Below are 210,736 nucleotides of genomic sequence, written 5' to 3'. Positions count from 1 at the left end.
GCGGCGGCGGGCGGCCGGTGGCGGTGGTGGTGCGGGCGGGTTGGGTCGTCGGTTGGCCGGGTTGGGGGCGCAGGAACGCGAAGCCGCCCTGCTGGAACTCGTGCTGGAACACGCGGCACGCCTGCTCGGTCACCAGGGCGCCGGTGACGTCGATCCCGAGCGGGATTTCCTGGAGGCGGGCTTCGACTCCGTCGGCGCGCTGGAACTGCGCAACGCCCTCAACGAGGCCACCGGACTGCGCCTGCCCCCGATGGTCGTCTTCTCGAACAAGACCCCCGCCGATCTCGCCGGGTTCGTCGCCGAGGAGTTCACCGCGCACCTCTCCCGAGCCGAGGTCGAGACCGGAACCGGGACCGGGAGTCGGGCGCCGTCGGCTCCGGCGCCGGACACCGTGAGCGACATCTTCCGCGGAGCCGTCATGGCGGGCCGGCTGGAGGAGGGGTTCGAGGTGCTCACCGCGATCGCGAGGGTCCGCCCTTCCTTCTCCTCGGCGGCGGATCTGGAGCGGATCCCGGCGCCGGTGAAGCTGGCCGACGGTCCGGGCCGTCCCCGCCTCCTCTGCCTCAGCACGCCGATGGCGACGGGCGGGGTGTACCAGCACGCGAGGCTGGCCTCGCACTTCCGCGGCGTCCGTCAGGTGTCGGCGATCCCCCTGTCCGGTTTCCTCCCCGGGGAGCCGCTCCCCGTCTCGATCGACGCCGCCGTCGAGGTCCTCGCCGAGAGCGTGCTCCTGGCGGCCGAGGGGGAGCCGTTCGTGCTGGTCGGCTACTCGGCGGGAGGCATCTTCGCCGCCGCGACCGCCCACCGGCTCGAAACCGCCGCCGGCGCCGGGCCGTACGGAGTGGTCCTGCTCGACACCTACGAGAGCGACGGCGGGGGTCGGGCGGGCCTGGCCAAGGAACTGGTCTTCGGGATGCTCGAGATGGAGCAGGCGTTCGGCGGGTTCGACAGCGCCAGGCTCTCCACGATGGGCCGGTACGGCGAGCTGCTCGTCGACATGCCGCCCGCGCGGGTCGAGGCGCCGGTGCTGTTCGTGCAGTGCCAGGAGTCGTTCGCCGGGACCGGTGAGGGACTGGAGGACTGGCGGGCCGCTCCCTGGGACCCCGCCCACACGCTCAGGACGGTGCCCGCCGACCACTTCAGCATTCTGGAGAACCGGGCGGCGGAGACCGCCCGCGTCATCGAGGACTGGCTCGGATCGACGCCGAGGCCATGACAGGAATCAGGAATGAGGTGAGCGCAGTGCCCCTGCCTCCCAGCTCCAAAGGGTGCGTGCCGTTCGGCGAGCACGCCACGTGGTACCGCGTCACCGGGGAACCCCGTTCGGGACGGCCGGCGGTCGTGGTGGTGCACGGAGGTCCCGGCAGCACCCACGACTACCTGCTGAACATCGCGGCCCTGTCCGAGGAGGGCTGGCCCGTCGTCCACTACGACCAGATCGGCAACGGAGGGTCCACCCACCTCCCCGAGCGGGGAGAGGACTTCTGGACGCCGGAGCTGTTCCTCGACGAACTGGACAACCTCCTGCACCGGCTGGACGTGGCCGACGACTACGTGCTGCTCGGCCAGTCGTGGGGCGGCATGCTCGCCGCCAGGCACGCCGCGGGCCGCCCGCCGGGCCTCCGCGGGCTGATCATCGCCAACTCCCCCGCCTCCTACCCGCTCTGGCTGAGCGAGATGAAGGTGCTGCGGGACCGGCTCCCCAAGGGGGTCGACGAGACGCTCCGCCGCCACGAGGCGGCCGGGACCACCGGCAGCGACGAGTACTTCGCGGCGATGCGCGTCTTCTACGAGCGGCACGTCTGCCGGCTGACCCCGTGGCCGCGCGACTACCTCGCCTCGTTCTACGAGGTCTACAACGATCCGACGGTCTACTACACGATGAACGGGCCGAGCGAGTTCCACGTCATCGGGACGCTGCGCGACTGGTCGGTCGTGGACTGCGTGGCGGACATCGCCGTCCCGACCCTGCTGATCTCCGGCAGGCACGACGAGGCGACCCCGGCGACCGTCCAGCCGTTCCAGGACCTGATCCCGGACGTGCGCTGGGAGATCTTCGAGGAGTCGAGCCACATGCCGCACCTGGAGGAGCCGGAGCGTTTCCGCCGGGTCGTGGGCGACTACCTCACGAACCTCATCCGATAACCGAAACCCTGAAACAGATGGAGTGCTCCATGGGACGAGTACAGGACAAAGTCGTCGTCATCACCGGTGCGGCCCGAGGGCAGGGACGCAGCCACGCCGTACGGCTGGCGGAGGAGGGCGCGGACATCATCGCGATCGACCTGTGCCGGGACATCGGCTCGGTGGGTTACGCGATGGCCGGCGGCGAGGACACCGAGGAGACCGTACGGCTGGTGGAGAAGACCGGCCGGAGGATAGTGACCAAGCAGGCGGACGTCCGCGACCGGGCGGCGCTGCAGGCGGCCATCGACGAGGGGGTCGCCGAACTGGGCCGCCTCGACGTGGTGATCGCCAACGCGGGCATCTGCCCGACCGGCGCCGACCGGCCGATCGGCGCGTTCACCGAGACCATCGACGTGAACCTGAGCGGCACCTTCAACACCGTGCACGCGGCGCTGCCGCACCTGGGGGAAGGCGGGTCCATCGTCATCGTCGGCTCCATCGCCGCCTTCATCACCGAGCACGGCGCGGCCGGTCCGATGGGGCCCGGCGGCATGGGGTACGCCTACTCGAAGCACGCGCTGAAGCACTACGTCAACTGGCTCGCGCCGCTCCTGGCGCCCTCCATGCAGCGTGTCAACGCGGTGCACCCGGCCTACGTCAACACCGCCATGATCCAGAACGAGGACACCTACCGGCTCTTCCGCCCGGACCTGGAGAACCCCACCCGGGAGGACGCCGAGCCGGCCTTCCCGATGGTGCAGGCGATGCCGATCCCCTACGTGGAGCCGGTCGACGTGTCGCACGCCATCACCTACCTGGCCTCGGACGAGTCCCGGTACGTCACCGGCCAGCACCTGAAGGTGGACGGCGGCGCGGTGGTCAAACAGGGCAGGTGAGCGGGGTCGGTTCTGGGGCCCTTAGGGGTGTGGCCGAGGGATGATCCGGAATAGCGTTCAGACGAGTGTTATGGGCGACGGTGGGTGGTCTCTGCCTTTATAGGCAGTAATGACTGGAGTGGTCTTATGAGTGAGTCTGGACGCTCGGCCGACAGCCGGGACCGGGTTTCGGCTGAAGCGGTGGAGAACGGTTCCGCCCTGGTGAGCAGGCTGACGGCGCTGCCGGCCGCGGCGCAGGTGCGCGTCCTGCGGGAACTGGTGTCCGAGCACACACTCGCGGCGTTGCGCGAGGTGTCGGAGAACTCGGAGAACACGATCACCAGGGTGGACGCCGATCTCGCCTTCCGCGAACTCGGCATGGACTCCCTCGCGCTGGTCGGTCTGCACGACCGGCTCCGCGCGGCCACGGGTCTGCTCCTGCCGCCCACCGTCGCCTTCGACCACCCCACCCCGGCGCTGCTCGCCGGGTACCTGCGGGCCGAACTGCTCGGCCTGAGGGAGGAGGCCGCGACCCCGGAGGGGGTCGCGGCCTTCGACGACGAGCCGCTGGCCATCGTCGGCATCGGCTGCCGCTTCCCGGGCGGGATCGGATCGGCCGAGGACCTCTGGGGGCTTGTGGCCGGGGACGGGACCGTCCTCGGCGACTTCCCGGACGACCGGGACTGGGACCTGGAGCGGCTCTTCGGCGCGGACCCGGACGTCTCCGGCACGACCTACGTCGGGAAGGGCGGGTTCCTGTCCACGGCGACGGAGTTCGACGCGGAGTTCTTCGGCATCTCGCCCCGCGAGGCGCTCGGCATGGACCCGCAGCAGCGGCTGCTCCTGGAGACCACCTGGGAGGCCCTGGAGCGGACGGGCATCGACCCGCTCTCGCTGAAGGGCAGCGGCACCGCCGTCTTCGTCGGCGCCGAGGTGCACGACTACGGCATCAGGGTCCACGAGGCCCCCGACGGGCTCGACGGATACCTGATGACGGGCAACGTGCCCAGCGTCACCTCCGGGCGCATCGCCTACGTGCTGGGCCTGGAGGGGCCAGCCGTCACCATCGACACCGCCTGCTCCGGTTCGCTGGTCGCCCTCCACCTGGCCGCCCAGGCGCTGCGCCGGGGAGAGTGCTCCCTCGCCCTGGCCGGCGGGGTGACCGTCATGAGCAGTCCCGGCGTGTTCACCGCGTTCAGCCGCCAGCGCGGCCTGGCCCCCGACGGCCGCATCAAGGCGTTCGCCGCCGGGGCCGACGGCACGGGTTTCTCCGAGGGCGCCGGCGTCTTCGTGGTCGAGCGGCTCTCGGACGCGCGCCGCAACGGCCGCACCGTCCTGGCGCTGATCCGCGGTTCCGCGATCAACCAGGACGGCGCGAGCAACGGCCTGACCGCGCCCAGCGGAGCGTCCCAGCGGAAGCTCATCCGCCAGGCCCTCGCCGCCGCGGGACTGGGGGCCGGAGACGTGGACGCGGTGGAGGCGCACGGCACCGGCACGACGCTCGGCGACCCGATCGAGGCGCAGGCGCTGCTGGCGACCTACGGCCAGGACCGGCCGGAGGACCGGCCGCTCTGGCTCGGGTCGGTGAAGTCCAACCTCGGGCACACGCAGGCGGCGGCCGGCGCCGCCGGCCTGATAAAGATGATCATGGCGATGCGGCACCGCGTGCTGCCCAGGACCCTGCACGTGGACACGCCCTCGCCCAACGTCGACTGGTCGGCGGGAGAGGTACGGCTGCTCACGGAGGCCCGTCCCTGGGAGGACCTCGGCCGTCCCCGCCGCGCGGGGGTGTCCGCCTTCGGCATCAGCGGCACCAACGCCCACGTCATCATCGAGGAACCGGAGCTCCGACCGGAGCCGGGGGCCGGTCCGGAGGACCGGACCGAGGCCTCGCCGGAGCCGGCCGGCGTCCCGGTGCTGGTCTCGGGCGGTACCGGGCAGGCGCTGCGCGCCCAGGCCGAGCGGCTGCTGGCCGCCGTCGAGGCGCGGCCCGGGACGCGGCTCCACGACCTCGGATACTCCCTCGCCACCACCCGGGCCTCGCTGTGGCACCGCGCCGCCGTCGTCGCGGACGACCGGGAGGAGCTCCTGCGCGGCCTGAGGGCGCTCGCCGGAGGCGAGGAGGCCCCCGGCGTGCTGCGGAGCACCGCGGACGGCGGCTCGCTCGCCTTCCTGTTCACCGGGCAGGGCAGCCAGCGGCTCGCGATGGGGCGGGAGCTTTACACGGCCTTCCCCGCCTTCGCCGCGGCCCTGGACCAGGCGGCCGGCCACCTCGACCTGCAGCTCGACCTCCCCCTGTACGACGTGCTCTTCGCCGCCCCCGGCTCGGCCGAGGCCGCCCTGCTGGACCAGACGATGTACGCGCAGGCGGCCCTGTTCGCCGTGGAGGTGGCGCTCTTCCGGCTGCTCGAATCGTGGGGGCTGGAGCCCGCGTTCCTCGCCGGGCACTCGGTGGGCGAACTGGCCGCCGCCCACGCGGCGGGCGTGATGCCGCTGGAGGACGCGGCCATGCTGGCGGCCGCGCGCGGCCGGTTGATGCAGGAACTGCCCCGCGGCGGCGCGATGGTCGCCCTGCAGGCGTCGGAGGAGGAGACGCTGCCGCTGCTGACCGGCGGAGTGGGCATCGCGGCGGTCAACGGCCCCGCCTCCGTGGTGATCTCCGGCCGGGAGGACGAGGTCCTCGCGGTGGCCGCGGCGCTGCCGGAACGCAGGCGGACCCGGCTCCGGGTCTCCCACGCGTTCCACTCGCCGCTCATGGAGCCGATGCTGGTGGAGTTCCGGCGGATCGCCCAGGTGGTGCGGTACTCCGCGCCGCGGATCCCGATCGTCTCGACCGTGACGGGCGAACCGGCCGGTCCCGAGCTGTGCTCGGCCGAGTACTGGGTGCGCCACGTGTGCGCCTCGGTCCGCTTCCATGACGCGGTCCGGTGGCTGGCCGGCCAGGGCGTCACGACCTTCCTCGAACTGGGACCGGACGGCGTGCTGTCGGCGATGGGCCAGGACTGCCTGGCCGACCGGTCCGAGGCCGCGTTCGCCCCGCTGCTCCACCGGGACCGGCCGGAGGCCAGGCAGGTCCGCACCGCGGTGGCGCTGGCCCACACCCGCGGCGCGGCGCCGGACTGGCAGGCGTTCTTCGCCGGATCCGGCGCCCGGCGGATCGAACTGCCCACCTACGCCTTCCAGCGCAGGCGGTACTGGCTGAGCTCCACCACGGCCGCGAGCGACGCCCCGGCGCTGGGCCAGGTGGCGGCGCGGCACCCCCTGCTCGGCGCGGTGGTCTCCCTGCCCGACTCCGGCGGGGTGGTGCTCACCGGCAGGGTCTCGACCCGGTCGCAGCCCTGGCTGGCCGACCACGTCATCTCGGGCGTCGTCCTGCTGCCCGGCACCGCGTACGTGGAGCTCGCCGCCCGCGCGGGCGACGAGGTCGGCTGCGACCTGCTGGAGGAGCTGACGCTCCAGGCGCCGCTGGCCATCGACGGCGCGGTCGGCGCGGCCGGCGCCGCGCTGCAGGTGGTCGTCGGAGCGGCGGACGAGGCCGGGCGCAGGCCGATCGAGTTCTACTCCCGCCCCGAGAACCTGCCCGACGACGCGCCGTGGACCCGGAACGCCACCGGCGTCCTGGCCCGGCGCGACGCCCCGGCCCCCGGCGCCGGGTCGTTCGGCATGTCGGAGTGGCCGCCCCCCGGGGCGCGGCCCGTCGACACGGCGGGACTGTACGAGGCCATGGCCGGACAGAGCTACGGCTACGGACCGGCTTTCCAGGCGCTGCGCGCCGTCTGGCGGCGGGACGGCGAAGTCTTCGCCGAGGTCTCGCTCCCCGAGGAGAACAGGGCGGAGGCGGCGTCCTTCGGGTTGCACCCCGCGCTGCTCGACGCGGTGCTGCACGCGATGGACTTCGCGGAGGACGAGCCCGCCTCCGACCTGCTGCGCCTACCGTTCACGTGGAGCGACGTGGCGCTCCACGCGCAGGGCGCGCCGTCCGTGCGCGCCCGCATCGTCGCCACGGGCAGGGGCGAGGCGTCGATCGCCATCGCCGACGCCACCGGGGCGCCGGTGGCGTCGATCGGCTCCTTCGTGGTCCGTGAGGTGTCCGGCGACGACCTGCGCGCCGCCGGCCGGGACCGCCACGACTCGCCGTTCCACCTCCGGTGGACCCGCCTGGCTGCCGGGACCGCCCCGGCGCCCGTCGTCCCCCTCTCCCTGGAGGAGGTCGCCGGCGCGGAGCGGGTACCCGGGACGGTGCTCCTCGAGCTCGCCGTACCCGAGGGCGACCCCCTGGCGGGCGCCCGTTCGGCCACGGCGCACGCGCTCGCCGCCGTCCAGGCGTGGCTGGCCGACGAGCGGTTCGCGGACTCCCGCCTGGTGGTGGTGACCCGCGGCGCGGTGGCGCTGGCCGGTGAGGACGTGGACCTGCGGACGGCCCCGGTGTGGGGTCTGGTGCGGGCCGCGCAGGCGGAGAACCCGGGCCGGTTCGTGCTGGTCGACACCGACGGCTCCGAGGAGTCCCGGGGCGCGCTGGCCGCCGCCGTCGCCTCGGACGAACCGGAGGCGGCGCTGCGCGGCGGCGAGGTCCTCGTGCCCCGCCTGGCCCTCGTGCCCGCTCCCGAGGCGGAGCCGGACCCGGTCTGGGACGCGGACGGCACGGTGCTGGTGACCGGTGGCACGGGCGGCCTGGGCGCGCTGGTGGCGCGGCACCTGGTGGCCGAGCACGGGGTGCGGCACCTGCTGCTGGCCAGTCGGCGGGGTCCGGACGCGCCGGGTGCGGCCGGGCTGCGTGAGGAGCTGGAGGCGCTGGGCGCGCGGGTGACGACGGCGGCCTGCGACGTCGGCGACCGCGGCGCGCTCGCCCGGCTCCTGGCGGACGTCCCCTCTGCCCACCCGCTGCGCGGCGTCGTGCACACCGCGGGCGTCGTGGACGACGGCGTCATCGCGTCGCTGACCCCGGAGCGGATCGACACCGTGTTCCGGCCGAAGGCGGACGCGGCCTGGCACCTGCACGAGCTGACGGCGGATCTGGACCTGTCGGCGTTCGTGCTGTACTCGTCCACCGCCACGATCCTCGACGGGGCGGGACAGGGGAACTACGCGGCGGCCAACGTCTTCCTCGACGCGCTGGCCGTGCACCGCGCCGCCCGCGGGCAGACGGCCACCTCGGTGGCGTGGGGCCTGTGGACCGGTGACGGCGGCATGGGGGACCGGCTCGACGAGACCGCCCTGCGCCGTGTGGAGAGGCTCGGCCTGGAACTGCTGTCCTCCGCGGAGAACCTGACCCTCCTGGACCGGGCCGTCCGCAGCGGCGAACCGGCGGTGGTGCCGGTGCGGGTGGACCTGAGGGCGCTCGCCGCCCGGCCGGACGGGGTCCCGGCGCTGCTGCGGGACCTGGTGCGGACCCCCGCCCGCCGTACGGCCGCCGCCGGCCCGGCCCCGGTCGGGTCGTCCCTCGCCCAGCGGCTCGACCGGCTGGGCGAGGCCGAGCGGGACGAGGCGCTGGTCGAGCTCGTCAGCACCCAGGCCGCCGCCGTGCTCGGCTACGACGGAGCCGCCTCCGTGGTCCCCACCAGGGCGTTCAAGGACATCGGTTTCGACTCCCTCGCCGCGGTCGAGCTGCGCAACAGGCTCAACGCCGCCACCGGGCTCCGGTTGAGCGCGACGCTGACCTTCGACTACCCGACGCCCGCCGCGCTGGCCGGGCACATCCGCACGAAGATCCTCGACACGCCGGCCCGCGCCGCAGCCCTCCCGGCCGCCGCGGTCCCGGTCGACGAACCCGTCGCGATCGTCGGCATGGCCTGCCGCTACCCGGGTGACGTGGCCTCCCCGGACGCGCTGTGGCGCCTCGTCGCCGAGGGCGCCGACGTGGTCTCGCCGTTCCCGTCGGATCGGGGCTGGGCCCCCGACCTCTACGACCCCGAGCCGGGCAGGCCGGGCAGGAGCTCCGCGCGCGAGGGCGGGTTCCTGCACGACGCGGCCGACTTCGACGCCGACTTCTTCGGGATCAGCCCGCGTGAGGCCCAGGCCATGGACCCCCAGCAGCGGCTGCTGCTGGAGATCGCGTGGGAGACGTTCGAGCGGGCCGGCATCGATCCCACCTCGATGAAGGGCAGCGACACCGGAGTCTTCGCCGGAGTGATGTACCACGACTGGGGCCTGCGGCTGGGCACGCTCCCCGAGGAGATCGCCGCCTACCACGGCAACGGCAGCCTCGCCAGCGTGGTCTCCGGCCGCGTCGCCTACGCCCTGGGGCTGGAGGGCCCCGCGGTGACCGTGGACACGGCGTGCTCGTCGTCGCTGGTCGCCCTCCACTGGGCGGTCCAGGCCCTGCGCCGGGGAGAGTGCGGGTTGGCCCTGGCCGGCGGGGTGACCGTCATGTCGACCCCTGACACGTTCGTGGACATGAGCCGGCAGGGCGGTCTGGCCCCCGACGGCCGGTGCAAGTCGTTCGGCGCGGGCGCGGACGGCACCGGCTGGGGCGAGGGCGTGGGCATGCTCCTGCTGGAGCGGTTGTCGGACGCGCGCCGCAACGGCCACCGGGTGCTGGCGGTGGTGCGTGGTTCGGCGGTCAACTCCGACGGCGCCTCCAACGGGCTGACCGCGCCGAACGGTCCGTCGCAGCAGCGGGTGATCCGGCAGGCCCTGGCCGGAGCGGGTCTGGCTCCTGCGGAGATCGACGCGGTGGAGGCGCACGGCACCGGCACGACGCTCGGTGACCCGATCGAGGCGCAGGCGCTGCTGGCGACCTACGGCCAGGACCGGCCGGAGGACCGGCCGCTCTGGCTGGGTTCGATCAAGTCGAACATGGGTCACACGCAGGCGGCGGCGGGTGTGGCCGGTGTGATCAAGATGGTGCAGGCGATGCGGCACGACCTGCTGCCGAAGACGCTGCATGCGGAGGAGCCGTCGCCGAACGTGGACTGGTCGGCGGGCCGGGTGGAGCTGCTGACCGAGGCGCGGGAGTGGAAGCGGAACGGTCATCCGCGCCGGGCGGGCGTGTCGTCGTTCGGCATCAGCGGCACCAACGCGCACGTGATCATCGAGGAGGCGCCGCCGGCTGAGCCCGTGGAGGGCGCGGAGGCCGGGGGGGCCGTGGGGGCCGGAGGGAACGCCTCCGCGACGGAGCTGCCGGAGACGACGGGTGACCGGCGGATCCGGGACGGCGGACCCGCGATGGACGGACTCGTGACCGACGGTCTCGCGGCGGACGGTCCCGTGCTCGTGCCCTGGGTGTTCTCGGGCCGGAGCGTCCAGGCGCTCCACGCCCAGGCCGGGAAGCTGGAGGCGTATCTGGACGTGCTGCCCGAGGCCGATGTCGCCGCCGCGGGGCGGGCCCTGGTGACGACGCGGGCGGCGCTGGAGCACCGGGCGGTGGTGGTGGGTTCCGACCGCGCCGGGCTGGCGCGGGGCCTGGCGGTGCTGGCCGCGGGGGGCGAGTCGGCAGAGGTGGCGGCCGGTTCGGTGCGTGCGGGCCGGACGGGGTTTCTGTTCTCGGGTCAGGGGGCGCAGCGGGCGGGGATGGGCCGGGAGTTGTATGCGGCGTTCCCGGTGTTCGCGGAGGCGTTGGACGCGGTGTGCGCGGTGGCGGACGTGGAGCTGGGGCGGTCGTTGCGGGAGGTGATGTTCGCCGAGGACCAGGACCAGGACCAGGACCCGGACCGAGGCGAGGGTCGGGGCGGGGACGCGGACCGGGGTGGGGACGCGGACCGGGGCGAGGGCGGTGGGGGCGCGGCTGAGGTGCTGGGGCGCACCGAGTTCGCTCAGGTGGCGTTGGTGGCGTTCGAGGTGGCGTTGTTCCGGTTGCTGGAGTCGTGGGGGGTCCGGCCGGATGTGCTGGTGGGGCATTCGGTGGGGGAGTTGGCGGCGGCGCATGTGGCCGGGGTGCTGGATCTGGCGGATGTGGTGCGGTTGGTGGTGGCGCGGGGCCGGTTGATGCAGGCGCTGCCGGCGGGTGGGGTGATGGTGGCGGTGCAGGCCTCGGAGGCGGAGGTGGCGCCGCTGCTGACGGCCGGGGTGGGGGTCGCGGCGGTCAACGGCCCGTCCTCGGTGGTGGTCTCCGGTGAGCGGGCCGGGGTGGAGGCGGTGGTGGCGGGGCTGCCGGGGGGGCGGCGGTGGTCGCGGTTGCGGGTGTCGCATGCGTTCCATTCGCCGTTGATGGAGCCGGTGCTGGAGGACTTCCGGCGGGTGGCCGAGTCGGTGACCTACCGGCAGCCGGATGTGTCGGGGCCGGTGGCGGTTTCCACGGTGACCGGGGCTTCCGTTCAGGCTTCCGGGTTTTCCGGGACTTCCGAGGCTTCCGTGTCGGCTTCCGGGGTTTCCATGTCCGGCTCCGCGGTTTCTGGGACTTCCGGGGTTTCCGTGTCCGGTTCAGCGGCTTCAGCGGCTTCCGCGGCTTCCGCATCGGGTTCCGGTGCGGGTTCGGTCGTGGGGTGGGGGTCGGCGGAGTACTGGGTGGAGCATGTGCGGCGGTCGGTGCGGTTCGCCGACGCGGTGGCCGTGGGGCGGGGTCTGGGTGTGTCGCGGTGGGTGGAGGTGGGTCCGGACGCGGTGCTGACCGCGCTGGCCGTACAGACCCTGACCGCGGATCCTGCGGACGGTGCGGCCGGTGCAGGCTCCGCGCACGGCGCGGGTTCTGCGGATGGCTCAGGCTCTGCGGACGGTACGGGTGCTGCGGATTCGGTGGTGGGGCTGCAGCGGCGGGGCCGGGACGAGGTCGAGGCGCTGCTGACCGGGCTGGGGCGGGCCTACGCGCATGGCATGGCCGTGGACTGGGAGTCCTTCTTCCCCGACCGCCGTATGCCGTCGGTGGAACTGCCCACCTACGCCTTCCAGCGCAAGCGGTACTGGCTGGAGGCCGGGAACACCGCGGGCGACGTGTCCTCCGCCGGGCTGGAGACCGTTCAGCATCCGCTGCTCGGCGCCGCCCTCGCGTCGCCCGAGTCCGGCGGAGTCGTGCTGACCGGCCACCTCTCCGCCGACGTCCAGCGCTGGGTCGCCGACCACGACGTGCTGGGCAGCGTGCTGCTGCCGGGCACCGGGTTCGTGGAGCTGGCGATCCGGGCCGGTGACCAGGTCGGGTGCGGCACGGTCGAGGAGCTGACGCTGGAGGCGCCGCTGGTGCTGCCCGAGCGCGGCGCGGTCGCGATCCAGGTGGTCGTGGGCGCGGACGAGCCCTCGGGCACGCGTTCCGTCGCCGTCTACTCCCGGCCCGAGAGCGGTGATCCGTCCTGGACCCGGCACGCGAGCGGCACGCTCGCCGCGGACGGCCCGCCGCCCTCCTTCGACCTGACCCAGTGGCCTCCGGCGGGTGCGGTGCCGGTGGACGTGGACGACGCCTACGAGCACCTGCTGGCCAGAGGCTACGGGTACGGCCCGGCGTTCCAGGGGCTGAAGGCGGCCTGGCGGCGCGGGGACGAGGTGTTCGCCGAGGTGGCGCTGCCCGAGCAGGAACGTGAGGAGGCGGGCAGGTTCGGGCTGCACCCCGCGCTGCTCGACAGCGCCATGCACGCCGACCTCGTCGTCGACCGCGACCCGGACGGAGGGGCGACGCTCCTGCCCTTCACCTGGAACGGGGTGAGGCTGCACGCCGCCGGCGCCTCGGCCGTGCGCGTGCGCATCCACCGGCTGAGGGGCGAGGAGGTCTCGGCGATCGAGATCGCGGACGAGACCGGACGGCCGGTGGCGACGGTGGACTCCCTGGTCTCCCTGCCGGTCTCCGCCGAACAGCTCGACGCCGCCCGCGGAGGACTCTCCGACTCGCTGTTCCGGGTCGAGTGGGTCCCGGCTCCGGTGCCGTCGAGCCCGGTGCCGTGGGCGAGCTGGGGGACGCCGGCGGAGGGGGCCGAGGTGCCCGAGGCGGTGGTGTTCGAGTGCCCGGTGCCCGAGACGGACGTGCCCGATGGGGTGCGGTCGGTCGTGGGCGAGGTGCTGGAGGTCGTGCAGGCGTGGCTGGCCGACGAGCGGTTCGCGGCGTCGCGGCTGGTGGTGGTGACGCGGGGTGCGGTGGCGCTGCCGGGTGAGGACGTGGACGTGCGGCTGGCTCCGGTGTGGGGGCTGGTGCGGGCGGCGCAGGCGGAGAACCCGGGCCGGTTCGCACTGGTCGACGTGGGCATCGAGGTCGGGGCCGGTGGCCGGGACACCGGTGGCGGCGTGGCCGGGTCGGTTCTGGCCTCGGTTCTGGTTCCGGCGGTCGCGGCCTCGGACGAGCCGGAGATGGCGCTGCGGGGCGATGAGCTGCGGGTGCCGCGTCTGGTGCGGGTGCCGGGCGCGGCCTCGGCGCCGGTCCCATCAGGCGGGGTGACGGCAGAGACCTCGGCGGACACGCGGATCGATCAGGCGGTTGCGGGCCGACCGGGTGCGGACGGGCCCGCTCCGGTGTGGGGTGCGGACGGCACGGTGCTGGTGACCGGCGGCACGGGTGGCCTGGGCGCGCTGGTGGCGCGGCACCTGGTGGTCGAGCACGGGGTGCGGCATCTGGTGCTGACCAGCCGGCGGGGCCTTCAGGCGCCGGGTGCGGCGGAGCTGGCCGCCGAGCTGGAGGCGCTGGGGGCGCGGGTGACGGTGGCGGCCTGTGACGTGGCCGACCGGCAGGCGCTGGCGGAACTGCTGGCGGAGATTCCCGCCGAGCATCCGCTGCGGGGCGTGGTGCACGCGGCCGGGGTGGCGGACAACGGGCTGGTGGGCACGCTGTCGCCGGAGCGGATCGACACCGTGCTGCGGCCGAAGGCGGACGCGGCGTGGTACCTGCACGAGCTGACGGAGGAACTGGACCTGTCGGCGTTCGTGCTGTTCTCCTCGGCGGGCGGGATGGTGCTGGCGGCGGGTCAGGGCAACTACGCGGCGGCGAACGTGTTCCTGGACGGGCTGGCGGCGCACCGCCGGGCCCAGGGCCTGCCGGCCACCGCCGTCGCCTACGGCCTCTGGGAGGTCGACACCGGCCTCGGCGGAGAGCTCACCGCCGCCGACCTTGACAGGGTGAGCCGCCTGGGCCTGCCCGCCGTCTCGGTGCGGGAGGGCCTGGCCCTGTTCGACGCGGCCGTCCTCGCGGACGAGCCCGTGCTGGCGGCCGTCAAGGTCGACCGTACGGCCCTGCGCGGCAGGGGTGGCGACCTACCGGCCCTGCTCCGAGGCCTCGTACGCGGCGCCGCCCGCCGTACCGTGCGCTCCGGGGAAGGGCACGCGGACGGGAACGCGCTGGGGCGGCGGATCGCCGGACTGGCCGGCGCGGAGCGGGACCGCCTGCTGCTGGAGGTGGTCCGCGGCCATGTGGCCAAGGTCCTCGGCCACACCGGCCCGGAGGCGGTCGGTCCCGACCGGGCCTTCAGGGAACTCGGGTTCGACTCCCTCGCCGCGGTCGAGCTGCGCAACGAGCTCAACGCGGCGACCGGGTTGAAGCTGCCCGCGACCCTCGTGTTCGACTACCCGACGTCGCGCTCCGTGGCCGGGTATCTCGCGACCAGGTTCTCCGGAACCGTCGCCGAGGGGGCCGCTCCCGCGATCCCCGTCCCCGCCGCGCAGCAGGACGACCCGGTGGCGATCGTCGCGATCAGCTGCCGCTTCCCGGGAGACGTCCGCTCCGCGGAGGACCTCTGGCGGCTGGTCGCCGAAGGCCGGGACGCGATCACCGATTTCCCGGCGGACCGCGGCTGGGACGTCGAGGGAGTGTTCGATCCCGAACCGGGCACCGAGGGGAAGACCTATGTCCGGGCGGGCGGGTTCCTGCACGACGCCGCCGAGTTCGACCCCGAGTTCTTCGGGATCATGCCCCGCGAGGCGCTGGCGATGGACCCGCAGCAGCGCCTGCTGCTCCAGGCGTCCTGGGAGACGCTCGAGCGGGCGGGCATCGACCCGAAGTCGGTGCGGGGAAGCCAGACGGGCGTCTACGTCGGCATCATGTACAACGAGTACGGCAGCCGCCTGGCCGAGGTGCCCGACGATCTCGCCGGTTACCTGAGCAACGGCAGCGCCGGCAGCATCGCCTCCGGTCGCGTCGCCTACACGCTCGGGCTCGAGGGCCCGGCCGTCACCGTCGACACCGCGTGCTCCTCCTCCCTCGTGGCGCTGCACATGGCGTGCCAGGCACTGCGCCAGGGAGAGGTCACGATGGCGCTGGCCGGCGGCGTGACGGTGCTGCCCACCCCGGATGTCTTCATCGACTTCAGCAGGCAGCGGGGGCTGTCCCCGGACGGCCGGTGCAGGTCGTTCGGTGCGGGTGCCGACGGCACCGGCTGGGGGGAAGGACTCGGACTGGTCCTGCTGGAGCGGCTGTCGGACGCGCGCCGCAACGGACACCCCGTCCTGGCCGTCGTGCGGGGTACGGCGATCAACCAGGACGGCGCCTCCAACGGGCTGACCGCGCCGAACGGACCGTCGCAGCAGCGGGTGATCCAGCGGGCGCTGGCCGTCGCGGGACTCTCCGCGAAGGACGTGGACGCCGTCGAGGCGCACGGCACCGGCACCCGGCTGGGCGACCCGATCGAGGCGCAGGCGCTGCTGGCGACCTACGGCCAGGATCGGCCCGAGGACCGGCCGCTCTGGCTGGGTTCGATCAAGTCCAACATGGGCCACGCCCAGGCGGCGGCGGGCGTCGCCGGTGTGATCAAGATGGTCATGGCGCTGCGGAACGGCGTGCTGCCGAAGACGCTGCACGCCGAGGAGCGGACGCCGCAGGTCGACTGGTCGGAAGGCCGGGTGGAACTGCTGACCGAGGCGCGCGAGTGGAAGCGGAACGGCCATCCGCGCCGGGCGGGCGTGTCGTCGTTCGGGCTGAGCGGCACCAACGCCCACATGATCATCGAAGAGCCTCCCGCGGTCGAGGAGGAGACCGTTCCCGAGCAGGTTCCCGCGGTTCCGGAGCGGCCGGAGGCCGGACCGGGACGCGTCCCGCTCGTGCTGTCCGCGGCCACCGCGAAGGGGCTCTTCGAGCAGGCGGGGCGGTTGGCGGAGCATCTGGCGGCCGGTGCGGAGCCGGGTCTGGCCGATGTCGGGTTGTCGCTGGTGACGACGCGGGCGGCGCTGGAGCACCGGGCGGTGCTGGCGGCCGCCGATCGGCAGGGTGCGCTGGCCGGGTTGCGGGAACTGGCCGATGGGCGGGTGCCGGGTGGTGCGGTGACGGGGTCGGTGGGCGCCGAGGGCCGGACGGGGTTTCTGTTCTCGGGTCAGGGGGCGCAGCGGGCGGGGATGGGCCGGGAGTTGTATGCGGCGTTCCCGGTGTTCGCGGAGGCGTTGGACGCGGTGTGCGCGGTGGCGGACGTGGAGCTGGGGCGGTCGTTGCGGGAGTTGATGTTCGCCGAGGACCAGGACCTGGACCGGGACCGGGACCGGGGCGAGGGTCGGGGCGGGGACGCGGACCGGGGTGGGGACGCGGACCGGGGCGAGGGTGGCGGGGGCGCGGCGGAGACGTTGGGGCGCACCGAGTTCGCTCAGGTGGCGTTGGTGGCGTTCGAGGTGGCGTTGTTCCGGTTGCTGGAGTCGTGGGGGGTCCGGCCGGATGTGCTGGTGGGGCATTCGGTGGGGGAGTTGGCGGCGGCGCATGTGGCCGGGGTGCTGGATCTGGCGGATGTGGTGCGGTTGGTGGTGGCGCGCGGCCGGTTGATGCAGGCGCTGCCGGCGGGTGGGGTGATGGTGGCGGTGCAGGCCTCGGAGGCGGAGGTGGCGCCGCTGCTGACGGCCGGGGTGGGGGTCGCGGCGGTCAACGGCCCGTCCTCGGTGGTGGTCTCCGGGCAGGAGGCGGCGGTGGAGGCGGTGGTGGCGGCTCTGCCGGGGGGTCGGCGGTGGTCGCGGTTGCGGGTGTCGCATGCGTTCCATTCGCCGTTGATGGAGCCGGTGCTGGAGGACTTCCGGCGGGTGGCGGAGTCGGTGACCTACCGGCAGCCGGATGTGTCGGGGCCGGTGGCGGTTTCCACGGTGACGGGCCGGCCGGTTTCCGGGGGTTCCCTGCCCGGTTCAGCGGCTTCCGAGGCTTCCGAGACTTCCGTGTCGGGTTCCGGTGCGGGTTCGGTTGTGGGATGGGGGTCGGCGGAGTACTGGGTGGAGCATGTGCGGCGGTCGGTGCGGTTCGCCGACGCCGTGGCCGTGGCGCGGGCGGACCTGGGTGTGTCGCGGTGGGTGGAGGTGGGTCCGGACGCGGTGCTGAGCGCGCTGGCGGCCCAGGCCCTGGCCGCGGATCCTGCGGACGGCGCGAACGGTGCTGGCGGTACGAGCGGTACGGCTGCCGCGGCTGGTGCGGGTTCCGCGAGTGGTGCGGATTCTGCTGTGGTGGGGTTGCAGCGGCGGGGCCGGGACGAGGTCGAGACGCTGCTGACCGGGCTGGGCCGGGCGTACGCGCACGGTGTGACCGTGGACTGGGCGCGGTACTTCTCCGGGTCGGGTGCGCGGCGGGTGGAACTGCCCACCTACGCGTTCGACCGGCGCCGCTACTGGCTGGACGGGCCCGCCAAGGCGAGCGGGGACGTCACCATGACGGGCCAGGCGGCGGCGGGTCATCCGCTGCTGAGCGCCGTGGTGGTCTCGCCCGAGGGCGACGGCGTGGTGCTGACCGGCAGGCTGGCGATCGCGACGCAGCCCTGGCTGGGCGACCACGCCGTCCAGGGCACGCTCCTGCTGCCCGGCACCGGTTACGTGGAACTGGCGCTCCGCGCCGGCGAGGAGGTCGGCTGCCACCTGGTCGAGGAGCTCACCATCGAGGCGCTGATGCCGCTCACGCCGACCGGCGGGACCTCCGTCCAGGTCGTCGTCGGCGGGGCGGACGCCGCGGGTACCCGCCCGATCGCGGTGTACTCCCGGGTCGAGGACGCTCCGCCCCACGTGATGTGGACCAGGCACGCGTCCGGGTTCCTCGCGGTCGGAGACCCGCCGGCGCCGGAACCGCTCGGCGTCGACGGCGTGTGGCCGCCCGCCGGTTCGGAGCCGGTGGACATCGGTGACGTCTACGACTACCTGACGAGCCAGGGGTACCACTACGGGCCGATGTTCCGCGGCCTGCGCGCGGTCTGGCGGCGCGGGGAGGAGGTCTTCGCCGAGGTGGCCCTGCCGGACGAGGCGTGGGCCCAGGCCGCGGAGTTCCGCGTCCACCCGTCCCTGCTGGACGCCGCGCTCAGCGCGACCGACTTCCTCGGCGGGCGCATGCCCCAGGACATCGGGGCCTCCCAGCTTCCGTTCGCCTGGACCGGTGTCTCACTGCACTCCGGCGGCGCGGCGCGGATGCGGGTGCGCATCAACGGGATCGGCCCGGACTCGGTGAAGCTCGAGCTCTTCGACGGCCTGGGCATGCCCGTGGCGACCGTGGACTCGCTCGTGGTCCGCCCGGTGACGCCGGACCGGATCGCCGCCGCCGCGGCGGCCTCCACCGGTACCCGGTACCGGGAGTCGCTCTACCGGATCGGCTGGAGCCACCTGCCGGTCGGCACCGCGGGAGAGGCCGCTCCGGGGAACTGGGCGGTGCTCGGTCCCGACGGACTCGGCCTCACCGGAGTCCCGGTCTTCGCCGATCTCGCGGCCCTGCTCGCGGCTCCGGAGACGCCGGAACTGGTGGTGCTCCCCTGCGCCCCGGGGACGGACGACGTGCCCGGCGCTGTGCGCTCGGCGCTGGACGGCGTGCTGGCGGCGGTGCGGGTCCTGCTGGACGACGAGCGTTTCGCCGCCACCCGGCTGATGGTGGTGACGCGGGGCGCGGTGTCCGTCGACGGCGAGGACGTCGACGTGCGGTCGGCCCCGGTGTGGGGTCTGGTACGGGCCGCCCAGGCGGAGAATCCCGGCCGGTTCCTGCTGGCCGACGTGGACGGCCCCGGGGTGCCGCCGTTCCTGGCCTCGCTGGGCGAGCCGGAGATGGCGCTGCGCGCCGGGGACGTGCGGGTGCCGAGGCTGGCGGGGGTGCCCGCCTCCGACGCGGCGGCCCCCGCGCCGTGGGACCCGTCCGGGACGGTGCTGGTCACCGGCGGCACCAGCGGCCTGGGCGCGCTGGTCGCCCGCCACCTGGTGTCGGTGCACGGCGTCCGGCACCTCCTCCTGACCAGCAGGAGCGGCCCGGACGGCGAGGCGGCGACGGCGCTCCGATCGGAGCTGGAGGCACTGGGCGCCCGGGTGACGGTGGCCGCGTGCGACGTGGCCGACCGGGAGGCGCTGGCGGGAGTGCTGGCGGGCGTCCCCGCCGAGCACCCGCTGCGCGGGGTCGTGCACGCGGCGGGCGTCATGGACAACAACCTCGTCGGGTCCCTCACGGCCGAGCAGTTCGACCGGGTGCTGCGGCCGAAGGTGGCCGGCGCCTGGAATCTGCACGAGCTGACCGGGGACGCGGACCTGACCGCGTTCGTGATCTTCTCCTCCGTCTCGGGACTGGTGATGGGGGCGGGCCAGGCGAACTACGCCGCCGCCAACAGGTTCGGCGACGCGCTGGCCCGGCACCGCAGATCGGCGGGCCTCCCGGCGACGGCGCTGGCCTACGGCCTGTGGACCACCCCGACCGGCCTGGGCGGGAAGGGGGTCGACGCGGGCATGGAGGAGCAGCGCATGGCCGCGATGGGCCTGCCGCCGATCTCCTCGGCCGAGGGGCTGGTGCTGTTCGACGAGGCGGTCGGCCTCGGCGAACCGGTGCTGGTCCCGATGCGGCTGGACACCGAGGCGATGGCCGCCGGAGGCGAGGTTCCCGCGATCTTCCGCGAGGTCGTCGGCACCCGGGCGCGCCGCCCCGCACGCGCCCCGGCCGCCCGGCAGGGCGGGGCGCCCGCCGTACCCGCCGGGCCCGCGACGCTGGAGCAGCGGCTCGCGGGCCTGGGGGAGCGCGAGCGCGAGCGCGTCCTGCTGGACCTGGTGCGGACCCACGTCGCCGCGGTGCGCCACGACGAGCCCTCGGCGATCGAACCGCACAAGGGCTTCACCGAGATGGGGCTGGACTCGCTGGCCGGGATCGAACTCAGGAACCGGCTGCAGTCCGCCACGGGTCTCCGCCTCCCGGCGACGTTGATGTTCGACTACCCCAACCCCGGTGTGCTGGCCGGGTTCCTGCTCGCCGAACTGCTGCCCGGCATCCCGGCGGCGCCCGTACCGGCCTCCGGGGGAGGACGGGCCGAGGAGGCGGACGAGGGGGCGATCCGCAAGGCGATCGAGTCGATCCCGGTCACGCGGCTGCGCGAGGCGGGCCTGCTGGAGGCGCTGCTGAAGCTGGCGGCCCCCGAGCGGACGGAGGCCGGGCAGCCGGATCCGGAGCCGGCGGGTCCGGACGACCGGAGCGACGCGATCAAGAGCATGGCGGTCGACGATCTGGTGCGCGCGGCACTCGCCACCGGCGAATCCAACTGAGCGAGAGGGTGTTCCGTGAACACGTCCGTCGACGAGATAGTGGAGGCCCTCCGCAGGGCCATGCTGGAGAACGACCGCCTGCGCCGGCAGAACGCCGAGCTGACCGCCGGAGCCGCCGAACCTGTCGCGATCGTGGGGATGGCGTGCCGGTACCCGGGTGACGTCGCCTCGCCGGAGGACCTGTGGCGGCTGGTCGCCGACGGCGTCGACGCGGTCTCCGGCTTCCCCGGGGACCGCGGTTGGGACCTCGACGGGCTCTACGACCCCGAGCCGGGCAAGGCCGGGAGGAGCATCGCCAGGGAGGGCGGCTTCCTGCACGACGCGGCCGACTTCGACGCGGACTTCTTCGGGATCTCCCCGCGCGAGGCGCTGGGCACGGACCCGCAGCAGCGGCTGATGCTGGAGACGGCCTGGGAGGCGATCGAGCGGGCGGGCATCGATCCGGCGTCGTTGAAGGGCAGCCGGACCGGCGTGTACGCCGGGGTCATGTACCACGACTACGGTACGGGCACCAGCGACGGCAGCCTGGTCACCGGGCGCGTCGCCTACACGCTGGGCCTGGAGGGGCCCGCGGTCTCGGTGGACACGGCGTGCTCGTCGTCGCTGGTCACCCTGCACCTGGCCGTGCGGGCGCTGCGGTCGGGGGAGTGCTCGCTGGCGCTGGCCGGCGGCGTCACCGTGATGGCCACGCCGGACATGTTCGTGTACTTCAACACCCAGCGCGGGCTGGCCGCCGACGGCCGGTGCAAGTCCTTCTCCGCCGGCGCCGACGGCACCGGCTGCTCGGAGGGGGCCGGCATGCTCCTGCTGGAGCGGCTGTCGGACGCGCGCCGCAACGGCCACCCCGTCCTGGCCGTGATCAGGGGATCGGCGATCAACCAGGACGGCGCGTCGAGCGGCCTGACGACGCCGAACGGCCCCTCGCAGCAGCGGGTCATCCGGCAGGCGCTGGCCGACGCCGGCCTGGGTCCCGGCGACGTGGACGCCGTCGAGGCGCACGGCACCGGCACCCGGCTGGGCGACCCGATCGAGGCGCAGGCGCTGCTGGCGACCTACGGCCGGGACCGGCCGGAGGACCGGCCGCTCTGGCTGGGCTCGATCAAGTCGAACATGGGCCACACCCAGGCCGCCGCCGGTGCGGCCGGTGTGATCAAGATGGTCATGGCGATGCGGAACGGCGTGCTGCCGAAGACGCTGCACGCCGAGGAGCGGACCCCGCAGGTCGACTGGTCGGCGGGCCGGGTGGAGCTGCTGACCGAGGCCCGCGAATGGGCGCAGAACGGCCATCCGCGCCGGGCCGGGGTGTCGTCGTTCGGGCTGAGCGGCACCAACGCACACGTGATCATCGAGCAGGCGCCGCCCGCGGAGGAGGAACCGGCCGCCGGGCCGGTCCCGCCGGTGGTGCCGCTGGTGGTGTCGGCGCGGACAGCCGAGGCGCTGCGGGACCAGGCGGGCCGGCTGGCCGCCCGCATGCGGGAGGAGCCCGGGACGCCGGTGGCCGACGCGGCGTTCTCGCTGGCGTCCGGCCGGGCGGCGCTGGAGCACCGGGCGGTGGTCCCGGCCGCCGACCGGCAGGAGGCGCTGGCCGGGCTGGAGGCGCTGGCCGTGGGCCGGGCCGGTGCGGGGACGGTGCGGGGCACCGCCCGGTCCCGGGGGGCGACGGCGTTCCTGTTCTCCGGCCAGGGGGCGCAGCGGGCCGGCATGGGGCGCGAGCTGTACGCCGCCCATCCCGTGTTCGCCGCGGCGTTCGACGCGGTCGCCGCGGAGCTGGACCGGCACCTGGACCGGGGGCTGGGCGAGGTGGTGCGGAGCGGTGCGGCCGGTTCGCTGGACCGGACGGAGTTCACCCAGCCGGCGCTGTTCGCGTTCGAGGTGGCGCTGTTCCGGCTGCTGGAGTCGTGGGACGTGGTCCCCGACGTGCTGCTGGGGCACTCGGTCGGCGAGCTGGCGGCGGCGCACGTGGCCGGGGTGATGTCGCTGCCGGACGCGGCGCGGCTGGTGGCGGCGCGGGGCAGGCTGATGCAGGAGCTGCCGCCGGGCGGGGCGATGGTGGCGGTGCAGGCCTCCGAGGCGGAGGTGGCGCCGCTGCTGACCGGCGGAGCCGGCATCGCGGCGGTCAACGGCCCCGCCTCCGTGGTGGTCTCCGGCCGGGAGGAGGCGGTGCTGGCCGTCGCCGCCGCACTGGCGGAGCGGGGGCGCAGGACCTCCCGGCTGAGGGTGTCGCACGCGTTCCACTCGGAGCTGATGGATCCCATGCTGGAGCGGTTCCGCGAGGTGGCCGAGAGCGTGGCCTACTCCGGCCCCGTCATCCCCGTCGTGTCGAACCTGTCCGGCGACCTGTACGGCGAGCTGCGCGAGGCGGACTACTGGGTACGGCACGTGCGCGAGGCGGTGCGGTTCGCCGACGGGGTGCGCGCGCTGGAGCGGCGCGGGGTCACCACCTTCGTCGAGGTGGGCCCGGACGCCGTCCTGACCGGCCTGGCCGAGGGCTGCGTCGGCGGCGACGGCGAGTCCGTCTTCGTGCCGCTGCAGCGTCGCGACCAGGAGGAGGATCGGGCCCTGCTGTCGGGGGTGGCCCGCCTGTACACCGGCGGGACCCCGGTCGCCTGGCGGGAGTTCTTCGCCGGCTCCGGCGCGCGCCGCGTGGACCTGCCGACCTACGCCTTCCAGCGGCAGCGCTACTGGGAGGACGTGCGGCCCGCCGCGGGCGACGTGGCAACGGCCGGTCTGACCTCCCCCGACCACCCGATGCTGGGCGCCTCGGCGACCCTGGCCGACTCCGGCGGGATCGTGCTGACCGGCCGGCTGTCGACGGCGGACCAGCGGTGGATCGCCGACCACGACGTGCTCGGCAGCCTCCTGCTCCCCGGCACCGGTTTCCTGGAGCTGGCGATGAGAGCCGGCGCCGAGGCGGACTGCGACGTGGTCGAGGAGCTGACGCTCCAGGCGCCGCTGATCCTCCCCGAGCAGGGCGCGGTCCGGGTGCAGGTCCTGGTCGGCGGGCCGGACGAGGCGGGCCGGCGGTCCCTGGCGGTCTACTCCCGGGCCGAGGGGGAGCCGGACGCGCCGTGGGTCCAGCACGCCGACGGCCTCCTCGGCCGGCGCGACGCGGCGCAGGCCCCGTTCGACCTGCGCGCCTGGCCGCCCGAGGGCGCCACCCGGCTGGACGTGGACGACGCGTACGGCCTGCTGCTCTCCCAGGGCTACGGCTACGGCCCGATGTTCCAGGGCCTCAGAGCGGCCTGGAAGGGCGGCCCGGGCGGCACGGACGTGTTCGCCGAGGTCGCCCTGCCCGAGCACGGCAGGCAGGAGGCGAGCCTGTTCGGAGTCCACCCGGCGCTGCTCGACAGCGCGATGCACGCGCTGAGCGTCGCCGACGACGAGCCCGAGGAGCAGACCCTCCTGCCGTTCTCCTGGTCGGGCGCGTCGCTGCACGCGGCCGGGGCCGACACGCTGCGGGTCCGGCTGTCCTGGCGCGACCCGAACACCGTGGCGATGCAGCTGGCCGACGCGTCCGGCGCGGCGGTGGCGTCGGTGGAGGCGCTGACCTTCCGGCCGGTCTCCGCCGAGCAGCTCGGAGCGGGGCGCGCCGCGCGCCGCGACGCGCTGTTCCAGGTGGAGTGGGTCCGGATGCCCGCCACGGCCGACTCGGCGCCGTGGACCCGGTGGGAGGACCTCCCCGGCACGGGGGAGGTCCCGCACAACGTGGTGCTGGAGTGCGCCGTACCCGCGGGGGACGACGTCCCGCAGGGGGTGCGGTCGGCCGTCGCCGAGGCGCTGGAGGCGATCCGGGGCCGGCTGGCCGACGAGCGGTTCGCGGACTCCCGCCTGGTGGTGGTGACCCGCGGCGCGGTGGCGCTGCCCGGGGAGGACGTGGACCTGCGGACGGCCCCGGTGTGGGGCCTGGTGCGGGCCGCGCAGGCGGAGAACCCGGGCCGGTTCGTGCTGGTCGACACCGACGGCTCCGAGGAGTCCCGGGGCGCGCTGGCCGCGGTCCTGGCCTCGGGGGAGACCGAGGCGGCCGTGCGGGCCGGCCGCGTCTCCGTGCCGAGGCTGGTCCGGGCGGCCGTCTCCCCGGCGGGCGCCCCCGGCTGGGACGCGGACGGCACGGTGCTGGTGACCGGTGGCACGGGCGGCCTGGGCGCGCTGGTGGCGCGGCACCTGGTGGCCGAGCACGGGGTGCGGCACCTGCTGCTGGCCAGTCGGCGGGGCCCGGACGCGCCCGGCGCGGCCGGGCTGCGCGAGGAGCTGGAGGCGCTGGGCGCGCGGGTGACGACGGCGGCCTGCGACGTCGGCGACCGCGGCGCGCTCGCCCGGCTCCTGGCGGACGTGCCCGCCGCCCACCCGCTGCGCGGCGTGGTCCACGTGGCCGGAGCGGTCGACAACGCGCTGGTCGGGGAGTGGACGCCGGAGCGGGTCGACGCGATGCTGGCGCCCAAGGCGGACGCGGCCTGGCACCTGCACGAGCTGACGGCGGACATGGACCTGCCGGCGTTCGTGCTGTTCTCCTCGGCGGGCGGGATGGTGCTGGCCGCGGGCCAGGCCGGTTACTCGGCGGCGAACGTGTTCCTGGACGCGCTGGCCGTGCACCGGCGGGCGCGCGGGCTGCCGGCGCTGTCGATGGCGTTCGGCGCCTGGGACGTCAAGACCGGGATGAGCCGCGAGCTGAGCGACGCCGACCTGCACCGGATGCGGCGGCAGGGCCTGCCGGCCTTCACCGAGGAGGAGGCCCTGGCCGCGTTCGACGCGGCGCTGGGCGCCGCCGAGGCGGTCGTGGCGCCGCTGCGGGTGGACCCGGCGGCGCTGCGCACCCGGACCGGCGAGGTCCCGGCGCTCCTGCGCGGCCTGGTGCGCGTCCCCGCCCGGCAGGCGGCGGGGGCCGGCGCCTCCGACGGGGGTGACCTGATGCGCACGCTGGCCGGGATGAAGCCGGCCGACCGCGACCGGGCCCTGGTGGAGATGGTGCGCGCCCACACGGCCGAGATCCTCGGCCACGAACGGCCGGAGTCGGTCGACGTCGACCGCGGTTTCCTGGACATGGGCTTCGACTCACTCAGCGCGCTGGAACTGCGCAACCGGATGGTCGCCGTCACCGGCCGGCGGATCATCCCGATGCTGGTCTTCGACCACCCCTCGGTGACCGCCGTCGCCGCCCACCTGCGCGACGAGTTCTTCGACAAGGGGGCCCCCTCCGTCGACGACGACATCGCCGGGGCGACCGCGGCCGAGCTCTTCGCGATCCTCGACAACGAACTCGAGACCTCCGAATGACTGGGACGCCGATGAACGACACGATCACAGAAGACCTCCTCTCCCCGTATCCGCGGGCCGACACGGTCCACGAGTTCATGCTGGCCGCCGCCCGCACGGCGCCGGACAGCCCGGCGGTGGTCGAGCTCTCGGCCGAGGGCGGTCTGCGGACCGTCTCCTACCGGCGGCTCGAACGGCGGGCGCACGACTACGCGGTCGTCCTGGACGGGCTGGGGCTCCGCGCCGGCGACCGGGTCGTCCTGGAGTCGCACACCTCGGCCTCGGCCATCGCGGCGTTCCTGGCCTGCTCCTCGCTGGGGCTGACGTTCGTCCCGGTGAGCCCGGAGACGCCCGACGAGCGGCTCCGGTGGATCGTGGACGCCGCCGCCCCCGTGCTCCACCTCCAGGCCGACGGCGGAACCCGCGAAGGACTGCCGGAGCAGGTGGGCACCGGGCGGTTCGGCCCGGCGGGGCTCGAGGTGGACCGCCGGCCCGCGGCGTCCCCGGGCGGCCGGCGCCGCGAGGCCCTCGGGATCGACCCGGCGTACATCATCTTCACCTCCGGCACGACCGGCCGCCCCAAGGGCGTGGTGATGAGCCACCGCGGAGTCCTGGCGTTCTACCGGGGGATGCTCTCGCACGGCATCGTCACCGCCGCCGACCGGGTGGCGACCACCTCGCCCCTGCAGTTCGACTTCGCGCTGCTGGACATCGGCCTGGCGCTGGGCAGCGGGGCGGCGGTGGTGCCGGTCCCGCGGACCCTGCTGCGCTGGCCCCGGCGCTTCCTCGGTTTCCTGCGGGACGCGGAGGCGACCCAGGTCAACGGGGTGCCGTCGATCTGGCGCCCGGTCCTGCGGCACGAACCCGAGCTGCTCGCCGGGCTGGACCGGGTGCGCGGCATCCTGTTCTCCGGGGAGGAGTTCCCGCTCGCGGAGCTGCGCCGGCTCCAGGAACTGCTGCCGGGGACCCGCGTCGTCAACTGCTACGGTCCCACCGAGGTGATGGCGGCCTCGCTCACGGACGTCCCCAGCCCGGTCCCCGACGACCTGGAGCGGCTCTCCATCGGCTTCCCCTACCCGGGTTCGGAGATGACCCTCGTCGACGAGGCCGGGCGGGTGGTCGACGAGCCGGGCGCCGCCGGAGTGATCCACCTGCGCACCCCCTCCCTGTTCACCGGCTACTGGGACGACCCGGAGACCACCGCGTCCGTGCTGGTCCCCGACCCGCTCAACCCCCGGTCCGGGCAGCTCGTGTTCCGTACCGGCGACCGCGCCTACCGGGGGGAGCACGGGGAGCTGTACTACTGCGGCCGCGTCGACTCGCAGGTGCAGATCCGCGGCAACCGGGTCGAACTAGGCGAGGTGGAGCACCGGCTCAGGGAGTTCCCCGGGGTCGGCGCCGCGGCCGCCCTGGTGCTGGACCGGGACGGCGCCGACCCCCTGCTGAGCGCGTTCGTCGTCGCGTCCCCCGGGACGGGCCCCCTGGACCGGGCGGGGCTGCGCTCCTTCTGCAAGCGGGCCCTGCCCGACTACATGGTTCCCCAGGAACTCCACGTGCTCGACGAACTCCCCGTCACCCACAACGGGAAACTCGACCGGGCCGCGCTGGCGGCGCGGTCCGGCGTCACCTGATCCTTGAGACCGAAGGACTACGCGCATGACCCTGCTGGCTGCGAGCGTCACCGACACCGCGCGATTCCGGGCCTACGGGCCGCGTCAGATAAACGAGATCGCCGCCCGGTACGGCCTCTCCGAGGACGTCCGGGAGACGGTGCGGCTCTTCTCACTGGTACTGCCCTTCCGGGTGAACGAGTACGTGCTCTCGCAGCTCGTCGACTGGCGCCGGGCTCCCGAGGACCCGATCTTCCAGCTGGTCTTTCCGCAGCGGGGGATGCTGACGGCGGACGACGAGCTGCTGCTGGCGCGGCTGTCCGGCGAGGGCGGCTCCAGGGCGGAGCTCGACGCCGCCGTCCGGCGGATCCGGGCCCGGCTCAACCCGCATCCGGCCGGGCAGATGCAGCTGAACGTCCCCCGGCACGACGGCGTCGAGCTGCCGGGGCTGCAGCACAAGTACCGCGAGACCGTGCTCTACTTCCCGGGCCAGGGCCAGACCTGCCACTCCTACTGCACCTACTGCTTCCGCTGGGCGCAGTTCGTCGGGGAGGCCGACCTCCGGTTCGCCGCGCCCGGCCCCGAGGGGCTCGTCTCCTACCTGGGGGAGCACCCCGAGGTGTCCGACGTGCTGGTCACCGGGGGCGACCCCATGGTGATGTCCACCGCGCGGCTGCGGAGCCACCTGGAACCGCTGCTGGGGGTGCCGACGGTGCGGACCATCCGCATCGGCACCAAGTCGGTCGCCTACTGGCCGCAGCGCTTCGTCACCGACAAGGACGCCGACGACGCGCTGCGGCTGTTCGAGGAGGTGGTGGCCTCCGGGCGCAACCTCGCCGTGATGGCGCACTTCAGCCATCCGCGGGAGCTGGGCACCGACCTCGCGCGGCAGGCGCTCCGGCGCATCAGGTCCACCGGCGCGCTGGTCTACTGCCAGGCGCCGATCATCGCGCACGTCAACGACGACGCCGAGACGTGGGCGGAGCTGTGGCGCACGGAGCTGGCGGCCGGCGCGGTGCCCTACTACATGTTCGTGGAGCGGGACACGGGCCCGCACGACTACTTCAAGGTTCCCCTGGCCAGGTCGGTGGAGGTGTTCAGGGCGGCCTACCGGGAACTGCCCGGCCTCGCCCGCACCGTGCGCGGCCCGGTGATGTCGGCCACCCCGGGCAAGGTCGCGGTGGACGGCGTCGAGCAGACCCCGGAGGGGCGTTTCTTCCGGCTCCGCATGCTGCAGGCGCGCAACCCCGCACTGGTCGGCCGGCCCTTCCGGGCCCACTACTCGGCCGACGCCTCGTGGCTCGACGAGCTCAAGCTCGACACGTCGACCCCCGCCGACCTGGCGGAGGCCGTACGCGGAACCCCGAAAGGATCTGGCAGTGACTCCTCCGCTCCCTGAAGGGAGCGGCTTCTCGCTAAGCCGCTTGCGCAGCCTCACGAAGGGCAAGCCCTGCCCTCAAAATGTTGATCGCCGCGTTCACGTCGGCGTGCGCTTCATGCCCGCACGCCGTACACCGGAACGCGGCCTGGGTGAGGCGGTTCTCCTTCGCGCAGTGCCCGCATCGGGCACAGGTGCGGGAGGTGTCGGCGGGGTTCACCGCGATCAGCTCTCGACCGGCGCTTTCAGCCTTGTACGACAGGATCGTCAGGAACACCCCCCAACCCGCATCCAGGATCGAACGGTTCAGCCCGGACTTGGCCGCGACGCCCCGGCCAGGCGCGTCGAGCGTGCCGGACGCGCTGCGGGTCATGTTCGCGACCTTCAGTGCCTCGTGCACGATCACGTCGTAGGCGGCCACCAGAGCGTTCGCGGCCTTGTGGGCGTGGTCGAGGCGCTGCCGCCGCACCGTGGCGTGCAGGGCCGCGACCCGGGCGACGGCCTTGCGGCGGCGCTTGGACCCTCTCTTCTTGCGGGCGAGGTCGCGCTGCGCCGCCGCCAGCCGGTCGGCGGAGGCGGCCAGGTGGCGCGGGTTGCCGAGGTGCCCGCCGTCGGAGGTGGTCACCAGGGAGGCGACGCCCAGGTCGATCCCCGCGGCGGCGCCGGTGGCGGGCAAGGGCTGGGCGGGCACGTCGTCGCACGACAGGATCACGTACCAGCGGGAGCCCTCCCGCTTGACACTGATCGTCTTCACCTTCCCGCGCACGGGCCGGTGCCGGTGGACGCGGACGTGCCCGACGCCCTGCAACCTCACGTAGGTCGCGGTCGGGTGCTCGGGCTGGGAGTCCCACCGGCAGCCGTCGCCGTCCTTGGGCCAGATGACGGTGCCGAACCGGCCGCGGCCTTTGAACCGGGGGAAGCCCGGCGTGCGCCCGGCCTTGACGCGCGTGAAGAACGCGCGGAACGCCTTGTCGAGCCGGCGCAGGGTGGCCTGCTGGGAGGAGAACGACCAGCGGTCCTGCCCGCCGGGGTCGTCGGCGCGGATGTGCTTCAACTCGGCCGACTGGTCGCCGTAGCGGATCGTGGCCCCGGCTTTGGCGTAGGCGGTGCGGCGGTGCTCCAGGGCGGCGTTGTACAGCTGCCGGTGGTCCTCCAGGCACGCCGCGAGCGCCGCCGCCTGTCGAGCGGTGGGGCGCAGCAGGAACGTGTACGACCTGCGCACACCCACCTCCCATCACGTTCGGTAACGGTAACACCACGATCTCGGCGGGCGCCGACAAAACCGGGAAGGACATTCATGATGCGCGAACCTGACAGGTCAGGGCACGCTCGGGCCTGGGCGGCTCTCCCGCTCCCGATTCCCCCGTCGCCTCAAGGCGACGGTCCCCTCGGGAGGATCTGATGGTCAGTCGAAGAGTCTCGCCTAACCTGGCGCTCAACCAGCTGGTGGCGGAGCGCAGGGCCGTCGGCGAGTCCATCGTGCACCTCGGGTTCGGTGAGGCCCGGCTGCCCGTCTTCCCTCCCCTGATGGCCGAGTTGGTGACCGGTGCGGCGCGGAACGGCTACGGCCCCGTCGCGGGCGGCGCGGCGGCGCGGGAGGCCGCGGCGGGCTACTTCACGCGGCGGCGGATGCCGACGGAACCGGACCAGGTGGTGGTGGCTCCGGGCAGCAAGCCCCTGCTGATGGCGTTGAACATGGTCGTGCCCGGTGACGTGCTGCTGCCCCGCCCGTGTTGGAACACCTACGCGCCCCAGGCGCACCTGGCGGGCAAGACGGCCATCAGCGTGCCGATCCCCGAGGACTGGGGCGGCGTGCCGGAGCCCGGGGCGCTGCGGGAGTCCATCCGCGCCGCGCGGGTGCTCGGCCACGACCCCCGCATCATGGTGCTCACCATGCCGGACAACCCGACGGGCACCGTGGCGCCGCCGGAGCTGGTGCGGGAACTCTGCTCGATCGCCGAGGAGGAGGACCTGCTCATCGTCAGCGACGAGATCTACCGCGATCTCGTGCACGATCCGGACCTGCCGTTCCTCGGCCCGGCCGAGGTGGCGCCGCGCCGTACGGTGGTCACCACGGGACTGAGCAAGAGCCTGGCGATCGGCGGCTGGCGGATCGGCGTGATCCGCTTCCCGGAGGGGCCGGCGGGGGAGCGGATCCGCGACGGCGTCCTGTCGTTCGCCAGCGAGGTGTGGTCCACGCTGGCCAACCCCATGCAGGAGGTCGCGGCCTACGCGCTGGCCGAGCCCCCGGCCCTGCTCCGGCACCGGGCGGCCTGCGCCCGGCTGCACGGGATCGTGGCCAGGGCGGTGCACCGCATCGTGGCCGGCGTGGGCGCCTCGTGCCGCCCGCCCACCGGAGGCTTCTACATCTACCCGGACTTCGAGCCGCTCCGGGAGACGCTGGGCCGCCACGCCGTCACCGACTCCGCCTCGTTCGAACGCCACCTGCTCGACGCGTTCGGCGTGGCGGTGCTCGGCGGCCACCACCTCGGCGACGACGGGCGGGCGCTGCGGATCAAGATGGCCACCGCCGTCCTGTACGGCGACACGGAGGAGCAGCAGTGGGAGGCCCTGCACGCGGCCGACCCGCTGCGGGTCACGCACGTCGCGGAGGTCCTCGGCCGGATCGACGAGAGCTTCACCAAGCTGTGCGGTTGAGCGCGCCGGGCACCGGGTCCCGCCCGGTGCCCGCACGCCGTGCCCGCGGCCCGGTCGCGAGGACGGCTCACCGCACGAGGACGGCTCACCGCACGAGGACGCCCCGGCGCACGAGGACGGCTCCGCATGTGAGAACGGCTCCGCACGCGAGAAGGGACCCGCCATGGTGCGGCGGGTCCCTTCTCGCGTGCGGAGCCGTACCGCTCCTGCCGCAGGGCCGGGCTACCAGGTGACCGGGAGCTCGCCGTTCACGCCGTGCACGAGGGTGTGGCTCTTGAAGGAGACCTCCTCCCGGGGCACGGCCAGCCGCAGCTCCGGGATGCGGGCGAAGAGGGTGGTGAACACGACCTCCAGCTCCACCCGCACGATGTTCGCACCGGGGCACTGGTGGATGCCGTGGCCGAAGGCGGAGTGGCCGAAGGTGTCCCGGTGGATGTCGAACCTGTCGGGGTCGGGGAAGACGTTCTCGTCCCGGTTGGCCGAGGAGGTGAGCGCGATGACGCCCTCGCCCGCACGGATCAGCGTCCCGCCGATCTCGACGTCCTGGAGTACGGCGCGGGCCGGGCTGGAGTCCGCGATGCTGAGGTAGCGGAGCAGCTCCTCCACGGCGTTGGGGGCCAGCCCCGGGTCACCGCGCAGCTCGGCGAGCTGCTCCGGGTGCTCCAGCAGGACCAGCACCCCCAGAGCGATCATGTTCGAGGTCGTGTCGAAGCCGCCGAACAGCAGGTTCTTGGCGAGGTTGAGGATGTCGCGACGCTCGATCGTGGGCGTCTCACGGTTCTTGACGATGATCCTGCTGATCACGTCGTCACCCGGGGAGGCCTCCTTCTCCGAGACCAGCTTGTCGAGGTAGGCCTCCATCTCGATCTGGGCGCTGATCATCTCCTCCTGCTCGACGTCGCTCCTGACCAGCGTCTCGGCGACCCGGCGGAAGAAGTCGCTGTCGGCGGCCGGCACGCCCAGCAGCTCGCAGAAGATCAGCGCGGGCACCGGGAACGCCAGCGCCTGGATCAGGTCCACGGGACCGTCCTGCGCCAGCATGGCGTCGATGTGCTCGTCCACGATCTCCTGGATGCGGGGGCGGAGCGCCTGCGCCCGCCGGGCCGTCAGCTCCGGGATGAGGACGCGCCGCCGCGCGCTGTGCTCGGGCGGGTCCATGGCGACCAGGGGGAGCTCCAGCTGCTGGAGCATCTCGTCCGGCACCGGGACCTGGAGGGGGTAGGCGGGCAGCTTCCAGTTCGAGCTCATCGTCGAGTCGCTGAGCACCTGCCGCACGTCCTCGTGCCGGGAGACCGCCCAGACCTCCTTGCCGGACCAGCGCAGCCTCACCTTGGCGGGGGTGCCGGCGGCGCGCATCCCGGCGTACTCGGGAGGCGGGCTGAACGGGCACGTTCCCCTGTCCATCGGAAAGGGGCTGGGCTCGGAACCGTTGTCCGAAGGACCGGTGGAATCGGTCATCTGGAGATCGCCTTTCGATCCGGGGTGTCGATCGGGAATCGCGTCGAATCTGCTAAGAAGAATATGCGCGCATATAATCGTGTCAGCCCCTAGGGACCCCTTATCCGACGGCCGTGTGATATTCCGGATAGGGGCGGGTAGGGGTTATGGGCGTGCCGCGCCGAATGGAGACTTGGGGAGACGGCCAAACCCTGTTCGCGTAGCGGGGAGCAGACGAATGAAGACCGATCTCCAGCTGGACCCTGCGATCATGTTTCCTGGAATGGGTCCCTCCGACTTCGCCGGTCTGGCGAAGTTCATGTTGATAAACCCCGTCGCGCGCGGGCTGATGGCCGGCGCCGACGACGTCCTGGGCTACTCCCTCTTCGACCGCTACCGCGACTCGGTGGGCGACTACACCGAGCACGCCCAGGTCGCGTTCATGGTGAACTGCCTGGCCCTGGCCCGGTGGGCGGAGCAGGAGCTCGGCATCCGGCCCGAGGTCTGCGTCGGCCCCAGCTTCGGCGGGAAGGTGGCCGCCGTCTACTCCGGCGCGCTGACCTTCGAGGAGGGCGTGCTGATGGTCCTGCGGTGCGCGCGCGCCCTGGAGGAGCACACCGCCCGCGACCACCGCGACCTGGTGACCCAGTCCTTCGCGCGCACCCCGCAGGAGCGGCTCGACGGGATCCTCCGGGAGCTGGACGAGCGCGGGGAGTGGTACGACCTGTCCTGCCACGTCGACGACGACTTCCACATGCTCACCCTGGAGCGGGGGCGGCTCGACTGGCTGACCGGGCGGCTGCGCGCCGCCGGGGGCATGCCCCTGTACACCATGCACCCGCCCATGCACACCAGGGCCCTGGCCCCGCTGCGGGACGAGGTCGAGCGCGAGGTCTTCGGCGGGCTCCGGTTCGCCGACCCGCGGATCCCGGTCGTCGCCGACCAGGACGGCCGGCTGCTCGACACGGGTGAGGGCGTGCGGGAGATGCTGCTGGACGGGTTCGTGGAGCCCGTGCGGTGGCCGCGCGCCGTGGCGGGGCTCAGACGGCTGAACGTGCGGAGACTCTACGTGTCCGGTCCGGACGCGCTCTTCGGGCGCGTCCGGTGCACCACCTCCAGCTTCGAGGTCGTGCCGGTCACCCCGCGGGTCGCCCTGAGACCGCGGAGCCTGAGGGCGGCGGGCTGAATGGGCGGCCGGACCGGACGGAGAACGCCGCCCGGGGTCCGCGGACTCCGGGCGGCGTTTCCGCGCGTTCGCTCAGGCCGGTGTGCCGATCAGCCGGGAGAGGGCGCCCCAGAGCGTTCCCGGCGTGGCGAAGGTCTCCATTTCCAGTGCCTCGTCCACGAATCTGACCTGGTATTCGCCCTCCAGCTGGGAGAGCAGGTCGACCATCCCAACGGAGTCCAGGCCGAGATCGCGGAGGTCGCTTTCCCAGGTCATCTCATCATCCGCGGAGATGAACGGCAGATGTCTGCGCAGAATTTCCTCGAACTGCTTCTCCAACATGATGGCTCCGAATCTTCCAGGGGCTGTGCGCCGGACTTCTTCGCTGTGAAGGTAGAACCGGCTCCGCATGAACGGCAACCCTTGTTAACCCTTGTCCTCCCGGAGGAAGAATGACGGAGACAATCGGATGCGGATTACATGAGCGCTTTCTCCGGGGGCTGTCCGGCTCACCCGGGCGGGTGGCGGTCCGCGCCGGCGCGGAGACCGTCTCCTACGAGGAGGCCCACCGGCTGGCCCTGCGGTGGGCGGGCGCGCTCCTGGCGGCCCCCGCGGAACCCCCGCGGGCCGTCGGCGTCCTGGCGGGCAAGGGGATCGAGTCGTACGTCGGCATCCTCGCGGCCCTCTACACCGGCGCCACCGTGGTGCCGCTGAACCCGGACTTCCCCGCGGTCCGCACCGAGCGCATGCTCCGGGCGGCCGGGGCGTCGGTGGTGCTGGCCGACGGGCGCGGGCTCGCGGCCCTGGCGGAGACCTCCCTGGACCTCCCCGTCGTCGCGCCCGGCGGCGACGCGGGGACGCGGCTCCGCACGGTCCCGGTCTCCGGCGGCGACGCCCTCGACGCCCCGGCGCGGGTCCGCGCCGACGACGTCGCCTACGTCCTGTTCACCTCCGGCTCGACCGGGCGTCCCAAGGGCGTGCCGATCACCCACGGCAGCACGCACCACTACTTCGGGCTCCTCGACGAGCGGTACGACTTCCGTCCGGACGACGTCTTCTCGCAGACCTTCGACCTGAACTTCGACTGCGCGATGTTCGACATGTTCTGCGCCTGGGGCGCCGGAGCGAGCGTGCACCCCGTCCCCGCGCAGGCCTACCGGGACCTGCCGGCTTTCTTCGCCGAGCGGGGGATGACCGTGTGGTTCTCCACCCCGGCCGGCATCTCCGTCGCCCGCAAGACGGGCGGCCTGGCCCCGGGCGCCTTCCCGACGCTCCGGTGGAGTTTTTTCGCGGGTGAGGCGCTGCGGTGCGCCGACGCCGCGGACTGGCAGGCGGCGGCGCCCGCCTCGGCGGTGGAGAACCTCTACGGGCCGACGGAGCTCACCGTCACCGTCACCGGGCACCGCTGGTCGCCGGAGACCTCCGCGGACCTGGGCGTCAACGGCCTCGTGCCGATCGGCGCGCTGCACGAGGGGCACGACCACCTCCTGCTCGCCGAGGGCGGCGGGTTCGCCGAGGACGAGGGCGAGCTGTGCGTCACCGGCCCGCAGATGACGGCGGGTTACCTCGACCCCGAGGACGACGACGGCCGGTTCCTCAAGCACGACGGGCGTGCGTGGTACCGCACGGGGGACCGGGTCCGGCGCCTGGCGGACGGGGAACTGCTCTATCTGGGGCGCCTGGACTCCCAGGTGCAGATCCAGGGCTGGCGGGTCGAGCTCGCCGAGGTCGAACACGAGATCCGGTCGTGCGACGGCGTCGAGGACGCCGTCGCCGTGACCCGGCCCGGCCCCAACGGCACCGAGCTCGTCGTCTTCTACACCGGGGTGCCCGCCCCGCCCGTCGAGCTCGCCCGCAGGCTCCGGCGGAGCCTGCCGAAGGGCATGCTGCCGAGGGAGTACCGCCACGTCGGGGAGTTCCCGCTGAACTCCAACCGGAAGGTGGACCGGGGGCGGCTGGCGGCCGAGGCGGCGGGCCGGACGCCGGCGGTGGGCGGGTGACCCGTGACGGCCGGGCGGTCGCGGGCCCGGCCCCGCCCGCCGCAGGCCCGGTCTCACTCCGGCGCGGGGCCCTCGCCGGCCGCGGCGCCCCGCTGCCAGGCCAGCAGGGTCCGGAAGGCCTCGGCCAGTTCGGGCCCGGTGGGGGCCCGCTCCGGGTCGACCAGCCACTGCACCATGACACCCGTCGCCAGCGCCTGGAGGAACGAGCCGACCGCCGGCGACGACTCCGCGCCGGTCTCCGGGGACATGCGGCGGAACATCGCCGCCATGCCCTCGCGGCCCTCCTGGATGGCGTCGGCGTAGGCCTGGCGGATCTCCGGGACGCGGTCGACCTGGCCGAAGATCTCCAGGCTGGCCGCCCAGAGCTCGTGGTGGTCGGAGAACTCCTGGATGATCCGCGTCCAGACGGCCTGGAAGCGGCCGACCGGGTCGGCGCCGGGGTCGGCGTCCGCCTCGGCGGCGACGGCCCGTCCGAGCTCGTCGCCCGACTCCACCACGGCCTCGATGAGCGCCTTGTTGAGCAGGGCCTCCTTCGATCCGTAGTGGTAGCCGATGGAGGCCAGGTTCGTGCCGGACGCGGCCACGATGTCCCGTGCCGTCGTGCGGGCGTATCCCTTTTCGACCAGACAGCGCTTGGCGCCGGTGAGCAGGTCGTCGCGGTGTCCCATGGCGGTGATCCTACCTTGTCTAAGACAAGCGTCTTAGACAAGGAACCATATATACGTAAGTCATATACAAGCGTCTATTACAAACGTATGGTGAGGGCATGACAGGAACCAGTCCGCAGGCGGGGCGCAAGGAATGGATCGCCCTGGCCGCGCTCACACTCCCGCCGTTCGTGGTCTCGATGGACATCACCGTGCTGTACTTCGCGGTCCCGTCCATGGCGGCAGACCTCAACCCCAGCAGCACGCAGCAGCTGTGGATGATCGACATCTACGGGTTCGTGCTCGCCGCGTTCCTGATCACGATGGGGAACATCGGCGACATCATCGGCCGCAGGCGCATGCTGCTGATCGGCTCGGCCGTCTTCGGCGCGGCCTCCGCCGCGGTCGCGTTCGCCGCGACCACCGAGATGCTCATCGCGGCCCGCGCGGTGCAGGGCCTCGCGGCCTCGACCCTCATGCCGTCGGCGCTGGCGCTGGTGCGCAACGTCTTCCACGACGAGAGGCAGCGCCGTTCGGCCATCGCCATCTGGTCGGTCGGCGTGGCGGCGGGCGTCAGCGTCGCCCCGATCGTCAGCGGGCTGCTGCTGAACAGCTTCTGGTGGGGTTCGATCTTCCTGATCAACATCCCGGTGATCGCCGTCCTGCTCGTCCTGATCCCCCTGCTGGTCCCGGAGTTCCGGCTGCCCCGCGTCCGGACCGAGAGGTTCGACGTGCTCAGCTCGCTGCTCTCCCTCCTCGCGGTGTTCGCCCTGGTGTGGGGCTTCAAGGAGATCACCGCGAACGGCTTCGGCGCCCTGTCCGCGGCGGGCGTGACGGCGGGCCTGGCCCTGGCCGCGGTCTTCGTGGTCAGGCAGGCGCGGCTGCCGCACCCCATGATCGACACCGCGCTGTTCGCCCACCGGGGGTTCGGCCCGGCCCTGGCGCTCACCTTCACCGCCTTCTTCTGCGTGATCGGCTTCGGGCTGTTCAGCACGCAGTACCTCCTGGAGGTGCTGTCCATGGGGCCGCTGGAAGCCGGGCTGTGGTTCCTCGTCATCCCCGTCCTCACCGGCGTCTGCGCGCCGGTCGCCGCGAGCCTGGTCGGCCGGGTGCGGCCGGCCTACGTGATCGCGGCCGCGTTCCTCGTCGTCGCCGCCGGGTTCACCGCGATGTCCCAGCTGACGCTGGAGCGCGACCTGCTGCTCACCATCGGCGGGATCGCCGCCATCGGCGTCGGCGTCTCGACCGTCATCCCGCTGCTGACCGACATGGTGGTCTCGGTCTCCCCGGAGGAGCAGGCGGGCTCGGTGGCCGCGCTGCAGCGGACCTTCCAGGAGCTCGGCGGAGCCTTCGGCATCGCGCTCTTCGGCAGCGTCGGCGCCGCCGTCTACAGCCGGGAGTTCGCCGCGGGACTCTCCGCCGGGCCGGTGGCGGAGGTGCCGCCCGGCGCGTACGAGACCGTCGGCGCGGCGACCGCGGCGGCCTCCCGGCTGCCCGCGGAGGACGGCTCCACGGTGCTCGCCGTGGCCCGGGAGGCGTTCACCGGCTCCCTCAACCTCGGCGCCGCGGTGGGCATCGGCGTCGCCCTCGCCGCCGCCGTCTTCGCGATCCTCCGGCTGCGCCACATCTCCTACGCCGGTGAGAAGGAGGAGGCCGCCGTGGCGGAACCCGAGCCCGCAGGGGTGGAAGCGGAGCCCGCCCCGGTCGCCGACTGAGCCGCCGCACCACCCGCCGGGAGGCCGGGACCCCGTGAGAGCCCTCACGGGGTCCCGGCCTCCGCCGTCTCCCAGCCCGCGATTCCGGGCCGCGACCCCCGGGACCGTCTCCTCCGCCCGCGCGGCCGTGCCGGCGGAAGCCCGCGGCCGTTACAAGGCGCTGTCGGCCGGCAGGTAGACCGTGCGGGCGTTCTTGCGGGCGCGGCGGGCGGCAGGGATGCGCGCCGCGGTGTTGTCCGGCATCCGTGCCGCGGCGTCTTCCCAGCTGAAGAACTCGGCGGCGTCGAGTTCGTCGGCCTGCAGCATGCACGCCGACGTGTAGATCGTCGGCAGGGTCGCATACCACTCGGGCGGGTCGAGGTACGGCTTGCTCATCAGTAACCTCCGAGGAGACCCCTGCCTTCAGGCGGGGGAGGAATCGGACCTCTGCGGAGCAGGACAGGGGCAGGCGTTTCGCCGCCAGGCGAACCGCCGTCAAAACGCCGCACGACATCGCACGGTTCGGTAGGGTGTTCGGCGGCGATGACAACCAAGCCGCCGAACGAACGATCAGAAACACCCTCGCCGCCGGGCCGGCGGAGAGGTGAAACGCCTGTGGAGCTGATGTAAGACCTCAAGAGGACTCCTCCTCGGCGGGCGATCGGCAGTGAAGCAGGAAGCCCGACCGGTGACGGTTGGAATCCCCCTCGTTTACGAGGGGGAGGAGGTCAACCCGTTCACGCTACCCCCGGCACGTGGAAGCGCCGCCGTGCAGGAGCACGGCGGCGCGGTGCGGGTCCCGGCCCGTTCCCGGGGCGGGACGAAGGACGGGGCCGGCGTCAGTACGCGGCGACGGCGGCCTCGGCGGGCCGGACGCGCATGGCCAGCCAGGTGGGCAGCCAGGTGGCGCCCAGGGTGAGCAGGGTGGCGATGAGGACCACGGCCAGGTAGATCCAGACCGGGCCGGAGGGCACCGGGGTGCCGCTGACCGCGATGCTGAAGGGGACCAGGCTGACCAGGGAGGCGAAGGTGCCGAGCACGATGCCGATGACCGCCACCAGCGCGGCCTCCACGCCCGTCATCTCCATCACCTGGCGCGGGGTGGCCCCGGTGAGCCGCTGCAGACCGAACTCCCTGCGGCGCTGGGTCGTGGTCATCACCTGGGTGTTGACCACCGAGATCGCGGTGTAGACGATGATCATCCCTACCAGCAGGTAGTTCACCCACGCCTGGGTCTGCTCCTGCTCGCCGTGGGCGGCGATCAGGGCGTCCCGGCCGGAGACCTGCGCACCGAGCCCGCCGATGGCCTCGGACAGCCGGTCCAGGTCGGCGTCGGGCGTGGTGCGCACCAGGATCTGGGTGGGCAGGCCGGCCGTGGTGTGGGCGGCGAGCAGACGGGCGGGCAGCACGACGGTCTCGGCGCCCGGTCCCGCGGACAGCAGTGCGACGATCCTGAGGTCGACCCGCGAGCGGTCGCCCAGCCGCATCGTGATCGTGTCCCCCACCTTCCGGGACAGGCGCCGCGCGTGCTCGGCCGTCAGCGCCACGGTGTCGCCCCGGAGATCGGTGATCGCACCGGAGGCGACGGTCATGGCCATGGTCTGGGCCGCGCCCTCGGCGGTGGCCCCGCGCAGCTGCCAGCCGTCCTCGGGCGTGCCGGCGTCGTACGGGCTCTCGACGAAGCCGGTGCTGGTGACGAACTCCGACGCGGCGGTGACCCCGGGGACGGCACGGACCCGGTCCAGCAGTCCGGGGGCGAGACCTCCGCTCGGAGAGGTCACCACGGCGTCGGCCCGCAGGCTCTCGACGAAGGCACGCTCGCCCGCGGCGACCTGGGTGGTCTGGACGTAGAGGTTGGCGGTGGCCACCCCGGTCGCGAGCATGATCGGAGTCACCGCGGCGGCCACCCGGACGATCCGGGTCCGCGCGTTGGTCACCGCGAGCTCGCCGGACGGCGCGGAGATCCGGCGGAACGGCCCGCTCAGCACGGCGACCATCCCCTTCGTGATGACGGGGGACAGGAGCGCCAGCGCGATGGCCCACAGCAGCACCGCGGGTCCCGCCGTGGCGGCCGCCTGCGGACCCTCCATGACCAGCATGGTCACCATGGCCAGCGCGATGCCGCCGGCGAAGCAGATCACCGCCAGGACGGGGCGGAACCAGCCGATCTTGACGGGTTCCAGGGCGGCGTCGGCGAGCGCCTCCGTCGGCTTGGCCAGCGCGGCGCGCCTGGCGGCCACCAGAGCCGCCGCGAACGAGGTGACCAGGGACACGCTCACCGCGATCAGGGCGGGGATCCAGCCCTGGTGGAACACCACCTTCTCCGGCACCATGCCGGCGCCGGCCAGCCGGTCGAACAGCCAGCCGCCGAGGTAGGGGCCGAGCACGCTGCCCAGCGCCGCGGCGAACACGGCCATCACCATCGCCTCACCCAGCACCAGCCGGCGGACCTGGCCGGGGGTCGTGCCGATCGCGCGCAGCAGCGCCATCTCGCGCTGCCTCTGGTGGACGGAGAGCCCCAGGGTGCTGGCCACCACGAAGATCACGACGATGATCAGCAGCCCGCCGAACACCCCCGCCAGGGTGATCAGGCTCTCGCTGCTGACCGCCGACTCCAGGAACTCGGCCCTGCCGCGCTCGTCGCCGGTGAGCACCACCGCGCCCTGGCCGGCGAGCGCCGTCCGGACGCGCTCGCCGAGCTCCTCAGCGTCGACGCCCGCCGCGGCCAGGACGCCGACGGCGTCCACCTTCCCGCCGCGGCCGGTGAGGTTCTGCACGTCGGCGGAGAGGAAGAACACGGGCGCCTCCGCGACCTCCCGGTCGTCGGGGGGTGTGACGAGGCCGCTCACCCGGTAGGTGCCGGTGGTCCCGCCGGCCGAGATCCGCACCTGGTCACCGGTTCCGACCGAGGCCTCGGCGGCCAGTCCCGCGTCGAGCACGACGTCGCCCGGCCGGGTCGGCGGCGTGCCGCTGCTGACCGTGTAGGGCGTCAGCTCCGCCGACCCCCAGCCGTGCCCGGTCGCCCGGAGGCCGTCCGCCACCGCGGCGGGGAAGGACACGTCACCGATCGCCCTGGCGACGCCGGGCACGGCCGCGATCTTGTCGGCCACGCCGGCGTCGAGCCGGACGCGCTCGGGGAGCGTGACCCACTCGGACTCCTCCTCCTCTTCTTCCTCGTCCTCCTCGCCGCCCGCGCTCTTCGCGGCGGGTGCGGCCTGGGGGATCTCGTAGGACTGGTCGCCGGTCACCACGACCGAGGCGGCGGCCAGGCGGTCGGGCGGTATGGCGAGCCGGATGCCCGTCTCCATCAGGCCGCCGCAGGCGGAGACGACCGCGGCGCCCAGGAGCATGGCCACGAAGGCGGCCATGAAGGCGCTCCCGCGGTGCCGCAGGCTGCTCAAGGCGATGCCGAGCATCAGCGCCGCCCCCCCACCGGACGCGCGTCCCAGGCGCCGAGGCGGGTCATCCGGTCCGCCACCGCCTCGGCGGTCGGGCGGTGCAGCTCGTCGGTGAGCCGGCCGTCGGCGAGGAACACGACGCGGTCGGCGTAGGACGCCGCCACCGGGTCGTGGGTGACCATGATGACGGTCTGGCCGGCCCGGGTGACGGAGTCGCGCAGCAGGTCGAGCACCTCCAGCGCGGTACGGGTGTCCAGCGCGCCCGTCGGCTCGTCAGCGAAGATCACCGCAGGCTGGGTGACCAGTGCCCGCGCGATCGCCACCCGCTGCTGCTGGCCGCCGGAGAGCTCGGCCGGCCGGTGGTGCCTGCGGTCGGCGAGCCCGACTCGCGCGATCACGTCGGAGACGAGCGCGGAGTCGGGTGTGCGGCCCGCCAGCTTCAGCGGCAGGGTGATGTTCTGCACCACGTCCAGCGAGGGCAGCAGGTTGAACGACTGGAAGATGAAGCCGATCCGCTCCCTGCGCAGCTTGGTCAGCGCGACCTCGTCGAGCCCGGTGATCTCCTCCCCGGAGAACCTGACCGATCCTGACGTGGGACGGTCAAGTCCGGCCGCACAGTGAAGGAAGGTGCTCTTGCCCGATCCGGACGGGCCCATGACGGCGGTGAGGGTGCCGCGGCCGAAGGCCGCGGTGACCCCGGCGAGCGCCGTCACGGTGCCGCTGCCCCTGCCGTAGACCTTCTGCACGCCGTCGAGACGGACGATGTCGTCGATCTCCGAGGTCATCACTGGTGTTCCCTCCGTACGTCCTGCCGCGGGCGCGCGGCCCGGCCCGAGATGTGGTCCGTGATCTCCCTCATCACCGCTGCGGCGTGGGAGCTGAGATAGAAGTGGCCGCCAGGGAACACGCGCAGGGTGAACGCGGCGTCCGTGTGCTCCCCCCAGGCCTCGGCCTCGGCCATGGTCACGTGGGGGTCGGCGTCTCCGGTGAGGGCGATGATCGGGCAGCTCAACCGGGGGCCCGGCCGGTAGCGGTAGGTCTCCGCCGCCTTGTAGTCGCTGCGCACCGCCGGCAGGATCGCCTGCAGCATCTCGTCGTCGCCGAGCACCTGGGCGTCGGTGCCGCTCAGCCGCTTCAGGTCGGCGATGAGGCCGGCGTCGTCGGTCAGGTGCACCCGCTCCTCGCGGTGGCGGGACGGCGCGCGCCGGCCGGAGGCGAACAGGGCGAGCGGCACGGTGCCCTCGGCTTCGAGCCTCCTGGCGACCTCGAACGCCAGGGTGGCGCCCATGCTGTGGCCGAAGAGCGCGACAGGGCGGTCGAGCCCGGGCCGCAGTTCCCGCGTCACCAGGTCGGCCAGCTCGTCCAGGTCGTCCACGCACCGCTCGCCGCGGCGGTCCTGCCTGCCGGGGTACTGCACCGCCAGCACGTCCACCGAGGGCGACAGCGCCCTGGAGACGGGGAAGAAGAACGGGGCGGACCCGCCCGCGTGGGGGAGGCAGACCAGGAGGGCGCCGGCGTCCGGTGCGGGATGGAACCGCCTGATCCAGGGACTGGTGTCGACGTTCGTGTCTGTCATGCTCGTGCGGCATCCTCTCTGTGCCGTTCACCGCGAGTCAGCCCGGTCGGCCAGCGGCGTCGGAAAGGCATGTGGAATCGCATTCTCGGTGCTCTCCATTGAGCCATAAGGGAGGCCTCTGCCTCCAGGCGGACGACCCCCTATTCGGGTGCCGCGGACCCCTGTTCCGGCCGGTCCCGGTCACGCGCCCCGGACGGGGAGCACCGTTCTCAACGGCGAGCCGGGCCGGTCCCACCGGCGCCACTCCCGCGGGTAGCCGAGGGAGACCTCCTCGAACCGGACCCCGTCGTGCCAGGTGGTCCGCGGGATGTGCAGATGGCCGTAGACGACGGCGCGGGCGTCGTGCCGCAGATGCCAGTCCCGGGTGAGCTCGGTGCCGCACCACTGGGCGAACTGCGGATGGCGCAGCACCCGGGTGGGCTCGGCGTTCAGCGGGAAGTGGTTGACCAGGACCGTCGGGATGCCGGGCGTGCGGGCGGCGAGGCGGCGCTCGGTCTCCTCGACCCGTGCCCGGCACCAGGCCTCCCTGCTGGGATGGGGGTCCGGATGGAGGAAGAACTCGTCCGTGCACACCACCCCCGTCTCGTGCGCCCACTCCATCGCCTCCCGCTGCGACAGCCCCGCCGGGCGGAAGCTGTAGTCGTACAGCAGGAACAGGGGGGCGACGGTCACCGGGCCGCCGGGCCCGGTCCAGACGGGATACGGGTCCTCGGGGGTGATCACGCCGATCCGCCGGCACATCTCGACCAGGTGGCGGTAGCGGGCCTCACCGCGCAACTGGACCGGATCGTCGCGCAGCGTCCACAGCTCGTGGTTCCCCGGCGTCCAGACCACGGTGGAGAACCGCTCCTTGAGGAGGCGGAGCGCCCACTCGACGTCGGCGGTGAACTCGCCGACGTCCCCGGCGACCAGCAGCCAGTCGTCGTCCGAATCCGGCAGCAGTCCGTCGAGGACCTTCCGGTTCTCCTCGTGGGCGATGTGGAGGTCGCTGATCGCGAGCAGCCGGCCACCCGTTCTCTCGATAGCGGTCACACCAGCGAGCGTAGGGGCCGTGCGGCCGGGGAAGAACGCCCCCGGCCGACATCACGGGGGCGCCGGACCCGGTCAGGGGGCGCCGGTCTCCGTGTAGGGGGACGGCCCGGGGTGCGGCCGCCGCTCCCGGACGCGGTCGGTGAGCTGGACGCGCAGGCGGTGGGCGGCGGGCGGGTCGATCCGGTCGATCACCGAGAACGCCTCGGCCAGGGTGGTGCGGGCCTCCGCGGAGTCCCCCAGCGCGGCGTGCGCGTCACTGAGCATGCCGAGGGCGTGCGCCTCGTCGAGCGGGATGCTCATCGTGCCGAACAGCGAGAGCGCCTGCCGGAGGTAGCCCACGGCCTCCGCCGGGCTCTCCTCCGACAGGGCCAGCTCGCCCAGGCCCGCCAGGGTCCGCCCCTTCGCGAGCCGCTCACCGGAGGCGTTGGCCAGCATCAGCGCGTACCGCAGCGAGCTGCCCGCCTCGGCGAGGTCGCCCTGCCGCATCCGCGCGATGCCGAGGCCGTACAGGATGTAGGTCTCCCCGGTGGAGTCGCCGATCTCGCGGACGGCCTCCAGCGCCTGGCCGAACGCCTCCACCGCCAGGACGGGCTCGTCCGCCTGCAGGCAGGTGTGGCCCATCCGGTGCAGCACCTGCGCCTCGGTCCTCCTGCTCACACCGCCCCGGACCAGGTGCAGCGCCTCGGTGAGCAGCCGCTTGGCGCCGCCGGAGTCACCGCACTCCAGCCTGACCTGCGCCAGGTTGTGCAGCACGAAGATGGGGGTGGTCTGGTCGCCGGTCCGGCGGAGGATCTCCAGGGCCTGCTCGTAGCGGGCGGCGGCGCTCTCCAGCCGGCCGCTCATCCGGTCGAGGTAGCCGACGTTGGCGATGGTCATGCCGACGCCCTGGTCGTCGCCGATCTCCTCGAACAACCTGACCGCCGCCTCGAAGTCGCGGCGGGCGTTGTCGAACCGCTGCTCGGTGCTGGCGAGCGAGCCCATCGAGTACAGCATGGCGGCCTGGCCGCGCACGTCCCCGGCCTGGCGGGCGGTGGAGAGCGCGATCTGCTGGGTCTCCCTCCAGTCGTCCAGATAGACCCGGGACTCGAAGAAGGTGGCCGCACCGATGGCGAGCCCCCAGCAGATCTCGCTGAAACCCGCCTGCGCGGCCTGCCGGATGCCGGAGACGAGGATGGGGCGCTCGCGCTCGAACCAGTCGAGCGGTGCGGCGACCAGCTGGTCGACGAGTTTCTCCGGGGGCGACCAGACGGCGGTGGTGCTGGAGATCAGCATGCGGTTGTCGTACTCGCGGCGGCGGGCCGCGTCCACCAGGGAGAGCAGGCCGCCGAGCACCCGGGCGAGCGCCGCGCTGCGCTCGGCGGCCGGTTCCTCGATGGCGAGGCGCTCCCTGGCGAACACCCGGATGAGGTCGTGGAACCGGTACTGGGTGTGCACGCCCTGCCCGGTCCCGGTGGGCTCGACCAGCTGCGCGTCCGCCAGGTCGTCCAGCAGGTCCTGCGCCTCGGGCAGCGGCCGTTCCAGCAGCGCGGCGCCGACCCAGGCGGAGAACACCTGCGACTCCAGGACCGCCAGCCGCCGGAAGAGCCGCCGCGCCTCCTCGCCGACGCTCTCGTAGGTGAGCGAGATGCTCGCCCGGATGCCCATCTCGCCGTGCTTGAGCTCGTCGAGCCTGCGGGTCTCGTCCTCGAGCCGCTCGACCAGCTGCCCGATGCTCCAGTGAGGACGTGCGGAGAGTCTCGCGCCCGCGATGCGCAGGGCCAGCGGCAGCCGCCCGCAGAGCCTGGCCAGCGCCGTGGCGGCCCCCGTCTCCGACTGCACCCGGTCGGCCCCGGCGATGCGGGCGAGCAGGTCCATAGCCTGGGCGGAGTCGAAGACGTCGACGTTGACGTGGACGGCGCCGGCCAGGCCGGTGAGCCTGCTCCGGCTGGTGACGATGACGGCGGAGGCGGGGCTGCCGGGGAGCAGCGGCAGGACCTGGCCCTCGTTGCCCACGTCGTCCAGCACGATGAGCATCCGGCGGTCGGCGAGCAGGGCGCGGTACATCTCCGCGCGTTCCTCCAGGCCGTCGGGGACCGCGGTGCCGACCACCCCGAGCGCGCGCAGGAACCGTTCGAGCACCTCCATCGGGCCGACCGGGCGGGAGGCGCCGCCGTGCAGGTCGGCGAAGAGCTGGCCGTCGCGGTACTCCTCGACGACGGAGTGGGCCACGTGCACCGCGATCGTGCTCTTGCCGATCCCGGGCTTGCCGACGAGGACGATGATCGGCACGGCGAAGCTGGAGCGGTCCTCGACGGAGGCCGTCAGGCGCTGCCGGATGTCGTCGATCTGCTTGGTCCGCCCGGTGAAGTCGGCGATGTCGGTGGGCAGGAGGCGGGGGACGGCGGACGGGGTCTCGGGGGTGAGCAGCACGGGCTGCACCGGCAGGTCGAGACTCGAATCGGAGGTGAGTATGGCGTGCTCCAGCTGCTGGAGCCGCTCGTTGGGCTCCAGTCCCAGTTCGTCGATCATCACCTGCCTGGCCCTGCGGTAGACCTGCAGCGCCTCGGCCTGCCGGCCCGAGCGGTACAGCGCGATCATCAGCTGGGCGCGCAGCCGCTCGCGGAGCGGATGGCGCTCGGTGAGCGCGGCGAGCTCGCCGACCACCTCGTGGTGGCGGGCGAGGTCCAGCTCGAGGTCGATGCAGTCCTCCGTGGTGGAGATCCAGTGCTCGTCGAGCCGACTCGCGGCGGACTGGACGAGCCTGCTCTCGATGCCGTCCAGCGCGGGCCCGCGCCACAGGGAGAGCGCTTCCCGGTAGTGGGTGACGGCCCCCTCGCGGTCGCTCTCCTTGCGGGCGTGCCGCGCCCGCAGGACGAGGTTCTCGAAGCGGCGGGAGTCGAGCCGGTCGTCGGGGACCTGGACGGAGTAGGCCTGAGACTGCGTGGAGATCATGTCGGGGCTGCCGTGGGAGGCGAGCAGCCGCCGGAGCGTGGAGATGCAGATCTGGATCTGGGCCCGCGACGTCGTCGGCGGGTCGTCACCGTAGATCGCCTCCATGAGCCGCCCGACGGTGACGGCGCGGTTGGCGTCCAGGAGGAGTACGGCGAGCACGGTCTGCTGCCTGGCGCCCCCGAGGTCCACCCTCTGGCCGTTGAGAGTGGCCTCAAGAGGGCCCAGAATGTGAAACTCCACCCGCATTTCTCCTTGAGGAAAGCTTCCCCCGCCCGTGCGCGCAGTTCTCACTGCTCGACGGGTGGTGAAGTGCAGCGCTCATCCCGTGTGGATCTCCCCCGCATGGTGGATGGATCACCGTGCAGGAGAGGCCGTACGCGCTTTAACAGCTTTCGCGGAGAATATTACTTGTTAGGTGCTATGTACGCCAGCACAACCCGGTTGATGTCGTGTCGGACGAGTTCAGAGGGGTTGTCAAAGGCCGACGGGCGCCGGGGCGGGACGGTGAAGCGGGCGCCGCGCCTATTGGTTGCGTCGTGGAATATTGCGGTTTCACCTTCGTTCGGCCCGGCCGGGCGGACCGGCCCCGCAACCGAGATCGATCACTCTCCGTGACGAGAGTCCGGGTGCGGGGCGGGGCGGGTGCGCCGCCGCGGCGCGACGTCCGGGGGGAAGGCGGCGGCGGATCCTGTGGACTCCCGCCATCCCGCCCGGGTCTGACAACGCTGAGTAATGATCGGAAAAGAACCCTGTCATCGCGACTTCCCGTCAGCGGGTAGCCGCCGGCGAAGACGGAATTCCGTCCCCGGCGAAACCGTCACCCGGCACACCGTTTTTTCCGAAGATTATATCCGTGGTTCCGGCGGTGTTTCACGGAATGAAATACCGGGGCGATTGAATTGCAGATCACGGCCAGGGGGAGCAGCAGTAGGCGGGGCCGGCCGGGGCCGGGGCGGAAGCAGCGGCCGCACCGCTCGCGGGAATGGTCACCACGGTGAGGAAGGCCGCGGCGGCGGCGATTCGGATGATCCGGGTGCGGACGTTCTTTTTCATCTTCGACCTCTTGTCGTCGACTCGCGCGGCCAGGGGAGCGGGCCGCCGCTGTTGTTGTCCCGAATCTAGGAAACCCCGCCATCCGCCCGGTATCCGATCGCTTCTACCGTGCCATCAGAGCAGCTCAAGGCGTCCGCACAACCGGGAGCCGCCCGTGGATAGCAGTGCGAAGCCCTCCTGATAGCGGGATCGGGCACGCTGGCCGGAGGGCCTGACCGGCGAGCCCCGTCGCCTCCGGTGACGCCTGGGAGGATCCCGGGCCTTTTCGCGAGCCGGTCCGTAGCCGCAGGCTCCGGCAGATTGGTGTTCCACTAGAGATGAGCATTACCGTGCAGGCGTTGGATGGTGTGTATGGGCGTTCGGCCGCCGGAGTGCGGGCGCGATTGGAGCAGGTCGTCGACGACGTCTGGACGGTGGTGGCCGGCGCCGAGACCGACAGCAGGGGCTGTGTCGACGACTGGAGCGGCATGGATTTCGAACGTGGTCTGTTCCGGATCGCCTTCGACAGCGACCACTACTTCGCCGGCCTCGGGCTGAGCGCCGTCTACCCGGAGATAAGCGTCATGTTCCGGATCGCGGACGCGGCGCATTCCTACCGGATCCAGGTGACGCTCTCCCCGTCCGCCTATTCGACCTATTTCGGTTCGTGCGCCTGAGGGGCCCGCGGACGGACGGCCCCGGTACGGGGCGGCTAGGGGTGTGACCGGTCTCTCCTCCTTCCTACCGTGTGATCTATTCGCAGCGTTGAGGAGACCCGCATGCGTGTAGAGAAAGAGATCAGAGCCGTCCCGGTCCGGGTCGACGGTCTGCCGCGGGAGTCGATGCGCGACCGGGTGACGGAACTGGAGCTGCTCCGGGACAGCGTCCACGAGGGCCCCGACCGGGAGGCCACGGCCAGGCAGCACGCCAAGGGCAAGCTGACGGTGCGGGAACGGCTCGACGTGCTCCTGGACGACGGCTCGTTCGTGGAGGTCGAGGCGTTCCGCAGGCACCGCGCGACCGGCTTCGGCCTGGAACGGCGCCGCCCGCACACCGACGGCGTGGTGGCCGGGTGGGGACGTGTCCACGGGCGCGACGTGATGGTGTACGCCCACGATTTCCGGATCTTCGGCGGGGCGCTGGGCGAGGCGCACGCCGAGAAGATCCACAAGACGATGGACCTCGCCGAGGCCGCGGGCGTGCCGCTGATCAGCCTGAACGACGGGGCGGGCGCGCGGATCCAGGAAGGCGTCACGGCACTGGCCGGTTACGGCGGCATCTTCCAGCGCAACGTGCGCTCCTCCGGAGTGATCCCGCAGATCAGCGTGATGCTCGGGCCGTGCGCGGGCGGGGCGGCCTACTCGCCGGCCCTCACCGATTTCGTGTTCATGGTGCAGGACACCGCCCAGATGTTCATCACGGGTCCCGACGTCGTCAGGGCGGTGACGGGTGAGGACATCAGCCACAACGCGCTGGGCGGCGCGCAGGTGCACGGCGCCCTCTCCGGTGTGGCCGGGTTCGTCTACCCCGACGAGGTCTCGTGCCTGGAGGACGTGCGCCACCTGCTCTCCCTGCTGCCCGCCAACAACAGGGAGCTGCCTCCGCGGATCGCCTCCGCGGACCCGCCCGACCGGGTCAACGACGCGCTCCTGGACCTGGTGCCCGCCGACCCCACGCAGTCCTACGACATGTCCCGGCTGATCGCGGAGATCGTGGACGACGGGGAGTTCTTCGAGTTCCACGCTGGCTGGGCGCCCAACCTCATCTGCGGGCTGGCCGCCTTCGACGGCCGGGTGACGGGAGTCGTGGCGAACCAGCCCGCCCACCTGGCGGGCGTGCTGGACATCAAGGCGTCGGAGAAGGGCGCCCGCTTCATCCAGATGTGCGACGCGTTCAACATCCCCCTGGTGAGCCTCGTCGACGTCCCGGGCTTCCTGCCGGGAGCCGACCAGGAGCACGGAGGGATCATCCGGCACGGCGCCAAGCTGCTGTACGCCTACTGCGCGGCGAGCGTCCCGCGCATCCAGGTGATCGTGCGCAAGGCGTACGGCGGCGCCTACATCGTGATGGACTCCCGGTCGATCGGCGCCGACCTCTCCTTCGCCTGGCCCACGAACGAGATCGCGGTGATGGGCGCGGAGGGGGCGGCCAACGTCGTCTTCCGCCGGGAGATCGCCGCCGCCGCCGACCCCGCCGCGCAGCGCGCCGTCCGGGTCGAGGACTACAGGAGGACCCTCATGCATCCCTACTACGCCGCGGAACGAGGGCTGGTGGACGACGTCATCGATCCCCGCACGACCAGGGCGACCCTGGTCCGCTCGCTCCGGCTGCTGGAGGCCAAGCACGTCCCCGCGCCCGAGCGCAAGCACGGAAACCCCCCGATGTGATGGACGACCGCATACTGCGCGTCGTGGCGGGAGACCCGACGCCGGAGGAACTCTCCGCACTGATCTGCGTGCTGTACCGGACGGCCGCGGGCCGGGACGGGGAGGACGCCCGCGCGCTCCCGCCCGCGCCCCGCTGGAAGCCGCACGGCTACCGGTCGCCGCGTTCCTGGACGGCGGGGAGGCGGGCGCCGTGATCCGCAGAGTCCTGATCGCCAACCGCGGTGAGATCGCCGTGCGAATCGCCCGCGCCTGCAAGGACGCCGGCCTGACCGGCGTCGCCGTCTACGCCGACCCCGACCGCGACGCCCTGCACGTCCGCGTCGCCGACGAGGCCTACGCACTGGACGGCCACAGCCCCGCCGAGACCTACCTCGACATCACCAAACTCCTCGCCGTCGCCACCCGAAGCGGCGCCGACGCCGTCCACCCCGGCTACGGCTTCCTCGCCGAGAACGCCGCCTTCGCCCAGGCCGTCCTCGACGCCGGCCTGACCTGGATCGGCCCGCCCCCCGCCGCGATCACCGCACTCGGCGACAAGGTGCAGGCGCGCCACATCGCCCAGGCCGTCGGCGCCCCCCTGGTCGCCGGCACCCCCGACCCCGTCTCCGACGCGGACGAGGTCGTCGCCTTCGCCACCGAGCACGGCCTGCCCATCGCGATCAAGGCCGCCTACGGCGGCGGCGGCCGCGGCCTCAAGGTCGCCCGCACCCTGGCCGAGATCCCCGAGCTGTACGAGTCGGCGGTACGCGAGGCGGTGACCGCCTTCGGCCGCGGCGAGTGCTTCGTCGAGCGCTACCTGGACCGGCCCCGGCACGTGGAGACCCAGTGCCTGGCCGACGCCCACGGCAACGTCGTGGTGGTCTCCACCCGCGACTGCTCGCTGCAGCGCCGCCACCAGAAACTCGTGGAGGAGGCCCCCGCCCCGTTCCTGACCGACCAGCAGCTGGAGCTGCTGTACACCTCCTCCAAGGCGATCCTGCGCCAGGCCGGCTACGTCGGCGCGGGCACGTGTGAGTTCCTCGTCGGTCAAGACGGCACGATCTCGTTCCTGGAGGTCAACACCCGGCTGCAGGTCGAGCACCCGGTCAGCGAGGAGGTCGCCGGCATCGACCTGGTCCGGGAGATGTTCCGGATCGCCGACGGCCAGGAGCTCGGCTACGGCGATCCGGTGCTGCGCGGGCACTCCCTGGAGTTCCGGATCAACGCCGAGGACGCCGGGCGGGGTTTCCTGCCCGCCCCGGGCACCATCACCGCGATGCGGACCCCGTCGGGGCCGGGCGTGCGGCTGGACGCCGGGTACGAGACCGGGATGACCGTGCCGCAGGCGTTCGACTCGCTGGTGGCCAAGCTGATCGTGACCGGCGCCACGCGGGAGCAGGCGCTGCAGCGCGCCCGCCGGGCCCTGGCCGAGTTCACCATCGACGGCATGCCGACCGTGCTGCCGTTCCACCGGGCGGTGGTGGAGGACCCGGCGTTCGCGCCGGTGGGGGATGAGCCGTTCGCGGTGCACACGCGGTGGATCGAGACCGAGTTCGCCAACACCATCGCGCCGTACGCCGGGCCTGCCGCCGATGCGGCGGCCGGGGAGGCGGGCGAGCGGGAGCGGATCACGGTCGAGGTGGGCGGCAAGCGGCTGGAGGTCGTGCTCCCGGCCGGTCTGGGCCTGCCCGCTACGGGAGCGGGCCGTGCTTCCTCGGCCGCGCCGCCGCGGCGGCGCGGGGGCGGCGGCGCGGCGAAGAAGGCCGTCGGCGGGGATGCGCTGGTGAGCCCGATGCAGGGGACGATCGTGAAGGTGGTGGCGGCCGACGGTGACGTGGTCGCGGCCGGGGACACGATCGTGGTGCTGGAGGCGATGAAGATGGAGCAGCCGTTGACCGCGCACAAGGCGGGCACGGTGACCGGGCTGGGCGCGCAGGTGGGGCAGACGGTGACCTCCGGCGCGGTGCTCTGCGACATCAAGGACGCCTGAGAACGCCGAGGGCGTCGAAGCCAGGGCGCCTGAGAACGTCGAGGCGCCTGAGAACGCCGAGGGCGTCGAACGCCTGAAACCTCGAGATCGTCCGGCGGCGTCGAGCGCGCCGACCGGACGGCCACCGCTCCCGGACGGTCACCGCGCCCGGCCGGGAGCACGGAGGCGACCCGGTCAGGCGCGGGGAGGCAGTCTCGGCACGCCGGCGACGAGCCGCCGCGTATAGGGATGGCGGGGGGAACCGAGTACGGCGGCGGTATCCCCCTGCTCCACGATCCGCCCGCGCTCCAGCACCGCGACACGCCGGCACAGGGCCGCCACCACGGCGAGGTCGTGCGAGACGACCAGCATCCCCAGGCCGTGCTCCTCCCGCAGCCGGGCCAGCAGGTCGATGAGGCGGACCCGGGTGGAGACGTCCAGCGCGCTGACCGGTTCGTCCGCCAGCAGGATCCGGGGACGGCAGACGATCGCCCGCGCGATGGCGATGCGCTGCCGCTGTCCGCCGGAGAACTCGTGCGGGTAGCGGCGCGCGGCCTCCCCGGGCAGCCCGACCGCGCGCAGCGCCTCCGCGACCCGGTGCTCCCGCTCGGCGCGTCGTGTCCTGCCGGGGAGCAGGCCGAGCGAGCGGAGCGGCTCGGAGACGATCCTGTCCACCCGTTGCCGGGGGTCGAGGGAGGAGTAGGGATCCTGGAACACGGGCTGGACCGCGCGCCGGAACCGCCGGTCCCGCGGGGAGAGGTCGGCTCCCTCGAAGAGGATCCGGCCGCTGCCGGGCCTGCCCAGGCCGAGCAGCAGGCGCACCAGGGTGCTCTTGCCCGCACCGGACTCACCGACCAGCGCCACGCTCTCCCCGGCGTCGACGGAGACCGACACGTCGGTGAGCACGGGCGGTCCGCCGCGGTGCGCGAAGCCCACACCGCGGGCCTCCAGGAGGGGAGGGGTCAACGGAGCATCCCGCCCAGCGCGTCGTCGAGCCGGCGGGCACCGGCCACCAGCTCGCGGGTGTAGGGGTGGGACGGCTCGCACGTGATGGCCCGCGCGGTCCCCGACTCGACGGCCGCGCCGTCCTTCATCACCAGGAGCCTGTCCGCGACGCCGGTGACGACCCCGAGGTCGTGGCCGATGAACAGCAGGGCCGTGCCCCGCGCGCCGACCAGGTCGCCGAGCAGCGCCAGCACCTCGGCCTGCACCGTCACGTCGAGGGACGAGGTGGGCTCGTCGGCGATCAGCAGCGCCGGTTCGCAGGCGAGGGCCATCGCGATCGCGACCCGCTGCCGCTGCCCGCCGGAGATCTCGTGCGGGTAGGCCCCGGCGATCCGCTCCGGGTCGGCCAGCCGTACCTCGGCCAGCGCCCGGAGGACCGCGCGGCGCAGGGCGGCGCCGCGCAGCCCCGACCGGCGCCGGAGCGGTCCGGCGACCTGGCGGCCGACCGGCATCAGCGGGTCCAGCGCGGCCAGGGGTTCCTGGAAGACGACGGTCACGCCCCGTCCGCGCAGCCGGTTCAGGCGCCGCTCCGCCGCCCCGACGACCTCGGTCCGGGACAGGCCGGGGACGTCCAGCACGACGCTGCCGGACGCCGTCATCCCGGCGGGCAGCAGGCCCGCGATCGCCAGCGCGGTCAGCGTCTTGCCCGAGCCCGACTCGCCGACGAGACCGAGCCGGTCGCCCGCGCGCATCGAGAAGGACAGGCCGGAGACGAGCGCGCGGCCGGTCGCCGAGCGCACGCCCAGCCCGTCGACCGCCAGCAGGTCCGTCATGACCTCCTCCTGGCCGGGTCCGCGACGTCCCGGACCCCGTCGGCCACCAGGTTCGCGCCGATGACGAGTACGGCCAGCAGCACGCCGGGCGCGATGACGCCGACCGGGGCGGTGAACGCCGTCGTCTGGGCCTCCCGCAGCATGCGGCCCCAGGAGGCGTTCGGCGGAGCCGCGCCCAGCCCCAGGTAGGAGAGGGTCGCCTCGGCGAGCACGGCCACGCCCAGGTGCAGCGCCAGGCTCACCAGGAGCGTGGGCCAGATGTTCGGCAGCACGTGCTCGACCGTGATCCGGGGCCAGGACGTGCCCGAGGTGCGCGCCGCCGTGATGAAGTCCTGAGCCAGCACCCGTTTGACCAGTATCCGGGTCAGCCGGGCGACGGTGACGGACATCGCCAGGCCGATCGCCAGGATCGCGGGGCCGAGGGAGGCCTGCCGGGCGGCGACCATGAGCATGGCCAGGAGCAGGACGGGAAAGGCGATCAGGATGTCGGACAGGACCGCGAAGGCGTCGTCCAGCCAGCGGGTGGCGAACCCGCCGGCCAGCCCGGCGGCGACGCCGAGCACGCCGCCGACCGCGGTCGCCCCCAGCCCGGCCGCCAGGGCGATCCGGGCCCCGATCATCACCTGGGTCAGCAGGTCCCGGCCGAGCCTGTCGGTGCCGAGCGGGTGGGCCGCTCCGGGAGGGGCGAGCCGCCCTCCCGAGGTGTCGGCCGGGTCGTAGGGGAGCCAGACCAGTGAGACGAGCGCCGTCAGGGCGACCGCGCCGACCAGGGCGCAGCCGGCGGCGAGGGTGCGGGAGCGCACCCGGCGTTTCGTGCCGGGATCCCGTTCGCGCCGGGCGTTCGCCATCGGCCTCCGCCCGCGTCGGGCGCTCGCCATCGGTTTCGGTTCGCGCCGGGCGCTCACCATCGGCCTCCGCCCGCGGTGTCGCGCAACCGCGGATCGATGATCCGCTGGGCCGTGTCGGCGAGGAGGCCGGCCAGCAGGACGGCGAGGGTGCCGACGACCAGGACGCCCTGGATCACCGGGTAGTCGTGCTGTGCGAACGCCCTGACCAGCATGCTGCCGAGTCCGGGCAGGGCGAACACGCTCTCGACGACGACGGCGCCCAGGAAGGTGGTCGCGAGTTCGAGGCCGAGGACCGACACGACGGGCACCGCGGCGTTGCGCAGACCGTGCCGCCACATCGCCCCGGGCAGCGAGCAGCCCAGCGCCCTGGCCGTCCTCAGGTAGTCGCTGTCCAGGACGTCCAGGGCGGCGGAGCGCACGTAGCGGATCAGGGAGGCGGACATGACCAGCGCGACCGTGGCGACGGGGAGCGCCAGCGAGGCAAGGGCGCCCACCGGGTCGGCCCAGTCGTCCTGCGGGAACCCCCCGGCCGGCAGCCACCGCAGGTGCAGGGAGAAGACGGTGGCGAGCAGCATCCCGATCCAGAAGACCGGCACCGCGACGCCGAGCTGGGACACGCCGTTGAGCAGCGCGCCGTACCAGCTCCTGGGGCGGTGGGCCGCGACGAAGCCGACCGGGACCGCGACCAGGAGGGAGACGGTGAACGCCAGCAGGGTCAGCGGCACGGTGACGACCAGGCGCGCGGAGATCTCCGGCCCCACCGGGAGGTCGCTGACGAACGACGTGCCGAGGTCGAGGACCGCCATCCGGCCGAGCCAGGAGAGGAACTGCTCCGTCAGCGGGCGGTCGGACCCGATCTCGCGCCGGACGGCGGCGATCTGCTCCGGGGTGGCCCCGACCGAGAGCAGGGCGTTGGCGGGGTCGCCCGGCAGCAGCCGGAGCAGCACGAACAGCACCGCGCTCGCGAGGAGCAGCGAGGCGGCCAGGAGCAGCGTCCGCCGCAGCAGGTAGGGGAGCATCGCGAGGGATCAGCGCTTCACGATGTCGTAGACGTAGAACTGCGCGTTGAGGCCGTTGACCGGGTAGCCGGACACGGCGGAGGACCCGATCACGATCTGCGGGTAGAGGAACAGCCAGTTGCTGGCCGCGTCCTCGGCGATCCGCCGGCCGACCTTCCGCAGCAGCGCGGTCTGCTCCTCGACCGTGCCGGCCCGCTCGGCCCGCTTCACCTCCCGGGCGACCTGGGGGTTGTCGTAGCCCCAGTAGAAGCCGGGGTCGCCGTACCACCGGACGTCCCGGTCGTTGACGTGCTCCTGCAGCGTCGCGGTGAAGTCGTGGTTCCGGTACACCTTCGTGTACCACTCGTCGGCGGTGACCATGTTGATCTCCACCGTGATGCCGATCTTGGCCAGCTCCGACTTCACGAAGGCCGCGACCGTGGGGTGCGGGTCGTAGGTGGGCGTGTCGAGCGTGAAGGCGAAGCCCCGGGGGTAGCCGGCCTCGGCGAGCTGCCTCCTGGCCAGCTCCACGTCGTACGGGTTCACGTGGGTGAGGTCCTCGTACCACGGGTCGGTCGGCGGGACCATCGATCCGATCATGCTGCCGTAGCCGTTCCAGATGGAGTCGAGCAGTTTCCGCTCGTCGATCGCGGAGCTGACGGCCTTGCGGACGAGCATCCTGTCGAACGGCGCCCTGCGGTTGTTGAAGGCCAGCAGGAGCTTGGTCGTCGACTTTCCGTTGCTGATCCGGTAGCCGGGGTCGCCGTCGAACAGCGCGAGGGCGTCCGGGCTCTGCATGCCGGTGACGACGTCGACGGCGCCCGTCAGCAGCGCGTTGTTGAGCGCGCTCGCGTCGGTGAAGTAGCGGAACACCACCCGGGCGTTGGCGGCCTTCCGACCCCAGTAGCCGTCGAACCGGTCGAGGCTCAGGGAGGACCCCCGCTTCCAGGTGCCGAGCCGGTAGGGGCCGGTGCCGTCCTCGGAGGCGGAGAGGTCCTTGTGCGCGTCGTTGACGATCCACACCTGGCTCAGGTTGTAGACGAAGGAGATGGACCTGCTCGACAGCTTGACGACGACCGCGTCCCGGCCGGAGCCCGCGATGCTCTCGATCATGTCCAGCGTGCCCCTGCGCGAGGACGTGGAGGCGGCGGCGGTGACCCGCCGGATGCTGTGCGCCACGTCGTCGGGGGTGAGGGGGGCGCCCGAGTGGAACGTCACGCCGTTCCTGATCCGGAAGGTGTAGGTGAGCCCGTCGGGGCTGACCGTGTGGCTCTCGGCGAGCAGGTTCTCGACCCTGCCCTCGTCGGTGAGCCGGAACAGGCCCTCGTAGACGTTGCCGGTCAGTGCCTCGGTCGCGCCCTGCCCGCCGCCGCCGGCGTTGTCGAGGTTCTGCGGCTCGTACATCGACCCGACGCCGATCGTCGCCTCTCCCGGAGGGGCGCCCGCCGAGGCCTGTTCGAGGCCGCAGGAGGCGAGGGTGAACACCAGTCCTACGACAAGACCAATGAGGCACTTTTTTGGTGTCTTCACGGTTTCTCCTGGTCTGTAGGAACATGGCCAGTAGCGATCATTATGACGTTTTCCCTCGGCGCGAGCCACGGTCTCCGGCGGAGCGCCGCGTCATCCGGGCGTGGAGCCGGGCGCGGGCACGACGATGGCGGTGAGCAGGAGTCCCCGGTCGGCGAGCCAGCGTCCGGAGAAGCCCTTGAGCGGCTCGCCGTACACGTTCGCGCCGCCGACGAGGAGGCGGGCCGCGAAGGAGCCGTCGCGGGGGTTCACGGTGACGGAGGCGTTCTCGAAGCTGAGCCACCGGTTGGTCAGCGGGAACCACGCCTTGTACACCGCCTCCTTGGCGCTGAAGAGCAGCCGGTCCCAGTGCACCTCGGGATGGGCCAGGGCCAGTCGCGCCACCTCCTCCCTCTCCACGGGCAGGGCTATCGCGTCCAGCACGCCGTTCGGCAGCGGCTCGTTCGGCTCCGCGTCGATCCCGATCGACGCCACCTGGGTCGACTCCCCGAGCACCGCGCCGCGGTACCCGGCGCAGTGCGTGATGCTCCCGGTGACGCCGGTCGGCCAGCGGGGCTCCCCGCGCACGCCGGGGAGGATCGCCACCGGCGGCTTGCCGAGCATGCGCAGCGCCTTCCGGGCGCACGTGCGCGCCGTCGTGAACTCCCTGCGGCGTTTCTCGACCGCCTGGCCGACGACGGCCTCCTCGCCGGGGAAGAGCTTCCCGTCGGGGAAGTCCTCGAAGGTGTCGACGGACACCACGTAGGAGGGGAGGATTTTTTTGATCATGATGACTTCCGGGGTGGGAGCACGGGCGGCGCCTGCGGGCCCGTCCGGGTCCGCCGGCGCCGTCCGCCCCGGTGGTCCTCCGCGCGGGACGCGTGCAGGGCGCCGCTCGCGGGCGGGCGGCCACGGGGCATCTCACTAGCGGTCACATATGGGACCGTACGGACGCTCCGCTCATAACAGAACGATCCGGAAGGATGTCACGGGGTGGCCCGGCCGGGCTAAGGGCAGCGGTGGGGGCGCTAGGGGATGCGCGACCTCCGCGCGGACCCGCGGACCCGCGGTCCCGCCGTCGCGGCCGTCCCCGGGTCCCGTCCGCGGTCCCGCCACCATGGTCGTCCGCCGGGCCCTCCCGGGGCACCCCTACCCGCCCCTTCGCCCGGCCGGGCCTCTGAGCTGCCCTGATATCGCCCTGATGCCCGGACGGAAGCGATCGGATAACGAGGGGATGGCGGCCCTCCCTACGTTTGCGGCGACAGCAGCCCTGCGGCCTCCCCGGCCGCCAGAGCCGACAGTACGAGGTCGAAACAGCTGAGACGGACGCAGAAGACCGGCAGAGAGGGACCCCGGAAGTGAAGACCACCAGACCTTCGGCGAGCCGCTATCGGGCGTTCCCGCCGGTGAACCTCCCTGACCGCACGTGGCCGGGCAAGACCATCACCTCGGCGCCGCGCTGGCTCTCCACCGACCTGCGCGACGGCAACCAGTCCCTGGTCGCCCCGATGTCACCGGCCCGCAAGCTGGCCATGTTCGAGCTCCTGGTGGGGATGGGCTACAAGGAGATCGAGGTGGGGTTCCCGGTCGCCAGCCAGGACGACCACGACTTCCTCCGGGTGCTGATCGAGCAGGACAGGATCCCCGACGACGTGCGGATCTCCGTCCTCGTGCAGGCCCGCGACGAGCTGATCAGGCGCACGGTGGAGAGCCTGGAAGGCGCCCCGCGCGCCACGATCCACCTGTACAACGCGACGTCGCCGCTGTTCCGGCGGGTGGTGTTCGGCATGGACCGGGACGAGTGCAAGGACCTCGCGGTCCAGGGGACCCGGCTGATGATGAAGCACGCCGACCGGACGCTGGCGGACTGCGACCTGGGCTTCCAGTACTCGCCCGAGCTGTTCAACGACACTGAGCTCGAGTTCGCGCTGGAGGTCTGCGAGGCGGTCATGGACGTGTGGCAGCCGGAGCCGGACCGGGGGATCATCCTCAACTTCCCGACGACCGTCGAACGCTCGCTGCCGAACGTGTTCGCCGACCAGATCGAGTGGCTGGACCGCAACCTCTCCCGGCGGGAGCACGTCTGCCTGTCGATCCACCCGCACAACGACCGGGGCACGGGCGTCGCCTCCACCGAACTCGCCCTCCTGGCGGGAGCCGAGCGCGTCGAGGGCTGCCTGTTCGGCAACGGCGAACGGGCCGGCAACGTCTGCCTGGTCACCCTGGGGCTCAACATGTTCACCCAGGGCGTCGACCCCGGCATCGACTTCTCCGACATCAACGGGATCCGGCGGGTCGTGGAGGACTGCAACGGCATCCCCGTCCACCCGCGCCACCCCTACGGCGGGGACCTGGTCTACACCTCCTTCTCCGGTTCCCACCAGGACGCCATCAAGAAGGGCTTCGCCGTACAGGAGCGCGCCGCGGCGGAGGGGAGGGAACTCCCGTGGGAGATGCCCTACCTGCCGATCGCCCCCGAGGACGTCGGCCGCACCTACGAGGCCGTCGTACGGATCAACAGCCAGTCGGGCAAGGGGGGCGTGGCCTACGTCATGAGCGCCTGGCACGGCCTCGAACTCCCTCGCGACCTGCAGATAGAGTTCGCCAGCGTGGTCCAGGCGCACGCCGACGCGGCGGGCGGGGAGATCACCCCGGACCGGGTCATGGAGCTCTTCGAGCGGGAGTACCTCGCGGCCTCCGGCCTGCCGGTCCCGCTCGCGTTCGGCGGCGACCCGGTGACCACCTCCCTCCACCTCGACGGCGCGGGGTTCGACGTGGGCGCCGCGCGGGCCGACTCCGTCCAGTCGGTCCGCACGGCGCTGGCCCGCTGGGGGTTCGACGTGCGGGCCGTGCACCGTACGGGGCACGGCGCGGACCCGGGGCGGGCCCCCGGCGCGGAGGTGACCGTCTACGCCGAGTGCAGGCTGGACGGCCGGACCGTCTGGGGAGCGGGCACCGGAGAGGAGATCGAGGCGGCCTCGCTGGCGGCGGTGCGCTCCGCGGTCGCCAGAGCGCGGCAGAGGCGCACGCCCGCGGCGGGGAGCGCAGGGGCCGCCGCGGCCCCGGCACGGCTGATGGCGGCGCGCTGACGGGCCTCGCACGTGGTCGGCGGTGGCGTGCTGACGGACCTGGAACGTCGCCGGCGGCGGTGCGCGGCGAGTCTTCGGCGCGGCTGATAGCGGTGCGATAACGAACCGAAGCCGCGCCCGCCTAGCGTTCTCCGTGTCGCCTCGCTCCGGGGCGGCCATGATGGAAAGAAGTGATCCCATGCGGCGCATCCGGCGCAGGAAGCCGAGGGGGAAGGCGTGCGCGGAGCTGGACCTGCGGACCCCGTCCGGCCGTCAACTGCGGTTCTGATCCGCGTCAACCGTTTCTCCGCACGAGGGGGAGGCCGACTGTGGCCCTGATCGAACGAGACGAGGCGCTGGCCTCCCTGGAAGAGCTGCTCGCCGGTGCCGCAACGGGCAGAGGCCGGGTCGCACTGGTGAGCGGCACCGTGGCGACCGGCAAGAGCGAGCTGCTGCACCGCTTCGCCGAACAGGCCATCGAGCTGGGCGTCCTCGCCATCACGGCGACGGGTTCCCGCCTGGAGCGAGACCTGCCGCTGGGCGTGCTGGGGCAGCTGATCCAGGACGCGCCGCTGACCGTGCAGGAGCGGGAGCGGGCCATGGCCCTGCTGGCCGAGGGCGCGGACGGGATGAACGGCATGCCGTCCGGCGACCCGCAGGCGGAGACCCTCGGGCAGGCCGACGCCCAGATCATCCACGCACTCTGCATGGTGCTGCTCGAGCTGTCCGAGCGCTGCCCGCTGCTGATCGTCGTCGACGACGTGCACCACGCCGACCGCGCGTCCCTGCTCTGCCTGGCCTACCTGTCACGCCGGGTCAGGTTCGCGCGGATCGTCGTCGTCTTCAGCCACTCCGACCACGGCCGCTCCGCGGAGACGTTCTTCCAGACCGAGCTGCTCCGCCAGCCCCACTGCCGCCGGGTCGCGCTCACCCTCCTGTCCCGGGCGGGGGTGACGGCGTTCGTCACCCGCGAGCTGGGACAGGAGACGGCCGAGCGGTTCTCCGAGGACTGGTACGCGTTCAGCGGCGGGAACCCGCTGCTGATCACGGCGCTGGTGGAGGACCACCGGGACTCCGTGCGCTCCTCCGGCGGCGCGCCGGACGGGCCCGCCGTCGGCGACCGGTACGGCAAGGCCGTGCTGTCCTGCCTGCACCGCGGCGGACCCCGGATGGTCCGGGTGGCCCGCGGTCTCGCGGTCCTCGGCGAGCTCGACGTGCTGGACCGGCTGCTCGGGGGCGGCCGGGGGGACGTGGCGCAGGGACTGCGCTCCCTCACCACCGCGGGCCTGATCAGCCTGGGCCGGTTCAGGCACGAGGCGGCGCGCGCGGCGGTGCTGGCGGAGGTGGACACCAGGGAGAGGATGGACCTGCACCGCAGGGCCGCCGAACTCGCCTACGAGGGCGGGGCGCCGGCCTCGGCCGTCGCCGATCACCTCCTGCAGGCGGACCGGGTGGACCGGCCCTGGGTCGTGCCCGTCCTGGAGGACGCGGCCAGGAGCGCGCTGCGGGAGGGCCGCGTCGAGTCCGCGGTGGCGTACCTGCGGCTGGCCTCGCACGAGTGCACGGACGAGCAGGACCGGGTGAGGATCACCACGATGCTCGTGCGGGCCGAGTGGCGGATCAACCCGGGGGCTCCCGCGGCGCATCTCGCCGAGCTGACCGACGCGATGCAGCGGGGCAGCCTGCGGGGAGGCGACGCGGTGGTGCTCGCCCGCGCGCTGCTGTGGCACGGCAGGTTCGACGACGCGAGGGACGTGTTCGAGCACCTGAACGAGTCCGGGGCCGCCGCGGACCCCGAGACGGTGACGGAGCTGCTCATCGCCCGCCCGTGGCTGCGCTCGACCCACCCCGTGTTCCTGTCCCACATGCGGCCGGTGACCGCGGAGCAGGGCCACGCCGCCATCGTGTCGGTGGCGGCGATCCGCCGGCTGGACACGGCGCTCGCGCTCTCCGAGGTCCTCGCCAAGGGACCGCAGGACAAGGTGGTGGACACGGTCGAGCGGATCCTGCGCGGCTGCCGCCTGGACGAGATGTCGATGGACACCGTGGAGAGCGCCCTGCTCGCCCTGACGTACGGCGAGCGCCCCGACAAGGCGGCGCCCTGGTGCGACCTGTTCAGCGTGGAGGCGTCCTCGCGGCACGCCCCCAGCCGGCAGGCCAGGCTGGCGGCCATCCGCGCCGAGATGGCGATCCGCCAGGGGGACATGCCGAGCGCCGAGCAGCACGCGCGGACGGCGCTGGAGATCATCCCGCCGAGCAGCTGGGGCGTGGCCGCGGGCGGGCCGCTGGGCAGCCTCGTCGTCGCCGCCGCGGCGATGGGCAGGTACGAGGTCGCGCACGCGCAGCTGGACCGTCCCGTGCTCGACGCCATGTTCCAGACGCGCTACGGCCTGACCTACCTGCACGCCCGCGGCCGGTACAGCCTGGCCACCGACCACCCCGCGCTGGCGCTGCGCGATTTCCGGCTCTGCGGCGAGCTGATGGAGGAGTGGGGCATCGATGTGCCGGGACTCATCCCGTGGCGGGTCGAGGCGGCCGAGGCCTGCCTGCGCATGGGGCGGGAGGAGGAGGCCCGCCGGCTGGTCGAGGAGCAGCTCAGGCGCTGCGGTCCCGCCACGCCGCGTGCCCAGGGCATGGCCATGCGGCTGCTGGCGGCCACCGGCGAGCTGCGGCACCGCCCGATGCTGCTCCACCAGGCGGGAGACCTGCTGCAGTCGGCCGGGGACCGCTACGAGCTGTCCCGGGTGCTCGTGGACCTCGCCGAGGCCTACCACGCCCTGGGGGAGTTCCGGCGCGCCGAGATGATCGTCAGCCGGGCCCGGACCGTGGCTCAGGAGTGCCGGGCGGAGCCCCTGGTCAAGGGGCTCTCCCGGTCGGACGGCGGGGGCGGGGGCGAGGACTCGCCGGCCCTGGAGCAGGGGGAGCCCGCCGTGGTCCTGAGCGACGCCGAGCGCAGGGTCGCGGTCCTGGCGGCCTCCGGCTACACGAACCGCGAGATAGCCGGGAAGCTCTACCTCACGGTCAGCACGGTGGAGCAGCACCTCACCCGGACCTACCGCAAGCTGAACATCACCAGACGGGCGGACCTGCCCTCCAGCTTCGAACTGGGCGGTTCCCGGGTCTGATCCCTCTCCTCCTCCGCCTCAGTCGGCGGAGGAGAGGGTCTCACCGACCTCGAAGAGCGCGGGAGCGGACTCCCCGCCGGACCCGCCTGATCTGCCTGGGCTGCCGCTTCGGCCCGGCCCGCCGGTCCCGCCCGGCCCGCCGGTCCCGCCCGGCCCGCCGGTCCCGCCCGGCCCGCCGGTCCCGCCCGGCCCGCCGGTCCCGTCCGGGCCTCCGGACCGTCCGCCGGGGCCGAGGACCCGGATCACGCCGTACTCGCCGTCGTATCCGGCGTCCCGGAAGACCTCGCCGCGGCGCAGCCGGTCGACGGCCTCCGCCAGCGGCGGGGAGTGCGCCGCGATGTCACCGACCGGCACCTCCTCCAGGACCGCCAGCTCGGGTCCGAGCGCGGCGGTGAGCGCGTCCATCTCCCGCAGGACCTTCTTGCTCTGCGGGCCGACGCCCAGGACCTCGCCCACGATCTCCGGCAGCGGCACGAGACTGCGGAAACCGGAGGCGTCCCGCGGCGGGACGTCCTGCGGGCGGTCGGCCAGTTCCTCGATCCGGCTCAGCACGCCGATCGTGAGCCGCTTCCCGCACACCGGGCAGACCCCGCCGTGCTCGCGCGTCTCCCGCGGCTCCATCCGGACCCCGCACCTGCGGTGCCCGTCGAGGTGGTACCGGCCCTCCTCCGGGAAGAACTCGACCGTCCCGGCGTATCCGTCACCCGTCCGCAGCGCCCGCAGCACCGCGAAATAGTCCAGGTCGGTCTCGAACACCGTGGTCTCGCGCCCGATCCGGGGCGGGGAGTGCGCGTCGGAGTGGCTGACCAGCCGGTGGCGGTCGAGGCCGGAGACCCGCCGGGTCATGGCCGGATCGCTGGACAACCCGGTCTCCAGCGCGAAGACGTGGCCGGAGAGGTCGCCGTAGCACTCCTCGACCGTGTCGAACCCCGACTTGGAGCCGAACACGCCGAACCACGGCGTCCAGACGTGGGCGGGCACCAGGTAGGCGCCGTCGCCGCAGGCCAGGGTCGTCTCCAGCAGGTCCCGGGAGTCCATCCCGAGCACGGGCCGCCCGTCCGAGCCGAGATCCCCGGCCCGCCCGACCGCACGGTTGAACGCCGCCGCCGCGTCGAAGTCCGGTACGTGCACCAGATGGTGGATCTTCCGGGTGCGCCCGCCCCGGCGGTAGACCGTGGCGACCTCGACGGACAGGGTGAACCGGAGCGGGCCGGCGGCCAGGGCGGGGGGCAGGGTGCGGGCGGTCTCCCGTTCCAGGTCCTCACGGAGCCGGAACAGCCCCGGCTCCGCCGGGACGAGGCTCTCCCGGAGGTGTTCGAACCAGGCCGGGTGCGTGAAGTCGCCGGTGCCCAGCAGGGTGACGCCCTTGCGCCGGGCCCACCACGCGAGGTGCTCCAGATCGCTGTCCCGGCTGCAGGCCCGGGAGTACTTCGAGTGGATGTGCAGGTCGGCGTGGAAGCGCATCCGCCTCCCCTGCCCGGAGCGGGGCGGGATAGTCCGCCCGGCTCCGGGAATCCGCCCGTCAGCAGGGCGAACATGACCGAAATATTTCGGAGCATTGACGGGGGGCTTCGTTACATCTACGTTTCATCCCACGAAACATCTCGGGTCATATCCGAAAGTTTCGGCGACGCGTCGCACCGTTCTCGGGGGCCAAGAGATCGACACTGACGACCACGAGTGAGGCATCCATGAAACGTCTCCTGTCGGGGCTGGCCGCCATCGCGTTCGCGCTGGCCGCACCCCTCCCGGCGCACGCCGACAGGACCCCGGACGACCTGCGCGAGCTGTCGCGCACGCTCCGGGTGCACATCGGCTCGGCCGTCGACGCCACCGCCCTCGCCGGCGAGGCCGACTACCGCCGGGTGCTCAACCAGGAGTTCAACCACGTCACCGCCGAGAACGCGATGAAGTGGGAGACGGTCGAGCCCCAGCGCGGCGCGTACGACTGGGAGGCCGCCGACGCGGTGGTCGAGAACGCCCGGCGCAACCGGCAGCAGGTGCGCGGGCACACCCTGGTCTGGCACAACCAGCTTCCCGCCTGGCTGATCGAGGGCGTCGACTCCGGGGCCATCGACGCCAGGGAGCTGCGCAAGATCCTGCGCAGCCACATCATGACCGAGGTCGGCCGCTACCGCGGCAAGATCCGCGCCTGGGACGTGGTCAACGAGGTGGTGGACGACACCGGCAAGCTGCGCGACAGCATCTGGCTCAAGCACCTCGGCCCCGGCTACATCGCCGACGCCTTCCGCTGGGCGCACCAGGCCGACCCGCGCGCCAGGCTCTACATCAACGACTACAACCTGGAGTGGGACGCCAAGAAGATCGAGACCACGCTCGGCATCGTCAAGGACCTCAAGGCCAAGCGGGTGCCGATCCACGGCATCGGCTTCCAGGGGCACCTGGGCATCCAGTACGACTACCCGGGCGACTTCGCCGGCGTGATGCGCCGGTTCACCGACCTCGGCATGGAGGCCGCGATCACCGAGGCCGACGTGCGCATGGTGATGCCGGCGACGGCGGAGAAACTGGCCACCCAGGCCGACTACTACCAGCGGATGCTCTCCACCTGCGTCGCGAACAAGCGCTGTGTCGAGTTCACCGTCTGGGGCTTCACCGACCGCCACTCCTGGGTCCCCGACTGGTTCGAGGGCGAGGGCGCGGCCAACATCATGGACGAGAACCTGGCGCACAAGCCCGCCTACGACGCGCTCCTCGCCGTCCGCAGGAAGTAGGCCGCCCGGTCTCCGCCCGGCCGTCGGCCGGGCGGAGACCGCCGGTTCAGCGCACCCGCCGGGACCTGAGGTCGTACCGCCGGGGTACGGTCCGCCTCGGCCGCGCCTTGACCTCGGGGATCGCCGGCGCGTCGACGACCTCCGTGCGCGGTTCGCCGACGCGCCGCCGGGTGGTCAGGTCGACGGCCGTGCCGTGGCGGCCGGTCGCGGCGTGGGCGGCGGCGAACAGGATGAGCATGTTGAGCAGCTTCAGGAACAGCAGCATGCCCACCGCGCCCGCGACGACCTGGTACGCCGGGTTGGCCGAGCTGATGTTGAGGTAGACCTGCCCGACCGTCTTCAGCAGTTCCAGTCCGACCGTGATGACCAGGGCCGGCACGACGACGCGGCGGGGCGACAGGTGCAGCCGGGGCGTCAGCGTCAGCAGCGCCGTCGACAGCAGCAGGTTCACGCAGATGCCGAGGACGAAGGCGGCCGCCGACAGCGTCCAGCGCGCCGGTACCGCCTCGGTGCCGACCGTCGCCTCGATCAGCCAGGCCAGTGCGGTCTGGGCGCCGAACGACAGGGCCAGTGAGATCGACAGCAGCAGCCCGAGGGCGACCAGCACGCCCAGGTCGATGAGCCAGCGCAGGAAGAAGTTGCCGGGATACTGCTCCAGGCCCCAGACCGCGCGGATCGAGGAGCGCATGGAGTCGATCCAGAACAGGCCGGTCAGGGGAAGGCCGAACGAGGCGATCATCCCGGCCGTGTCGCGTGCGTCGCGCAGCGCCTGCACGTCCAGGCGCGGGAACGTGTCGCTCAGGTAGCGCTCCACCTCACCGATCGCGGCGGGCGTGTCCAGCACGTGGCCCATGATCACGAAGCCGAGCAGGGCCAGGGCGAAGGTGGCGTAGAACGCGTAGTAGGTCATCCCGGCCGAGAGGCGGCCGGCGTCGGTCCGGTCGTAGTGGACGCCGGCCCGGACGAGGTGGTCGAGCCAGCCGTGCCGGCGCCGCGCCCCGGCCCATCCTCTGGCGAACCCGCCGGTCCACCGGCTCGTCCTCGCGGTGGCCGTCATGAACGCGCACTCTACCCACAGAAACGGGTTTCAGCGCTCCCCGCCGGACAGCACCCCGCCGGACAGCGCCCTGCCGACTCGCCGCGATAATGTTAGGATAGGCTAACCTAAATATGTGGACAGATCGCCGGTGGCCCACTACCGGAAGAAGGGCCTTGCCCCGAGCGACCGTCGTGGTGTCGGGCGGGCGAGCCGACCTCCCCGAAGGGACTGCGAGAACCATGACCCCGCCGCGCCCCGCCGTCGTCCGCCATCCCCTCGCCTACCGGCTGCTCGAGGTCGTGCGCGTCGTCCGGATCACCCCCCGGACCGTGCGCGTCACCCTGACGGGTCCCGAACTCGCGGGCTTCCGCGAGCAGGCGCCGACCGACCACGTGAAGCTCTGCTTCGCCGAGCCCGGAGCCGAGCTGCCGACGCCGCCGGTCATCGAGGACGACATGTGGGTGGACGCCGCCGTCAAGCCGATCACCCGCGACTACACCGTCCGCCACCACCGGCCCGAGGTCCTGGAGCTGGACCTGGACATGGTCGTGCACGGCGAGGGGGTGGGCTCCGCCTGGGCGGACCGCGCCGAGCCCGGCATGCGGATCGGGGTCCTCGGCCCGCGCGGTTCGCAGGTCGTGCCGCCGGTGTACGACTGGTACCTGCTGGCCGCGGACGAGACGGCGGTCCCCGCGCTGGGCCGCTGGCTGGAGGCGCTGCCCGCCGGGGTGAAGGCCGTCGCGTTCGCCGAGGTCTCCGGCCCGGAGGAGGAGCAGCGGTTCGCCACCCGCACCGATCTGGCCCTGACCTGGCTGCACCGCGGCGACGCCGCCCCGGGCACGACCGACCTGCTGGAGCGGGCCGTCCGGGCGGCCGTCCTCCCTCCGGGCACGGGCTACGCCTGGGTCGCGGGCGAGGCGAACACCCTCAAGCCGATCCGCCGCCACCTGCGGCTGGAACGCGGGCTGGCCAAGGAGCAGGTCGACGTCGACGGCTACTGGAAGCGCGGGGAGACCGACCACGACCACCACGCCCAGGACGACGACACGGTGTGATCCCGCGGGGACGGGCGGGCCCGGGGGGGCGCGGGGCCGCGCCCTCGGTCAGGGACGGAACCGGATCACAGGTGGAACCAGTGGATGCGGCGGCACGTCGTGCAGACGAAACACGTCGCGTCGCGGTTGGCCCAGTCGAGGTTCATGAACGACATCCCCGTGGTCTGGAGCTTCCACCGGTGGTGTTCGAACAGCTCGCTCTGGCACGTGTCGCAGCTCAGGTTGGCGCCGTGGGGAAGCGTGACGGTCTGGGGCTCGCTCATACCGATGATCCAATCACGCTTTCCGGGTCCTGCCAGGCCTCCCGGCCGACTAGGTTGAAGCGATGATCATCTGGTTGAACGGGACCTTCGGCGCGGGCAAGACGACCACCGCCGGAGAACTCACCGGGATCGTCCCGGGGGCGAGGGTCTTCGACGCCGAGTACGTGGGCTACATGCTGCGCGCCGTTCCGGGCCTGCCCGAGGTCCGGAACTTCCAGCAGTGGCCCCCGTGGCGCGGGCTGGTCGTGCAGACCGCCGTGCAGCTGCTCGACTACCTCGGCGGCGCGCTCGTCATCCCGCAGACGGTCCTCGTCGAGGAATATTGGACGGAGATCCGCCTCGGCCTGGAGAAGGCCGGCATCCCCGTCCACCACTTCGTGCTCCACAGCGACGACGACACCCTGATCCACCGGATCGAGACGGACGCCGTCGAGGCCGGAGCCCGGCAGTGGAGGCTCGACCACCTTCCGGACTACCGCCGGGCCCTGTCCTGGCTGAGCCGTGAGGCGCAGGTCGTCGACACGACCGGGATCCCGCCGGCACAGGTCGCCCGGATCGTCGCGGCCCGTGCGGAGGCGGGGAGCTGACACTCCGGACGACCGCGAAGGCCGGGGCTCCGCCGGCACCGCGGGCGGATCGGAACCCGCCGGAAGCCGGCGCGGACGGTCCGGCGGGCCGCTCCAGTGCGGGTGGTCAGGAACCGGGCGGAAGGCGATGCGGGCGGTCCGGCGGGCCGCTCCGGCGCGGACGGTCAGGAACCGGGCGGCGGAGCGACCGAGGAGCGCACGACGAGGCGCGAACGGAGCGTGTGCATCGTCCGGGCGGGCTCGGCGCCGCCGATCGTGTCGAGGAGCACCTCGGCCGCTTTCGCGCCGAGCCGGTGCACGGGTTGCTCGATCATGGTCAGCGGCGGATCCATGACCGCCGCCCACGCGCTGTCGTCGAAGCCGATCAGCGCGACGTCGCGCGGGTAGGCGAGACCCGCCGCCCGCAGGGCCCGCAGGGCCCCCGTCACGGCCTCGGTCTCGGTGCAGAACAGCGCGGTCGTCCGGTCGGGGAGGGCGAGCATCCGTGCGACCTCCCGCGTCACCCGGTCCTCGGTCTTCCGGCCGACCATCACCAGTTCGGGGTCGAAGGGGATGCGCGCGTCGTCGAGCGCGTCGAGATAACCGCGCAGGCGTTCGCCGTCGGTCCACAGGTTGCGGGACGCCTCCGCCAGCAGTTCCCGCCGCGTCGCGGGCACCTGCGCCGCGGGCGGCCCCCACACGAACCCGATGCGGCGGTGGCCGGCCTCGATGAGCGTCTCGACCGCCCCCCGCGCCGCGTCGCGGTTGTCGATGACGACCGCGTCGAGGTCGAGCGAGGCGACCGCCCGGTCGACGAGGACGACGGGGATGCCGCGGTCCAGGGCCGCCTGGATGTGCGCGACCTCGCCCCGGCCGACCGCGGTCGACGCGATGATGACGCCGTCGACGCGCTTGTCGATGAGCACGTTCACCGCCGCGACCTCCTCCTCGAGGTCCTCGTAGGTGCTCAGCACGATCGTGTCGAACCCCCGGGCCCGGGAGGTGTCGGAGATGCCGCGCATCACCCCGGCGAAGAAGGGGTTGCCGATGTCGGCGAGGATCACCCCCAGGGTGTGGCTGACGCCGGTCGACACGCTGCGGGCGAGCGCGTTCGCGCGGTAGCCGAGCCTGTCGGCCGCCGCCAGCACCCGTTCCCGCAGCTCCGCGCTGACGTATCCGTACCCGCCGAGCGTGCGCGCCGCGGTCGCGCGGCCGACACCGGCCTCGGCGGCCACCTCGGAGATCGTCGGTTGCGCCGGTGTCTCGTCCCGGTCAGACGGCATGGGTCGCGCCCCTCCCTCATTCCTCGTGTCCGGAGGCTCGCCACATGCTAGCCACGGCGGGACGGCCGCGGCCGAACGCGCCTTCGACGAAGCACTGCTCGTAGGCCGTGCGCGCTCCCGCGTGCAACGCGTCCTCGATCATGCGGCGCCGCGGCGGGGCGTCCGGGGCCCAGCCGTCGCGCAGCAGCGAGACCGCGAAACCGGCGAGGAAGGCGTCACCGCAGCCCATCGTGTCGACGATCCCCCGCGGGCCCGCCACCCGGAGCGCCGGGGCGGTGAGGGTGACACGGCCGTCGCAGGCGATCGCCCCGTCCACGCCGCGGGTGGCGAGCGCGATCCCCGCGCCCCGCCGTACGGCCTCGGCCAGGAGGCCGCGCGTGGCGGCCTCGTCGAGGTGCGAGCACGACAGGAGCACCAGGTCGGCGTGGGGGCAGACCCGGTCGAGGTAGGCGGGGGTGCGGAACTCCTCCTCGCTGGAGAGGTCGAAGCTCACCAGCGGGCCGAGCCCGGCCAGCTTCGGCAGCTCGCTCTCGCTGCGGGAGTACACGCTCGAATGCACCAGGCCGAAGGAGGAGACGTAGGCGAGCAGCCCGCCGTCGAGCACCAGGGGCTCCCGCACCGTGACCCCGCCGCCGTTCCAGCCGAGGAAGACGCGGTCGCCGTCGTCGACGCGCAGCAGGGACAGGCCGGTCTCGCCGGTCCGCACGACGCAGCGGTCGACGGCGACCCCCTCGGCGGCGATCGCCTCGCCCAGGAAGCGACCGAGGTCGTCGTCGCCGAAGACCCCGAGGTAGGCGGCTTCGAGACCGAGGCGGCGGGCGTAGACGGCGACGTTCACGCTGTTGCCGCCCGGATAGTCGGTGCCGCGGTCGACGAACCGGTCGACGATGTTGTCGCCGAAGCCGAGGACTCTCATGGATTCTCCTGTGCGCGGGCGGGGGCGGTGCTCAGTAGTCCATGACGCGGTAGTAGCGGCGCAGGTCGAGCGAGTGGTCGCGGACCCCCTCCAGGTGCTTGCTGACCCGGCCGAGGACGGTGTCGAGCACCAGCGGGGCGACCAGGCCGCGGAACTCGGGGCTGATCCCCTCCAGCGGGTAGTCGCGGGTGTCGAAGACGGTGACGTCCTTGCAGACGCGCCTGGCGAAGGACTCCACGCGGTCGGTGAGCGCGCGCGTCTCGTCCTCGCCCTGGAAGATGACGACGCTCGTGTCCTCCTCGATCAGCTCCAGGGAGCCGTGGAAGAACTCGGCGCTGTGCACCCGGGTGGTGCGCAGCCACTGCATCTCCTCGAGGATGCACATGGAGTACAGGTAGGTGAACCCCCACAGGTTCCCGCCGCCGACCAGGAAGTGGTAGTCGGTGTCCTTGTGCGCCTCGGCGAAGGCGGCCGCGACCGGGTCGGCCTGCCTGGCCACCCGGACCAGGATCTCCGGCAGGCCGGCGAGCTCGTCGGCGAGCCTGCCGTAGCCGTCGAACTCGCCGCGCCGCTCCAGCAGCCTGCCCATGAACAGCAGCATCTGCGCGTCGAAGGGCCAGGCCTTCGGCTCGGAGACGAGGGCGACGTCGACCTCCCGGGCGACGGGGGAGTCGGGGTAGCCGGTGAGGCCGACGGTGCGGACGCCCCTGGCCCGGCAGTACCCGATCGCGCGGACGACGTCGTCCGTCGTGCCCGAGACCGAGGGGAAGACCGCCACGGAGCGCTCGCCGAGGGACGCGTCACCGGAGGCGATCAGCTCCGCCGCGATCACGGCGCGCACCGGGAAGGCGGAGGAGCGCCGGGCCAGGTGCTCGTACGGCCACATCTGGGCGTAGGTGCCGCCCGCGCCGACGAGGAAGAGGTTGTCGAACCCCTCGTCCACGAGCCGGTCGACCAGTTCCTCGATCTGCGGGCGCAGCGCCACGGTGCTGGCCATCTGCCGGAGGAATTCCGGTTCGTCGAATCGGAGCATCTTCTCGTCCTTTCGGGGGCGCGCTCGCGGCCGGTGCCGCTCTGTGACCTGATACCGGTATCACGCGGAGGTCACGCTGGCACAGGCCGGTATGCGCCGTCAACACCTTCTTCTCCGTAGCGATCCCTTCTCTGCTGTTCACGGAGGATCAGATGAGCGGGTTCCGACTCGGACTCTCTGTAAAAGATCTTGCGCCTGGGTCTGGTACCGGTATCAGAACGTCTGTACAGTCGGCCCACACCAAGCGCTTCGTGTCGCAGACCTCCACGGCGGATCCGAGGTGCCCCGCACCGGCGGTCCTCTTTCCCCGAGAGAACCCCGAGAGAAAGGAAGAGCCCATGCGCTCTCGCGCGCTGACGACGTTCGCGGTACTCGTCGGGACCTCGGTGCTCACCCTCGCCGGCTGCGCCGGTGAGCCGGCGGCGAAGGCGCCCGCGGTCGACGCCGCGGCCGTCCCGGAGTTCTCCGGGACGCTGAGCGTCCTGACCAAGTTCGCCGGAGACTCCCTGAGCCCCTACTTCGAGGGCGTCGTCGCCGACTACCGGAAGATGCACCCCGAGGTGGAGGTCGAGCTCATCCAGGAGACCGACCAGAGCGTCAAGGACAAGACCAAGACCCTGACCGCGTCGAACGCCCTGCCCGACATCTACTTCAGCTGGACGGGCGACTGGGCGGAGAACTTCGTCCGCGGCGGCCTGGCGGCGGACCTGACCGCGGTGATCGGCCCCGGCACCACGTGGGGCGCGACCTTCAGCCCGGCGGCGCTGTCGGCGTTCGCCTACGACGGCAGGTACTACGGGGTCCCGCTCTACAACAACGGCAAGTTCATGGGCTACAACAAGGCGGCCTTCGACAAGGCCGGGGTGAAGGTGCCCGCCTCCTTCGAGGAACTCCTGGCGAGCTGCGCCCCGCTGCGCGAGGCCGGGTACGAGCCCGTCACCTTCGGCAACAAGGACGGCTGGCCGGCCCTGCACTACCTGCAGCAGCTGTTCGCCTACCACGTGCCGGGCGACGTCCTGAACGCCGACTTCGACCCCGGGACGGCCAAGCTCGACCACCCCGGCTACGTCACCGCGCTCAAGCAGTTCAAGACCCTCGTCGACGACTGCACCGACACCCGCGACGGCACCAACGGCGTGCTCTACAGCACCGCGCAGGAGAAGTTCCTCAACGGCAAGGCCGCCATGTACTACCAGGAGATCCTGGAGTTCGCGAACGTCACCGACGAGCGGGAGCTCAAGCCGGAGGACTTCGGCATCTTCCCGCTGCCGGTCCCGCAGGGCGCCGCCGGCGACCCCCGGGCGATCGAGGGCGCGCCCGAGGGCTACCTGATCAACGCCAGGTCGCCGCGCGTGGCGCTCGCCGTCGACTTCATGAAGTTCGTCACCAGCCGGGAGAACGCGGAGAAGCTCTCCGCCGCGCCGTACGCCCAGCCCAGCACCGTCGTCGGGGCCGTCACCGCCGAGACCTCCGGCAAGGCCGTCTTCGAGGGCATCGAGATGGTCAACAAGGCCTCGAAGCTGACCGTGTGGCTGGACATGGTGACCGTCCCGGAGGTGGCCGACGCGTGGCTGGCGGGCGGCGAGGCCCTCATCACCGGCAGCTCGACCCCGGAGAAGGTGCTCGAGAGCGTGCGCCGGGCCTCGGCGGCGGCCAAGTAGCCGCGGCCGGAGGAAGGACAAGCCGGTGCGCGCCATCGTGCGGAGGACACTCGGGTTCGCGTGGGTCGTCCCGGCCCTGGTGCTGGTGGGGGTGTTCGTCTACCTGCCGCTCGCGCAGAACCTGTGGTTCAGCACCCTCGAGTGGGACATCTACAGCGGGAGCCGGGAGTACATCGGGCTCGACAACTACGGCAGGCTCCTGCAGGACCCGGTCTTCTGGTCCTCGTTCGGCAACAACCTGCTGTACGCGGCGGTCTCCATCGCCGTCCAGGTGTTCGGGGCGCTCGTGCTCGCGGCTCTGATCGAGAGCATCCGGAGCGAGCGGTGGCGGCGCGGCCTGCGGGCGGTCTACTTCCTCCCCTCGGCGATCTCGCTGACCGTCGCGGGCCTGCTCTTCTACTTCGTCTACGAGCCGAGCCTGGGCCCGCTCAACCACCTGCTCCGCTCGGTGGGGCTGGGGGAGCTCGCCCAGGCCTGGCTGGGCCAGGAGAGCACCGCGATGAACGCGATCATCGCGATGAGCCAGTGGCAGGGCTTCGGCTACTCGACCCTGCTGTTCGCCGTCGCGATCCAGCGCATCCCCGCCGAGATCCACGGCGCGGCGGCCATCGACGGCGTCGGGCCGGTCCGCCGCTTCTTCCACGTGACGCTCCCGCTGGTGCGGGAGATGACCGGGCTGATGGCGATCGTGACCGTCTCCGGGTCGTTCCAGGTGTTCAACGAGGTCATGGTGATGACCGGCGGCGGGCCGAACAACTCGACGCAGGTACTGGGGACCTGGCTGTACCGCAGCGGATTCGTCCGCAACGACTTCGGCTACGCCGCCGCCATCGCGACGGTGCTCTTCGTGATCACACTGGGCATCGCCCTGCTGCAGCTGTGGTTCACCCACAGGAGAAGGGTGGAATGGTGAGTCGCCTGAGCTTCCTCGGGGTGATCGTCCGCGTGTTCATGTGGGCCTTCCTCCTCGGCCTCGCGGTGGTCGTGCTCTATCCGCTGCTGTGGATGCTGCTCAACGGGTTCAAGACCAACGCCGAGCTCTTCGGGAACCCCTTCGCCCTGCCCGTCGACTGGAGCTTCGACAACTACCGCAAGGCGTGGAACCGGGGGGTGAGCGACTACCTGACCACCAGCGTGCTCGTCACCGTGACGTCCACGGTCGCCACCGTGTTCGTCAGCGCCTGGGCGGCCTACGGGCTGACCCGGGTACGGATCCCGATGAACCGGACGGTCACCGCGCTGATCCTCGGCGGGCTCATGCTCGCCCCCACCGTGGCGCTCGTGCCGCTGGTGAAGATGTTCCAGTCGATGGGCCTGTACAACAGCTTCTGGGCGCTGCTCATCCTGTACACGGCCTTCCGCGTCCCGTTCACCACCTTCCTTCTGCGCGCCTACATGATCGACCTGCCGCGCGAGGTCGACGAGGCCGCCGAGATGGACGGCGCCGGCCGGTGGACCGCCTTCTGGCGGATCACCCTGCCCATGTGCAAGCCGATCATCACCTCGACGGTCCTGCTGCACATCCTGTTCACCTGGAACGAGTACCTCTTCGCGATGGTCTTCACCAGCGGCAGCGGCGTGCAGACCCTGCCGGTGGGGCTGACGAGCCTGATGAGCAAGCACGGCACCGAGTTCCCCGTGGTCTTCGCGGGCATGGCGATCGCCGCGGTCCCGGTGGTGCTGCTGTTCTTCCTCGGGCAGCGCTACATCGTCAGGGGACTCGCCGACGGAATCGGGAAGTGACCACGTCACAGGGGCGCGCGCGACGGACGGGCAGGCGAACGGGCGTCCGCTCCCGCGGTGACACGCCGGAGAAGGAGCGACCCCCGGGCACCTATCCGTGTCCCCGGGGGTCTGTCGAAGCCGCCACATCACGGCGCCAGCGGCGTTTAAGAGTGTGGATCAGCCGTAACGACGTTGCGCTCTGCCATTGAGCCACCGGTGCACGGTAGAGCACCGAGCCGGATTCGAACCGGCATCTCAACGATCACAGTCCACCTCGGTCGATCTGGCGCTCGACGGCGATGCTGATTCTGGAGCGAGAGTCTGAGTTTGATCGGCTGCCTCTACCGGTTGGGCTACCCGGGCCCGCTCGTGCCCGGGGGAGGAGTCGAACCTCCACTGTCACCGTCGTTCAGTCTGACGTTCATCTTCAGCTTGCGCTCCTCGCGCACCCGCCCGCTCAGGGACGGGGGTTCCTGGGGCTACCCGAGCAGATAGCCGAACACGGTCTCACCGATCCGCCGGTCGGTGATCTCGATGCCGTTGGCCTCCTCGCGGGCGTACTTCACCGCGTCCTGCAGCTTCTGCACCCTGCCCAGAAGCTCGTTGACACGGCGCTGCGGCAGCGCACCGGAGAACGACACCTTCGTCCAGTAGCCGACGACGACGTCCTCGTTGTAGACCTGCACCTGCGCCGGGTGCTTGTCGGTCGCCTCGGACAGGACATGGTTGCGGGGGACCTTCTTGGTGCGGGTGGTCTTGACCGGCTCGGTCCGCCAGGTGTCGGTGTTCTCGTCCAGCGTCCAGGTCTCGGACGGGTCGAGCGTCGGCAGCTTGGCGATGAGCGTGTGCAGGTCGGTCAGCTGCTTCTCCAGGAACAGCAGATACGTCACCGGCACGTCGGCCAGCAGAACGGTTCCGTCGATCCTGACGTCCGCCCTGGCCTCGCAGTTCGCCCAGTCCTTCGTCGCGGTGACGTCGAACAGCCGGGTCAGAGCCGCTCCCACGTCCTTGAGAACGCCCTCGGCCTGGACCTGGACCTTGGCGGACTCGGGCGGAAGCTGCTCGCCCTCGTCGTCGATCGGCTGGTAGGACCGGGAGATGCCCGACAGCAGCGGCGTCTTCTGGATCGTGTGATACGCGTCGGTCACCTTGCGCTGGACGTCGGACTTGACGCCCTTCTCGACGGCGAGGATCTGGTTGAGCTTGGTCACGGCAAGAGGCTAGTCCCATTTCGTACGGTGCCACACCTGAATATTTGGTTCTTTCGGAAAGTCGGCTTCATGCGCCACTGTCCGAGGGCGGAGATCGGTGACCGGGCTCCGCCCGCACGGCGCCGTCGTGCGGAGCCGAAGCCCGCGGTCTTCTGAGATCCGGGCTCCGAGGGCCCCGATGCCGTGCCGGGCGAGCAGGCGGACGGAGAGTCGCAGGTAACGTTCGTTCTCCGGGGTGAGCGCGACGGTGGCCCCGTTCGGCAACGTGATCGGCGCCCGCTCGGGATTGACATGCAGCCTTCCGGCTGCCTAATTTAAAGGCAGCCGGAAGGCTGCATGTCGATGGTCGGCGAACCGGTGCGGAGGCGGGCGTGGACGAGGTGTTCAAGGCGCTGGCCGATCCGAGCCGGCGCGCGCTGCTCGACTCGCTCAACGCCCGCAACGGGCAGACGCTGCGCGAGCTGTGCGCCGGGCTCGACATGGCCAGGCAGTCCGTCAGCAAGCACCTCGCGGTGCTGGAGGAGGCCGGGCTCGTCGCCACCGTGCGGCGGGGACGGGAGAAGCTGCACTACCTCAACGCCGCGCCCGTGCACGAGATCGCCCACCGGTGGATCAGCCGCTACGACCGGGCCAGGGTCCAAGCCCTGGCGGACCTGAAACTCGCCCTGGAGGAGACCCCGATGGACGCGCCGACCTTCGTCTACACCACCTACATCCGCACCACCCCGCAGAAGCTCTGGCAGGCGCTGACCGAGCCCGCCTTCACCCGCCGCTACTGGGCCACGGAGTTCACCACGGACTGGTCCGCCGGCTCACCGATGACCTGGGACAACCACGGTGTGCTGATCAGCGACCCGGAGCAGGTCGTGCTGGAGGCCGAGCCCTACAGCCGGCTCTCCTACACCTGGCACGCCATCACCCCGGAGCTCGCCAAGAGATTCGGCTGGGACGAGGAGCTGCTCTCCCGGCTGTCCGGCGAAGCCCGCTCGAAGGTCACCTTCACGATCGAGGAGGTCGCGCAGGTCGTAAAGCTCACCGTCGTGCACGACGGCTTCGAGCCCGGATCTGTCCTGGCCGAGATGGTCGGTCACGGCTGGCCGAACGTGGTGGCGAGCCTGAAGACGCTGCTGGAGACCGGCGAACCGCTGCCGGCCGATGCGTGATCTCCCCGGCCGGGGCCCGGCGGCGTGGCGAGGTGCCGCTGGACGGGCCCGCGGGCGCCGCGGCCGGGGACGACGGCGCACCGGGCAGGAGGTCCGACGCGCCCGTGCCGCTCACGGGTTCGGCCAGAGGACGAAGAGGGCGTAGGCGCGCCGGCGGGGCCGGTCGCCGATCTCCTCGATCGCCGCACGGATCTCGCGCAGGTGCCCGGTGGTCAGCTGCAGCGGGGGCTCGTCGGGCTGGTAGGTGGTGCGGATCGGATAGTCCACGCCCGGCTGCCTGGTCATCTCGATGTGGCAGCCGAGCACGTGGGTGACCGGCCGGCGGTCGCAGAAGTCGATCAGGCGGTCGATGCTCCGGGTGAAGGCGGGCCAGTCCTGGATGTAGAGGCGGCCCGGGTAGACCGTGTCGCCGGTGAGGAGGAACCCGGTCCACCGGTCGTAGAAGGTGACCGCCGCCTCGTGGTGGCCCGGGGTGGCCAGGCACTCCAGCACGCGGCCCCCCAGGTCGACCCGGGCCACGGCGTCGGGGTCCCCGCCGAACCCGAAGTACTCCCAGGCGGTGGCCAGGTCCGCGCCGACCACCGTGGTGTCGGGGCGGTCGGCGAACTGGGCGTCGCCGGCGACGTGGTCGCCGTGCGGGTGGGTGTGCAGCACCAGCAGGTGGTACCCCTCCCGGGGGTGGCGGGCGAGCCAGCCGGTGACGAGTTCGTCGACCACCCGGCGCAGGGGGAAGAACTCGGCCGACGCCGTGGCGCCGGTGTCGATCAGCACCGCCCGTGCGTTCCCGAACAGCAGGAACAGGAACGGCGCCTCGTAGTCGATCGCCATGTTCTGCCGCAGGATGAACGTGTGCTCGTCGTACGCGTGGACCTGGATGTCCGGATCGGTGTTGTGCTTGGCCGACGGTGAGCCGTGAATCCACCGGACGTCCAGCGCACGGGGCTGCGGAGTCGCCCCGGTGAAGTCGATCAGGGGTGTGCCTGCGTCCATGACGCCTCCTTCGAGTGCATTGTCCTGCCGGGCCGGGCGCGGAGCCTGCGCAGTGCCCGGGCGTCTTCGAATCCCACCGCGCGCGCGGCGGTCTCGGCCGTGGCGCCCCTCTCGAGGAGGTGCCCGGCGCGCTCCAGCCGCAGGGCGGTCTGGTAGGCCAGGGGGGTGAGGCCGGTCGCCCGGCTGAACAGCCGGGTCACGGTCCGTTCGCTGCAGCCGGTGGCCTCGGCGAGCAGCCTCAGCGGCAGCCGCTCGGCGAAGCGGGTCTCGATCAGGTCCTGCAGGCGGTGAACCGTCTCGTCCACGTGCGAACGCCACCGCAGCAGCGGGCTGACCTGATCCGCCGTACCGTCGCGGTGCATGTGGACGAGCATGGCGCGGGCCGCCTCCCCGGCGGCGCGGGGTCCGTGGCGTGCGGCGACCAGGTGCAGCGCGGCGTCGATTCCGCCGGCCACGCCCGCCGAGGTGACGATCCGGTCGTCCTCGACGTACAGCGCGTCCTTCACGACCTCCGCCCGCGGATGGAGGCGGGCGAGCTCGTCCTGGACGGTGTGGTGGGTCGTGCAGCGGCGGCCGTCGAGCAGTCCGGCGCGGCCCAGCGCGTCGGCGCCCGCGCACACGCCGGCGACCGTGCCGCCCGACGCGTGGTGGTCGCGCAGGCGCCGCAACGTCCCGGCGCTCGCCGGTCGGGTCGGGCCCCGCCAGCCGGGCACGACGATCAGATCGTCGGGGGCGAGGGACGGCCAGGCGGTCTCCGTCCGCAGGACGAGCCCCTGGACGGTGGCGACCTCGGGCTCCTCGGCGACGTAGGTGAGGGTGTAGGGGTGGCCGAGGTCGTCGGCGGTGGAGAAGACCTGGGCGGGCCCGGCCACGTCGAGGAGATGGACCCGCGGGACGAGCAGGAAGACGACTCGGGGCACGGCCGGTACCTCCTAGTTCCCGGTGAGCTCGTCCACGGTCCTGATGGTGGCGAAACGGCCCGACAGAGCGTACGCGGTGCGGGAGATGATCTCGTCCACGCCGAGCGTGCGGGGGTCCCGGACGAGTTCGCCGAAGGGCGCGTCGTCCGGGGCGTCGCGGTGCGGGATGGGCGTGGTCGCGGTGGCGTCGATGGCGAAGTCGACCTCGAAGCCCAGATCGGAGGCGAGGCGGGCGGTGGTCTCGCAGCACTGCTCGGTCCGGATGCCGCAGACGGTCAGCCTCCTGACGCCGCGCAGGGTGAGGAACCGGTGCAGGCCGGTGGTGGTGAAGGCGTTGTGCGCGGTCTTGGTGAGGACCGGCTCGCCGTCGAGCGGCCGGATGCCGTCCATCAGGCGGACGAATCCGCGGGCCGGGTCGAAGACGGAGCCCGACCCGGGGCGCGAGCCGAGCACCCACACGACCGCGTCCCCCGCGTTCCTGGCGGCGGCGGCCAGGCGGTTGACCTGGTGGACGATGTCCGGCCGCGAGGTGTGCCGCCAGTCGGGGAGCTGAAGGAAGGAGTTCTGGACGTCGATGACGACGAGGGCGCTGGTCATGCCCTCCAGCCTGACGATCAGGGGCCGCGGGCTGAAGGCGTCATCCGGTCGGCGTCCGGACCGATCCGGACAGTCCGCCGCGCCCCGGCCCCGGACGGCCGGACGGTCCGCCGCGCCCCGGCCCCGGACGGATGCGCGGCGGGTGGCCGACGAGCGTCACCGGGCCGCGCAGCCGCTCCGGGGAGTTCCGGGGCCGGGCCCGGTGCGACGGGGTCCGAAGCGGTACAGGCGAGCCGGTCTCCCGTTCTCGGCACGGGAGAGCCGTACCGGGTCCAGGCCGAGGGCGAACGACCGGGCCAGGTCGTCGAGGCGGTAGTGGACCTGACCGGCCCGGCCGGAGCCGACCACTGAGGCGAACCCGGCCTCGACGAGGGTGTCGAGGTGGTCGCCGGCGACGGTGTGGTCGAGACCGCAGACGGCGGCGACGGTACCGGCCGAGAACTCGACCGGCCCCAGCTTGGCCAGCGCGGACAGCGTCCGCCGGGCCTCCTCCCCGAGCCGGCCGTGGCTCTGCTCCAGGCCGTCCCGCACGGTCAGGTCCCCGATGCTCAACTCGCCCAGCCGGCGGCGCTCGTCGCGCAGCAGGGCGACCAGCTTGACGAGCGGCCAGTGGGGGCGGGCGGCCAGGCGGGCCCCGCAGATGCGCACCGCCAGGGGCAGCCCGCCGCACAGGTGGACCAGTTCGACCGCGGCGTCGGGCTCGGCGGCCACCCGCTCGTGACCGGCGATGCTCGCCAGCAGCTGGACGGCGTGGTCCTCGCGGAGCCGGTCGAGGTCCACGATCTTCGCGCCGCCGACGGCGCCCATCCGGTGCCGGCTGGTGATGAGCACCGAGCAGGGGGAGGAGCCCGGGAGCAGCGGTCTCACCTGGGTCTCCCGGGCGGCGTCGTCCAGGACCACCAGGAGGCGGCGGCCGCTGACCAGGCTGCGGTAGAGGGCCGTGCGCTCGGCCAGGTCGTCCGGGACGTCGTGCTTGCCGACCCCGAGTGCGCGCAGGAACCGGCCGAGCACGCGGGCGGGGGATTCGGGGGCGGCGGTGGTGCCCCGCAGGTCGGCGTAGAGCTGACCGTCGGGGTAGGCCGGCATCAGCCGGTGGGCGACGTGCACGGCCAGGGTGGTCTTGCCGACTCCGGCGGGGCCGGTGACGCCCGCGACCAGCGTGGCCGGTCGCTCCGGGTCGTTGAGCAGGCCGCCGAGATGGTCGAGGAGCGTGGCGGTCGCCTTCTCCCGCCCCGCGAAGTCGGCGATGTCGGCCGGGATCTGGCGGGGGGCGAGCCGGTGTCTCCAGCCCTTGCCGGAGGCCGGATCGGCCGGAGGCGGCTGCGGGGGGTCCTGGGCCAGCACGGTGAAGTAGGCGCGCTGCACCTCCGCGCTGGGAGCGACGCCCAGTTCGTCGGCCAGCCGTGATCTCAGCCGCTCGTACTCCATGAGCGCCTCGGCGGGCCGGCCGCAGGCGGCGTAGAGCTCGATCAGCCGCGCGTGCAGCGGCTCGTCGAACGGCCGGGACCAGGCCAGCGCGCGGGTCCTGGACAGCAGCAGGTCGGGGGTCTGCAGGGAGATGGCGAGCGCGGCCAGCCTCTGCAGGCACGTGGCGTGGTCGTCGTCCAGCGTCTGTACCGCCGGATCCTCCCGTATCTCCTCGGGGGCGCCGTCCAGGACCGGGCCGCGCCACTCCTCGAGCGCGTTCATCAGGGCGGCCATGCGCTGGTGGGGGTCGAGCCCGGCGGCGTCGGAGTCGGCGGCCAGGGCGGCGCGGAACCGGGCGGCGTCGACGTAGTGGTCCGGCAGGCGCAGCCGGTAGCCGCCGTCGGCGTGGTCGATGGACGCCACCCCGCGGGCTTCGTCGTGCAGCCAGGAGCGCAACCGGGACACGGCGGTGCGCAGGGCGATCGTGCTGCTGGCGCCGGGCCCCCACACCTGTTCCAGCAGCCGTCCTTCGGCGACGGCCTCGCCGTTGTGCAGGAGGAGGACGGCCAGGAGCATCCGGGGGTGACGGGCGGGCAGTGCCACCGTCACCCCGTCCAGGGTGAAGCGGAGCGGTCCAAGGACCTGGAAGTTGTGAACGGGAACAGTTTCGTCAGCGGTCATGGCTGTTCCTCCGCTTTGGACCCTTCGTGAGATCGTCACGAAAAGGTCACTCTTAGCGATATGTGGCCGCGATTGCGGGCGCCGCAATCTTACGGCTAATGATCCGAAATGCCCCGCCTTTAGCGTTCCCTGTGTCAGCGGGCCGCGAGACGTGCCTCGGGGGTTATGCGAGGTGGCACGGGTTACCGGCGAATCCAGATCGTTAGCAAAATGCAGGAATTGCGGTAATGCAACACATTGTAACCAGCCGATTCCTCGACGTTGTAAGCGGAAGTCCCGGCCGTATTGCGGTGTATTCAGGTGACTCTCCGTTAACCTACGCGGAGCTGTCTCTGACGGCCGGAGGGATCCAGCGGCTCGTCGCCGCGTCGGGGGGACACGCGGGAGCACGCGTCGGCCTGCTGCTAGGCCATGACGCGAGCACCATCGCCGCGATCATGGGCACCCTGCTCTCCGGCTGCGCCTACGTCCCGCTGGACCCCTCGTATCCGGCGCCGCGGCTGGCGTACATGCTCGGCGACGCCGATGTGGCCGTGCTGGTCACGACCCGTGCGCACGAGACGCTCGCCCGCACCCTCCTCGCCGGCCGGCACCGCCCGGTGGTCTTCGTCGAGGACGCGACGCCGGCGACGCCGACGGCCACGCCGGTCGAACCGGACGGCCTCGCCTACCTGCGCTACACCTCCGGGTCCACCGGCACGCCCAAAGGAGTGGCGCAGAGCCACCGCAACCTCATGCACTGCGTCGGCAACCAGGTCGAAAGCCTCTCGATCACCTCCGGCGACCGGCTCAGCCTGCTCGCCTCGGTCAGCTTCGACGCCTCCGTACCGGACATCTACCCCGCGCTGCTGACCGGCGCGACCCTGGTGCCGATCGACGTCCGCGCCCTCGGACCGGGCGAGCTGGTACGCCGCCTGGCCGACCGGGAGGTGACTGTCTACCACTCCACCCCGACGCTCTACCGGTACGTGCTCGACGCCCTCGGACCGGCCGGGCGACTGCCCTCCGTGCGCGCCGTACTGCTCGGCGGGGAGCGGGTGACCAGGTCCGAGGTGACCGCGGGCCGGGGACGCTTCGCCGACGCCTGCCTGTTCGTGAACGGCTACGGCGCGACCGAGGCCACCTTCGTCACGCACTACCGGACCACTTTCGACTCGCCCGAATTCGCCCCGGACGCCGAGCCGGACGCCGCCCCGGGCACCGAGCCGGGCGCGGAACCGGCATCCGGCTCCGGGTCGCCGGCCGATCCGGCGGCCGGTCCCCTCGTGCCGATCGGCCGTCCGCTGCCGGGCTACGAGACGGTGCTGCTGAACCCCGACGGGGACGAGGGCGAGATCGCCGTTCGCAGCCCCCACCTGGCACTGGGGTACTGGCGGGACCCGGAACGCACCGCCGAACGGTTCACCGCCGACGACGACGGCAGGCGGATCTACCGCACCGGGGACCTCGGCCGGAGGCTGCCCGACGGCACCCTGGTCTGCCTGGGCAGGCTGGACCGGCAGATCAAGGTGCGCGGGTTCCGCGTCGAACCGGCCGAGGTGGAGACGCACCTGACGGGACGGCCCGGGGTGGCCCGAGCCGTTGTCACGCTCCACGGCGACCGGCTCGTGGCCCACGTCCAGCCCGCCGAAGGGGCGGTCCTGGACCCGGCCGCCCTGAGGCGGACCGCGGCCGAGACCCTTCCGGACCACCTGGTGCCCGCGGTGATCGTCGTGCTCGACACGATGCCGCTCACCCCGACCGGCAAGGTGGACGTCCGGGCCCTGCCCGCGCCCGGGACCGCCCGCGCGGGCGAACGCCCGGCCACACCCGCCGAAACCGCGGTGCACGACGCCTGGTGCGACGTACTCGGGGTGACCCGGGTCGGGGTGACCGACCCGTTCTTCGACGCCGGCGGACACTCCCTGCTGCTCGGGCGGCTCCAGCAGCGGCTGACCGACGTACTCGGGACGCCGGTGCCGATGATGGCGCTGTTCGAGCACACCACGGTGCGGGCGCAGGCCCGCCTCCTGGCCGCGGGCCCCACCACCGGTCCCCGCACCTCCGGTACGGGCGGCCCTCCCACCTCCGGGGCGAGCGGCCCGGGCGACCTCGAAGGCCCGGGTGGTCCCGGCGATCCCGGAGGTCCCGAGGAGCCCGCCGATCTCGGCGATCTCGACAAGCCCGGTGAGTTCGACGAGCCCGGTGAGTTCGACGATCACATCGCGGTGGTCGGTCTGGGCTGCCGGTTCCCCGGCGCGCCCGATCCGGCGGCGTTCTGGTCCGTCCTGTCCGAGGGAGTGGACGCCGTCCACGACTACTCCGACGCGGAACTGCGTGAGCTGGGCATCGGTACGGCACTGCTCGCCGACCCCGCGCACGTGAGAGCCGGAGGCCGGCTGGACGGAGTGGAGGACTTCGACGCGGAGTTCTTCGGATTCACCCCCGACGAGGCGGCCCGCACCGACCCGCAGCACCGGCTGTTCCTGGAGACGGCGTGGGAGGCCCTGGAGGACGCCGGATGCGATCCGGACCGGTTCGACGGCCAGATCGGCGTGTTCACCTCCACCTCCGCCAACCGGTACTTCCTGTTCCACCTGTTCGGCAACCCCGCCGCGGGCGCCCCCGACGACCCCGACGACTGGGAGGGGCGGATCCTGCCCCACCAGCGCTCCGACCACCTGCCGGGGCAGGTCGCCTACCGGTTCGGCCTGACCGGCCCGGCGGTCGCCGTGCAGAGCGCCTGCTCCAGCTCCCTGGTCGCGGTGTGCATGGCCGCCCAGAGCCTCGCCGACCACCGCTGCGATCTCGCCCTCGCCGGCGGCGTCACCGTCACCTGGCCCCGGCACCGGCACACCCCCGGCGGGATGGTCTCTCCCGACGGCCGGTGCCGGGCGTTCGACGCCGCGGCCGACGGTTCCGGATTCTCCAGCGGCAGCGGCGTGGTGGCGCTGAAACGGCTCGCCGACGCCGTCGCCGACGGCGACCACGTGTACGCCGTCATCCCCGGATGGGCGGTCGGCAACGACGGCGCCGCCCGGGCGGGCTTCGCCGTACCGGGACTGACCGGGCAGGCGGCCACGGTGGCCGAGGCCCTCGGTGACGCGGGGATCCCCCCCGACGAGATCGGCATGGTGGAGGCGCACGGCAGCGGCACGCCGCTGGGGGACGCCATCGAGGTCGAAGCGCTGACCCGGGCCTTCCGCGCGGCCGGCGCGCGGGGCACCGGTTACTGCGCGCTGGGCTCGGTCAAGACCAACATCGGCCACACCGACGCCGCCTCCGGGATCGCGGGGTTCATCAAGGCGGTCCTTTCGGTACGGCACGGGAAGATCCCCGGCAACCTGCACGTCGGCTCGCCCCACCCGCAGCTCGACCTGGACCGCGGACCGTTCCACCTGCCCGCCAAGACGACGGACTGGCCGGACGGCCGCAGGCGGGTGGCCGGGGTCAGCGCGATCGGCATCGGGGGAACCGGCGCGCACGTCCTGGTGGCCGAAGCGCCGCCGCGGCCGCCGGCCCCGGCGCCCGCCCCCGGCGCCCGGTACCTGCTCCCGGTCTCCGCCCGTTCGCCCCGGGCGCTCCGCGCCGCGATCGCACGGCTCCGCGACCACCTGGCCGCCGACCCGGAGCTGCGGATCGCCGACGTGGCGCACACCCTGACGGCAGGACGCCGTTCCTTCGCCCACCGGGTCGTCGTGGAATGCCGCGACCTGGCCGAGGCGATCACGGCGCTGGACCCCGATCGGCTGCCCTCCTCGGCCGGCACGCCGGAGGCGCCGCCGTCCGGCTCCGCCGTCCGGGGACGGCGGATACCGCTGCCCACCTACCCCTTCCAACGGCAGCGCCACTGGATCGACCCGCCGGGAGGCACCCGATGAACACCTTGACGGCCCGCTGGTTCCGGTGCCCGCGACCGCTGCCCCGGGCGGGGGTCCGGCTGTTCTGCCTGCCGTACGCCGGTGCGGGCGCGGGGGTGTTCCACCCGTGGCCCGCCTCCTTCGCCCCCGACGTGGAGGTCCTGGCCGTCCAGCCGCCGGGAAGGGAGAACAGGATCGCCGAACCGCCCGAGATCGACCTGGACGAGCTGACCGCCGCGGTCGCCGACGCCGTGACCGCCGACGGACGTCCCTACGCGGTGTACGGGCACTCGCTGGGCGCGCGGCTCGCGTTCGAGGCGGTCCGGCGGCTGCGCCGGGCCGGCGCGCCGCTGCCGGTGCGGCTGTACGCGGGCGCCGCACGCGCGCCGCACCTGCACGGATCCGGTGCGTTCGACGGGCTCTCCCGCGTCTCCGACGACGAACTGGTGGCCCGTGTCGTGGCCGGGGGCGGCGTACCCGAGGCGGTCGCCGGCGAGCCCGAACTGCTGGAGCTGCTGCTGCCCGCGCTGCGGGCGGACTTCACCTGGCTGGACGGCTACGAGTACCGTCCCGAACCGCCGCTGCCGGTACCGATCGTGGCCTTCGCCGGCGCGCTCGACCACGCGGTTCAGGTGGAGCAGTCGGCCGGCTGGGAGCGGCACACCACCGCCGGATTCGTCCTGCACCGCATCGACGGCGGCCACTTCTTCATCCACGACCGCCTGACGGAACTGGCCGCCCTCCTCAGAGCGGACCTCATGACCGCGGGGGGTGCGCGGTGACGAAGGTGGAGCTGGGTGGGACGGGTTGGTCGGTGTGGTCGGATGCGTTGCTGCGGACGACGGGTTTTCCGGCCGGTGGGTTGGAGGTGTTCGCGGCGCCGGAGGCGGCGGGGGCGGCCGATGAGCTGCTGGCGGGCCGGGGCGCGGTGGAGGTGTTCGACGAGGCGCTGGCTAGGGCGGTCGCGGCGGGGGCCGAGCGGATCTGGCGGATCGCGGCTGATCCGTTGTTCCGGGAGGCGGTGACCTGGCAGAACCCCGGGGTGCTGGTGGCGTTGGACGGGATCGTGGCGGGTGGTCCGCGGGCGGTGCGCAACGTGCGGCGGCGGGATCGGGAGCGGGCGGTGGTCCGCTACTGGCAGCGGTACTGCGCCAAGAACGAGACGATCGGTTTCTTCGGGCCGGTCTGCTGGGTCGGCGTCGGTTCCGGGGTCGCTCCGAGTGCCGGGATCGAGGTCGGTGCTGGTGCCGGTTCGGGTTCCGGGCGGGCGCTGCAGGTGCGGGTCGGGCCGGGTCTGCTGCGGGAGCGGCGGGTGTTCCTGGAGGGCTGGGCCCTTGCCGCTTATGCGGATCATCTGGCGGCTGATGGGCGGGTGCGGTGCTGGTGGCCGCCGATGCTGTTGCCGCAGTTGAGTGTGCGGGGGCGGTCGCTGCTGCGGCCGTTGCAGCCGCCGTTGCCGTTGTCGGCGGTGGAGGCGCAGGTGCTGGCCCGCTGCGACGGGCGTACCCCGGCGGTGGAGGTGGTGGCGGGGCTGGATCGGCCGCAGGACGGTTACCTGCTGCTGGAGCGGCTGGTGGAGCGTGAGCTGATCACCTGGGACGCGGCTTTGCCGGTGGGCCGTGAGGCCGAGGAGGTGCTGCGCACCCGGATCGCGGCGATCGGTGATCTCGATGTCCGGCGGGAGGCCGCGGCGGGGTTGGCGCGGTTGTGCGCGGCGCGGGAGGCGGTCGCGGCGGCGGCGGGGGACGCTGCGGCGTTGAAGGGTGCGCTGGCGGGGTTGGATGCGGAGTTCACGGCGTTGACGGGGGGTGTGCCGCGGCGTCGGGACGGGCAGATGTACGCCGGTCGGACGTTGTGTTACGAGGACACGGCGCGGGATCTGGACGTCACCGTCGGCACGGCCCTGCTGGACGCCGTGGCGGCGCCGCTGGACGTCATCCTCACCACCGCCCGCTGGCTGACCGCCGAACTCGCCGGCGCGGGTGAGACGGTCCTGCGCGAGCTCCACGACGAACTGCGGGAGGACGGCGACGGCCCGGTCCGCCTGGCCGACCTTTGGTACCTCGCCCAGGGGCTGCTGTTCGCCCCGGGCGCGGGCCCGTTCCACGCGGTGTCGGAGGACTTCACCCGGCGCTGGGCCGAACTGATCGGCGTACGGCCCGCGGCCGAGGGCGGTGCCCGGGTCCAGTTGTCCGCCGCCGACCTGGCCGAGGCGGTGGCGCGGCTGTTCCCCGCGCGGCGGCCGGGCTGGTCCACCGCCCGGCTGCACAGCCCCGACCTGCAGATCTGCGCCACCGACGTCGAGGCGATCAACCGCGGCGACCACCTGGTGGTCCTCGGTGAGCTGCACCCGGCGTGGACGCCGTTCGACAGCGCGCTGTTCAGCCCGTTCCACCCCGACCCCGACCGGCTGCGCGCCCACTACGACCTCGATCTGGGTCCGGACCGGATCCGGATCCTGTATCCGGAGGACTACCCCCGCAACACCGGCCGCGCCGCCCATGGCCTGGACGGCCCCGGTGACCGGCAGCTGGGCGTCGACAGAGCCCGGGGCGCCGACCCGGACCGGTTGCTGCCCGCGACCGCGGTCACCGTCTCGGACGAGGACGGCGAGTTGGTCGCCACGGCCCCCGACGGTCACCGCTGGCCGCTGATCGAGATGTTCGCCGGGATGCTCAGCACGCAGCTGATGGACGCGTTCAAGCTCGCGCTGCCCGTCCCGCACGCCCCCCGGATCACCATCGACCGGCTGGTGATCGCCCGGGAGACCTGGCGCACCACCGTCGCCGAGACGGGACTGGCCGCCGTCACCGACGAACGCGAACGCTACCTCGCCACCCGCGCCTGGCGCGCACGCCTCGGCCTGCCCGACCGGGTCTTCATCAAGATCGGCACCGAGGTCAAGCCCTGCTACTCCGACCTGACCAGCCCCCACTACGTCGGCGTCCTGTGCACCATGCTGCGCACCGCCGGAGACGGCGCGTCCGTGACGATCACCGAGGCCCTGCCCACCCCCGACCAGGCCTGGGTCCCCGACCACGCGGGCAACCGCTACTTCAGCGAGCTCCGTCTGCAGATCACCGACTCCGGCATCGCGGGGGGTGCGCGGTGACGAAGGTGGGTCTGGGTGGGACGGGTTGGTCGGTGTGGTCGGATGCGTTGCTGCGGACGACGGGTTTTCCGGCCGGTGGGTTGGAGGTGTTCGCGGCGCCGGAGGCGGCGGGGGCGGCCGATGAGCTGCTGGCGGGCCGGGGCGCGGTGGAGGTGTTCGACGAGGCGCTGGCTAGGGCGGTCGCGGCGGGGGCCGAGCGGATCTGGCGGATCGCGGCTGATCCGTTGTTCCGGGAGGCGGTGACCTGGCAGAACCCCGGGGTGCTGGTGGCGTTGGACGGGATCGTGGCGGGTGGTCCGCGGGCGGTGCGCAACGTGCGGCGGCGGGATCGGGAGCGGGCGGTGGTGCGGTACTGGCAGCGGTACTGCGCCAAGAACGAGACGATCGGTTTCTTCGGGCCGGTCTGCTGGGTCAGGGTCGGTGATGCCCCGGGTCCTGGTGTCGATGCTGGGGTCGATCTCGATCCGGGTGTCGATGCCGGTGCCAGCCTCGCTCCGGGTGCCGGGGTCGAGGTCGGTGCTGGTGCCGGTTCGGGTTCCGGGCGGGCGCTGCAGGTGCGGGTCGGGCCGGGTCTGCTGCGGGAGCGGCGGGTGTTCCTGGAGGGCTGGGCCCTTGCCGCTTATGCGGATCATCTGGCGGCTGATGGGCGGGTGCGGTGCTGGTGGCCGCCGATGCTGTTGCCGCAGTTGAGTGTGCGGGGGCGGTCGCTGCTGCGGCCGTTGCAGCCGCCGTTGCCGTTGTCGGCGGTGGAGGCGCAGGTGCTGGCCCGCTGCGACGGGCGTACCCCGGCGGTGGAGGTGGTGGCGGGGCTGGATCGGCCGCAGGACGGTTACCTGCTGCTGGAGCGGCTGGTGGAGCGTGAGCTGATCACCTGGGACGCGGCTTTGCCGGTGGGCCGTGAGGCCGAGGAGGTGCTGCGCACCCGGATCGCGGCGATCGGTGATCTCGATGTCCGGCGGGAGGCCGCGGCGGGGTTGGCGCGGTTGTGCGCGGCGCGGGAGGCGGTCGCGGCGGCGGCGGGGGACGCTGCGGCGTTGAAGGGTGCGCTGGCCGGGTTGGATGCGGAGTTCACGGCGTTGACGGGGGGTGTGCCGCGGCGTCGGGACGGGCAGATGTACGCCGGTCGGACGTTGTGTTACGAGGACACGGCGCGGGATCTGGACGTCACCGTCGGCACGGCCCTGCTGGACGAGCTCGCGGCGCCGCTGGCGGTCACGCTGACCGCGGCCCGCTGGCTGACCGCCGAACTCGCCGACGCCTACGCCACGGCGTTGCGCGAACTCCACGACGACCTGCGGGAGGACACCGGCGACGGCCCGGTGAGCCTGGCCGATCTCATGTCGCTGGCCCAGGGGTTGTTCTGGGGCGAGGGGCGACGCCCCGCGGACGACGTCGCCGAGGCGTTCACCCGGCGCTGGGAGAGCCTGTTCGGCCTGGAGCAGGACAGCGCCCGGGTCCAGTTGTCCGCCGCCGACCTGGCCGAGGCGGTGGCGCGGCTGTTCCCCGCGCGGCGGCCGGGCTGGTCCACCGCCCGGCTGCACAGCCCCGACCTGCAGATCTGCGCCACCGACGTCGAGGCGATCAACCGCGGCGACTACCAGGTGGTCCTCGGTGAGCTGCACGCGGCGTGGCCGACGTTCGACTGCGACCTCTTCACCGTCTGGCACCCCGAGGTCCACCGGCTGCGGGACGAGCTGTCCGCCGACGTCGGCGAGCACCGGGTCCGGCTGCTGTACCCCGCCGCCTGGCCCCGGCAGACGGGACGGGTGGCGGCGTCGCTGACCGGCGTCACCGACCGGCTGCTGGGGTTCGCCGCGGCACCGGGCGCCGACCCGGACCGGTTGCTGCCCGCGACCGCGGTCACCGTCTCGGACGAGGACGGCGAGTTGGTCGCCACGGCCCCCGACGGGCACCGCTGGCCGCTGATCGAGATGTTCGCCGGGATGCTCAACGGGCTCGCCGTCGACGCGTTCAAGCTCACCACGCCCGCGCCGCACGCCCCCCGGATCACCATCGACCGGCTGGTGATCGCCCGGGAGACCTGGCGCACCACCGTCGCCGAGACGGGACTGGCCGCCGTCACCGACGAACGCGAACGCTACCTGGCCACCCGCGCCTGGCGCGCACGCCTCGGCCTGCCCGACCGGGTCTTCATCAAGATCGGCACCGAGGTCAAGCCCTGCTACTCCGACCTGACCAGCCCCCACTACGTCGGCGTCCTGTGCACCATGCTGCGCACCGCCGGAGACGGCGCGTCCGTGACGATCACCGAGGCCCTGCCCACCCCCGACCAGGCCTGGGTCCCCGACCACGCGGGCAACCGCTACTTCAGCGAGCTCCGTCTGCAGATCACCGACCCCGACACCCCAGGCGGTGCGCGATGAACGACCACCTGCCCCCTCCCGAGGCGACCGTCGCCGACCTCATCACGGCGCGGGCCCGCGCCGTGCCGGACGCGGTCGCGGTCGCCCAGTGGGACGAGAAGATCACATACCGCGAGCTGGCCGGCCGCGCCGCGGCGCTCGCCGCCCGGCTCGGCGCGCTCGGCGTCGGGCCGGAGAGCCGGGTCGGGCTCTGCGTGGAGCGGCGGCCCGCCGCGGCGGTCGCGATCCTCGGCGTGCTGCTGTCCGGCGGCTGCTACGTGCCGCTGGATCCGGCCGGTCCGCGGCTGCGGCTGCGGGACACGGCCGCCGACGCCGGTCTGGAGATCGTGGTGGCGGACCGGGAGGGAGCGGAGGCGGCCGGCGAGGCGGGCCTGCGGTGCGTCGCCGTACCCGGCCCGGCCGAAGCGGTCGACCTGTCCGCGGTGCCCGCCTGCCCGGCCGCGCCGGACAACCTCGCCTACGTGCTTTACACCTCCGGTTCCACCGGCCGGCCCAAGGGCGTGCTCGTCACCCACCGCAACCTGGCCGACTTCGTCGTCTCGTGCGCCGCGAGCACCGGAGCCGACCGGACCACCCGCGCGCTGGGGATCGCGTCCTTCGGGTTCGACGCCTCCGTCATCGACCTGTTCGTGCCGCTGACCGTGGGCGGCGCGGTGCAGCTGGCCGGTGCCGCCGACCGCGCCGACCCGGCCAGGCTGCAGCGCTTCATCGCCGGGCACCGGGTCACCTGGGGGTTCGTCACCCCGGCCGTGCTGTCCCTGCTCGACCCCGCCGCACTGCCCGACTGGCGCCTGGTGATGTGCGGCGGCGACGCGGTGCCGCCCGCGCTGGTCGACCGGTGGGCGACGCCGGGCCGCCGGTTCATCGACTCCTACGGGCCCACCGAGACCACGGTGCTGGCCGTCACCGGCGACCTGACCGCGCCGCAGGCCGCGCCGGTGCCGATCGGCCACCCGACGCCCGGTCACCGCTGCCACGTCGTCGACGACCGGCTCCGCCCGGTCGGGCCCGGCGCCGAGGGCGAGCTGCTGATCGGCGGTCCCGGCGTGGCCCGCGGCTACCTGGGCAGGCCCGCGCTGACCGCCGAGGCGTTCGTGCCCGACCCGTTCTCCGGCGAGGCGGGCGCGCGGCTCTACCGGACCGGCGACATCGTGCGGTACGCCGACGACGGGCGGCTCGTCTACCTGGGCCGCCGCGACGGACAGGTCAAGATCCGCGGCCAGCGGATCGAGCTCGGCGAGGTCGAGTCCGTCCTGGAGGAGCATCCGGACGTGGCGCGGGCGGCCGTGGAGGCGGTCCCGAGACCCGGCGGAGACCTGGAGCTGGTCGCGTTCCTCACACCGGAGGCCGCCCCCGCCGATCCGGGGTACGCGGCCGCGCGGCTCACCGCGGCGATGCTGCCGGGACGCGTGCTGCGCCTGCCCGAGCTGCCGCTCAACCCCTCCGGCAAGGTGGACAGGGCCAGGCTGCGGGAGCTGGCCGCGCAAGGACGCCCGGCCGGCGACCCGGCGGAGGGGGAGACGCCCACCGAACGGGCGCTCGCGGCGGTGTGGCGGCGCCTCGGCGTCGGCGCCGACTTCTTCGCGAGCGGAGGCGACTCGATCACCGCGATGCGGCTGGTCGCCGCCGCCCGCGACGAACTGGGCCTGGACGTGTCGGTGGAGGACGTGTTCGCCGGCCGTACCCTGCGGGAGATCGCCGCACGGTTCGACAAGGCCGCCCGGCGGACGGGGCCGGAGCTCACCTCCGGCAACCCGCCGACCCTGGCTCCGCCGCAGCGCCGCCTGTGGTTCCTGGACCAGCTGGCGCCCGAGGCCGCGCCGTACAACATCGCCCTCGCCGAACGGCTGCGCGGGCCCCTGGACGTGCCGGCGCTGCGGGCGGCGCTGCGGGCCGTCGCCGAGCGCCACGAGGTGCTGCGCTGGCGGATCCGGCAGGAGTCCGGCGTGCCGTACGCCGTCTGCGAGCCGCCGTCCGACGTGGACCTGACCGTGGTGGACCTGACCGGACACGGCGCGGCGCAGCTGCGCGCCCGGCTGGCGGCCGGTGCGGCCGAGCCGTTCGACCTGGCGGACGGCCCGCCCTGGAGGGCGCGGCTGTACGCGCTGGGCCCCGGCGAGCACGTGCTGGCGCTGACCCTGCACCACGCGGTGTTCGACGGCTGGTCCCGGGACACGCTCTACACCGACCTGTCCGCCGCCTACGCGAGCGCCGCCACCGGCCGGCCGGCGGACCGGGCGCCGCTGCGGGCGTCGTACGCCGACTACGCGGTCTGGCGGGCCGGGCGGGACCGCCGCGACGGCGACGCGGACCTGGCCTGGTGGGCCGGGCACCTGGCCGGCGCGCCCACCGTGCTGGACCTGCCCCGCGACCGGCCCCGCCCGGCCGTGCAGACCTACCGCGGCGCCGAGGCCCGCGTGCTCCTGCCGCCGGCCGCCGACGCCGCGGTCCGCGCGCTCGCCGCCGACCTCGGGGTGACTCCGGCGGGGGTGCTGCTGGCCGGCCTCGGCCAGCTGCTCCGCAGGCTCACCGGCGCGGACGACCACGTGATCGGCGCGGTCGTCGCCGACCGGAGGGTGGCCGCCTTCGACGACCTGGTCGGGTTCTTCGTCGACATGGTCCCGCTCCGGCTCCGGCCGGACCGGCGCGACGACTTCGCCACCCAGGTACGGCGGTGCGCCCGCGAGCTGCTGGACGCCGCCGCGCACCCGGCCGCACCGCTGGAGCGCGTGGTCGAGGAGCTCGGCATCCCCAGGGACCCCTCCCGCGCCCCGCTGGTGCAGGTCGTGTTCAACGTGCTGAACCTCGCCGAGCCCCGGCTGGACCTGCCCGGGCTGAGCAGCGAGACGATCGAGGTGGACAAGCCGGGGTCGCCGTTCGACCTGACCGTGTACGTGGCGGAGCGGGACGGCGGGTTCTCCGTGGAGGTCGTCTACAACCCCGACCTGTTCGACGCCGCCAGGGTCGGCGCGATGCTCGCCGACTACGTGGGCACGGTCGGCGCGCTGGCCGCCGACCCGGCCGTCCCGGTGGGCGAGGTCGCCCTGCCCGCACGGGTCACGCCGGACGGCGCGCTCGGCGCCATGCGGGTCGCCGACCCGGTCGCGGCGCCGCCCGGGAGCCGGGGCACCGGGTCGGCCGCCACCGAGAGGCTGATCACCGAGATCTGGTGCGAGGTCCTGGAACGGGACGGCGTCGGCCCCGGCGACAACTTCTTCGACATCGGCGGCCACTCGCTGGCCCTCGCCGCCGTGCACGCCCGGCTGCGCGCCCGGCTCGGCGGCGAGCTGCGGATGGTGGACCTGTTCCGCCATCCGAACGTCCGCTCCCTCGCCGCCCACCTCGACGCCCGGGCGGGCGGCGCCGCGGACGACCCCCCGGACGGCGACTCCGAACTCGCCCGCGCGATCTCGCGAGCCGAGGCGCGGCGCAACCGCACCCGACGCGCACGACGCGTCCACAGCACCACCGGACAGGAGAACGACCATGATCAGTGACGTCAACGACGAAGGCGTCGAACCCATCGCGATCGTGGGGATGGCCGCCCGGGTGCCGGGCGCGGCCGACATCGGCGAGTTCTGGCGCAACCTGGTCGACGGCGTCGAATCGATCACCGACTTCACCCGCGAGGAGCAGATCGCCCGCGGGGTCCCCGAGGAGGACGTGGACGACCCGAGCTGGGTGTCGAAGGCGCCCTACGTGGAGGGGTACGACCAGTTCGACGCCGGGCTGTTCGGCCTGACCGCGCGGGAGGCGGAGATCCTCAACCCGCAGCACCGGCTGTTCCTGGAGTCGTGCTACGCCGCGCTGAACGACTCCGGGACCGACCCGGCGCGCTACGACGGCGCCATCGGCGTCTACGCGGGCACCGGAGGCAACCAGTACCTCTGGGAGAACCTCGCCCGCAACAGGCGGGTGTGGGACACCCGCCACGGCATCGGGCTCGCCACCGCCAACTCGCCGAACTACGTGGCCACCACCGTGTCGTACCGGTTGAACCTGCGCGGGCCCAGCCTGACCCTGCACACCGCCTGTTCCACCTCGCTGGTCGCGCTCCACCTCGCCTGCGAGGCGCTGCGCAACGGCGAGTGCGACATGGCCCTGGCGGGCGGGGTGAACGTGGAGCACCCGCCGGCCACCGGATACATCGGGGTGGAGGGGTTCACCTCGCCCGACGGCCACTGCCGGCCGTTCGACGCCGACGCGAACGGCACCGTCTGGGGCAGCGGCGTCGGCGTCGCCGTCCTCAAGCGGCTCGAGGACGCCCTCGCCGACGGCGACCACATCCGCGCGGTGGTACGCGGCAACGCGATCAACAACGACGGCGCCGGCAAGGTCGGCTTCTCCGCCCCCAGCGTCGACGGGCAGGCCGCCGCGGTCGCGCAGGCGCTCGGGGTCGCCGCGATCGACCCGCGCACGATCGGCTACGTCGAGGCGCACGGCACCGGCACCGCGATGGGCGACCCGATCGAGGTGACCGCGCTGTCCACGGTCTACACGCGGCAAACGCGGGACCGCGGCTGGTGCGGCATCGGCTCGGTGAAGTCCAACATCGGCCACCTCAGCCAGGCCGCGGGCATCATCAGTCTGATCAAGGCGGTGCTGGCCCTGGAGAACGGGCTGATCCCGCCGACGATCAACTACGAGCGCCCCAACCCGGCGATCGACTTCGACGACACCCCGTTCTACGTGGCGTCCACGCTCAGCAAGTGGGAGACGGACGGCGGCCCGCGGCGCGCCGCGGTGAGCTCCTTCGGCATCGGCGGGACCAACGCGCACGTGGTCCTGGAGGAGGCGCCCCGCGTCGAGGCCGGCGCCCGTCCCCCGCGGCCCGCGCACCTGCTGCAGGTGTCCGCCAGGACCGCGACCGCGCTGGACAAGGCGGTGGAGCGGCTCGCCGAGCACCTGACGGCCCACGAGGACCTCGACCTCGCCGACGTGGCCCACACGCTGCGGGCGGGCCGGACGGAGTACCCGCACCGGGCCGCGGTGGCGGCCGCCGACCGGGCCGACGCCGTCGCCGCGCTGCGGGACCGCAGGCGCCGGCGCAGGGGAGAGGCCGGCGCCTCCTCTCCGGCGGTGGCCTTCCTGTTCTCCGGGCAGGGCGCGCAGTACGCCGGCATGGGCGCGGAGCTGTACCGGACGGAACCGGTGTTCGCCGCCGCCGTCGACGAGTGCGCGAGCCTGCTCACCGAGCACCTCGGCCTCGACCTGCGCGAGCCGATGTTCGGCGGCGCGCCCGACGCCGAGGAGACGCTCCGGCGGACGCGCTACACCCAGCCGGCGCTGTTCACGGTGGAGTACGCGCTGGCCCGGCTGTGGCAGAGCTGGGGGGTGCGGCCGGCCGAGATGATCGGCCACTCCATCGGCGAGTACGTCGCCGCCACTCTCGCCGGGGTGTTCACCCTGGCCGACGCGGTGCGGCTGGTCGCCGCCCGCGGCGCGCTGATGCAGTCCATGCCGCCGGGTGCGATGCTCGCCGTCCAGCGGGACGAGTCGGAGCTGGCCGGCCGGCTGCCGGACGGGGTGTCGGTGGCGACCGTCAACGGGCCCGGCACCTGCGTGGTGGCCGGCCCCGCGGACGCGATCGAGGCGTTCGCCGAGACGCTGAAGGCCGAGAAGGTGGGCTGCAAGGCCCTGCGCACGTCGCACGCGTTCCACTCGCCGATGATGGAGCCGATCCTCGCGGAGTTCACCGCGCTGGTCGCCTCGGTGCCGCGGCACGCCCCGCGCCTGCCGTTCTGGTCCAACGTCACCGGCCGGCCCATCACCGCCGAGCAGGCGACGGACCCGGCGTACTGGGCGGACCACCTGCGGCAGCCGGTCAGGTTCGGCGCCTGCGTCGCCGGGCTGTACGCCGCGTACGGCGACACGCCGCCGCTGCTGGTGGAGTGCGGGCCCGGACGGCAGCTGGCCGGCCTGGCCAGGATGCAGCTGCCCAAGGGCGCGCCCGCGCCGCTGCCCAGCCTGCCCGGGCCCGGCGAGCGGACCGGGGACGCCGCCACCCTCTACGACGCGGCGGGCACGCTGTGGGCCGCCGGAGTGCCGCTGGCCGACGGCTTCGGCGCGGCGGGCCGCCGGGTGCCGCTGCCGGCCTACCCGTTCGAGCGCCGGAGCTACTGGATCGACGCCGACCCGGCCGACCAGGCCGCCGCCGGCCCGGTCCGGCACCGTGAACCGGCCGGCCCGCTGCCGCTGGCCGACTGGTTCGCGGTGCCCACCTGGCGCCAGGCCGCCCCGGACCCCCGGCGGACCGACCTCGGCGACTGCCTGGTGCTGGCCGACGGGCCCCGCGGGGACGAGCTCGTCGCGGAGCTGCGCGCCCGGGGCGCCACCGTGCGGACGGCCGGAGCCGGCGACCACGAGGCGCTGCTCGCCGGCGGCGTCCCCGCCAGGATCGTGCACGCCCTGGCGCTGGACGGCCCGCCCGCGGACGGCGGGATCGCCGCCACCTGGGAGGCGCAGGAGCGGGGCTTCTTCGACCTGCTGAGCCTGGTCCAGGCCCTGGCCGGCGCGGGGGCGGCCGAAGGGGTCCACCTCGACGTGGTGTCGTCGGGCACCTCGGACGCCCAGGGCGACCTGACCCGCCCCGAACACGCCACCCTCGCCGGCATCGTCAGGGTGGTCCCGCTGGAACTGCCCGGCCTGACCGTCCGCCACATCGACGCCGACCCGCAGGAGGGCGCCGCGCAGACGGCCGACCTCGTCGCCGAGCTGCTGCGGCCCGCCGACGAGCCGGAGGTGACGCTGCGCGCCGGCCGCCGCTGGGTCACCGACCACACCCAGGTGTCCCTGGACGCGGAGACCGCGAGCGGCACGGTGGTCCGCGAGGAGGGCCGGTACCTGATCACCGGCGGCACCGGCGGCATCGGCATCACCCTCGCCGAGGACTTCGCGCACCGCGCCCGCGCCCGGCTGGCGCTGCTCAGCCGCGGCGGCCTGCCGCCGCGTGAGGAGTGGGACGCCCACCTGGCGGTGCACGGCGGCACCGACAGGACGGGCCGGGCCATCCTCGCGATCCGGCGGATGGAGCAGGCCGGGGCCCGGGTGCTCGTGCTGGCCGCGGACGTCACCGACCCGGCGGAGCTGGCCGCGGTGCGCGAGCGGATCGACGCCGAGTTCGGCGGGCTGGACGGCATCGTGCACGCCGCAGGCCTGCCCGGCGGCGGCATGGCCGAGGTGAAGGACCGCGCCGCGGCCACCGCCGTGCTGGCACCCAAGATCGCGGGAACACTCGCCCTGGCGCAGGCCTTCGGCGACCTCCCGCTCGACTGGGTGGCGCTCTGCTCCTCGGTGACCTCGGTGGTCGGCGGCTTCGGGCAGGTCGACTACTGCGCGGCCAACGGCTTCCTCGACGCCTACGCCCGCGGCGCCCACGGCTGGCGTGCGCCCGTCGTCTCGCAGAACTGGGGCGGCTGGACCGAGGTCGGCATGGCCGTCGAGGTGTCCGCACCCGACGGGTTCCGCGCCGCCCGCGGCGGGGTCGCCGAACCGCTGGACCACCCGGTCCTGTCCACCCGGGTGACCGGCCCGGACGGGGCGGCCGGGTGCCACGGGCCGGTCTCCGCCGCCACGCACTGGCTGCTCGACGAGCACCGCATCGGCGAGGTCCCGGTGGTGCCCGGCACCGGCCACCTGGAGTCGGTCCGGGCCGCCGTGGCCGCGTGCCTGCCCGCCCCGGACGCCGACCACGTCGTGGAACTGCGGGACGTGGCGTTCCTGGAGCCGTTCTCCGTCCCGGACGGGAGCACCGCGCAGTACCGGGTGGAGCTGACCGCCTCACCGGACGGCGGCGCCGACTTCCGGGTGGTGAGCCGTACGGCGGGCCGCTCCGCCGCGCACGTGCGCGGCTCGGCCGCCTGGGTGCGCCTCGCCCCGGCCGAGGAGGCGGACGCCCGGCCGATCGCGGCCCGCTGCCGGCCGGGCTCCGCGCGCGGGACCGGACCCGGGACCGGGGGCGGCTCCGGGGCCGGACGCACCAGCATGCTCAGCTTCGGCCCCCGCTGGGACGCGCTGGCCGAGCACCACGTGGGCCCGGACGAGGAACTCGCCCGGATCGTCGCGCCCGAGGCCGCCCTGGCCGACCTGGACCGCTGGGTGCTGCACCCGGCGCTGCTCGACGTGGCGACCGCGTTCGGCGAGGGGCGCGGCGAGGGCAGCTACCTGCCGCTCTCCTACGGCAGGGTGCTGGTCCGCGGGGCGCTGCCCGCGCGGTTCTGGAGCCACCTGCGCTACGCCGACGGCGGTGACGACGTGGTCTCGGCGGACCTGACGCTGTTCGGCGAGGACGGCCGGGTGCTGGTGGAGATCGGCGACTTCACGCTGCGCCGGGTGAACCGCGACGCGGTCACCGGCGACCTCGCCGCTCCCGCCCCCGGTGCCGCGACCGGTGCCGCGACCGGGGGGACCGCCGCGGCGGCGTCCCCGGGCTCCCCGGCCGAGGGCGGGATCGCCCCCGTGGACGGCGCCGAGGCGTTCCGCCGGGTGCTGGCCGCGCGACTCGGCCCGCAGGTCGTGATCAACCCGCTGCCGGTGGCCGAGCTCGCCGAACGGGCCAGGGCCAGGACCGCCGACGCCGTCGCGGGCGACGCCGGGGCGGAGGAGCGTCCCGGGACCGAGTCGGCCGGGGACGAGCGCGCCGCGCCCCGCAACGAGCTGGAGGCGACCATCGCGCGGGTGTGGAGCGACGGCCTCGGCGTGCCGGGGGTCGGCGTCGACGACGACTTCTTCGAGCTCGGCGGCAACTCGCTGATCGCGGTGCAGCTCGTCTCCGCCCTGCGCAAGGCCGTCGGCGTGAAGCTGCCGATGCGCAGCCTGTTCGAGGCTCCGACCGTGGCCGAGCTCGCGGTCGTCGTCGAGCGGCTGCGGGCCGCCGGCGGCGACGCCGGGCAGTCCCGCCCGGCCACCACCATCCCCAAACTGGACCGCAGATGAACGAGGCAGGAACCATGACCGACCACCCCTACCTGGTCGTGCGCAACGACGAGGAGCAGTACTCGATCTGGGCCGAGGGGCGGGACCTCCCCGCCGGCTGGCACGACGCCGGTTTCCGCGGGACCCGGCAGGAATGCCTGGACCACATCGAGACGGTGTGGACCGACATGCGCCCGCTCAGCCTGCGCCAGGGCGGGTGACGGGGGTGACCGCCAAGGAATGGGAGGCCCCCGCCTCGTTCGGCCAGGAACGGATCTGGCTGGCCGACCAGATGGACCCCGGCTCGCCGGTGTTCAACCTGCAGTGCCCGGTCGAGGTCCCGCACGCGCTCGAGGCCGATGAGGTCATCGCGGCGCTGCAGGCCGTCACGGAACGGCACGAGGCGCTCCGCACGTCCCTCAGGATCGTCGACGGCGCCCTCCGCCAGGTGGTGCACGCCGAGGTCGAACCCGACGTCCGGGTACACGACCTGCGGGCGCTCCCGGAGGACGAGCGCAGGACCCGGTCGTACGGCTACGCCCTGGCCGTCACCGAGGCCGCGTTCCGCACCGACCGCGCCCCGCTGTGGCGGGCCGCGCTGATCAGGACCGGTGACGCGCGCTGGGTGGTGTACCTCGTGGTCCACCACGCCGTCTTCGACGCCGCCTCGTCCGTCATCCTCTCGGAGGAGATCACCGAGCTGTGCGCGGCCGCGGCGGCCGGACGCCCGGCCGAGCTGCCCGAGCTGCCCGTCCAGTACGCCGACTACGCCGCCTGGCAGCGCGACCGGCTCACCGGCCCGGCGCTGGCCGAGCAGACGGACCACTGGCGGGCGCGGCTGGCGGGGCTGCCCGCCGTGCACGCGCTCCCCACCGACCGGCCGCGGCCCGCCCGGCTCGGCTACGCCGGCGACGAGGTCCGCTTCACGGTGCCGGAGGGGCTGCAGGAGCAGGTCGCCGCGGCGGGCCGCCGCGCGGCCGCGACGCCCTTCATGGTGTACCTGACCGCGTACGCCGCGCTGCTGTCCCGGCTGTCCCGCGACGACGACGTCGTGGTCGGGGTGACCATGAGCGGCCGGGACCTGCCGGAGGTCGCCGGACTGGTCGGCATGTTCGTCAACCAGATGGCGGTGCGCACGGACACCTCGGGCGAGCCGTCCTTCGCCGGGCTGCTCGGCCGGGTCCGCGCGACCCTGCTCGACGCCATGGAGCACGGGCAGGTCCCGTTCCAGGCGGTCGTGGAGGCGGTCACGCCGCAGCGGGACCCGGGGGTGCAGCCGCTCTACCAGATCGGCTTCAACTACATCCCCGACTCCGGCATCGAGCCGATCCCCTACGTCACCTCGAAGGACGACCTGGCGTTCGACCTGACCACCGGGGTCAGCCGGCTGCTGTACCGCACCGACCTGTTCGACCGGGGGACCGCGGAGAAGTTCGTCGAACGCTACCTGCGCCTCCTGGCCGCCGCCGTCGCCGACCCGGAGACCCGGATCGGCGACCTGCCGCTGATGGACGAGGCCGAGCGCGCTTCCCTGCTGGAGGCGGGGACGCAGGAGCCGCCGTACGAGCACGCCACGGCGCTGCGGATGGTGGAGGCGCAGGCCGCGCGTACCCCGGACGCGACCGCCGTGATCGCCGGAGACCGGCGGCTGACCTACGCGGAGCTGGACGAGGCCGCCGGCCGGGTGGCGGACCGGCTGCGCCGGTCGGGCGTCGGCCCCGAGTCGCTGGTCGCGGTGTACGCCGAGCCGTGCCTGGAACTGCTCCCCGCCCTGCTGGGGGTGTGGAAGGCCGGGGCGGGCTACGTGCCGGTGGACCCGGCCTACCCGGCCGGCCGGGTGGCGTACATGCTCGCCGACTCCGCCGCCGCGGTGGTGCTCACCCGGCGGCACCTGGCGGGCGCCCTGCCCGCCGGCGGCGCGACCGTGCTCGCCGTCGACGACGCCGCCGAGTGGGCCGCCGAACGGGCCGGAGGGCCGGAGGCCGGCTCCGCGCAGGCGGCCGGACCGGGGAACGTCGCGTACGTCATCTACACCTCGGGCTCGACCGGCACCCCCAAGGGGGTCGTGGTCGAGCAGGGTTCGGTGGCCGCGTACCTGGCGTGGGCCGGCACCGCCTACCCCGGCCTGGCCGGGCAGGCGCTGCTGCACTCCCCGATCTCGTTCGACCTGACCGTGACCGGCCTGTTCGGGCCGCTGACCGTCGGGGGAGCGGTACGGCTCGCCGCCCTCGACGAGAGCGCCGCGACCGGCGACCGGCCGACGTTCCTCAAGGCCACCCCCAGCCACCTGGCGCTGCTGGCGGCGCTGCCCGACCGGGTGGCCCCCGCCGCCGACCTGGTACTGGGCGGTGAGGCGCTGCCCGCCGACGCGGTCACCGCCTGGCGGGAACGTCACCCGGACGTCACCGTCGTCAACGAGTACGGCCCCACCGAGGCCACCGTCGGCTGCGTCATGGCCGCCGTGGCCCCGGGCGAGGAGCTCCCGGTCGACCGGGCGGGGGCGGTCGGGATCGGCCGCCCGGTTCCCGGCAGCGCCGCCTACGTGCTGGACGACGGGCTGCGGCCGGTGCCCGCCGGCGTCGTCGGCGAGCTCTACGTCGCCGGCCCCCAGGTGACCCGCGGCTACCTGAACCGGCCGGGCGCCACCGCCGCCGCCTACCTCCCGTGCCCCTACGGGCCTCCCGGCCGCCGGATGTACCGCACCGGCGACCTGGCGCGCCGCCGCGCCGACGGGAGCCTGGAGTTCGCCGGCCGCGCGGACGACCAGATCAAGCTGCACGGCCACCGCATCGAACCCGGCGAGATCGAGACGGCCCTGCGCGCGCTGCCCGGCGTCCGCGACGCCGCCGTCGGCGTCCGCGAGGACGCCTCCGAGGGCAGGCGGCTCGTCGCCTACCTGGTCGGCGAGGCGGACGCCGCGGCGGTGGACGGCGCGCTCGCCGCCACCCTGCCGGCGCACATGGTCCCGTCCGGCTACGTCGTCCTGGACGCCCTGCCGCTGACCGCCAACGGCAAGCTCGACCACGCCGCCCTCCCCGCCCCGGCGGCCCCGGAGCGCAGGTACATCGCGCCCCGCACCGCCGCGGAGGAACTGGTGGCGGAGGTGTTCGCCGACCTGCTCGGAGTGGAGAAGGTCGGCGCCGAGGACGACTTCTTCGAGCTCGGCGGCAACTCCCTGCTGGCGATCCGGGCCATCGCCAGGATCCGCGGCCGGATCGAGGTCGACATCCCGGTCCGCGGGCTGTTCTCCCACACCACGGTCGCCGACCTCGCGGCCGAGATCGAGCGGCGGCTCACCGAAGACCTCGACGGACTCAGCGACGAGGCCGTCGAGCGGCTACTCGCAGCGGAAGGTGACGGCCGGACATGACGACCACCCCCGAGACCCCTCCGAAGCCCTCCCCGGCGGAGGCCCGCCGGGCGCTGCTGGAGCGGCGGCTGCGCCGGCGCACCGCCGCCACCGTGACGCCCCGCCCCGAGGGAACCGCCCCGCCCCTGTCCTACCAGCAGGAGCGGGTCTGGTTCATGGAGCAGTTCGCGCCGGGCACGAGCCAGTACAACATCCCGGTCCCGATGCGCCTCACCGGAGAGCTCGACCTCGAGCTGCTGGACCGGGCCCTGCAGACGCTCCCGGCCCGGCACGAGGCGCTGCGCATGCGGTTCCCCGCCGACGCGGAGGGCCGCCCCGCCGTCCGCGTCGAGCCCTCCGCCGCGGTGCCGCTGCGCGTCGTGGCGGCCGGCGACGAGGCCGCGGCGCAGGCGCTGATCGACGAGGCGGCCGCCGAGCCCTTCGACCTGGAGCAGGGCCCGCTGCTGCGCGCCCTGCTGGTCAGGCTGGCCGACGACGACCACCGCCTGCTGGTCACGACCCACCACATCGTCGGCGACGGCTGGTCGGTGGACCTGCTGCTGCGCGACCTCGCCGCGGCCTACCACGCGCGGCGCACCGGCACGCAGGCCGGGCTCCCCGGCCTGCCGGTCTCCTACGGCGACTTCGCGCACTGGCAGCGGCGGACCCAGACCGGCCCGGAACTGGACCGGCAGCTGGCGTTCTGGAGCGACCGGCTCGCCGGCGTGCCGCCCCTGGAGCTGCCCGCCGACCGGCCGCGGCCCGCCACCCAGGTCTTCGACGGCGGCCGGCACGTCGTCGAGGTCGACGCCGAGCTCACCGGCGCGGTCAACCGGTTCTCCAGGGAACGCGGCGCGACGCTGTTCATGACACTGCTCGCCGCCTACCAGGTGCTGCTGGCGCGGCACTCCGGCCAGGACGACTTCGCGGTCGGGTCCTCCTCGGCCGGCCGGTCGCTGGCGGAGCTGGAGAACGTGGTCGGCATGTTCGTCAACATGCTCCCGATGCGCGCCCGCCTCGGTGACGACCCCACCTTCGACGAACTGCTCGAACGCACCCGGGTCGGCGTGCTCGACGCCTTCGACCACGCCGAGGTGCCGTTCGAGCAGCTGGTCAACGCGCTCGGCGTGCCCCGCGACGTCAGCCGGTCGCCGGTGTTCCAGGCGATGTTCGCGCTGCAGAACTACCAGATGGGCCGGATCGCCGAGGCGGGCGGCTCCGACCTGCGCATCGAGTGGCTGCCGATGGACCTGCCGGCCACCCGCTTCGACATCGAGCTGCACGTCATCGAGGTCGAGGACGGGCTGATCGTCAAGTTCGTCCACAACACGGCGCTGTTCGACGAACCGACCGTGGCGAGGATGGCGGCCCGGTTCGTCACCCTCCTGCGGTCGATCGTCGCCGCCCCCGCCACCCGGGTGTCGGAACTGCCGATCCTGCCCGCCGACGAGCGGACGCTGCTGGTGGACGTGTGGAACGACACCGGCGCCGAGCTGGACGGGCAGGCGACGCTGCACGGCCTGGTCGAGGACCAGGCCGCCCGGACGCCCGGCGCGGTCGCGGTGACCTTCGAGGGCCGCCACCTCACCTACGCCGAGCTGAACGAGCGGGCGGACCGGGTGGCGCACCGGCTGCGCCGGCTGGGGGTGGGACCGGAGACCCTGGTCGGCGTCTACGCCGAGCGGTCGGCAGAGCTGGTGGTGGCGCTGCTGGGCGTGCTCAAGGCGGGGGCGGCCTACCTGCCGCTCGACCCGGAGTACCCGGCCGACCGGCTGGCGTTCATGATCGAAGACGCCGGCGCCCCGGTCGTGCTGACCCAGGGACGGCTCCGGGAGACGCTCCCGGACACCGAGGCGACCGTCCTGGACCTCGACGACCCCGCCGAGTGGGCGGACCGGCCCGCCGACGGCCCCCGGTCGCCGGTCACCTCCGCCAACGCCGCCTACGTCATCTACACCTCGGGGTCCACCGGCCGGCCCAAGGGCGTGCCCAACACCCACCGCGGCATCGTGAACCGGCTGCAGTGGATGCAGCGGACCTACCGGCTGGGCGGCGACGACGTCGTGCTGCAGAAGACCCCCGCCGGGTTCGACGTGTCGGTGTGGGAGTTCTTCTGGCCGCTGCTCGCCGGGGCGCGGCTGGTGCTCGCCAAACCCGGCGGCCACAAGGACGCGGCGTACCTGCGCGAGCTGCTGATCGGCGAGAACGTGACCACCGCGCACTTCGTCCCCTCGATGCTGGCGGTGTTCCTCGCCGACGACGAGCAGGCCGCGGGGGACTGCACGGCGCTGCGCCGGGTGATCTGCAGCGGGGAGGAGCTCCCCGCGGCCACCGCGGCCGCGTTCACGGCCGTGCTGCCGGACTGCGAGCTGCACAACCTGTACGGCCCCACCGAGGCCGCCATCGACGTCACCTCGTGGCACTGCCGCCCCGAGGCCGTGGCCGGGGCGGTGACCCTGCCGATCGGCGCCCCGATCGCGAACATCCGCCTCTACGTCCTCGACCGGCACGGGCGGCCCGCCCCGATCGGGGTGCCCGGCGAGCTGCACATCGGGGGAGTGGGAGTGGCCAGGGGATACCACCGCCGCCCGGCGCTCACCGCCGAACGGTTCGTCCCCGACCCGTTCGGCACCGACCCGGGCGCCCGGCTGTACCGCACCGGAGACCTGGCGCGCCGGCGTCACGACGGGAACCTGGAATTCCTCGGCCGCATCGACCACCAGGTGAAACTGCGCGGCCTGCGCATCGAGCTCGGGGAGATCGAGACGGCGCTGCGCGACTGCGACGGCGTCGCCGACGCGGTGGTGGTCGTCCGCGAGGACACGCCGGGGGACAAGCGGCTGGTCGCCTACCTGACGGCCTCCGGCGAGGCGGAGGCCGACGCCGCCGGGCTGCGGGCCGCACTGAAGCGGAACCTGCCCGACTACATGGTGCCGGCCGCGTTCGTCACCCTGGACGCCTTCCCGCTGTCCCCCAACGGCAAGCTGGACCGCAAGGCGCTGCCGGCCCCGCAGGCGGCGCGGGACGCCACCGCGGAGCTGGTCGAGCCGGAGACCGCCACCGAACGGATGCTGGCCGGCATCTGGACCGAGGTCCTCGGCGTGGAACGGCTCGGCGTCCACGACGACTTCTTCGACTCCGGCGGCCACTCCCTGCTCGCCACCCAGGTGGTGGCCAGGATCCGCAAGGCGTCCGACGGCTCGGGACGCCCGGTCGGCGTGATGGACCTGTTCCAGAACCGCACCATCCGCGAACTGGCCGCCTTCGTCGACGCGGGCGCCGACGCGGAGGCCGGGCCGCAGCGGCTGCTGTACGAGCTGACCCCGAAGGGCGCCGCGCGCACCCTCTCCTACGTCTGCGTGCCGTACGGCGGCGGCAGCGCGATCGTCTACCAGCCGCTCGCCGACGCCCTCCCCGCCGGGCACGCGCTGTACTCGGTGGCCATCCCCGGCCACGATGTGGGCCTGAACGAGGAGGGGCTGCCCTTCCACGAGCTGGTGGACCGGATCGCGGAGGAGGTCCGGGAACGGGTGGACGGCCCGCTGGTCCTGTACGGGCACTGCGGCGTCGGCAGCGCCATCGCGGTCGGGGTGGCACGGAAGCTGGCCGAGGCCGGCCGGGACGTGGACGCGGTCTACATCGGCGCCATGTTCCCGTTCGCCCGGATCAAGGGGGTCGTCGGCAGGCTGCGGACCCGGCTGGAGAAGCTGCGCAGCAACCGCGAGTACGCCAACTGGCTGAAGGGCATGGGCGTCGACACCGACGAGCTCGACCCGGAGCAGGCCGACCGGATCATCGGCAACATGCGCGCCGACTCCCGGGCCGCCGAGGAGTACTTCACCGAGCTGCTCGACCGGCGCCCGGAGCCGATGCGAGCTCCGATCATCTCGGTGGTCGGCTCCGAGGACCCGGTCACCGACTACCACACCGAGCGGTACCGGGAATGGGAGTTCCTCACCGGCACCACCGGGCTGGTGGTGCTCGACCAGGCCGGCCACTTCTTCCTGAAGCACCGCGCGGAGGAGCTGGCCGAGATCGTCACGAGCATCCACCCGGCGATGGCCCGGCGGGAGACCGCCGAGTACGGCCCCGCCGGGCGGGGCCCCGACGCCGCCTGGGCGCTGCAGGACACGCACTACCCCGCCGAGCCCGGCCAGGACGCCGGAACGCGCGCGGTGGAGCCGAGCAACCGCCGGTTCCTCAGCGTCGCGATCGGGCAGCTGGTCTCGGCGACCGGGTCGGCGCTGACCGGCTTCGCCGTACCGGTGTGGCTGTTCGACCGGACGGGGTCGGTGGCCGACCTCGGCCTGCTGTGGGCGCTGACGCTGATCTGCGGGGTGGCGATGCTGCCCGTCGCCGGACCGCTGATCGACCGGTTCGACCGGCGGCGCGTCATGATCGCCGCCAGCGGCGTCTCGGGCGCGATCCAGCTCTGCATCGCGCTGCTGCTGTGGACCGGCCGGCTGGACCTGTGGACCATCTACCTGCTGCTGCCGCTCAACTCGATGGCCGGCACCTACCAGCGGCTGGCCTTCCAGACCGCGGTGCCGCAGCTGGTGCCCAAGCGCTACCTGGGCCACGCGGTGGGCCTCACCCAGCTCACCAACGGGTTCGCGATGCTGTTCGCCCCCCTGATGGGCGCCGGGCTGTACGTCGCGATCGGCCTGCCCGGCGTCCTGGCCATCGACGTGGCGAGCTACCTGTTCGCCGTCGCGGTGCTGCTGGTCGTCCGCTTCCCCGACACGCTCGGCTTCCGCCGCAAGGAGACGCTGGTCACCTCGATCACCGAGGGCCTGCGGTTCTCCTGGAACCTGCGTGGGTTCCGGTCCATGGTCGTCTACTTCGCCGTCGCCAATGTCTTCCTGGGGCCCGCCCTGGTGCTGACGGTTCCGCTGACGCTCTCCTTCGGCACGGTCGACCAGGTCGCCCAGGTGGCGGTGGCCGAGGCGCTGGGCGCGGTGACCGGCGGAATCGTGATGGCGCTCTGGGGCGGTCCGAGGAGGCGCCGGATGGTCGGCGTGTTCCTGGGCAACCTGGGCATGGCCGCCGGGTGCCTGGTGATGGGCCTGCGACCGTCCCTGGCCGTGGTCGCCTTCGGCGTCTTCTGCATGGCGATGGCGATGACGATCTCCCAGGGCATCTACGTGACGCTGGTCCAGGTCAAGGTGCCGCAGCGGTTCCACGGCCGGGTGCTCGCGCTCAACCAGGCCATCTCCTGGTCCACCCTGCCGCTCGGTTTCGCCGTGCTGGCGCCCCTGGCCACCGGCCTGTTCAACCCCATGCTGCAGCCGGACGGCGCGCTCGCCGGCTCGGTCGGCGCGGTCATCGGCACCGGGGACGGGCGGGGCGTCGGCCTCACCTACATCGTCTTCGCGCTGATGATGGCCGCCGTCACCGCCTGCGCGTCGACCATCCCGCTGCTGCGCCGCTTCGACACCGAGGTGCCCGACTCGCTCCCCGACGACCTCGTCGGCATGCAGGAACGGCAACGCCGCCTGAAAGGAACCGACGCATCATGACGGATGTCACCACCCCCGCGCACCCGGCCCGGCTCGGGCCGGTGACCGGCCGCCTGGACGGCAACGAGCACACCACGATCACGGTGTACGGCCTCGGGCCCGGCATGACCGACCACCTCGGCTGGGTGGAGACCCACCGCGACGGGCTGCGGGCGGCCCTGGCCGCGCACGGCGCGGTGCTGCTCCGCGACCTGCCCGCCGACCTCGACCTGTTCGACCGGATCGTCCGGGTCGTCGGCGGCGACCCGCTGCGCTACACCGAACGCTCCACCCCGCGCACGTCCGTGACCGAGTCCATCTACACCTCCACCGAGTACCCGGCCGACCAGCCGCTGCCGATGCACAACGAGAACTCCTACTCGGACACCTGGCCGGGCCACCTGTTCTTCTACTGCGACGTGGCCGCGGCCACCGGCGGGGCCACCCCGATCGCGGACAGCAGAGCGGTGCTCCGCCTGCTCCCCGAGGAGGTGCGGAACCGGTTCGCGGGCGGCGTCGTGTACGCCAGGGCCTTCCGGGAAGGGCTGGGCCTGTCCTGGCAGGAGTCGTTCCAGACCGACGACCCCGCGGCGGTGGAGGAGTACTGCGCGCGGCACGGGCAGACGTTCGAGTGGACCGACGACGGCCTGCGCACCAGGCACCACCGGCCCTCCTGGCAGACCGAGCCGCTCACGGGGGAGCAGGTCTGGTTCAACCAGGCCAACCTGTTCCACGTCACCAGCCTGGACGAGGAGGTCCGGGAGGCGCTGCTGTCGCTGTACGACGAGGCGGACCTGCCGCGGAACGCCTACCTGGGCGACGGCACCCCGATCGATCCGGCCGACCTCGCCGCGATCAAGGCCGCCTACGACGAGGCCTCCTTCGGCTTCCCCTGGCGCCGGGGCGACCTGATGATCATCAACAACATGCTGTGCGCACACGGCAGGGAGCCGTTCACCGGCCCCCGCCGGATCCTGGTCGCCATGACCGCCTGACCGCCCGGCGACCGTCTCCGGCGGACCCGGCCGCCCTGTGACACGCCCTGGTCTCCGAGAGCCGGCGAGCCCGCATGAGGCGGGCTCGCCGGCTCTGATCAGGAGCACTGAAATCCATCGTTCCGGTCATGCAGGACGCGGTGCTCGGATTCCGGCACTGGTACATGTCGGTTACTCTCCGTGTTTTGATGGATTGGACCGATGGGTATCGGTTCCCTGCATCCGGAGCCGTTTCGTCGCAGCCGTCCGAAGTGGAGACCGGATACGGTCCGGGTCTCCGGTCCGGCAGAGCCAGGACGAGAGGAATTCCTATGGGCAGGATGTCGCGCATCACCCTCGCGGGGGTCACCGTGACGGCACTGGCGCTTCAGATCCCCGCCACGGCGATGGCGGGGGACGGCGTCTCCTGCCATGGCAAGAGCCCGCTCCGCAGACTCTGCGACGGCGGCGGTCCCGCTTCCGGCACGGAGAGCGGTGGTCCGGCTTCCGGTACGGAGAGCGGTGGTCCGGCTTCCGGCGCGGAGAGCGGCGGTGGCGACGAGCCCAGCAGCCGCAGCGGCGACGATTCCTACGATTCGTCATCCATCACGGCGGGCCCGAACGGCGCCTCCAACTGACACCTCACCCTCCCAGGGGTGATCGCGAAGCGGAAACCGTCCCCGAGGTCCCTGAGGCCCCCGAGGTCAGGGTGTGGTGCTCGTCCAGCTCGGCTTGACCGCCATCATCTGCGCGGTTTTGCCGTGATCACGGTCGACGAGGTCTCCGAGCACCTCGTCCACGCGCTTCAGGACGGCGTCATCGAGCGTTCGACCGGACGCCGCGGCGTTCTCGGTGACCTGCTCGGGCCTGGTGGCCCCGGCGACCACCGAGGAGACCCCCGGTTGCCGGAGCACCCAGGCGATGGCGAGCTGCGCGGCCGACATGCCGCACTCCCCGGCGAGGGGGATGAGGTCCTGCACGCGTTCGAGGAGCGGCCGGCCCAGCACTCTCCCGATGAACGTGGGAGCCCGCCCACCGGCCTTCCCCCTCGACCCGTCCGGCGCTTCCCGGCCCGGCAGGTACTTGCCGGTCAGCACTCCCTGCGCAAGCGGCTGGAAGGCCAGCTGCCCGATGCCCTCGCGCAGGCACAGCGGGACGACCTCCGGTTCGATGACCCGCCACAGCATGTTGTACTGCGGCTGATTGGAGACGATGCGGCTGCGCAGCCCGAGTTCGCGGATGACGGTCAGCGCCGACGCGATCTGCGGGGCCGTCCACTCGGAGACGCCGAGGTAGAGCACCTTGCCCTGGCGCACCAGGTCGTCGAAGGCGATCAGGGTCTCCTCCAGAGGCGTCGTCCCGTCGAAGCGGTGCGCCTGGTAGAGATCGAGGTAGTCGGTGCGCAGCCGGCGCAGGGAGGCCTCGCAGGACTCCATGATGTGCTTGCGGCTCAGACCTCGGTCGTTGGGGCCGTCGCCGGTGGGCAGGCAGACCTTCGAGGCGATGACCAGAGACGACCGCCTCACGCCCTCCAGCGCGGCGCCCAGTAGCTCCTCGGCCGCGCCCTGCGCGTAGACGTCGGCGGTGTCGAAGGTGGTGACGCCCGCGTCGAGGGCCGCCCGGACACAGGCCACGGCCTGCTCCCGGTCCACCAGTTCGCCGTGGGTGAGCCAGTTCCCGTAGGTGACCTCACTGATCATCAGGCCGCTGTGCCCGAGATTGCGGTATTCCATCGGTGACAGGATGGGCGTCCTCCTCTCGGGCGCCCGTGCTCCCGCTTCCCCCTTCCAAATTAATGATCACCATATTTGATTTCGTATGACATAAGCAGGAATCAGCAAGTTCGTCGCAACTCGGCGGTACCGCCTGCGACCGGTATCGCACCCACCGGGTCCTGGATCAAGCGGCCCGGTCGCGCACCGTCCCGGACCCGATCTCCTTCGCCACGGCGCGGAAGGCGGCCAGAGCCTCCTGCTGGTCCGGCCGGCCCGCGCCGATCGTCGACTTGGCGATGACGACCCCGTACTCAGGGGAGACGTAGACGTACTGGCCGCCCAACCCGGCCGCCATGAAGTCCCCGCCCCGTCCGAGCCACCAGTGCAGGCCGTACGACGGGTTCCGTGGTGAGGGCCTGGTGGACGCCTCGACCCAGGAGGCGGGGACGACCTGGCGTCCGCCGGATCTGCCGCCGCGCAGGTACAGCAGCCCGAACCGGGCGAAGTCGCGGGTGGTGGCGTGGTAGCAGCAGTAGCCGAGGCCGTCACCGCCCGAGTCGCCGCCGATCCCCGCCGCGGACTCCATGCCGGCGGGCTGCCAGATCTTCCGCTCCACGTACCGGTGGTAGGGCACGCCGGTGGTCTCGGCGACGAGCCGGGCCAGGACGAAGGAGTTCATGCTGGTGTACTCGAAACGGCTGCCGGGCTTCCAGCCGCGCACCTGCCGCGCGGCCGTCGTCCTGAGCGGCCGGCCCCGGTGGGCGGCGGCGTGCAGGCGCGGCACGTCGGTGGCCTCGTCCCACTCGATGCCGGACGACATGCGCAGCAGGTCGCGGATGGACACCCCGGCGTAACCCGAACGGGCCAGCTCGGGCAGATACTTGTCCACCGGGTCGTCGAGCGAGCGGATCCTGCCCTCACCGAGCGCGATGCCCACGGCGGCCGAGGTGAACGACTTCGCCACCGACCAGGACTGGAACCTGGTGGTCCGGCTCGCGCCCGTGTAGCGCTCGGCCACGACGTCCTGGCCGTCCAGGACGACGAATCCGCTCGTCTTCGTGCGGGCCAGGAAATCGTCCAGAGTGTGCCGGCGGCCCCGGTGGACGTAGGTGACCGAGAGCTTCCGGGGCGCGTCGCGCAACGCGACGGCGTGCCCCGAGGGGTTGATCACGTCGATGGCCTCGGCCGAGGCCGGCGGGACGGTCACCGAGGTCGGGGAGATCGTCATCGCCGCCGCCAGGGCGACGGCCGTCACGTGCCGGGCGACGCGCACGTCGGTTCCTCCAGGGGCATGGCCCGCTCAGCGGGATGGCGGCACGGCTTTCCGGCAGATTTTCCGGCGTGGCCGTATCGGATGCAAGCTTCGGCCGTACACGGGCGTATTCGGGCGGCATGCCTTTGCAGGCCAGGAGGCCGGCCGGCACCGGGACACCCCGTAGAGCCCGTCCAGGGCCGTGCGGGGACGGGCAGAGAGGTCGCCGGCGCAGGCCGTGTTCCCCGGATGAGTGCGATCAGCGCTCACGCCAGAAGGGCGACCAGGCTCTTTCGGCCGGGTTGAGCTCAAGGGACGGAGGACGGAGGAACCGGACGGCGGGCGGTCTTGTGACGCGGGCCGTGGCGTGGTGCCATGAGGGCCGAACCCGGAGCGAAGGGGCCCCATGACCGATCAGCCGTTCCAGCCTCCGCAGAGCGTGCGTACGGAGAAGGGCAGCGCCGTGGCGTATCCAGAGGTCGCCGGCCCGCGCGGGCAGCGGTTCCAGGTGCTGAGCCTGGAGCTGGGCTTCGCGTCCGGTCTGGCCGCCCAGGCGAACCAGCCCGACTCCGACGACGAGGGGGTGGGGGATGAGGCCGCCGAACAGCCGTCCCACGCGATCGGTTCTTTCGGGGTCGACTTCAAGGCGTGCGTGAAGTTCGCCGGGAACGAGCAGTGGAAGATCGGCTGGGTGCAGACCGCCGAGTCCGCCGACTTCTGGGTGCGCTACCGCAACGGCGCGCGCGCCGCCCGGCAGCGCACGACGCTGCCGCGGCGCATGCGCGACAGCGACACCGCCAAGGGCTGCTGGTACGGCGACGAGTCGCGCAGCAAGGCCGACCCCGACGACCCCGTGACCGTCGATCTGATGGACGATCCGGTGATCACCTTCCACTACCCCCGCCACACCGGCGGCCCCGGCCTGGAGGAGCTCGAAGGCTGGACGCCGACCGGATGCGGCGGGGAGAAGGAGTTCTGGACGTGGCTGGTCGCCGTCCGGGAGGGCCACGACCACCGGCCGATGGACGTGGTCTACCTCCACCACATCCACTGGAAAGTCGTGTTCGACTGCGTGATCGGCGGCGGCGACGGCGAACCGGCCGTGACCGTCCCCGCCACGTCCGGGGTGGTCCTCATCGGCGAGGGCGTCGGGAAGGGCGGGGCGACGCCCGTCCTCGACGGCCCCGGCGTCCTCCCACGGTTCGAGGTCAACCGGGTGGAGCAGCTGCCCGACGAACAGCGGTGACGCTCGGCCCGCGACGCCGGTGAGGCGCGGAGCGGGCCGTGATGCCCCGTCCGGTGGCATCCGATCGCGGAGCCGTACCCCGCGACTGCAGCCTTCGCACTGCTCGGCCGCGGGACGCCCGGGATACCACATGAAGTAGTAGGCGATGAGCTGCCGGCGCCCTCCGACGGCGACGAGACCGATCCGGCTGCGCAGCAGCCGGAGCCCGGCGACGTCGGCCCGCTGCGGTCCGTCGGCTCACCCCCATGCCCGTCTCCCGTCGTCGCGGTCATGCCGGTGCTTCCGTCCGCTCCGGTGGCAGCCCGTTCATTCCTGTTTCCTGCCGGGGCCTTCCCTACCCTCACGGGGGTGTGCGGTCATGCCGCGCTATCGGCAAAGCGCGACCATCGCTATCGGCAAACCGCGACCATCCTCGTTTTCGCGACCGCTCTGAGCGAAGCGGCTGTGGAGCGGTGCGGTCTGATCGGCGGTCGCGATAGCAGCCGCCGCTGCTCTGCTCCGTCAGTCCGTGTCCGTCGCGGCCAGCACCGCCAGATGCCGGCCGTCCGGAGTGAGGGCGGCCAGGCCGATGTCCCAGGCGACCTGGTCGAACCACGGGGTGGCGCCGTCGAAGCCGAACCAGGCGCACTCCCGCACCCGCCGCTCCACCTCCGCGGCGGACGCCCCTTCCGGTGCCCCCGACAGTCCGGCCAGCGATCTCCACGCCGCCAGCCGGCCGTACGCTCCGTGGCACCCGGAGTTGTAGGCCCCTCCCGTCGACGCCGCCGCGAACAACACCCGCCACGCATGGGACGGCGGACAGGACCAGACGGAGAACCCGCTCCGTCCTGAACCGTCCAGGCAGGCAAGGCCCAGCGCCATGAGCAGGGCGGGAACGGCACCGGTCTCCAGCGGTTCGGTGAGATCGAAGGTCCTGGCCTCGAAACGACCGTTGGACTCCTCGGCCCAGTTCGCCACGGCGGCGGAGATGGCCTCCACGGCCGGCTCCGTCGTCGTTTCGGCGGCCGACGGCACAGGGAGGCCGGTGGAGCCCGGCCTCGTGCCCGGCCCCTGGGACGGCCCGTACGGTATCGAGTAGCTGCTTCCGCCGGCGCTGTAACTGGGGAGATCGGGATTCTCCTCCATGGGGGACAGGGGCAGCGGCAGCCAGCCCAGCGGATGACGGCTCCAGTGCGGTGACGTGGCCCATCCGGAGATCCCCGGCGTCTCCTCGACGGCCACGCCCCGGAGCGCCATCTCGTGGACGAGGCAGGCCCGGAGTTCCTCCCCGGCGCCCGCCACCGAGCCGCCGCCGGCGAACACCACGGTCAGCGCCTCCGGGGTCTGGTTCGAGGCGAGGAGCGAGGCGGTGTAGCGGGCCAGCTTCCGGTGACGCGATCCGGACCCGGACACCAGCCGGAGAGCCTGCTCGACGTTTCCCCGGCCCGGGGAGGTGGCCAGGAGCCGCAGGAGGTGGTCGAAGACGCTCCTGTACTGCCACATGTCGGGGTGGGGGGCGTACCTCCTGTCCAGGGCGATTCCCAGGTCGGCCAGGAAGGCGGCGTCTCCTTCCGCGAGGCGGCGTTCGGCCGTCGCCCATACGCCGTTCACGTTCTCCAACCGGGGAAGCGTCTCCACGATTTCCTGTATCTGGTTGATCACATCGCCGAGCTTATGCGCGGGACCACGCCTTTTGCGTAGAGCCGGGCCCTCCGGTTCCGTCGCACCGGAAGGACTCACTGAGGGCTGCGCTGTATCAACGGCCGCCCGCCGGGTGGTCGGGAGAGCCGGTACGGGGTGAAGCGGAGCGGCCGTTTCCGGATACGCCTCGATCGGGCCGGCGGGAGGGGCGTTCGCGGGAAGGACGGCGGCGAAGGCCGGACTCGAGGGCGGAGGGACAGGTGCAACCGATGTCCATATAATCAAGTGATGGGCGCGGTGGGCCGTCGATGGTCAGGTTGATACGAAAAGAAGTGCATTACGCGATGAAAGAGTCGCTGAAGGCCGTGGGGTTCTCGGTGACCCGATCCAGGGGCATCTTCATTCAGGGTCGCGGGTCCGAAGGGAGCGGGTGGCTCGGTCTCAATGAGAATGACGGCGAAATGCCCCGCTCTCTGTCGGTCAACCCGGTCATAGGGGTCCGGCACGACAGGGTGCAGGAGGCCTGGGCGGAGCTGGACGCGAATCCCGGCATCCTGAAGAGCCCTACCTTGTTCAGTCCCTTGGGGTACTTGATGCCCGAGTCGGCGTATCGGGAATGGCGCTTCTCCCGAGATGGTGATCATCGGTCCACGGCGCAGGAGATCGCCTCCGCGGTGATGCGATACGGCGGACCGTTCATCGAGTGGTGGGCCGACTGGAGAAATTTCTCCGAGAGGGTCCATGAAAGCGATCTCCTGCTGGATGTGGATCGATTTGTGATCATCCCCATCGTCCGAGCCCTCGACGGAGACGTGCCGGGGGCGAGGGATATGGTGGACCAAGAAGTCGCCCGTTTGGACTCGGTGGGCGCGGAAGACGTGTACGCACGGCATTACCGGGCTTTCTCGGAGAGATTCACCGTGCGGTTCTTCGCGGGGTGAATGCTTTAAACGGAGGTTCGGGCTGCACGCCTGCCGATGATGGAGTACGGCAGGCTGTCCCGCGAGCCGGGATTCTGCGCCGTCCGGCTCGCCCAGGCACCGCCGTCGTACGGCTTGAGCGTTGAGGACATTCGTGGCTGCCGGCGATCGTCCGGGGACTCCGGTGCTGACCCTGGTCGGCGGTCCTCCGGGCTCGGGCAGGACCACCCTGGCCCGTTTTGCTCCAGGAGGAGGGGGCCGGGTCACGTGATCCCGGTTCTGAGAGTGACAGGGGGTCCCTCTCTGTCTCCGAGGTCACCGGAGAACGGCCGCGTGCAGCGGTCTGCGAAGGTCCAAGAGCCGCTGTGGCAGAGAGCGGAGGGCCCCGCAGCCGCCTGACTCCCGCTGACGGCGTCGAGAGCGAAGAAGGCCGAAGCCCGATCGCGTCATACCCAGGTCTGACGCGAAAGAGCAGGCCACGGTCCGACGCCCCGGGCGAGACTCCCGCGGGAGGGTCGTGGACATGACATCCGACTTTCCCGGCCGCTGGGCCGGTGGCGCGACCATGGTGGTGGCGCCGCTGCTCCTCCTGGCAGGCGCCCTGCTACGCGTGCCGTACGACTTCTTCTATCCCGCCCAGCTCGCCGCGCACGAGAGCGGGCCCGCGCTGCTGACCGCCTCCTACGCCCTGATCGCGGTCGGCACGCTCCTGCTCTGGCCGGCCGTGGCGCTGTTCGCCGCCGGGATCGGCTCGGGATGGGGACTGGCAGGCGGGCTTCTCGCCATGTCGGGGCTGTTCGCCCGGGTCTTCCACGCGGGCGCCGACCACATGGCGTTCCGGCTGACCGACGCCATGGGCGCGGACCTCGCCACGGAGGTGGTGTCCGAGACGTACGGCGCCTTCCAGCCGCTGTCGTTCCTGAACGTCGCCATCCTGGCGGGCTGGCCGGTCCTGGCGTTCGGGGCCTGGCGTGCCCAGGTGCTCGGCCCGGTCCGTGCGCTGGCCCTGGCGTCGGCGGCGGCGCTGCCGCTCGGCGTGCTGAAGGGCACCACACCGCTCTCTCTGGTGGCCCTGACCGGGCTCGCGATCGCATTCGTTCCGTACGGCTTCGCCGTGCTGACCGCTCATCCGCGACCGAGCAGGGCAGCCGTGCTGCGGTGGGCGCCCATTACGCTGGCCGCGGTCGGACTGATGGTCGTACTGGGACAGGCGGGATGACGTGGAACGATACGGTCGGCACGTGAAGCGGCTGCCGTATGTCGTCGATCTGGTGGCAGCCGTCGCCGTGACCGCGGTCTACCTGGAATTCGCGCGTACGCCCGCCGTGGACGGCCTGCCCGCCTACAGCGGTCCGGTATGGCCGGTCTGGGTCGTCGCGGCGGCGGCCGGGCTGCCCATCGCGGTGCGCCGCCGCTGGCCGCTGCCGGTCCTCGGCGTCGTGCTCGCCGCCCTCACCAGCGCGTCGATCCTCGACCTGACGCGCGAGCCGTACATCTCAGGAGGGCTGGCCGCCTACCTGGTGGGGCTAGCGGAACCCACGCGCCGCTCCGTGCCCGCCCTGGCCGTCGCGCTCCCGGTGGCGGCGGCAGGGGTCTACCTCGGAGAGGCGGTGATCACCCCGTCGGGCGGCGTACAGGACGCGGCCGGACTGGTCGCTCTGGTGCTGGTGGTGATCGGCGGCGCGTGGGCGGCCGGGTTCGCCGTCCGCTTCCGCCGGGCGGAAAGCCATAGGAAGGCCGGGCACGCGCTGGTGGCCGAGCGCCTGCGCATCGCGCGCGAGATGCACGACATCGTCTCGCACAACCTCAGCCTCATCGCCGTCAAGGCGGGTGTCGCGGCGCATGTGGCGGCGGACGACCCGCAGGAGGCCGTCACGGCGCTCAAGGTCATCGAGGAGACCAGCAGGTCGGCGCTGACGGAGATGCGTCGCGCGCTCGGCGTCCTGCGCACCGACGGCACCCCGATGGGACCGGCGCCCGGTACCGGAGGCCTGGACGGGCTCGCGGAGGAGGCGCGCCGGGCGGGGATCGAGGTCGTTCTGGAGGTGCGGGGCCTGTCGGGCCTCGGCGAGGGAACGCAGCTGACGGTCTACCGGATCGTGCAGGAGGCGCTCACGAACGTCGTCAAGCACGCCGCCCCGACCCGCTGCGGTGTCACCGTGACGGCCCGCGGCGGGAGCGTCGCCATCGACGTCGTCGACGACGGGCCCGGCGGCCCGCGCCGCAGGCTGCCGGGCGGGCATGGCCTGCTGGGCATGCGGGAACGTGCCCTCATGCACGGCGGGACCTTCACCGCGGGCCCGCGTGAGGAGGGCGGCTTCGCGGTGTCCGTACGGCTTCCGCTGGAGGGGGAGGGCAGCCCGTGAGCGGCGTCCGCGTTCTGATCGCCGACGATCAGGCCATGGTGCGCGGCAGCTTCCGCGTCCTCGTCGACCACACACCCGGCCTGCAGGCCGTGGGCGAGGCGGCCACCGGTGCCGAGGCCGTCGAACTGGCCCGCGCACACGAACCGGACGTCGTCCTGATGGACATCCGGATGCCGGACGTGGACGGCATCGAAGCCACGCGCCGCATCTGCGGCGATCCGGTGGCGGCAGGCGTCCGCGTGCTCATCTTGACCACGTTCGACCTCGACGACTACGTCTACGCGGCTCTCCGGGCGGGAGCCGCGGGCTTCCTGCTCAAGGACACCCCTCCGGCGGAGGTGCTCAACGCCATCCGCGTGGTCGCCGGCGGGGACGCGCTGCTCGCGCCCTCGGTCACCCGACGGCTCATCGCGGAGTTCACCTCCCGCCCGCGACCGGGGCGTCCGCCGGCCACGAGCCTCGACGGTCTCACCGCCCGCGAGCGGGAGGTGCTCACGCTGATCGCCCACGGCTTGTCCAACGCCGAGTTGGCCGCGCACCTGCAGCTGAGCATGGCCACGGTCAAGACGCACATCGGCCGGCTGCTGGCCAAACTCCAGGCACGCGACCGCGCGCAGCTCGTGATCATCGCCTACGAGACCGGCCTCGTCTGACATTCCGGGGCAGACCAGAGTTTCACCGGCCCGCAGCGCCGAAGGACAGGACGAGGCTGCCAAGCGCGAGATCGCCGACGTGCTCAGGGAGGACGCCGACGTGCTCAGGGAGGACGCCGACGTGCTCAGGGAGGACGCCGACGTGCTCAGGGAGGACGCCGAGTGATCAGGGAGGACGCCGAGTGATCAGAGACCGGCCCCGAAACTTACGCACGTATTCGGCACAGTCACCCGCCGCCGACCGAACACACCAAGAGAGCCCCTGACCGGCGTTGCCGCTGGTCAGGGGCTCTTTTGTGCTGCTCCCGCGATGTGCGCCCTGCAGGATTCGAACCTGCGACCGTCGGATTGGAAGTGGAGCGGCAGTCGGTGGCTCCGCAATACGGTGGGCTGCGGTTACGGCCTATGGCATGGTGAACGCGATGAAGATCATTCCGTGTATGTTCCGCAGCGGTTGCACTCGCATGCTTCCGGATGCGGCCGGCGCATGAAGTACGTCGACCTCAACGTCTCGATGACCCCGCCCGGTGGTGTCGTCCATGGTGTCATCAGCCCGACCGAGTACCTGGAGCGGCTTCCCGAGTTCGCCGACGTGCTGCCGGCGGGCGCCCGTGCGTTCGCGGCGGATCCCCTGCACTACGACTTCCACGGCCCGCGGTGCATGAAGGACCTCAACCTGGAACGTATCGCCTTCGGGGAGGCCGGGGAAGAGCACTTCGTGGAACTCGCGTTCCGGCACAACTGCTGGAAGCACGAAGAGGATCTGGTCATCCGCTACGACGGTGTGTCGGACTACAGACTCGACGTCACCGCACCCTCTGGGTTCGAGCCGCGCAGCATGGTGATCCTCGACGAGATACTGCCGCACCCTGACGGATGCAGCCACGAGATCGCCTTCCGGCCGGGAACGGTCATGGTGGTCTGCCGGGACCTGACCGCCACCTGGGTGGAGGCCGATTGCCCCGAGAAGCCTTCTCGCGGCTGAGACCGCCGACACCGTGCCGCGCTGGTCGGCTTTCATCCACACTGGACCAGTGCGAGGATCCTGGGTGCATACTGGCCGACTTTGGACGAACGGTGATCCGTTTCTCGCTGTCGACGCTTCACTGCGCGGCGCGTGGCGCGGATTCAGCGACAATCAATACGACGACATTGTTGACCTTGGTCCGGAGGACACCAGCATCCCGGTCGGAGCCGGCTGGGCAGCCCTCGTCGGCGCCGACGGAGTCGTCCGCGATGACAGTTGGATGGAGGTCTTCCAGGCAGAAGACGGCGGCATCGCCGTCGTGCAGGCATCCGGTCTCGACTACCCGCACGTGCTGACTGAAGCCCTCCGGTATCCGGACACCGATGATGAAGACGGTGCCCCGCTCATCGTGCACAGCGGTGAGATCGCCTTGTTCAGCGCCGCGTGCGACGGAATCGGACCACACTCGCAACCCCTGGTGCCTGCCCGACCGGGACCGGTGCCGCCGGTGCACGGACGACCATCACAAGAGAATGATCCGGGCATCCTGATATCGACGACGTGCACAGCGTTCGCTTTCAAGGTGTGCTGGTACACCCGGCTGGACGAAGTGAACTGTTTTGCCCGGTGGCTGCTGACCCCTGCATGAACCTTGTGATCCGTAGGTCCCCGAACGACGTCCAGGACCGTTCAGGCCTGTTCGCTGTGCTGCTCGTCGGGACTCCGGTCGTTCAGATCCGTACGGCTCGGTTCGTGATCGTCCGTTCGGGTGGCTCCCAGCGTGGCTCCCACGTCACTGTTCACACATGCGAAGCCATGCCTCGATCGTCGGCGCCTTCCATTCGTGATCAAGATGCTTCATGCTGCTGATCTCGCTGGTGGCAGTGGTGAGCGATGGGAAGTGGCGCGTGAAGAGGCGGAGCGCAGCCTTGCTGCTGATCACGGCACTGGTGGCCGTGCCTACACTCAGCACCGCCACCCCGCTGGATTGTGGCGTGCGACCACTTACAGAGGCCGAGCACCTCGCACTGGATGAGTCCCTTGAGTCGTTCCTCGGATGGCAGAGGGAGGAGCTGCGAAAAGAAGGACTCTTCCCGACCAGCTCGCCCCTGCCCTGGATGACGGCCGACGGTTACACACCTGATGTGAAGGCGGACAGCGTGGCACCGCCCATCGGGGTTGAGATCGTGGAGCCGCCGGGCTGTCCCGAGATCAGTGATTCACACTGAGCCAGGCGGACTGGTGTTTCTCGCGCACTGAGCAGGCCCCTACCCCAGCCACCGAAAGGCCGACGGTGATGAGCACGCCGTCGGTGGTCATCCCGGAGCCGGAGGCGGGTTGTTACCGAACGCTGAAAGGATTGCGGGCTGTGGGTGATCTGCATTCTCATGGCGAGGACGAGTCGACTGTTGCGGCGGTGGAGCAATGGCGGCGTGATCGATCTGAGGCACTGGCCGCTGGCGGGATCACGCTTACTGTGAAGGGCCCGTTCGATGCTCCCGGTATGGACCCGTCTACATCCTCCAGATGGGGCGGTCTTCGATCGAGTGTGTGGTTGCGGTCTTCCGGGGCGGCACGTTGGACGTGACGCGCGTTGACTGGGATGACCAGTCGCTGGAGCAGGAAGGCGTCCAGATCTCGTCTGCTGTTGAGCTGGCGGAGGCGCTGGATCGGATCGCCTGGAGGTAAGTGGCGGGGCGGCCCCGGTGCGGCGAGTCCGTTGGGTACGGCGGGGCCGGTGGTCGGTGCGCGGCCCGAGTGCGGCCCCGGCCGTGACCGGCCCCCAGGCCGCATGCGCGGCCGGGGTCCGCGACGCTGGGCCGTGCGGCGGCGCGCCGCTGCTTTGACCTTCAGGACCAAAGGGCTGGCCGAGAGCTTCCTGTCCGACCTGCGGTAGGCGGCCCGCACCGGGGAGCCGTTCGATCTGGACAGCGGTCTTCCCTCTTCGATGGTCAAGGCCAAGGACGTGCGCACCTGGTACGCCTTCGCGGTGGCCTACGTCCACGCCTGGTGGCCGCATGCGGCGGCCAAGACCCGCGAGGGCATGACCGACATGCTCGCCAACGTCACACCGGTCCTGACGAAGGACCTGCCCGGTCGTCCCGATGACGAGACGATTCGCCGGGCGCTGCGGGAGTTCTCCTTCCTGCCGGAGGACCGCCGGCCGGTGCCCTCGCCGGAGATCGCCCGCGCGCTGCGGTGGCTGGAGGCGGCCTCGCTGCCCCTGAGCGCGTTGGAGGAGGCCAAGCACACCCGTGCGGCGCTGGAGGCCCTGGCGCTGCTCCTGGACGGCACGGCGGCGGCCACCTCGACCTACCGGCGCAAGCGGGCAGTCTTCCATCACGTGCTGGAGTACGCGGTGGAGCGGGAGGAACTTCCGGCGAACCCGCTGCACCGGGTCAGGCTTCGTAGGGCCAAGTCCACGGGAGAGATCGACCGGCGCTCGGTGGTCAATCCGGCCCAGGCGCGGGAGTTGCTGACGGCGGTGAGCTACGTCGGTCGTTCACGCGGGCCGATGCTGACGACGATGTTCGCGTGCATGTACTTCGGCGGTCTGCGGCCGGCCGAGGCGGCGGGGCTGCGAGCCAAGGACTGCCACCTTCCCACGTCCGGCTGGGGCCTGCTCACGTTGGAGAAGACCAAGCCGCAGAGCAACAAGCGCTTCACCGACTCGGGGCAGACGCACGACGATCGCGGGCTCAAGCACCGGGGCCGTAAGACGGTCCGGGAGGTCCCGATCCCGCCGGAGCTGGTGGCCATGCTGCGGGAGCACATCGACCGGTTCGGCGTCGGGCCGGATGGCCGGCTCTTCCGCACCCGCACGGGCGGCCTGATCTCCGGTTCCGCCTACGCCAAGGTCTGGAAGGAGGCGCGGACCTACGCCTTCACACCCGAGCAGGTCGCCTCACCGCTGGCGGCCCGGCCGTACGACCTGCGCCACGCTGCGGTGTCGCTGTGGTTGAACGCCGGAGTGCACGCCCCGGAGGCGGCCGAACGAGCGGGCCACGGGGTGGACGTGATGCTCAAGGTCTATTCCAAGTGCATCGACGGCCAGCGCGAGGCGGCCAACCAGCGGGTAGAGAGGGCACTCACGGCGTGAACGGCCTGGGGCGGGATACTGCTGAGGTGGAACTCTCCGCTGACCTCCGGAACCGTCTTGCGAAGTTGAGGGGTGACCTTCTCCACGAACAGCGTCTACAGGGGACCGTTCCGGAAGCCGGATGGCTGGCCTGCGACCTCCTGGAAGCGGGCCTCGACACGCCTGCGGTTCAGGAACTGATCGAGCAGACGCTCTCCATAGGGCCGATGTCCGAAGTGGAACCGCTGGTCCGCCAGGTGTTGGTCGAGGCTGGCTTCCCGCCGATCGACGTCCAACGTGATCCCTGGGTCGTCGCCCGTGACGTAGCGCAGGGCATCGTCGACGGTTCGCTGCCCATCTCGCAGGGGGCGGTCTTTCTGATCTGGGATTCGATGGGCGAATGCGGGCATCCGAGTGAGATCACGGAGTTCATGATCCTCGTAGAGGATTGGCAAGCGTGGGGCCGCACAGAGCCGCCGACCGATGACGAGCTTCGTGAACAAGCCGCGAAGATCGTTGAAGCTGCGAACAGGCATCTCGGCATGGGAGCCGGTGGCGAGGCGTAGTACGGAAGTTCGCGATGCGGCAATCGAGATTGGGCACGGAGGGTCCCGGAGCACACCGGGGCCCTTCGTCGTGTCCGGGTATGGAGCGACGCAGGAAGACGCAAAATCCTGCGGTCTACCTGGGCGAACGGGGCCGTGGGCATTCCGCGTATGTTCCGCGACGGGTGGCATGCGGCTGCATCCGGCTGCCTGCGGCGGCAGGGGAGAGGTGAGCCCTGGGCATGCAAAAGACCAGGTCAGATGCCAAATGACCTGGTCTCGGTTGCGCACCCTGCAGGATTCGAACCTGCGACCGTCGGATTAGAAGGCGGTTGCCCGGTGCGGTGATCAGGGCTCCCGGATGCCGGTTGGTGGTGTTTCGTCCGCACTCTCCCCGGATCCGATGCCGGGGTGTGGCGGGCCCTGACGGCGCGTTCCGGGGCATGCGAGCACGCCGCGAGCACGCGTGATCGGGACCGTCGGCGGTACGGCGGGGCCGCGGCGGGCGGAAAAGGGATGGATCAGGGTTTTTCCGCTCCGTAGCCTGCCGTCATGGATCGTCTGGAGCGTGCCGCCGGTGCGGTGATCGGTTCGGCGGTGGGCGACGCCCTCGGTGCCCCGTTCGAGTTCGGCCCGGCGGGGGCGTTCTCCGCGCGGTTCCCGGCGCCGGGTGCCGGGGAGATGCGCGCGGGCGGAGGCTGGGAGGCGGGGGAGGCCACCGACGACACGCAGATGGCCGTGCACGTGGCCGAGTCGCTGCTGGAGCGCGGCGGCCTGGATCTGCCGGACGTCTTCGCCCGTTTCCAGCGGTGGGCGGCCGACGATCCCAAGGACATCGGGGTGCAGACCGAGGATGTGCTGAGCCGCGGCCTGCCGTGGGATCAGGCGGCTGACGCCCACTACCGCAGCAGCCACCGGGCGGCCGGCAACGGCGCGCTGATGCGGGCCGCCAGCTCGGCGGTGTACTTCGCCCGCGACGGACGGCAGGTCACGATGGAGGCCGGTCGCCGCCTGGCCGCGCTCACCCACGGCGATCCGGCGGCGTGGGAGGGCACCGCGGTCTTCCACGAGCTGGTGCGCCTCGCCCTGGACGGCGCCGACCCGACGGCGGCGCTGCCGGAGATCCTCGCCGCCGTCCGTCCGGAGCACAGGGAGCGCTACGCCGTCGTCCTGGACCCCGCCTGGCACCCGAGCCGGGCGACCGAGTTCAACGGCGCGGTCTGGCCCTGCCTGGGGTCGGCGGTGTGGGCGGTGCGCACCACCTCCGACTTCGAGGACGCCCTGCGTGCCGCGATCGACCTGGGCGGGGACACCGACACCGTCGCCGCGGTCACCGGCGGCCTGGCGGGCGCCGTCTACGGGCTCGGCGCAATCCCGTCCCGCTGGACGGAGTCGTTGCATGTCCCGTTACCGGGCAGCGGAGGTCGGGTCCTGCGCCTGCCGGACCTGCTCGATCTCGCCCGCCGCTTGCTGGAGTGGGTTCCAGCGCAGGACGGTCCGGTCGGGTAATGTGATCAACGCCGTGTCTGAGCCGAGCGGCTCCAGGAGAGGCGAGACGACCATCTATGGGATGCCGATTCTGGAGATCGAACCTGCGGATTAAAAGTCGACGGGTTCACTGCCGTCCGGTGCCGCGACCTGTCATCTCGTACCGTTCTGTCCGCCAGCGTCTCCGCCGGTCTGCCGGATGATGCCACCGTGTGCCGGGCCGTATCGCGACAGACGAGCAACCACCGAGCAAACATGGGTCCTTGACCATGGACCGTATCGAGGTAAGGCGGCCTTCACGGTGTGGTCGCCGAAGTCGGTCACGCTGATGGCTTGCCCGTGTGGGGTTGCGTCATCGAAGAGGTGGGGCTCCGGCGGAAATGTCACACTGGAGGCATGGACAGGGCGCTCAATTACGCGAACATCCGCCCGTATGCGGTTCCCCGCGCTCTGGAGGAGCTGACCGGGCCTGCGGACGGGATCGTCATGCTGCCCGGCTGGTTGGACTGGAGCCCACGACGCTCCTACGACCTGTCTGATCCGACGGCGCTGCGGGTTATGTACGAGCAGGTGATCCAGGAAGGCCGAGAACAAGATCTCAAGGCGTACCTGAACACCGATCTGCTGGTCCGCATCTGGCCTGATCTGATCTTGCCGGTGCGGGTCCGCCGACTGTGGGAGTCACGCTTCACCTGGCTTCGTGATCAGGTCGCGTGATGGACCCTTTCCACCGACGACTGATCGAGATCGGTCTCAGCGTCGCCGATCAGTACGGCTTCGCACTGGCCGGTGGTTACGCCGTGCAGGCGTACGGGATCGTGGAGCGGCCGAGCGAGGACGTCGATCTATTCGGTGCGCTGGATATGGACTGTCCGGCGGCGGCGGACCAGGTGGCAGAGGCGTACCGAACAGCCGGGTACCAGGCTGAGATCTTGCAGAGCACTGAACGGTATGTCCGGATGTGGATCTCTGAGCGTGGCACAGGTCATGGCTGCAAGGTCGAGGTCGTCGCGGACGTGCGCTTTCAGCCGCCGGTGCGGATGGAGATGGGCCCGGTCCTCCATCCGGATGACGTCGCGGCCGGGAAGACCGAGGCGTTGTTCAACCGCGCGCTCGCTCGTGACTTCATCGATGTGGACGCGCTCGTGGAGTCGGGCCGGTACACGCGCGATCAGCTTCTGGACCTGGCCGCTCGCCGGGATGCCGGGTTCGATCGAGAGGTGTTCGCGGAGATGCTGGCGTACGTGCGCCGCCGTACCGATGAGGAGTTCGCCGTGTACGGCGTCGACGCGGCCGCGGCTGAGGCGCTCAGGGAGCGTTTCGGCGTGTGGGAGAAGAAGTTGAGGCAGGGCGAGTGATCCCTCCGCCGGTTGTACCGCTTCGCAAGTTCCCGCAAAGGCTGAAGGACGGATCGAACGCCGGAAGACACTCGACGAGCTGATCAACGGGTGTCGCCGGGCTACGCAGCCCTTTCGGAGAGTTCCCGGCTCTGTGCCTGCCGATAATGTCATCCGGCGAGGTCATGGCCTTGCGGGGGATCGACTGGCGCGTGACCCCCCGCCGCTCGGAGTACGCCATGATGATCGTCTGTGCTGCTTCGTCTGGCCTATCTCGCCGTCACGAACACCTTCGCCGCGCTGCGGTTGCTGCCGATGAGCGATCGGGACAAGGACGTCGAGATCCTTGCCCTGCGCCATCATATCACTGTTCTCGAACGGCAGCTTGGTGTCGGCACCAGGGTGAGATTCGCTCCTGAGGACCGTGCCTTTCTCGCCGCACTGCTGACGTCGCTGCCCCGCGAGATTTTATGTCGGCTGCGGCTTCTCGTCCGCCCGGACACCGTCCTGCGCTGGCACCGCGATCTGATGAGACGGCGTCATGCCCGCACCTGTCGGCCGAAACGGCTGGGGCGCCCGACCACGGTCCGCTCCATCCGAGCGCTCATCATCCGTCTGGTCCGGGAGAACCCGTCCTGGGGATACCGGCGCCTCCACGGCGAGCTGGCCATGCTCGGCATCACGGTCGCACCCTCCACTGTGTGGGAGATCCTCAAACAGGAAGGCATAGATCCGTCCCCTGAACGAGCGTCTGTCACCTGGGCCGACTTTCTGCGCTCCCAAGCCGACGCCATCCTGGCCTGCGACTTCATCGAGACCGTCACCCTCACGGGGCAACGCCAGTACATCCTGGCCGTCATCGAACACGCCAGCAGGCGCGTCCGCGTGCTGGGCGCCACCGCCCATCCCACCGCGGTCTGGGTCGTCCAGGCGATGAAGAACCTCGTGATGGACCTGGAAGAGGCCGGCTGTCAGGTTCGCTACCTGATCCGGGACCGGGACGGGAAGTTCCCCGCCCTCATGGACGAGATCCTGGCCGAGGCCGGCATTCGGACCGTGCTCACCGGTGTCCGCGTGCCACGTATGAACGCGGTCATGGAGCGGTGGGTGCAGTCATGCCGCCGCGAGCTGCTCGACCGCTGCCTGCTGTGGAACGAGCGCCATCTGAGGCACGCTCTACGTGAGTACGAGCGGTTCTACAACCGGCACCGTGCCCATCAGGCCCTGGATCAAGCAGCCCCGCTACACGCCGTTCCGGGCCCGATCACGGATCCGACGCGAATCGCCGAGCTGAGCGTCCGTAGACGGGACCGGCTCGGCGGAGTCCTCCATGAGTACTCACATGCCGCTTGACCTGCGCGGATAGAATTTTCGGCAGGCGCAGTGTCCCGGCAATGGCTGGGCCGGCTGGGCAAGACCGACAGCGGGATCGTCACCGTCTCCACGCTGTGGGCCGACGAGCGGCTGTACCTGCCGTTGCACGCCCAGCCGTACACGGCCGCCTGCCGTCTGCCGCGCGGCACGAACGACCCGGCGTTCGCCACCAAACCGAAGATCGCCGCCCGGCTGGTCGCCCGAGCGATCGAGGCCCGGATCCCCTTCACCGCCGTGGTGGCCGACTGCGCCTACGGCGACAATGACGACTACCGGACCGAACTGCGGCAGCTCGGACTGGCCTACGTGCTGGCACTCAAGCGGCGCAAGGGCTCCTGGGCTCCTGCCGGAGCCGCCCACACTCCGATCGACGCCGCCTGCTGCCTGGCCTGGGATGGCCCGGACGCGCCCGGAGACTGGACGCGCGTGGAGCGCCACTTCCGCGACGGGCACACCGAGACGTGGTGGGCGGCCGAGGCCCGGCTCGGAGCATGGGGCCCCGACGAGCGCTACCGGATGGTCGTCGCCACCACCGACCCGGCGAGACTGCCCGATGCGAGCACCTGGTACCTGACCACCAACCTGCCGCGCCCCGGCGGCCCGGCCGCCGCGGCCTGTCCGCACGCCCCGGCCGATCTGGCGCAGATCGTCCGCCTGTACGCGCTGCGCTCCTGGATCGAGCAGGGCTACAAGCAGGTCAAGGACGAGCTCGGCTGGGCCGACTTCCAGGTCCGCTCCTCCCGGGCGATCCGCCGCCATCAGACGCTGGTGATGGCCGCGTTCTGCTTTTGCTGGCATACCTGGCTCGCGGGAAGCGGCCCATCCGCCGGCTCAGGAGGTCCAGGCGGTGAACGTTCACCCGCGCCAGAAGAGGATCGTCGCCTCGACGGGCCGTCCGCCGAGGGCGGGGGGAAAATCGGTGCCCGGCAGGAGCCATCGTCCTTCATGGCCGCGGGCGCTGCGTTACGTCCGCGGCTGGCTCACCCCTTGGATACGGCTCCAGCGCTATTGGCGTGCCTGGTCCAACGCGCCCCCGCCCCCTGAACTCCAACGCCTGCTCGCCGCAGTCGGATCCGGTCGCGTTCTCAACTTCTACGTCCCGGTCTAACAGACCACCGGTACTGACGAAGAAATCCGGGCGTCATGAGACGCCAAGGACGCTCGACTTCGCTGTTTCCCCAGGTGACAGCCTGGAGGTATGAGGTACTCCGACAGAAGCGGAGGACTGTCCGACCCCGAGCGCGAGCGACGCCAAGCGCTGCGGCTGCGGGCAGCGGACATGTTCTCCGGAGGAATCCAACCCCCGCGGGTGGCGCACCTGCTGGGCGTGACCCGCAAATCCGCCTGCGAGTGGCATCGGGCCTGGAAGAAAGGCGGCAAGGCCGCCCTGCGCTCCAAAGGCACCGCCGGCACCGGCTGCAAGCTCACCGACGCGCAGACCGACCGCCTGGAGACGCTCCTGGCCGAGGGCGCGGCCGCGCACGGCTGGGACGACCAGCGCTGGACCAGCGCACGCGTCGCCGTACTGATCGCCGAGACGTTCCACATCTCCTACACCCCGCGCGGGGCGGCCTACCTGCTCCAGCGGCTGGGCTGGTCGTTCCAGGTCCCGGCGCACCGGGCCGCCCGGCGCGACGAGGACCGGATCGCCACCTGGATCAAGCGGACCTGGTCCGCGATAAAAGCACCCGGGCGGCCTGGGACTCCTGGCGCTGCTTCGCCGACGAATCCGGCCAGAGCCTGAGACCGCCCAAGGGCAGAACCTGGGTACCCGCGGGCCGCACCCCGGTCCTGCCGGTCGCCCACAGCGGAGCGGGGCGCACCTCGATCGCCGGGCTGATCTGCGTCAAACCCGGCCGGCGGACCCGCCTGATCTACCGCACGCTCACCTACCACCGCCGCAAGAACGAGCCCAAGGGCTTCGGAGAGGGCGCCTTCCAAGCCCTGCTGAGCACCGCGCACGCCCAGCTCGGCGGGCCGATCTCGCTGGTGTGGGACAACCTGCCCGAGCACGTCAGCGCCGAGATGCGCACCTGGATCGCGGCCCAGGCCGATTGGCTGCTGGTCTACCGGCTCCCGCCGTACGCGCCCGATCTCAACCCGGCCGAGGGCATCTGGTCCAACCTGCGCACCAAGGTCCTCAACTTCACCGTTCACGGCATCGACCAGCTCACCGTGTTGATCAAGAGTCGGCTCAAATCCATGCAGTACCGGCCTGACCTGCTTAACGGGTTCGTCGCCGAGACCGGACTCGCGATCTCCGATCAGGCGTAACCTCCGGCTTTATTCCTCAATACGAGGAAGGGCTCGCCCATGGTCGCATCAGCCTCCACGCCTACCTCACCATGGGGCGCTCCAGAATCAGCTCTCAAGCCCTCGCTTAAGACATCTTCTCAAGGAGTTCATCTGCCACAGTGGGCCATTCGTCACCAAGGGCGAGTCGGGCGTGGAGGATCGTCGGCTCCCCGTACGGCTCCAACGAAGCAGGGGCGATAAGGGAGAAGAGTGCTTCCATTGCCTGAGCCCTCCTCCAGAGCGGATGCCCGGCATCGACAGCTTCATCCATTGCATCTTCATCTTCATCGAAGAGTTCCTCGAATTCCTCCATGAGATTTCCGCTTAGTCTGGCCATGCACTTTTGGAGCTGTGTTGATGACTCTCCGCCAGAGAGGTGCGATATGGTCTTCATGACGCAGTCTTCAGAGGTGAATTCGAATCGCACTGCTATCAGATTGGCCAACCACGCCAATGCGATTTTCTTCTTCTCGTCGGCCAGAGGCCTGAACTTCTCTATAACGGTCGCGTACTGTGCATATTCCGGTTTGAGAGGCATTGTCAAGCCGATCTTTTGACTAGTTCTAGTGAAGGAAGGCTAAGGTTGCGATCCTGTCCCTGTCCGAGGGAGGATCGCAACCCGCCTTGAAGTTCATCTATTTTGATCTGAGTGCACTACTTGAGTCTGACCCAAAATGTATCGCCATCCAGGATTCGGTCGCTATTGTACCAAATATTCAGAATGTCCCTCCCGAATCCCTGATTGGTTTCTTCGCCGATGATCAGGACGGAGAAGTTGTCGGTGAATTTGTTGGTTCGAGGATCCCTGTCTGCGGAACCTTCTCGTGTTGACTGGAAGGGAAACTCATCGCAGTTTCCCTTTTCTCCATTATGGGTGACTGCGTAGCCGTCGGCGTAATTCTTCCCCCACACTCGCTTGCATGTCCTCTGTGAGCGCTTGTGATTACTTTCCCTCTTTGTTTTACTCGTTATTCGCGTAATGGTCGAATCTATGGAGAATCCGGGTATTGACTTTCTTTCTTTCCTGGGGATTGTGTGTTCCATTTGATTTTTAGCGTACCAGAGGTGGAACGCCTGATGGCCGTAATCTTCGACGATTGTTACGTGGGGCTTTGCCCAGACGAAGATACATCCTCCCTTGGGATTGAGATTGATATACTTTGCCGTATCGCAGCGGATCTGCTGTATGGAGTCTGAAGTCGTCAACTTGCCCTCTGTCCATGGCGACTCAAACCAGAACGTTGCCTGACAATAATTCCGTTGCTCGTTTCCATCGATAGGGTCAGAGGACGGTGAATTGTAGTGTCCATGCGGGCCGGCTTCGCCTCTGCCGTCCACCCACTGCCGAAGCGTTCTGGTGATCTTATCTGCCCCTGACGTTTTAACGGCGTTGCACTTCCCATCCTCCAGCGGATCATTGGTGAGGCCGAGGGCGATGGTGACCGGCTGACTCCAGAAACGCGCAGTCAGATTACGTTCGCCCCACGGCTCCCACTCATCCACGTACATCTGGAATAGGAGATCACGGGAGTTCTGGTTTGTCTCCCCTAGGACGGTGTAGCGCCAATTTACTCCACCCACCGGAGTGGCCCTATTGGGAAGATTGTATTGATTGATGAAGAATGTTGAATGATAGCAGGAGCTGAATCGGTTCTTGAGTGCTCCTGTGTCTTGAACACCAAAACTGGACCTCGGCTCTTCTTGGCACTCTGCCCAGAACCACCTGAAGTTGTTTGATGAACTGGAAGTGGTGATGCTTTGCGCGGCTGTAGCAGTAGCGGTGCTGCTGGAGACTTCTAAGGGTTGCCAGGACGACCAAGTGCCCGTGGAACTATCGTTCCTGGCTCGAGCCCGCCAGTGAACCGTTGAACCATCCTTGACTTTTCCTGCAGGAACCCGAATAGCGACTGCGGATCCCGAGGCGACACCCTTGGCGATGCCGGACCAAATTGGTTTCTTGTCCTGCGAAACAGCCTTCGGATCATGAGTGACCTCGACTTCCACAGTGGATTTCCGCTTCAGCGGGTCAGAGACCTTGACCATCAGTTCCGGCGTTGTGGTCGGTACGACCGCTGTTCCGTCCTTGGCCCCTAGCGAGCGTGTCCACACCTTGTCGACGGACGGCTTGGTGTTGCGTGCCTCCGCCATCGGGGATTCCGGTCCAGCCTGCTTCTCTGACGTGGAGCTGCTGAACGCGCTGGTGCAGGCGCCCAGGTCCCGCCAGCCCCAGCCGTTGCCGGTGCCGGGCTCCTGCCGCAACTGGAAACGGTCGAGCGGGATGGACTCCCAGGCATGACCGCGGTGCTTGACCTGAGTGCCGACCGGATAGCTGCCACCGCTCGTCCAGGCCGAAGCGGTACGGCAAGCGGACGGCTCCGTCGGGATCTGCTGCTCGATGGAGAACGACCATCCGTAGGAGTCGTCCATGACGTTGCCGGCAGCGTCCTTGGCGCCGCTGACCTCGGCCCAATAGAAGAAGTCCAAGGGCTGGCTGGGGGTGAACGTCAGCACCGTGTTGCCGGCGTCCATCGTTGTGCTGCCCGGGACCTCCGTCTCCTCGAAGATGTCGGTCAGGGAAAGACGGGCGTCGGTCACCGGTTCGCTGAAGGTCACCTTCACCTGGGCATCGGCCGGGGCATCCTCGGTGCCGTCGACCGGCTCCACCTTGAGGATCGTCGGCGGCGCCGTATCCGGCCCGGTGGTGGGCGTTGCGGTCGGCGTCGAACCAGGAGTGTCGGTGTAGGTCACCTTCAGCACCGGCGGGTGCCCGTCCGATCCCTGATCCTCGGAAGCGCGGTAACCACGGTCGTACTGAGGAGACGAAGCGGACTCATCAACGCCGCGCAGCATCAGGCCGTAGTTACCCTGCCCGGCTGCCCAGGCCTGCGCCACCTCAGTCATCGGCCAGGTCCAGGTGACGTACCCGCTGCATTCACCGGGCCCTCGGGAGACCGCTTCCCCGCTGTCGGTGGCCGCGGGCTGGTTGCTCCACGCCAGGGTGGCGGGGTTCCAGTCGGTGGTGATGCGCTGTGCTTTGATGCCGGAGGTGCTGTCGCCGCAGCCGTAGGACTCGGAGTTCCACACTTCCAGTTCAGCACTGGTGATCTTCTTGCCTGCCAGGGCCGAGGTGTCGAACTTCAGGTAGGTGCGCTCGGCAATCCCGCTGTACACGCCGGCCCACAGCGTTGAGTCGTCGAAGGACGACGTTACTCCTTCTCTGCTGATCCAGCCGTCGAGCTGCACCGGAAGCGAAACCGTACGCTGCTCACCAGTCGATGGTGACGGTGAAGGAGAAGTCCCTATAGCGCTTGTTTTAAAAGACCAGGTATAGGCGTCCATGACATTGCCAACCTCGTCTACGCCGGCGCTCACCGTAGCAGTGTATTGGGTTTCTGCCTCCAAAGAACTCGCTGGAACAAAGGTCAAGACATTCTGATCAGGGTCCATCGTCTGAGTTCCAGATATCGATGAGCCAGAAGAACTCTTAACCTCGATATTCGCTTTAATGACAGGCTTATTGAAATGCGCCTTCACCTCGGTATCGCGAGAGGCGTCATTGGTGTTCTGGGTTGGAAATGTTTCCGTGACAACAGGTGGCGCTGTGCTCGGCGATGGCGCCGGAGTGGGGGTATCGGAAATTGTGAAGGTCCACGAGAAGTCGGCCATCACATTGCCGCTAAGATCCTTCGCTCCAGAGATTTGGGCTGTATATGTAGTGGATAGCTTTAGCTTACTGTTCGGGGTGAACATGACGAAGGGATCGTCGTCCGGCTCTGGAGTATCTAGTTCTCCTTCGACTACAGCACCATCGCTATCGCGTAATGTTACCACTCCCCCAGTTATTTGTTCATTGAAATCGACCGTCAACCATGCCTCAGGTGCGACAGCGGTGGCTCCAGCAGGCGGTGCAATCGCTACTACAGACGGTGGCTGGGTGTCACCAGGAAGTGTGGGGGCTGGATCATCGTTTTCTGTTGTTTCTCCTGGTGGTCCATCTGGATTTGTAGCAGCGGCGATATCTTCAGGCGTTGCCCATTCAGGCGGAGTAATATCATTCGAATTTACCCCATACGTTACATCGGATGCGCGAGCTATCTCCTCGGCTTCCTCACGCGTAAGGCCGGGGATGACGGGAGGAGATGAGGTAGAGGTTATTGCGCCTTTCCGCGCCATAGCCTCATCATAGGAAAGATACCTGTCCGATGGGTCGCCATTGCTGGGGAATGCGACAAATACAGGTTCTGGAGCAGGCACATACTGGACGAAGAGTACGGGGCCGCGGGGGTAGTCGCCGTTGCCCCAGTACCCGTACTCCGAGGAGCGGTACCAGCGCCAGTTGGTGAGGTCGCTCTCGGCGACGGCACTGAGGCGCACACCGTAGTCGTTGGCGCCGTCCATCCAGCCCTGCACCATCTCCTCGATGGAGTAGTACAGCTCGCCTTCGCCGCGGGCGCAGTCGATGTCGTAGGCGCCCTTGCTGGCCGCGAAGGCCTGACCGGTGACCGCCGGCTGGTTGTTCCAGGTCATCGTGCTGGCGTTCCAGTCGGTGATGACCGGACGAGCGATGATCCCGGAGTTGATCTCGGAGTCGCAGGTGTTGGACTGGTAATTCCACAAGCGCAGGTCGGCGTTCTCGACCGTGCCGCCCATCAGCGGGGTGTCGTCGACGTTGAAGCGGATGTAGGACCGCCAGGTCACGCTGCCGCTGTTGGACTTGCCCGCGATGAGGCGGTCCAGGGTCATGTTGCCGGAGCTGGAGGGGTAGCTGTGGCTGACGAAGGTGTCGTCGGCGATGCCGGTGCCGGTCCAGGTGTCGGAGGCCGCCGCCATGGTGACCGGGTAGGTGACCGCGGGGTCGGCGAGGAATCCGGTGTCCGGAGAGATCACTAGTTCCTGGCCGGTGGCCGTCTGCTTGGCGGTCATGGCCGCGGTACCGAGCCGGCCCTTTTCAGGATCGGCGACCGCCGCCGCATCCATCATCTGCGCGGTGGTGATGTCGACCAGTTCCTTGCCGCCCTTGTCGGCGAGCAGGGACAGGTCTCCGGAGGCGTCCTTACCGTAGCGCACGCCCTTGGGCAGATCCACGGGAACGCGGATCTTCAGCTTGCCGGCGGGCCGCTCGCGGATCACGACATCCTGGCGGAAGCCGGTCGGGGTGACGGTGACGACCAGGTCGATGCCCTTGCCATAGGCCGACGGGTAGGTGGCGGTGTTGTCGACCAGGCGTGGCTTGGGCAGCTTGCCGGTGGCGGCGACCTCGGCCGTGCCCTTCTCGTTCTTGATCTTCACCACGGTGCTGTCGCCGCCCGTGGACAGGGTCAGGTCGCCCTTGATGGCCTTGGGCTTGATGACGCCGTCCTGCTCGACCAGGCGGGTGTCGATCGGCTGCCAGGCCCCGTCCTTCTCCACTCGGATCGGGGTGGAGTGCACCTCTGCGTAGAGGGTCTTGCCGTCGGGGTTGGCGTAGGTGGTCGAGGTATCCGTCCGGTAGGACTCGATCTCGATGCGCTTGTTCTGCTTCTTGGCCTCGGCCTTGAGGGAGGCTAGCGGGTCGGCGGCAGGGGCCGGTGCCGTAGATGCAGAGGGTGTGGGGGCAGGGTCGGCGGCGGCGGGTACCGCTGCTAGGAGAGAGGTTGATAGCCCGAGGGCGGCTATCAGAGAGGTGCGGCGACTACGTGTGAGTGCGCCGGGCCTCGGAGGATGTGTGTTCACTCCGGCCTCTCGTGATTTTCCTTACAAACCGGATGATCCTCACATAAAGACTGCATAAAAGTAAAGATGATCTTAAAGTGTGGATGGGAATGACCGGATGTGGCCACCCGAAGGCCGTGTAGCCGAGAAGCGTCAATACAGCGAGCGTTTTTCATCCTGGGTAGCGACCCTCTTCGATGAGCTGCAGGACGAGGATGGCCTGGACGACCGCGGTGGCGCGGCGCGGGCAGCAGCGGAGCCGGACCAGCGCCTTCCATGCCTTTAGCGTCGCGGCGGCGCGTTCCCCGATCGCCCGGATATGGGCGTGGGAGCGGTTGACGGCCTTCTGATGGCGTGACAGCGCGGCCGGTGCCGGTGGCGCTTGAACGGCGTGCGGATCGTGCCGCCCGCGCCCTGGTACCCCCGATCGGCGAAGACCGGGACATCGGCGCCGGTGAGCGCGTCGATCAGGCCGGTCCGCCGGGCCGCGGTCAGATCGTGCACCGCGCCGGGCAGCGCGGGAGAGACCCACACCAGGCGGCTGGTCGGATCGGCGGGAACGGGACGTTGACCCCGTGTCAGTGATGTTTTCCGGAGGAGTACGGCCTGTCGTCGGCTAGCGGGTCGATTGGGAGAAGCGTGCCGTCAAGGACGGCGTAGGCCAGGTGGGAGGCCTTGCGTGCGGCGGTGTGCACATCGTCGGCCAGAGCGGCGACCAGGTCGACCGCCTCGCGCACGTAGCGCCAGGCGGTGGTGGTGCCGATGGCGAACCCGCCGGCCAGGCGAGCGTAGGTGTCGCCGTTGCGCAGATGCGCCAGGACGAGGAGGGCCTGCTGCCCGGGGCCGAGGCGGCGCCATCAGGAGCGTCGTTGCGCGCGATGGGCGCGGATCAAGTCGGCCAGGCGGACGAGGGTGCGGTCAGACAGCGGAATCGCGGCACGGTGTGACAGCGATGAGGCTCCCGGTTGGGGCATCGGATTTTGGTCGACTGCTGTCTTACCGGGAGCCTCGTCTTATCTGCTACCGCCTTCTGCAGGTCCGCTGTGACCTGGGCCATCAGGATGAAAAAGCCTCCTGCTTGCCGCGCTGACGGGCAGAGCGCCAGCCCTTGCCGCCAAGAACTCGCGGAGGATCCGGAACGTCCAGGAGGCACCTATCTGGGTGTAGGGCGGCGTCATGGCCACTGAGGTCAACGCTGTGAGCCCGTTTCGATCATGACGTGTGCACAGCCCGTGCACGCGAGCACGCCACGAGCGCGCAGGGGCCGGAACTTCGTTCCAGAAGAGGCCTGTCCTTCGAGTTTCCGCAGGTCAGGCCATGATCAAAAGCGCGCCCTGCAGGATTCGAACCTGCGACCGTCGGATTAGAAGGCGGTTGCCCGACGCGGCGATCAGGGTTTCTGCATGTCGGTTGGTGGTGTTTCGTCCGCACTCCTTCCGGATCCGGTGACGGGTCGTGGCGGGGCCTGACGGCGCGTTCCGGGACATGCGAGCACGCCGCGAGCACGCGATCCCGGGTTCCGCGGGGGCTCGGGGAGCTCAGGAAGCGGAGGCCGGGCGCCAGGGCAGGGCCACCGGTTCGGCGGGGAGGTCGTCGGCGAGCAGTCGGGGTAGGAGGGCGCCGATGCCGACGGGGAAGACGAGCTCGGAGGTGGTCTGCAGTTCGTGGACGGTCCACCAGCGGTGCGCGGCGATAGCCTCGCGTTCATGGGCCTCCTGGCCGGAAGGGTTCACGGTCAGATCGTCGACGCGGGTGAAGAAGAACGAGTCGACGGCGTTCAGAGTGAGATCGCCGAAGCGGGCAGGACCGGAGGAGACGGCCACCACCGGACCGAGCCGCTGCGGAGCCAGGACGTGGCCGGTCTCCTCGAACAGTTCCCGCGCCGCGGCCTGGGGGAGGCTCTCTCCGTCGTCGACACCGCCGCCGGGAGTGACCCAGAAGTGGGAGTCGGGCAGGTCGTCTGAGGCGCGGAAGCGGAACAGCAGGAGCCGGTTATCGCGGTCGACCAGCAGGATCCGGGCGCTGGCCCGTACGGTGGGGGCGGTCATTCCGCTGATCCTAGGCGGTGCCGAGAGGAAGGGAAGAAGGGAAGGCATCGGTGCGCGGGGTCATGCCACGGGTGAAGGCGATGCGGAGCCGATGACGCCGAGAGCGTCGGGTCTCCCGGCGGACAGGCGTGGTCGTCAGGGATCGCGACCGCCCCGTCACGATGACAGCACTGGCCGGCACAGCGGGAGCGCACTTCGCCCGGCGGGTCGCCGGGATCGAGGCGGACCGGTAATGGCGAGGGCCGGCCCGCTGGGATTCGCCCGTTCGCCCTTCGCCGAACGAGCGGGAGTGGTAGACGAGAAGGCATGGTGGATCTCGGCAGGCTCGAATTGGTGCCGTTGCGGTCGATCTGGCCGAACGAGGCCAAGGACTTCACCCCCTGGCTCGCCGACAACCTCGACGTCCTCGGTCAGGCCGTCGGGCTCGCGCTCGAGTTACGGCATCGAGAGTACGCCGTGGGCCGGTATGCGCTGGACCTGCTGCTCGAGGACGCCCAGGGGCGCGTCGTCCTGGTCGAGAACCAGCTCGAGCAGACCGACCACGGGCACCTGGGACAGGTCCTCACGTACTGCGCGGGCACCCAGGCCGAGGTCGTGATCTGGGTCGCTCAGAGCATGACCGAAGAGCACGCCGCGGCGCTGGAGTGGCTCAACGCCAACACCGTGTCCGGGGTCGAGTTCTTCGGCATGGAGGTCGAGGTGCTCCGGATCGGCGACTCCGCTCCCGCCCCGAACTTCAAGGTCGTGGTCAAGCCCAACACCTACACCAAGGGCAGCCACGGCAGCCGCGCCCGGGTCACCACGTGGACGTGGGAGGCGTACGCCGAGGAACTGCGTGTTCCGCCTGCCCGGGTTGAGGTCGGACGGCTCCTTCTGGAGGCTGTCATGAAGGAGATCGAGGAGCGCGGGCTTGCCTGGCAGCCGGTCATGAACAAGGGGTACGTCGCCATCCAGCGCTCCGGCGGCTACAACGTGCTGGTGATCGACGTGTACTGGAACCGGGCACCGCGCCTGGCCGCGAAACTGCCCGCCGCTCCGGACGAACTCGGACTTCCCAACCTCTACCCCAACTTGCAGCAGACGTGGAGTGCCGCCGAGCGCGACTGGGGTTGGACGATTCCACCGGGAACCGAACTGCCCGACCTCGACCTGCTCTTCGACCTCGTGCTGCCCTTCCAGCCCGCCAGTGGCCCGATGCCGACCCCTTCACAGATCCTCCCCTCCGATGCGGAGCTTGAGGAGGCTTCCAGCTTTCCTGAAAAGGAGGATTCGACGGCTGCTCAATGAGCTAAGTGAGCCGAGAGGAAAGGGCTGGGGTTCGCGTGCCAGGTGACCAGGAGGCCTTCGCGGGCGCGAGTGGCGGCGACGAATAGCAGGGAGCGTTCACGCTGAAGGTCCTGGGCGTGGGCATGGGCGTCGATCTCCGCAGAGACGACCGCGGAGGGATAGGGGACGTAGTGCTCGTTGACGCCGATGACCGCCATGCAGCGGAACTCGAGTCCCTTCATCCGGTGCATCGTGCCGACCGCGACCTCGCTGTCGTTCACCGCGTGTTTCGCCAATGACACGGCGGGGATGCCGACGGCCTTCAGCACCTTGATGGCCTCGTCCGCCACCATCGAGGTACGCGCGGCGACTCCGATCTGACCTGCTTCGACGCCCTTGTCGAGCCACTGCCGGATGGCCGAGGCCAGGTGGGCGAGTTCCGCGTTGCGGGTGGGGAAGCCTCGCACGGTCGGGGGAGTGCCGTGAACCGCCGAGCGGCAGCCCGCGAGCCGGTCGAGGCCCTCGTCCATGTCGTCGATCGACTCACCGTGCAGCAGGCCGATGCTCCAGGCGAGGATCTCCGCGGTGGTCCGGTAGTTCAGCTTGAGGCGTTCGGCGCGGCCGGCGATGTCGATGCCGACCTGCCGGAGCGAGACGCGGTGGTCGTAGATCCTCTGGTGGGTGTCGCCCGCGATGAACAGGTCGTCCTGGCCGACGGGTACGGCGGCCCGCAGGAGCCGCCACTGCCATGGAGCCAGGTCCTGCGCCTCGTCCACGACGATGTGCTGGTAGGGCTTGTTCCCGTCATGGAGCAACCGGGCGGCCTCCACGCAGATCGTCTCGTAGGTCCAGACACCGTCCGCGGCGAGTCCGTCCACAAAGGCGATGACCGCGTCCCAGACCTGTTCGCGCTGGACCGAGCCGAGTCTCACACCCCGGCCGGTACGGCGGGTGCGCTGGTAGTCCAGGAGTGAGGTGATGTCCTGCGCGAGGATCACGCGCCGCCACTCCTGTGCGAGGAAGGCGTCGGTGAAGGGCAGTCCGAAACGCTTGGTGATCTCCAGCCAGCGGCTCTTCTCGTCGCTCTCCTTCAGCACCGGGAGGCGGCCGTGCTCGCGCGAGGTGATCTGATAGGCGAGCTGGTCGATGTGCCGGATGTCGATCCGCCGGAGCAGGTCTTCGTCGTCGATCAGGATGCGGAGCCCGTCCTCGAGGGAGGACGCCAGAGTCTTGGTGAAGGTGGTCAGCAGGATCGACTGGTCCGTCGCCGTTCGCTCGGCCAGGTGCCGGGCCCGATGGAGTGCGACGACGGTCTTCCCGGTCCCGGGACCGCCCATCACGCGGGCCGGGCCGCTGTAGGAGGCATGGGCGGCGCGTTCCTGGGTAGGGTGGAGATAGATCCGCCACAGCGCGAACGGGTAGGTGAACGCCTCCATCAGCTCGTCCGGTCCGGTGACGAGCACCGCACGCTGCGGAGAACGTGCGATGGCCGTCGCCACGTCGCCCGGATCGATCGACGCCGGGGGAGGCGGCATCTCCTCCCACACCTGCTCGGGTGTGTATCCGGCGGCGAGGGCGAGCAGCACGTCGTACTGCGCCTCCGGCAGCATGCCTCGAGCCGACTCCAGTTGGTCCACACGCGTGAGGGTGCGGGCGAACCCCCGCACCTGCTCGTCGACGCCGAGCCGTTCCAGATCGACATCGGACACATCCGCCAGCAGCGGCGCGGTGCCGGGGTGGTCCGGGACCTCGGCCGGATGCTCCTCGATGGCGACCATGTCGCGGATCTCGACCACGCCAATGGCCGCGTTGACGGTGACCTTCCGGCGCGCGGCCCACTGGTAGGCATCATCGTGCGGAAGCACCTTGAGCAGCATGTACGTGTCACCCGAGTCGGGCGCAAGCACGACACCGCGCCAGAACTGGTCGATCCGGATGGTCCGCATGCGGCTGTCGTGGGCGTTGTTCACCTTCTCCAGGTGCAGGCCGGTGTGGGTGGCTTGCTCGAACTTGCCGAAGACGTCGTAGACCTTGTCCTGGACGGACTTCTCCAGCTTGCCGAACTCGAAGAAGAAGCCCTTGTCGATGAAGAGCTGTGCCATGTCGCGTCCTTCCTCAAGCGGCCCGCTGGGAGCCCGCCATATCGGTCACGATATGCCGTATATGTGACAAAATCACATCAGATGGGCGAGTCAGATCGAGGGCGTGGCAGACGATCTCGACGCCCGTGTGACGCACGACGTGCCGAGCGGCGTCGGCGTTCCCCTTCGCGTAGACGAGGTGGCCGCGCGGTAGCCGGAGGGCCGTGCAGTACGCCAGCATCTGGTACAGATCGGCGTCCGGGTACCCGGCCTGCTTCTCCCGCTTGTACTTGGCGTCGACCACCGCCGCGGGCTCTCCTCTCCGCATCCACACCAGATCCGGTTTCATCCGTACGGCGAGCGCCTCGTCGAGATGGCACGGGTACTGAGGATGGGCTGCCCCGCCGTACCGTGAGGTGAGCTCCTCGGAGACGGCCACCGTTACGAAGTCCTCGAAGATCTTCGGCAGGTCGAACAGAAAACCGTTGGCCGGAACCGAGCCGGGGGAGTGCTCGGGAGAGGTAGCCTGCAGGACGACTTCGGAGAGCCGCAGGGCGGTGTGGTAGCGCTGGTTGAGCCGGTTCGGCCGCCAGGCGGGCAGAACAGCGCCGCGCACGGGCGTCGTCACGTCGGCCAGCCGGGCTCGGAGCGCGGTGAGACGCCGCCGGGACTCGGCGTCGAGCCGTGGGACGGTCAGCATCCGGGAGACGGCCGCCAGCAGGATCTGGTTCTCCGGGATGTCCACGGTGAAGTCGTCGTGCCGGATCTCCATCGGGATAACCCGGCCGTGGTGCCGCCGGATCTGATCGGTCTCACGGAGACGACCGCGCAGCACGTACGAGGACTCCTCGTACGTGCGGTACCCCTGCAGGAGTCCCTGCCGGAGCGCGTTCTCCGCCTGCCGCCAGAGCGCCTGCGCGACGGCAGGCACCAGGTCCTTCTGCGGATCCAGCCCGACGGTCTCCTCCCGCCACCCCTTGGGGCTCTTCGCGTATCCGACGAGGAACAGAAGCCGGTCGATCGCCAGCTTCGGCGTCACCCACACCTCGACGTCGCCGATCCGCGCCACCCCGACGCCGCCACGCGGGCTGATGTCCCACACGGCCGCGTCGTACGGCGAGGGCACCGCGGTGACGATTCCCGAGGCGGCCAGCAGGCGGCCCTGCTCGGGGGCGAGCACGCACTGCGTCTGCCCGGTCTCCGCCACCTCGACGCGGATCACTGCGCCTCTTCCGCCCCGTGCCGTGTGGCTATCGCCTGCCGGAGCGTCTTCAACCGGTAGCGGTCGAGCACGGCGGGCGGGCTGCCGTAGTGGTACTCGGCGAGCAGCGGCAGGATCGAGGTCTCCCAGACGGTCTGCAGACCGTCCTGCCTGCGATAGATCACCGGCTTCATCAGGTAGGACGGGCCGATCGCCAGATCGTGGTCCTCGATACGGGAGTTCAGCTCGTCCAGCACCTCGGGAGCGTCCAGGTTGTGCACGGCGAGCTCGTCCTTCTCCCGCCGGTCGGTCAGCCAGCGGCCGAGCAGGCCCTTGACCGGAGACCGCGCCGGATGGAGCTCCACGAACCGGAACCGGCGCCGCATCGCGGCGTCCACCAGGGCGATCGACCGGTCGGTGGTGTTCATGGTGCCGATGACGAAGACGTTCGGCGGGAGCATGAAGTCGGACTCGGCCGAGTACAGCAGGCTGATGGTGTCGTCGCGGTACTCCAGCAGGAAGTACAGCTCACCGAAGACCTTGGCCAGGTTCGCCCGGTTGATCTCGTCGATGATGAGGATGTACGGGTCGGACGGGTGCAGCCGGGCCGCCTCGACGAGCTGCCGGAACGGCCCGGGCCGTAGCTCGAACGCGAGCTGACCGTCGGCCCGCTGCACCGGCCGGAACCCCTCGAAGAAGTCCTCGTAGGTGTACGACGGGTGGAACTGCACCAGCTTGACCGCGCCGGGTTCGGCCAGCTCTCCGGCGAGCTTGCGCGCGACGTAGGTCTTCCCGGTCCCCGGCGGGCCGTACAGGATGAGCTGCCGGTCTTCCCACAGGAGATCGGCGAGGCGCTGGAGCTGCTCCCGATCGGTGAAGAGCTCATCGGCGAGGCCCTGGCTCACCTCGGGGAACGACAGCTCCTTGGGCGGCTTCACGGGACCGCCGCCTCCGGGGATGTCCAGGGCGGAGAGTAGTTCCTCGACGGCAGCCAGGTTCTCGGTCAGCTCGACCACGTCGGATTGGCTCTGCAGCTTCGCCGGCAGCGGCTGGGGCAGGTGCACGAACGGGACCGGGCCGGTCGGGTTGAGCCACTCCACCTGGCGGCGGAGATTGGAACGCTGGTCGTGCGACTGGATGAACTCCGCCTCGCCGGTGATCCGGCCGACGTACGTTTTGCCCTGGCTGGTGGTCAGAACGTAGTCACCGGGCCGCATCCGGTTGCAGAATGCGTCGAACTCGGCGAGTTTCACCTCCCGTGCGGCGTACGATTTGTGCTGGTAGTCGTCCTCGACGATGGCCCTCAGCTCGTCACGGGACACGGGAGGTGAGACGGGGCGCAGGCTCGCGCCGGCCAGCGACACCGACCTCTTGTGCAGCCAGACCGGGACGAGATCCCGGCCGTCAACCGATGACCCCCGAACCAGCCAGGCCCGGCGGGCGGCCGGTTCGGCGCCCATGTCGGAGAGCATCTGCCGGAAGTCGTCGGCGGTGACGCGCTGAGCCTGGCTCGCTCGGCCGAACTCATCGAACTCCAGCCCTTCGTGTTCCAGGACCTCGCGCGGGTCGTCGGTACGGTTCTCGTCTGCCCACCGGAAGTCGGGGGACACTCGGCCGTCGGTCCGCAGCACCCGGTGGCCACTCGGCAGCGGGTTCTCGGCCATGAAACGGCCCACGGACTGGGGAGGCATTCCCGACAGCTCGGCGAGGTCGCGGTAGGACGTCCAGGACTCCGGCTCCAGCAGGGCCAGCGCGTCGAGCACGACACTCCAGCGGGGATCCGTATAACGGCTCTGCTGGCCACTCAGGCGCTTCAGGCGGTACTGCCGCCCGAGCTCTCGGTGTAGTTCGTCACCGGCGTGGGACTTCAGCGCCTGGAGCCCCGCTTCGGTGATCAGCCATCCGTCCTGCCGAGTCACCCAGCCGACCACCGCTGCCTCGCTGATCTTCCATCCCAGATGGGTCTGCCAGCGAGGTCGTCCCCGGCGGTCAGGCCGTTCGTCCTCCGGTGCGAACTCGAACCGCCGGTGCACCTCGTCCATCACCTCGCGGCGCGGCAATGCCCGCCCTGCCTCGGCGAGCACCTCCATGGCGCAGCGGAAGAGCGGTGCGATCCTCACGGCATCGGCCACGAAGGACTCCCTTGAGCTTAGGCGTTGGTACGGGTCGGATGGCGGGGCCCGTGGCCCGGAGGTGGGTTCAGAATGGTTTGGTACGAACCTGGATCAGCCAGAGAGTCGTATATATCCATAATGATTCTCTTTGTTAGGAACTCTCCAAATTTCTGCTTTTCGGAATTCCTTATGCTTGAGAAGGAGTCAAGGATGTATTCTGCATCATCGCGTCCAACTCCATAAATGTGCATGAATGCCGCATCTAGCTCGGCACGGATTATCGACCTTCGTTGATCATCCCAGGTGAACGGAGGACCTGAAATGCCGGCTTCTTCGGCAAGCTTTTTAAGACCCGTCTGGGTGTAGATGAGCTCTACCGCTCTGGAGGTAACGAATTCAAACCATTTTTCATTAGGGCTGGGGACTGGTATTTGTGACATTATTGTCACATTGAAATGCATTCCAGGAACCTTCTGTCTGGCTATAAAGTCATATGTGAATGAGTTTATAGCTGCAGTGGCCCAAGCGTTGGTTAGCGCATCGCCGATGACGGTGTAACCATTGAGTGGCTGAATTGGTACGGTTGTTGGAACTATTGTGCCTATTGCGGTGCGGGTGTCAACTGCCCGCGCGTAGTCGCGAACCACGCATACCCATTCCTGCTGAGTTTGCTTCCGTGCAAGAAAATGGCGGACCAGGGTGGCTGGAGCATAGAACCTTGGGGTCGGCTGAAGCGCTTTCTCTTGTGCTGTCGTATTGCGAGGCCTTCCTGCTCTCCTATCTGAATCTGAGACGTTAAGATAGGTAGCAAAGCATGAGTCAAACTGGTTGATCATCTTTCCTTCGTAAAGGGGAAAGGTGTTAAGATCGGGCTCTTCTCTCCATTCTTTTGAATGCCCTTCTGAAGTGAATCCAACCCATGGAATTATTTCCAATCTCTCATAGCCTCCATCTACTACTCTTAATAGAACGTCGATATCTTTTTGTGTGCGACAGATTGGGAGCTGGTGCGTCTTTGGACTGAGAATGTCAAGTTTCCCAAGAGGGAAGGTGTAGACTCGATTAGGGTCTTTTATTTCTGACACGTCTCGCAGGTAGGTGCCAACCGTAAGCTTTAGCTGATCGGCAGCGCGCAGAGGGCCGACGAAATTAATTATACTGAACTTTGTATTGGCGTGAATTGGGAATATCCCCTTGTTTTCGAAGTCTAGAAGCGCTGTAATTCGTCGATTTGCAACCAGCCATCGCCAAAAGTTTTTCATCGGAGTGTCGGTGACCACTCCAGTTGGAAGAATTAGCCCGCACAGACCATTCCTTTTGAGGATTGTTAGGCCAATTGACGCGAATAGTGATTGGGTGGTTAGCCGTCCGACGGCGGTGTTCTCGAATTTTCCTGATGCGGTTGTGAAGTGTGACACTGATGTTGCATACCTGCGAGCTCTCTGATACTCGTTAAATATATTTGGTTCTGTCTCCTCTAGTTGCCTAATTGCTGATTTTCTTGTCGCGGTGGTTGGGTTGTTAAGGATCTCTGGAGCGCGGACTGCAAAGAACTCTTCATCCTCTACAGAGATTCGCTCCCATGGTGGATTGCCGATCACGCAGGTGAAGCCACCGGACCAGCCGGTCATCGGGTCCACATCTGTGTTGTCCTCAGGGATAGCGAAGATGTGTGGGAACTCCACATGCCAGTGGAAGAATCGGTATTCCTCAGTCAGATCCTTCACCCGCTTCGCAACGGCCTTGTGGTGGGAGGTCCACTCCGACGGGTCACCGCTGATCCAGTCGAGTGTTGATCCGGTGATCGCGAGGGGCTCCGTCTCGGCGGTCTTCTCCTGCACGAACGCCGCACACCAGGCGTCGGCCTTCCGCTTGAGCGGCAGCCGCTCCGCGTCGATGTCACGCAGACGCCGGCGCTGCACGAGCGCGCCGGTCAGGTCGCCGGGAAGCGCGCGGACCAGCTCGGCGGTCTCCCTGCCGATCTCGGCGTTGGTGAGCGCTCCGGCCGCGTAGAAGTCGATGATCCCGACGGCTTCCTTGGCATGCTTCTTGGCGATGAGCGCCGCGATCTTCTTGTCGTCGCCCTCGATCGGCTTGAACGCGTCCTTCGGGACGCCCTTCTCGATCAGTGCGGGCGTCGCGCCGAGCAGGGTGTTGCCGACCCGGATGTTCGTGTCCAGGAAGGCGAGGGGCTTGCCCGGCTCCACCGACTCCAGCCAGAGCGAGACCTTGGCCAGCTCGGCGGCCATCTCGTTGATGTCCACGCCGTGGATGCAGCGGGCGACCACCTCGCGCATCGCCGTACGGACCAGATCGGGGGAGGGCTCGTCCTCACCGGAGCGGATCTCGGCGACACGGCCGGCGATCCGGCGGGCCGCGGCGACCAGGAAGTGCCCCGATCCGCAGGCCGGGTCGCACACCGTGATGCTCAGCAGCGCCTCCACCTTGGCCGCCGCGTCACCCGCCGTGCGTGCCGCCTCGTCGAGGAGCGGGTCGAGGGTGCTGTCCAGAAGGGCTCCGGTCAGCGAGGGAGGCGTGTAGTAGGAGCCGGTGGTCTTGCGTTCGTTGCCCGCCGCCGTGGTCAGCGTGTAGGTCTGCTCGGCCGGGTCGTAACGGGGGTGGAGTTCCAGCAGCGACTCGTAGACGCTGCCCAGCTCCTCGGAGCCGAGGTTGCGGAAGTCCACCGGGCGGCGCTGACCGTCGGATTCGGCGATGGCCAGATGGCGGACCGCGGTGATCAGCGCCTGGTTGGTGAGGCGCAGGCCCTCCAGGGGCTCGTCCAGCTCGTCGGGGCGCGACGGATCGAGCACCTCACCGCTCTCGTCGCGGGTGATGCGCTCGAACAGGCCGCCGATGCCGGGCAGCGCCAGCTCGGGCAGGCCGCTCTCGGTGCCGAGGGCGACGAAGACCAGCCGGACGGTCTCCCACAGGTCGTCGTGGTGATCGACACCACCGCGGCGGGCCCGCTCCCGGAGCCGCTCGGCCGAGAAGAACCGCAGATAGCGCTCGCGTGCGGCAGCAGGGACGGAGGGATCGAGGAGCACGTCCCGGTCCTCGGTGACCATCCAGAACAGCATCCGGTAGGCCAGCCGGAGCACCGACCGCTGGTAGTCCCTGAGCTTCAACGTCCCCGAGGCGAGCTGTTCGCGTAGTGCGGAGTTCGCGGGGTGACGCAGGAAACCGGTGCCGAAGGTGTTGATGGCCTGCTCGACGCCACCGCGGAGCCGCTCCTTGACCCGCTGGCCCTGCTGGATGACGGTGCCGCGCCACTTCTCCAGCCAGCACGACGAGGGCTGCTCGTCGGGCTTCACGGCGAAGCGTGAGGCGTGCACGAGCCGGAAGAGCAGCATGAAATCGGAGAAGAGCTGCTCGTCGAAGATGAGCTCCAGGTCGAACTCGACGTACGCCGATCCGGCCAGGGAGCGCGAGTCGCGGATCAGGCGCAGCTTGGCGCCGTTGGACAGGATCGCCCACAGGTGGTCGTCGCAGCGGTTGAGCAGCTCCTGCAGCATCGACTGCGGAGCGGCGTCGGCCGCGCCCGCCACGCCCTTGGTGCGGTGGTCGAGGTCGACGGCCCAGCCGAGCAGGTGGATCGGGACGTGTTCCCAGCGATGGCTGACCTTGAAGGTCTTGTCCTCGACGGTCAGCCCGCCCGCCGGCGTCCCGGACAGCACGCCGTAGTCGAGCGCGCGGAACAGGGTGAGCAGCCATCGCTCCCGGGTGAGACCGGTGAGCGGGCGGCCCTCGGCGACGGCCCGGTCGCGTTCGCGGGTGAAAGCCTTCCACGCGCCGCCGAGGTAGTCCCAGGCGCGAGAGGCGGCCTCACGGACGTTCTCGTGCGGGGCCAGTCCGTACGCCGCCGCTTCCCGCCCGGGGAGGTCCTTGTCCTCCAGCGCCCGGGTGAACAGATCGGCGGGGAGCAGACCGCCCGCGACGCGCAGCGAGGGGAAGGGCGAACGACTCACTTGGCTCCTCCTGCCACGACCGGAAGGTAGATGTAGAGGCCGAGGACGTCGGCGGGGGTGTGCGCCTCGACGTCGATCTTGCTGATGCCGCTCTGCCGGGTTGCCTGCCGTACCCGGACGTGGGACTCGCGGAGGCGGTCCGCGGCCGCACGGGCCTCGGCGTCCAGGTGCGGCCGGAGCTGCTCGAGACGGCCGATGGCCCGGGCCAGGTCGTCGGCGGCCAGCTCGGGAGCGATGTTGCCGCCGGGCTCGGCACTGAGCAGGGCCTCGACCTCCTCCTTCGGCAGCCACTCGGGCTCGGTCGGACGGCCCCGGTAGGCGAGCACCCGTGCCTCCTCCGCGACCATGGGTCTGGGACCCTCACGGCCCGGCAACGTGAGGTGCATCCGGAAACGCACCAGCAGCAGGGTGGTGCGGCGTTCCACCGTGCCGGTGCGCATCACACCGCAGCGCCGGGCCGGGCGCGGACCGGGAGTCATGGGGTCGAGCGCGCTGTCCAGGACGTATCGCGCCACCGCGCCCACGTGCGGGTCGGTCCGGTCCAGGTGCGCGTGCTTACGCGGCACGGGAAGAGCGCGGTGGAACGGCAGCGGCTGGGCGTGACCGGGAGGAAGGGCGTCTCGCAACCCCACCGGGAGCGTGGCGGTGACGGCGTCGAACCCGTAGTCGCGCTGTGAGAACGACGAACCGAGCGCGTTGAGAGACTCGTACACGAACTCCTCGATGTCGCCGCCGGTGCCGAGACTCGCCCGGACCTCCTCCAGTTCGCGGGCTACCTCCTCCGGCTTGATGCCGACCTGGGCGAACTTGGTCCGCGACTCCTTCTCCTTGGCCGCGGAACTCTCCCACTCCTGGTGCAGCTGCGTGCGGCGCTGCCGTCCGAGGTCCTCGAGCCCTTCCAGCGCCGGCTGGTGCGCTGCGGGCTGGTTAACGAGGAGTTCTTCCAGGACGGCCTCGACGACCTGGTTCGCCGAGTCGGGCACCGGAACGTTGACGCCGAGCTGCTTTCTGATCTCATTGTGCTTGCGGACCAGGACCCGCATGACGATCTCGTCGATCTGGTTGTCGGCCCCGATGATCGTCACCGCACGCACGATGTCGTAAGGCTGACCGAACCGGTCGACACGGCCCTCCCGCTGCTCGTGCCGGGTCGGGTTCCACGCCAGGTCGTAGTGGACGACCGCCTGGAAATGCTCCTGCAGGTTGACGCCCTCCGACAGGCAGTCGGTGGCGACCAGGACGTGGCGGCCCTCACGGTCGGTGAGATCCCGGATGCGGTTCTCCCGGTCAGAGGGCGGCAGGGCACCTGTCACGCATCCGACCGCGGCGGTCGTGCCGAGCGAGGACCGTAGATGAGCGGTGACGTACTCGGCGGTGTCGATGAACCGGCAGAACACCACCGGGTCGTAGCCGTCGGCCAGTAGCCCCTGGATGGTCTCGTCGAGCTTGGCCAGCTTGGCGTCGGCCTTCCCCGCGAGCTTCTCGGCCCGCCGGGCGAACTCCAACAGCTGGCGCCGTTCGGGACTGTCACCCTCGAGGGCGCTGTCCGCGCCGGGCAGCACGTCGACGGACTCCGCGGCCTCGTCCTCGCTCTGGTCCATGACGGTCGCCTGGCCGAGCTTGTCGGCCTCCTCCGGCGTCTCGGCGTCGGCGGCCTTGGCGCGGGTGCGCAGCGTCGCGGCGGCGGCCTTGGGGGATGAGGCGATTGCCCGGAGCAGAGCCAGCGCGGACCAGTAGCGGACCCGTTGACGGAGATGGCCGCCGGAGGAGTCACGCACGGTCTCGCGGGCGTAGGCGAGGACCGCGTCGAACAGCTTCCGGTAGTCCTCGGTGAGGTAGTACTGCTGCTCGCGGGTCTCCCGATCGGAGGGGAACCGGGTGTCCTCCAGGAACTTGCGGATGTCGCCCCGGCGGCGCTGCACCATGTGCTTGGCGAGCCGGTCACGGCCCTTGGCGGTGGTCAGATCGAGGTCGGCGAGCTCCGGATCGAGCAGGCCGATCAGGTTGCGGAAGCCCTCGTCCTTGCCGCTGTGCGGGGTCGCGGTGACCAGCAGCAGGTGGCGGTCCTGCCTGGCGGCGAGCTTGCGGACCAGGTCGTAGCGGAGCGTCCGGCCACCGCTGGACGAACCGTCGGCGACACAGGTGTGCGCCTCGTCCACGATCACCAGGTCCGGGCAGGCCCGCACGAAGTCGTCACGGTGCTTGGCCGACTTGATGAAGTCGGTGGAGACGATCGTGTACGGGTACCGGTCGAAGATCGACTGGTCGTCGAACAGTCCTCGCTCCAGTTTCTTGACGGTGCTGGAGAGCACCAGCTCGGCGTCGATGCGGAACTTGCTCGCCAATTCGGCCTGCCACTGCTCCGCCAGTGCCGGACTGCACAGCACGGTGAGCCCTTTCGCGCTGCCCTGGGCCAGCAGCTCGGCGGCGATGAGCGAGGCCTCCACCGTCTTGCCGATGCCGACGTCATCGGCGATCAGCAAGCGTACGGTCTCCTGGCGCAGGGCCATCAGCAGCGGGACGAGCTGGTAGGGACGCGGCTCGACGGCGAGACCGGCCATCGACCGGAACGGTCCAGCGGTCGCGCGGAAACCCACCTGCAGCGCGGTGCGGAGCAGGCCGGCGCTGAGCGCGTTCCCCGCGTCTTCGGGTAAAGGAGCGGGGAAGGTCGCCTGGCTCACCTGCTCGATGCCCGTCAGGATGCCGGCGACCTCGTCGTCACTCCCGCCGAGCGGACGGACGACCAGCAGTTCGGGGCCGGAGTCGGGCAGGACGACCCAGTCTCGGCCCCGTGCCCGCACCAGTGATCCGACCGTGAAGTTCTGCACTTACCCGTCCCTCCGGCTGGTCCCGAAAACGCTGGGGTATTTACGGACGATCTCGCTGTATTCCGCACCATAGGGCACGCGGATGACACCCCAGCCCAGCTCACGCAGTTCATCTGCCATGAATTCGTCCCGGTCGGGGCGGTCGGTGTCGGCCGGCCCGTCGACGAAGACCGCCACCGGGCCCGTCGAGAGCCGGTAGACCAGGTCGACCTTCGCGCCGCATTCCTCCACGGCGACGGCGACCTCGTCCGGGCTGAGGTACTCGCGCTCCTCCAACCAGCAGACGAAGGCGTGGCGCGGGTCGTCGGACTCGACGGCCTGGCGGACCTCCTCCCACACCTTCACCGGGTCGGTCTCGGGCGTATCCATCTGGGTGGTGGAGTGCGCGCAGGCCACCAGCAGGTCCCGGGCCAGATGGCGGTCGATGAGCTGGTGGGTGCCCTGGTTGGCGTACGACAGCAGGCAGTCGTAGCAGGCCCGGGCGCAGCGCTCCCCGTTGACGACACCGCCGAGGTCCTCGCCGGTCTCCGGGTCGAAGTGGGCGATCTCCAGCGCGCGGCGCGCGACCCGGCGCAGGGCGCCGGGTTCGGTGAGGAGCCGTCGCAGCACGCCGGCGCCGCCCTCGGAGCTCTCGACGAACAGCGTCCTCCCCCGGTCGTCGGGGTCGGGCAGCAGCTCACTGGCCAGCTCGCTGTCCTCGAGCTGGAACTCCGTCTCGATGCCGCGCTCCAGCGCGTACATGAAACTGATCGCCGTCTCCTTCGAGACGGGTCGGCCTTCGGCGTTGCGGACGATGAGGATGTTCCGGCTGTCCTCGACGTAGGGGATGACCTTCTGCTTGGTCTGCACACTGTCGGCGTCACCCAGCTCCTGCACGGCGGGGTCGGCGTCCAGGGCCTGCTTCTCCGACAACCACCGGCCGTTGCGGACGTTGATCCAGTAACCCTCACTGTCCTGCTTCCTGCGGCGCAGGCCGAGGTTGGTCACCCGGACGGTCGCGGTGTCGCCGTACTCGAGGTCGAGCAGCGGCTCCTCGCCGTGGACGACAACCGCGTCGAGGCGGCCCGGTCGCACCCCGTGGGCGTTGAAGCGGTAGGAGGTCATCAGGTCGTAACCGGCCCGGCGTCGCTCCTCCTCGTCGGAGGAGATCCGGTCGCGCCGCGAGGCCTTGACCGTCTGCAGCCGCAGCAGGCGGTGCATGGGCCGGCCGAGCTTGCGCCGGCAGCGGTCGCAGAAGTCGTCGTGCTCCTCGTACAGGTGACCGCAGGACTCGCACCGGCGGGAGGTGCGCGTGTCCAGGCCGTCGCCGCTCTGCTCTCCCGGCGCGAGCTGCACCTGGTTCACCTGGTAGCGCAGTCCCTCGTGGTAGATGAGCGCACCGGGACCGAACTCGCTGATCGCGATGAAACGGGGCCGTTGGATGAACTCGCCCTCGTTCTGCAGGCCGCGCCGTCCGGGCACGTACGCGCGGAGCGGGAGACGGGGGAAGGAGTAGCCGGGCAGGAACCCTTCCGAGGCGAGGTAGCGGTAGGTGTAGAAGTCGGTCTGGAAGTCCTCGGCGTTCTCGTTGATCAGCAGGCGGAGCTGGTTCTCCGCCTCGCGGCGCCGCGCGCTCGCGTAGTCGCGGTCCTTCTTGCTGACCGAGTGGTCACCGATGATCCGGTGCTGGTGCTCGCGCTCGGCCAGCGCCGTCCGGTACAGCTCACGCCAGCGCTGACACGCCTGGTCGAACTCCGCCGGAGCGTCCTCGGCGGCCCGGTCGATCCAGTCGTCATGCCACCAGGAGGTCCTGGCCAGCTCTTCCGTCAGTCCGGAGAGCATCCTGCGCGCCCGCTCCGCGGTCCGCAGCCGAGCATCAGGAGAACTGACCGCCTTCTTGACCTCGGCATTGAGCGGCAGAGCGGTGTTGTCCTCGGAGATGTCGATGACGCCGGCCATCGAGCGGTCCAGGGCGAGACCGATCTCGGCCAGCCAGATCGCGTGGACGTGCGAGCGGATGAGGTCCTCGTTGGTGAGGTCGAGCCGGGGAGCGGCGACCGAGCCGGCCACCATCTGGTCGCGGTTCCGGAAGAAGTACTGGTCGTGGGCGCTGCCTGTGGCGCAGTAGGTGACGGCCAGCGCTGGCTGCCCGGACCGGCCGGCCCGCCCGGCCCGCTGGGCGTAGTTCGCGGGGGTGGGCGGCACGTTGCGCATGGCCACCGCGTTCAGATTGGCGATGTCGATGCCCAGCTCCATCGTGGGGGAGCAGTACAGGACCGGAAGCCCACCCTCGCGGAAGGCCTTCTCTCGAAGTGCCCGGTTCTCGTTGGTGACCTGGGCGGTGTGCTCGCGGGCGTGCAGACCGGCGAGCGTGTCGGACAGGTCGGCGTACAGCCGCTGGAAGAAGGGGTTGACGCGTGGCCCGAGCTCGGCGGTGACCGTCTTGCGGAGCGGGTCCTCGGCACCCGACTTACGGTCCCCGGGCCGCCACAGGATCGCCGACGCCTTCAACTGGTATCCGGGAGCGCCGTCCTCCTTCGCCTCCTGCGCGATCGTGAGGAGGTCGGCGGACTTCAGGACTCTCAGCAGGTCGCTGATGATCTTCTGGGCGTCGTCGCGAGTGAGCTTGTGCTCCAGGTGAGGGAACTGGTTGGGACGCAGCAGGTAACGGCCGAAGGCGCCGTGGCCTGTCAGATGGAGATGCCGCCGCGAACCGCCCTTGCCGCCGGCCCGGGCGAAGGCGATCCCGGTCTCGGGCTTCTGTTCCCGCTCCGGCAGCGCCCACGGGTCCCGCAGATGCTGTTCGCTGAGCTTCTCCAACTGCTCGAAGCCCACATCGGTCAGGCAGTCCACCTCGATCGCGAGGACCCGGCGCAACTCGTCCAGCAGCACCCGCATGAGCTCCTCGCGATGCTGAGGGACGTCGTCACGCAGGGCGTGGTGCCGGGACTCCCACAGGTCCTCGGCGGCGGCGATCTCCGGCAGGTCGAGGTAGTCGACCTTGAGCAGGCCCGTCTGCTCAAGGTTGGGCATCGTGATCCGCCAGCCCCGCTCCAGGTCGAGGTAGAGCCGGTAGCCGATGACCCGGCGCAGCGCCTCCCACGCCTTCTTCTCGGCACTGAACCGGGCCTCGGGATTCCGGGCGAAGTCCGCCATCCGGAGCCCCAGGGCCTCGGTCACCTTCTGCTCGATCACCTCGTGGGTGAGCCCTTCCGAGCTCGAGGCGAGAGCCCGGTGCAGGGCGCCCCGCAACTGCACGACCTGGATGAAGTCGTTGAAATGCCCTGCCTGGAGGCTGGCATCCTGCCGGTTGTCGGAGAACGCCAGCAGCTTCTTCGCCTCGTCGTCGACAGGCTGCTCCCGCAGACTGCGGACCACGCTCGCGCTGACCACCGACGTCGCCGAGCTGCGGCCTTCCAGCGCCAGCGATCCGAGCCGGGCGAACTCGCTGCCCCGCGCCTGCTCATAGGAGGTACGGCACTGCAGGCAGAACATGAAAGGGCTGGCCACGTAGGCGGCCCTGATGCCTTCTCCCTCGTCCACCTGGTAGCCGGTGGTGTCGACATGGACGATGGACGGCAGGTACTTGCGGCGGGCGGGTGCCGCCGTCACCGATCCGTCGTCAGCGGTGAGCAGCCACGCCTCAGGGATGCGCTGCTCGCTGATGGCCACGTCGAGCGAGTCCGGCCAGGGCACCTGGGAGGAGACGAACAGGTATCCGTTGGCCGCTTCGCCGCCGCTGGCGTCCCGCTCCTGGCGGGCGGTGAATCGGATACGTCCCTGGTCGTCGGTTCTGGAGACCGACAGGTACTCCTGACCGCACTCCCGGCAGAAGGACGCCGGCACGAGGATGCGGTCTTTGGCCGAGGGCCGTGCCTCGGGAACGACGGTCTGGTAGCGACTGGTGATGTACCTGATGTCCTCCGGCTCGATGCTGAGATAGACGTTGTCCCCCTTGGAGAGGAACTGGTGCAGCCGGAATGCGAACACCGGCCGCTGGGTGCGGGGATGCGAGAGCGCGGAGCCACGCTGCAGGGTCTCCTGGATGGCTCTGACGCAGCTCTCGTTGGGCTGCCCGGTCAGCCGTTCCAGATCAGTGGCCGCCTCGGACACGGTGCAGGGGCGCGGTGGACGCCGCAGCCGCTTGGTCTCGGGATCCTCCACCACGCCGAACTGGCTCTCCACCCACGCGGAGAGGGGAGCGGACACGAACCGGTCGTAGTCCAGATCCGAGATGCCGGGGAACGCGTCGCCCGTCATCACGGTGCTCGGGTCGGCGGTCGTGGCACGCTCCAGGGTTTCGCCGATGACATGGGCCCGTGCCACCGGGACCCCGAAGAGCCTGGTGGCGACCTCGGTCACCTTCGCGCGCCGGTCCGCCTCGCTGCCTTCGGTGGTCATGGTGGCCGAGGTGCCGACGCACTGGATGTCCTGGGCCTGACACGCGTCCCTCAGCCGCCGGACCAGCATCGCCACGTCGGCGCCCTGACGGCCCCGGTAGGTGTGCAGTTCGTCCAGGACCAGCCAGTGCAGGCCCCGCGCCGCGGTGATGAGGCGCTCCCGCTCCTTCGGCCGGGTCAACACCAGTTCGAGCATCACGTAGTTGGTGAGCAGGATGTCCGGCGGGTTCTTGAGGATCTCCTCCCGCTCGTGCTCCTTCTCCTGGCCGGTGTAGCGGCGGAACGTGACCGGCTCTCCCCCCTCGGGATAGCCGCGCTGCAGGAACTTCTCCAGCTCGTGGAGCTGGCTGTTGGCCAGGGCGTTCATCGGGTAGACGATGATCGCTTTCACCCCGGGCTGGTAGGTCCTCTGGTGCTGCTGCCGCAGGACCCAGTCGACGATCGGGACGATGTAGCTGAGACTCTTGCCGGAGCCCGTGCCGGTCGTCAGGACGTAACTCGACCCCTGACGGGCGATCTCGATGGCCTCTCGCTGGTGCTTGTGCAGGCCGACGACGTGCCCTTCGAACCCATGAGGCTCGTCCTTGCGGACACGGAAGATCTTCTCGCACTCGGGCTGGAGGAGGTCTTGTGTGACGAGCTCACTGATGGTCCCCCCAGGGGCGAAGTTGGGATTCAGCGCGAGATATGGATCGGGCCACTGCTCGCCTTCGGCCATCCGGGTCTCGACGTGCTCACGGATGCGGCGGTCGTAGATCTCCGTGAAGCCGGAAGTGAAGGCCTGGTAGTCGGCGACCAGTTGCTGATGAACTTCAAAAACGTCCATGCCGCTCGCAATCTTCGATCTTCACTCCCATCGGAAGAGCACGTTACATGCCTCTACCGACACGGAACATGCTTTCCTCCGGAGGGCCTCCCTTCTGTCGTCATTTCATTGAGCATGGCTTCATCCCATGGAACCAGCCGCAAGCGCCCGATGTCGCCCATGGGTGATTAACTTCGCTATTGCCGGGTGCATGGTGAGCTGGCCATGCTCGGCATCAAGGGCGTGTCTTCCCGGGTGGGAGATCCTCAAGCAGGAAGGGTTTGGCCCGGCACCCGAAGGGGTGTCCACCACCTGGGCCTACTTCCTGCGTTCCCAAGCAGATGTGCTGATGGCCTGCGACTTCATCGAGACCAGCACCCTCACCAGGCGACGCCGGTAGCTCCTGGCCGTCATCGAGCACGCCAGCAGGCGCGTCCGCGTGCTGGGCACCACCTCACACTCGACCTGCAAGCTGCTCGACCGCTGCCTCCTGTGGAACGCATGCCGCCCGCGCCATGCCCTGCGTGAGTACGAACGATTCTACGACCGGCACCACGCCCATCAAGTCCTGGACCGAGCTGCCCCGCTACGCGCCGTCGCGGTCCTATAGCGGATCCGCGACGGATCGTCTACCTGTGCCCATAGGTCGGCGAGGGCAGCTCGGCGAAGTCCTCCACAAGTACTCGCATGCCGTGTGAGCTGCATAAATGTAGTTGTCGGCAGGTGCAGTGCCGTCAATCGCGTTCAGATCCCAGGCCATCGACCTTCAGCGGGTGGGGAAGGACTGAGCTGGTTCGGCTGACGGTGGTTGCGGTGGATGAACGTGCCAGTGGCCAGCCAGGCGGGATCGTTGCGTGGGCTTCGAACGTGCAGGGCGACATCCTCGGGGAGAACCGTCCACTACGCCTTATTGAGTGCAGAGACGATGTCCTGAGCGAGGGGAAGGCTGGAGGCAGCGACGAACTTCTGGCGCCGGTCCATGGCCTTCCCGATTTCGGCCACGGTGCCGAACCGGTAGTCCAACGGGATGGGCTGGCCTTGGAGGTCGAGGACGACCCCTCCGGCGGCGTTGAGGATGTAGTGGCCCGGTGCGAGGTCCCAGACCGCAAAGCCCTTCGCGAACTCGACCGTCGCATCGCTGAAGCCCGCGGCGACATGGCACAGGCTGACGGACCCGAAGTCCACGCCGATCCGGCCACGGCCGACGCCGTCCTGCGAGGGCCTGCTCAACGCGTCCACCAATCGAGTCTGCCGGGCGAGCTCCTGGAAGCGCCCGGGCTTCATCAGGTAGTTGGTGACCAGGGCTTCCGGCAGAGAGGGGAACCGGTCCAACCGCAGAGGATGAGGGGTTCCGTCTTGGGTGTAGAGGACGGCGTGGTCCTGCCCGGAGTCATCGCGAGCCGCCAGGTAGATCTGCAAATGGTGGAAGATGTCGCCTACCGCTGCGGCGATGGGACGGGCCAGGCTGCGCGAGTAGACCAGGACGTGCGTGTAGCCGTACAGCGCTCGCACGGCCAGCTCGCTCGTGTCGAGCGGATCGACCAGGACGCACAGGTCGGGGTCCGGGTCGTCTCCGATGACCTGGGGGTCCGCTTCCTCGGAGGCGTAGACGTACGACGGGATGATTCGCGTCAGCAGTTCCCGGTAGCGCTCATGCATCCACAAGTCGTGGTCCGACAAGAAGTTGTCGGCGTGCCGGAGGTTCTTGCTCTCCGACCGGTCACCTGACAGGGCGGCCTCGATCAGCCGTGGACGGATCTCGCCGATCACCGTTGAGACCAGCTCGGCGAGTTTCTGCGCGATGCCGGGGAGCGGGGGATGTGACGTCACGATGCACCTCCGGTTCGTCAGCGTAGCTCCAGCGGCGGCTCGATGCCGGGAGGGCTCATGGTCGCGGCGATGAACACCGCTTTGAAGCCGGCCGCCCGCATGATGCCGGCGCCGGTGAGGTCGTCGAAGCCGGCCACTTCGAGGTTCCGCTCCTTCGTCATGGCCCCGAAGACGGCGAAGTAGATCTCCGCGCCCGGGTACCGCTTGCGGATCTCCCGGGTGACGAAGCCGACGACGTCCGCGTGCTTGACCTCGAAGTCGCACAGGACGATCGACGGAGCCTCCGGCAGCTCCGGGTACGCCGAGGCCGGGTCGAGGGCGATGAAGTCCCGGCTCTTGCTGCACTTCAGGTATCCGATGGGGCAACGTCCGAACTGGGCGGACGCGAGGAAGGTCGCCATGACCAGCCCGGCTTCGTTGATCCCGAAGCAGGCGTCCACATCCAGGCGCCGCCCGACGTTCTTGATCTGCTGGATGAGCCGCTCGATCCCGTACCCGAACGCCGCCCAGCTCAGGTTCAGCAATCGACCCGGCCGGGGGTTGGGCAGGGAGTACACGCAGATCTCAGGGCTGCCGTACTCGACGGTCGGGGCGGCGAGCTCGAAGTCCGGGCCGATGACGTCGTCTTCCGCGGGCACCGCCCGGTGTTCCAGCCTGTCCGGGCGCCGCACCGCGGCTGCCTGCGGTTCGACCGGCTGCCGGGAGGCGTCGGCTTCGGTGAACCTCTTCAGCGAGAGCTGGTCTTCGGGAGAGAGGCGCTCGTACGCTTCGGCGATCAGATCGCCGGGGGAGAGGCGCTCATCCGCCACGCCGAGGGGGCCGCCGCCGTACGCGGAGGCGAGGATCAGCAGGCTCGAGAACGACGGAGGCGAACCGGAACTCCCGCGGGCGCGTGCCCACGTCTCCCACGCGTTGATTGAGGTGCCACCGAGGTGGGTTTGATGCTTCGTCACCTCGTTGTACCGAACAGCCGCTTGATCCTGAGAAAGGCCGCACGCATATCGGTGCGCCTGAAGGCTGGGTATGTCAGGATAACGATCCATCAGCTCGATGGCGGCTTTATTGACCGATCCTGTCTCTTGCCATAGCTGCCGACCGATACGTGCTAGTTCGCGTCCCCGAGCTTGAGGGCTTTCTCCACTCCGTCCCTGGGCGGGCATTCCGCGCCTCCTCCCGATCTCGGCGCCAGATTACCCATCTCAATGGGTGAAAGCCGAGGATCAAAGAAAAGCGCAGGTCATAGCCGCCCTGAGATCCGACTGATTGCCGACTCGTCCGCAGGTGTGAGGCGAACTCGCCGAGTCCTACGGTCGGAGAATGATCCCCGTACAGAGAGCACCGGAATTCAGCGCAGAGGAGCGCATCCGTCCCGAGGTGAGCGATCTCGTCGCCGAGACATACGGCAAGGCGCTGGCCGTCCTGCAACGGCTGCTGAAACCGCACGGCTTCCGGGCGGTGCGCGTTCATACGATCGGCATGCGGCTGCGCGGGGACGGCATGCCGTGGCCGAAGGCATCCGTCACCCACCACGCCCCTGACCTGACGGTGTACGGCGATGCCGGTCGGGTCGTCGCCACGGTGACCGTCGGCCTGCGGGCGGGCTGCTACCTCGTTTCCCTTCCCCCGGCGGGAGTGGACTGCCGGACCGTGGCCGCCGACCGGCCTCACACGGTGGCGAACATGATCCGCGCCGCCGCGAAGGCGGCGGCATGACGGCCCGGCCGATGGCGGAGTTCCGCGTAATCGAACGGGTCGGGGGTATCTGGGAAGCCCGGTTCGCCGGCATGCCGTCCGACGTGCCTCCGGACGCGAGTGCCGAAGCCCGCGGTGATCTCCAGGCGGGGTGCGTCACCGAGCGGATCCCCCAGACGTCGGACGAAGGCTTCGCCCGCGCGGAACAGGGGAACGCGGCATGAGAGGCGCTGCGGTGGCGCGGCCTCTCCTGCGCGAGCCCTACGTGATCGCCTACTCCGATGAGGCGGTTCCTCAGCACGTGCTCTTCGTGGAGCACTCCACCGGGCCACGGCTCCGGCACGCTCGTCCCCGCCCGGGTGACTGGGCCCACGGGGTGCTGCGTGCCCGGCAGCGCACTCACCGGCGCGGCCGCCCCGACTTCCGGGCCGTCAACGCCCGCCGCCAGTGGCAGTGCATCGGCCGGGGACGCTGCCAGATCTGCGGCCGACCGGCCCGCGACCCCGAATCCGGCCGGGTGTGGTGGCTGCTGTCCGACGACGGCAGATCGGCCGATCGGGGGTACACCAATGCGCCGCCCACCTGCCGAACCTGCATCCCCGACGCGGCTGCGCAGTGCCCGCATCTCCGGAGGTCGATGGCCGTCTACACCGCGGCCGGCTTCGAGCCCTACGGCGTCCTGGCGAACCTGTACGAACCGTGCGGAGCGCTGGCCGTCCCCGTGGAGCAAGGGGTCGAGCTGACCCTGCGGGACGGCCTCCTCGGGTACGCGCTGGCCACCCAGCTCCTCGTCGTCCTTCACGACCTCCGGCCCGCGCCCCTTCCGTCCGCGCCGCCACGAGGACGAGCCCTCCCATGAGCCGGCGCGGCAGCGTGCGGTCTCGTCTCCGCGCTGCCGCGCCGATCATCCCCTGCGGGCACCGGGAACCCGCAGGGCGCAAGAAAGCGGCCGACGACGCCCAGGAACGGGCTCGATCGCAGCCGCTCGCGGTGCCCTGGAGCCGGGGCCTTTCCCCGCCCGGGGCACCGCACCACACCGCTTCAGCGAGGAATCAGCAGGCCGGCCCCTCAACCGGGCCGGCACCGATCAAGGAGGTGAACGAACGGTGGTACTGGAGCAGCTTGCGGGCGCGAAGGTACTGGTCACCGGAGCCGGGGGTCTGGTCGGCAGCCGCCTGACCGCCCAACTGCGCCGAGTCGGCGCGCGACCGGTGTCGATATGCAAGATCGACGCCTACCCTCGGCGGATCTACCACGACCACTTCGGGATCACGCTGGACGACCCGGACTTCCACGTCGGGGACATCGCCCGGCCCGGCGTGGTGCGCGGGCTGATCGACGGATGCGACTACGTGATCCACGCCGCCGCCCTGGCAGACGTGGCGGCCTGCACCCGCCGGCCGCTGGAGGCCATCGAGGCCAACATCGTCGGCACGCAGCACGTGCTGGCCGCCGCCGCAGCGACACCGAGCGTACGCCGGGTGGTGTTCGTCTCCTCCGCCAGCGTCTACGGCAATCAGACCGCCCCCGGCGGGCGCGCCGAGTTCGTCGAGGACGCGCCGCTGCAGCCGCTGTCGGTCTACGGCACCAGCAAGGCGTGGGGGGAGTGCCAGACCTCGGCGGTGCTGAGCGAGGCCGGGGTCTCGTACGCGATCGTCCGTTACTTCTCGGTCTACGGCGAACCGCAGACGGTCAAGGAGAACAGCCACAGCTGGGTTGTGGCCTGGTTCTGCATGCGCGCCGCGCTCGGGCTGCCGCTGCACCTCAACGGCGGCGGACACCAGGTCCGCGACCTGGTGCACGTGGACGACATCGCCACCGGCACCCTGCATGCCCTGGTCGCGCCCGGGGCGCACGGCCAGATCGTCAACATCGGCACCGGCATCGGCACGACGATCCGGCAGGTCGCCGACCTGGTCCGCCTCCATTACCCGGATCTCACCGTGACCGAAACGCCGCTGCCGCCCGGTGACCCGCGGGGAGGCTACGCCTCGACCCGCCGCATGGTCGACCTCTTCGGGTGGCGGCCCGGCATCACCGTCGCCGAGGGCGTCGCCCGGTACGCGGCGTGGCTGAAGAACACCCCGTCGGCCATCCCCGACTGGCTGCACCAGCCGACCGCCCAGCTCTGACCCCGTGCCCCTTTACCTCTCTTCCGGTGAGGAGCCCATGCCACCGCAGCCGCCGCCCACCATCCTCAGGGAACTGGCTGAGCGAGGGTGCCTGCCCGATCACCAGGCCATGGACCGGCCCACCTTGACCTGGATCGCCGAGCACCGCCCCGCCGAAACAGCCCGCCCGGCCCTCGGCACCGAGGCCGTACCCGACCGGCCGGTCCTCCTGGTGCCCGAAGAGGGTTGGTTCACCACCAGGCAGGCTGCCAACGGCATCCACGGGGTCCGGCACAACGCCCGCGTTTGCCTGCTGGCCGGGCTGCTCGCTCAGCATCATCACCTGGAGCCGGAGCAGACCACTGCCCTGTGCCTGGCCGCCGCCGTCCATGACTGCCGCCGCGACAACGACCGGGCCGACCTCGGGCACGGGCAGCGGGCCGCGGCATGGCTGGCGCGCCGGCACCCGACCGTGACCACCGCGTTCAGCCTGGACCTGACCTCGGAACAGGTCACGGCGGCGTGCACGGCGATCAGCCTGCACGACGTCGCCTACCCGGGCTTCTCCTCCGCCCAGCAGCACGCCTACCAGCGCGCCAGGGTCCTGACAGACCTGCTGAAGGCCGCGGACTGCCTGGACCGGTACCGGCTGCCACTGACCCGCTGGTGGCCCGATGTCTCCCGGCTGCGGATCCCGGTCCCGGCCTGGCTGCACCGGGTGGCCTTCGACCTGATGCTGCGCAGCGAGCAAGCCCACCTCGACGGCACCTCGCACCACGACGCCCTCATCCACGCCATCCAGACCATCCTGACGTAGGAGCTCGTCTTGGATCATGACGCCCCACCCCCGGCTGTCGATCCCGCCTGGGAGGACGCCCACACCGACTACGGCCCGGATCCTCGTCCGGGCCCGTCCCCCCGAGGGCTGGCCGCCAGCGACGCCGACTGGCGGTCCTTCCTGGAAAACGACACTCCCAACGGGTGGTTGCTGCGCTCCAGCACCCTGTTGGAGACCCTGACCAGCGGCCGACCGATCCACCTGATGCACACCACCACCTACCTGGAGTCCATCCGCGCCAGCAGGCAGCTCTACCAGGCCGCCGGATGCCTGGTCGGAGCGTTGTACTGCGCCCCTCTCATCCTCGAGCCCGCCGGACTGCGACCGCACAACCTCGGTACCTGGCTGCTGGACAACAAGCCGGGCACCCACACGATCGTGTTCGAGGTCGACCCCGGCCGTCCGATGCCCGCCGAAGGGATCGACTACCTGCGGCTGGGCGGCGTTCATCTGCGCACCTATCTTGACCACCAGGCGTTCCTCACCGCCGTCGAAGACGACCAGATCCGCCGGGCGGCCGTTGAGCGGATACGGCAGGCCAGCGAGTGCCTCGACCTGCTGCTCGCCGCCGCGTGCGGCACCATCCCTCCGGCCGGCCACCTCCTCGATCGGCTCGCCGTCGCTGTGAACGCGGTGCCGTTCCTCGGCTACCTGTACTTCGAGGCGGCCGCGGAGTACCTGATGCTCCACTCGACCAGCCGGGAGACCGCAGCGTGCGCCCAGGCCGGGGAGCTGAACAACCGCCCGTACAAGCGGCTGGCGTTCACCGCGGTGGAGACGATGGGGCACCTGTTCGACCTGGCGCTGTTCCGCCCCGGTCACGCCCGTCTCCAGGAGCTGATCGGCCGGATCGAGCCCGGCCTGGTCCCGGGTGCGGTCGACTACATCAGCCGCCGCGTGGCGCACCTGTTCGCCTGCGCGGCACTGGACCCCGGCGCGGACGCCACCACCGTCACCTTCCGCGAGGCCACCTTCGACGCCCTCGCCCGCACCGCGCCGGGACTGCTCGGGCAGATGCTCTTTCGGCTGCTGCGCACCAGCCCCCGCTACCCCCAGCTGTTCCCGATCATCGAGCAGGCCAAGGCGACCGCCGCGTCCGCCTACTGGAACGCACGCGGGATCCCCACCCCGTTCAACGGCGTGATCCCCAAGGGGGAGATCGGCCTCAACCTCGCCTGGCCCGCCGGCGCTCGCGCCTGGGTCGCCGACACCTGCCGGCGGGGCCTGCTGCACCCCGTCGAAGAACTGGAGTTGACCTTCGTGCCGCGCCTGGCGGACCTGCGCGAGACCGCGCTGGGCCGCGCTCGCTTCACCCTCACCACCGGCGCGCGAGCTGACGCGTTCCCCCTCCCTCCGGCGGCGGACGTCGCCGCAGCGGCCAACCACTGAGAAAGGAAACCCCCGTCTGATGCGTGTTGCGCTACTCGGCGGCGCCGGTTACATCGGCGCCGTCGCCACCCGCTTCCTGTCCGCGCTGGGCCACGACGTCACGGTGGTCGACGGCCTGATCTACCAGCGCGACGACCAGCGGCTGCTGTCCACTGCCACCAGCTTCATCCACGCTGATCTGCGCGACGCCGACGCGCTGCGCCAGGCGCTCACCGGAGCTGATGCGGTCGTGCACATGGGCGGCCTGGTGGGCGAGCCCGCCTGCAGCCTCGACGAGCGCCTGGCCGTCGAGCTGAACTTCGCCTCCCCCGTCCTGGCCGCTGCCGCGGCCCGCGACCTCGGGGTCCCGCACTACGTGCTGTTCTCCTCGTGCAGCGTCTACGGCCAGCGGGAGGGCACCGTCGACGAGGACACCGCCCCCCGCCCGCTGGGCGTCTACGCCCGCACCAAGGTGCTGGCCGAGCAGTACGTCACCGACCTGCTGTCCGGCTGCGCCGATGTGACGGTGCTCCGCCTGGCGACCGTGCACGGCCCCTCCCCGCGCCAGCGTCTGGACTCGGTCGTCAACCGCATGGCCGCCCAGGCGACAGCGACCGGCCGTGTCCCGCTCAACGGCGGCTCCCAGCGCCGCCCCCTGGTGCACGTCGGTGACGTGGCCGAGGTCCTGGCCGCCGTGCTCGGCCACCCCGACGGGCACCGCGTCCTCAACGTGGGCGCCGACCGGGAGAACTACACCATCGCCGAGATCGCCGAGACCGTCGTCCGCGTCGTGCCGGGAGCGCTCATCGACCGCGGCCCGGAACGCGACGAAGCCGACGCCCGCGACTACCGCACCTCCTTCAGCCGCCTGGCCATGCTGTTTCCCGGGAGCTGCTCGACCCCGCTGATCGACGGTGTCCGCCAGGTCGCAGCTGCGATCACCGACCGGCGCATCACCGATCCCGACCTGCCGGAGTACGACAACCTCCGGGGCCTGCGGGCCTGCCACAGCGCCGGGTTCCTGAAGGCGATCCGTTCGGCCGAGTGCGAGCGCCTGCACGACTCCTACGCCCGCGCCTACGAAGGGGCACTGCGATGACCACGCAGATCCAAAACCTGCAGCAGATGCCGTGGAACCAGCCGTCGCTCGGGGAGGAGGAGATCGCCGAAGTCGTGGACACGCTGCGCTCGGGCTGGCTGACCCACGGACCCAAGGCCACCCGTTTCGAGAGTGCGGTCCGCGACGAGCTCGGCGTGCAGGACGCCTTCGCCGTGTCCTCCTGCACCGCGGCCCTGCACCTGGCGCTGCTGGCTGCCGGGATCGGCGCCGGAGACGAAGTGATCACTCCGAGCCTGACGTTCTGCGCCGCTGCGAACGTGCTGCGGCAGGTGGGCGCGCGACCGGTCTTCGTCGACGTGGAACCGGTCACCTACAACCTGTGCCCCGAGCAGAGCGAGGCCGCGATCACCGCCGAGACCAAGGCCATCGTGGTCATGCACTACGGAGGCCACCCGTGCGACCTGGTCGCCTTCCGCGACCTGGCCGACCGCTACGGGCTGGTCCTGATCGAGGACGCCGCCCATGCGCTGCTGGCCCGCCGCGACGGCCTGCGCGCCGGATCAGTCGGTGACCTGGCCACCTTCAGCTTCTACGCCAACAAGGTCATCACCACCGGGGAGGGCGGCATGCTGGTCGGGCGTCGCAGCCTGATCGAGCGGGCCCGGCTGCTGGGACGGCACGGCATCGACGCCCCGGTCTGGCAGCGCCGCCGCAGCGCCGACTACGAGGTGACCGTACCGGGCCTGAAGTACGTGATGTCGGATCTGGCCGCCGCAGTCGGGCTGCGGCAGTGGAGCAAGCTGGCGGCCTTCACCGCGCGCCGCGCGGAGATCGCCACCGCCTACACCCGCGCTCTATCCGGACTGCCCGGCCTGGCCACGCCGCGCGTCCTGCCCGGCGTCGAGCACGGCTGGTTCCTCTACTCGGTCTTCATCGACTCCGAGCACGCGCCGCTGACGCGCGACCAGATGGCCGACCGCCTGCACACCGAACACCTGATCGCGACGAGCCAGCACTTCCGCCCGGTGCACACCTTGCAGGCCTACGCCGGCAGCGCCGACCGGCCGATGCCGGTCACCGAGACCGCTGCCGCCCATCAGCTGTCACTGCCCTGCTACCCGGCGATGACCGACCAGCAGGTCGAGCGGGTCGTCACCGCCGTCCACGAGCTGTGGGGCAGAAGAAACTGACGGCCGCCAGGGGGCCGGACGGAGCCGAGCCTCAGCGTCCGATCCGGCCCCCGCGCCCAGCCGTCCCCGATTAAGGTGAACCGTCCGCAGCGTGACGAACAGGTGAGCAGCACGCGGCCTCTGCGTATCCTCCGCCTCTCCCATGACTCGTCACCACCAGACAGCAGAGGAAGACCGGTGAACAGCACCTCGCGCCCAACGGTCGGTGCCGTGGTCTTGACCATGAACGACCGCCCTGCCGAGTTCCCCGCCGCCATGACCTCCCTGCTGTCGCAGGAAGGCGTCGAGCTGGACGTGGTGGTGGTCGGCAACGGCTGCGCGCCAGAGCACGTGCCCGGCGACGTGCGGACCATCGCCCTGCCGGCGAACGTCGGCATCCCCGAAGGACGCAACATCGGCGCCGCCAACGTCAAGGGCGACCTGCTTTTCTTCTTCGACAACGACGCCGTGCTCCCTACCCCTGACGCGCTGGCCCGGCTCGCGGCGGAGTTCACCCGCGATGCGCGCCGCGCCTTCGTCCAGCCCCGCATCGCCGATCCGGCGACCGGCGTCACCCTGCGGCGCTGGGTGCCCCGCCTGCGCGCCTCCCGCCCGGACCGAGGCGGCACCGTGACCGTCATGGCCGAGGGCGTCGTCATGATCCGCCGCGACGCGTTCGAGGCCGCCGGCGGCTGGCCCGGCCACTTCTTCCTCTTCCACGAAGGCGTCGACCTGGCCTGGCGGCTGTGGGACCGCGGCTGCGTCGGCCACTACGCGCCTGACGTCGTCGTCCACCACCCGGCGACCGACCCGGCCCGTCACGCCGTCTTCTACCGGCTCAACGCCCGTAACCGGGTCTGGCTGGCCCTGCGTAACCTTCCCGCCCCGCTGATCCCGCTCAACCTCGCCACCTGGGCTCTGGTGACGCTGTGGCGCTTCCGCGATCCTGCGGCGCTGCGCGCCTCCCTCACCGGGTTCACCGAAGGACTCCGCGGCGGTCACGGCGGCCGAGCGCCCATGCGCTGGTCCACGGTGGCCAGGCTCACCCGCGCGGGACGGCCTCCCGTCTGCTGACGACCGGGCGGGCGGAGGAGAGGGCGGCCGTCACGCCATGTATCCCTCCTCCATCGACACCGTCGTGCCGCCGTCGAGCACCCGCAGGGCCGCGGCGACACGCCGGGCCAGCACCGGGGGCACCAGCGCCGGGACCTGCTCCGGCGATGCGAACACCCACCCGGCCAGTTCCTCCTCCTGCAGCCGGATCGCGGCGATCTCCTCCTCGCTGAGGACGCCGCCGTCGTACATGAAGATCATCCCGTCGTGCGGCCATCCGGGCCGCGGCGGCACCCAGTCCGTCACCACCAGCCGGCCCACCGGCCGGTCCAGGGCGAGTTCCTCGGCGACCTCCCGGCGAGCCGCGGCCTGCGGCGACTCGCCCTGGTCGACGGAGCCGCCGGGCATCTCGAACCCGGGCTTGTAGACCGGATCGACCAGCAGCACCTCCCCGGCTGCATTGCGCAGCAGCACGCTCGCGCCCATCCACTTGCGGGACAGGGACGCCGCGTACGGGTCGATGAGGACAGCCGGGGACTCATCCATCGCCATGACGGTGAACGTAGCCGGGAGCGCGGCCGGCAGTCTGCGAAACGCGTACTCCGATCAGGAACGGAGCGCCGTCGCGAGCACCTCGTCGAATGTGAGCCGGTCGAGGAGACGGCGCACCGCTGCGGCGAGGAGTACGGCAAGCTGCCATGAGAGCCGGGATTCCTCGCCGTCCGGCTCGCTCGAGGCACCGCCGTCGTACGGCTGACCGTTGAGGAGGCTCATGGCTACCGGCAACCGCTCGAGGGCTCCGGTGCTGACCGTGGTCAGCGGTCCTCCGGGATCGGGGAAGACCACCCTGGCCCGTGAGCTGGTGCGGGCGCTCGGGTTCCCGCTGGCCTGCCGGGACGAGATCAAGCAGGGGATGGTGCACCGCACCCCGGCGGACGGGCCGGACGGTGCGGACCTGCTCAACCGGCGGACGCTGGCGGCGTTCTTCACCGTCCTGGAGACCCTGCTGCGAGCCGGGGTGAGCGTGATCGCCGAGGCCGCGTTCCAAGACCGGCTCTGGCGCCCGGGCCTGGAACCGCTGGCCGGCCTGGCGGAGATCAGGGTGATCCGCTGCACGGTCGACGCCGCCGTCGCCCATGAACGGATCGCCCGGCGCGCCGAGACCGACGCCCACCGGGCCGCGCACGCCGACCACGACCTGCTGACGGCGATCGCCGCAGGCGCGTACTCGACGGACTCCTTCGTCGGGATCTCCCTGCCGGTGCCGACCTTGACGGTGGACACCGCGGCTGCGCCGGGCTACGACCCCGGCCTCCGAGACGTCGCCGCCTTTGCCGCAGGAACGGTGAAACACGTCGTCTGACCCCGTTTCCTGGTCGAGGTCGTAATGGGCTGCGGAAGTTCAATCGGTAAGCGAGTGGGTGGGCTTTCCTGATCGATGTGCAGGTGTGCGTATTATTCTCCAACTCCTGCTTTATTGATGCATCTCCGCATGTAGTCCCCCTGTAATCGTGATCTATTGTAAAACCTTGGTTGCTTGGAGTCCGAGAAGATAAACGCTTCCGGGTAGACCGACGGAACGCGCTGTGTGCGATGGTTTCGGCGTTTCCGGAGGTGGCGAGTGGATGTAGGGCGGGTTCTTCCGTCGAAAAAAGGATTCAGGTATTTATTGCTCTCGTTTGGGGTGGTCGGCACCGGATTCGGCGTCGCCGCCTCCCAACTGAGCGGAGCGGCGTGGGCGCAGGCGGAGGAGCCGTACTGCCCGCAGCTCTCCCAGCGGGCACGTGAGACCTACGACGTCGAAGCGTGGTGCGCCGCGGTCAACAGGGACCTCGCGAACGGTCAGGTCCCCGACTTCATGGGGCGGCTTGAGGAGTTCCGGCGCCACCCACCCAGGACTTCGACCAGACCGAGGAGGACGCCGGTGGCTCAGGTGAGGCCATCGGCGACCGGCATCGGGGATTCCCGGGACCGGCGGTCGAGGAGGTCTGGGAGCATTGCGGCGCAAGGAACGGGGACGGCAAGGGGCGGGGAGGGAGGGGAAGCGGCCGGAGGCCGACCGGACACCGGCGAAGCGAAGCCTCTGAATTCAGGCCGGACGGAGCCGGCCACCGAGCTTGACGGAGAACGGGAGGGGCGGAAGCCCGACGCGGCATTCCTGGGAGACCTGTCCCCTGCAGGCCCGCGGGAGACCGCTCCGTCACCGTCGCAGAGCCTGGACCCCTACTCGCATCCGACCGGGCCGGACGACGTCCCGTCCCGACCGCAGCGCCTGTCCGAGCCCGTTCCGCAACCTTCCTCCGAGGTGGCGCTGGACGACGCTTCCCCGACGGCTCCGCTCGGGGCCGCGACTCTGTTCGGCGCCATGGTCGTGGTGCTCAGCGCGCTGCTCGTCCGCCGCTTTCGTACCCTCTCCGCCGTGAACGAGGCGGCGGCCCGCTCCATCGGTGCGGCCGGACCCGTACCGGGAATCTCCGCCGGTGATGATGACCGGCGGAGCGAGGAGCCATCCCCGAAGAGGACGGCGGCTCCACCGGCTCCGGGGAAGCCGGTGGACGATGCGGTATCCCCGTCGGCCGGCGTGCCCGGTACCGATCCTGAACCTGCCGGGAAGCCTCGGCCTCCTGAGAGTCCTCCCGAGAGCGAGAAACAGGACTCCTCTCGAACGCCCGAGACGGAGGAAGCCCAGCTGATCGTCACCTCGCCGGCAGCCCGCGTCGTAGGCCAGCTATTCGGCGTGACGCACCTGCGGGTGGACGGCAGAGAGATCTCCTTCAGCCGTTCCGAGGGACGGGACCTGTTCGCGCTGCTCGCCGCTTCCAGGGACGGAGAGCTGCCGGAGACGGTGGTGGAGCGGCTCTGGCCGGACGAAGGGGAGCGGGGGAACCGGCGTCTGGAGACGGGGGTGCGGGACATCAACGCCACCGTGCGGCACGCGCTGAGGCTGTCCACAGATGTGAAGTTCGTGGTGAAGAGCGGACGGCGCCGCCACCTGCCCGCGGCCTACTTCGACATCGACCTGTGGCGTTTCGAGGAGGCCCGCCACCGGGCAAGCACCGATGCCGACGACGATGTCCGGATGCGGGCGCTGCGGCAGATGGTGACCCTGTACAAGGGGCCGCTGCTCGCCGATCGCGACGACCTGTGGTGCCTGCCGCTACGGCAGGCCGCCGCCACCCAGGCGACGAACGCGGCGTTGAGCCTGGCCGAGGTGGAGCACCGGAGCGATCCGGAGCGTGCGCTGGACCTACTGAACCTCGCCGTTGACCAGATCGACCCGTACAGCGAGGTCCTGTGGTGCCGGATCATGGCCATCCACGGCGAGCTCGGCCGCTTAGCCGCCGTCCACAGGACGTTCCGGCAGTTCGCTGAACGCCTCAGGGAGATCGAGGCCCAGCCGAGTAGGCAGGCCCGGCAGACCTACCAGCGCATCGTCGGATGACGGATATCGAGGTCCTGGCCGTAGGCGGTCAGGACCTCGATCGCGCTATGCAGGCAAGCCGGCCCGCTCATGCTCGCCGCGGTCGGTGCGCGTCTCGTCGGCCAGGAGCCGGTCCGGGGTGGTGCCGTAGATCCGCGCCAGCCGCTGGAGCGTCTGCGCCGAAGGGCGTCGTCCCCCATCGGGCCAGAGTTCGTAGTCGTACAGCCTGCTCTCGCGCAGTGACGCCGTCCCCGAGGGATCCAGGTCATTGAACGCCGCGACCACCTGAGCGGCGGTGAGCCCGGCCGCGTAGCGGTAGAGCCGCAGGGGACTCACCTCGTGGTCGAGCGAGAGCACGACGGCGATCTGGTCGACGGTGAAGCCGTGAGCGCGCAGCAGGAAGCCGCGGCGCCGGCAGTCGAGCAGTGTCTGGTAGCCCTTCCCCGACATGGTCGCTCCGTCCTTCCGGTGTTCGCGCTGGTCAGCGACGGGCGGATCGTATGTCGCCTTTCGGAGGTGATCGAGTCTGCGTGGGGTGATCGATTCGCCCGCGGTGGGGGAGCGGTTGGCCGGGTGACGGGTATCCGCGCAGGCCGTACGGGGTGGCCGCAGGGGTGATCGACGGGACGGGTGGTGGGGGTTCGATCCGGACACCGAGTCGATTCATGGTGCTGGCCCCTCCCGGAACCCCGGGACGACACGGAGGTGGCCCCACCATGGACGACCACGACAGCGCGGATGCCGACACGTTTCCCGAGCCCCGACCCGCTCTGATCACCAGGTCGCGCCTGTGGCGCGGCTTCGGCCCGCTGCTGTGGCGCAGGCCCTTCCCAGGCCGAGGCGACCAGGCGGCGTTGGCCCGGCGGCTGGTGCGACTCCTGCTGGACGACACCGATCGGGCTGACGACGCCGAGTGGATCACCGCCGAGTTCGTCAGCAACGCCCTGCTCCACACCCGCTCTGGACAGCCGGGCGGCCACTTCGTGGTGGAGGTCCAGCGCGGCATGCGCTCGGCCCGCATCACCGTCTACGACCTCGGCGGGAATGGCGTTCCGGTCTTTGACCGCGGGCAGCGGGACGGGGGTCTCCGCGAGAGCGGGCGCGGGCTGTGCGGGGTGGCGGAGCTGGCGGACAAGACCGGCGCGCACGGTGACCCGGTCGTCGGGCACGCGGTCTGGGCACGGCTCGCCCTGCGCCCCCAGGACGCGCCGAGGAGCGCCTGATGAGCGGCCACGGCGGCTACGAAGGCTCGGTGCTGGCCTACCGCCTCGAAGAATCAGCCCGCCAGGAGCTGCAGCGGCTGCGCCGGGACTACCCCAATTGGGGCTTTTTGGTCCTGAGCTACGTCTGGGTCGCGGTCCGCGGGCACAACATCGTGATCGCGGCACCTACGCCCCGGGATCTGCGCGCCGCATTGCCGCCCGCTCCGGCCGATCCGCCGGTGGCGCTTCCGCTGGCCACGACGCGCCCGATGACGGCCGTTCCGGGCCGGGCCGGGGTGCTGCCCGCCGAGCCGACCCGGACGGGCACGTGGGCCGTTACGGGGCGCGCGTCAGCACTGACGCGCCTGGGGCGGGTGCTGCGGCGCTGGTGCCGACGGCCGTCCGGCCGGGCTTGACAGCCCGCACGAAGCGGAGCGTCCATTGTCACGGGCAGGGTGCGGTCCCGCCGCGAAGGGAGACGGCGGGACCGCATCTGATCGAGTACGGCGGGAGCCGGGCGGCGGTCCGGCCTCGGGCGTCGAGGTGACCGGCCTGGGGACTTCGCGCTGGCTGGGCCGCCGTGCCTTCCTCTCGTTCCGTGTCGCGCCCGGTGTTGCGTTTTACCGTGGCGTTCGGTGGCGCTGCTTAGACCGCATCGACGGGAAAGCGAGGTTCTTGCAGGTCGGGATGGTTTCGTCCGATGCGTTCCGCGGCCCGACTCGCCCCAAGGGCGAGGCGCGAATATGTGCGGGCCCGTACGGATGCGGGCTCATGCTCCCTGCGGCGGTGTCTGTCGTACGCCGTCTTCTCCCTGCTGGTCAGCTGCCTGCTGTGCTCACTCTTTCCACTCCCGCGCTCCGCTGGCCGCCGGCCCCTGAAGAGGAGCCACCGAGCAGAACCCTGTTCGGCTCACCTCGCGCACGGCTCGCTGTCCGCCGAGTGCGGCACGCCGAGCGGCGGGCGAGGCGGTCAGAGACGCGGCCATGGCCATGACGGGCGAGCCGGTGGAACAGCGCGGGGGCGCAGCCGTACGGCTCCCGCCGTGCCGCCTGTAGCGGCGGGCCCCGGGCTCCGCCTGGCTGGCCTGCTGGCCCGCCTCGTCCGGCACCCCGCCGAGGCCTCCGGAGGCGCGCGGTGCCGCCAGGCCGGATTCACCTGCCCGGCGGATGTATTCGGCCGTCCTTCTCGCATCGGGACAAGCCCGCTGGTCGTTCTTCTTCACCTCAAGCCGCCTCGATATATGAGAGGCGTTCTCCTTTCATGTGAATAACGGAAGAGCTTGTCCGGCGTCTGAAGTAAAGCCGTGCGGCGAGCATTGCCGGAGAAGAATCGCCGCAGCTCATGAGAGGTCTCATTAGGTAAGCCTCTCTATCCGAAGGAGTAATGAAAAAAAATTCCGCGACCGCTTGAAAAGGCCGCGCACCAGAGACATGGTCGAGCTCCACCGAAATCCGGACCGGTGAACAAGCGCCGGAACGCAACGGGAAAGGAGCCCTACCAATGGCCGTAATCATCACCCCGGAAACCGCCGCTGACGCCCCGCAGACCCTCGACCCGGACGCTGACCCCACCCCCGCCCCCAACGCCCGCGTCGAGGCCCTGTGGGCCGCCCTGACGGCCAACCCGGCGGAACCGCCATCATGATCGGTGCCATGGCCGGGATGAGCCGCGCCGCCGCCTCCAAGATCCTCAGCCAGCTCGAGACCGAGGGCCGGGCCACCCGCGTCTCCGGCGGTCACGACGGGCGCGGCCGGACGCCGGACCGCTGGCACCCGGTCATCACCGACACGCCCGGTCCGGACAGCGGCACCGACGCCGGAGAGTCCGAGGAGGAGCACAGCCCCGAGCCGCCCGCAGCCTCCGTTCCGCACGACGACGCCCCGGCCGACTCCGCCGAGGACGCCCCGGCCGAGACGCCCGGCGACGAGGAGGCGGTATCTGCCGAGGAGCCCGAGCCGGACCCGGAGGAGTCGATCGCCTCGCCGGAGGCCGACGAGACCGACCCGGCTCCGGAACCGACCGGCGACGACGAGGCCGAGCCCGAGACCGGGGACGAGCCGGAGGAGCACACCGACCACGACGCCTCGGAGACCCCGGAAGAGCCCGACCAGCCGGAGGACCCGGCCCGTGCCCAGGCCCGCACCGAGCTGCTCGAACTCGCCGAGTTCCTCCTCGGCACGGTAAACGCGATGGACACCGGCGAGGCCATCCTGGCGCTGGGGCGGCTGGAGATGTTCGTCGCCAAGAGCGCCCAGGTGCACCGCAACGCCCGCGCGATGCTGACCGGGACCACCCCCGCCCCCGGCCGGAGCAGCGGTAGCAGCCGCAGCGGCTCGGGCGGGGCGGCAGTCCGGCCCGGCCAGCTCCGCGACCGGATCCTGGCCCACCTGACCGCCCACCCCGGTAAGGACTTCACCCCCTACGAGATCGGCCGGGTCCTGGAGAGCTCCTCCGGCGCGGTGGCCAACGCCCTCGACCGGCTGGTCAACCTCGGCCAGGTCGAGCTGACCTGCGAGCGCCCCCGCCGGTTCACGGCCACGGCCGAGGCGGTTACCCAGGCGGCCAGCTGATCCCAGCGGGCGGGCCGCCACGCGGCCCGCCCCACTCCCGACCCCCCGTTCCTGTCCGTATTCACCACGCCCAAGGAGGCACCTGTCATGGCTCACGAGATCGAGATCTTCGCCGACGGCTCCGCCGGATTCGCCGCCGCCACCAGGCCCGGCTGGCACCGGCTCGGCTACACCGCTCCCGGCCCAATGACCGCCGAGGAGCTCCTGTCCAACGCCCAGCTCGCCGGGTGGAACGTCCGCAAGGTGCCGGTCGGTACGGTCACCGACCCCGACACCGGCCAGCCCGTCACCGCCGATGAGGACTTCCTGATCGTCCGCACCAACCCCGTCACCGGGGCCCCGGAACGGCTCGGCATGGTCGGCAAGGACTACAAGATCGTCCAGAACGAGGAGGTCGCCGACTTCCTGCAGACCCTCGTCGACGAGTCCGGAGCCGTCTTCGACACCGGCGGCTCGCTCAACGGCGGGCGCCGCGTCTTCGTCACCATGAAGCTCCCCGAGCCGCTCATGGTCGGTGGGTTCGACCGGGTCGACCTGTACCTGGCGGCCTTCTCCCGGCACGACGGCTGGGGCTCCTTCACCACGGTCGCCACCCCGGTCCGGGTCGTGTGCGCCAACACCGAGCGCGCCGCGCTGCGCAACTTCGCCTCCATGTTCAAGGTCCGCCACACCGGCCACATCGCCGGGCGGATCAGCGAGGCCCGCGAAGCCCTGAAACTCACCTGGCGGCACGGCGAGGCCTTCGCCGCCGAGGCCGAGAAGCTCCTGGCCACCCCGATGGACCTCAAGGAGTTCCGCGAGTTCACCGCGACGCTCCTGCCGCTGGCCCCGGACGCCAAGGACCTCACCCGCAAGAACCACGAGACGGCGACGCGCGAGCTGGAGTGGCTGTTCACCGACGCCCCTAGCAACGAGCCGATCCGGGGCACCCGCTGGGCCGCCTACAACGCCGTCACCGAGCGGCTGGACCACCGCAGCCCGGTGGTCGGCCGCCGCGAGGCCGCCGTCGTACGGGCCGAGCGGGCCCTGCTGGACGACCACGCCCACAGCAAGCTCAAGACCCGCGCGTTCTACCTGCTCGCCGCCTGACTACCCGCCCCTGTCCGGTACGGCCCGCGCGCCGGGCCGTACCGGATCCCATCCCCGTCGAATCCGGAAGGAGAACGCCATGGGACAGCTGGAGAAGCTGGCCACCGACCACCACAGCCGAGCCGCCGAGGAGTGGGGCGAGGCGGTCGGGAGAATCGCCTACGCCGCCGACGAGGGCGCGGACTTCACCGCCGAGGAGTTCGCCCGTGCCGCCGTCGCCCAGCACGCCTACGGCTGGTGGCAGCAGGTCATGGATCTGATCAACGGCGAGGAGGTCGACGGTGCCGAGGCGATCATGCGGACCCGGCGCCGGGCCGAGCAGCACCTGATCCAGGCCGGGCCGGTCTGCTACGGCGACCTGTTCCACCAGGCCATGGCCCAGGCCAGGCGGCAGGCCGCCCAGCGGTTCCTCACCGCCACGCAGCGGCTCGCCGACGCGCTCACCGGTCCCGCCGCCCGCGCCGGGGACGGGACCGGCCACGCCACGGCCGAGGGAGCCGCCCGATGAACGGCAGCGCCGAGATGTTCCACCTGCTCGCCTGGAGGTGGAACGTCACCACCGCCAAGGCGTACGCGGCGGGCCGTACGCCGAACACCCACCTCAACCCCGCCAGCTGGTCCGGGCTGCTCGCCCTGATCGTCATCGACACCGAGCATGCCCGGACGGTCGACCTGGCCGAGCCGCTGATCGCGGTCCCCGTGCCTGACGGAGGCGGCCCGCTGGTCATCGACGGCTGGCATCGCATCCACAAGGCGCTGGCGACCGGAGTCGAGCGCCTGCCGGTCATCTTCCTCACCGCCGAGGAAGAGCTGGCGTGCCGCGTCCACGGCGGAGAGAAGGGCCACGGCTGGCGGTAGCGGCCCGGTGTTCCAGGAGGTGTACCCCAGCCATGACAGGTGGCTGGGGTACACCTCCTGGAACACCGGGCACGGCTCGGGCGGGCTGGCTCAGGCGGACCCCGGCGGGCGCGCCGGGACGCAGCCGGTCACCCGCCTCCGCTGGCCCGGCGCTCACGCACCCGGTCACGCAGGACGGAGAGCTGCACCAGCCCTTCCTCGGTCTCCGCGTGCCAGAAGGCCCAGCCGTTCCAGGCGCCTCCACCGCACAGCTTCCCGGCCGCGTCCGAGAGCGACTCGGAGACGTGGGCTCCGACCCGGATGGTGCCGTCGGCGTTGACCTCGGCATGGCCGGGATGGCGGCGGTGCTTGGAGACGATCCTTCCGCCCGGAGGGAGGAGACCTTCCGCGATGAGGTCGACGAGCCCGATCCTCCCGCTGGAGCTGGCCTGCCGTTGACGCTTCGGCGTCACGGGGGAGTCCGCGACCTTGTGCCCGAGCAGGTGCAGCAGACCGACGACCGGCTCGATGCAGGTCTCCAGTGCGGCCTGCTCGTGCCGGGGAAGCGTCTCGTCGTTCGGCCGGTTCCCGTTGTGCAGGCGGACATGGGTGGAGGCCTTGAGAAGGTCGTAGAGTCGGCCTTCGAGCCAGCCGGCCTGAGCAGAGTGGAAGCCGTACTCCGTGTCACGCCGGATCAGTACGGCCCGGTACCAGTGGTCCTTGTTGCGGAGATGGTCGAGGACGCGGGACCGGAGCCTGCCCGGCGAGGCCTTGCCCGCGTACGCGCCCCAGTATCCCTCGGCGTCTGGCCGGTCGAGGAGCAGGTAGGCGCCGGGCACCTCCCAGGAGTCGTTGAGCGATCGGAGCAGGGCACGATCGGCGACGGCCAGGCGCAGCGCGGTGTGCTCGATGACCACCTCGAACGGCCCGTATGCGGGGAGCGGCACAAGGACCTTCAGCGGCAGTACATCCCCGTCGTCTCTCACTCCGTCGCCCTCCTCCGGCCATGAAATGTATCCAGATCATTCCGGAGCGTAGCCGCTCTCTGCTCACGGTTTTCCACAGGCGAAGATTCTGGTGCTGGACGGGGTCCTCGAAGACGCCTCTGTTCCCGTTGTCCGACGCCAGGCGTAGCCTTCGGCTCGCCGGGGCTCGGACCTTCGGTAATGGCGTCGTCCTTCCGCACTACCAGGGCCCTTCCGTACTCGGCAGGGCAGACGGGGAGCCCCGCTGATCACCGCTGGCCGGAACCCTTCGAACATTTCGTGTCGGTGGGTGCTGCGAGCATGCCGGAATGATCGCGACTCCTGACGACTACTCCTGGTTCTCCCGCAAGCGCTTCCCCGATCTAGCGGACGCCTACTGCTTCACCTACGTCCGTGGGTTGACGCCCGAGGAGCTGGTGACCCGGCTCGGCGTCCGGGTCGAGAACTGCTCGCGCATGACGCTCGACGAGCTGGTCCGGTATTCCTACACCGGCTTTGACGAGCGGGAGGCCTTCGGTGCCGTCGCCGTCGGAGACTGGGTGCTCATGGTCGAGGCCAACGGCGGGCTCGGCGTCACCGAGGAGATCATCATGCCGCTGTCGGCGGGCACCCGCCTCGTCTCCCACTTCTACCTCGAGGTCAAGGGGATGGACTACTTCCACTGGATCGACGACGGAAGGATCCGGTTCGAGTTCCTGTTCCAGGAGGGCTACTCCCACTGGGTCGAGGACGGGAAGATGCAGCTCGAGTTCCCGCACTTGGAAGGCTATTCGGAGGAGATGCCGGACGAACTCGCGGAGACCATTGAGCGGATGAGTGCCGCCGAGCCCCACGAAGGACCGGCGTTCATGTTGGCCGAGCGCCTCACCGGGATCACGATGACGCCGCAACTGCTGGAGGAATCCACCTACCTGTGCGGGGGCGTTCCCAGACGGAGGTGAACGGAGCCCGCCGTTCGCGGTCCCCGCGAGTCGGCCGCGGCCGGTGGATCACTTCGCTGCAGGCTTCACGGAGGCACTCGTTCTCCGCCGGCCTGCCGTACTCAGGCCATCAGGATGAAGATGAAACAGCCTCCCTGTTCATCGGCCCCCAGAACGAGCAGTGGGATTCCCCTCCGTCGTTCAGTCGGATGGCTGCCTCATCGAGTTGAGGGAAGGCCGGGTGAAGCCGACCAGGTCGGGCCGCTGATAGGAGGCGACCTTCACGACATCGCCCGTGCGGGGCGCGTGGATCATCCGGCCGCCGCCGATCACGATGCCCACGTGGCCCGGCCCGCCCGCCTCCATCCGGAAGAAGACCAGATCCCCGGGCTGCTCCTGGCCGGGCGGGACGGGAGGCCCGTGCCGCCACTGGTCGGCGGCCACGCGGGGGACGGTGATCCCGGCCGCCTGGTAGGCGCGCATGGTCAGCCCCGAGCAGTCGAACGAGGCGGGCCCCTCGGCTCCCCAGACGTACGGCTTGCCGAGCTGGTCCTGGGCGTAGGCGATGACGGCGGCGGCCCGCTCGCCGGGGATGACCGCGACGCAGGAACCGGTGAGGGCGTCGACGGCCCGCTGGGCGAGCGGCTCCCACCGGGCGTAGGCGTCGGGGAAGGCCGACCGCTGCACGGCCTGCGCGGCGCGGGTCAGGGGAAGCCGCTCCCAGCCGGGCACGGTGACGAGGCGCTCGTAGAACCGGCGGGCCGCGTAGGAGGGGTCGAGGATCTGCTCGCGTGTACCCCATCCCTGGGAGGGGCGCTGCTGGAACAGGCCGAGGGAGTCCAGATGCCCGTGGGCGAGGTTGCGGAGGCCGGACTCCTGCATGGCGGTGGCGACCGCGATCACGGCGGCGCGGGCCGGAAGCCCCAGCTCCATACCGGTCTGGACGATGACGGCGGCGTTCCCGCTCTGCTCGCCGTCGAGGCCCGCGACCGGGCCGCCCTCCCGCGTGCCGTCACCGCTCGGTATCGCCAGCAGGCAGCCGAAGGCCCCCGGGACGGCGGAGCCGGTGAGGACGCTCACGGCTGCTGCGATGAAGGCGGCGAGCAGGCAGAGCAGGAGGGCGGCGCCGGCCGCGGCGGACTTCACCTCCCGTCGTCTCCGGCGGGCTCGGAGGCGGCGCCGAGGATCAGATCGGGCCAGGCGTCGGCGAGCTCGGCCAGCCGCAGCCGAGGGCCGGACGAGCCGACCGGCAGCCAGACCGGCCCGGCGGGGCCGTCGCCGACGCCGGTGTGCACGGCGGTGGCGACCGGCACGTCCGTCTCGCCGATGAGCTCGCGCAGGTGGCTCTCGCGGGCGCGGCCGGGCAACCACAGCAGTACAGGCGTGGTGATGCGGGTGGCTTCGGCCAGATCGGCGTAGCCGTTCAGCTTGGCGGTGACCCTGGCCAGGGGCTCGCTGCCGGTGTCGTGTTCGAGGAAGAAGTCGATCTCGCGGCCGTTCTCGGTCCAGCGGCCGTAGGCGTCGGGCCGGGCCAGGTCTCCCCAGAGCTGGGCGCAGCGGCGCTCGGGCCACCAGGCACGGACCTCGGCGGATCCCTCGGATCTGCGGGCGTGGTGGTGGAGGTCGGCGAAGAAGTCGTTGACGCCGATCTGGTGGCCGAGCTTCTTCGACACCGAGACGACCATGGCCACGTCGGGGTGGTAGCCGAGCTGGCTGACGGTGACGCCCTCCTTGGCGGCGAGGAGGGCGGCTCCGGCGCGGCCGAGGATCCAGTGGGCGGGGGCCGAGCCGCCGCCGTACGCGGTCCAGGGCCGGAAGCGGGTCACGGTGTGCAGCCGGTGCAGGATCGCCAGGCGGCGCCGGGTGGGCTGGGGCAGGGTGAAGAAGATCTTCTGGATCTGGTGGGTGGTCAGCACGCGGTGCTGGTGCAGGCAGCTGAGGATGTCGTAGTCGCGCGGGGTGAGGCGCGCGGCCAGCTCGACCAGCGCGTCGGCGTCGAGGCGGGGCAGCCCGAGCGGGATGCGGGTCACCGGCATGCGTCATCTCCTTGGTGGTCTAGGTGGTGCGGTGGCGGGCCGGTCTACGGCTGTGGTGGGCGGGTCTACTGGCCGTGGTGGGTAGCGCGCGGGTCGTTTCCGGCGGCTCTCCGCCTGCGCTTGCGCTCCGCTCCACCGGTCGGGGCCGGTACGGAGAACCGCTCGCGGGACGCCCGCCGTACGGCCTGCTCCCGCCCGGAGACCACGGGAGGCAGCGGGCGGGTCCGCAGGGTGAAGGCCGGGGTCTGCCGACCGGCGACGACCAGCCGGGCGGCGGCCTGGAAGGCCCCGAGGTGGATGAGGTCGTGCGGGGTGATCAGCGGCGCGGTGTGGGCCTTGAGGTCGCTGGCGTCCTTCGGCGAGGCCGCGAAATAGATCTTGTTTCGGGCGTCGGCGGACAGCGCCTCGCGCAGGTCGGCGGGGAGCTGGTCCAGGTGCTGGTGGGCCAGGACCAGCGAGAGCCGGTATCCCCGGGCCTCGGCGAGCACGTCGTTGATGTGGCCGGGCAGGTTGAGGAAGTTGTGGCACTCGTCGATGTACAGGGCCGCGTCCGCCCGGTCGGCCTCGGCGAGCCGGGCGCGGCCGGTGGCGGCCTGCCAGGTGTGGGCGAGCAGGACCGACCCGAACAGGCGGGCGGCGTCGTCACCGAGGATGCCCTTGGGCAGGCGCGCGAGCACCAGGCCGCCGTCGTTCAGCAGCTGCCCGACGGGCACGGTCGTGCTCGGGCTGGCCAGAGCGTGCCGGATGAACGGGCGCAGCAGGACGGCGCGCAGCTTGTTCATCACCGGCCCGATCACGGTCGCCTGCCCCGCCGGGGTGAGCGCCTGGTACGACTCCCAGAAACCGGCCAGCAGCTCGTCGTCCAGCCGCGCGGTGATCCGGGCGCGGTAGGCCGAGTCGGTCAGCAGCCGGGGCACGTCGGCCAGCGTCGCCCGCTGCCCGAGCACCTTGGTCAGCGTCAGGCAGGTGGAGCGGAGCAGGTCGTCGACCCGCGGTCCCCAGGCCGAGGAGAAGCACCGGTGGAAGATGGTGACGATCGAGTCGACCGCGAAGGCCGGGTCGGGTCCGGCCAGCACGTTGATCGCCGGAGGCCGGGCGGCGTCCTGCGGGTCGAAGACGACCGTCCGGCCGATCGCCGCGCTCGGCAGCCGCGCCAGCACGTCGGTGATCAGGTCGCCTTTCGGGTCGATGACGAGCGCTCCCCGGCCCGCCTCGGCGTCGGCGAGCACCAGGTTGGCCAGCAGGGTGGATTTGCCGACGCCGGTTCCGCCCAGCACGTGCACGTGGTGGCGGGCGTCGGCGACCGGCATCGCCACCGGCCGCGCAGGGCCGCTGTCGGCGTCCCCCAGGACCCGTACCGGCCCGGCGGCCGATCCGCGCGGCACGGCCGGTGAGGGGGCGACAGGGCGCGCTCCGGCACGGGTGATACCGGGGGCGTCGGCGTCCCAGGGCAGGTGGGCGAGCGCGGCCAGCTCGCCCGCCGACAGCAGGTGACCCGCGTCCAGCCGCCGGGAGACCAGCACCTTCGCCGGGCGCAGCAGGCGGCGCCGGCGCAGGTACTGGTGGCCGGAGGAGAACAGGGCGAAGGCCCCGGCCAGGGTGTGCGCCTGCCCGCGCAGCCACCCCGAGACGGGGCGGGTCGTGAGGGTGGAGGCGACCGCGTAGCGGACGGCCACCTGGTAGCGGGGCTGGCTGGCCTTGGCCAGGATGGCGCGGACCTGCTCGGCCCGCTCGGGGAACATCCGCGCCAGCTCGCCGGGGCGGTCGTGGCCGGACATCGGGGCGAGCTCGTCCAGGACCTGCCCGATGGGGCTGGCGGTCCTGGCTCCGCGCAGGGCCGCCGCCGCGCGGTGCGCCCGCCGCAGACGCCGCCCGGTGGTCGGCCGGGCCAGGATCTGCACCAGTGCCTGCTCACCGGTGCGCAGGCCGCTCATGGCGGTCAGCAGCGAGCGCACCGGGTCGGCGTGGTGGTCGGTCTTGAGCGGGAGGTGCTCGCTGCGGCTGAGCACCAGCCGGCCGCCGGCCACTCTGGCTGCTTCCGGGAGAGGCGAGGTCGCCGGTCCGGTGGTGAGGGCGGCACCGGGCCACGCGGCCTCGACGGCCTTCTCCACCATGCCGGGCGGGACGCCGCCGGGCACCCACAAACGGATGCGGACGCCGGACTCATCCCCGGCGTACTCCCAGACCAGGTGCGGCTGCCCGGCGGCCAGGCGCTTCCAGGCCGGGCGGAGCAGACCGGCGAGCTGGTTCCAGAACACCAGCGCGCCCTTGGGGTCGGCCTGCGGCGGGGACGAGATCTCCACCAGCCGCGCCCCGGGCTCCAGCCTCGCGTGCCGGAACCGCCCCACCAGGCGGCGGGCCGCAGCCAGCGCCGAAAGTCCGGCGACGGCGGCGGCCCCGGCCTGCCAGCCGTACACCAGGAGGAACTCCGGCAGCCGGGCCGGAAGCTCCCGCAGGAAACCGAGGACGGTCTCGACGTCCCGGCCGTCGAGACCGCACAGCAGGCACGCGCTCACAGCGGATCGCCCTCCTCGTCGTCGAACGGGGCGAACGGCGCCTCGGCCGGTTCCAGGTGGACCAGCTCGGCCGGGTCGCTGGTGATGAGCGCGGACTCGGCGTCGGAGGCGACGACCTGGAAGGCGACCCGGCTGGCCGGGCCGGCGACCATGAGCGCCTCGCCTCGCTCCGCGGTGAGCAGGAACTGCCGCTCGCCCTCCGACAGGCCGAAGGCGTCCCCGACCGCGCCGATCGCCTGCGGCGCCTGCCGGAGCAGAATCTGGCTTGCGGCGTTGGCCACGATGGCCTGCCCGAGATCGGATCCGAGCAGGTCGGCGGCGTCCTGGGTGACGACGGCGAGCCCGGCCCAGTGCTTGCGGGCGGCCTTGGCCATCCGGAACAGGAACCTCGCGCCCTCGGCCTCGCGCATGAGCAGCCACGCCTCGTCCACCACGACGAGCCGTCTGCGCCGTTCGCGCGGGTTGGCCACCCGCCGCCAGATCGCGTCCAGCGCCAGCAGCGTGCCGACCGACTTGACCTCGTCCGGCAGGTCCCGCAGGGAGAAGACGAGCAGGTGCCCGGACGGGGCCGTGGTGGTCGGCCCGTCGAACAGCTCCCGGTAGGAGCCGGTCACGTACGGCGCGAGCTGCGCGGCCAGCTCCGCCCCCGGGGCGTCGGCGGCGAGCGCGGAGACGAGGTCGGCCAGCAGCGGGGCGGGGCGGGTCCAGCTCTTCGGATCGCGGGTGATGCCCGCGCAGGCGTAGGCGGCCAGCACCGCCGCATCCAGCGCCGCCCGCGCCTGCGCGGACAGCGGCTGGCCGACCATCGTGGCGACGAGGGTCTGCAGGAACATGGCCCGACGGGCGAGCACGTCGTCGTGCGGGCCGTTCCTGGCGGGCAGGTCGAGTGGGTTCCACCGCACCCCTGCCGCGCCCAGCCGCAGGTGGGTGCCGCCGACCGCGCGGGCCAGCCGGGCGTACTCGTCCTCGGGGTCCACGACCGCCACCTCGACGCCCTGGTACAGCAGCCGCAGCGTCTCCAGCTTGGTGAAGAAGCTCTTGCCGGCGCCGGAGCGGGCCAGCACGACGGAGTTGTGGTTGTCCTGCGCGAAGCGGTCCCACAGCACCACGCCCGAGCCGCTCATGCCGTACAGCACCGCCGTGTCCCCGGCCGGGGCGGCCAGGTCGGGGGAGGTGAACGGGAAGGCGGCGGCCAGCGCGGTGGTGTCGAAGCTGCGCCGCAACCGCAGGGCGTCGGCGGCCAGCGGCAGGGACGTGACCCAGCCCTGCAGCGCGCGGAAGGTCGTCGGCTGGGCGTCCAGCAGCAGGGAAGCGGCCAGCGCCTGGACCCGCTCGACCTCGGCCTCCAGCTCCTGCTCGGTGGCGGCGTGGACGGTGAGATACAGGCCGACCGCGAACAGGCGGCCGTGGCCCCGGGCGAGGCTGGCGGCCAGGTCGGTCGCGTCGTCGGCGGCGGCCTCGGTGGCGAAATCGGCCAGCCGCCCGTGCTCGGTGTCGGAGCGGCTGGCCGACTCCAGGCGGGCGAGCTGGCGGCGCAGCCGCATCGCCGCCACCGCCTGCGGGATCGGCTCGACGTGCAAGGAGACGTCCAGGCGGCCCGGGTAGGTCAGCAGCGGCTCCAGCCAGCCCGCGCCCACCTCGCGCGGGTAGCCCACCACCGCGAAGGAGGCGGCGAGACCGCCGGGGAAGGCGAGGGCCCGCGCGCCGACGCGCAGCGCGCCGGGATGCGTCATCGTGCTCGCGGACACCTCGCGGCTGCGGCGCAGTCTCATCGATCCTCCTTGAAGGTGATCAGCTCGTCGGGCAGGGCGACCGGGGCCGGATGCCAGGTCCCGGGATCGAGGCACTCGGTCAGCACCTGGCCGGCGGCAGCGGCGTCCAGCACGGTCGCGGTGACGCCGAGCGCGGCCAGCGCCCGCTCCGCCTCGGCGGCGCGGCGCAGCACCACCGCGGCCGAGGCGTCCCGGGAAGGCCTGCGCTGCCCCTGCGCCGCAGGCGGGTCCCGCAGGACGACGAGGACCTGGCGGCCCAGCAGGTCCCGCGAGGCGTTCAAGCAGGACAGGAACGCCAGATGCTCGGCAGCGGCCTGCTCCAGCGCCGGGTGCGGCAGCTCCGGTGCCCGCCGCTCGACCATCTCGATCAGACCGGTCAGATCCACCGGCCGGGCGCGCACCAGGACCTGTGCGGGCGCGTCCAAGGAGTTGAGCCACCGGCCGAACGCCCCCACCAGCGCCGCCTGCTCCGGGGCCGTGCGCAGGTGGAAGGAGAGGGCGGAGGTCTCCACCAGCACCGCCGTGCCGCCGTCGGCCAGCTCCAGCGCCCCGTCGGTGCGGATCGCCCGGACCGGCAGCCGCAGTGGAGCGGGCAGTTTCCCGCGCAGGCGGCACCAGCGCGGCGGGGCCGCGACCCCCTCGGGTGCGGCCACCAGGTCCTTGCGCGAACGCAGGAACACCAGGGAGGCCAGGACGAACCGGTCCAGGGTGAGCCCGTCCCGGCGACCGAGGGCGATTACCGCCCCCAGGGCCAGCAGCGGCAGCAGCACCGCCGCGAGCATCAGGACCGGCAGCACCTGGTGGAAGGCGTAGTAGACGGCGGAGGCGAGCGCACCGGTGACGGCCAGGACAACGATCTGCCGAAGCGTTAGCCCGTAGGCGAGCTTGTCGGGGCGGGCGATGTCGGCGGGAATCCGGGTGATCAGCGGCTCGGCGTCGTTCATCGCTTATCCCTTCTCGGCATCCGGCGGGGCGGGGGATCGAGCCGCAGGTGCAGCTGGCGGGGACGGGACGGGCGGGTCGGCATCCCCGGCAGCCGGTCCTGCACGTACGGCGGGCGCGGGCGGATCCACGGCCCGGTCGGCGGCGGGACCGGTGCGGGTGCCGGGGCGCGTGGCACCCGGGTCACCGGGAACGGCAAGGCGAGCTGGCGTCCCCGCCGGTCAGGAAGGCCGAGCGGGAGCTGGAGCTGCTGAGGCCAGGGCGGCCAGGGACTCGTGGACGGCCGTGGCGGGCTCGGCGGAGCGGTCGAGCTGGACGGATTCATCGTCGGGTTTCCTCCGGAAGTGCGCGGCCCACCGGGGGAAGGCCGCGGAGAAGGAGAGGGCGGGGAGGCGGGGCGCGGGCCGGTGCCCTTCGGGCCGCGCCCGGGAGCTCCGCCACCTGCGGGACCACCGCCACCGCGCCGAGGAGACCGGCCGCGCCCGGCGGATGCGAGCTGCCGAGAGGACTTCGAGGCGGAAGCGGCTCTGGTCGAGCGGAGCGCGCCACCGACCGCGCCGAGGGTCTTGTAGGCGACCACAGCCTTGACCATCCGCATCAGCAACTGCGGCCTGGCCTGCTGCCAGACGCTGCGGGCCACCCATCCGGGAATCTTGATCAGCACGTACAGCAGGCCGATCAGGATCAGCACGTCGAGGGCATCGGTGACTGTGGTCTGGTTCGCCGACGCGGTGATGCCGCCGGGAGTGAAGGCGTCCTCGGAGTCGGTCAGGTGGACGGTGAACGCGAGGATGAGCACCAGCGCCTGGAGCACCTGCATCAGCAGCACGCCGACGAACCCGCGCCACCACAGCTTGGCGACGCCCTCGGTCTGCGGCAGCGCGTGGCACAGCAGCGCCAGCGGCGCGGAGATGATCAGGAAGAGCAGCAGGGTGACGCGGATGATCGCGATGAACGCCAGGAGCGTGCCCATCAGCACCGTGACTCCGGCGATCACCACGAGGTAGAGCACGGTGCCGTCCGGGTCACGCACGATGTCCAGCACCTTGCCCGCCAACAGGTTTCCGGCCCGCTCGGCGCTCACGCCGTCCCCCAGCAGCCCCGCAACCAGGCCGTTGGCGAGCTGGACCGCGTACTCCGACACAGTCAGCGACCCGTTGACCAGGATCACCGCCACCACCAGGCGCGGAGCGACCTCCTTGGCGGTGGTGGAGGTCTGCGCGCTGCCGTACGCCATGACGATCACTCCGCCCGCCAGGACGAACAGCATCAGCAGCGCGTTGGCCACCACGGTGACCTGGCCGGTCAGCTCCCGCACCCGAGATAGGAACGAGGGCGGCGGAGACGACAGCAGGGTCCGGCTGACCAGGCTGAAGGCCGGGTCGATCGCCTCCTTCACCAGATCGGTGAACCAGCCGTTGACCGCCTCGTTCACCTTGCAGCCGACGTCCAGCAGGCTGCACTCATCGTCCTGCGGCGGTGGTGGGCTGATCCAGCTCACCTGTGGCGACGGGGTCGGAGACGGGGCCGGGTTGGCGAGTGCCGGAGGGACGACCCAGCCGAGCACGGCCACCACGGCGGCGATCACCACGCGGAGAGCTGCGCGGGTGCGGGCCGGTGCCCGACCGAGCGGGCGGCGGGTCACCGCTACGCCCCCACGATGCCTTGGAGGATGTTGACCAGCAGCGGCGCGAGCGCGGCGACGCCGTAGCCGATCCCGGCGTACCGGAGAGTCTTCTTCGCCGCCTCCACCTCGCCGGGATCGCCTCCGGCGAGGATGTAGCGGACTCCGCCGATGGTCAGGAACAGCGTCGCCAGCCCGACCAGCAGGCCGACGATCACATCGCGCAGGTTCTCGATGACCTGGTTGAGCGACGACGGCGCGGCCAGCACCTCGACGGCCGCGCAGGCGACGCCGGTCCAGGCGAACGGGCCGATCACCGAACCGGCTGCGACGGCCAGCGCCGTACAGATGACCCGCCGCCCGGCTGGTCCGCTGGAGAGAGACATGATCACTACCTCCTCGGGTGGTCGCGGAGATCCGCGGATGGAGCAGGTGCGAGAGGGCACGGGCGCCCCGGTCCACCGGCCGGGTGGGCGTCCTCCTTCGGAGCGGTGAAAGTGCCGGTGCCGGTGGCGACAGGGACCGGTGGCCGGGATGCGGCTCGGCGGATCCGGGAGCGCCCGCGCTGCCCTCGCACTTGTGGAAAGACTTGGGATGAGGGCCGGGATAGGACACGGCCCGCCGGAAATCGATCAGGCGTCGAAGCGGGACAGCTCGCCGCTGACGAGGGCCGCGACCAGGCGAGCTTCGGCGCGCTGGCGGCGCTTGAGCGTGGCCCAGTAGTCCAGGCCGTGCCGTCGGCAGTAGACGCTCAACGGGATGTTCTCCATCCGGGTGACGCCGAGGAGCTCCGCCATGTCAGCGGTGATCACCTTCTGGCGCACCGCGCCGGCCAGCAGCAGGTCCACGTGGCCGTCCGGGTAGGCGAGGCTCGACTCCCCGACAGGGTCGGGCTCCGGTACGGCCTGCGGCTCGTCGGCGGGATGGGCGCGCAGCACCGCGGCCTGCGTCAGCCTCGCCAGCCGCAGCGTCGGATGCGTCCAGACGAGGTTGACCCGGCCGAGCGCCTCCATGAAGCAGGTCAGGACGTCGGCCTCGAGGTCCTCGCGCTCCCTGGTGATCCTCTCGCTCAGCCCTCTGGCCAGGCGGCGCAGCATGGGCATCGCCACGGCCACCGCCGCGACCATCCACGCCCCTCGGTGCGTGCGGGCCTGCGTCACCAGATGACGCCAGACCTCGTCCCGGGTGACCCGCCCGCAGGACGGGTGGAGCAGGATCGCCCGCAGCTCGTCCAGCGGGATGGGCCGGGCGGGAAGGCCCAGGCCGAGCGCCACTCCGTCGACGGACAGCGGTTCCGGTCCCGCCATGAGCAGCCGGAACGCTCGCTCCGCGACGTCGAGCGGCAGCTGCGAGGTGCCGGGGTGGTAGGTCTGGGCACCGGAGGAATCAGAAGACTGGCGGTGGGTCTGGGGGTGCGGCATGGCGGCTCCCGATGCGCGGTCGAGTCGGACCCCGCCATGCCGCCAAAGGCCCCGTACAGAACCCGGACGGTTCATGTACGGACATCGGATGCCGTAATGATCCGGGCAAGGCATACACGCCTGCCGGAATCGGTGATGAGCTGCGAAAACGTGGAATCAGACGAGCTCGACGTCGCCGAGCCCTCTGGTCTTCCGGCTCGACGGAAACGCGATGACCTGGGGAAACGTGCCGAACGAGATCCGGAGCTTAAAGGTTCGGGAAAGTGCTGCCAGGTTCGATGCCCGGCATGGTGAATCCGGATGCATCGGATGACGGCTGACCGGATGGCGGAGATGGAACTCGGCGGCAGCGTGCTGCCGGTCACCGTTCGAGAGCTCAGCTCGCTTCGTAACTGAGCTGGATCAGAGGGAGCGCCTTCTCCAGGTCGGCCTGGGCGCGGATGCGGAGCTCCAGGTCACCGGTGCCGTAATGGCCGATGTTCCGGACGTCGCGGCTGAAGCCATCCTCCAGTTTGACGCCGGCCGGGTCGACCTTCACGTAGACCAGGATCGTCTGGGATCTGGGGTGGATCTCGACGCAGGCGAAGTTCTTGATCCGGCGGAAGGCGAAGTAGAACTTCAGGATCTTCTTGGTGACGTCGTCCCCGAGGCCCTCGATGAAGGCCTCCAGCGTGCCGTACAGGTCGGCGAGCGGTTGCGGCGCCTGCGCGAGGGACTCGGTCACGGTCCTCTGTACCGGTGCCGTGCCGCCGGTCTTGGGTGGCGCGCTGCCCGAGGGCTCTCCCACTCCACTGCGGGACGCGACCAGCTCAAGGGCCAGCAGTTCGCCGTCGAAGTCGCGATACCGGACCAGCTCGATCGACCGGTTCATCTGCATGATCGCGTGCTCGTCGTAGCGGTTGAAGGCGCCGGCGACGCACACCAGCCGGGGATTGCTCCAGTCGATCACCTCCGCGGCCTGCGCTCCGAGCTTCCGCATGACCAGCAGCTTGAACTCGCCCCGGTGGTCGAGGAGCCAATCCAGGTAGAAGAGTCCCTGGTTGATGACGTTCTCGTTGCTGGCGCGCTTGTACTCGAAGATGACCGGGGAGCCGTTCTCGTCGATGCCGAGCGAGTCGATGCGGCCGCGGTGTTTGGCTCCGGTGGAATGCTCCGTCTCCAGGAAACGGACGCCGAACAACGTCTCCATGTTGTTCTCGATCAGGCGCTGGAGCGACACCTCGACGGCGAAGGCATTCCCCTGCAGCTCGGCGGCCTTGCCGTCTTGGATCCGGAACAGCTTCAGATCGCTCACATGCCAAGGGTACCCAGAGAGGGATCTGATCTTCAGAGTCTCGACGCAGCTTGAAGCCGACAGGAGGCGACTCCCGCTCATGCCGGTTACCTGCGAAGGGCCGACCCCTGCCGCGAACTCGCCGCGGAGCTCGATTCGCAACGAGCGACGACCGTCCAGCTCCTGGACGAAAACTGTCCGAAAATGCTCTGACCTGCGATAACGAGTAGGCCGAGGGTTGTGGTGGCCCTTGCAGTCCTCTAGGGTTTCGCCTCCGGCTGTCCCAACCGGTACGCGGCGGCAGGTATTTGCCCAGGTGACAGGGATCAGGTGGTCCGGATGACCGGGCCACATCACCGTGACGACCTCACCCCGCCCCACCGCCGACATCTCCACGACCTCACCGGCGCGACGGCACCTGCCGCTCAGCGTCTGGCTGACCACCGTCCAGTACGAACCGACCGCCTCCTGCTCCAGCGGATGCTGCGTGCCGGTCACCGGCCGGCTCGCCCGCGAGCTGATCAAGGCCTGCACCCGGCTCGGTGACCTCGTCATCGACCTTCAGGCCGACACGCCGGCTGTGGTCTCCGGCGCGCTGTCGCTCGGCCGCCGGATCACCGCCTGCACCACCGACCTCGACCTCGCCGAAGACATCTGGGAGAGCGTGCGCGTCCTCCACCCGGCAGAAGACCTGCCCGGAGCCGACCTGCGCTTCTCCCGGCCGGAGGACACCTACCTGGATCTGTCCCACCTGCAGGGCCGGGCGGCCCTGGTCGTGGCACGCCACACCTGCCAACGCCCCGTTCCCGGCGGCCCGGCGGCCCTGATGAACGCCGCGGCCGAGCCCGCCGCGCTGCTGAAGGCCGGAGGCCATCTGGCGGTCATCACGGGCCTGCGCCGCCAGGACGGCCACGCGCACGACCCGGCCCCGGCACTCGTCCGCCAGGCCCAGGAGGCGGGCCTGGTCTACCTGCAGCACATCGTGGCGCTGCGCATCCCCGCCCGCCCCGACGCCTACCCCACCTCGCCCGCCCAGGCCGCCGCGGCGGCCACCGGCCTCACCGGCACGCCGGAAGTGCCCACGACCCGGCGAGCGCACTGCGACGTCCTGCTGTTCACCAAGCCCCGCCACGGAAAGGAAGCGCGTTGACCGGATCGATCCCGTCGGTATGGGCCACCGGGCAGAAGCCCTCCCGCAGCCAGCGGCTGGGCCGCTACCTGCCCGAGTCGATGCGGCACCCGGGCAAGATGCTGCCCGCCATCGCCGCAAACGTGATCGCCACCTACACCCGCCCCGGCGAGCTGGTCATCGACCCGATGTGCGGGATCGGCACCACCCTCGTCGAGGCCGTCCATCAAGGCCGCGACGCGGCCGGAGTGGAGTACGAGGACGGCTGGGCGCGCCTGGCCGTCGCCAACCTCGCCCACGCCGCCCGCCAGGGCGCGACCGGCACCGGGCGGGTGGTGGCCGCCGACGCCCGCCAGATCCCGCGCGTGCTGCCGGACCTGGCCGGGCAGGCCGCGCTGGTGCTCACCTCCCCGCCGTACGGCTCCCAGACGCACGGGCACGTGCGCTCCACCCGCGACTCCGGGCAGCCGGGCATCTGCAAGTGGAACCACCGCTACTCCCGCGACCGGACCAACCTCGCCCACCAGAGCCTGCCGACCCTGCTGGAGGGCTTCACCCGGATCCTGGCCGGATGCGCGCGGCTGCTGCGCCCCGGCGGCGTAGTAGCGATCACGGTCCGGCCGTTCCGGCAGCGCGGCGAGCTCGTCGACCTGCCCGGCGAGGTGATCACGGCCGGGCAGCAGGCCGGCCTGGTCTTCACCGACCGGATCGTGTGCCTGCTGTGCGGGGTCGGCGAGGACCGGCTGCTGAACCGGTCGTCGTTCTTCCAGCTGCACGAGGCCCGCAAAGCGTGGGAGCGCGGGACGCCGATCCACGCGACCGCCCACGAGGACCTGCTGATCTTCCGCATTCCGCCGGCGGGCGCGACCGCAGGCCAGATGCTGAGCGCGGCGGGGGAGAGGCGATGAGGCGGCTGCGACCGAACCGCCGCTCGCCATCGGCGGTGAACCATCGGATTTCGCTTGACCCGGCCCGGCAAGGCGAGCGTCGATGCTCCCCGCCCCGCGCGGCCACCCGCGCACCGGACAGGCCGGACCACCGTGCGCCGCGCCTGCCCGGCGCGGCGGCCGTGCGGGGCGGGCCAGTGCCGAGCCCGCGCCGCCATCACGATCGGAGGCCGCGATGAGAGCCGGGCTGACGCTGGCGCAGATCCAGCAACTGCCCGCCGTGATCGATCTGGTCACCGCAGGGCGGGCACTCGGACTGGGCCGCACCAAGGCATACCAGCTCGCCCGAGCTGGACGGTTCCCCTGCCGCGTCATCCGGATCGGCAAGAACTACCTGGTGCCCACCACCGGCCTGCTCGCCCTGCTCGACGCCCGCGGCGGCGACACCGAGGAGGACACCGATGGCTGAAGGCTCGACCTTCAAACGCTGCTCCTGCAAGGACGACACCGGAAAAGCCCTCGGGCAGAAATGCCCGAGACTACGCCGCCCCAGCGGCGCCTGGAGCCACCGTCACGGAAGCTGGAACTACCAGCTGGAGCTCCCGCCGACCCGAGACGGCAAACGACGCGGCCCGCTGCGACGGGGCGGCTTCGACTCCCAGGACGCCGCCGAGACCGAACTGGCCCACGCCCGCGAGCTGCTGGCCCTAGCCGACCCGCACGACCCGGTCACCGGCGCACGGATCGCCGACCTGATCAAAAAGACGCTCGCCGAGACCAGGGCCCTGCCCGCCGTCGAGACCGTCCGCCGCAAGATCCGCACCGGCCACGACCTGACCACCGAGATCACGGTGGGGGAGTGGCTGGAGGAGTTCCTCAAGCGCAAGCGCACCATCGAGGAGACCACCCGCCGCTCCTACGAGGGCCACATCCGCCTCTACCTCGCGCCCTACCTCGGACACATCAAGCTGGACCGGCTGAAGGTCAGCGACATCGCCGACATGTTCGACCAGATCACCGAGTTCAACGCCGCCATCACCGAACGCCGCACCAGCGACGACCCACAAGCGCGGGCCGGCGTGAAGCACCGGCGGCCGATCGGAACCTCCACCATGCACAGCATCCGCGCCACCCTGCGCCACGCCCTGAACCTCGCCATCCGCCAAGACCGCTTACTCGACTTCAACCCCGCCGCCGTGCTGGAGATGCCCCCCAAGACCCGGCCCAAGGCGCTGGTGTGGACCGACGCGCGGGTCCGGCGATGGCAGCAGGACTTCCACACCCATCTGGCCGAGGAGAAACGACGCCGCGGCGGACGCCGGGTCGACCCCATCGACGCCTACGTCAGCACACCCCGGCCCTCCCCGGTCATGGTCTGGACCCCCGCCCAGACGCGCCTGTTCCTCGAAGAAGCCGCCCAGCACCGCCTGTTCGCTCTGTACCGGCTGATCGCCCTGCGCGGGCTGCGCCGCGGCGAGGCGTGCGGGCTGCGCTGGAAGGACGTCGACCTGGAGGGCGGGACCGTCACTGTTGCCTGGCAGCTCGTCCAGCTCGCCTGGCAGGTCCACGAGGGCCGGCCCAAGACCGACGCCTCCGAGCGGACCCTGGCCCTGGACGCCGACACCACCGCCATCCTGCGCGCCCACCGCACCCGGCAATACCAGGAGCGCATCGCGCTGGGTGAGGCGTGGAAGGACACCGGGTTCGTCTTCACCCAGCACGACGGCGACCGGCTGCACCCGCAGCACGTCTCCGACCAGTTCCTGTGGCTGGCCTACCAGGCGGGCCTGCCACCGGTCCGGCTGCACGACCTGCGCCACGGCGCCGCCTCGCTCATGCTCGCCGCGGGAGTGGAGATGAAGGTCGTGCAGGAGACGCTCGGCCACACCTCCAGCGCCTTCACCGCCGACACCTACACCAGCGTCTTCCCCGAGGTCGCCCGAGCCGCTGCGGAGAAGACCGCCGCCCTGCTGTCCGAGAACGACACGGATCCCGCGCAGCCCGCCCGCCTGCTGTCCTTCCAACGCTGACCACATCAGCAGAGCTGCTCCCTTGTCCGTCGCACCAGACGGCAGGGGAGCGGCCCTGCTGCGCCTACCGGTCTACATTCATAGATCTTGTGATGCTCGCCGCTTTCGCGATGATCTGTCTGAAGTCACCATGGTCACGTTGGAAATGTCGGAAGTGTGGCGTACGGTGCGGAGTGACGATCGGACTGTCGGCTGGTCTGCAGTCCAACGGTATGAGATGTCGCGGAAGTAGCAGAGCGTTATCATTAGCGCACATCACTCTGATGGGCTTGAAACGCAAACGAGAGGGTGCGTGGGTAGGTGCAGGAGATGATCGGTGGCCGGTACGTGCCGACGCAGGATGCTCCTCGTGATGGTGGCCATGCCCATGCTGAAGGCCACAGATACTGTCTCGGGGAATCCTGTTGCGATCAAGCTTATACAGGGCGTCCCTGACCAGGGCCCCGGCAAAGTCGGCTGAGCATCTTGTGATCATGTGAACCCGAGGATCGGCAGGACCCGGGCGGCGTCCCGGCCGAGGTAGCGGATCGTCTTGGCGAGGTTGCCGGATCCGGACCGGCGGAGCACGCCGATAACGAGATTGCGCAGCCCGGCCATCACCCGGGGCGCGTTGGCGGTACGAACCTGGCAGTGATTTTCACCGAAGGTCGCATCGCGGACCCAGTGCAGCCGGTTCCCGATGCTCCAGTGGCCACGGACCCAGCCGGCCAGCTCGGCAGGAGTGGCCTGCCGGACCGGCACGCTGGTGACGGCGTAGACGGTGACGGTCCGCCACCGGCCCCCGCACAGGCTCCTGACCTGGCGTTTGATCTGCAGGGCCTGGACGGCGTGCGGAAAGCCCAGACCGGCCTTGACCGCGACCGCCTTGAGCGTGCGCCGCTCTTCACGGCCATGGCCCCGGCCGCGCCGCCGGTCGGCGACGGGCACCTTGCGCCACAGCAGTGCTTTGACCTGCGCGTACAGGCTCGGCTGGTTCTGCTTCACGATCACGATGTAGTGGGCGTTCTTCTCCCCGACCAGGAAGTCGGCGTGATCGCGCTGGGTGTGCAGCGCATCAGCGGTGACCACGCAACCGGCCAGATCCAGGTGCTCCAGCAGCGGCCGGAACCGGGTGATCTCGTTGGTCTTGCCGTCCACGCCGGTCTGGGCCAGAACGAGGCCGTCGGCCTGGTCGACGGCCGACAGCAGGTGTACCGCCTCACCGCCTGCGGTGCGGCGGGTGTGCGGTCGGGCCGGTTCAGCCAGGCGGCGACCGCCGCGTCCAGCGCATCGGCGTCGAGCCGGGCGAACGCCCGGCGCAGGGTCGCCTCGTGCGGTGGCCGGTAGCGGCCGGTCAGCCGGTCTTGGCGGACGCCGAGCGCGGCCAGGACCGCCTCGGGGGCGTCGGTGATCCACTCGCCGATCGCGGTGAAGGAGCGTGCTCCAGTCAGCATCGCCGCCGTGGTCACGGCCAGCAGCGAACCGAGCGTATGGCGCACTCCGCGAGGATCACGGGGGTCGGGGATGCGGGCCAAGTGGTCGAGCAGGCCGACGGGGTCGAGGTCAGCGGTCGCGCAGGTCAGGGCCGCGAGTTGGCCCAAGACGGGGGCGATCGGCGATGATATGAGGGCAGGCACGGTCTTCTCTGGTGATCATTAGGCTTCGACAACCACATGATCCCGTAGGCCGTGCCTGTTCGCGTGTCCCGCTCCTGACCGTGTGATCCCCGCGGTGGGCTGTCAACGCCGCCTCTCACGCCCATTCGAATCGGACATCCAGGCATCCGACTCCACTACGCCGGGACCCTGCTTTGCCGGGGCCCTGGTGAAGACCTCCACCAACGTGCCCCTGAACAGCCAGGGAACGGACGCCGCCAAGAAGATCATAGGCCGGAAGCGAGGCATCGTCACAGATGCACTCGGCCTCCTCCTCGCCGTCACCGTCACCGCCGCAAGCCTCTCCGAAAACGCCGTAGGGATACAACTCCTCAACGACGTCAAGAAGATCCACCCGACCATCACTAAAGCCTGGGTTGACACCGGATTCAAGAACGCCGCAGTAGAACACGGAGCCCGCCTCGGAATCGATGTCGAGGTCGTCAATAGAAACCCCCGCGCCCGCGGCTTCCAAGTTGTCAAAAGACGCTGGGTAGTAGAACGCAGCCTCGGCTTGCTTATGTTAAGGCACCGCCTTGCCCGCGATTACGAAGCCCTCCCAGTCAGCTCCGAAGCCATGATCCACATTGCATCGATCAATAACCTCACCAAGCGCATAACAGACGAGAGTACGCCAACCTGGCGAGGCACCTACTAGAACATATGGTGAGTTCTACTCAAATCAAACGCTCTCTGAAGCGGTACAAGTACTAAAAATGTGGCACAGGCCCAACAATGACTCCCAGATGAGGGCGCTGAAGCCACTCCTCATCAAGGCGAATGGAGGTAATGTTTTCGGCTAGCGCGAGTGAGGCCGCCAGCCAATTCTCATTCCACTCGTCAAGCGTAACACCGTTACCAGTCGCCCAGGAAACCTCCGCCTCTTCGGAGTCCATCATTTCAAGCCTCAGCGGATCAAAAGAGTAGAGCAGGTGGCCATGCTTCGCATACTTGAAGTATGCATCATGATTGACAGTCCAGTAGAAGCTAAGCGCGACCCCCTCATGTGAAATTTTTTTCAGCAGACTGGTCGATATCCCGCGACTGCTGGTTGGTTCAATAATTACAGTCCATTCACCCAGCCGATCAAGCAAGATCGCACTATTGCTCTTATCGTCGGGATTCAGATCATATCCGTCTTCATATATGTCTTCGAAATCAGCCTCCCGCACACTTGCTGGGTCTCCACCAAAATAAATAATGCAGTCAGAGAGCGACGAGCCGTTGGTCCAAGTTATGCATGTTGGCTCCTCAAAGATAAGATGTGCCATTGCGTTATATGTATCAAATTCATTGTTCACCATGACCCCCAAAGGAAGAGCGTGGTGCGATCGGTACGTACCGATCGCACCACGCTCACATCCTAGTTCAGAAATAACCTACCCGTCTACCGTACAGCCGTCCATATGAAACACCTCTTCCGGTGTTGGGTCTGTTGCCACATAGCCAGGTGCGCCGCTTCTAGCGTAGTATGTCCCCTTTTTGATTGTGTCGACCCAGAACATATCGCCCTCCAGGAGCCGAACACGGTTATACCAATGGCCGAGCCTGCTACCCGCCAAGCAGTTGTCGTCTTTTTCGATCACGGCGACAGAGAAATTATATTGCGTTGTACTGGCCCCCTCGAGCGTCGAGGCGAACGGATATTCGTCGCAACTGTCGGGATCATGATAATTCCGAATAAAATTAAGACAGGTATTGATTGCCTTTTTTCTATTCAAATTGGGGATTGTGCCGCTAACCTTGGCGCTTTTCCTGGTCACATGCAGACAGCCGCCATATTCACATCCTGGCGCCCACCACTGGAATCCGCCGGGTATATTCTTCGGCACACCATTTCCGGCCTTGGGTATGGTCGACTGAGGATCGTGAAGTGCTTGGGCTATATGCGAAGCCGTCTTGGTGACGAGTGGATCGTTCTCGTCGAGGACGAAAATAGGGCGGATATGCCAAACGATACATCCGCCCGTGTATGCCCTGATGACTGGCGATGTGTCACAGCGGAATAGAGCTGGATATTTTCCGGGATGGAGATGATAGTGACGGGCCTCAAGATCGGCGTACCGATAATTGACCCATGGCTTGACCTTGCAGTATCTGGTCTTGTCCCCTGTACCAACATTCGGCGAATCGATCGTCATCTCGAAGTCCTTTTTGGGACTCGACGACGACTCACCGATCCACTGCCTGAGTGTAGCGGTCCGGCCGCTCGGATAATTGGTTTCGCAATCTCCGCTGACCCCTAGGCCAACCGTTATCGCGTTGTCAAGGTAGTCGTTGTCCACCGCATCCCAACCATCAACGCGGATCCAGGCCTTCATCTGCCTGCTACCGATGCCCGGCGCAGCGTCTCGGGCCGGCAGAGCATTACCAGCAGCCTTCTTTCCCACACCTACATAGGTGTGCATGACAACGGTCAACTTGGCAGTGTACATAAATATATCATCGAAGTCTCCGTCGTCGCTATTGTCTTTTACCTCTCCAATACGCATCACCCAGCACATGTTGAATGCGTTTTTGTATAGCGCCGCCGGCCGGTTGGGACGCTTCTTTATCTCCTCCTGGCACTCTTCGTGTGAAAGACGCCTATAAGGGAACGGGGCGCTCGGGGCGCTCGCATTAGCGGCCGCCCTTAGTTCAGCAAAAGGCGATGCAGAAGTTTCTTGGTGGGTTGACATGGATATCGGCGGTGAAGGTGTGGCAGCTGCGTGGGAAGCAGATACCTCATTAGCAGTCAGCGCTTGCTGATATATGGAGACCTCGTCGAGATCGCCCTTCATCCTGCTGCCCAGGGCCATGGCGGTGTCCGCGTTCCACACCGTAAAGCTGATCGGCACGGTCTTGATGAGGGTTCCGTTGAGGTACAGCGTGGCGGTTTTGGCCGTGGCGTCATACACGCCCGCCAGGTGGAACCACTCATCGACCGGGGGCTCGACCCCGGACAGCACGCCTTCGGCCGTCGCATTGGCGGCGTCGGCGCTGGTGAAGGTGAACACCAGTCCGTGGTCAGGGGTGTTGCCGAGCCGGAAGGGCGCCTGGTGGGTGCCTCTCTGCTCAAGGACGGTGTAGTCGCCGTCCCTGTCGCTCCAGCGCAGCCAGGCGGCGGCGGTGAAGCTCTGGTCGGTGCGGATCACCGGTCCGGCGGTCTGAGCCAGGGGCTCCTCACCGGGCTGGGTGACGTCGACGGTGACCTGCTGCCAGTCCGACCAGGCCGAGGCGGCCTCGCCGGTAACCACGCGCAGGCGCCAGCGCACCTTCCACCCGTCGGTCAGCTTCCCCTCCGGGACGGCGATGCTCGCCTGGGTGCCGGAGGCGACGTCGTCCACGGCACCGGCCCAGATCTGGCCGCTGCCCTGACCGTCGGACACGGCCGGGTCGTGCTCGAGTTCGGCTTCAGCGCGCAGCGCCTGGCCGGTCGGGTGGGTGACGGTGGCTTTCAGCGTGGGGGTGAGCGTGGTGCTCACCGTCGCGCCGTCCACCACCTTCGACGGGGTGATGGTCAGGCCGGTGGCGGTGGGCTTGGGCAGGCTGACGGTGAAGGACTGCCAGTCCGACCAGGCCGAGGCGGCGGTGGCCGAGACCGTGCGGGCCCGCCAGCGCACCTTCCACCCATCGGCCAGCGTGTCCGCCGGGACGGCGATGCTCGCCTGGGTGCCGGAGGCGACGTTGTCGACGGCGCCGGTCCAGATCTGGCCGCTGCCCTGACCGGTGGGGGCGGCGGGGTCGTGTTCGACTTCGACCTCGGCGCGCAGCGCACCGCCGGCCGGGTCGCTCACCTGGGCCAGCAGGCTGGGGGTGAGGGCAGGGGTGACGGTGGTGTCGTTCACCTGCTCCGACGGACTGACCTGCAATGCGCCCACCGCCGGCTTGGAGACCGGATCGGGCATGTCCACGCTCAGGGATTGCCAGTCCGACCACGGCGAGCCGACGGTGGTGGCCGGGTTCACCGCCCGGACCCGCCAGCGCACCTTCCACCCCTCGGTCAGCTTCCCGTCGGCGACGGTGATGCTGGCCTGGGTGCCGGAGGCGACGTTGTCGACGGCGCCGGTCCAGATCTGGCCGCTGCCCTGACCGGTGGGCGCGGCGGGGTCGTGCTCGACCTCGAACTCCGCCCGCAGCGGCTGGGCGACCGGGTCGGTGACCGTCGTGTGCAGGGCCGGGGTGAGGCTTGTGGTCACGGTGACACCGTCCACCAGCTGCGCGGGCGTGACCTGGAAGGCGCTCACCGCCGGGTTGGGCACGTCCACCGTGGTCGGCTGCCAGTCCGACCACGCCGAGGTGCTCGACGCGGCCGAGTTGGCCGCGCGGGCCCGCCAGCGCACCTTCCAGCCGTCGGCCAGTTTCCCGGCCGGGACGGTCACCGCAGCCTGGCCGCCGGATGCCGCCGCAGTCGAGGTACCGGTCCAGATCTGCCCGGTGCCCTGGCTAGTGGCGGTCGGGTCATGTTCGATCTCGAACTCACCCGTCAGGTTACCGCCGATGGCGTCGGTGACGGTGGCGGCCAGCTGCGGGGTGAGTGAGGTGGCCACCGTGGTGCCGCCGGTGCTCTGGGTCGGGGTAATCGTCAGGTTGGTGACGGCCGGGACCGAGGCCGGGCCGGTGCTCGTGACGGTCAGCTTCGGCGGGTTGCCGAAATCGGTGTCCTCGGAGGAGGTAAGCATTCGGTAGTTGTTGACGTTGGTCTCAGTCGGGGACTGCAGTACCATGCCGTGGTTGACCGCACCGGCTGCCCAGTCCTGGGCAATCCCGGTGACCGGCCACTCCAGCATGGCCGGCCCACCCGCGCAGGACTCACCGAAGCCCGCCTTGTTGATCTGAGCGTCCTCGGTGGTGGAGGTGGGCTTATTGGCCCAGTCCAGGTTGTTCTCATCCCAGGCGCTGGTCAGGCGGCGGGCCTGGATGCCCGCCCCGACCGCAGTGCCGCAGCCGGAGGACTGCATGTTCAGCAGCGATAGCTTGGCGTCGGTGACGGTCGTTCCGGCGAGGGAGGCGGTGTCGAAGCGCAGGTGTACCCGGTGCTTGACGTTGCCGGTCTCGGTGCCGACCATCATGATCGGAGCCGTCGGGTCCGCTGGGTTCCCTGCGGTGTTGAAGATAGTGTTGACGTCCACGTCGTTGTTGAACGGCAGCGTGGTGGTCGGGTCCACCCGCACCGGATACTTCGTGGCCGGATCCGACAGGAACGCGTGGTCGGGCTTGAGCACCAGCTCGGTGCGACCGTTCTTGCTGACCACATCGGTGGTGATCTTCTTGTGCCGGGCCTGAGGCAGACGCCCCTTGGCCAAGCGCTCCTTGACGCCGGCATCCCACATGACCGGCTGCGGTGCGGACGCGACCAGCTTCTTGCCCTTGCCGCGGGTCAGCAGCAGCCGCCCGCCCTTGCCCTCGGACAGGGTCAGACCCTCGGTCTGCACACCGAGACGGATCTCCAGCGGCTTGGCGGGCCGCTCCCGCAGCACCACATCATGCCGGAACCCGGTGGGCAGCACGGTAACGACCAGATCCACGCCCTTACCTGCGGCGTCGGTGAACGTGGCGGCGTTCTTGCTGACGGTCGGCTTGGGCAACGCGGTCGGCCAGCTCAGTGTGTAGGACTGCCCGTCCGCGGCGGTCATGGACACGAACGCGTCCGTACCGCCGTTGGTGACCGCTACGGCGACGTCCGAGGCCATCGCCTTGGGCTTGAGCACACCGTTCTGCTCGACCAGGGTTGTGTCGATCGGTACCCATCCGTCGCCCTGCCGGGTCCGCACCGGACCCGCGGTGATCTCGGTGGTGAACGTCTTTCCGTCCGGCTGCGCGTAGGTGATGCTGGTTGCGGTGGTTTGGTCGGCCACCTCAACCGGCTTGCCCTGACGAACCGCCTCACGAGCAGCAACGACCTGTACCTGCGTCGGCGTATTCGAAACCGCGCTTCCGCTCTTCCCGGGGATCCACGCCGCCGTGTCGTTGAGCTTCGCCTCGTGTCCGTGACCAGAAGAGTCCGAGGCGATGCGTCCCCCACCTTCCTCAAATGCCCACTTACCAACTGCTTGCGGTGTGGGAGTAGGTGTGGGTGACGGGTTGGGTTCGACGGGCATCACATCGAAGGATTCCAGCCATTCCTCCCGCGTCATATCATCAGGAACATTGAAACCTACCGAAGAGTCCTCCAATGCGTATTCTGTGGAACTTTCGCGCACCGCGCGCGCCTCTTCTTCAGAAACCTCCGGAAATGAGGGAATGGAGTCCGAATGGTATGTGTTTTCCTTTATTTCTGCCAGGGTTGGATTATCATAGTAAGGTATAAGATATGCGTGAGAACGCACAATGGCCGGCTCGAAGTCGACGGTGAGGATGGGCGGATGGAGTTGCCCCTGGCAGGCGTGCAGTGGCTCGCTCATGCAGCCGCCAGCGTCCTCGGAGGTGTAGCGCCGCCAGTTGCGCACCTCGGACTCGTTGCCTGCGGTGAGCTGGATGCCGTAGTTGGGCTCACCATCGATCCACGCCTGAACGAGCTCGTCGAGCGAGTGGATCAGGTCCCAGGCGTAGTTGCATTCTTCGCTGTAGGCGCCGTACTCGGTGTCGGCGTCCACACTGGTAACAGACGGCTGGCTGTTCCAGGTCAGCGTCGTCTCATCCCAGGAGGATGTAATCCGCCGCGCGGTGATGCCGGAGCCGCCGCCCGCCCCGCAGTCATTGGACTGGTAGTTCCACAGGACCAGGTCGGCATTCTCTACCTTGCTGCCCGCGAATTCGGCGGGGATGTCGGGGAACTGGAGGTAGCCGCGCCAGCGCTTGGGGATGTTGGCGTAGGACTTGCCGACCACGATCTCGGGGTCGTAGAAGTTGTCCCAGCTGTCCTGAAGGTCGGAATCGTTGATGTAGGTGTCCATGGGGTTGCCAACGCGCCACCGTTGGCCGGTGTGGCCCTCGTACCAGTCAGAGGCCGCGGCGGTCATCGTCACCGGGTACGTCGTTGCCGGATCGGCCAGGAACGCGGCGTCCGGCGTGAACACCAGGGTCTTGCCGTCTTCTGCGAGTGTGACGGCTGCCTTGCCGACCTTGCCCGCATCGAGCGGGGCGCCTGGGTCAGCGGCCTTGGCGTCCTGCAGCAGGGTCGGCCGTACCTCGGTCAGTGTCTTGCCGTCCTCGCCCACGATGGCGGGCCGGCCTGCGGCGTTCTTTGCGAAGGACATGCCCTTGGGCAGATCGACCGGGACACGGAAGGAGACCGGACCGGTGGGCCGTTCGGCGATGGTGATCTGCTGCTGGAATCCGGTGCGGGTCGCAGTCACCACCAGGTCACGGCCCTTGCCATAGGCGGACCGATAGGTGGCGGTATTGCCCTTCAGTTTGGGCTCGGGCAACACCGACGGTGTGGTGATCTTCGCTGTGGCGTCGGCCGCCTGGCTCTTGAGGAGGGTCTTGTCCCGGCCGGCGGACAGGACGAGGTTTCCCTTCGCGGCCTTGGGCTTGATGACGCCGTCCGCCTCGACGAGGGTGGTGTCGATCGGTGTGAAGCCCTTGCCGTCAGCCTTCTTGACGCGTACGGGCTCGGTGGACAGCTCAACCCGCAGCGTCATGCCGTCCGGGTTGGCGTAGGTAGTTGAGGTTTCCGTCCGGTAGGACTCGATCTCGATGCGCTTGTTCTGCTTCTTGGCCTCTGCCTTGAGGGAAGCCAGCGGATCGGCCGCAGGGGCGGGCGCCGTGGAAGCAGAGGGGGTGGGATCGGGTTCGGCGGCAGCTGGTAAGGCCGCCAGCAGTGATGTCGATAGCCCGAGGACGGCTATCAGGGAGGTGTGGCGGCTGCGTGCGAGCGCGCCGAGCCTCGGGGGATGGATGTTCACTCTGACCTTTCTTGATCGTTTCGGTCAAACCGGACGATCATTGCATAAGGTCCACATAAAAGTAAAGATCAACATAAATCGGAAAGATGAGTTTCCGGATAAATCAAGAGGGTGTGGCTTGGATCCGTCAACAGGGCTAAAGGAGTTCTCACATTGTGAGACCGAGGGCGATGAGATCCGTTCCAAGCGCGACCCTGCGCCGGGCGTTCGCCCGGCTCGACGCCGATGCGCTGGACGCGGCGGTCGCCGCCTGGCTGAACCGGCCCGACCGCACACCCGCCGCACCGCAGGCGGTGAGGCGGTACACCTGCTGTCGGCCGTCGACCAGGCCGACGGCCTCGTTCTGGCCCAGACCGGCGTGGACGGCAAGACCAACGAGATCACCCGGTTCCGGCCGCTGCTGGAGCACCTGGATCTGGCCGGTTGCGTGGTCACCGCTGATGCGCTGCACACCCAGCGCGATCACGCCGACTTCCTGGTCGGGGAGAAGAACGCCCACTACATCGTGATCGTGAAGCAGAACCAGCCGAGCCTGTACGCGCAGGTCAAAGCACTGCTGTGGCGCAAGGTGCCCGTCGCCGACCGGCGGCGCGGCCGGGGCCATGGCCGTGAAGAGCGGCGCACGCTCAAGGCGGTCGCGGTCAAGGCCGGTCTGGGCTTTCCGCACGCCGTCCAGGCCCTGCAGATCAAACGCCAGGTCAGGAGCCTGTGCGGGGGCCGGTGGCGGACCGTCACCGTCTACGCCGTCACCAGCGTGCCGGTCCGGCAGGCCACTCCTGCCGAGCTGGCCGGCTGGGTCCGTGGCCACTGGAGCATCGGGAACCGGCTGCACTGGGTCCGCGATGCGACCTTCGGTGAAAATCACTGCCAGGTTCGTACCGCCAACGCGCCCCGGGTGATGGCCGGGCTGCGCAATCTCGTTATCGGCGTGCTCCGCCGGTCCGGATCCGGCAACCTCGCCAAGACGATCCGCTACCTCGGCCGGGACGCCGCCCGGGTCCTGCCGATCCTCGGGTTCACATGATCACAAGATGCTCAGCCGACTTTGCCGGGGCCCTGGATTCAGAGCGGGTTCGGCCTTCTCTGCGGGTCCTTGCGAGTATTCCGTCCCCTCCTGACAGGTATGCAGCGGGCGCAGGACGGTTGCTCCTTCATCGCACCGGTGCTCGGTGGACCGAGTTGAGGAATGAATCACCGGCCCGTCGATCGGTCCTGACACCGCATGGTGGCTGGCCGCAGCCTGGCGATCGTGAAGGCGGTAGGTCAACGAACCGGATCTGGCGATCGGCTTTCCGGCATGCGATCATCTGCGCCATGACATCGATCAGAAAGGGCCATGCCTCGTAGACGCCCTTCCGAGGTTCGCCCGCGCAGGTTACGGTGCGGAACCCACAGACCTTCGATCCATCAGGTTCCCGGCCTCACCTACCGGCCCATGGCCACGGTGATCGCCCTGGAGCACACGCTCCTGGAGCCGGGGGAGGTGGCCGCGGCACTACGGGCCTGGACGCGGGAAGTCATCCCCGGTGCCGCTGACCGGCTCCTGTCCGTCTGTGTGTGCCCAGGATGCCAGGAAGACGATCCGTGCGGAGAGCTCGAACGGATCATCACTGTGCTGCCCGGCTGGGCCAGGCCGTACCTCTACAGTCTGATGCTTCCATCGACAGGAATTTCCTCGCCAAGACGTCGCCGGATCCCCTGGCCTCGCCTGACTGGCCGTGGTGGCGGCAACGGCGACGCCCGACCTTCGAGGATGGCGCCGGCTGACGGAGCGGTGATGCGGCCCTGGCGCGGAGACTGAGGCCGGGTACGGCGGTGGCGACACCCGGCGGGCGGTCCGTGCGGCTCTGGCCGCGACCGGTCTCCAGGCCGCATGCGCGGCCGGGACTCGCGACGCTGGGCCGTGCAACGGCGCGCTGCATCACCACCTTGAACTCTATAGACGGCGATTTCGGTGGAACTGGGATAGAGGCCGGTTCTTGTCACCGAGTGGTCGTAGAAGATCCGGAACACTTGCGGAAGGTGTGAGGAGAGCTCATCGTGGCCACAGCGACGTCATGACCGGTGAGAGCGGCGCTGCGGGCCCGTTTTGATCATGGTGTGTGCACGGTCCGTGCACGCGAGCACGCCACGAGCGCGCAGGGACCGGAACTTCATTCCAGAAGAGGCCTGTCCTCCGAGTTTTCGCAGGTCAGGCCATGATAATAAGCGCGCCCTGCAGGATTCGAACCTGCGACCGTCGGATTAGAAGTCCGGTGCTCTATCCAGCTGAGCTAAGGGCGCTCCTGCCTAATTGTGCATGATCCGGCGAGTGCCCATGCATCGGTTTTCCCACCGTGTCAGGAAGATCACTCCGCGAGGATGCCGGGATGCCCTCCCGACAGGGGAGCGGAGCCGGAGAAGTGCGAGGTCGAAGGGGGTGGAGGGAGGCGAGCCGGTGACGGTCCGGCTGTCGGGCGGGCTTTCAACGAAACGGTTACCGGTCCGGCCGGAACAGGCCCGACCACCGGACGGGCCGGTCTAGGCTCAATTGCCATGTTCGTCGCCACGTCCCACGAGGAGATCCCTCTGCTGGGCGGCGATGTGACGGAGGGCGTGGTGCGCGTCGGGGAGACCGTGCGCAGGCCCACCCGGCCGTCCACGCCGTCCGTGCACGCGCTGCTGCGGCACCTGGAGTCCGAGGGTTTCGACGGCGCGCCCCGGGTGGTGGGCCTCGACGAGCGAGGGCGGGAGGTCCTCACCTATCTCGACGGCGAGTCCGGAGTCCGGCCGCTGCCGGAGTACGCGGTCACCGATGAGGCCCTGGTGGCCCTGGCCGGCCTGCTGCGGCGCTTCCACGATGCCGCCGAGACCTTCCGGCCGCCCCGCGACGCGATCTGGGAGGACGGGTCCAACGACGACCGGGCCCCCGAACTGGTCGGCCACTGCGACGTCAACCTCGACAACGTGCTCTTCCGGGACGGCCTGCCGTACGCGTTCATCGACTTCGACCTGGCCCGGCCCACCACCCGGTTGTTCGACGTCGTGACCACACTGCGCCACTGGGCGCCCCTGGCCGACCCCGTCGACCTGGACCCCGCCCAGCGGGAGCTGGCGGTCGGACCGCGCCTGCGCCTGTTCTGCGACGCGTACGGCCTGCCGGCCCGCGACCGCAGGCGCCTCCTCGACCTCGCCCGCCTCCGCTTCAGCCGCTCCTACGTCATCATGCGCACCAGGGCCGCCGCAGGCGGCGGCTGGGCCCGGATGTGGGCCGAGGGCGCGGGGGCGCGCATCCGCAGGGCCGGGGCATGGCTCGACACGCACCAGGATGAGCTTCATGCCCATCTCGTCTAGGAAGACCACATCCGCCTCCGGGAAGAGCGCACTCGTGGGATCCGCGAGAGCCCACGCTCTCGGGATGCTCGCCGGGGTCGTGCTCGACGCGCTCTTCGCCGATCCGCGCCGCGGGCACCCGGTCGCGCTGTTCGGCACGGCCGCCGCGGCGCTGGAGAAGAGGACGTACGGCGACGCCCGGGCCGCCGGCGTCGTCCACGTCGCCGTCTGCGTCGGCTCCGTGGCACTGCTCGGCGTGGCCGCGTCCCGGGTGCGCGACCCGCTGGCACGGGGGGTCGCGAGCGCCGCGGCCACCTGGTCGGTGCTGGGCGGGACCACGCTGGGGCGCGAGGGCGCGGCCATGGCGTCCTTCCTGGAGGCCGGTGACCTCGCCGGGGCGCGGGGAAGGCTGTCGCACCTGTGCGGGCGCGACCCCTCCCGCCTGGAGCCGCCCGAGCTGGCCCGGGCCACGGTCGAGTCGATCGCCGAGAACACCTCCGACGCCGTGGTCGCGCCGCTGCTGTGGGGGGCGGTGGCGGGGGTCCCCGGACTGCTCGTCTACCGCGCGGTCAACACCCTGGACGCCATGGTCGGCCATCGCAACGCCCGCTACGAGCGCTTCGGCTGGGCCGCCGCCCGGCTCGACGACGTGGCCAACGCCGTACCGGCCCGGATCACCGGGTTGCTCGCGGCTCTCGGCGCCCCCCTGGTGAGCGGTTCGGCCGGCCGGGCGCTGGCCGTGCTCCGCCGGGACGGCCACCGCCACCCGAGCCCGAACTCGGGCCGGTGCGAGGCGGCGTTCGCCGGTGCGCTCGACGTCACGCTCGGCGGCGTGAACGTCTACGGGAACCGCGTGGAGTACCGGCCGGAGATGGGGGACGGGCCGAAACCGTCGGTCCCGGACATCCGCCGCTCGGTACGGCTGGCGCGCGCGGTAGGGTTCGCCGCTGCGGGACTCGCCGTCCTCGCCGCGCTGCGCGGCTGACCGCGCACGCGCCGGACGACCGCCGAAGGGCCGCCGGACGGCCGGCGGTCATCCGGCGCGTGGGGGAAGCGCGGCCGGAGCGCTTCCCGCGCCGGACGGGGTACGGCAGGTCGCGGCGCCGGCGGGCCCGTCCCGCCGGGTGGGTACGGCGGAGCCGGCGCCGACGGACGGCGACCGGCGGAGAGAGAAGGCGGGCACGGGGATGAGAGGCGCGCTGCTGGTCGCCGGGACGACCTCCGACGCGGGCAAGAGCGTGGTCACCGCCGGGATCTGCCGGTGGCTGGCGCGGCAGGGGGTGAAGGTCGCGCCGTACAAGGCGCAGAACATGTCGCTCAACTCCTTCGTCACCGCCGACGGCGCGGAGATCGGCCGGGCGCAGGCGATGCAGGCCGCCGCGTGCGGCCTGGAGCCGAGCGCCGACATGAACCCGATCCTGCTCAAGCCGGGCAGCGACCGGCGCAGCCAGGTCGTGGTCATGGGCCGGCCGCTCGCCGACGTCGACGCGATGGAGTACTGGCAGGTCAAGGACCATCTCCGGGAGACGGCCGTCGAGGCGCTGCGGCGGCTGCGGGAGCGCTACGACGTGGTGGTCTGCGAGGGGGCGGGCAGCCCGGCGGAGATCAACCTGCGCCGGGGCGACATCGCCAACATGGGCCTGGCCCGCGCGGCGGACCTGCCGGTCATCGTGGTCGGCGACATCGACCGGGGCGGGGTCTTCGCCTCGCTCTACGGCACGGTGGGGCTGCTGGAACCCGCCGACCAGGCGTTGATAGCCGGATTCGTGATCAACAAGTTCCGGGGCGCGCGCGAGCTCCTCGAACCGGGGCTGGACATGCTCAGGAACCTGACGGGGCGTGAGGTGTACGGCGTGCTGCCGTGGCTGGACGGCCTCTGGCT

General features: G+C 70.9%; 137 protein-coding genes, 1 tRNA gene and 3 pseudogenes (1 of these 141 running past the window's edge). 80 read left to right on the top strand and 61 right to left on the bottom strand.

The window, feature by feature from the left end; all coding sequences use genetic code 11:
- From HS048_RS30435 to HS048_RS30360, 7 genes are all read left to right on the top strand, one after another.
- Positions 1-1,216, top strand: a 1,216-nt coding sequence (locus HS048_RS30435) for a thioesterase domain-containing protein (protein ID WP_230881932.1), incomplete at its 5' end; no start/stop codon positions are given.
- A gap of 17 nt (positions 1,217-1,233) precedes the next feature.
- Entirely contained in the window at positions 1,234-2,145 is a 912-nt protein-coding gene (locus tag HS048_RS30430) for a proline iminopeptidase-family hydrolase (protein ID WP_231647677.1), read from the top strand.
- 29 nt (positions 2,146-2,174) lie between these two features.
- A complete protein-coding gene (locus HS048_RS30425) occupies positions 2,175-3,023 on the top strand; it encodes a mycofactocin-coupled SDR family oxidoreductase (protein ID WP_189240898.1) in 849 nt (282 codons plus the stop codon).
- A gap of 180 nt (positions 3,024-3,203) precedes the next feature.
- The gene (locus HS048_RS38590) at positions 3,204-20,288 is read left to right on the top strand and encodes a type I polyketide synthase (protein WP_307832703.1); all 17,085 of its coding nucleotides are present in this window, start codon (positions 3,204-3,206) and stop codon (positions 20,286-20,288) included.
- Between the two features lie 15 nt (positions 20,289-20,303).
- Positions 20,304-25,559: a type I polyketide synthase gene (locus tag HS048_RS30370; protein ID WP_196469403.1), complete on the top strand. Its 5,256-nt coding sequence runs from the start codon at positions 20,304-20,306 to the stop codon at positions 25,557-25,559.
- An 11-nt stretch (positions 25,560-25,570) separates the two neighbouring features.
- Positions 25,571-27,169, top strand: a complete 1,599-nt coding sequence (locus HS048_RS30365) for a D-alanine--poly(phosphoribitol) ligase (RefSeq protein WP_196469402.1) — start codon at positions 25,571-25,573, stop codon at positions 27,167-27,169.
- Between the two features lie 25 nt (positions 27,170-27,194).
- Complete coding sequence (locus HS048_RS30360) at positions 27,195-28,547, top strand: KamA family radical SAM protein (protein WP_196469401.1); 1,353 nt, start codon at positions 27,195-27,197, stop codon at positions 28,545-28,547.
- Positions 28,548-28,563: 16 nt separating this feature from the next.
- Here the strand turns inward: HS048_RS30360 and HS048_RS30355 are convergent, their stop codons facing one another.
- Entirely contained in the window at positions 28,564-29,748 is a 1,185-nt protein-coding gene (locus tag HS048_RS30355; protein WP_307832702.1) for a transposase, read from the bottom strand.
- A 179-nt stretch (positions 29,749-29,927) separates the two neighbouring features.
- On the opposite strand from HS048_RS30355, the gene HS048_RS30350 reads away from it, so the two are divergent.
- Entirely contained in the window at positions 29,928-31,184 is a 1,257-nt protein-coding gene (locus HS048_RS30350; RefSeq protein ID WP_068904248.1) for a pyridoxal phosphate-dependent aminotransferase, read from the top strand.
- A gap of 222 nt (positions 31,185-31,406) precedes the next feature.
- On the opposite strand, the gene HS048_RS30345 is transcribed toward HS048_RS30350, so the two are convergent.
- Positions 31,407-32,588, bottom strand: a complete 1,182-nt coding sequence (locus tag HS048_RS30345; RefSeq protein WP_230881931.1) for a cytochrome P450 — start codon at positions 32,586-32,588, stop codon at positions 31,407-31,409.
- 271 nt (positions 32,589-32,859) lie between these two features.
- Here HS048_RS30345 and HS048_RS30340 point away from each other — a divergent pair, with 271 nt between their 5' ends.
- The gene (locus HS048_RS30340; protein WP_068904244.1) at positions 32,860-33,807 is read left to right on the top strand and encodes an ACP S-malonyltransferase; all 948 of its coding nucleotides are present in this window, start codon (positions 32,860-32,862) and stop codon (positions 33,805-33,807) included.
- Between the two features lie 72 nt (positions 33,808-33,879).
- Here the strand turns inward: HS048_RS30340 and HS048_RS30335 are convergent, their stop codons facing one another.
- A complete protein-coding gene (locus HS048_RS30335; RefSeq protein ID WP_068904242.1) occupies positions 33,880-34,128 on the bottom strand; it encodes an acyl carrier protein in 249 nt (82 codons plus the stop codon).
- A gap of 110 nt (positions 34,129-34,238) precedes the next feature.
- Between HS048_RS30335 and HS048_RS30330 the strand changes: the two genes are divergently transcribed.
- On the top strand, positions 34,239-35,786 hold the full coding sequence (locus HS048_RS30330; protein WP_068904240.1) for an AMP-binding protein: 1,548 nt from the start codon (positions 34,239-34,241) through the stop codon (positions 35,784-35,786).
- Between the two features lie 53 nt (positions 35,787-35,839).
- Here HS048_RS30330 and HS048_RS30325 read toward each other — a convergent pair whose 3' ends face one another.
- Positions 35,840-36,454 (bottom strand): TetR/AcrR family transcriptional regulator, encoded by a 615-nt coding sequence (locus HS048_RS30325; RefSeq protein ID WP_068904238.1) that lies wholly within the window; start codon positions 36,452-36,454, stop codon positions 35,840-35,842.
- A gap of 98 nt (positions 36,455-36,552) precedes the next feature.
- On the opposite strand from HS048_RS30325, the gene HS048_RS30320 reads away from it, so the two are divergent.
- Positions 36,553-38,148, top strand: coding sequence for an MFS transporter (locus HS048_RS30320; RefSeq protein ID WP_068904236.1), 1,596 nt, complete (start codon positions 36,553-36,555; stop codon positions 38,146-38,148).
- 150 nt (positions 38,149-38,298) lie between these two features.
- Here the strand turns inward: HS048_RS30320 and HS048_RS30315 are convergent, their stop codons facing one another.
- The 7 genes from HS048_RS30315 to HS048_RS30285 form a co-directional block, all read right to left on the bottom strand.
- Entirely contained in the window at positions 38,299-38,523 is a 225-nt protein-coding gene (locus HS048_RS30315) for a hypothetical protein (RefSeq protein WP_196469399.1), read from the bottom strand.
- A gap of 443 nt (positions 38,524-38,966) precedes the next feature.
- Complete coding sequence (locus HS048_RS30310; protein ID WP_068904233.1) at positions 38,967-41,543, bottom strand: FtsX-like permease family protein; 2,577 nt, start codon at positions 41,541-41,543, stop codon at positions 38,967-38,969.
- On the bottom strand, positions 41,543-42,310 hold the full coding sequence (locus HS048_RS30305) for an ABC transporter ATP-binding protein (protein WP_068904231.1): 768 nt from the start codon (positions 42,308-42,310) through the stop codon (positions 41,543-41,545). Before HS048_RS30305 ends, HS048_RS30310 begins: the two co-directional genes overlap by 1 nt.
- Positions 42,310-43,101: a thioesterase II family protein gene (locus HS048_RS30300; RefSeq protein WP_068904229.1), complete on the bottom strand. Its 792-nt coding sequence runs from the start codon at positions 43,099-43,101 to the stop codon at positions 42,310-42,312. Before HS048_RS30300 ends, HS048_RS30305 begins: the two co-directional genes overlap by 1 nt.
- Before the next feature lie 180 nt (positions 43,102-43,281).
- Positions 43,282-44,133 (bottom strand): metallophosphoesterase, encoded by an 852-nt coding sequence (locus HS048_RS30295; RefSeq protein ID WP_307832701.1) that lies wholly within the window; start codon positions 44,131-44,133, stop codon positions 43,282-43,284.
- A 72-nt stretch (positions 44,134-44,205) separates the two neighbouring features.
- Complete coding sequence (locus tag HS048_RS30290) at positions 44,206-47,304, bottom strand: BTAD domain-containing putative transcriptional regulator (RefSeq protein WP_068904261.1); 3,099 nt, start codon at positions 47,302-47,304, stop codon at positions 44,206-44,208.
- Positions 47,305-47,970: 666 nt separating this feature from the next.
- On the bottom strand, positions 47,971-48,117 hold the full coding sequence (locus HS048_RS30285; protein ID WP_157237516.1) for a hypothetical protein: 147 nt from the start codon (positions 48,115-48,117) through the stop codon (positions 47,971-47,973).
- 317 nt (positions 48,118-48,434) lie between these two features.
- On the opposite strand from HS048_RS30285, the gene HS048_RS30280 reads away from it, so the two are divergent.
- From HS048_RS30280 to HS048_RS30265, 4 genes are all read left to right on the top strand, one after another.
- A complete protein-coding gene (locus tag HS048_RS30280; RefSeq protein ID WP_068904228.1) occupies positions 48,435-48,773 on the top strand; it encodes a hydroxyisourate hydrolase in 339 nt (112 codons plus the stop codon).
- Positions 48,774-48,938: 165 nt separating this feature from the next.
- Entirely contained in the window at positions 48,939-50,483 is a 1,545-nt protein-coding gene (locus HS048_RS30275) for an acyl-CoA carboxylase subunit beta (RefSeq protein ID WP_196469569.1), read from the top strand.
- The gene (locus HS048_RS30270) at positions 50,483-50,677 is read left to right on the top strand and encodes an acyl-CoA carboxylase subunit epsilon (RefSeq protein WP_068904226.1); all 195 of its coding nucleotides are present in this window, start codon (positions 50,483-50,485) and stop codon (positions 50,675-50,677) included. The genes HS048_RS30275 and HS048_RS30270 overlap by 1 nt, the downstream gene beginning before the upstream one ends.
- Positions 50,677-52,452 (top strand): biotin carboxylase N-terminal domain-containing protein, encoded by a 1,776-nt coding sequence (locus HS048_RS30265; RefSeq protein ID WP_196469568.1) that lies wholly within the window; start codon positions 50,677-50,679, stop codon positions 52,450-52,452. Before HS048_RS30270 ends, HS048_RS30265 begins: the two co-directional genes overlap by 1 nt.
- 174 nt (positions 52,453-52,626) lie before the next feature.
- Here HS048_RS30265 and HS048_RS30260 read toward each other — a convergent pair whose 3' ends face one another.
- The 6 genes from HS048_RS30260 to HS048_RS30235 form a co-directional block, all read right to left on the bottom strand.
- Positions 52,627-53,397: an ABC transporter ATP-binding protein gene (locus tag HS048_RS30260; RefSeq protein WP_068904264.1), complete on the bottom strand. Its 771-nt coding sequence runs from the start codon at positions 53,395-53,397 to the stop codon at positions 52,627-52,629.
- The gene (locus HS048_RS30255; RefSeq protein ID WP_196469398.1) at positions 53,394-54,209 is read right to left on the bottom strand and encodes an ABC transporter ATP-binding protein; all 816 of its coding nucleotides are present in this window, start codon (positions 54,207-54,209) and stop codon (positions 53,394-53,396) included. Before HS048_RS30255 ends, HS048_RS30260 begins: the two co-directional genes overlap by 4 nt.
- Positions 54,206-55,057 (bottom strand): ABC transporter permease, encoded by an 852-nt coding sequence (locus tag HS048_RS30250; protein WP_196469397.1) that lies wholly within the window; start codon positions 55,055-55,057, stop codon positions 54,206-54,208. Before HS048_RS30250 ends, HS048_RS30255 begins: the two co-directional genes overlap by 4 nt.
- A 53-nt stretch (positions 55,058-55,110) precedes the next feature.
- Positions 55,111-56,076: an ABC transporter permease gene (locus tag HS048_RS30245; RefSeq protein ID WP_196469396.1), complete on the bottom strand. Its 966-nt coding sequence runs from the start codon at positions 56,074-56,076 to the stop codon at positions 55,111-55,113.
- A 9-nt stretch (positions 56,077-56,085) separates the two neighbouring features.
- Positions 56,086-57,540 carry an ABC transporter substrate-binding protein gene (locus HS048_RS30240; protein ID WP_196469395.1) on the bottom strand — a complete coding sequence of 485 codons (1,455 nt, stop codon included), beginning with the start codon at positions 57,538-57,540 and terminating at the stop codon, positions 56,086-56,088.
- Between the two features lie 135 nt (positions 57,541-57,675).
- Positions 57,676-58,350, bottom strand: coding sequence for a 4'-phosphopantetheinyl transferase (locus HS048_RS30235; protein WP_196469394.1), 675 nt, complete (start codon positions 58,348-58,350; stop codon positions 57,676-57,678).
- Between the two features lie 569 nt (positions 58,351-58,919).
- Here HS048_RS30235 and leuA point away from each other — a divergent pair.
- Together leuA and HS048_RS30225 are read left to right on the top strand one after the other, a co-directional pair.
- A complete protein-coding gene (leuA, locus tag HS048_RS30230) occupies positions 58,920-60,650 on the top strand; it encodes a 2-isopropylmalate synthase (protein ID WP_196469393.1) in 1,731 nt (576 codons plus the stop codon).
- 308 nt (positions 60,651-60,958) lie between these two features.
- Entirely contained in the window at positions 60,959-63,754 is a 2,796-nt protein-coding gene (locus tag HS048_RS30225; protein ID WP_068904277.1) for an AAA family ATPase, read from the top strand.
- Positions 63,755-63,772: 18 nt separating this feature from the next.
- Here HS048_RS30225 and HS048_RS30215 read toward each other — a convergent pair whose 3' ends face one another.
- A complete protein-coding gene (locus tag HS048_RS30215) occupies positions 63,773-65,218 on the bottom strand; it encodes an endonuclease Q family protein (protein ID WP_230881930.1) in 1,446 nt (481 codons plus the stop codon).
- A gap of 227 nt (positions 65,219-65,445) precedes the next feature.
- Here HS048_RS30215 and HS048_RS30210 point away from each other — a divergent pair, with 227 nt between their 5' ends.
- Positions 65,446-66,489 carry an endo-1,4-beta-xylanase gene (locus HS048_RS30210; RefSeq protein WP_196469392.1) on the top strand — a complete coding sequence of 348 codons (1,044 nt, stop codon included), beginning with the start codon at positions 65,446-65,448 and terminating at the stop codon, positions 66,487-66,489.
- A gap of 46 nt (positions 66,490-66,535) precedes the next feature.
- On the opposite strand, the gene HS048_RS30205 is transcribed toward HS048_RS30210, so the two are convergent.
- Positions 66,536-67,546, bottom strand: a complete 1,011-nt coding sequence (locus HS048_RS30205) for a YhjD/YihY/BrkB family envelope integrity protein (RefSeq protein WP_068904279.1) — start codon at positions 67,544-67,546, stop codon at positions 66,536-66,538.
- Positions 67,547-67,767: 221 nt separating this feature from the next.
- Here HS048_RS30205 and HS048_RS30200 point away from each other — a divergent pair, with 221 nt between their 5' ends.
- The gene (locus HS048_RS30200) at positions 67,768-68,583 is read left to right on the top strand and encodes a siderophore-interacting protein (RefSeq protein ID WP_196469391.1); all 816 of its coding nucleotides are present in this window, start codon (positions 67,768-67,770) and stop codon (positions 68,581-68,583) included.
- A gap of 65 nt (positions 68,584-68,648) precedes the next feature.
- On the opposite strand, the gene HS048_RS30195 is transcribed toward HS048_RS30200, so the two are convergent.
- A complete protein-coding gene (locus tag HS048_RS30195) occupies positions 68,649-68,846 on the bottom strand; it encodes a hypothetical protein (RefSeq protein ID WP_196469390.1) in 198 nt (65 codons plus the stop codon).
- Between the two features lie 62 nt (positions 68,847-68,908).
- Here HS048_RS30195 and HS048_RS30190 point away from each other — a divergent pair, with 62 nt between their 5' ends.
- Positions 68,909-69,433, top strand: coding sequence for an ATP-binding protein (locus HS048_RS30190; RefSeq protein WP_196469389.1), 525 nt, complete (start codon positions 68,909-68,911; stop codon positions 69,431-69,433).
- A gap of 164 nt (positions 69,434-69,597) precedes the next feature.
- On the opposite strand, the gene HS048_RS30185 is transcribed toward HS048_RS30190, so the two are convergent.
- The 3 genes from HS048_RS30185 to HS048_RS30175 are packed head-to-tail and all read right to left on the bottom strand — an operon-like array spanning position 69,598 to position 72,644.
- Entirely contained in the window at positions 69,598-70,695 is a 1,098-nt protein-coding gene (locus tag HS048_RS30185; protein WP_068904282.1) for a LacI family DNA-binding transcriptional regulator, read from the bottom strand.
- 16 nt (positions 70,696-70,711) lie between these two features.
- On the bottom strand, positions 70,712-71,611 hold the full coding sequence (locus tag HS048_RS30180) for a PfkB family carbohydrate kinase (protein ID WP_196469388.1): 900 nt from the start codon (positions 71,609-71,611) through the stop codon (positions 70,712-70,714).
- A 31-nt stretch (positions 71,612-71,642) separates the two neighbouring features.
- Positions 71,643-72,644 (bottom strand): SIS domain-containing protein, encoded by a 1,002-nt coding sequence (locus HS048_RS30175; RefSeq protein ID WP_196469387.1) that lies wholly within the window; start codon positions 72,642-72,644, stop codon positions 71,643-71,645.
- Positions 72,645-72,982: 338 nt separating this feature from the next.
- On the opposite strand from HS048_RS30175, the gene HS048_RS30170 reads away from it, so the two are divergent.
- Genes HS048_RS30170 through HS048_RS30160 form a run of 3 tightly spaced genes read left to right on the top strand, consistent with a single transcriptional unit; the run spans position 72,983 to position 76,048 of the window.
- Positions 72,983-74,305: an ABC transporter substrate-binding protein gene (locus HS048_RS30170; RefSeq protein ID WP_196469386.1), complete on the top strand. Its 1,323-nt coding sequence runs from the start codon at positions 72,983-72,985 to the stop codon at positions 74,303-74,305.
- Positions 74,306-74,330: 25 nt separating this feature from the next.
- The gene (locus HS048_RS30165; RefSeq protein ID WP_068904290.1) at positions 74,331-75,218 is read left to right on the top strand and encodes a carbohydrate ABC transporter permease; all 888 of its coding nucleotides are present in this window, start codon (positions 74,331-74,333) and stop codon (positions 75,216-75,218) included.
- On the top strand, positions 75,212-76,048 hold the full coding sequence (locus HS048_RS30160; protein ID WP_068904293.1) for a carbohydrate ABC transporter permease: 837 nt from the start codon (positions 75,212-75,214) through the stop codon (positions 76,046-76,048). Before HS048_RS30165 ends, HS048_RS30160 begins: the two co-directional genes overlap by 7 nt.
- Before the next feature lie 461 nt (positions 76,049-76,509).
- Here the strand turns inward: HS048_RS30160 and HS048_RS30155 are convergent, their stop codons facing one another.
- Positions 76,510-77,241 carry a hypothetical protein gene (locus HS048_RS30155; protein ID WP_068904295.1) on the bottom strand — a complete coding sequence of 244 codons (732 nt, stop codon included), beginning with the start codon at positions 77,239-77,241 and terminating at the stop codon, positions 76,510-76,512.
- Between the two features lie 371 nt (positions 77,242-77,612).
- On the opposite strand from HS048_RS30155, the gene HS048_RS30150 reads away from it, so the two are divergent.
- Positions 77,613-78,404, top strand: coding sequence for a metalloregulator ArsR/SmtB family transcription factor (locus tag HS048_RS30150; RefSeq protein WP_196469385.1), 792 nt, complete (start codon positions 77,613-77,615; stop codon positions 78,402-78,404).
- 111 nt (positions 78,405-78,515) lie between these two features.
- Here the strand turns inward: HS048_RS30150 and HS048_RS30145 are convergent, their stop codons facing one another.
- The 4 genes from HS048_RS30145 to HS048_RS30130 form a co-directional block, all read right to left on the bottom strand.
- Positions 78,516-79,394 (bottom strand): MBL fold metallo-hydrolase, encoded by an 879-nt coding sequence (locus HS048_RS30145; protein ID WP_196469384.1) that lies wholly within the window; start codon positions 79,392-79,394, stop codon positions 78,516-78,518.
- Entirely contained in the window at positions 79,373-80,314 is a 942-nt protein-coding gene (locus tag HS048_RS30140; RefSeq protein ID WP_196469383.1) for a GlxA family transcriptional regulator, read from the bottom strand. The genes HS048_RS30145 and HS048_RS30140 overlap by 22 nt, the downstream gene beginning before the upstream one ends.
- A gap of 12 nt (positions 80,315-80,326) precedes the next feature.
- A complete protein-coding gene (locus HS048_RS30135) occupies positions 80,327-80,911 on the bottom strand; it encodes a cysteine hydrolase family protein (RefSeq protein WP_068904302.1) in 585 nt (194 codons plus the stop codon).
- A 156-nt stretch (positions 80,912-81,067) separates the two neighbouring features.
- A complete protein-coding gene (locus HS048_RS30130; protein WP_196469382.1) occupies positions 81,068-82,999 on the bottom strand; it encodes a BTAD domain-containing putative transcriptional regulator in 1,932 nt (643 codons plus the stop codon).
- Positions 83,000-83,226: 227 nt separating this feature from the next.
- On the opposite strand from HS048_RS30130, the gene HS048_RS30125 reads away from it, so the two are divergent.
- The 11 genes from HS048_RS30125 (at position 83,227) to HS048_RS30075 (ending at position 111,706) form a co-directional block, all read left to right on the top strand.
- Complete coding sequence (locus HS048_RS30125; RefSeq protein ID WP_196469381.1) at positions 83,227-86,859, top strand: beta-ketoacyl synthase N-terminal-like domain-containing protein; 3,633 nt, start codon at positions 83,227-83,229, stop codon at positions 86,857-86,859.
- Positions 86,856-87,620, top strand: coding sequence for a thioesterase II family protein (locus HS048_RS30120; RefSeq protein WP_196469380.1), 765 nt, complete (start codon positions 86,856-86,858; stop codon positions 87,618-87,620). Before HS048_RS30125 ends, HS048_RS30120 begins: the two co-directional genes overlap by 4 nt.
- On the top strand, positions 87,617-89,950 hold the full coding sequence (locus tag HS048_RS30115) for a lantibiotic dehydratase (protein WP_196469379.1): 2,334 nt from the start codon (positions 87,617-87,619) through the stop codon (positions 89,948-89,950). Before HS048_RS30120 ends, HS048_RS30115 begins: the two co-directional genes overlap by 4 nt.
- On the top strand, positions 89,947-92,334 hold the full coding sequence (locus HS048_RS30110) for a lantibiotic dehydratase (protein WP_196469378.1): 2,388 nt from the start codon (positions 89,947-89,949) through the stop codon (positions 92,332-92,334). The genes HS048_RS30115 and HS048_RS30110 overlap by 4 nt, the downstream gene beginning before the upstream one ends.
- A complete protein-coding gene (locus tag HS048_RS30105; RefSeq protein WP_196469377.1) occupies positions 92,331-95,831 on the top strand; it encodes a non-ribosomal peptide synthetase in 3,501 nt (1,166 codons plus the stop codon). Before HS048_RS30110 ends, HS048_RS30105 begins: the two co-directional genes overlap by 4 nt.
- Positions 95,821-101,268, top strand: a complete 5,448-nt coding sequence (locus HS048_RS38585; protein ID WP_196469376.1) for a type I polyketide synthase — start codon at positions 95,821-95,823, stop codon at positions 101,266-101,268. The genes HS048_RS30105 and HS048_RS38585 overlap by 11 nt, the downstream gene beginning before the upstream one ends.
- Positions 101,265-101,468, top strand: a complete 204-nt coding sequence (locus HS048_RS30095) for an MbtH family NRPS accessory protein (protein WP_230881929.1) — start codon at positions 101,265-101,267, stop codon at positions 101,466-101,468. Before HS048_RS38585 ends, HS048_RS30095 begins: the two co-directional genes overlap by 4 nt.
- Before the next feature lie 5 nt (positions 101,469-101,473).
- Positions 101,474-104,617: a non-ribosomal peptide synthetase gene (locus HS048_RS30090; protein ID WP_196469375.1), complete on the top strand. Its 3,144-nt coding sequence runs from the start codon at positions 101,474-101,476 to the stop codon at positions 104,615-104,617.
- Positions 104,614-110,115, top strand: coding sequence for a non-ribosomal peptide synthetase/MFS transporter (locus HS048_RS30085; RefSeq protein WP_196469374.1), 5,502 nt, complete (start codon positions 104,614-104,616; stop codon positions 110,113-110,115). The genes HS048_RS30090 and HS048_RS30085 overlap by 4 nt, the downstream gene beginning before the upstream one ends.
- A complete protein-coding gene (locus HS048_RS30080; RefSeq protein WP_068903524.1) occupies positions 110,112-111,089 on the top strand; it encodes a TauD/TfdA family dioxygenase in 978 nt (325 codons plus the stop codon). The genes HS048_RS30085 and HS048_RS30080 overlap by 4 nt, the downstream gene beginning before the upstream one ends.
- 311 nt (positions 111,090-111,400) lie before the next feature.
- The gene (locus HS048_RS30075) at positions 111,401-111,706 is read left to right on the top strand and encodes a hypothetical protein (RefSeq protein WP_068903526.1); all 306 of its coding nucleotides are present in this window, start codon (positions 111,401-111,403) and stop codon (positions 111,704-111,706) included.
- A gap of 66 nt (positions 111,707-111,772) precedes the next feature.
- Here HS048_RS30075 and HS048_RS30070 read toward each other — a convergent pair whose 3' ends face one another.
- Together HS048_RS30070 and HS048_RS30065 are read right to left on the bottom strand one after the other, a co-directional pair.
- A complete protein-coding gene (locus HS048_RS30070) occupies positions 111,773-112,801 on the bottom strand; it encodes an aldo/keto reductase family protein (protein WP_068903528.1) in 1,029 nt (342 codons plus the stop codon).
- Positions 112,802-112,967: 166 nt separating this feature from the next.
- Entirely contained in the window at positions 112,968-114,056 is a 1,089-nt protein-coding gene (locus HS048_RS30065) for a serine hydrolase (protein ID WP_307832699.1), read from the bottom strand.
- Between the two features lie 385 nt (positions 114,057-114,441).
- On the opposite strand from HS048_RS30065, the gene HS048_RS30060 reads away from it, so the two are divergent.
- Positions 114,442-115,281 carry a hypothetical protein gene (locus HS048_RS30060; RefSeq protein ID WP_196469373.1) on the top strand — a complete coding sequence of 280 codons (840 nt, stop codon included), beginning with the start codon at positions 114,442-114,444 and terminating at the stop codon, positions 115,279-115,281.
- A gap of 501 nt (positions 115,282-115,782) precedes the next feature.
- Here HS048_RS30060 and HS048_RS30055 read toward each other — a convergent pair.
- Complete coding sequence (locus tag HS048_RS30055; RefSeq protein ID WP_196469372.1) at positions 115,783-116,922, bottom strand: DUF6183 family protein; 1,140 nt, start codon at positions 116,920-116,922, stop codon at positions 115,783-115,785.
- A 323-nt stretch (positions 116,923-117,245) separates the two neighbouring features.
- Here HS048_RS30055 and HS048_RS30050 point away from each other — a divergent pair, with 323 nt between their 5' ends.
- From HS048_RS30050 to HS048_RS29975, 16 genes are all read left to right on the top strand, one after another.
- A complete protein-coding gene (locus HS048_RS30050) occupies positions 117,246-117,842 on the top strand; it encodes a hypothetical protein (protein WP_196469371.1) in 597 nt (198 codons plus the stop codon).
- A 502-nt stretch (positions 117,843-118,344) separates the two neighbouring features.
- The gene (locus HS048_RS30045; protein WP_196469370.1) at positions 118,345-119,040 is read left to right on the top strand and encodes a hypothetical protein; all 696 of its coding nucleotides are present in this window, start codon (positions 118,345-118,347) and stop codon (positions 119,038-119,040) included.
- 22 nt (positions 119,041-119,062) lie between these two features.
- Positions 119,063-120,187, top strand: a complete 1,125-nt coding sequence (locus HS048_RS30040) for a sensor histidine kinase (protein ID WP_307832698.1) — start codon at positions 119,063-119,065, stop codon at positions 120,185-120,187.
- On the top strand, positions 120,184-120,840 hold the full coding sequence (locus HS048_RS30035) for a response regulator transcription factor (RefSeq protein ID WP_307832697.1): 657 nt from the start codon (positions 120,184-120,186) through the stop codon (positions 120,838-120,840). Before HS048_RS30040 ends, HS048_RS30035 begins: the two co-directional genes overlap by 4 nt.
- A gap of 487 nt (positions 120,841-121,327) precedes the next feature.
- On the top strand, positions 121,328-121,825 hold the full coding sequence (locus tag HS048_RS30030; protein ID WP_196469368.1) for a hypothetical protein: 498 nt from the start codon (positions 121,328-121,330) through the stop codon (positions 121,823-121,825).
- A 64-nt stretch (positions 121,826-121,889) separates the two neighbouring features.
- On the top strand, positions 121,890-122,456 hold the full coding sequence (locus HS048_RS30025; RefSeq protein ID WP_196469367.1) for a hypothetical protein: 567 nt from the start codon (positions 121,890-121,892) through the stop codon (positions 122,454-122,456).
- Positions 122,457-122,667: 211 nt separating this feature from the next.
- Positions 122,668-123,036, top strand: coding sequence for a hypothetical protein (locus tag HS048_RS30020; RefSeq protein WP_196469366.1), 369 nt, complete (start codon positions 122,668-122,670; stop codon positions 123,034-123,036).
- 719 nt (positions 123,037-123,755) lie between these two features.
- Positions 123,756-124,907, top strand: a complete 1,152-nt coding sequence (locus HS048_RS30015; protein WP_230881928.1) for a tyrosine-type recombinase/integrase — start codon at positions 123,756-123,758, stop codon at positions 124,905-124,907.
- Complete coding sequence (locus HS048_RS30010) at positions 124,904-125,452, top strand: hypothetical protein (RefSeq protein ID WP_196469365.1); 549 nt, start codon at positions 124,904-124,906, stop codon at positions 125,450-125,452. Before HS048_RS30015 ends, HS048_RS30010 begins: the two co-directional genes overlap by 4 nt.
- Before the next feature lie 531 nt (positions 125,453-125,983).
- On the top strand, positions 125,984-126,940 hold the full coding sequence (locus tag HS048_RS30005) for an ADP-ribosylglycohydrolase family protein (protein WP_196469364.1): 957 nt from the start codon (positions 125,984-125,986) through the stop codon (positions 126,938-126,940).
- 375 nt (positions 126,941-127,315) lie between these two features.
- Entirely contained in the window at positions 127,316-127,636 is a 321-nt protein-coding gene (locus HS048_RS30000) for a hypothetical protein (protein WP_196469363.1), read from the top strand.
- Positions 127,636-128,277 carry a nucleotidyl transferase AbiEii/AbiGii toxin family protein gene (locus HS048_RS29995; protein ID WP_068903703.1) on the top strand — a complete coding sequence of 214 codons (642 nt, stop codon included), beginning with the start codon at positions 127,636-127,638 and terminating at the stop codon, positions 128,275-128,277. Before HS048_RS30000 ends, HS048_RS29995 begins: the two co-directional genes overlap by 1 nt.
- A gap of 231 nt (positions 128,278-128,508) precedes the next feature.
- Positions 128,509-129,609, top strand: coding sequence for an integrase core domain-containing protein (locus HS048_RS29990; protein ID WP_196469362.1), 1,101 nt, complete (start codon positions 128,509-128,511; stop codon positions 129,607-129,609).
- 30 nt (positions 129,610-129,639) lie between these two features.
- The gene (locus HS048_RS29985; protein ID WP_196469361.1) at positions 129,640-130,674 is read left to right on the top strand and encodes a transposase; all 1,035 of its coding nucleotides are present in this window, start codon (positions 129,640-129,642) and stop codon (positions 130,672-130,674) included.
- A 154-nt stretch (positions 130,675-130,828) separates the two neighbouring features.
- Positions 130,829-131,374 carry a winged helix-turn-helix domain-containing protein gene (locus HS048_RS29980; protein ID WP_196469360.1) on the top strand — a complete coding sequence of 182 codons (546 nt, stop codon included), beginning with the start codon at positions 130,829-130,831 and terminating at the stop codon, positions 131,372-131,374.
- Positions 131,284-131,904 carry a transposase gene (locus HS048_RS29975; RefSeq protein WP_196469565.1) on the top strand — a complete coding sequence of 207 codons (621 nt, stop codon included), beginning with the start codon at positions 131,284-131,286 and terminating at the stop codon, positions 131,902-131,904. Before HS048_RS29980 ends, HS048_RS29975 begins: the two co-directional genes overlap by 91 nt.
- Positions 131,905-132,010: 106 nt before the next feature.
- On the opposite strand, the gene HS048_RS29970 is transcribed toward HS048_RS29975, so the two are convergent.
- The 4 genes and pseudogenes from HS048_RS29970 to HS048_RS29955 all read right to left on the bottom strand — a co-directional run bounded on the left by HS048_RS29970 (position 132,011) and on the right by HS048_RS29955 (position 139,664).
- Positions 132,011-132,463, bottom strand: coding sequence for a hypothetical protein (locus HS048_RS29970; RefSeq protein WP_196469359.1), 453 nt, complete (start codon positions 132,461-132,463; stop codon positions 132,011-132,013).
- Positions 132,464-132,579: 116 nt separating this feature from the next.
- Positions 132,580-137,637 (bottom strand): DNRLRE domain-containing protein, encoded by a 5,058-nt coding sequence (locus HS048_RS29965; protein WP_196469358.1) that lies wholly within the window; start codon positions 137,635-137,637, stop codon positions 132,580-132,582.
- Between the two features lie 151 nt (positions 137,638-137,788).
- A pseudogene (locus HS048_RS29960) lies at positions 137,789-138,590 on the bottom strand (transposase family protein).
- Between the two features lie 564 nt (positions 138,591-139,154).
- Positions 139,155-139,664, bottom strand: coding sequence for an NUDIX hydrolase (locus tag HS048_RS29955; protein ID WP_196469357.1), 510 nt, complete (start codon positions 139,662-139,664; stop codon positions 139,155-139,157).
- 306 nt (positions 139,665-139,970) lie between these two features.
- On the opposite strand from HS048_RS29955, the gene HS048_RS29950 reads away from it, so the two are divergent.
- The gene (locus tag HS048_RS29950; protein WP_196469356.1) at positions 139,971-140,951 is read left to right on the top strand and encodes a hypothetical protein; all 981 of its coding nucleotides are present in this window, start codon (positions 139,971-139,973) and stop codon (positions 140,949-140,951) included.
- Here the strand turns inward: HS048_RS29950 and HS048_RS29945 are convergent.
- From HS048_RS29945 to HS048_RS29910, 8 genes are all read right to left on the bottom strand, one after another.
- Positions 140,945-143,032, bottom strand: coding sequence for a UvrD-helicase domain-containing protein (locus tag HS048_RS29945; protein WP_196469355.1), 2,088 nt, complete (start codon positions 143,030-143,032; stop codon positions 140,945-140,947). The two genes, HS048_RS29950 and HS048_RS29945, sit on opposite strands and share 7 nt — an antisense overlap.
- 13 nt (positions 143,033-143,045) lie before the next feature.
- On the bottom strand, positions 143,046-144,233 hold the full coding sequence (locus HS048_RS29940) for an McrC family protein (protein ID WP_196469354.1): 1,188 nt from the start codon (positions 144,231-144,233) through the stop codon (positions 143,046-143,048).
- Positions 144,230-146,344, bottom strand: a complete 2,115-nt coding sequence (locus tag HS048_RS29935; protein WP_196469353.1) for an AAA family ATPase — start codon at positions 146,342-146,344, stop codon at positions 144,230-144,232. The genes HS048_RS29940 and HS048_RS29935 overlap by 4 nt, the downstream gene beginning before the upstream one ends.
- A gap of 17 nt (positions 146,345-146,361) precedes the next feature.
- Complete coding sequence (locus HS048_RS29930; protein ID WP_196469352.1) at positions 146,362-150,291, bottom strand: Eco57I restriction-modification methylase domain-containing protein; 3,930 nt, start codon at positions 150,289-150,291, stop codon at positions 146,362-146,364.
- Positions 150,288-153,119, bottom strand: a complete 2,832-nt coding sequence (locus HS048_RS29925; RefSeq protein ID WP_196469351.1) for a helicase-related protein — start codon at positions 153,117-153,119, stop codon at positions 150,288-150,290. Before HS048_RS29925 ends, HS048_RS29930 begins: the two co-directional genes overlap by 4 nt.
- Positions 153,120-158,324: a DEAD/DEAH box helicase gene (locus HS048_RS29920; RefSeq protein WP_196469350.1), complete on the bottom strand. Its 5,205-nt coding sequence runs from the start codon at positions 158,322-158,324 to the stop codon at positions 153,120-153,122.
- Positions 158,325-159,203: 879 nt separating this feature from the next.
- Positions 159,204-160,133, bottom strand: coding sequence for an inositol monophosphatase family protein (locus HS048_RS29915; protein WP_307832696.1), 930 nt, complete (start codon positions 160,131-160,133; stop codon positions 159,204-159,206).
- Between the two features lie 17 nt (positions 160,134-160,150).
- Entirely contained in the window at positions 160,151-161,086 is a 936-nt protein-coding gene (locus HS048_RS29910) for a hypothetical protein (protein WP_196469572.1), read from the bottom strand.
- 364 nt (positions 161,087-161,450) lie between these two features.
- On the opposite strand from HS048_RS29910, the gene HS048_RS29905 reads away from it, so the two are divergent.
- The 8 genes from HS048_RS29905 (at position 161,451) to HS048_RS29870 (ending at position 169,445) form a co-directional block, all read left to right on the top strand.
- On the top strand, positions 161,451-161,846 hold the full coding sequence (locus tag HS048_RS29905) for a hypothetical protein (RefSeq protein ID WP_196469349.1): 396 nt from the start codon (positions 161,451-161,453) through the stop codon (positions 161,844-161,846).
- A 214-nt stretch (positions 161,847-162,060) separates the two neighbouring features.
- Positions 162,061-162,684, top strand: coding sequence for a hypothetical protein (locus tag HS048_RS29900; RefSeq protein WP_196469348.1), 624 nt, complete (start codon positions 162,061-162,063; stop codon positions 162,682-162,684).
- Between the two features lie 247 nt (positions 162,685-162,931).
- A complete protein-coding gene (locus HS048_RS29895) occupies positions 162,932-163,957 on the top strand; it encodes an NAD(P)-dependent oxidoreductase (protein ID WP_196469347.1) in 1,026 nt (341 codons plus the stop codon).
- Positions 163,958-163,994: 37 nt separating this feature from the next.
- Entirely contained in the window at positions 163,995-164,753 is a 759-nt protein-coding gene (locus HS048_RS29890) for a hypothetical protein (protein ID WP_196469346.1), read from the top strand.
- A gap of 9 nt (positions 164,754-164,762) precedes the next feature.
- Complete coding sequence (locus tag HS048_RS29885; protein ID WP_196469345.1) at positions 164,763-166,163, top strand: hypothetical protein; 1,401 nt, start codon at positions 164,763-164,765, stop codon at positions 166,161-166,163.
- Positions 166,164-166,182: 19 nt separating this feature from the next.
- Positions 166,183-167,241 (top strand): NAD(P)-dependent oxidoreductase, encoded by a 1,059-nt coding sequence (locus HS048_RS29880; protein ID WP_196469344.1) that lies wholly within the window; start codon positions 166,183-166,185, stop codon positions 167,239-167,241.
- The gene (locus HS048_RS29875; protein ID WP_196469343.1) at positions 167,238-168,392 is read left to right on the top strand and encodes a DegT/DnrJ/EryC1/StrS aminotransferase family protein; all 1,155 of its coding nucleotides are present in this window, start codon (positions 167,238-167,240) and stop codon (positions 168,390-168,392) included. Before HS048_RS29880 ends, HS048_RS29875 begins: the two co-directional genes overlap by 4 nt.
- Positions 168,393-168,614: 222 nt before the next feature.
- Positions 168,615-169,445: a glycosyltransferase family 2 protein gene (locus tag HS048_RS29870; protein ID WP_196469342.1), complete on the top strand. Its 831-nt coding sequence runs from the start codon at positions 168,615-168,617 to the stop codon at positions 169,443-169,445.
- Between the two features lie 30 nt (positions 169,446-169,475).
- Here HS048_RS29870 and HS048_RS29865 read toward each other — a convergent pair whose 3' ends face one another.
- On the bottom strand, positions 169,476-169,976 hold the full coding sequence (locus tag HS048_RS29865) for an NUDIX hydrolase (RefSeq protein WP_196469341.1): 501 nt from the start codon (positions 169,974-169,976) through the stop codon (positions 169,476-169,478).
- 54 nt (positions 169,977-170,030) lie between these two features.
- Complete coding sequence (locus HS048_RS29860; RefSeq protein ID WP_196469340.1) at positions 170,031-170,198, bottom strand: hypothetical protein; 168 nt, start codon at positions 170,196-170,198, stop codon at positions 170,031-170,033.
- Between HS048_RS29860 and HS048_RS29855 the strand changes: the two genes are divergently transcribed.
- Both HS048_RS29855 and HS048_RS29850 read left to right on the top strand, forming a co-directional pair.
- Positions 170,197-170,787 (top strand): ATP-binding protein, encoded by a 591-nt coding sequence (locus HS048_RS29855; RefSeq protein WP_196469339.1) that lies wholly within the window; start codon positions 170,197-170,199, stop codon positions 170,785-170,787. The genes HS048_RS29860 and HS048_RS29855 overlap by 2 nt on opposite strands.
- A 1,374-nt stretch (positions 170,788-172,161) precedes the next feature.
- Positions 172,162-172,866: a BTAD domain-containing putative transcriptional regulator gene (locus HS048_RS29850; RefSeq protein ID WP_196469338.1), complete on the top strand. Its 705-nt coding sequence runs from the start codon at positions 172,162-172,164 to the stop codon at positions 172,864-172,866.
- Positions 172,867-172,911: 45 nt separating this feature from the next.
- On the opposite strand, the gene HS048_RS29845 is transcribed toward HS048_RS29850, so the two are convergent.
- Complete coding sequence (locus tag HS048_RS29845) at positions 172,912-173,295, bottom strand: helix-turn-helix transcriptional regulator (RefSeq protein ID WP_196469337.1); 384 nt, start codon at positions 173,293-173,295, stop codon at positions 172,912-172,914.
- 266 nt (positions 173,296-173,561) lie between these two features.
- On the opposite strand from HS048_RS29845, the gene HS048_RS29840 reads away from it, so the two are divergent.
- The 7 genes from HS048_RS29840 (at position 173,562) to HS048_RS29810 (ending at position 178,564) form a co-directional block, all read left to right on the top strand.
- A complete protein-coding gene (locus tag HS048_RS29840) occupies positions 173,562-174,068 on the top strand; it encodes an ATP-binding protein (RefSeq protein WP_196469336.1) in 507 nt (168 codons plus the stop codon).
- Complete coding sequence (locus tag HS048_RS29835) at positions 174,068-174,463, top strand: hypothetical protein (RefSeq protein ID WP_196469335.1); 396 nt, start codon at positions 174,068-174,070, stop codon at positions 174,461-174,463. Before HS048_RS29840 ends, HS048_RS29835 begins: the two co-directional genes overlap by 1 nt.
- Before the next feature lie 1,084 nt (positions 174,464-175,547).
- Entirely contained in the window at positions 175,548-175,691 is a 144-nt protein-coding gene (locus HS048_RS29830) for a hypothetical protein (RefSeq protein WP_196469334.1), read from the top strand.
- An 8-nt stretch (positions 175,692-175,699) separates the two neighbouring features.
- Positions 175,700-176,617 carry a hypothetical protein gene (locus HS048_RS29825; RefSeq protein WP_196469333.1) on the top strand — a complete coding sequence of 306 codons (918 nt, stop codon included), beginning with the start codon at positions 175,700-175,702 and terminating at the stop codon, positions 176,615-176,617.
- 87 nt (positions 176,618-176,704) lie between these two features.
- On the top strand, positions 176,705-177,706 hold the full coding sequence (locus HS048_RS29820; RefSeq protein WP_196469332.1) for a DUF932 domain-containing protein: 1,002 nt from the start codon (positions 176,705-176,707) through the stop codon (positions 177,704-177,706).
- A gap of 79 nt (positions 177,707-177,785) precedes the next feature.
- Positions 177,786-178,214, top strand: a complete 429-nt coding sequence (locus tag HS048_RS29815; RefSeq protein WP_196469331.1) for a hypothetical protein — start codon at positions 177,786-177,788, stop codon at positions 178,212-178,214.
- Positions 178,211-178,564 (top strand): ParB/Srx family N-terminal domain-containing protein, encoded by a 354-nt coding sequence (locus tag HS048_RS29810; RefSeq protein ID WP_196469330.1) that lies wholly within the window; start codon positions 178,211-178,213, stop codon positions 178,562-178,564. The genes HS048_RS29815 and HS048_RS29810 overlap by 4 nt, the downstream gene beginning before the upstream one ends.
- 128 nt (positions 178,565-178,692) lie before the next feature.
- On the opposite strand, the gene HS048_RS38995 is transcribed toward HS048_RS29810, so the two are convergent.
- Positions 178,693-179,529 carry a hypothetical protein gene (locus HS048_RS38995; protein ID WP_196469329.1) on the bottom strand — a complete coding sequence of 279 codons (837 nt, stop codon included), beginning with the start codon at positions 179,527-179,529 and terminating at the stop codon, positions 178,693-178,695.
- A 308-nt stretch (positions 179,530-179,837) separates the two neighbouring features.
- Here HS048_RS38995 and HS048_RS29800 point away from each other — a divergent pair, with 308 nt between their 5' ends.
- Positions 179,838-180,470 (top strand): DUF6461 domain-containing protein, encoded by a 633-nt coding sequence (locus HS048_RS29800; RefSeq protein WP_196469328.1) that lies wholly within the window; start codon positions 179,838-179,840, stop codon positions 180,468-180,470.
- A gap of 180 nt (positions 180,471-180,650) precedes the next feature.
- Here the strand turns inward: HS048_RS29800 and HS048_RS29795 are convergent, their stop codons facing one another.
- From HS048_RS29795 to HS048_RS29755, 9 genes are all read right to left on the bottom strand, one after another.
- The gene (locus tag HS048_RS29795) at positions 180,651-181,595 is read right to left on the bottom strand and encodes an NlpC/P60 family protein (protein WP_307832695.1); all 945 of its coding nucleotides are present in this window, start codon (positions 181,593-181,595) and stop codon (positions 180,651-180,653) included.
- Positions 181,592-182,485 (bottom strand): replication-relaxation family protein, encoded by an 894-nt coding sequence (locus HS048_RS29790; RefSeq protein WP_196469327.1) that lies wholly within the window; start codon positions 182,483-182,485, stop codon positions 181,592-181,594. Before HS048_RS29790 ends, HS048_RS29795 begins: the two co-directional genes overlap by 4 nt.
- Before the next feature lie 65 nt (positions 182,486-182,550).
- The gene (locus HS048_RS38990) at positions 182,551-185,001 is read right to left on the bottom strand and encodes a type IV secretory system conjugative DNA transfer family protein (RefSeq protein ID WP_196469326.1); all 2,451 of its coding nucleotides are present in this window, start codon (positions 184,999-185,001) and stop codon (positions 182,551-182,553) included.
- A complete protein-coding gene (locus HS048_RS29780) occupies positions 184,998-186,773 on the bottom strand; it encodes a VirB4 family type IV secretion system protein (protein WP_230881927.1) in 1,776 nt (591 codons plus the stop codon). The genes HS048_RS38990 and HS048_RS29780 overlap by 4 nt, the downstream gene beginning before the upstream one ends.
- On the bottom strand, positions 186,770-187,717 hold the full coding sequence (locus HS048_RS29775) for a PrgI family protein (protein ID WP_196469325.1): 948 nt from the start codon (positions 187,715-187,717) through the stop codon (positions 186,770-186,772). Before HS048_RS29775 ends, HS048_RS29780 begins: the two co-directional genes overlap by 4 nt.
- Entirely contained in the window at positions 187,714-189,306 is a 1,593-nt protein-coding gene (locus HS048_RS29770; RefSeq protein ID WP_196469324.1) for a hypothetical protein, read from the bottom strand. Before HS048_RS29770 ends, HS048_RS29775 begins: the two co-directional genes overlap by 4 nt.
- Positions 189,307-189,362: 56 nt before the next feature.
- Complete coding sequence (locus HS048_RS29765) at positions 189,363-189,725, bottom strand: pilin (RefSeq protein WP_230881926.1); 363 nt, start codon at positions 189,723-189,725, stop codon at positions 189,363-189,365.
- A 246-nt stretch (positions 189,726-189,971) separates the two neighbouring features.
- A complete protein-coding gene (locus tag HS048_RS29760) occupies positions 189,972-190,760 on the bottom strand; it encodes a hypothetical protein (protein WP_196469323.1) in 789 nt (262 codons plus the stop codon).
- A 376-nt stretch (positions 190,761-191,136) separates the two neighbouring features.
- Positions 191,137-192,054, bottom strand: coding sequence for a DUF5655 domain-containing protein (locus tag HS048_RS29755; protein WP_196469322.1), 918 nt, complete (start codon positions 192,052-192,054; stop codon positions 191,137-191,139).
- 337 nt (positions 192,055-192,391) lie between these two features.
- Here HS048_RS29755 and HS048_RS29750 point away from each other — a divergent pair, with 337 nt between their 5' ends.
- From HS048_RS29750 to xerC, 4 genes are all read left to right on the top strand, one after another.
- Positions 192,392-193,183, top strand: a complete 792-nt coding sequence (locus HS048_RS29750; RefSeq protein WP_196469321.1) for a hypothetical protein — start codon at positions 192,392-192,394, stop codon at positions 193,181-193,183.
- Positions 193,180-194,070 (top strand): TRM11 family methyltransferase, encoded by an 891-nt coding sequence (locus tag HS048_RS29745; RefSeq protein ID WP_230881925.1) that lies wholly within the window; start codon positions 193,180-193,182, stop codon positions 194,068-194,070. Before HS048_RS29750 ends, HS048_RS29745 begins: the two co-directional genes overlap by 4 nt.
- Before the next feature lie 214 nt (positions 194,071-194,284).
- Positions 194,285-194,518 carry a helix-turn-helix domain-containing protein gene (locus tag HS048_RS29740; protein WP_196469320.1) on the top strand — a complete coding sequence of 78 codons (234 nt, stop codon included), beginning with the start codon at positions 194,285-194,287 and terminating at the stop codon, positions 194,516-194,518.
- Complete coding sequence (gene xerC, locus HS048_RS29735) at positions 194,511-196,079, top strand: tyrosine recombinase XerC (protein ID WP_196469319.1); 1,569 nt, start codon at positions 194,511-194,513, stop codon at positions 196,077-196,079. The genes HS048_RS29740 and xerC overlap by 8 nt, the downstream gene beginning before the upstream one ends.
- A 471-nt stretch (positions 196,080-196,550) precedes the next feature.
- Here the strand turns inward: xerC and HS048_RS29730 are convergent, their stop codons facing one another.
- Together HS048_RS29730 and HS048_RS37670 are read right to left on the bottom strand one after the other, a co-directional pair.
- Positions 196,551-197,264: an ISAs1 family transposase gene (locus HS048_RS29730; RefSeq protein ID WP_230882344.1), complete on the bottom strand. Its 714-nt coding sequence runs from the start codon at positions 197,262-197,264 to the stop codon at positions 196,551-196,553.
- A 65-nt stretch (positions 197,265-197,329) separates the two neighbouring features.
- Positions 197,330-197,695: pseudogene (locus HS048_RS37670) on the bottom strand (transposase family protein); the annotation flags it as partial.
- Positions 197,696-197,882: 187 nt separating this feature from the next.
- Between HS048_RS37670 and HS048_RS29725 the strand changes: the two are divergent.
- Positions 197,883-198,371 (top strand): annotated as a pseudogene (locus HS048_RS29725) (transposase); the annotation flags it as partial.
- Positions 198,372-198,423: 52 nt separating this feature from the next.
- Here the strand turns inward: HS048_RS29725 and HS048_RS29720 are convergent.
- Together HS048_RS29720 and HS048_RS29715 are read right to left on the bottom strand one after the other, a co-directional pair.
- Complete coding sequence (locus HS048_RS29720; protein ID WP_196469317.1) at positions 198,424-199,017, bottom strand: DUF6461 domain-containing protein; 594 nt, start codon at positions 199,015-199,017, stop codon at positions 198,424-198,426.
- 75 nt (positions 199,018-199,092) lie between these two features.
- Positions 199,093-205,542: a DNRLRE domain-containing protein gene (locus HS048_RS29715; protein ID WP_196469316.1), complete on the bottom strand. Its 6,450-nt coding sequence runs from the start codon at positions 205,540-205,542 to the stop codon at positions 199,093-199,095.
- Between HS048_RS29715 and HS048_RS29710 the strand changes: the two genes are divergently transcribed.
- On the top strand, positions 205,535-206,566 hold the full coding sequence (locus HS048_RS29710) for an ISAs1 family transposase (protein WP_196469315.1): 1,032 nt from the start codon (positions 205,535-205,537) through the stop codon (positions 206,564-206,566). The two genes, HS048_RS29715 and HS048_RS29710, sit on opposite strands and share 8 nt — an antisense overlap.
- Before the next feature lie 1,185 nt (positions 206,567-207,751).
- Here HS048_RS29710 and HS048_RS29705 read toward each other — a convergent pair.
- Positions 207,752-207,825 (bottom strand) — tRNA-Arg (locus HS048_RS29705).
- 252 nt (positions 207,826-208,077) lie between these two features.
- Here HS048_RS29705 and HS048_RS29700 point away from each other — a divergent pair.
- The 3 genes from HS048_RS29700 to HS048_RS29690 all read left to right on the top strand — a co-directional run.
- On the top strand, positions 208,078-208,875 hold the full coding sequence (locus HS048_RS29700) for a phosphotransferase (protein WP_196469314.1): 798 nt from the start codon (positions 208,078-208,080) through the stop codon (positions 208,873-208,875).
- 64 nt (positions 208,876-208,939) lie between these two features.
- Entirely contained in the window at positions 208,940-209,839 is a 900-nt protein-coding gene (locus tag HS048_RS29695; RefSeq protein ID WP_230882342.1) for a cobalamin biosynthesis protein, read from the top strand.
- A gap of 202 nt (positions 209,840-210,041) precedes the next feature.
- Positions 210,042-210,736, top strand: the start of a protein-coding gene (locus tag HS048_RS29690) for a cobyric acid synthase (RefSeq protein WP_196469312.1). Its footprint extends 838 nt past the window's final position; only the first 695 of its 1,533 coding nucleotides appear in the window; it begins with the start codon at positions 210,042-210,044; its stop codon lies beyond the right edge, outside the window.

This window comes from Planomonospora sp. ID91781 (genome assembly GCF_015711595.1).
In the GTDB taxonomy this organism is placed as follows: domain Bacteria; phylum Actinomycetota; class Actinomycetes; order Streptosporangiales; family Streptosporangiaceae; genus Planomonospora; species Planomonospora parontospora.
This window is presented reverse-complemented; position numbering and strand designations above follow the sequence as displayed.

Bases quoted from the DNA above. Each gene is read 5' to 3' on its own strand.
- HS048_RS30425 (WP_189240898.1), top strand. From the start codon at position 2,175: ATGGGACGAGTACAGGACAAAGTCGTCGTCATCACCGGTGCGGCCCGA.
- HS048_RS30365 (WP_196469402.1), top strand. From the start codon at position 25,571: ATGAACGACACGATCACAGAAGACCTCCTCTCCCCGTATCCGCGGGCC.
- HS048_RS30360 (WP_196469401.1), top strand. From the start codon at position 27,195: ATGACCCTGCTGGCTGCGAGCGTCACCGACACCGCGCGATTCCGGGCC.
- HS048_RS30350 (WP_068904248.1), top strand. From the start codon at position 29,928: ATGGTCAGTCGAAGAGTCTCGCCTAACCTGGCGCTCAACCAGCTGGTG.
- HS048_RS30345 (WP_230881931.1), bottom strand. From the start codon at position 32,588: ATGGACAGGGGAACGTGCCCGTTCAGCCCGCCTCCCGAGTACGCCGGG.
- HS048_RS30340 (WP_068904244.1), top strand. From the start codon at position 32,860: ATGAAGACCGATCTCCAGCTGGACCCTGCGATCATGTTTCCTGGAATG.
- HS048_RS30335 (WP_068904242.1), bottom strand. From the start codon at position 34,128: ATGTTGGAGAAGCAGTTCGAGGAAATTCTGCGCAGACATCTGCCGTTC.
- HS048_RS30330 (WP_068904240.1), top strand. From the start codon at position 34,239: ATGACGGAGACAATCGGATGCGGATTACATGAGCGCTTTCTCCGGGGG.
- HS048_RS30325 (WP_068904238.1), bottom strand. From the start codon at position 36,454: ATGGGACACCGCGACGACCTGCTCACCGGCGCCAAGCGCTGTCTGGTC.
- HS048_RS30320 (WP_068904236.1), top strand. From the start codon at position 36,553: ATGACAGGAACCAGTCCGCAGGCGGGGCGCAAGGAATGGATCGCCCTG.
- HS048_RS30315 (WP_196469399.1), bottom strand. From the start codon at position 38,523: ATGAGCAAGCCGTACCTCGACCCGCCCGAGTGGTATGCGACCCTGCCG.
- HS048_RS30310 (WP_068904233.1), bottom strand. From the start codon at position 41,543: ATGCTCGGCATCGCCTTGAGCAGCCTGCGGCACCGCGGGAGCGCCTTC.
- HS048_RS30305 (WP_068904231.1), bottom strand. From the start codon at position 42,310: ATGACCTCGGAGATCGACGACATCGTCCGTCTCGACGGCGTGCAGAAG.
- HS048_RS30300 (WP_068904229.1), bottom strand. From the start codon at position 43,101: ATGACAGACACGAACGTCGACACCAGTCCCTGGATCAGGCGGTTCCAT.
- HS048_RS30285 (WP_157237516.1), bottom strand. From the start codon at position 48,117: ATGAAAAAGAACGTCCGCACCCGGATCATCCGAATCGCCGCCGCCGCG.
- HS048_RS30280 (WP_068904228.1), top strand. From the start codon at position 48,435: ATGAGCATTACCGTGCAGGCGTTGGATGGTGTGTATGGGCGTTCGGCC.
- HS048_RS30275 (WP_196469569.1), top strand. From the start codon at position 48,939: ATGCGCGACCGGGTGACGGAACTGGAGCTGCTCCGGGACAGCGTCCAC.
- HS048_RS30270 (WP_068904226.1), top strand. From the start codon at position 50,483: ATGGACGACCGCATACTGCGCGTCGTGGCGGGAGACCCGACGCCGGAG.
- HS048_RS30255 (WP_196469398.1), bottom strand. From the start codon at position 54,209: ATGACGGACCTGCTGGCGGTCGACGGGCTGGGCGTGCGCTCGGCGACC.
- HS048_RS30250 (WP_196469397.1), bottom strand. From the start codon at position 55,057: ATGGCGAACGCCCGGCGCGAACGGGATCCCGGCACGAAACGCCGGGTG.
- HS048_RS30245 (WP_196469396.1), bottom strand. From the start codon at position 56,076: ATGCTCCCCTACCTGCTGCGGCGGACGCTGCTCCTGGCCGCCTCGCTG.
- HS048_RS30235 (WP_196469394.1), bottom strand. From the start codon at position 58,350: ATGATCAAAAAAATCCTCCCCTCCTACGTGGTGTCCGTCGACACCTTC.
- HS048_RS30215 (WP_230881930.1), bottom strand. From the start codon at position 65,218: ATGCGCTTCCACGCCGACCTGCACATCCACTCGAAGTACTCCCGGGCC.
- HS048_RS30210 (WP_196469392.1), top strand. From the start codon at position 65,446: ATGAAACGTCTCCTGTCGGGGCTGGCCGCCATCGCGTTCGCGCTGGCC.
- HS048_RS30205 (WP_068904279.1), bottom strand. From the start codon at position 67,546: ATGACGGCCACCGCGAGGACGAGCCGGTGGACCGGCGGGTTCGCCAGA.
- HS048_RS30200 (WP_196469391.1), top strand. From the start codon at position 67,768: ATGACCCCGCCGCGCCCCGCCGTCGTCCGCCATCCCCTCGCCTACCGG.
- HS048_RS30195 (WP_196469390.1), bottom strand. From the start codon at position 68,846: ATGAGCGAGCCCCAGACCGTCACGCTTCCCCACGGCGCCAACCTGAGC.
- HS048_RS30190 (WP_196469389.1), top strand. From the start codon at position 68,909: ATGATCATCTGGTTGAACGGGACCTTCGGCGCGGGCAAGACGACCACC.
- HS048_RS30185 (WP_068904282.1), bottom strand. From the start codon at position 70,695: ATGCCGTCTGACCGGGACGAGACACCGGCGCAACCGACGATCTCCGAG.
- HS048_RS30180 (WP_196469388.1), bottom strand. From the start codon at position 71,611: ATGAGAGTCCTCGGCTTCGGCGACAACATCGTCGACCGGTTCGTCGAC.
- HS048_RS30175 (WP_196469387.1), bottom strand. From the start codon at position 72,644: ATGCTCCGATTCGACGAACCGGAATTCCTCCGGCAGATGGCCAGCACC.
- HS048_RS30170 (WP_196469386.1), top strand. From the start codon at position 72,983: ATGCGCTCTCGCGCGCTGACGACGTTCGCGGTACTCGTCGGGACCTCG.
- HS048_RS30160 (WP_068904293.1), top strand. From the start codon at position 75,212: ATGGTGAGTCGCCTGAGCTTCCTCGGGGTGATCGTCCGCGTGTTCATG.
- HS048_RS30145 (WP_196469384.1), bottom strand. From the start codon at position 79,394: ATGGACGCAGGCACACCCCTGATCGACTTCACCGGGGCGACTCCGCAG.
- HS048_RS30135 (WP_068904302.1), bottom strand. From the start codon at position 80,911: ATGACCAGCGCCCTCGTCGTCATCGACGTCCAGAACTCCTTCCTTCAG.
- HS048_RS30130 (WP_196469382.1), bottom strand. From the start codon at position 82,999: ATGACCGCTGACGAAACTGTTCCCGTTCACAACTTCCAGGTCCTTGGA.
- HS048_RS30125 (WP_196469381.1), top strand. From the start codon at position 83,227: ATGCAACACATTGTAACCAGCCGATTCCTCGACGTTGTAAGCGGAAGT.
- HS048_RS30120 (WP_196469380.1), top strand. From the start codon at position 86,856: ATGAACACCTTGACGGCCCGCTGGTTCCGGTGCCCGCGACCGCTGCCC.
- HS048_RS30105 (WP_196469377.1), top strand. From the start codon at position 92,331: ATGAACGACCACCTGCCCCCTCCCGAGGCGACCGTCGCCGACCTCATC.
- HS048_RS38585 (WP_196469376.1), top strand. From the start codon at position 95,821: ATGATCAGTGACGTCAACGACGAAGGCGTCGAACCCATCGCGATCGTG.
- HS048_RS30095 (WP_230881929.1), top strand. From the start codon at position 101,265: ATGAACGAGGCAGGAACCATGACCGACCACCCCTACCTGGTCGTGCGC.
- HS048_RS30085 (WP_196469374.1), top strand. From the start codon at position 104,614: ATGACGACCACCCCCGAGACCCCTCCGAAGCCCTCCCCGGCGGAGGCC.
- HS048_RS30080 (WP_068903524.1), top strand. From the start codon at position 110,112: ATGACGGATGTCACCACCCCCGCGCACCCGGCCCGGCTCGGGCCGGTG.
- HS048_RS30075 (WP_068903526.1), top strand. From the start codon at position 111,401: ATGGGCAGGATGTCGCGCATCACCCTCGCGGGGGTCACCGTGACGGCA.
- HS048_RS30070 (WP_068903528.1), bottom strand. From the start codon at position 112,801: ATGGAATACCGCAATCTCGGGCACAGCGGCCTGATGATCAGTGAGGTC.
- HS048_RS30060 (WP_196469373.1), top strand. From the start codon at position 114,442: ATGACCGATCAGCCGTTCCAGCCTCCGCAGAGCGTGCGTACGGAGAAG.
- HS048_RS30050 (WP_196469371.1), top strand. From the start codon at position 117,246: ATGAAAGAGTCGCTGAAGGCCGTGGGGTTCTCGGTGACCCGATCCAGG.
- HS048_RS30045 (WP_196469370.1), top strand. From the start codon at position 118,345: ATGACATCCGACTTTCCCGGCCGCTGGGCCGGTGGCGCGACCATGGTG.
- HS048_RS30030 (WP_196469368.1), top strand. From the start codon at position 121,328: ATGAAGTACGTCGACCTCAACGTCTCGATGACCCCGCCCGGTGGTGTC.
- HS048_RS30020 (WP_196469366.1), top strand. From the start codon at position 122,668: ATGCTGCTGATCTCGCTGGTGGCAGTGGTGAGCGATGGGAAGTGGCGC.
- HS048_RS30015 (WP_230881928.1), top strand. From the start codon at position 123,756: ATGGTCAAGGCCAAGGACGTGCGCACCTGGTACGCCTTCGCGGTGGCC.
- HS048_RS30005 (WP_196469364.1), top strand. From the start codon at position 125,984: ATGGATCGTCTGGAGCGTGCCGCCGGTGCGGTGATCGGTTCGGCGGTG.
- HS048_RS30000 (WP_196469363.1), top strand. From the start codon at position 127,316: ATGGACAGGGCGCTCAATTACGCGAACATCCGCCCGTATGCGGTTCCC.
- HS048_RS29995 (WP_068903703.1), top strand. From the start codon at position 127,636: ATGGACCCTTTCCACCGACGACTGATCGAGATCGGTCTCAGCGTCGCC.
- HS048_RS29980 (WP_196469360.1), top strand. From the start codon at position 130,829: ATGAGGTACTCCGACAGAAGCGGAGGACTGTCCGACCCCGAGCGCGAG.
- HS048_RS29970 (WP_196469359.1), bottom strand. From the start codon at position 132,463: ATGCCTCTCAAACCGGAATATGCACAGTACGCGACCGTTATAGAGAAG.
- HS048_RS29955 (WP_196469357.1), bottom strand. From the start codon at position 139,664: ATGACCGCCCCCACCGTACGGGCCAGCGCCCGGATCCTGCTGGTCGAC.
- HS048_RS29950 (WP_196469356.1), top strand. From the start codon at position 139,971: ATGGTGGATCTCGGCAGGCTCGAATTGGTGCCGTTGCGGTCGATCTGG.
- HS048_RS29945 (WP_196469355.1), bottom strand. From the start codon at position 143,032: ATGGCACAGCTCTTCATCGACAAGGGCTTCTTCTTCGAGTTCGGCAAG.
- HS048_RS29920 (WP_196469350.1), bottom strand. From the start codon at position 158,324: ATGGACGTTTTTGAAGTTCATCAGCAACTGGTCGCCGACTACCAGGCC.
- HS048_RS29905 (WP_196469349.1), top strand. From the start codon at position 161,451: ATGATCCCCGTACAGAGAGCACCGGAATTCAGCGCAGAGGAGCGCATC.
- HS048_RS29890 (WP_196469346.1), top strand. From the start codon at position 163,995: ATGCCACCGCAGCCGCCGCCCACCATCCTCAGGGAACTGGCTGAGCGA.
- HS048_RS29880 (WP_196469344.1), top strand. From the start codon at position 166,183: ATGCGTGTTGCGCTACTCGGCGGCGCCGGTTACATCGGCGCCGTCGCC.
- HS048_RS29875 (WP_196469343.1), top strand. From the start codon at position 167,238: ATGACCACGCAGATCCAAAACCTGCAGCAGATGCCGTGGAACCAGCCG.
- HS048_RS29870 (WP_196469342.1), top strand. From the start codon at position 168,615: ATGAACGACCGCCCTGCCGAGTTCCCCGCCGCCATGACCTCCCTGCTG.
- HS048_RS29865 (WP_196469341.1), bottom strand. From the start codon at position 169,976: ATGGCGATGGATGAGTCCCCGGCTGTCCTCATCGACCCGTACGCGGCG.
- HS048_RS29855 (WP_196469339.1), top strand. From the start codon at position 170,197: ATGGCTACCGGCAACCGCTCGAGGGCTCCGGTGCTGACCGTGGTCAGC.
- HS048_RS29860 (WP_196469340.1), bottom strand. From the start codon at position 170,198: ATGAGCCTCCTCAACGGTCAGCCGTACGACGGCGGTGCCTCGAGCGAG.
- HS048_RS29845 (WP_196469337.1), bottom strand. From the start codon at position 173,295: ATGTCGGGGAAGGGCTACCAGACACTGCTCGACTGCCGGCGCCGCGGC.
- HS048_RS29840 (WP_196469336.1), top strand. From the start codon at position 173,562: ATGGACGACCACGACAGCGCGGATGCCGACACGTTTCCCGAGCCCCGA.
- HS048_RS29835 (WP_196469335.1), top strand. From the start codon at position 174,068: ATGAGCGGCCACGGCGGCTACGAAGGCTCGGTGCTGGCCTACCGCCTC.
- HS048_RS29830 (WP_196469334.1), top strand. From the start codon at position 175,548: ATGGCCGTAATCATCACCCCGGAAACCGCCGCTGACGCCCCGCAGACC.
- HS048_RS29825 (WP_196469333.1), top strand. From the start codon at position 175,700: ATGGCCGGGATGAGCCGCGCCGCCGCCTCCAAGATCCTCAGCCAGCTC.
- HS048_RS29820 (WP_196469332.1), top strand. From the start codon at position 176,705: ATGGCTCACGAGATCGAGATCTTCGCCGACGGCTCCGCCGGATTCGCC.
- HS048_RS29815 (WP_196469331.1), top strand. From the start codon at position 177,786: ATGGGACAGCTGGAGAAGCTGGCCACCGACCACCACAGCCGAGCCGCC.
- HS048_RS29810 (WP_196469330.1), top strand. From the start codon at position 178,211: ATGAACGGCAGCGCCGAGATGTTCCACCTGCTCGCCTGGAGGTGGAAC.
- HS048_RS29800 (WP_196469328.1), top strand. From the start codon at position 179,838: ATGATCGCGACTCCTGACGACTACTCCTGGTTCTCCCGCAAGCGCTTC.
- HS048_RS29790 (WP_196469327.1), bottom strand. From the start codon at position 182,485: ATGCCGGTGACCCGCATCCCGCTCGGGCTGCCCCGCCTCGACGCCGAC.
- HS048_RS29780 (WP_230881927.1), bottom strand. From the start codon at position 186,773: ATGAGACTGCGCCGCAGCCGCGAGGTGTCCGCGAGCACGATGACGCAT.
- HS048_RS29775 (WP_196469325.1), bottom strand. From the start codon at position 187,717: ATGAACGACGCCGAGCCGCTGATCACCCGGATTCCCGCCGACATCGCC.
- HS048_RS29765 (WP_230881926.1), bottom strand. From the start codon at position 189,725: ATGTCTCTCTCCAGCGGACCAGCCGGGCGGCGGGTCATCTGTACGGCG.
- HS048_RS29760 (WP_196469323.1), bottom strand. From the start codon at position 190,760: ATGCCGCACCCCCAGACCCACCGCCAGTCTTCTGATTCCTCCGGTGCC.
- HS048_RS29740 (WP_196469320.1), top strand. From the start codon at position 194,285: ATGAGAGCCGGGCTGACGCTGGCGCAGATCCAGCAACTGCCCGCCGTG.
- xerC (WP_196469319.1), top strand. From the start codon at position 194,511: ATGGCTGAAGGCTCGACCTTCAAACGCTGCTCCTGCAAGGACGACACC.
- HS048_RS29720 (WP_196469317.1), bottom strand. From the start codon at position 199,017: ATGGTGAACAATGAATTTGATACATATAACGCAATGGCACATCTTATC.
- HS048_RS29710 (WP_196469315.1), top strand. From the start codon at position 205,535: ATGTTCACTCTGACCTTTCTTGATCGTTTCGGTCAAACCGGACGATCA.
- HS048_RS29700 (WP_196469314.1), top strand. From the start codon at position 208,078: ATGTTCGTCGCCACGTCCCACGAGGAGATCCCTCTGCTGGGCGGCGAT.
- HS048_RS29695 (WP_230882342.1), top strand. From the start codon at position 208,940: ATGCTCGCCGGGGTCGTGCTCGACGCGCTCTTCGCCGATCCGCGCCGC.